Annotated in this window: 220 protein-coding genes, 6 tRNA genes and 1 pseudogene (2 of these 227 cut by a window edge); 111 read left to right on the top strand and 116 right to left on the bottom strand. The window is 57.6% G+C overall.

The window, feature by feature from the left end; genetic code table 11:
- From HKX44_RS04300 to gluQRS, 4 genes are all read left to right on the top strand, one after another.
- Positions 1-556: the 3' portion of an enoyl-CoA hydratase gene (locus HKX44_RS04300; RefSeq protein WP_276150061.1), read on the top strand. The gene continues 230 nt to the left of window position 1, outside the view; the window shows 556 of its 786 coding nt (coding positions 231-786); its start codon lies off the left edge, out of view; its stop codon occupies positions 554-556.
- 344 nt (positions 557-900) lie between these two features.
- On the top strand, positions 901-2,250 hold the full coding sequence (trmFO, locus tag HKX44_RS04295; RefSeq protein WP_276150060.1) for a methylenetetrahydrofolate--tRNA-(uracil(54)-C(5))-methyltransferase (FADH(2)-oxidizing) TrmFO: 1,350 nt from the start codon (positions 901-903) through the stop codon (positions 2,248-2,250).
- Between the two features lie 9 nt (positions 2,251-2,259).
- Positions 2,260-2,868: a methyltransferase domain-containing protein gene (locus HKX44_RS04290; protein ID WP_276150059.1), complete on the top strand. Its 609-nt coding sequence runs from the start codon at positions 2,260-2,262 to the stop codon at positions 2,866-2,868.
- Entirely contained in the window at positions 2,865-3,734 is an 870-nt protein-coding gene (gene gluQRS / locus HKX44_RS04285; protein ID WP_276150058.1) for a tRNA glutamyl-Q(34) synthetase GluQRS, read from the top strand. The genes HKX44_RS04290 and gluQRS overlap by 4 nt, the downstream gene beginning before the upstream one ends.
- Positions 3,735-3,761: 27 nt before the next feature.
- On the opposite strand, the gene hisI is transcribed toward gluQRS, so the two are convergent.
- Positions 3,762-4,118, bottom strand: coding sequence for a phosphoribosyl-AMP cyclohydrolase (gene hisI / locus HKX44_RS04280; protein WP_276150057.1), 357 nt, complete (start codon positions 4,116-4,118; stop codon positions 3,762-3,764).
- A 74-nt stretch (positions 4,119-4,192) separates the two neighbouring features.
- Between hisI and HKX44_RS04275 the strand changes: the two genes are divergently transcribed.
- Positions 4,193-4,642, top strand: coding sequence for an iron-sulfur cluster assembly scaffold protein (locus tag HKX44_RS04275; RefSeq protein ID WP_276150056.1), 450 nt, complete (start codon positions 4,193-4,195; stop codon positions 4,640-4,642).
- A gap of 212 nt (positions 4,643-4,854) precedes the next feature.
- Here HKX44_RS04275 and HKX44_RS04270 read toward each other — a convergent pair whose 3' ends face one another.
- From HKX44_RS04270 to HKX44_RS04250, 5 genes are all read right to left on the bottom strand, one after another.
- Positions 4,855-4,983, bottom strand: a complete 129-nt coding sequence (locus HKX44_RS04270) for a hypothetical protein (RefSeq protein WP_276150055.1) — start codon at positions 4,981-4,983, stop codon at positions 4,855-4,857.
- Between the two features lie 97 nt (positions 4,984-5,080).
- Positions 5,081-7,171 (bottom strand): ATP-dependent DNA helicase RecG, encoded by a 2,091-nt coding sequence (recG, locus tag HKX44_RS04265; protein WP_276150054.1) that lies wholly within the window; start codon positions 7,169-7,171, stop codon positions 5,081-5,083.
- Positions 7,168-9,288 carry an NAD-dependent DNA ligase LigA gene (gene ligA / locus HKX44_RS04260; RefSeq protein ID WP_276150053.1) on the bottom strand — a complete coding sequence of 707 codons (2,121 nt, stop codon included), beginning with the start codon at positions 9,286-9,288 and terminating at the stop codon, positions 7,168-7,170. The genes recG and ligA overlap by 4 nt, the downstream gene beginning before the upstream one ends.
- Positions 9,289-9,378: 90 nt before the next feature.
- On the bottom strand, positions 9,379-10,086 hold the full coding sequence (locus tag HKX44_RS04255) for a response regulator transcription factor (RefSeq protein WP_276150052.1): 708 nt from the start codon (positions 10,084-10,086) through the stop codon (positions 9,379-9,381).
- 108 nt (positions 10,087-10,194) lie between these two features.
- Positions 10,195-10,473 carry a DUF1153 domain-containing protein gene (locus HKX44_RS04250; protein WP_276150051.1) on the bottom strand — a complete coding sequence of 93 codons (279 nt, stop codon included), beginning with the start codon at positions 10,471-10,473 and terminating at the stop codon, positions 10,195-10,197.
- Between the two features lie 127 nt (positions 10,474-10,600).
- Here HKX44_RS04250 and mnmA point away from each other — a divergent pair, with 127 nt between their 5' ends.
- A complete protein-coding gene (gene mnmA, locus HKX44_RS04245; protein ID WP_276150797.1) occupies positions 10,601-11,743 on the top strand; it encodes a tRNA 2-thiouridine(34) synthase MnmA in 1,143 nt (380 codons plus the stop codon).
- Between the two features lie 92 nt (positions 11,744-11,835).
- Here the strand turns inward: mnmA and lpxB are convergent, their stop codons facing one another.
- From lpxB to pyrH, 13 genes are all read right to left on the bottom strand, one after another.
- A complete protein-coding gene (lpxB, locus tag HKX44_RS04240; RefSeq protein WP_276150050.1) occupies positions 11,836-12,996 on the bottom strand; it encodes a lipid-A-disaccharide synthase in 1,161 nt (386 codons plus the stop codon).
- A complete protein-coding gene (gene lpxI / locus HKX44_RS04235; protein ID WP_276150049.1) occupies positions 12,993-13,793 on the bottom strand; it encodes a UDP-2,3-diacylglucosamine diphosphatase LpxI in 801 nt (266 codons plus the stop codon). The genes lpxB and lpxI overlap by 4 nt, the downstream gene beginning before the upstream one ends.
- The gene (gene lpxA, locus HKX44_RS04230) at positions 13,790-14,572 is read right to left on the bottom strand and encodes an acyl-ACP--UDP-N-acetylglucosamine O-acyltransferase (protein ID WP_276150048.1); all 783 of its coding nucleotides are present in this window, start codon (positions 14,570-14,572) and stop codon (positions 13,790-13,792) included. Before lpxA ends, lpxI begins: the two co-directional genes overlap by 4 nt.
- A complete protein-coding gene (gene fabZ / locus HKX44_RS04225; RefSeq protein ID WP_276150047.1) occupies positions 14,569-15,042 on the bottom strand; it encodes a 3-hydroxyacyl-ACP dehydratase FabZ in 474 nt (157 codons plus the stop codon). The genes lpxA and fabZ overlap by 4 nt, the downstream gene beginning before the upstream one ends.
- Positions 15,043-15,113: 71 nt before the next feature.
- Entirely contained in the window at positions 15,114-15,683 is a 570-nt protein-coding gene (locus HKX44_RS04220) for an OmpH family outer membrane protein (RefSeq protein WP_276150046.1), read from the bottom strand.
- A gap of 14 nt (positions 15,684-15,697) precedes the next feature.
- Positions 15,698-18,055 (bottom strand): outer membrane protein assembly factor BamA, encoded by a 2,358-nt coding sequence (gene bamA / locus HKX44_RS04215; RefSeq protein WP_276150045.1) that lies wholly within the window; start codon positions 18,053-18,055, stop codon positions 15,698-15,700.
- Positions 18,056-18,197: 142 nt separating this feature from the next.
- Positions 18,198-18,323 carry a hypothetical protein gene (locus HKX44_RS04210; RefSeq protein ID WP_276150044.1) on the bottom strand — a complete coding sequence of 42 codons (126 nt, stop codon included), beginning with the start codon at positions 18,321-18,323 and terminating at the stop codon, positions 18,198-18,200.
- A gap of 161 nt (positions 18,324-18,484) precedes the next feature.
- Positions 18,485-19,831, bottom strand: coding sequence for an RIP metalloprotease RseP (gene rseP / locus HKX44_RS04205; RefSeq protein ID WP_276150043.1), 1,347 nt, complete (start codon positions 19,829-19,831; stop codon positions 18,485-18,487).
- A gap of 4 nt (positions 19,832-19,835) precedes the next feature.
- Positions 19,836-21,008, bottom strand: a complete 1,173-nt coding sequence (gene dxr, locus HKX44_RS04200) for a 1-deoxy-D-xylulose-5-phosphate reductoisomerase (RefSeq protein ID WP_276150042.1) — start codon at positions 21,006-21,008, stop codon at positions 19,836-19,838.
- 3 nt (positions 21,009-21,011) lie between these two features.
- Positions 21,012-21,806: a phosphatidate cytidylyltransferase gene (locus HKX44_RS04195; RefSeq protein ID WP_276150041.1), complete on the bottom strand. Its 795-nt coding sequence runs from the start codon at positions 21,804-21,806 to the stop codon at positions 21,012-21,014.
- Between the two features lie 24 nt (positions 21,807-21,830).
- Complete coding sequence (gene uppS / locus HKX44_RS04190; RefSeq protein ID WP_276150040.1) at positions 21,831-22,571, bottom strand: polyprenyl diphosphate synthase; 741 nt, start codon at positions 22,569-22,571, stop codon at positions 21,831-21,833.
- A gap of 83 nt (positions 22,572-22,654) precedes the next feature.
- The gene (frr, locus tag HKX44_RS04185; RefSeq protein WP_276150039.1) at positions 22,655-23,218 is read right to left on the bottom strand and encodes a ribosome recycling factor; all 564 of its coding nucleotides are present in this window, start codon (positions 23,216-23,218) and stop codon (positions 22,655-22,657) included.
- Between the two features lie 110 nt (positions 23,219-23,328).
- On the bottom strand, positions 23,329-24,057 hold the full coding sequence (gene pyrH / locus HKX44_RS04180; protein ID WP_276150038.1) for a UMP kinase: 729 nt from the start codon (positions 24,055-24,057) through the stop codon (positions 23,329-23,331).
- 93 nt (positions 24,058-24,150) lie between these two features.
- On the opposite strand from pyrH, the gene miaA reads away from it, so the two are divergent.
- The 5 genes from miaA (at position 24,151) to HKX44_RS04155 (ending at position 30,973) form a co-directional block, all read left to right on the top strand.
- Positions 24,151-25,035 carry a tRNA (adenosine(37)-N6)-dimethylallyltransferase MiaA gene (gene miaA / locus HKX44_RS04175; RefSeq protein ID WP_276150037.1) on the top strand — a complete coding sequence of 295 codons (885 nt, stop codon included), beginning with the start codon at positions 24,151-24,153 and terminating at the stop codon, positions 25,033-25,035.
- A gap of 56 nt (positions 25,036-25,091) precedes the next feature.
- Entirely contained in the window at positions 25,092-25,913 is an 822-nt protein-coding gene (locus HKX44_RS04170; protein WP_346348385.1) for an AraC family transcriptional regulator, read from the top strand.
- 318 nt (positions 25,914-26,231) lie between these two features.
- On the top strand, positions 26,232-27,317 hold the full coding sequence (locus HKX44_RS04165) for an ABC transporter permease (protein ID WP_276150035.1): 1,086 nt from the start codon (positions 26,232-26,234) through the stop codon (positions 27,315-27,317).
- Between the two features lie 14 nt (positions 27,318-27,331).
- Positions 27,332-28,789, top strand: a complete 1,458-nt coding sequence (locus HKX44_RS04160; protein ID WP_276150034.1) for an ABC transporter permease — start codon at positions 27,332-27,334, stop codon at positions 28,787-28,789.
- Positions 28,790-28,882: 93 nt separating this feature from the next.
- Positions 28,883-30,973: an ABC transporter ATP-binding protein gene (locus HKX44_RS04155; protein WP_276150033.1), complete on the top strand. Its 2,091-nt coding sequence runs from the start codon at positions 28,883-28,885 to the stop codon at positions 30,971-30,973.
- A gap of 65 nt (positions 30,974-31,038) precedes the next feature.
- Here the strand turns inward: HKX44_RS04155 and HKX44_RS04150 are convergent, their stop codons facing one another.
- Both HKX44_RS04150 and HKX44_RS04145 read right to left on the bottom strand, forming a co-directional pair.
- Positions 31,039-31,563, bottom strand: a complete 525-nt coding sequence (locus HKX44_RS04150; protein ID WP_276150032.1) for a hypothetical protein — start codon at positions 31,561-31,563, stop codon at positions 31,039-31,041.
- Between the two features lie 242 nt (positions 31,564-31,805).
- A complete protein-coding gene (locus HKX44_RS04145; protein WP_276150031.1) occupies positions 31,806-32,408 on the bottom strand; it encodes a lytic transglycosylase domain-containing protein in 603 nt (200 codons plus the stop codon).
- 216 nt (positions 32,409-32,624) lie between these two features.
- Between HKX44_RS04145 and ssb the strand changes: the two genes are divergently transcribed.
- Positions 32,625-33,161, top strand: coding sequence for a single-stranded DNA-binding protein (gene ssb, locus HKX44_RS04140; protein ID WP_276150030.1), 537 nt, complete (start codon positions 32,625-32,627; stop codon positions 33,159-33,161).
- The gene (locus tag HKX44_RS04135; protein ID WP_276150029.1) at positions 33,161-33,595 is read left to right on the top strand and encodes a GNAT family N-acetyltransferase; all 435 of its coding nucleotides are present in this window, start codon (positions 33,161-33,163) and stop codon (positions 33,593-33,595) included. The genes ssb and HKX44_RS04135 overlap by 1 nt, the downstream gene beginning before the upstream one ends.
- A gap of 112 nt (positions 33,596-33,707) precedes the next feature.
- On the opposite strand, the gene aroB is transcribed toward HKX44_RS04135, so the two are convergent.
- Entirely contained in the window at positions 33,708-34,829 is a 1,122-nt protein-coding gene (gene aroB / locus HKX44_RS04130) for a 3-dehydroquinate synthase (RefSeq protein ID WP_276150028.1), read from the bottom strand.
- Positions 34,822-35,418 carry a shikimate kinase gene (locus tag HKX44_RS04125; protein ID WP_276150027.1) on the bottom strand — a complete coding sequence of 199 codons (597 nt, stop codon included), beginning with the start codon at positions 35,416-35,418 and terminating at the stop codon, positions 34,822-34,824. The genes aroB and HKX44_RS04125 overlap by 8 nt, the downstream gene beginning before the upstream one ends.
- Before the next feature lie 80 nt (positions 35,419-35,498).
- On the opposite strand from HKX44_RS04125, the gene HKX44_RS04120 reads away from it, so the two are divergent.
- From HKX44_RS04120 to HKX44_RS04110, 3 genes are read left to right on the top strand one after another with little or no spacing between them, the layout of a single operon-like run.
- On the top strand, positions 35,499-35,648 hold the full coding sequence (locus HKX44_RS04120) for a hypothetical protein (protein WP_276150026.1): 150 nt from the start codon (positions 35,499-35,501) through the stop codon (positions 35,646-35,648).
- 57 nt (positions 35,649-35,705) lie between these two features.
- The gene (locus tag HKX44_RS04115) at positions 35,706-37,235 is read left to right on the top strand and encodes a hypothetical protein (RefSeq protein WP_276150025.1); all 1,530 of its coding nucleotides are present in this window, start codon (positions 35,706-35,708) and stop codon (positions 37,233-37,235) included.
- Positions 37,236-37,238: 3 nt separating this feature from the next.
- Entirely contained in the window at positions 37,239-38,213 is a 975-nt protein-coding gene (locus tag HKX44_RS04110) for a site-specific tyrosine recombinase XerD (RefSeq protein ID WP_276150024.1), read from the top strand.
- On the opposite strand, the gene HKX44_RS04105 is transcribed toward HKX44_RS04110, so the two are convergent.
- Positions 38,150-38,977 (bottom strand): metallophosphoesterase family protein, encoded by an 828-nt coding sequence (locus HKX44_RS04105; RefSeq protein ID WP_276153696.1) that lies wholly within the window; start codon positions 38,975-38,977, stop codon positions 38,150-38,152. The genes HKX44_RS04110 and HKX44_RS04105 overlap by 64 nt on opposite strands.
- Positions 38,978-39,076: 99 nt before the next feature.
- Here HKX44_RS04105 and HKX44_RS04100 point away from each other — a divergent pair, with 99 nt between their 5' ends.
- Together HKX44_RS04100 and HKX44_RS04095 are read left to right on the top strand one after the other, a co-directional pair.
- Positions 39,077-40,399: an HlyC/CorC family transporter gene (locus tag HKX44_RS04100; RefSeq protein ID WP_276150022.1), complete on the top strand. Its 1,323-nt coding sequence runs from the start codon at positions 39,077-39,079 to the stop codon at positions 40,397-40,399.
- Positions 40,400-40,623: 224 nt separating this feature from the next.
- Complete coding sequence (locus HKX44_RS04095) at positions 40,624-41,544, top strand: hypothetical protein (protein WP_276153191.1); 921 nt, start codon at positions 40,624-40,626, stop codon at positions 41,542-41,544.
- A 17-nt stretch (positions 41,545-41,561) separates the two neighbouring features.
- On the opposite strand, the gene HKX44_RS04090 is transcribed toward HKX44_RS04095, so the two are convergent.
- The gene (locus tag HKX44_RS04090; RefSeq protein WP_276150020.1) at positions 41,562-43,985 is read right to left on the bottom strand and encodes an FAD-dependent oxidoreductase; all 2,424 of its coding nucleotides are present in this window, start codon (positions 43,983-43,985) and stop codon (positions 41,562-41,564) included.
- A gap of 542 nt (positions 43,986-44,527) precedes the next feature.
- Here HKX44_RS04090 and HKX44_RS04085 point away from each other — a divergent pair.
- The gene (locus HKX44_RS04085; RefSeq protein WP_276150018.1) at positions 44,528-46,945 is read left to right on the top strand and encodes an FAD-dependent oxidoreductase; all 2,418 of its coding nucleotides are present in this window, start codon (positions 44,528-44,530) and stop codon (positions 46,943-46,945) included.
- A 168-nt stretch (positions 46,946-47,113) separates the two neighbouring features.
- Positions 47,114-47,731 carry a nucleotidyltransferase family protein gene (locus HKX44_RS04080; protein WP_276150017.1) on the top strand — a complete coding sequence of 206 codons (618 nt, stop codon included), beginning with the start codon at positions 47,114-47,116 and terminating at the stop codon, positions 47,729-47,731.
- Positions 47,732-47,895: 164 nt separating this feature from the next.
- On the opposite strand, the gene HKX44_RS04075 is transcribed toward HKX44_RS04080, so the two are convergent.
- From HKX44_RS04075 to HKX44_RS04065, 3 genes are all read right to left on the bottom strand, one after another.
- Positions 47,896-51,984 (bottom strand): tandem-95 repeat protein, encoded by a 4,089-nt coding sequence (locus HKX44_RS04075; protein ID WP_276150016.1) that lies wholly within the window; start codon positions 51,982-51,984, stop codon positions 47,896-47,898.
- Positions 51,985-52,972: 988 nt separating this feature from the next.
- Positions 52,973-53,056: transfer RNA gene (locus tag HKX44_RS04070), tRNA-Leu, on the bottom strand.
- 115 nt (positions 53,057-53,171) lie between these two features.
- Positions 53,172-53,504: a hypothetical protein gene (locus HKX44_RS04065; RefSeq protein WP_276150015.1), complete on the bottom strand. Its 333-nt coding sequence runs from the start codon at positions 53,502-53,504 to the stop codon at positions 53,172-53,174.
- A gap of 177 nt (positions 53,505-53,681) precedes the next feature.
- On the opposite strand from HKX44_RS04065, the gene HKX44_RS04060 reads away from it, so the two are divergent.
- Both HKX44_RS04060 and HKX44_RS04055 read left to right on the top strand, forming a co-directional pair.
- The gene (locus HKX44_RS04060; RefSeq protein ID WP_276150014.1) at positions 53,682-54,260 is read left to right on the top strand and encodes a VTT domain-containing protein; all 579 of its coding nucleotides are present in this window, start codon (positions 53,682-53,684) and stop codon (positions 54,258-54,260) included.
- Positions 54,257-54,721, top strand: a complete 465-nt coding sequence (locus tag HKX44_RS04055) for a disulfide bond formation protein B (RefSeq protein WP_276150013.1) — start codon at positions 54,257-54,259, stop codon at positions 54,719-54,721. The genes HKX44_RS04060 and HKX44_RS04055 overlap by 4 nt, the downstream gene beginning before the upstream one ends.
- Here the strand turns inward: HKX44_RS04055 and HKX44_RS04050 are convergent.
- Positions 54,718-55,143: an Lrp/AsnC family transcriptional regulator gene (locus HKX44_RS04050; protein WP_276150012.1), complete on the bottom strand. Its 426-nt coding sequence runs from the start codon at positions 55,141-55,143 to the stop codon at positions 54,718-54,720. The two genes, HKX44_RS04055 and HKX44_RS04050, sit on opposite strands and share 4 nt — an antisense overlap.
- Before the next feature lie 109 nt (positions 55,144-55,252).
- On the opposite strand from HKX44_RS04050, the gene rocF reads away from it, so the two are divergent.
- Complete coding sequence (gene rocF / locus HKX44_RS04045; RefSeq protein WP_276150011.1) at positions 55,253-56,173, top strand: arginase; 921 nt, start codon at positions 55,253-55,255, stop codon at positions 56,171-56,173.
- Between the two features lie 11 nt (positions 56,174-56,184).
- Complete coding sequence (locus tag HKX44_RS04040) at positions 56,185-57,237, top strand: ornithine cyclodeaminase (protein ID WP_276150010.1); 1,053 nt, start codon at positions 56,185-56,187, stop codon at positions 57,235-57,237.
- Between the two features lie 10 nt (positions 57,238-57,247).
- Here the strand turns inward: HKX44_RS04040 and HKX44_RS04035 are convergent, their stop codons facing one another.
- Both HKX44_RS04035 and dksA read right to left on the bottom strand, forming a co-directional pair.
- Positions 57,248-58,420: an FAD-dependent monooxygenase gene (locus HKX44_RS04035; RefSeq protein WP_276150009.1), complete on the bottom strand. Its 1,173-nt coding sequence runs from the start codon at positions 58,418-58,420 to the stop codon at positions 57,248-57,250.
- 87 nt (positions 58,421-58,507) lie between these two features.
- Entirely contained in the window at positions 58,508-58,963 is a 456-nt protein-coding gene (gene dksA / locus HKX44_RS04030; protein ID WP_276150008.1) for an RNA polymerase-binding protein DksA, read from the bottom strand.
- Between the two features lie 137 nt (positions 58,964-59,100).
- Here dksA and HKX44_RS04025 point away from each other — a divergent pair, with 137 nt between their 5' ends.
- The 5 genes from HKX44_RS04025 (at position 59,101) to HKX44_RS04005 (ending at position 63,823) form a co-directional block, all read left to right on the top strand.
- Positions 59,101-59,940: a MoxR family ATPase gene (locus HKX44_RS04025; RefSeq protein ID WP_276150007.1), complete on the top strand. Its 840-nt coding sequence runs from the start codon at positions 59,101-59,103 to the stop codon at positions 59,938-59,940.
- Positions 59,941-60,326: 386 nt separating this feature from the next.
- Positions 60,327-61,685: a DUF2927 domain-containing protein gene (locus tag HKX44_RS04020; protein WP_276150006.1), complete on the top strand. Its 1,359-nt coding sequence runs from the start codon at positions 60,327-60,329 to the stop codon at positions 61,683-61,685.
- A 29-nt stretch (positions 61,686-61,714) separates the two neighbouring features.
- Positions 61,715-61,888, top strand: coding sequence for an apolipoprotein acyltransferase (locus tag HKX44_RS04015; RefSeq protein ID WP_276150005.1), 174 nt, complete (start codon positions 61,715-61,717; stop codon positions 61,886-61,888).
- The gene (locus tag HKX44_RS04010) at positions 61,888-63,075 is read left to right on the top strand and encodes a VWA domain-containing protein (protein WP_276150004.1); all 1,188 of its coding nucleotides are present in this window, start codon (positions 61,888-61,890) and stop codon (positions 63,073-63,075) included. The genes HKX44_RS04015 and HKX44_RS04010 overlap by 1 nt, the downstream gene beginning before the upstream one ends.
- Before the next feature lie 64 nt (positions 63,076-63,139).
- Positions 63,140-63,823, top strand: a complete 684-nt coding sequence (locus tag HKX44_RS04005; RefSeq protein ID WP_276150003.1) for a M48 family metalloprotease — start codon at positions 63,140-63,142, stop codon at positions 63,821-63,823.
- Positions 63,824-63,956: 133 nt separating this feature from the next.
- Here HKX44_RS04005 and HKX44_RS04000 read toward each other — a convergent pair whose 3' ends face one another.
- The 5 genes from HKX44_RS04000 to HKX44_RS03980 all read right to left on the bottom strand — a co-directional run bounded on the left by HKX44_RS04000 (position 63,957) and on the right by HKX44_RS03980 (position 69,681).
- On the bottom strand, positions 63,957-64,517 hold the full coding sequence (locus tag HKX44_RS04000; protein ID WP_276150002.1) for a PIN domain-containing protein: 561 nt from the start codon (positions 64,515-64,517) through the stop codon (positions 63,957-63,959).
- On the bottom strand, positions 64,517-65,683 hold the full coding sequence (locus HKX44_RS03995) for a class I SAM-dependent rRNA methyltransferase (RefSeq protein WP_276150796.1): 1,167 nt from the start codon (positions 65,681-65,683) through the stop codon (positions 64,517-64,519). Before HKX44_RS03995 ends, HKX44_RS04000 begins: the two co-directional genes overlap by 1 nt.
- Before the next feature lie 136 nt (positions 65,684-65,819).
- Positions 65,820-66,473 carry a DUF6778 family protein gene (locus HKX44_RS03990; RefSeq protein ID WP_276150001.1) on the bottom strand — a complete coding sequence of 218 codons (654 nt, stop codon included), beginning with the start codon at positions 66,471-66,473 and terminating at the stop codon, positions 65,820-65,822.
- Positions 66,474-66,607: 134 nt separating this feature from the next.
- Entirely contained in the window at positions 66,608-66,886 is a 279-nt protein-coding gene (locus HKX44_RS03985; RefSeq protein WP_276150000.1) for a hypothetical protein, read from the bottom strand.
- Positions 66,883-69,681 (bottom strand): glutamine-synthetase adenylyltransferase, encoded by a 2,799-nt coding sequence (locus HKX44_RS03980; RefSeq protein ID WP_276149999.1) that lies wholly within the window; start codon positions 69,679-69,681, stop codon positions 66,883-66,885. The genes HKX44_RS03985 and HKX44_RS03980 overlap by 4 nt, the downstream gene beginning before the upstream one ends.
- 267 nt (positions 69,682-69,948) lie before the next feature.
- Here HKX44_RS03980 and HKX44_RS03975 point away from each other — a divergent pair, with 267 nt between their 5' ends.
- From HKX44_RS03975 to HKX44_RS03950, 6 genes are all read left to right on the top strand, one after another.
- The gene (locus tag HKX44_RS03975; RefSeq protein WP_276149998.1) at positions 69,949-70,761 is read left to right on the top strand and encodes a sulfurtransferase/chromate resistance protein; all 813 of its coding nucleotides are present in this window, start codon (positions 69,949-69,951) and stop codon (positions 70,759-70,761) included.
- The gene (gene chrA / locus HKX44_RS03970) at positions 70,758-72,005 is read left to right on the top strand and encodes a chromate efflux transporter (RefSeq protein WP_276149997.1); all 1,248 of its coding nucleotides are present in this window, start codon (positions 70,758-70,760) and stop codon (positions 72,003-72,005) included. Before HKX44_RS03975 ends, chrA begins: the two co-directional genes overlap by 4 nt.
- A 72-nt stretch (positions 72,006-72,077) precedes the next feature.
- Positions 72,078-72,566, top strand: coding sequence for a ClpXP protease specificity-enhancing factor SspB (locus tag HKX44_RS03965; protein WP_276149996.1), 489 nt, complete (start codon positions 72,078-72,080; stop codon positions 72,564-72,566).
- A 111-nt stretch (positions 72,567-72,677) separates the two neighbouring features.
- Entirely contained in the window at positions 72,678-74,069 is a 1,392-nt protein-coding gene (gene fumC / locus HKX44_RS03960; protein ID WP_276149995.1) for a class II fumarate hydratase, read from the top strand.
- A 9-nt stretch (positions 74,070-74,078) separates the two neighbouring features.
- Complete coding sequence (locus HKX44_RS03955; protein ID WP_276149994.1) at positions 74,079-74,255, top strand: DUF4169 family protein; 177 nt, start codon at positions 74,079-74,081, stop codon at positions 74,253-74,255.
- Positions 74,252-74,485: a ribbon-helix-helix domain-containing protein gene (locus tag HKX44_RS03950; RefSeq protein ID WP_276149993.1), complete on the top strand. Its 234-nt coding sequence runs from the start codon at positions 74,252-74,254 to the stop codon at positions 74,483-74,485. The genes HKX44_RS03955 and HKX44_RS03950 overlap by 4 nt, the downstream gene beginning before the upstream one ends.
- Before the next feature lie 392 nt (positions 74,486-74,877).
- Here HKX44_RS03950 and HKX44_RS03945 read toward each other — a convergent pair whose 3' ends face one another.
- From HKX44_RS03945 to HKX44_RS03930, 4 genes are all read right to left on the bottom strand, one after another.
- Entirely contained in the window at positions 74,878-75,771 is an 894-nt protein-coding gene (locus HKX44_RS03945) for a fructose bisphosphate aldolase (RefSeq protein ID WP_276149991.1), read from the bottom strand.
- Between the two features lie 72 nt (positions 75,772-75,843).
- Positions 75,844-77,199, bottom strand: coding sequence for a cytochrome P450 (locus HKX44_RS03940; RefSeq protein WP_276149990.1), 1,356 nt, complete (start codon positions 77,197-77,199; stop codon positions 75,844-75,846).
- Positions 77,196-78,446 carry a hypothetical protein gene (locus HKX44_RS03935; protein ID WP_276149989.1) on the bottom strand — a complete coding sequence of 417 codons (1,251 nt, stop codon included), beginning with the start codon at positions 78,444-78,446 and terminating at the stop codon, positions 77,196-77,198. Before HKX44_RS03935 ends, HKX44_RS03940 begins: the two co-directional genes overlap by 4 nt.
- Positions 78,447-78,511: 65 nt before the next feature.
- The gene (locus HKX44_RS03930; protein ID WP_276149988.1) at positions 78,512-79,264 is read right to left on the bottom strand and encodes a cytochrome c biogenesis protein CcdA; all 753 of its coding nucleotides are present in this window, start codon (positions 79,262-79,264) and stop codon (positions 78,512-78,514) included.
- A 94-nt stretch (positions 79,265-79,358) separates the two neighbouring features.
- On the opposite strand from HKX44_RS03930, the gene HKX44_RS03925 reads away from it, so the two are divergent.
- Positions 79,359-79,586: a sulfurtransferase TusA family protein gene (locus tag HKX44_RS03925; RefSeq protein ID WP_276150795.1), complete on the top strand. Its 228-nt coding sequence runs from the start codon at positions 79,359-79,361 to the stop codon at positions 79,584-79,586.
- A 189-nt stretch (positions 79,587-79,775) separates the two neighbouring features.
- On the opposite strand, the gene HKX44_RS03920 is transcribed toward HKX44_RS03925, so the two are convergent.
- Positions 79,776-82,715 (bottom strand): Rne/Rng family ribonuclease, encoded by a 2,940-nt coding sequence (locus HKX44_RS03920; protein ID WP_276149987.1) that lies wholly within the window; start codon positions 82,713-82,715, stop codon positions 79,776-79,778.
- 556 nt (positions 82,716-83,271) lie between these two features.
- Between HKX44_RS03920 and HKX44_RS03915 the strand changes: the two genes are divergently transcribed.
- Positions 83,272-83,562 (top strand): hypothetical protein, encoded by a 291-nt coding sequence (locus HKX44_RS03915; RefSeq protein WP_276149986.1) that lies wholly within the window; start codon positions 83,272-83,274, stop codon positions 83,560-83,562.
- A complete protein-coding gene (locus HKX44_RS03910; RefSeq protein WP_276149985.1) occupies positions 83,562-84,026 on the top strand; it encodes a GNAT family N-acetyltransferase in 465 nt (154 codons plus the stop codon). Before HKX44_RS03915 ends, HKX44_RS03910 begins: the two co-directional genes overlap by 1 nt.
- Positions 84,027-84,078: 52 nt before the next feature.
- Here HKX44_RS03910 and HKX44_RS03905 read toward each other — a convergent pair whose 3' ends face one another.
- The 5 genes from HKX44_RS03905 to purC all read right to left on the bottom strand — a co-directional run bounded on the left by HKX44_RS03905 (position 84,079) and on the right by purC (position 88,941).
- Positions 84,079-85,413: a sigma-54 dependent transcriptional regulator gene (locus HKX44_RS03905; RefSeq protein WP_276149984.1), complete on the bottom strand. Its 1,335-nt coding sequence runs from the start codon at positions 85,411-85,413 to the stop codon at positions 84,079-84,081.
- A gap of 3 nt (positions 85,414-85,416) precedes the next feature.
- Entirely contained in the window at positions 85,417-87,177 is a 1,761-nt protein-coding gene (locus tag HKX44_RS03900) for an ATP-binding protein (RefSeq protein WP_276149983.1), read from the bottom strand.
- Positions 87,178-87,213: 36 nt separating this feature from the next.
- Positions 87,214-87,882, bottom strand: a complete 669-nt coding sequence (gene purQ, locus HKX44_RS03895) for a phosphoribosylformylglycinamidine synthase subunit PurQ (protein WP_276149982.1) — start codon at positions 87,880-87,882, stop codon at positions 87,214-87,216.
- A complete protein-coding gene (purS, locus tag HKX44_RS03890; protein ID WP_276149981.1) occupies positions 87,882-88,112 on the bottom strand; it encodes a phosphoribosylformylglycinamidine synthase subunit PurS in 231 nt (76 codons plus the stop codon). Before purS ends, purQ begins: the two co-directional genes overlap by 1 nt.
- A 67-nt stretch (positions 88,113-88,179) precedes the next feature.
- On the bottom strand, positions 88,180-88,941 hold the full coding sequence (gene purC / locus HKX44_RS03885; protein WP_276149980.1) for a phosphoribosylaminoimidazolesuccinocarboxamide synthase: 762 nt from the start codon (positions 88,939-88,941) through the stop codon (positions 88,180-88,182).
- A 160-nt stretch (positions 88,942-89,101) separates the two neighbouring features.
- Here purC and HKX44_RS03880 point away from each other — a divergent pair, with 160 nt between their 5' ends.
- From HKX44_RS03880 to bmt, 3 genes are all read left to right on the top strand, one after another.
- Positions 89,102-89,419 (top strand): DUF1476 domain-containing protein, encoded by a 318-nt coding sequence (locus HKX44_RS03880; RefSeq protein WP_276149979.1) that lies wholly within the window; start codon positions 89,102-89,104, stop codon positions 89,417-89,419.
- A 134-nt stretch (positions 89,420-89,553) separates the two neighbouring features.
- Positions 89,554-91,422, top strand: coding sequence for a phosphatidylglycerol lysyltransferase domain-containing protein (locus HKX44_RS03875; protein ID WP_276149978.1), 1,869 nt, complete (start codon positions 89,554-89,556; stop codon positions 91,420-91,422).
- 23 nt (positions 91,423-91,445) lie between these two features.
- A complete protein-coding gene (gene bmt / locus HKX44_RS03870; RefSeq protein WP_276149977.1) occupies positions 91,446-92,459 on the top strand; it encodes a betaine--homocysteine S-methyltransferase in 1,014 nt (337 codons plus the stop codon).
- A 102-nt stretch (positions 92,460-92,561) separates the two neighbouring features.
- Here bmt and HKX44_RS03865 read toward each other — a convergent pair whose 3' ends face one another.
- Positions 92,562-93,176: a TetR/AcrR family transcriptional regulator gene (locus HKX44_RS03865; RefSeq protein WP_276149976.1), complete on the bottom strand. Its 615-nt coding sequence runs from the start codon at positions 93,174-93,176 to the stop codon at positions 92,562-92,564.
- Positions 93,177-93,280: 104 nt separating this feature from the next.
- On the opposite strand from HKX44_RS03865, the gene HKX44_RS03860 reads away from it, so the two are divergent.
- A complete protein-coding gene (locus tag HKX44_RS03860) occupies positions 93,281-93,871 on the top strand; it encodes an NAD(P)H-dependent oxidoreductase (protein ID WP_276149975.1) in 591 nt (196 codons plus the stop codon).
- A 42-nt stretch (positions 93,872-93,913) separates the two neighbouring features.
- On the opposite strand, the gene HKX44_RS03855 is transcribed toward HKX44_RS03860, so the two are convergent.
- Positions 93,914-94,990, bottom strand: coding sequence for a PA0069 family radical SAM protein (locus tag HKX44_RS03855; protein WP_276149974.1), 1,077 nt, complete (start codon positions 94,988-94,990; stop codon positions 93,914-93,916).
- 215 nt (positions 94,991-95,205) lie between these two features.
- Between HKX44_RS03855 and HKX44_RS03850 the strand changes: the two genes are divergently transcribed.
- The 3 genes from HKX44_RS03850 (at position 95,206) to HKX44_RS03840 (ending at position 96,790) form a co-directional block, all read left to right on the top strand.
- A complete protein-coding gene (locus tag HKX44_RS03850) occupies positions 95,206-95,901 on the top strand; it encodes a B12-binding domain-containing protein (protein WP_276149973.1) in 696 nt (231 codons plus the stop codon).
- Positions 95,902-96,002: 101 nt separating this feature from the next.
- Entirely contained in the window at positions 96,003-96,158 is a 156-nt protein-coding gene (locus HKX44_RS03845; protein WP_276149972.1) for a hypothetical protein, read from the top strand.
- The gene (locus tag HKX44_RS03840; RefSeq protein ID WP_276149971.1) at positions 96,155-96,790 is read left to right on the top strand and encodes a DUF1638 domain-containing protein; all 636 of its coding nucleotides are present in this window, start codon (positions 96,155-96,157) and stop codon (positions 96,788-96,790) included. The genes HKX44_RS03845 and HKX44_RS03840 overlap by 4 nt, the downstream gene beginning before the upstream one ends.
- Before the next feature lie 54 nt (positions 96,791-96,844).
- Here HKX44_RS03840 and HKX44_RS03835 read toward each other — a convergent pair whose 3' ends face one another.
- Positions 96,845-97,255, bottom strand: coding sequence for a SufE family protein (locus HKX44_RS03835; protein WP_276149970.1), 411 nt, complete (start codon positions 97,253-97,255; stop codon positions 96,845-96,847).
- A 120-nt stretch (positions 97,256-97,375) separates the two neighbouring features.
- Here HKX44_RS03835 and HKX44_RS03830 point away from each other — a divergent pair, with 120 nt between their 5' ends.
- On the top strand, positions 97,376-97,894 hold the full coding sequence (locus tag HKX44_RS03830; RefSeq protein WP_276149969.1) for a hypothetical protein: 519 nt from the start codon (positions 97,376-97,378) through the stop codon (positions 97,892-97,894).
- A 230-nt stretch (positions 97,895-98,124) separates the two neighbouring features.
- On the opposite strand, the gene HKX44_RS03825 is transcribed toward HKX44_RS03830, so the two are convergent.
- From HKX44_RS03825 to HKX44_RS03805, 5 genes are all read right to left on the bottom strand, one after another.
- Positions 98,125-98,463 (bottom strand): RidA family protein, encoded by a 339-nt coding sequence (locus tag HKX44_RS03825; RefSeq protein ID WP_276150794.1) that lies wholly within the window; start codon positions 98,461-98,463, stop codon positions 98,125-98,127.
- 51 nt (positions 98,464-98,514) lie between these two features.
- A complete protein-coding gene (gene rnd / locus HKX44_RS03820; protein ID WP_276149968.1) occupies positions 98,515-99,672 on the bottom strand; it encodes a ribonuclease D in 1,158 nt (385 codons plus the stop codon).
- Positions 99,673-99,744: 72 nt separating this feature from the next.
- Entirely contained in the window at positions 99,745-100,353 is a 609-nt protein-coding gene (purN, locus tag HKX44_RS03815) for a phosphoribosylglycinamide formyltransferase (RefSeq protein WP_276149967.1), read from the bottom strand.
- Entirely contained in the window at positions 100,350-101,390 is a 1,041-nt protein-coding gene (purM, locus tag HKX44_RS03810; protein WP_276149966.1) for a phosphoribosylformylglycinamidine cyclo-ligase, read from the bottom strand. Before purM ends, purN begins: the two co-directional genes overlap by 4 nt.
- A 148-nt stretch (positions 101,391-101,538) precedes the next feature.
- Positions 101,539-102,729 (bottom strand): OmpA family protein, encoded by a 1,191-nt coding sequence (locus HKX44_RS03805; RefSeq protein ID WP_276149965.1) that lies wholly within the window; start codon positions 102,727-102,729, stop codon positions 101,539-101,541.
- A 274-nt stretch (positions 102,730-103,003) separates the two neighbouring features.
- Between HKX44_RS03805 and HKX44_RS03800 the strand changes: the two genes are divergently transcribed.
- Positions 103,004-103,080, top strand: a tRNA-Ile gene (locus HKX44_RS03800).
- Positions 103,081-103,600: 520 nt separating this feature from the next.
- Here the strand turns inward: HKX44_RS03800 and HKX44_RS03795 are convergent.
- Positions 103,601-104,926: an ATP-binding protein gene (locus HKX44_RS03795; protein ID WP_276149964.1), complete on the bottom strand. Its 1,326-nt coding sequence runs from the start codon at positions 104,924-104,926 to the stop codon at positions 103,601-103,603.
- Positions 104,927-104,971: 45 nt separating this feature from the next.
- Between HKX44_RS03795 and HKX44_RS03790 the strand changes: the two genes are divergently transcribed.
- The 14 genes and pseudogenes from HKX44_RS03790 (at position 104,972) to HKX44_RS03725 (ending at position 113,199) form a co-directional block, all read left to right on the top strand.
- Complete coding sequence (locus tag HKX44_RS03790) at positions 104,972-105,889, top strand: MBL fold metallo-hydrolase (protein WP_276149963.1); 918 nt, start codon at positions 104,972-104,974, stop codon at positions 105,887-105,889.
- A gap of 74 nt (positions 105,890-105,963) precedes the next feature.
- A tRNA-Asn gene (locus tag HKX44_RS03785) sits at positions 105,964-106,038 on the top strand.
- 114 nt (positions 106,039-106,152) lie between these two features.
- Entirely contained in the window at positions 106,153-106,821 is a 669-nt protein-coding gene (locus HKX44_RS03780; RefSeq protein WP_276149962.1) for a hypothetical protein, read from the top strand.
- Complete coding sequence (locus HKX44_RS03775) at positions 106,814-107,224, top strand: phage tail protein (protein ID WP_276149961.1); 411 nt, start codon at positions 106,814-106,816, stop codon at positions 107,222-107,224. Before HKX44_RS03780 ends, HKX44_RS03775 begins: the two co-directional genes overlap by 8 nt.
- Entirely contained in the window at positions 107,215-107,427 is a 213-nt protein-coding gene (locus tag HKX44_RS03770; protein ID WP_276149960.1) for a tail protein X, read from the top strand. Before HKX44_RS03775 ends, HKX44_RS03770 begins: the two co-directional genes overlap by 10 nt.
- Positions 107,424-108,098: a contractile injection system protein, VgrG/Pvc8 family gene (locus HKX44_RS03765; protein WP_276149959.1), complete on the top strand. Its 675-nt coding sequence runs from the start codon at positions 107,424-107,426 to the stop codon at positions 108,096-108,098. The genes HKX44_RS03770 and HKX44_RS03765 overlap by 4 nt, the downstream gene beginning before the upstream one ends.
- Before the next feature lie 40 nt (positions 108,099-108,138).
- Complete coding sequence (locus HKX44_RS03760) at positions 108,139-108,447, top strand: hypothetical protein (RefSeq protein WP_276149958.1); 309 nt, start codon at positions 108,139-108,141, stop codon at positions 108,445-108,447.
- Positions 108,448-108,772: 325 nt separating this feature from the next.
- Positions 108,773-109,249 (top strand): annotated as a pseudogene (locus HKX44_RS03755) (DNA cytosine methyltransferase); the annotation flags it as partial.
- Between the two features lie 103 nt (positions 109,250-109,352).
- Complete coding sequence (locus HKX44_RS03750; RefSeq protein WP_276150841.1) at positions 109,353-109,652, top strand: hypothetical protein; 300 nt, start codon at positions 109,353-109,355, stop codon at positions 109,650-109,652.
- Positions 109,653-109,803: 151 nt separating this feature from the next.
- On the top strand, positions 109,804-110,376 hold the full coding sequence (locus tag HKX44_RS03745; RefSeq protein ID WP_276149957.1) for a hypothetical protein: 573 nt from the start codon (positions 109,804-109,806) through the stop codon (positions 110,374-110,376).
- A gap of 440 nt (positions 110,377-110,816) precedes the next feature.
- Positions 110,817-111,227, top strand: a complete 411-nt coding sequence (locus HKX44_RS03740) for a DUF2852 domain-containing protein (protein WP_276149956.1) — start codon at positions 110,817-110,819, stop codon at positions 111,225-111,227.
- A gap of 54 nt (positions 111,228-111,281) precedes the next feature.
- Complete coding sequence (locus tag HKX44_RS03735) at positions 111,282-111,710, top strand: RDD family protein (RefSeq protein ID WP_276149955.1); 429 nt, start codon at positions 111,282-111,284, stop codon at positions 111,708-111,710.
- A gap of 94 nt (positions 111,711-111,804) precedes the next feature.
- A complete protein-coding gene (locus HKX44_RS03730; protein WP_276149954.1) occupies positions 111,805-112,626 on the top strand; it encodes an arginyltransferase in 822 nt (273 codons plus the stop codon).
- A 258-nt stretch (positions 112,627-112,884) separates the two neighbouring features.
- Positions 112,885-113,199, top strand: coding sequence for a YciI family protein (locus HKX44_RS03725; protein ID WP_276149953.1), 315 nt, complete (start codon positions 112,885-112,887; stop codon positions 113,197-113,199).
- Positions 113,200-113,305: 106 nt separating this feature from the next.
- Here the strand turns inward: HKX44_RS03725 and HKX44_RS03720 are convergent, their stop codons facing one another.
- The 3 genes from HKX44_RS03720 to HKX44_RS03710 all read right to left on the bottom strand — a co-directional run bounded on the left by HKX44_RS03720 (position 113,306) and on the right by HKX44_RS03710 (position 117,845).
- Complete coding sequence (locus HKX44_RS03720; RefSeq protein ID WP_276149952.1) at positions 113,306-115,657, bottom strand: TRAP transporter large permease subunit; 2,352 nt, start codon at positions 115,655-115,657, stop codon at positions 113,306-113,308.
- Positions 115,657-116,625 (bottom strand): C4-dicarboxylate ABC transporter permease, encoded by a 969-nt coding sequence (locus HKX44_RS03715; protein ID WP_276149951.1) that lies wholly within the window; start codon positions 116,623-116,625, stop codon positions 115,657-115,659. The genes HKX44_RS03720 and HKX44_RS03715 overlap by 1 nt, the downstream gene beginning before the upstream one ends.
- A 131-nt stretch (positions 116,626-116,756) precedes the next feature.
- On the bottom strand, positions 116,757-117,845 hold the full coding sequence (locus tag HKX44_RS03710; protein ID WP_276149950.1) for a TRAP transporter substrate-binding protein: 1,089 nt from the start codon (positions 117,843-117,845) through the stop codon (positions 116,757-116,759).
- A gap of 251 nt (positions 117,846-118,096) precedes the next feature.
- Here HKX44_RS03710 and HKX44_RS03705 point away from each other — a divergent pair, with 251 nt between their 5' ends.
- The 5 genes from HKX44_RS03705 to ilvN all read left to right on the top strand — a co-directional run bounded on the left by HKX44_RS03705 (position 118,097) and on the right by ilvN (position 123,920).
- Positions 118,097-119,518 (top strand): cache domain-containing protein, encoded by a 1,422-nt coding sequence (locus HKX44_RS03705; protein WP_276149949.1) that lies wholly within the window; start codon positions 118,097-118,099, stop codon positions 119,516-119,518.
- A complete protein-coding gene (locus HKX44_RS03700; RefSeq protein WP_276149948.1) occupies positions 119,515-120,159 on the top strand; it encodes a response regulator transcription factor in 645 nt (214 codons plus the stop codon). Before HKX44_RS03705 ends, HKX44_RS03700 begins: the two co-directional genes overlap by 4 nt.
- A gap of 197 nt (positions 120,160-120,356) precedes the next feature.
- The gene (locus HKX44_RS03695; RefSeq protein WP_276149947.1) at positions 120,357-121,016 is read left to right on the top strand and encodes a metal-binding protein ZinT; all 660 of its coding nucleotides are present in this window, start codon (positions 120,357-120,359) and stop codon (positions 121,014-121,016) included.
- Positions 121,017-121,535: 519 nt separating this feature from the next.
- On the top strand, positions 121,536-123,287 hold the full coding sequence (locus HKX44_RS03690; RefSeq protein WP_276149946.1) for an acetolactate synthase 3 large subunit: 1,752 nt from the start codon (positions 121,536-121,538) through the stop codon (positions 123,285-123,287).
- Positions 123,288-123,359: 72 nt separating this feature from the next.
- On the top strand, positions 123,360-123,920 hold the full coding sequence (gene ilvN, locus HKX44_RS03685) for an acetolactate synthase small subunit (protein WP_276149945.1): 561 nt from the start codon (positions 123,360-123,362) through the stop codon (positions 123,918-123,920).
- Between the two features lie 196 nt (positions 123,921-124,116).
- On the opposite strand, the gene HKX44_RS03680 is transcribed toward ilvN, so the two are convergent.
- Positions 124,117-124,470 carry a hypothetical protein gene (locus HKX44_RS03680; protein WP_276149944.1) on the bottom strand — a complete coding sequence of 118 codons (354 nt, stop codon included), beginning with the start codon at positions 124,468-124,470 and terminating at the stop codon, positions 124,117-124,119.
- 216 nt (positions 124,471-124,686) lie between these two features.
- On the opposite strand from HKX44_RS03680, the gene HKX44_RS03675 reads away from it, so the two are divergent.
- The 3 genes from HKX44_RS03675 to HKX44_RS03665 all read left to right on the top strand — a co-directional run bounded on the left by HKX44_RS03675 (position 124,687) and on the right by HKX44_RS03665 (position 127,005).
- The gene (locus HKX44_RS03675; RefSeq protein WP_276149943.1) at positions 124,687-125,484 is read left to right on the top strand and encodes a helix-turn-helix transcriptional regulator; all 798 of its coding nucleotides are present in this window, start codon (positions 124,687-124,689) and stop codon (positions 125,482-125,484) included.
- Between the two features lie 103 nt (positions 125,485-125,587).
- Positions 125,588-126,766: an aromatic ring-hydroxylating dioxygenase subunit alpha gene (locus HKX44_RS03670; RefSeq protein ID WP_276149942.1), complete on the top strand. Its 1,179-nt coding sequence runs from the start codon at positions 125,588-125,590 to the stop codon at positions 126,764-126,766.
- Entirely contained in the window at positions 126,763-127,005 is a 243-nt protein-coding gene (locus HKX44_RS03665) for a hypothetical protein (protein ID WP_276149941.1), read from the top strand. The genes HKX44_RS03670 and HKX44_RS03665 overlap by 4 nt, the downstream gene beginning before the upstream one ends.
- A 58-nt stretch (positions 127,006-127,063) precedes the next feature.
- Here the strand turns inward: HKX44_RS03665 and HKX44_RS03660 are convergent, their stop codons facing one another.
- From HKX44_RS03660 to HKX44_RS03640, 5 genes are all read right to left on the bottom strand, one after another.
- Positions 127,064-128,473 (bottom strand): amidase, encoded by a 1,410-nt coding sequence (locus HKX44_RS03660; protein ID WP_276149940.1) that lies wholly within the window; start codon positions 128,471-128,473, stop codon positions 127,064-127,066.
- Positions 128,474-128,550: 77 nt separating this feature from the next.
- Entirely contained in the window at positions 128,551-129,675 is a 1,125-nt protein-coding gene (gene prfB, locus HKX44_RS03655) for a peptide chain release factor 2 (RefSeq protein ID WP_276149939.1), read from the bottom strand.
- 91 nt (positions 129,676-129,766) lie between these two features.
- Positions 129,767-132,319, bottom strand: a complete 2,553-nt coding sequence (locus tag HKX44_RS03650) for a PBP1A family penicillin-binding protein (RefSeq protein ID WP_276149938.1) — start codon at positions 132,317-132,319, stop codon at positions 129,767-129,769.
- Between the two features lie 111 nt (positions 132,320-132,430).
- Entirely contained in the window at positions 132,431-133,645 is a 1,215-nt protein-coding gene (locus HKX44_RS03645; protein ID WP_276149937.1) for an N-acetylmuramoyl-L-alanine amidase, read from the bottom strand.
- 16 nt (positions 133,646-133,661) lie between these two features.
- Positions 133,662-133,787 (bottom strand): hypothetical protein, encoded by a 126-nt coding sequence (locus tag HKX44_RS03640; protein ID WP_276155520.1) that lies wholly within the window; start codon positions 133,785-133,787, stop codon positions 133,662-133,664.
- 55 nt (positions 133,788-133,842) lie between these two features.
- Here HKX44_RS03640 and HKX44_RS03635 point away from each other — a divergent pair, with 55 nt between their 5' ends.
- On the top strand, positions 133,843-134,121 hold the full coding sequence (locus HKX44_RS03635; protein WP_276149935.1) for a hypothetical protein: 279 nt from the start codon (positions 133,843-133,845) through the stop codon (positions 134,119-134,121).
- A 15-nt stretch (positions 134,122-134,136) separates the two neighbouring features.
- On the opposite strand, the gene HKX44_RS03630 is transcribed toward HKX44_RS03635, so the two are convergent.
- A complete protein-coding gene (locus HKX44_RS03630) occupies positions 134,137-135,285 on the bottom strand; it encodes an aminotransferase class I/II-fold pyridoxal phosphate-dependent enzyme (protein WP_276149934.1) in 1,149 nt (382 codons plus the stop codon).
- Positions 135,286-135,373: 88 nt separating this feature from the next.
- Between HKX44_RS03630 and HKX44_RS03625 the strand changes: the two genes are divergently transcribed.
- Positions 135,374-136,117, top strand: coding sequence for a DsbA family protein (locus tag HKX44_RS03625; RefSeq protein ID WP_276149933.1), 744 nt, complete (start codon positions 135,374-135,376; stop codon positions 136,115-136,117).
- A 5-nt stretch (positions 136,118-136,122) separates the two neighbouring features.
- Here the strand turns inward: HKX44_RS03625 and HKX44_RS03620 are convergent, their stop codons facing one another.
- The 5 genes from HKX44_RS03620 to hemA form a co-directional block, all read right to left on the bottom strand.
- Positions 136,123-136,662: a GIY-YIG nuclease family protein gene (locus HKX44_RS03620; protein ID WP_276149932.1), complete on the bottom strand. Its 540-nt coding sequence runs from the start codon at positions 136,660-136,662 to the stop codon at positions 136,123-136,125.
- Positions 136,659-137,813 carry a DNA cytosine methyltransferase gene (locus tag HKX44_RS03615; protein WP_276149931.1) on the bottom strand — a complete coding sequence of 385 codons (1,155 nt, stop codon included), beginning with the start codon at positions 137,811-137,813 and terminating at the stop codon, positions 136,659-136,661. Before HKX44_RS03615 ends, HKX44_RS03620 begins: the two co-directional genes overlap by 4 nt.
- 50 nt (positions 137,814-137,863) lie before the next feature.
- Positions 137,864-138,988, bottom strand: coding sequence for a flavodoxin-dependent (E)-4-hydroxy-3-methylbut-2-enyl-diphosphate synthase (ispG, locus tag HKX44_RS03610; RefSeq protein WP_276149930.1), 1,125 nt, complete (start codon positions 138,986-138,988; stop codon positions 137,864-137,866).
- A gap of 120 nt (positions 138,989-139,108) precedes the next feature.
- Positions 139,109-140,356: a helix-turn-helix domain-containing protein gene (locus tag HKX44_RS03605; RefSeq protein WP_276149929.1), complete on the bottom strand. Its 1,248-nt coding sequence runs from the start codon at positions 140,354-140,356 to the stop codon at positions 139,109-139,111.
- Between the two features lie 122 nt (positions 140,357-140,478).
- Positions 140,479-141,702 (bottom strand): 5-aminolevulinate synthase, encoded by a 1,224-nt coding sequence (gene hemA, locus HKX44_RS03600; protein ID WP_276149928.1) that lies wholly within the window; start codon positions 141,700-141,702, stop codon positions 140,479-140,481.
- 236 nt (positions 141,703-141,938) lie between these two features.
- Here hemA and HKX44_RS03595 point away from each other — a divergent pair, with 236 nt between their 5' ends.
- The gene (locus tag HKX44_RS03595; protein ID WP_276149927.1) at positions 141,939-143,309 is read left to right on the top strand and encodes a M20/M25/M40 family metallo-hydrolase; all 1,371 of its coding nucleotides are present in this window, start codon (positions 141,939-141,941) and stop codon (positions 143,307-143,309) included.
- Positions 143,310-143,333: 24 nt separating this feature from the next.
- Entirely contained in the window at positions 143,334-144,317 is a 984-nt protein-coding gene (locus tag HKX44_RS03590) for a hypothetical protein (RefSeq protein WP_276153186.1), read from the top strand.
- A 12-nt stretch (positions 144,318-144,329) separates the two neighbouring features.
- Here the strand turns inward: HKX44_RS03590 and HKX44_RS03585 are convergent, their stop codons facing one another.
- The 11 genes from HKX44_RS03585 to tgt form a co-directional block, all read right to left on the bottom strand.
- Positions 144,330-145,289: a DMT family transporter gene (locus HKX44_RS03585; RefSeq protein WP_276149925.1), complete on the bottom strand. Its 960-nt coding sequence runs from the start codon at positions 145,287-145,289 to the stop codon at positions 144,330-144,332.
- Between the two features lie 171 nt (positions 145,290-145,460).
- Positions 145,461-145,537: transfer RNA gene (locus HKX44_RS03580), tRNA-Asp, on the bottom strand.
- A gap of 341 nt (positions 145,538-145,878) precedes the next feature.
- A tRNA-Asp gene (locus HKX44_RS03575) sits at positions 145,879-145,955 on the bottom strand.
- A gap of 455 nt (positions 145,956-146,410) precedes the next feature.
- A complete protein-coding gene (locus HKX44_RS03570; RefSeq protein ID WP_276149924.1) occupies positions 146,411-146,533 on the bottom strand; it encodes a hypothetical protein in 123 nt (40 codons plus the stop codon).
- A 321-nt stretch (positions 146,534-146,854) separates the two neighbouring features.
- A tRNA-Val gene (locus HKX44_RS03565) sits at positions 146,855-146,930 on the bottom strand.
- A gap of 45 nt (positions 146,931-146,975) precedes the next feature.
- Positions 146,976-147,539, bottom strand: coding sequence for a histidine phosphatase family protein (locus HKX44_RS03560; RefSeq protein ID WP_276149923.1), 564 nt, complete (start codon positions 147,537-147,539; stop codon positions 146,976-146,978).
- A complete protein-coding gene (locus HKX44_RS03555) occupies positions 147,536-148,117 on the bottom strand; it encodes a histidine phosphatase family protein (protein ID WP_276149922.1) in 582 nt (193 codons plus the stop codon). The genes HKX44_RS03560 and HKX44_RS03555 overlap by 4 nt, the downstream gene beginning before the upstream one ends.
- 311 nt (positions 148,118-148,428) lie before the next feature.
- Positions 148,429-148,896, bottom strand: coding sequence for an HU family DNA-binding protein (locus tag HKX44_RS03550; RefSeq protein ID WP_276153185.1), 468 nt, complete (start codon positions 148,894-148,896; stop codon positions 148,429-148,431).
- A 180-nt stretch (positions 148,897-149,076) separates the two neighbouring features.
- Positions 149,077-151,488, bottom strand: a complete 2,412-nt coding sequence (gene lon, locus HKX44_RS03545) for an endopeptidase La (protein WP_276149920.1) — start codon at positions 151,486-151,488, stop codon at positions 149,077-149,079.
- Positions 151,489-151,722: 234 nt separating this feature from the next.
- Positions 151,723-152,808 carry an alkene reductase gene (locus tag HKX44_RS03540; protein WP_276149919.1) on the bottom strand — a complete coding sequence of 362 codons (1,086 nt, stop codon included), beginning with the start codon at positions 152,806-152,808 and terminating at the stop codon, positions 151,723-151,725.
- 252 nt (positions 152,809-153,060) lie between these two features.
- Positions 153,061-154,188: a tRNA guanosine(34) transglycosylase Tgt gene (gene tgt / locus HKX44_RS03535; protein ID WP_276149918.1), complete on the bottom strand. Its 1,128-nt coding sequence runs from the start codon at positions 154,186-154,188 to the stop codon at positions 153,061-153,063.
- A gap of 114 nt (positions 154,189-154,302) precedes the next feature.
- Here tgt and HKX44_RS03530 point away from each other — a divergent pair, with 114 nt between their 5' ends.
- The 7 genes from HKX44_RS03530 to tpiA all read left to right on the top strand — a co-directional run bounded on the left by HKX44_RS03530 (position 154,303) and on the right by tpiA (position 158,977).
- Positions 154,303-155,196 (top strand): SPFH domain-containing protein, encoded by an 894-nt coding sequence (locus HKX44_RS03530; RefSeq protein WP_276149917.1) that lies wholly within the window; start codon positions 154,303-154,305, stop codon positions 155,194-155,196.
- Positions 155,196-155,471 carry a hypothetical protein gene (locus HKX44_RS03525; protein ID WP_276149916.1) on the top strand — a complete coding sequence of 92 codons (276 nt, stop codon included), beginning with the start codon at positions 155,196-155,198 and terminating at the stop codon, positions 155,469-155,471. Before HKX44_RS03530 ends, HKX44_RS03525 begins: the two co-directional genes overlap by 1 nt.
- A gap of 79 nt (positions 155,472-155,550) precedes the next feature.
- Positions 155,551-156,933, top strand: a complete 1,383-nt coding sequence (rimK, locus tag HKX44_RS03520; protein ID WP_276149915.1) for a 30S ribosomal protein S6--L-glutamate ligase — start codon at positions 155,551-155,553, stop codon at positions 156,931-156,933.
- A gap of 118 nt (positions 156,934-157,051) precedes the next feature.
- A complete protein-coding gene (locus HKX44_RS03515; protein ID WP_025044536.1) occupies positions 157,052-157,414 on the top strand; it encodes an SUF system Fe-S cluster assembly protein in 363 nt (120 codons plus the stop codon).
- Between the two features lie 56 nt (positions 157,415-157,470).
- Complete coding sequence (locus HKX44_RS03510; RefSeq protein ID WP_276149914.1) at positions 157,471-157,833, top strand: iron-sulfur cluster assembly accessory protein; 363 nt, start codon at positions 157,471-157,473, stop codon at positions 157,831-157,833.
- Positions 157,830-158,159 carry a TfoX/Sxy family protein gene (locus HKX44_RS03505; protein WP_276149913.1) on the top strand — a complete coding sequence of 110 codons (330 nt, stop codon included), beginning with the start codon at positions 157,830-157,832 and terminating at the stop codon, positions 158,157-158,159. The genes HKX44_RS03510 and HKX44_RS03505 overlap by 4 nt, the downstream gene beginning before the upstream one ends.
- A 74-nt stretch (positions 158,160-158,233) precedes the next feature.
- Entirely contained in the window at positions 158,234-158,977 is a 744-nt protein-coding gene (gene tpiA, locus HKX44_RS03500) for a triose-phosphate isomerase (RefSeq protein ID WP_276149912.1), read from the top strand.
- Positions 158,978-159,025: 48 nt separating this feature from the next.
- Here tpiA and HKX44_RS03495 read toward each other — a convergent pair whose 3' ends face one another.
- The 5 genes from HKX44_RS03495 to HKX44_RS03475 form a co-directional block, all read right to left on the bottom strand.
- On the bottom strand, positions 159,026-160,402 hold the full coding sequence (locus HKX44_RS03495; RefSeq protein WP_276149911.1) for a TRAP transporter large permease: 1,377 nt from the start codon (positions 160,400-160,402) through the stop codon (positions 159,026-159,028).
- A gap of 4 nt (positions 160,403-160,406) precedes the next feature.
- On the bottom strand, positions 160,407-161,087 hold the full coding sequence (locus tag HKX44_RS03490) for a TRAP transporter small permease (protein WP_276149910.1): 681 nt from the start codon (positions 161,085-161,087) through the stop codon (positions 160,407-160,409).
- An 82-nt stretch (positions 161,088-161,169) separates the two neighbouring features.
- Positions 161,170-162,165 (bottom strand): DctP family TRAP transporter solute-binding subunit, encoded by a 996-nt coding sequence (locus HKX44_RS03485; protein ID WP_276149909.1) that lies wholly within the window; start codon positions 162,163-162,165, stop codon positions 161,170-161,172.
- A gap of 264 nt (positions 162,166-162,429) precedes the next feature.
- On the bottom strand, positions 162,430-163,659 hold the full coding sequence (locus HKX44_RS03480) for a sigma-54 dependent transcriptional regulator (RefSeq protein WP_276149908.1): 1,230 nt from the start codon (positions 163,657-163,659) through the stop codon (positions 162,430-162,432).
- Positions 163,656-165,473, bottom strand: a complete 1,818-nt coding sequence (locus HKX44_RS03475) for an ATP-binding protein (RefSeq protein ID WP_276153184.1) — start codon at positions 165,471-165,473, stop codon at positions 163,656-163,658. The genes HKX44_RS03480 and HKX44_RS03475 overlap by 4 nt, the downstream gene beginning before the upstream one ends.
- On the opposite strand from HKX44_RS03475, the gene HKX44_RS03470 reads away from it, so the two are divergent.
- Positions 165,472-166,659 carry a cytochrome P450 gene (locus HKX44_RS03470; RefSeq protein ID WP_276149906.1) on the top strand — a complete coding sequence of 396 codons (1,188 nt, stop codon included), beginning with the start codon at positions 165,472-165,474 and terminating at the stop codon, positions 166,657-166,659. The genes HKX44_RS03475 and HKX44_RS03470 overlap by 2 nt on opposite strands.
- A 221-nt stretch (positions 166,660-166,880) precedes the next feature.
- Here HKX44_RS03470 and HKX44_RS03465 read toward each other — a convergent pair whose 3' ends face one another.
- A complete protein-coding gene (locus HKX44_RS03465) occupies positions 166,881-167,342 on the bottom strand; it encodes an Lrp/AsnC family transcriptional regulator (protein ID WP_276149905.1) in 462 nt (153 codons plus the stop codon).
- 142 nt (positions 167,343-167,484) lie between these two features.
- On the opposite strand from HKX44_RS03465, the gene cysG reads away from it, so the two are divergent.
- The 6 genes from cysG (at position 167,485) to HKX44_RS03435 (ending at position 172,921) form a co-directional block, all read left to right on the top strand.
- Positions 167,485-168,879, top strand: coding sequence for a siroheme synthase CysG (gene cysG / locus HKX44_RS03460; RefSeq protein ID WP_276149904.1), 1,395 nt, complete (start codon positions 167,485-167,487; stop codon positions 168,877-168,879).
- On the top strand, positions 168,879-169,175 hold the full coding sequence (locus HKX44_RS03455) for a DUF2849 domain-containing protein (RefSeq protein ID WP_276149903.1): 297 nt from the start codon (positions 168,879-168,881) through the stop codon (positions 169,173-169,175). Before cysG ends, HKX44_RS03455 begins: the two co-directional genes overlap by 1 nt.
- Positions 169,175-170,851 carry a nitrite/sulfite reductase gene (locus tag HKX44_RS03450; RefSeq protein WP_276149902.1) on the top strand — a complete coding sequence of 559 codons (1,677 nt, stop codon included), beginning with the start codon at positions 169,175-169,177 and terminating at the stop codon, positions 170,849-170,851. Before HKX44_RS03455 ends, HKX44_RS03450 begins: the two co-directional genes overlap by 1 nt.
- Positions 170,841-171,593 (top strand): phosphoadenylyl-sulfate reductase, encoded by a 753-nt coding sequence (locus HKX44_RS03445; protein WP_276149901.1) that lies wholly within the window; start codon positions 170,841-170,843, stop codon positions 171,591-171,593. The genes HKX44_RS03450 and HKX44_RS03445 overlap by 11 nt, the downstream gene beginning before the upstream one ends.
- A complete protein-coding gene (locus HKX44_RS03440) occupies positions 171,590-171,991 on the top strand; it encodes a DUF934 domain-containing protein (RefSeq protein WP_276149900.1) in 402 nt (133 codons plus the stop codon). Before HKX44_RS03445 ends, HKX44_RS03440 begins: the two co-directional genes overlap by 4 nt.
- A gap of 81 nt (positions 171,992-172,072) precedes the next feature.
- Positions 172,073-172,921, top strand: coding sequence for a ferredoxin--NADP reductase (locus HKX44_RS03435; protein WP_276149899.1), 849 nt, complete (start codon positions 172,073-172,075; stop codon positions 172,919-172,921).
- A gap of 73 nt (positions 172,922-172,994) precedes the next feature.
- Here HKX44_RS03435 and HKX44_RS03430 read toward each other — a convergent pair whose 3' ends face one another.
- Positions 172,995-174,140 (bottom strand): hypothetical protein, encoded by a 1,146-nt coding sequence (locus HKX44_RS03430; RefSeq protein WP_276149898.1) that lies wholly within the window; start codon positions 174,138-174,140, stop codon positions 172,995-172,997.
- A 204-nt stretch (positions 174,141-174,344) separates the two neighbouring features.
- On the opposite strand from HKX44_RS03430, the gene infC reads away from it, so the two are divergent.
- A complete protein-coding gene (infC, locus tag HKX44_RS03425) occupies positions 174,345-174,890 on the top strand; it encodes a translation initiation factor IF-3 (protein ID WP_346348173.1) in 546 nt (181 codons plus the stop codon).
- A gap of 303 nt (positions 174,891-175,193) precedes the next feature.
- Here infC and HKX44_RS03420 read toward each other — a convergent pair whose 3' ends face one another.
- The 6 genes from HKX44_RS03420 to HKX44_RS03395 all read right to left on the bottom strand — a co-directional run bounded on the left by HKX44_RS03420 (position 175,194) and on the right by HKX44_RS03395 (position 181,504).
- Positions 175,194-175,982 carry a xanthine dehydrogenase family protein subunit M gene (locus tag HKX44_RS03420; RefSeq protein ID WP_276149896.1) on the bottom strand — a complete coding sequence of 263 codons (789 nt, stop codon included), beginning with the start codon at positions 175,980-175,982 and terminating at the stop codon, positions 175,194-175,196.
- A gap of 146 nt (positions 175,983-176,128) precedes the next feature.
- The gene (locus HKX44_RS03415; protein ID WP_276149895.1) at positions 176,129-178,492 is read right to left on the bottom strand and encodes a xanthine dehydrogenase family protein molybdopterin-binding subunit; all 2,364 of its coding nucleotides are present in this window, start codon (positions 178,490-178,492) and stop codon (positions 176,129-176,131) included.
- A gap of 70 nt (positions 178,493-178,562) precedes the next feature.
- On the bottom strand, positions 178,563-178,898 hold the full coding sequence (locus HKX44_RS03410; RefSeq protein WP_276149894.1) for a VOC family protein: 336 nt from the start codon (positions 178,896-178,898) through the stop codon (positions 178,563-178,565).
- The gene (locus HKX44_RS03405; RefSeq protein WP_276149893.1) at positions 178,899-179,384 is read right to left on the bottom strand and encodes a (2Fe-2S)-binding protein; all 486 of its coding nucleotides are present in this window, start codon (positions 179,382-179,384) and stop codon (positions 178,899-178,901) included.
- A 159-nt stretch (positions 179,385-179,543) separates the two neighbouring features.
- Entirely contained in the window at positions 179,544-180,539 is a 996-nt protein-coding gene (locus HKX44_RS03400; protein WP_276149892.1) for a molybdopterin-binding protein, read from the bottom strand.
- Positions 180,536-181,504, bottom strand: a complete 969-nt coding sequence (locus tag HKX44_RS03395) for an XdhC family protein (protein ID WP_276149891.1) — start codon at positions 181,502-181,504, stop codon at positions 180,536-180,538. Before HKX44_RS03395 ends, HKX44_RS03400 begins: the two co-directional genes overlap by 4 nt.
- Before the next feature lie 200 nt (positions 181,505-181,704).
- On the opposite strand from HKX44_RS03395, the gene HKX44_RS03390 reads away from it, so the two are divergent.
- The 4 genes from HKX44_RS03390 to HKX44_RS03375 all read left to right on the top strand — a co-directional run bounded on the left by HKX44_RS03390 (position 181,705) and on the right by HKX44_RS03375 (position 183,478).
- Positions 181,705-181,941: a BolA family transcriptional regulator gene (locus HKX44_RS03390; RefSeq protein WP_276149890.1), complete on the top strand. Its 237-nt coding sequence runs from the start codon at positions 181,705-181,707 to the stop codon at positions 181,939-181,941.
- Between the two features lie 3 nt (positions 181,942-181,944).
- Positions 181,945-182,310 (top strand): hypothetical protein, encoded by a 366-nt coding sequence (locus HKX44_RS03385; protein WP_276149889.1) that lies wholly within the window; start codon positions 181,945-181,947, stop codon positions 182,308-182,310.
- Between the two features lie 4 nt (positions 182,311-182,314).
- Complete coding sequence (grxD, locus tag HKX44_RS03380; protein ID WP_276149888.1) at positions 182,315-182,677, top strand: Grx4 family monothiol glutaredoxin; 363 nt, start codon at positions 182,315-182,317, stop codon at positions 182,675-182,677.
- Positions 182,678-182,776: 99 nt separating this feature from the next.
- Positions 182,777-183,478, top strand: a complete 702-nt coding sequence (locus HKX44_RS03375; RefSeq protein WP_276153694.1) for a cyclic nucleotide-binding domain-containing protein — start codon at positions 182,777-182,779, stop codon at positions 183,476-183,478.
- Positions 183,479-183,539: 61 nt separating this feature from the next.
- Here the strand turns inward: HKX44_RS03375 and HKX44_RS03370 are convergent, their stop codons facing one another.
- Positions 183,540-183,929: a cell division protein ZapA gene (locus HKX44_RS03370; protein WP_276149886.1), complete on the bottom strand. Its 390-nt coding sequence runs from the start codon at positions 183,927-183,929 to the stop codon at positions 183,540-183,542.
- Positions 183,929-184,408, bottom strand: a complete 480-nt coding sequence (locus HKX44_RS03365) for a hypothetical protein (RefSeq protein WP_276149885.1) — start codon at positions 184,406-184,408, stop codon at positions 183,929-183,931. The genes HKX44_RS03370 and HKX44_RS03365 overlap by 1 nt, the downstream gene beginning before the upstream one ends.
- Before the next feature lie 254 nt (positions 184,409-184,662).
- On the opposite strand from HKX44_RS03365, the gene tkt reads away from it, so the two are divergent.
- Together tkt and HKX44_RS03355 are read left to right on the top strand one after the other, a co-directional pair.
- Entirely contained in the window at positions 184,663-186,678 is a 2,016-nt protein-coding gene (tkt, locus tag HKX44_RS03360; protein WP_276149884.1) for a transketolase, read from the top strand.
- 248 nt (positions 186,679-186,926) lie between these two features.
- Positions 186,927-187,103, top strand: a complete 177-nt coding sequence (locus tag HKX44_RS03355) for a hypothetical protein (RefSeq protein WP_276149883.1) — start codon at positions 186,927-186,929, stop codon at positions 187,101-187,103.
- A gap of 352 nt (positions 187,104-187,455) precedes the next feature.
- Here HKX44_RS03355 and HKX44_RS03350 read toward each other — a convergent pair whose 3' ends face one another.
- Entirely contained in the window at positions 187,456-188,436 is a 981-nt protein-coding gene (locus HKX44_RS03350; RefSeq protein WP_276149882.1) for a DUF808 domain-containing protein, read from the bottom strand.
- Between the two features lie 184 nt (positions 188,437-188,620).
- On the opposite strand from HKX44_RS03350, the gene gap (HKX44_RS03345) reads away from it, so the two are divergent.
- From gap (HKX44_RS03345) to gap (HKX44_RS03335), 3 genes are all read left to right on the top strand, one after another.
- A complete protein-coding gene (gene gap / locus HKX44_RS03345; RefSeq protein WP_276149881.1) occupies positions 188,621-189,628 on the top strand; it encodes a type I glyceraldehyde-3-phosphate dehydrogenase in 1,008 nt (335 codons plus the stop codon).
- Between the two features lie 72 nt (positions 189,629-189,700).
- Positions 189,701-189,844, top strand: a complete 144-nt coding sequence (locus HKX44_RS03340; protein ID WP_276149880.1) for a hypothetical protein — start codon at positions 189,701-189,703, stop codon at positions 189,842-189,844.
- Positions 189,845-189,989: 145 nt separating this feature from the next.
- Positions 189,990-190,991, top strand: a complete 1,002-nt coding sequence (gene gap, locus HKX44_RS03335) for a type I glyceraldehyde-3-phosphate dehydrogenase (protein ID WP_276149879.1) — start codon at positions 189,990-189,992, stop codon at positions 190,989-190,991.
- On the opposite strand, the gene coaD is transcribed toward gap (HKX44_RS03335), so the two are convergent.
- The 3 genes from coaD to HKX44_RS03320 all read right to left on the bottom strand — a co-directional run bounded on the left by coaD (position 190,988) and on the right by HKX44_RS03320 (position 192,958).
- A complete protein-coding gene (gene coaD / locus HKX44_RS03330; RefSeq protein ID WP_276149878.1) occupies positions 190,988-191,482 on the bottom strand; it encodes a pantetheine-phosphate adenylyltransferase in 495 nt (164 codons plus the stop codon). The two genes, gap (HKX44_RS03335) and coaD, sit on opposite strands and share 4 nt — an antisense overlap.
- An 83-nt stretch (positions 191,483-191,565) precedes the next feature.
- Entirely contained in the window at positions 191,566-192,000 is a 435-nt protein-coding gene (locus HKX44_RS03325; protein ID WP_276149877.1) for a CBS domain-containing protein, read from the bottom strand.
- A gap of 61 nt (positions 192,001-192,061) precedes the next feature.
- Positions 192,062-192,958 carry a LysR family transcriptional regulator gene (locus tag HKX44_RS03320; protein ID WP_276149876.1) on the bottom strand — a complete coding sequence of 299 codons (897 nt, stop codon included), beginning with the start codon at positions 192,956-192,958 and terminating at the stop codon, positions 192,062-192,064.
- Positions 192,959-193,101: 143 nt separating this feature from the next.
- On the opposite strand from HKX44_RS03320, the gene HKX44_RS03315 reads away from it, so the two are divergent.
- From HKX44_RS03315 to HKX44_RS03295, 5 genes are all read left to right on the top strand, one after another.
- Positions 193,102-194,601 (top strand): CoA-acylating methylmalonate-semialdehyde dehydrogenase, encoded by a 1,500-nt coding sequence (locus HKX44_RS03315; RefSeq protein WP_276149875.1) that lies wholly within the window; start codon positions 193,102-193,104, stop codon positions 194,599-194,601.
- Positions 194,602-194,781: 180 nt separating this feature from the next.
- The gene (locus HKX44_RS03310) at positions 194,782-195,924 is read left to right on the top strand and encodes an acyl-CoA dehydrogenase family protein (RefSeq protein ID WP_276149874.1); all 1,143 of its coding nucleotides are present in this window, start codon (positions 194,782-194,784) and stop codon (positions 195,922-195,924) included.
- Positions 195,921-196,952: an enoyl-CoA hydratase/isomerase family protein gene (locus HKX44_RS03305; protein ID WP_276149873.1), complete on the top strand. Its 1,032-nt coding sequence runs from the start codon at positions 195,921-195,923 to the stop codon at positions 196,950-196,952. The genes HKX44_RS03310 and HKX44_RS03305 overlap by 4 nt, the downstream gene beginning before the upstream one ends.
- 9 nt (positions 196,953-196,961) lie before the next feature.
- Positions 196,962-197,846, top strand: coding sequence for a 3-hydroxyisobutyrate dehydrogenase (gene mmsB / locus HKX44_RS03300; protein ID WP_276149872.1), 885 nt, complete (start codon positions 196,962-196,964; stop codon positions 197,844-197,846).
- A 173-nt stretch (positions 197,847-198,019) separates the two neighbouring features.
- The gene (locus HKX44_RS03295; protein ID WP_276149871.1) at positions 198,020-199,366 is read left to right on the top strand and encodes an MmgE/PrpD family protein; all 1,347 of its coding nucleotides are present in this window, start codon (positions 198,020-198,022) and stop codon (positions 199,364-199,366) included.
- A 12-nt stretch (positions 199,367-199,378) separates the two neighbouring features.
- On the opposite strand, the gene uvrA is transcribed toward HKX44_RS03295, so the two are convergent.
- The 8 genes from uvrA to HKX44_RS03255 all read right to left on the bottom strand — a co-directional run bounded on the left by uvrA (position 199,379) and on the right by HKX44_RS03255 (position 212,346).
- Positions 199,379-202,240 carry an excinuclease ABC subunit UvrA gene (uvrA, locus tag HKX44_RS03290; protein ID WP_276149870.1) on the bottom strand — a complete coding sequence of 954 codons (2,862 nt, stop codon included), beginning with the start codon at positions 202,238-202,240 and terminating at the stop codon, positions 199,379-199,381.
- Positions 202,241-202,324: 84 nt separating this feature from the next.
- Positions 202,325-203,479 (bottom strand): MFS transporter, encoded by a 1,155-nt coding sequence (locus HKX44_RS03285; RefSeq protein ID WP_276149869.1) that lies wholly within the window; start codon positions 203,477-203,479, stop codon positions 202,325-202,327.
- 31 nt (positions 203,480-203,510) lie between these two features.
- Positions 203,511-204,074, bottom strand: a complete 564-nt coding sequence (locus tag HKX44_RS03280; RefSeq protein ID WP_276149868.1) for a methyltransferase — start codon at positions 204,072-204,074, stop codon at positions 203,511-203,513.
- A 287-nt stretch (positions 204,075-204,361) separates the two neighbouring features.
- Complete coding sequence (gene lpdA / locus HKX44_RS03275) at positions 204,362-205,756, bottom strand: dihydrolipoyl dehydrogenase (RefSeq protein WP_276149867.1); 1,395 nt, start codon at positions 205,754-205,756, stop codon at positions 204,362-204,364.
- Between the two features lie 98 nt (positions 205,757-205,854).
- Positions 205,855-206,436 (bottom strand): DUF924 family protein, encoded by a 582-nt coding sequence (locus HKX44_RS03270; protein WP_276149866.1) that lies wholly within the window; start codon positions 206,434-206,436, stop codon positions 205,855-205,857.
- Positions 206,437-206,539: 103 nt separating this feature from the next.
- Complete coding sequence (locus HKX44_RS03265; RefSeq protein ID WP_276149865.1) at positions 206,540-207,799, bottom strand: MFS transporter; 1,260 nt, start codon at positions 207,797-207,799, stop codon at positions 206,540-206,542.
- A 107-nt stretch (positions 207,800-207,906) separates the two neighbouring features.
- Positions 207,907-208,962 carry a tRNA preQ1(34) S-adenosylmethionine ribosyltransferase-isomerase QueA gene (gene queA / locus HKX44_RS03260; RefSeq protein WP_276149864.1) on the bottom strand — a complete coding sequence of 352 codons (1,056 nt, stop codon included), beginning with the start codon at positions 208,960-208,962 and terminating at the stop codon, positions 207,907-207,909.
- Between the two features lie 9 nt (positions 208,963-208,971).
- Positions 208,972-212,346 (bottom strand): AsmA-like C-terminal region-containing protein, encoded by a 3,375-nt coding sequence (locus HKX44_RS03255; protein WP_276149863.1) that lies wholly within the window; start codon positions 212,344-212,346, stop codon positions 208,972-208,974.
- 94 nt (positions 212,347-212,440) lie between these two features.
- On the opposite strand from HKX44_RS03255, the gene HKX44_RS03250 reads away from it, so the two are divergent.
- The 4 genes from HKX44_RS03250 to HKX44_RS03235 all read left to right on the top strand — a co-directional run bounded on the left by HKX44_RS03250 (position 212,441) and on the right by HKX44_RS03235 (position 215,734).
- Entirely contained in the window at positions 212,441-212,902 is a 462-nt protein-coding gene (locus tag HKX44_RS03250; RefSeq protein ID WP_276149862.1) for a peroxiredoxin, read from the top strand.
- Positions 212,899-213,720: a ferritin-like domain-containing protein gene (locus HKX44_RS03245; RefSeq protein ID WP_276149861.1), complete on the top strand. Its 822-nt coding sequence runs from the start codon at positions 212,899-212,901 to the stop codon at positions 213,718-213,720. The genes HKX44_RS03250 and HKX44_RS03245 overlap by 4 nt, the downstream gene beginning before the upstream one ends.
- A gap of 186 nt (positions 213,721-213,906) precedes the next feature.
- Positions 213,907-215,235, top strand: coding sequence for a DUF5930 domain-containing protein (locus HKX44_RS03240; RefSeq protein ID WP_276150793.1), 1,329 nt, complete (start codon positions 213,907-213,909; stop codon positions 215,233-215,235).
- A complete protein-coding gene (locus tag HKX44_RS03235; RefSeq protein WP_276149860.1) occupies positions 215,225-215,734 on the top strand; it encodes a polymer-forming cytoskeletal protein in 510 nt (169 codons plus the stop codon). The genes HKX44_RS03240 and HKX44_RS03235 overlap by 11 nt, the downstream gene beginning before the upstream one ends.
- 232 nt (positions 215,735-215,966) lie before the next feature.
- On the opposite strand, the gene HKX44_RS03230 is transcribed toward HKX44_RS03235, so the two are convergent.
- The gene (locus tag HKX44_RS03230) at positions 215,967-216,524 is read right to left on the bottom strand and encodes a peptidylprolyl isomerase (RefSeq protein ID WP_276149859.1); all 558 of its coding nucleotides are present in this window, start codon (positions 216,522-216,524) and stop codon (positions 215,967-215,969) included.
- On the bottom strand, positions 216,517-217,023 hold the full coding sequence (locus HKX44_RS03225; RefSeq protein WP_276149858.1) for a peptidylprolyl isomerase: 507 nt from the start codon (positions 217,021-217,023) through the stop codon (positions 216,517-216,519). The genes HKX44_RS03230 and HKX44_RS03225 overlap by 8 nt, the downstream gene beginning before the upstream one ends.
- 126 nt (positions 217,024-217,149) lie before the next feature.
- Between HKX44_RS03225 and HKX44_RS03220 the strand changes: the two genes are divergently transcribed.
- The 5 genes from HKX44_RS03220 (at position 217,150) to HKX44_RS03200 (ending at position 222,736) form a co-directional block, all read left to right on the top strand.
- Positions 217,150-218,352 carry a phosphoglycerate kinase gene (locus HKX44_RS03220; protein WP_276149857.1) on the top strand — a complete coding sequence of 401 codons (1,203 nt, stop codon included), beginning with the start codon at positions 217,150-217,152 and terminating at the stop codon, positions 218,350-218,352.
- Between the two features lie 224 nt (positions 218,353-218,576).
- A complete protein-coding gene (locus HKX44_RS03215; RefSeq protein WP_276149856.1) occupies positions 218,577-218,876 on the top strand; it encodes a septum formation initiator family protein in 300 nt (99 codons plus the stop codon).
- A 146-nt stretch (positions 218,877-219,022) separates the two neighbouring features.
- Complete coding sequence (pdhA, locus tag HKX44_RS03210) at positions 219,023-220,024, top strand: pyruvate dehydrogenase (acetyl-transferring) E1 component subunit alpha (protein WP_276149855.1); 1,002 nt, start codon at positions 219,023-219,025, stop codon at positions 220,022-220,024.
- Between the two features lie 3 nt (positions 220,025-220,027).
- Complete coding sequence (locus tag HKX44_RS03205; RefSeq protein ID WP_276149854.1) at positions 220,028-221,407, top strand: pyruvate dehydrogenase complex E1 component subunit beta; 1,380 nt, start codon at positions 220,028-220,030, stop codon at positions 221,405-221,407.
- Positions 221,408-221,419: 12 nt separating this feature from the next.
- A complete protein-coding gene (locus HKX44_RS03200) occupies positions 221,420-222,736 on the top strand; it encodes a pyruvate dehydrogenase complex dihydrolipoamide acetyltransferase (RefSeq protein WP_276149853.1) in 1,317 nt (438 codons plus the stop codon).
- A gap of 334 nt (positions 222,737-223,070) precedes the next feature.
- On the opposite strand, the gene cysE is transcribed toward HKX44_RS03200, so the two are convergent.
- From cysE to HKX44_RS03170, 6 genes are all read right to left on the bottom strand, one after another.
- Positions 223,071-223,883, bottom strand: coding sequence for a serine O-acetyltransferase (cysE, locus tag HKX44_RS03195; RefSeq protein WP_276149852.1), 813 nt, complete (start codon positions 223,881-223,883; stop codon positions 223,071-223,073).
- A 395-nt stretch (positions 223,884-224,278) separates the two neighbouring features.
- Positions 224,279-228,295, bottom strand: a complete 4,017-nt coding sequence (locus HKX44_RS03190; RefSeq protein ID WP_276149851.1) for a glycoside hydrolase/phage tail family protein — start codon at positions 228,293-228,295, stop codon at positions 224,279-224,281.
- Positions 228,295-228,735 (bottom strand): NlpC/P60 family protein, encoded by a 441-nt coding sequence (locus HKX44_RS03185; protein WP_276149850.1) that lies wholly within the window; start codon positions 228,733-228,735, stop codon positions 228,295-228,297. Before HKX44_RS03185 ends, HKX44_RS03190 begins: the two co-directional genes overlap by 1 nt.
- Positions 228,732-229,619, bottom strand: coding sequence for a DUF2163 domain-containing protein (locus HKX44_RS03180; RefSeq protein ID WP_276149849.1), 888 nt, complete (start codon positions 229,617-229,619; stop codon positions 228,732-228,734). The genes HKX44_RS03185 and HKX44_RS03180 overlap by 4 nt, the downstream gene beginning before the upstream one ends.
- Positions 229,619-230,251, bottom strand: coding sequence for a DUF2460 domain-containing protein (locus HKX44_RS03175; protein WP_276149848.1), 633 nt, complete (start codon positions 230,249-230,251; stop codon positions 229,619-229,621). The genes HKX44_RS03180 and HKX44_RS03175 overlap by 1 nt, the downstream gene beginning before the upstream one ends.
- Before the next feature lie 45 nt (positions 230,252-230,296).
- Positions 230,297-230,686: the 3' portion of a phage tail tape measure protein gene (locus HKX44_RS03170; RefSeq protein ID WP_276149847.1), read on the bottom strand. It continues 270 nt past the right edge of the window; the window shows 390 of its 660 coding nt (coding positions 271-660); its start codon lies beyond the right edge, outside the window; the stop codon is at positions 230,297-230,299.

Raw genomic sequence — 230,686 nt, 5'->3', positions numbered from 1 at the left:
CGGCGCGGCGGCGTTCAAAGACCTGTTTGACCGCTGCGCCCGTGTGATGGCGCGGATACAGTCCATGCCACAGCCGGTGATCGCCCAAGTGCATGGCATTGCCACTGCCGCCGGATGCCAGTTGGTGGCGACTTGCGATATGGCCGTGGCGGCTACGGGCACAAGGTTTGGCGTAAATGGTGTAAACATCGGTCTGTTCTGTTCCACTCCCATGGTCGCCCTGTCGCGCAACATCCCCCGCAAACAGGCGTTCGAAATGCTGACGACTGGCGGTTTTATCACCGCAGAGCGCGCCGAAACACTGGGGTTGATCAACCGCACTTGCGCGCCAGAAGACCTTGCCAAAGAAACCGCCCAGCTGGCAGATCTGGTCGCCTCCAAACTGGGCGCCGCGGTAAAGATTGGCAAAAGCGCGTTTTACAACCAGATGAGCATGACCCCTGCGGATGCCTATGCCTATACCGGTGATGTCATGGTGGAAAATGTGCTGCGCGATGACACCGCTGAAGGCATCAATGCTTTCCTTGAAAAGCGGGATCCAGACTGGGATCAGTGATTGTTTCCAGAACTGTCCGCAATTGTTGCAAAATCAGGGCTATCAATTAGGGCACAATTGGGGCATGTTTGTGACAGAGCGCAGATGCGCCTGACTATTTTGGGTCGCCGCCAAGCAGAAGGTCCCTCCAGATCAGCCTCTCACTGATCGACCATCCCTGCAGCGGCGACCCCAAATCAGCCCCCTTTCCCGAACTGATGTCTATACGGCCCATTGCGCCCGTGCGGTGGCTGCCCTAAATCCCAACAAACACCTTTCGATCGCTTTGTCCTGCAAAACGCGCCCTCTTGTGGCCGATCATAACGGATAAACGGATCAACCTCAAAAAACCGCAAAGGGCTGACATGGACACCTTACACATCATCGGCGGCGGCATGGCCGGATCAGAGGCCGCATGGCAGGCAGCAAATGCTGGCGTCCAAGTTGTCATCCATGAAATGCGCCCCGATGTCGGCACATTTGCCCATCAGACGGGGTTGTTGGGGGAAATGGTGTGTTCCAATTCCTTCCGCTCGGATGATTCAGAACAGAACGCCGTGGGCTTGCTGCACTGGGAAATGCGGGCAGCAAACGGGTTGATCATGGCAACCGCGGACAAACACAAACTGCCTGCCGGTGGCGCGCTGGCGGTGGACCGCGACCCTTTTGCCCAATCGGTCACCGACGCCCTCATGGCCCATCCGAATGTGACCGTAGAATATGGCGAGATCACCGAGCTGCCGAGCAAGGGCCAGTGGATCATCGCAACCGGCCCGCTGACCTCTGGCGCATTGGCCCAAGCGATTGCGGCTGAAACCGGTGCCGAGGCATTGGCTTTTTTCGATGCCATCGCGCCCATCATCTATTTCGACAGCATCAACATGGACGCCGCTTGGATGCAGTCGCGCTATGACAAGGGCGAGACCGAAGAAGAGCGCACAGCCTATCTCAACTGCCCGATGTCGAAGGACCAATACGAGGCCTTTATTGACGCGCTGTTAGCTGCGGATAAAACCGAATTTCGCGAAGGCGAAACTGCGGGGTATTTCGACGGGTGCCTGCCGATCGAGGTGATGGCAGAGCGGGGTCGCGAAACCCTGCGGTTCGGTCCGATGAAACCGGTTGGCTTGACCAACCCTCATCAACCCGACGTCAAAGCCCATGCGGTGGTACAGCTGCGCCGCGACAACAAACTGGGCACGCTTTACAATATGGTCGGTTTTCAAACCAAGATGAAGTACGGCGCGCAAACGGATGTTTTTAAAATGATTCCCGGCCTTGAGGATGCCTCCTTTGCACGGCTTGGTGGCATCCATCGCAACTCATTTATCAACTCTCCAACCTTGCTGGATGACCAGATGCGCCTGCGCTCTCGCCCAAATATCCGCTTTGCCGGACAGATCACCGGCGTCGAAGGTTATGTCGAAAGTGCCGCCATGGGGCTGCTTGCCGGACGGATGGCCGCCGCAGAACTGCTGGGCGGCACCGCCCCGACCCCGCCAAACACCACGGCGATGGGGGCCTTGATCACCCATATTACCGGTGGCGCTGACGCCAAAACTTTCCAGCCGATGAACGTGAATTTTGGTCTATTCCCGCCAGTCGAGGGTTTGAAATCGGGACGACGGGGTCGCAAGGACCGCTACAAAGCCTATACGGATCGTGCCAAAGTCGATTGGCAAGCATGGCTGGACAGCGCTAAATCGCCCGCCTAAACTCTTAGGATGACGGAAACTTTTCTGACCAAGGTCTATAACGTCAACGGCGAGGACGAGACCCGCGAAATCTATGATGCCTGGGCCAAGAGCTATGAGGCCGAAGTTGGCGAGAATGGCTATGCCACACCGGGGCGCTGCGCGGCGGCCCTGGCCAGCGTGACCCAGGACTTGGACGCGCCGCTGCTGGACTTTGGTTGCGGCACCGGATTGGCCGGTCTGGCGTTGAAACTTGCGGGCTTCACAGCAATTGATGGCGTTGATTTATCAAAGGAAATGCTGGCGCAGGCCGACAGGAAAAACATCTATCGCGAAACGCGGCAGGTTGAGACTGCTACATCCATAGAGGCCGGAAAATACCAGAATATCGCCGCGGTCGGTGTCATTGGTGCCGGTGCCGCGCCAATTTCGGTGCTGGATATGCTGATGAACGCGTTGCCACGCGACGGGCGGTTGGTTTTTTCCTTTAATGATCACACGCTGGAGGATCCGGTGCATGAGGCACGGGTCAACGAATGGACCGATTGTGGTGCCGCGCGTTTGCTGTTGCGCGAACAGGGCCCACACCTGCCAGCCATGAACATGCAGTCAATCGTATATATCCTTGAAAAAGCGTGACTTTTAGAACCCGTTTTGCCCCGTCTCCAACCGGGCCCCTGCATCTGGGCCATGCCTATTCCGCAAAGTTGGCCTATGATATGGCCGTGGCGCAGGGTGGCGAGTTTCTGCTGCGGATCGAAGACATTGACCAAAGCCGTGCGCGGCCCGCTTGGGAGGCGCAGATTTATGACGATCTGGCGTGGCTTGGGTTGCGCTGGCCCCAACCCGTGATGCGCCAGTGCGAAAGGTTACGGGTTTACAGCGCGACGCTGAACAAGTTGTGGAGGCAAGGCGTGATTTATCCCTGCACCTGCACCCGCGCAGATATGAAAGCCGCGCTGTCCGCCCCGCAGGAAGGTGTGCCCACCCATGGCCCTGACGGGGTGATCTATCCCGGAACATGCCGCCCGTCTGCGCCCGCCCAAAACACCGCGCGCCCAATGGATAAGGTCGCCTTGCGCCTCAATATCCGGGCCGCAGTGCAGGACCCAGATCAACAATTTCAATTCCTTGAAACCGGTGCCGGCCCGCTGGGCGAAACCGGCCTCATCACTTTCACCGCGCGGGACGTGATCACCCATATTGGTGATATCGTTTTGGCGCGCCGTGACATGGGAACATCTTATCATCTCGCCGTGGTGCTGGATGATGCTGCCCAAGAAATCAGCCATGTCGTTCGGGGCGCTGATCTGTTTGAGGTGACAAAAATCCATGTTGTCTTGCAAAACCTGCTGGACCTGCCAGTACCGACCTATCACCATCACAGGCTCGTCAGGGACGACACCGGCAAGAGATTGGCAAAACGCGATGATGCGCGGGCCATATCCCTCTTTCGAAAAGATGGGTATTCGCCTCAAGAATTACATTCAAATTTAATGCCTTAAGGGGTTAAATTAATCCATAACCTTAACTCAATCCAGCGTCAGAATCTCCACAGTTTCACCGTCCTTTACGGCGCGGTAAAAACAGTGCCGACGTCCGGTGTGGCAGGCCGCGCCGATCTGGTTCACCAGTACCAACAGGCAATCTTGATCACAGTCAAAACGAAACTCCACCAATTCCTGAGTATGGCCGCTGGTCTCTCCCTTGATCCAGAACGATTGACGTGACCGGCTCCAATAGGTGACGCGGCCAGTTTCAAGCGTGCGCTCAATGCTCTCGGCGTTCATCCACGCGAGCATCAGCACTTCTCGGCTTTCCGCGTCTTGCGCGATGGCCGGAATCAGACCAGCGTCATTAAAAGTCAGTTCAGCGGGATTAAATGGCATGGCTGGCACCTTTCGGGAATTTGCATCTGCGGACGGGAGGGTTATGTAGGCAATAGGCGGCGAAGGAAACAGGCATGTCTGGCGATACCGATCTGATCAAACTTTATTCGGGGCGCATTTTGGCGCTGGCGGCGGACATCCCGCATTTGGGGCGGCTTGAGTCCCCCGATGCCACGGTCAAACGACGTTCACCGCTTTGCGGATCTGCGGTGACTGTGGACGTTCGGGTAAGGGGTGGGCAGTTGGCCGATCTGGGGCAGGACGTCAAAGCCTGTGCTTTGGGACAGGCTGCCGCTGCGATTGCCGGCGGCAGTGCAATCGGCGCGTCATTTGCGCAGGTAACCAAGGGCCGTGACCAGCTTTTGGCCATGTTGAAGGACGGCGGGCCGGTTCCTGATGCGCCTTTTGGGGGATTCGAGGTACTGTCCCCTGCGGTCGAGTTCAAAAATCGCCATGCTTCGATCATGTTGAGCATGGAAGCCTTGGCCGAAGCGATGGATCAAGCGAGGCAGCCTCAAGACTGATCCACGATCCCGCGCGGCCTTTTCACCTGTTTGACCTAAAAAAACGCCGCACATCCAAAAGGATGGCGGCGTGAGGAAAGCGTTTCTTACGGGGACCCGGTTTAGCCTTGGGGAATGAACCCCACGCCGGTTACGGACAGGCAGTTCCAATCGGCAGCATCAATTTGGGACGGATGCAAAGGGGTAAAACGGCATAAGATCGCAGGCAGAAATCAAACAAATACAGGCAGGTAAAGACCGACAACAAGCATCACAACAAGGGCTGCCGCACCAACCGCATCCTGTACAATCGTGTCTTGTGACCGTGTAGCGATGGATTTTAGCGTTTTTAACGTTGTCATCTGAACCTCCGTATCTGTTGCCTATTTGTTCTCATTTCTTCTACCGCATGTAAAGAACTTTTTGAGAACATTTGCGAACAAAGTGAACACCTGGAGGTTAACCTACTGAAATCAAACGGATCGCCTCGTCCTGGCGCATCAGCCAAAGCAGCATACGTGCGGCCTTTCCCCGTTCGGTGGTCAATTCGGGATCGTCGGACAGCAATTTGCGCGCATCCGATTGGGCCACAGCCATCAAGCCCGCCTGCCGTTCAAGGTCTGCCACCTTGAACCGCGGGACACCGGACTGTGCGGTGCCGATCAAATCACCCGTGCCGCGCATCTTCAGATCGGTTTCGGCGATGACAAACCCGTCTTCGGTTTGACGCAGCACCTCAAGCCGTTGCCGTCCGGTTTCTGTCAACGGGGCCTGATACATGAGCAAGCAAGTCGAAGCGCCCTTGCCCCGTCCGACCCGGCCCCGCAGCTGATGCAACTGTGCCAGACCAAAGGTTTCAGCACGCTCGATCACAATAATTGTGGCGTTTGGTACGTCGACGCCCACTTCGATCACCGTTGTCGCCACCAGAACCTGCGTTTCACCCTTTTGAAAAGCCCGCATCGCGGCATCCTTTTCAGCGACGGGCATCTGACCATGCACCAGACCGACGACACCCTCGCCAAGTTCGGCGCACAACCGTTTGAAACGTTCCTCTGCGGCAATCAGATCACTGACCTCGCTTTCCTCGACCAAGGGGCACACCCAATAGCACTGTCGACCCTCGGAGACCGCAACGCGCAGGCGCTGCACGACCTGCGCCAGCTTTTCTGTGCTGATCAATGCCGTCGTTATGGGTTGTCGTCCTGGCGGTTTTTGATCGAGTACTGAAACATCCATGTCGCCGTATTGCGCAAGGGCCAGAGAGCGCGGGATTGGCGTTGCAGTCATAACCAAGACATCCGCGCGGTCCCCCTTGCGGCCCAATTCCAACCGCTGGCGCACCCCGAACCGATGTTGTTCATCGACAACCGCAAGCCGCAGGTCAGAAAACACGACGTCCGCCTGAAACACAGCATGTGTGCCCACCAGAATCTGTATGTTGCCAGCGGCCAAAGCGGACAGTTTGGCCTTTCGGTCACTGGCCTTGTCCCGCCCAGTCAGTATCTCAAGCACGACACCAGCCTCTTCGGCCAAAGGGCGCAGGCCCTGTAGATGTTGGCGCGCAAGTATTTCTGTGGGGGCCATCAACACCCCCTGCCCGCCGGCCTCGACAGCGGCGAGCAGGGCCATAAATGCAACCAATGTTTTGCCTGCGCCAACATCCCCTTGCAGCAAGCGGTTCATCCGCTGGGGCTGCGCCATATCCGCAGAAATTTCCGAAATCGCACGTGTTTGCGCCTCCGTCGGGGTGTACGGAAGCGATTCTAGGACCCGCGCTTGTAACCGCTGATCGCCCTTCGTAATCCGCCCCATTTTTCGCCGTTCGTTCTGGCGGGCCAGCGCCAGCGTAATCTGATGGGCGAAAAGTTCGTCATAGGCCAACCGCTCGCGGGGGCGCGCGGTTGCTGATAAATCTGTAAGCGATTGCGGATCATGCGCCATCCGCACAGCAGCGTCAAAATCGGGCCAATCAGCCTTTTTTTTCTGTTCTAAATCAACCCACTCTGCCATTTTCGGCAAGCGCGCCAAAGCGCCCCGCGTCGCCTTGTACATCAGCTTTTGGGTCACCCCATGCGTTAAGGGATAGACCGGTTCGAAAGGTGGAATCGCATCGCCATCGGTTTCCGGCACGGCGAAATCCGGATGCACCATTTGGGCCACCCCGTCGAAGAGTTCGACCCGCCCGGACACAATCATCCGCGCGCCTTCCGGCAACTGGCGGGCCAGATAATCACCGCGAGCGTGAAAATAGACCAATTGAAAAGCCGTTTCGGCGTCTTCAACATGAATCCGATAAGCCCCGGCCTTGGTGCGCGCCGGCCGGTGCGTGCCGATGGTGACCGAAACGGTCAGGGTTGCCGGCAGGACCGCATCCTTGACGCTTTTACGGAGGCTGCGGTCGGTCCCTGAATATGGCAATGTAAACAATAGGTCACGAGGGGTTTCCACCCCTAACCCGGCAAAGTTCTGTGCCGTTTTCGGGCCGATTCCCTCAAGTGTTTCAAGTCCGGCAAAAAGCGGGAAAAGAGGTTCGGGGCGTTGGCTCATGGCGCGCCAATCAGGCGCAGCCAGCCGTCCTCGTCCATGGTGTCGATCCCAAGTTCCATCGCCTTTTTGGCTTTGGAGCCGGCACCGGGCCCGGCGACCAGAATATCGGTTTTGGCACTGACTGAACCGGACACTTTGGCCCCTAAACGTTCGGCACGGGCTTTGGCTTCGGCGCGGGTCATTTTCTCTAGGGTGCCGGTGAACACGACCGTCTTTCCGGTGACCGGACTGCCCGAAGTGTCGGCCCGTTTGACCGGTTGCACATCTAGCTGCGCAATCAAACGGTTGATCGACGCGCGCTCACGATCCTGCGCAAAGGTGCTGACTAGCGATCCGGCCATTACGCTTCCCACACCGTCGACGCCGATCAGATCATCCCAGGCGCGGCCTTCCTGCGGTGCCGCCTTGTCCATCGCGGTTTCAAAGCTCGGCCAGTCGGCGTAATGCAGCGCAATCAACTTTGACGCCGCTTCGCCCAGATGACGAATACCAAGCGCGAATAGCACCCTGTTCAAGGGTATTTTACGTTTTTCGTCAATTGCTTTGAACAGATTGTTGGCTGATTTTTCGCCCCACCCCTCGCGGTTCTTAAGCTGTTGGATCCCCGCGCCATATTTTTCCTCAAGGGTAAAGATATCAGCGGGTTCAGCGATCCAACCGTCGCCGTAGAATTGTTCCACCTGCTTCGCGCCAAGCCCTTCGATGTCAAATGCGCCGCGTGCAACAAAGTGTTTCAACTTTTCAACCGCTTGCGCAGGGCAAATCAACCCGCCAATACAGCGATGAACGGCATCGCCAGCTTCGCGAATAGCATCTGACCCGCATTGCGGGCAGACATCAGGAAAAACGAAGGGGTCGGCATCCATCGGACGTTTGGACAAATCCACATCAGCAATCTTAGGGATGACATCGCCGGCGCGATAAACCTGCACCCAATCGCCGACCCGGATGTCTTTACCTTCGCGAATTTCGCCGCCCTTGCTGTCCAGACCTTTGATGTAATCCTCGTTGTGCAATGTCGCATTTGACACGACAACGCCCCCCACCGTCACAGGTTGCAACCGGGCCACGGGCGACAAGGCACCAGTGCGCCCGACCTGAATGTCGATTGCGGTTAACCAAGTCCAGGCCAATTCCGCTGCAAACTTATGGGCAATCGCCCAACGCGGCGTAGTCGATCGGAACCCCAGACGGTCCTGAAGCGCAAGGTCGTTCACCTTGTATACAACGCCGTCAATATCATAGCCTAGGGTGGCCCGTTGCTCTTCGATTTTGGTATAATGCTCAATCAGTTGGCTGGGCCCGAGACAAAGGGCGGTCAGCGGGTTGGTTACGAACCCCAACGTTTTCAGTCTTTTTATCGCGCCCTCTTGGGAATCAGCCAAGGGCGCGGAATGATCCCCCCATGCATAGGCGAAAAACCTGAGCGGGCGGGATTTGGTGATTGCACTGTCCAGCTGGCGTAGAGAACCGGCAGCGGCATTGCGCGGATTGGCAAAGGGTTTTCCGCCAACGGCTTCTTGCCGCACGTTCAACGCTTCGAAATCATCATGGCTCATATAAACTTCGCCGCGCACCTCAAGGATTGCCGGAGCATCTACAAGTGTCTGAGGAATATCGGCGATTGTACTGGCGTTGGCTGTAACGTTCTCACCAACCGCACCGTCACCACGTGTCGCCGCCTGAACCAAAACTCCGTCCACATAGCGCAGCGATAAAGACAATCCGTCAATCTTTGGTTCAGCAGTATAGGCCAGTTTCTCCGGACCACTTATCCCCAGATATTTACGGATTCGTTTGTCAAATTCACGCACGTCTTCGGCGTCAAACGCATTGGACAATGACAACATAGCCACCGCGTGGGTCACCTTAGAAAACCCATCAGCCGGCGCGGCACCGATTTGATCTGTCGGGCTGTCCTCGCGCTTCAAGTCAGGAAAGCGTGCCTCGATCTGGGCATTTCGCCGCTTCAGAGCATCGTAGGTGGCATCATCTACGTCAGGATTATCTGCGCTGTGATATGCTTGATTGGCACGGCCCAATACCGCAGCCAAACGCGCCAATTCACCTGCCGCCTCTTCCTGCGTCAATTCCTCTACAACAATCTGTGCTGTCATTGGCCCCCGCCTTGCCTCATTTGTTGGCATCATTGCCCAACAGATAAGTCGGCAGGCAAAGCAGGTCTAGCGTGTTCTGGTGTTATCGACTTAGGCGGATGCGGCCAAATCCATCTGTACTGGCTCAGGATCGCGCAACACATAACTGCGGCCCCAAACAGTTTCGATATAATTGTCACCGCCGGTGGCCGTTGTCAGTTTCTTACGCAGCTTGCAGATAAACACATCAATGATCTTGAGTTCAGGTTCATCCATGCCGCCATAAAGATGGTTGAGAAACATTTCTTTGGTCAGTGTCGTGCCTTTGCGCAACGATAACAACTCAAGCATCTGATATTCTTTACCGGTCAGATGAACCGTTTGATTGTCCACTGCAACGGTCTTGGCATCAAGGTTTACAGCAATCTGTCCGGTTTGGATAACAGACTGTGAATGCCCTTTCGAACGGCGGATAATTGCATGGATGCGCGCAACAAGCTCTTCTCGGTGAAACGGTTTGGTCAGATAGTCATCCGCACCGAAACCGAACCCCTTGATCTTGTTCTCTGTGTCATCTGATCCCGACAGGATAAGGATTGGGGTTTCTATCCGGCTTAACCGCAATTGACGCAGTACCTCGTGACCATTCATATCCGGTAAATCCAGGTCCAGCAGGATCAGATCGTAATCATATAGCTTTGCCAGATCGATCCCTTCCTCGCCAAGGTCAGTTGCATAGACGTTCAGATTGGCATGGGTCAGCATCAATTCGATGCTACGCGAGGTGGTGGGATCGTCTTCGACAAGCAGTACACGCATGGACATTCTCCGTTTGGTCATCTTTGTAGCTGGATGGGCCATTGGAAAAGAAACTGAACAAAAAAGGTTAACCACCCGTTACCGATGTGTACAAACTACACGAACAACTTAAAGTTGTCTATATTTTTGGAGCGATGTTGCCTTAAGTGCCGCCTCACCATGCTCGGTCACCGCCCGCACCCATTCCAAAAACTCATCCTCGCTGATTTGGTACCGCTCAAGGGCTTCGGCTTGACTTAACAACCCATAGACAACCCCGCGCACCACTGCCGCTTTACGCGACGCAACCCATCGACGCGTATTGGCGCTTGGCAAATCGGCCTGGCTCATCACACTGCCATCCGCGAGGGTCACCGACCGCGGGCCATCCACTTTTTTAAGGTACATCAGGACCATCCATTCATTCGAAACGAGATGACCATGCCCCCATCGCCCTTAACGCCGCATGAAGCCCCCCCCTTGTGAGTAGTTAGGATTTTCCTATATTCCACACCAACACCTTCCGGAGACCATGATGCCGCTTGATCAGACCCCACCGCTGAATTCCCTGGGCTTTGCCAAACCTCCCGCTGAAACGCGGGTGGTGGTGGCCATGTCCGGCGGCGTCGACAGTTCGGTGGTTGCCGCCATGTTGGCCGAAGAAGGCTATGATGTTGTTGGTGTAACCTTACAACTTTATGACCACGGGGCCGCGCTGGCGAAAAAAGGGGCCTGTTGCGCTGGGATAGACATCCATGACGCCCGCCGCGTGGCGGAAGATATGGGGTTCCCGCATTACGTGCTGGATTATGAAAACGTGTTCAAAGATGCGGTGATTGATGAATTCGCCGACAGCTATCTGGGCGGTGCGACACCTGTGCCCTGTATCCGTTGCAATGAACGGGTGAAATTCAAGGACCTGCTGGAAACGGCCAAAGATCTTGAGGCGGATTGTATGGCAACCGGCCACTACATCCAACGCAAGATGGGCGCAAAGGGTGCCGAGCTGCACAGCGCGGCCGATGCCAGCCGTGATCAAAGCTATTTCCTGTTCTCAACGACCCCCGAACAACTTGACTACCTGCGCTTCCCGCTGGGGCATCTTCCGTCAAAGGATGACACCCGCGCACTGGCGGCGAAATACGGGCTCGGCGTGGCGATGAAACCCGACAGCCAGGATATCTGCTTTGTGCCGGATGGCGATTACGCCTCCGTGATCCTGAAACTGCGCCCCGAAGCCGCCGATCCCGGCGATATCGTCGATACCAATGGCACGGTCCTGGCCCGCCACGACGGCATCATCAACTACACCGTCGGCCAACGCCGTGGCCTTGGCATTGGCGGGCTTTCCGACCCGCTTTATGTGGTGAAACTGGATGCGGACCGCAAAGAGGTTGTGGTCGGTCCGAAATCCATGCTGGCAACCCGTACCGTGCCGGTGCGCGAAATCAACTGGCTCGGTGATACGCCCCTGACTTCCCGCTCGGAATGGCCCATCGCGGTCAAAGTTCGCTCAACCCGCCCTCCGACTGAGGCCATCCTGCGCCCCCTGTCCGACACCACTGCCGAAGTGGAGCTGTTGACCCCGGAACAAGGTGTCTCTCCCGGTCAGGCCTGTGTGTTCTATGATCCCGAAAGCACCCGAATCTTCGGCGGCGGCTGGATTCACAAAGGCTAAAGAGGCCGGATCTCTTCTCTTTTTGGCTCTAAATACTGCGGGAGTTTGAGGGCAGCGCCCTCAACATATTGATCATGTCGCGCCTTGGCGCGTCAATTTTCCGACAATCCGTCAAGCACTGCCCGCGCGGCACGCAGTCCCGGGGCTTCCCCTCCCTGCCCCAGCCGCTGCATACTCAGCGCCATTGCCTCTTTTTGCGCTTCCGGTGCATCCAAAACGCCCAGCACAGCCTGCGCAATCGGTCCGGGCCGGCAATTGGCACCGACAAACTCAGGTACCGCGCGCGTGTCAGACACCAGATTGACCAGCGTCACCGTATCCACCTTGACCATCCGCCCGATAACCTGACGGCTGATCCAGTTCATGTCATAGGCAATCACCATAGGTGTCGCGCTGGCCGCAAGTTCCAAAGATACCGTACCGGAAGCCGCCAATGCCACATCTGCGGCCAGGAATGCCGCACGTTTTTCGGCCAGTGGATCGGCCACGTCCCGGTCCAACGGGTTCAAAACCACCGGCGGTACGCTCCAGTTTTGCACCAGCCGCCTGATCGCGCCCACTACGGGGGCCGCCGCCGGGATCACCACCCGTATTTCGGGCCTGTCGCGCACCAGACGCGCCACCACTTGCTGGAACACTGGCCCCAACCGCGCCACCTCACTTTGACGTGACCCCGGCAAAACAAGAAGCAGCGGCGCATTGCCAAGACCATGACGGGCGCGAAACGCCGCAGCCTCTGTTGTTGACGCCACTGGCTCGGCCACCACCGGATGGCCGACAAAATCACACCGCATTCCCGCCGCTTCCATATAGGGGGGCTCGAACGGCAACAGGGCCAGAACCTGATCCACAAACCGGGCCATTTTCTCGGCGCGCCCCGGGCGCCACGCCCAAACCGTCGGTGCCACGTAATGCACAGATCTGATGGCACTCTTTTCCTTAACCTGCCGTGCCACCCGCAAAGAAAAATCAGGACTGTCGATGGTAATCAACACGTCGGGCTGCATCGCAATCACAGCTGCTGCCGTTTCATTGATCCGCGCTTTTAATGCGCGGTACTTCGGCAAAATCTCGGCCAATCCCATCACGCTCAGCTCGGACATGTCAAACCGGCTGTCCAGGCCTTCGGCCATCATCATAGGGCCGCCGATGCCCTCAAATGTCACATCGGGTCTCAGCACCTTCAACCCTGCCATCAGCGCCCCGCCCAGCTTATCCCCCGAAGGTTCGCCGGCAAGGATGAAGACTCTCACGCCGCCCCGCCGCGGCGCGCCCAAAGCACCAGACCGTATTTATCTGCCAGCTCTGTACAGCGTGCAGCATCCAGAATGATCACGTCCCCCTCGTCCACCACAACACCGGCCAGTCCCGCCGCATGGGCCGCCTCGAGTGTCGCCGGTCCAATTGTCGGAAGGTCAATCTCTCTGATCTGGCCAATCTTCGGGCCTTTGCACAGGATCGCCCGCCGGCCAGCGGTTTGCGCAGGCAAACTCGCCAACAGGTGATCCGTGCCCCCCATCGTCTCGACACCCAACACCTGACCGGCACCGATCACACAGGCCTGACCGATATCCAACGGTGCCAACCCGGCCAGCACCTCTTCGCCGCGCGCAGCATCCCGGCGCATTTGCGCATCTGGCCAGGCTTCGGACAACATGCCCTGTTCCGCCACCAGATCAGGCAGCAACGTGTCAGCGCCAACAACGTCGAAACCGGTCTGTTCGAAAATCTCCTTCAACACCCGCAAGGCGCCGTTATCTCCTGCCGCCATCGCCTTTTGAAACAAGGGTACCAGCGGCAAGGTCTCACTATCCAGCTTGGAGGGGTCCAAGGCAGGCCGATCAATTGCCCCGCAGAAACACACCCGCGTGACTCCGCGTTCCCCCAACGCCACCAATAGCGAGCCTAGAGTTTCCAACCGGAAGGTCAGATCAACCCCAAGAACATCCGGCAACATGCCCTCATAGGCACAGACCAATGGTGCCACTTCCTGCGCGGCGGCAACTTCTGCGGGCAAACGTCCGCGCCCTGTGATCAGCGCCAGCGTCATTTCGGCGTCAGGAAATGACGGCCAGTTTCAGCCGTAACAAAATCGACGATCTCGCGGACATAGTCGCTTTCGGTTTCATCCCCCAGCCGCACAGCGCGGTCATGGAACGTTCCCTCACCTTGCGCCAGCATCTGAAAGGCCGCCCGCAACGCCGTAATGTCACCGCGCGCAACACCGCGCCGTTTCAATCCAACAAGGTTTAGCCCGTCCAGATCGCCACGCGGCCCCTGCACCAGACCATAGGGAATCACGTCATTTGTCACCATGGTCACAGCCCCGATAATCGCCCCTTTGCCGATACGGACGAACTGGTGAATTCCGGATAGCCCGCCAATGATCACATCATCCTCGATGATACAATGACCGGCCACAGCTACGGAATTGACCACGATCACGCGGTTCCCGATCACCGCATCATGCGCCACGTGACACCCTGCCATAAACAGACAGTCATCACCGATCTGAGTCAGCCCACCACCGCCTTCTGTGCCACAGTTCATTGTGACATGTTCGCGAATACGGTTGCGCTGGCCAATGACAAGGCGGCTGGCCTCGCCCCTGAATTTCAAATCCTGCGGAATTTCGCCAACCACTGCAAAGGAGAAAATCACCGTGCCAGCACCAACTTCGGTGTGACCTGTGACAACCACGTGGCTTTTCAACTCGACATCGGCATTCAGCACCACATCGGGCCCGACAACACAGAACGGTCCAACCTTGGCAGAGGCGTCAATCTGTGCCCCCGCTTCGATCACCGCAGAGGGGTGGATATTGCTCATTTCGGCAAATCCAGCATGGCCATAAACTCGGCTTCTGCCGCCATCTCGCCCTCAACCGTGGCAACACCGGAGAACTTCCAGATCTTGCCACCGGGTTTGCCGCGCACTGTCTTCAGGTCCATGCGCAGCACATCGCCAGGCACCACTTTGCGGCGGAATTTGCAGTTGTCGATGGACATAAAGTAAATCAGCATCTCTTTGTCCATCTGTTCCAGAGCAACACCAACCATCACGCCGGCGGTCTGGGCCATGGCCTCGACAATAGTGACGCCGGGCATGATTGGCGTGCCCGGGAAATGGCCCTGAAAATGCGGCTCGTTCATGGTGACGTTCTTGTAACCAACCGAGGATTGCGTGCCGTTGATCTCTTCCACCTTGTCGACCAACAGAAACGGATAGCGGTGCGGCAGAATGCGCTGAATCATTTGGATGTCAGCGCGCAAAAGTGTGTCGCTTGGGGTCTCGCTCATGTCATGTCCTTTGGTGTCTTGAGGCGTTTTCTAGAGCTATCAACTTCGCCACAGTCGGGCAAGCGTGGCTCTTACTCGGTGCCGCTGCCCAATGTTTCATTCAACAGGGCAATGGCGTCATCTGTGATCTCGATTGCCGAGGCGCTGACGAAAACCGCGCGCAGATCAAGGATCACCGCCGCGTCTGATTTGCGCATCAATTGCTCCAGCACTGGCAAGGCGGCGCGTTCGAATATCTCGCGTTCCTGATCCAGCCGTGCATTCAACGCACGGCTCTTCGCTGCCTGTTCTGAACGGGTTTGCTGAACCTTCTCGTCAAAGGCATTGGCCAGCGCGCGAAACGCATCAGGTTCCATTGTTGTGCGCACCGTCGTAAGCCGCTTTTCCTCGGCCTCCAAATCCGCCTCGATCCTGCGGTTCTCGATCGCCAACTTCGTCCCGGTGGCCTCAACCTCCGCGACAACACGCTTGCCAAAATCGCTGTCACGAAACAAACGATCGGTATCAATGGTCAACACCGGACTGACGATCGTGCCGCGATTCAAGGGCGGCTCGCTGGTGGCTTGCTGAGCAAAGGCCGCTGGCCCCGACGCAAATTGCGCCGGCCCGATCAGAGCCAGCGCAAAAACAAGGGAACGCATCCCGCACAGCATCTTTAGAATTGGGTGCGCAGCGTGATCTCGAAAGATTGCTCTTCGTCAAAATCTTCGCTTTTGAGCGCCTTGGAGAAGTTGAACTGCAATGGCCCCACCGGCGTGCTCCAGAACAGGGATACACCGACGACATGGCGGAATGATCCGGATTCGCCCTGAATATTCCCGCCGTTCAGGTTCACGTCATCCAGATCCCATAGGTTGGCAACGTCATAAAACACGCCACCGGAGATCCCGTATTCTTCTGGCAAGCCCAGCGGGAACTCCGCCTCGAACCGCGCCGCAACATAAAGGTTGCCGCCCAAGGGGTCGTTCGCTGTGCCGCTGGTGTCGCGTGGTCCAATACCACCCGGCTCAAAACCACGAATGATCGATGGTCCCAGCAGGAAACGATCCACAACGCGATTGGTGCCCTCCTGCCATGCCAGCGCCCCGCCTTCGAGGGTCGCACGCAGGGTTACATCTTCGTTAAAGACGCGTTTCTCACCAGTGACCTTGGCAACCGTTTTGATGTATTTGCTGTCCCCGCCCAGACCCGCGAAATCTTGGCTGAACTGGAACAAGACGCCCGCTGTTGGATCCAGCCCGGTGCGCCGGGTGTCATAGGTGTATTCATACCCGATAGACGATGAAATCTGCGCATCAGCTGCAATATCGCCGCCGATGGTCAATCCATTAACGGCTGGATCGCGTGCCAACAGGTCAATCTGTTCCGCAGTATAGCGCAACGACAACCGCCCGTTTTCGCTGACCGGGAACGACAGGGAAGGCTGAATGATCAACCGTTCGGTGTCATAGCTGGCAAAGCTGGAGTTGGTTTCCGCATAATCAACGTTCAGACCAAAGGCCAGATCACGCCCGAGCAAGGCCGGCTCAACAAAGTTGATCCCGTAGCGCGTTGCATCCTCGGCGGTGGATACCGACAGGGACAGTTTTTGCCCCCGCCCAAGGAAGTTTTCCTCGGCAAAGCTGACCGCGACGCCAATGCCGTCGTTGTTGGAGAACGATCCGCCAAAGTTCAATGAACCGGTTGGCTTCTCGACCACATCCACATCCACCACAACCTGTTCGCCGCTCGATCCTTCGCGTGCATTCACCTCAGCTGTCTCGAAGTAGTTCAGCGCCCGGATACGTTCCGCGGCCTGACGAATTTCACGCGGGTTGAATGGATCACCTTCAACACTGTCAAACTGACGCCGGATCACCCGGTCCAATGTTGTTGTATTGCCTTCGATATCAATCCGCTCAACAAAAACCCGCGGACCGCGGCTGATGACATAGGTCACGTCCAAAGTGAGATCGCGGTCGTTCCGACTGATTTGCGGCTCGACCCGCAGGAAATCCACACCATCCCTGATCGCCTGACGTTCAAGACGGGCGATATCCGTCTCGATCAGCGTAGGAGAGTAAATCACACCAGGGCGAATCTTGACGATTTTGCGATAAGTCTCGGCATCCACATTCGGCATTTCGGACTTTACAGATACCGCCCCGAACTTGAACTGCTGACCTTCGGTGATGTTGTAAGAGACAAAGAAACCATCGCGTTCTTCGGTCAACTCGCCGTTCACGGCTGTTGTGCGCATATCGACGTAACCGCGCGACAGATAGAAATCCCGCAACAGCTGTTTGTCTAGGTCGACCTGCCCCTCACGAAAGGTGTCACGCTTCACAAGACGGCGGAAAAAACCGGCTTGTTTGGTGCCAAGCACCCGGCGCAGACGCCGATCGGAATATTTCCGGTTTCCGACAAAACTCAGCCGTTCGATTTCGACATTATCGCCTTCGAAGATTTCGAACACCAGATCGACACGGTTCTGATCACGGCGGATGATGCGGGGCTGGACGCGGGCGGCGATCCGGCCCTCCGAGCTATAGGCCTCTGCGATGGCCGCGGCATCCGCCTTGGCCTGAGACGGATTGAACACGCGCCGTTCGGTTGACCCGATCAATTGTTCCAGTGCGGCATCCTTGATCCGCTTGTTGCCTTCAAACCGTACACGGTTCAACGTCGGCAGTTCGACCACGCTAATTACCAGCGTATTGCCGCGCGGGGTGATCTCGACGCTTTCGAACAGCCCGGAGTTTTGTAATTTCTGATAGGCATCATTCAGCTGACCGCCGCTGACCGGCTGGCCGCGGCTGATTCCTGCGCTGCGCAGAATGGCCGCATCGCCAATCCGGTTGTTGCCGTCAATTTTAACAGAACTGAATTGATATTGCTGCGCTTGAACCGGCACCGAAGTCGCCACCCAAGCCACTGATAACAATGCGCAAACCGAGGCACTGCGTGCAAGCTTGCCAAATGTCGATGTTTTTACCTGATGGAAAGGCACTGCGCCCCACGTGCTCAGTCTCATGGTTTCAACCCAATCGTTAGACTTCATTGGGTTTCTGAGTACGGCAGCCGGGCGGGATTGTCAAAACCCGGAAATGGAAAAACCCACTACATCCTGCCATGCGGTGGTCCGCAAAAACATCATGCTGTGGGTTTGAAGAAAATCAGAGCGCAGCGAGATACGCGCTCGCTGCCAAGGCTGCAGCGATGGTGCCGACATAAAGAACACGGTCCCAGTTAAGCGCCATCAAAAGGCTCAGGCCGCGATAAGAACTTTGAAACGTTTGCATCTGTCCAATCCTTTTCGTTGGATTGTACCTAGCAAGCCTTTACGGCACGATTTTGACGAAATGTGGCGAAACAGTGGCAAAGCACAGAAACTTTCATTCAATCCCTCCCCAATTCCTAAATTTTCTTTGGCGCGCGGCTGCGCCCTGCCCGTCTTTCGCCGTTATGGGCAGAACAGATCATTCCCTAATGCAAAGACCATCAAGCACAGCACCAGCGTCAGACCGATTGTCATCAACACGCGAAGCGCTTTATCGCTTGGCGGTTTGCCCGTCACCGCCTCATAGGCAAAGAAGGTCAGATGCCCGCCATCCAGCGCCGGGATCGGAAACAGGTTCAACAGCCCCACTGCGGTGCTGAGAACAGCAATGAAATAGATGAAGGATTGCGCACCCTGACTGGCCATCGCGCCGGAGGTCTGGGCAATGCCAACCGGCCCGCTCAGGTTACAGGTGCTGATATTGCCGATGATCATTTCACGCAGACCGGACAAGGACCCGGTGATGATGCGCCATGTGTTCTGCACGCCGCCAGACAAGGCCATGCCGATGCTGGGCGTGTCGGTGGCCACGTCAAAGGCCATCCCGCCGGCGATGCCGATACGTAACGCGCGTTTGAATGTGCCGTCATCCTGTGGTTCGTCCACCACTTTGGGCGTCATGGTAAAGGCCAGCGCCTCCCCATCCCGCCAGACATCAAGCGCCAAAGGTGCCCCGTCCGAAGATTCAACCGCGGCTTTCAATTCGTCAAAGGCATAGATCGACGTGCCGTCGATCCCAGTGATCACATCACCAGCCGCCAGACCGGCAGAAATGGCAGCAGATTGTGGCACGACCTGCAAGACAACCGGCGGCAACAGATACGGCCCGTCCACCGATACCTGGCGCCCGTCGCGTCGCACATCGTATGACAGCATCGGGGTTTTGGGCAGGCTGTCGATAAAATCACTATAGGCGGGATCACTCTTTGGGATGGCGCTGCCTTCGACCGCGACGATTTCATCGCCGGCCTGCAGGCCGCCAGCGCCCTGCGGCAAGACGCGCATGTCGCCAACAGTCAAAGGATCCCGTGCCACCCCTGTGCCAAGAGCAACGCCAAAGAAAATCAGGATCGACAGTGCAAAGTTGAACACCGGCCCTGCGGCGACGGTAGCCGCCCGCGCCCAAAGTGGCGCACCGTGCATGGTGTGGCGCGCCGCTTTCGGGTTTTCCGCCACTGCCGCCATCACTGCTTCGTCTTTGCCAGAGGCTGCGTTGGCATCACCCGCAAACTTGACATATCCGCCAAATGGCAGGGCGGCGATTTGCCATTTGGTGCCGCGTTTATCCATGCCTGACCAGATTACCGGCCCGAACCCCAGCGAGAACACATCCGCCTTAATCCCGCACCAGCGGCCTACAATGTAGTGGCCATATTCGTGGATTGCGACAATCACCGAAAGCGCGATGACAAACGCCAACAAAGTCCAGATTAGCCCGCCAAATTGCGGTATCAGCCCAACAATATCCAAAATTCTACCCTGCTCTTTTGTCAATGGCGCCGCGTGCCGCCTTACGTGCCAAATGGTCTATTTCCAGCACGTTATCAAGGGTCATGGTGGCAGCAATATGACCGCCTGACGCGTCAAAGAGGGTTAACGTGTCCTCAACCACCTCGGCCATCTGCACAAAGTTAATGCGTCCTGCGATGAACCCGTCCAGCGCGGTTTCCTTGGCCGCATTGAACACCGCCCCCATCATTCCTCCGGCCTGCATCGTCTCGCGGGCAAGGCGCAACGCGGGCCAGCGTTGCGCGTCAGGGGCGCGAAATTCGAAATTGCCGATGGCCGCCAGATCAAGCCGTTCGACCGGCAGATGTTGGCGTGCGGGGTGGTGCAGCGCAAAGCCGATCGCATGGCGCATATCCGCCGGCCCAACATGCGCCATCAGGGCGCCGTCCTGAAACCCGACCAAAGCATGAACCATGGATTGTGGGTGAACGATAACCTCTATCTTCTCCGGCTCAACTCCGAAAAATTCACGGGTTTCAATGACTTCCATCGCCTTATTAAACATAGAAGCACTGTCAATGGTGATCCGCTGACCCATGTCCCAATTGGGATGGCTTGAAGCCTGATCTAAGGTTGCCTCAGCCAGCTTTGCCAGCGGCCAGTCGCGAAAGGCGCCGCCGCTGGCGGTGATGATGATCCGTTCGACGGCTGTGATCTCTTCGCCAATCAGAGCCTGAAAAATGGCGGAGTGTTCGGAATCTACGGGCAGAATTCGGGTGCCATTGGCCTGCGCCGTTTCCAGCACCAGCTGCCCGGCACAGACCAGGGACTCTTTATTTGCCAGTGCGAGCGTTCCGCCCTGCGCCAGCGCCGCCATCCCCGGTGCCAAGCCCGCTGCGCCGACAATCGCCGACATGGTCCAATCTGCCGGACGTGTCGCCGCCTCGACGATGGCCACCTCCCCGGCGGCGGCTTCGACCCCTGATCCGGCAAGGGCCGCGCGTAAATCATCCAACAGGTGATCATGGGCAGTGACGGCAATTTCGGCCCGCAAGGCCATGGCGTCTTTTGCAAGCTGGGCAATGTTCCCCGCACCGGTCAGCGCCACCACCTCATAGGCTTCTGGCGCACGGGCAATCAGATCAAGGGTGTTTTGTCCAATGGACCCGGTGGCCCCTAAGACGCTGACGCGCCGCATGGATCAGTTGACGCCTGCGGAAAGGCCGATAAACGGAGCGGCCAACAACAGAAAAAGCGCAGCACCCAACATGCCGTCAAACCGGTCCATCAGTCCCCCATGCCCAGGGATCAAAGTTGAGCTGTCCTTAACGCCCATCTTGCGCTTCAACGCAGATTCCGCCACATCGCCCAGCTGCGAAGCCATTGCGATCAAAACAGAAATAATCACTAACTGAATGCCGACACCGGTGTTGATCGAGAACAGCAACCCGACGATTGCGGCCCCGATCCAACCCGCAACCGTGCCGGACCATGTCTTTTTCGGGCTAATGGCCGGCCAGATTTTCGGCCCACCAAACATCCGGCCCGCGAAATAACCGGCAACATCCGTGACGACAACCACAAGTACCAGCCACATTTCCCAGCCAAACCCGAAGGTATCGCGCAAATACATAAGCGAAAGCCCCGCCAACAGGATCATCCCGGCAAAGGCCGCGAACACCCGTTGATGCGCAGCAAGCTGGCAGACCCCGAAGGCGACAACCGCGATGAACAGCACCAAGGTCAACCAGATCGGCAGATAAGGTGCGGTGAACACCACCACGCCCGCCAATGCACCCATCTGCAACTGCTGATGGCGAACGCCCGGGCGCAGCATTCCAACCAGTTCCCAGACCATCAACCCGCAAATCACCCCGACAAGCAGGTGAAACAGGTGCCCGCCAAAAGCGATGCCAATCAACCCAATCGCCACCATCGCGATCCCTGCGCCAACGCGGGCCTTCAGGTCGGACCAATTTTTCACAGAATTACCCATTGTTCCGGCTCACCTTGTTCCCGCTCATGTTTTGACCGCGCCAAAACGTCGGTCGCGCCCGCCATAAGAGGCACAGAGCGCGCCAAATTCTTCGCGACTGAAATCAGGCCAGAGCGTGTCGATGAATTCATATTCCGCATAGGCGGACTGCCACAGCAGAAAGTTCGAAATCCGGGCTTCGCCGCTGGTACGGATGACAAGATCGGGATCAGGTAAAACACATGTATCCAAATACCTTGGCAGCGTTTCTTCATCCACATTGGCCGGATCAAGCCGCCCGTCCGCCACATCCTGTGCAAGACGCTGAGTGGCGCGCGCCACCTCGTCACGGCCACCATAGTTAATCGCAATCGTCAGATTAACCTTGTCGTTATGCGCCGTTGCCTCTTCTAAGTCATTCATCAACCGGATCAGTTTGTCGTCCAGTCGCAAGCGGTCACCGATAAAGCGCACGCGCACGCCCTGTTCGCTCAGGTGGCGGGTTTCTTTGGTGATATACCGGCGAAACAGGCTCATCAGGCCAGCGACCTCAACCTGGGTGCGCTTCCAATTCTCGGTGGAAAAAGCAAATATCGTCAGGTATTTGACACCAAAATCCGGGCAGGCCTGAACAATTTCACGCACCCTGCGGGCACCAGCGTGATGCCCAAACAAACGCGGCCGCCCGCGCTGGGTTGCCCATCGGCCATTCCCATCCATGATGATCGCCACATGCCGCGGACAGCCGTCAACCTTATCGTCTGATGTGCCAGAGATGTCGGTCATAGTGGCGGTTCGCTCCGTTGATGTGGCGGGATCGCGTCTGTTCGTGGCGGACGCGGTAGGGCTGAAAACGGCTGGGGCTGACCTCAGACCTGCATAATCTCGGCTTGTTTGGCTTCAAGCTGTTCATCCACCAGTTTGGTGAACTTGTCGGTCAATTCCTGCATTTCGGACTCCCAGATTTTCTGATCGTCCTCAGACATGCCGTCTGCCTTGGCCTTTTTGATCTGGTCCATCCCGTCACGTCGAATGTTGCGCATAGAAACTCGGGCATTCTCTGCGTATGAACCCGCAACTTTGGTCAACTGGGTGCGCCGCTCTTCGTTCAATTCGGGAATCGGCAACATGATGATTGTGCCGTTCAGCTGTGGGTTAATGCCAAGACCACTTTCGCGGATGGCCTTTTCAACCTTACCAACCAAAGCCTTGTCCCAAACATTGATCGTGACCATGCGCGGTTCGGGTACGTTGACGGTACCGACCTGATTGATTGGCGTCATGGACCCATAGGCATCCACCATCACCGGTTCCAGCATCGACGCCGAAGCGCGCCCGGTGCGCAAAGAAGCAAATTCCGTTCTAAGCGCGGCAATGGCCCCGTTCATACGGCGCTCAAGGTCGTCTGTGTCCAGCATAAAATCGTCTGACATGTGGTCGGTCCCCGTGGTCTTGATGCGTTTATCGACGCTATATTTAGGCTTGGTTAACGGTATAGAAAATCGGTATCAAAAACACCAGACGCCTTGATACCGTCCCTGACCTAGCCTTGCACCCGTGTATAGGTGCCTTCGCCTGCCAAAATGCCGCGGAAACCGCCCGGTTCATCCAGCGAGAAAACAATAATCGGCAGGTTGTTGTCCCGCGCGAGGGCAATCGCCGAGGCATCCATAACGCCCAGTCGTTTCTGCAAAACATCGTCATAGCTGACCGTGTCATAGCGTTTGGCATCCGAGAACTTGGCCGGATCCTTGTCATAAACCCCGTCCACCTTGGTGCCTTTGAAAATCGCACTGCACGACATTTCATTGGCCCGCAGGGTCGCTGCGGTATCCGTGGTAAAATAGGGGTTGCCGGTGCCAGCTGCAAAGATGCAGACTCGTTTTTTCTCAAGATGGCGCACCGCACGGCGGCGGATATAGGGCTCTGCCACCTCGTTCATCGTGATGGCGGAAATGACACGGGTGTGGATGCCCAGACCTTCCAGCGAAGATTGCATCGCCAGCGCGTTCATCACGGTTGCCAACATGCCCATATAATCCGCTGTGGTACGCTCCATGCCCTGCGCACTGCCTTGCAGGCCGCGGAAAATGTTGCCGCCCCCGATAACCATACAAATCTCGACGCCCAGACTATGAACGCTTTGCACTTCACGGGCGATCCGTTCGACAGTGGGCGGATGCAACCCAAATCCCTGATCTCCCATCAAGGCCTCCCCTGAGATTTTCAACATCACGCGATCAAAGCTCGCTTCTGAGGGAATTGCGGTCATGGGGGCACCTTTCGGGAGGGGTGTTTCAATTTCGCGCAAACTGTCCCAAATAGAGAGCAGTTTCAATGCGCACTAAGAGGGGTTGGTCAAGAAATGCAGGTATCCAGCGCTCTGCCTACCGCAATCCGCGATATTGACCCGGAAAAACACGTTTTAATTGCAGGCCCAACCGCCAGCGGTAAATCCGCATTGGCACTGGAGGTTGCGGCCCGGCAAGGCGGGGTGATTGTGAATGCCGATGCGTCGCAGGTTTATGACTGCTGGCGCGTGATCACCGCCCGCCCCAGCCTTGAAGAAGAATCACAAGCCCCCCACGCGCTCTATGGCCATATTAATGCACAAGAAACCTATTCAACGGGGCATTGGCTGCGCGAAGTGCAGGCCTTACTGTCTCGGGATGAACGGCTGATCATCACTGGCGGGACCGGGCTTTACTTTGCGGCTCTGACCAAGGGCCTTGCCGAAATACCGCAAACCCCGCCGGAAATCCGCGCCCAAGGCGATAAGATGCCGCTGGAGGCCCTGCTGGCTGCCCTTGATCCACAAACCCTTGCGCGGATCGACACACAGAACCGCGCCAGAGCGCAGCGCGCCTGGGAAGTGTTAAGCGCCACGGGCCGCGGGCTTGCCTCATGGCAGGATACGACCGGCCCTGCGACCTTGCCGCTTGCCGCCTGCCATCCGATCGTGTTCGACGTCGACAAAGAATGGCTGAACGCACGCATCGCACAGCGGTTTGACATCATGCTGGAACAGGGGGCCTTGACCGAGGCGGAGGCGGTACGCCCGGCATATGATCCATCCCTTCCGGCCCATCGCGCCATTGGCGTCCCCGAATTGATGGCGCATCTGGACGGGCAGATCACTTTGGACGAGGCCCGCACCCAAGCGGTCATCGCCACCCGCCGGTTTGCCAAGCGACAGCGCACATGGATGCGCAACAAGATGGCCGATTGGCACAGAGTGACACCGGATTGAGTTGTCGATTAGCGATCTTTTTCAAGAAAATTATCCGGTTTACCCGCTGAAATATTGTGGTTATCCATTATTTCATGCTGGTTGACACGACAGAAATCCAATTTCAGACCCTGGCCCAGTTTTCGCAGGGCGGCGAATGGTACCGTCAATTGGCCCATGATCTGGACTGCCATGTGCTGATCTGGGTGACACGTGGACAGGGGCGGGTTCTGCTCGACGGGATCAGGCGTGGCATTGGCGCACATAACGCCCTGTTCGTCCCGGCGGGGGCGCTTTTCTCGATGGATTTGGGCCGCCAGAGTATCGGCCATGTGGTGCTGTTGCCCGTCGCAACAGACTTGCGACTGCCTGAAATTCCCCGCCATCTGCGTATCCGCGAAGTCCAGGCGCAATCGGAACTAACCGGCCTCATCGAGTCAGGGCTGCGCGAGGATCAAGGCCACCGCCCCTTGCGCCAGGACGCTCTTGAGGGGCACGCAAGTCTGATGTCGGTCTGGCTGCGCCGCCAGATACTGGACGAGATCCACACGCTAGAGCGGCGCACCGCGGCACAGCGCCTAAGTGGGCGGTTTTGCACTATGGTGTCACAGCACTACCGCAGCGGCGAGGCAATGTCCGTCTATGCCAAGACACTGGGGGTCACGCCCACCCACCTGACCCGCGCGATCAAAGCCGCCACAGGCAAAACCGCTGCCGACATTTTGACTGAACGTGTGCTGCACGACGCGCGGCGGCTGCTGGCCGAGACATCCCATCCGGCCAAACAGATCGCGGCGTCGCTTGGGTTTGGTTCTGCGGCCTATTTTACCCGTTTTATTCAACAACATACGGGCCAGTCACCAAGTAACCTACGCGGCAAGTCGGAGCGACCTCAGTAAATACCTCCGTTAAGGCGTGTCGTTTTTGGCTGATGGAAATGTCGCAAAATTACTACAAATCGGCGGTAGCAGACATTGACCTTGGTCGCCAACCTGTGCCCTCATGGGTCTGTAGGGGAGAGGCGATGCAGCGGAAACACTGGGCAGCGGAAACACTGGCCAAAAGCCGGATTGTAGCAGCACTGTGTAAAGGGGGACCTCCGACACCAGCATCTTTTCTAACACCAAAGCTTTCGGGCTTTCTAAATTAATAGCCGGCCATAAGGCAGCACAATACGGGCGGGGAAAACCCCGTCTGGCCACCAACAGGGGCACTACATGGGAATTTTCATCTTGCGCCGGCTGGGCGTGATGTTGCTGACGGCACTTTGCCTGACGTTCATCGTGTTCTGGCTGACCAATCTTTATCCGAATCTCGAAAAACTGGCGAAGACACAAGGCAACTTTCGTATGTCAGACGAGGCTGTGACCTCGTATCTGGACGACCGGGGGTACTTACAGCCCCTGCCCGTCAAGTTTGGCCAATGGCTGGGTGTGATGCCCGGTTGGGTCACCGAAAAAGAAGACGGCACAACATTTGGCCGCTGTTTTGACGCGGACACACCCGAAGCGGACCGACGCACACGCTGCGGTGTCATCCAAGGCGACTGGGGGTTCTCAACGGTCTTTAAGGATGAGGTTGGTTCAACGGTGGCCACGCGCTTGGCCCTGACCGGCAAGCTGATGCTTTGTGTTTTGCTGCTGATGGTGCCTTCGGCATTGATTGTCGGTGTTCTGGCGGGGATGCGCGAGGGGTCAAAGCTGGACCGCTCGCTTTCAACATTCTCAATCGCGACGACGGCCACACCTGAATATGTCTCCGGTGTGATCTTTATCGCGGTACTGGCCTCGTCGAAATTTGGCCTGTCGCCGATCCTGGCTGATCTGGGATGGATTGACGGCAAAACCCTGTTTCTGGGCTCTGCCACCTCGGCAATGAAAGACGCCAACTTCTGGAACTTCTTTTTGCCGGTGCTGACAATTTCGCTTTATGGCATGGGCTATATCGCGCGCATGACCCGTGCCTCGATGGCGGAGGTGATGACGGCGCAATATATCCGCACCGCGCGGCTGAAGGGGGTGAAATTCTCTGATATCGTCCTGAAACATGCGCTGCGGAATGCCTTGATCGCGCCATTTACGGTGATCATGCTGCAAATCCCGTGGTTGTTGAATGGCGTGGTGATTGTTGAAACCCTGTTTAACTACAAGGGGTTTGGTTGGCTTCTGGTGCAGGCGGCCGGCAATAACGACATCGAATTACTACTGGCGGTATCGGTTGTATCGGTCGCCGTGGTTCTGGTGACACAGCTGATATCTGACATCGGCTATGTTTATCTTAATCCCCGCATTCGTATTTCCTGAGGGAGGGCACGCACATGGAACCTTTGACATGGACGGGCTCACTTTCAGGGCTCAACTATATTTTTTATTTCGTGGTCGGGCTTTTGATCCTGTCCATTGCGATTTCGATACTGGCCTCGCTGGTGCCGTCAACAGATAGCCGCGCAGTAAGTGCTGACGGCACGCTGGCCGCAGACAAGGGGGTGTCCGGATTTATCAATATGATCACCGGATACCTGTTCCTTGCAGCGCTGGCTCTTGTGCTGGTCTATCTGATTGCCGGGATCGTTATGGGATCCGGGGCTGGTATCTTTGGGGCGATGTCGCGCCAATTCCTGCCGGTCTGGATCGCGCTGATCGTGACTTTTTCAGTGTCGATCACCTACAAGCGCAAGCTAGGCCTCTATGGCAAACTGTTTGACAGCACTGTGGGGATGATCGGTTTCGGCATTGTGATGTTCTGGGTATTCACCGGCATCATGGGCGGGGTGTTTGACATGTTGGTCACCCATGACAGCCTAAGCCAGACCTCGGGGATGAAGAACAAACTGCCCGGTACGCCCCTGAGGGGGGCCGAGGACGGGGACTTTCAATGGTTCCTGTTGGGGGGAGACAATCTGGCCCGCGACGTGTTCAGCCGCTTGATCAAGGGGTCCTGGGTGGTGGTGCAGATCGCACCGATGGCCACAATCTTTGCCTTTATGGTGGGGATCACCCTTGGTCTGCCGGCAGGGTATTACGGCGGTAAGCTTGACACCGGTTTGTCCTTTCTCGCCAACCTGATCCTCGCCTTTCCGGTGATCCTGCTGTTTTATCTGCTGGTGACACCAGAGATCGTGCTGACGGGCATTCCCAACTATATGGCGATCTTTTTGTTTGTCTTTCCGTTGATCTTCGTCGGTATTTTGCTGAACTCGCGCTTTCATACACAGCCGTCCTTGCGTACGCCATTGTTGATCGGGGTGCTGGGGGTTTTAGGCTGGCTCTATCTGTCGCTGATTTCAACCGGTGGCTATGCGGTGCCGGATAAGGTCTGGGGCCTGCCGGAGTTTTTGGACGGTTTTGATATCGACGATGGGGTGCTGGTGGTTTTTGTAGCCGTGGTTTTTGTAAACTCGCCCACGGTATTCCGGATCGTGCGGGGCCTCGCGCTGGATATCAAGACCCGCGACTATGTGGCGGCCGCCCAGACCCGTGGCGAGGGACCTTGGTACATCATGTTGTGGGAAATCCTGCCCAATGCCCGCGGCCCGCTGATCGTCGATTTCTGTCTGCGCATCGGCTACACTACGATCCTTTTGGGAACCTTGGGCTTCTTTGGTCTGGGGCTGGAAAGCGAAAGCCCTGACTGGGGATCAACAATCAACGCGGGACGCCGCCTGCTGGCCCTGTATCCACATGCCGCAATTGCGCCAGCGTTGGCCTTGCTGAGCTTGGTTCTGGGATTGAACCTGCTGGCTGACGGGCTGCGCGAAGAGTCACTGCGCGACTGATGAAGGGACGGTTCGGGGCGCTGCCCCGGACCCCGGAGTTTAAAGGCAAGATGAAACGCACCCTGTTGCGACCTTGTCGAAAGGGAGTTGACGATGGCTAAAGAAGCATATGACGGGCCGATCCTTGAGATAGACAAGCTGTCGATCTCGTTTTTTACACGGCTGAGGGAAATTCCCGCGGTTATGGATTTCTCGGCCTCTGTGATGCCGGGCGAGGCGCTGGGGCTGGTTGGCGAATCCGGTTGCGGAAAGTCCACTGTGGCGCTGGGCGTGATGCAGGATCTGGGCAAGAACGGGCGCATCGTCGGCGGCTCGATCAAGTTCAAGGGGCGTGATCTGGGCGAGATGTCGGATGACGAGTTGCGCGATATTCGTGGTTCGGAAATTGCGATGATCTATCAGGAGCCGATGGCGTCGCTGAACCCGGCAATGAAAATTGGCAAGCAGTTGATGGAAGTGCCGATGATCCACGCCGGCATGAACGAAAAGGACGCCTATGATCGGGCATTGCAGGTTGTCACGGATGTGAAACTGCCGGATCCCAAACGCATATTGAATTCCTTTCCGCACCAGCTTTCGGGTGGGCAACAGCAGCGCATCGTGATTGCGATGGCTTTGATGTCGGAACCATCGCTGTTGATTCTGGACGAGCCGACAACCGCACTGGACGTCACCGTGGAGGCGGCGGTGGTCGAGTTGGTCAAGGATTTGGGCAAGAAATACGGCACCTCGATGCTGTTCATCTCGCACAACCTCGGGCTGGTGTTGGAGACCTGCGATCGGATTTGCGTGATGTATTCCGGCGAGGCGGTGGAACGCGGTTCAATCGAAGACGTGTTCGACGAGATGCAGCACCCCTATACGCAGGCACTGTTCCGGTCGATCCCCCTGCCCGGCGCGGATAAGAACGCCCGCCCGCTGGTGGCGATTCCCGGCAACTTTCCTTTGCCGCATGAGCGCCCGCCGGGCTGCAATTTTGGGCCGCGCTGCGATTACTTTGAGGCTGGGCGCTGTGATCAGACTGCAATTCTGATGCAGCCGATCAAGGGCAACGACCGCCACCACACACGCTGTTTGAAATTTGACGAAATCGACTGGAACGCGCCGCTTGAGCTGGCGGATGTGAAATCCAAAGGCGCGGTTGGCGATGTCGTGTTGAAAATCGATAAGTTAAAGAAATATTACGAGGTCGCGGCCAATGCGATGTTTGGCGGCGGCAGCACCAAAGTGGTCAAGGCGAATGAGGAACTGAGCTTTGAAGCCCGCGAAAGCGAGACACTGGCGATTGTTGGTGAATCCGGCTGCGGCAAATCCACCTTTGCCAAGGTTTTGATGGGGTTGGAAACCGCCACAGAGGGCCAGATCATGCTGGATGGTCAGGAAATCGGGGACGTGGCCATTGATGATCGCAGCACGCAGAATGTGGCTGATGTACAAATGGTCTTCCAAAACCCCTTTGACACCTTGAACCCCTCTATGACCGTGGGCCGCCAGATTGTGCGCGCGCTTGAGATATTCAAAATCGGCAACACCGAAAAAGAACGCTGGCAGCGGATGCTGGAACTCTTGGATCTGGTCAAGCTGCCGCGTGAATTCGCCAACCGGATGCCGCGCCAATTGTCCGGCGGGCAAAAACAGCGCGTGGGTATTGCCCGTGCCTTTGCCGGTGATGCCCGAATTGTCGTTGCGGATGAGCCCGTGTCCGCGCTGGACGTATCGGTTCAAGCGGCGGTTACCGATCTGTTGATGGAAATCCAGCGTGAACAGAAGACGACCTTGCTATTCATCAGCCATGATCTTTCGATTGTACGCTATCTGAGTGACCGCGTGATGGTTATGTATCTGGGGCATGTGGTCGAACTTGGATCAACTGATCAGGTGTTTAGCCCGCCCTATCACCCCTACACCGAGGCCCTGTTGTCTGCGGTCCCGATTGCCGACACCAAAGTAAAGAAAAAGCACATCGTACTGGAAGGCGATATCCCTTCCGCGATGAATCCGCCGTCGGGCTGTCCGTTCCAGACCCGCTGCCGTTGGAAGTCGGAGGTGCCCGGTGGCCTGTGTGAAAAAGAGGTGCCGCCGATCCGGATGATTGCCGATGGGCACCAGATGAAATGCCATCTTTCTGAAGAAAAGCTGGCGCAAATGGAACCTGTGATCGAAATAGGCGTCGCCGCAGAATAACCAAACGCGGCCCTGCAAAAGGGGCCGCGTTTTTCATTCATTTGGTGTTTCGGACCGCTGTTTGATCAGTTGGACAATTTTGCACCAGCATCATTCAGGGTTGAGTATCTCTCTGCCACGTTCAGCGCAAAACCCTCGACCATGGCGTTATAGAAATCATCCGGTGACGGCGCGATGCCGACGAAACCTTCGGGTACAGCTGTCATGTCGGTTGCTGCGACGATATTAACCTTAAAGCTTTGGCCGCCCTCGCCCGTGTTTGTGTCAATCGCGACCACACCTTCCAGCTGGTTGAACTCGGCTGTGTCAGGCAGGATCGTGTCGCCGTCCAAAGCAACCTTGCGCAAATCCACCCGGATGATCGGGTCGGCGGCATTGTCGCTGCTCGGGATCAATTTCGCGATCGCAACCTGAACATCGGTCGCAATCTCGGGGAAATACGCAGCCGCGTTGGAATCCTGAGCTGCATCATAGGAGGTGGACACGCGGATTTCTGATACGCCGTCCATGTCGCCTGCCATCGCGGTACCCGCCAGCGCCATCACGCTTACTGTTGTGGCAAGGGTCAATTTTTTCATCGTAACAAACATGTGTTTCATCCTCTGTCGTTGCTCCGACACGGCAGAGGGTCTGCCGCGCGGTCTGACAAGGTAACGGATGGAGGCCCTAAAAGGTTCCACAGTGTTTTGTCAGCCGCTAAAGCGTCTGATCTTTAACCTGTAGTATTTCATATCCCCGATGTCCCGAGAACGCGCAGCCTGACAGGGCATTGGGATTCATGTTTAAGGTCGGGCGCTATAGGATAAATTCGGTCCGTTAGAAAAGCAGGCAATCAGTTGCCGCCGATGATGCGCACGTAATTACGGGTTTCCTTATAAGGCGGCACGCCGCCGTATTTCTTGACCGCGCCGGGGCCCGCGTTATACGCGGCCAGCGCCAGTTTCCAGGACCCAAAGGTCTTGTATTGCTGCTTGAGGTATCGCGCGCCGCCCTCAAGGTTTTGCGCCGGATCTTTGGGATCTACCCGCAACAGACGTGCAGTACCCGGCATCAATTGCGCCAGCCCGATGGCCCCAGCGTGGCTGACAGCAGCGGCGTTCCAGTTGCTTTCCTGCTGGACCAGCCGCAAAAACAGATCAACCGGCACGCCGTTGCGCGCGGCGGCGGCTTTGGCCATGCTCAGAAACTGGCCTTTGTACTTGCCCCGGTATTTCGGCAGCGCCACGGCATCCCATTTTGTCGGGGTGCTTACTGTTGGCGGCTTTAGCCGGACAGAGGCGGAATATTGTTTGGACGCCCTGTTATCGAGCAGTTTGGACTGGGATTTAAAAATTGATGTACGGTTCTTGGAAGACAGTACCTCGGCTTGCACAGGACCATTTGCCAAGATGATCCCAAGCGATGCGACCATCGCCAAAACACCTGAATTCCGCATTGCAAAGATACCCGTGCCCGTTCCCTCGCGCCGCTTATAGCAGGTATCAAGCGTGCTGCCAGCACTAGATTGTCTGGAAAATTGAGCGCTGACACCGACAACCCTTCGTCAACCACATAAACCCATGGTCCGGCGCCGGCAGGCCGGATATAACATGCCGATCCAAGCGGCTTGGCGGATTCGCCAAGGGCGACCTACAGACAGACAAGGGAAAACATGGCTGGCTCAGTAAACAAAGTGATTTTGATCGGTAATCTGGGCCGCGACCCGGAAGTGCGGTCGTTCCAGAATGGCGGCAAGGTTTGTAACCTGCGCATTGCAACCTCCGAAACATGGAAAGACCGTAACACCGGCGAACGCCGCGAAAAAACCGAATGGCATTCTGTTGCGATTTTTCAGGAAGGGCTGGTTCGTATCGCCGAACAATACCTGCGCAAAGGGTCCAAAGTTTATATCGAAGGCCAGTTGCAAACCCGCAAATGGCAGGACCAATCCGGTGCGGACCGCTATTCTACCGAAGTTGTTCTGCAAGGGTACGGTGGCACGCTGACCATGCTGGACGGTCGTGACGGTGGCCAAGGTGGCGGCGGCCAAGGCGGTGGCGGTGGATATGGTGGCGGCCAAGGTGGCGGCGGCGATTACGGTGGCGGTGGTGGTGACTACGGCGGTGGCGGCGGATATGACAGCGGCCCATCGCAAGGTGGTGGCGGCGGCGGATCCTCTCGCGATCTGGACGACGAGATCCCATTCTGATGACGGGCGGGGCTGTCCGTCTTTTGACACCGTCAGATGCGGCCGAGGCCCTGATCCTCTACAATGAACTTACGGTTGGCCCGCCTGCAACTAGCACGGCGGGCTTTGCCGTTGTATTGGCCCATCCCGGCACACAGGTGATCGGGGTCTTCGACGGTCCTGCCCTTGCCGCCATGCTGACTCTGCACCTGTTGCCGAATGTTCTGTGGAACGGGCGGCCCTATGGGCTGATTGAAAATGTAGTGACGCGCGCCAGCCATCAGCGGCGTGGGTATGGCCGCCAAGTGATGCAGGCGGCCCTAGATGCCGCATGGGCTGCGGATGCCTACAAGGTCATGTTGATGACCGGTCAGGGGCGCGGCGCAACCGGCTTTTACGAATCCGTTGGTTTCTCATCGAAAGACAAATTCGCAATGGTGATCCGGCGGGACTGATCGCAACCAAAGGCCTGTAATATCAGAGACCTATCAGGAGGCATTTAGAATCACAGTGTCGGTTTTCTTCGGATTATAACCTCCGATCTAATAACCAGAGACTGCTCTACGGTCAGGCGATACAGCGCTCTTTCAGCGCGTCTTTCAACACCCCTAAGACAACATCGCGCGGCACATCCGACGTCACAAATGCCTGACCAATTCCACGGGCCAGAATGAACCGCAGCTGTCCGTCCACAACCTTTTTGTCCTGCCCCATCAGCGCCAGTAACGCCTCGGCATCGGGCAAATCGCCCTCAATATCCGCAATGTCGGTCTTCATGCCCATGGCACGCAGATGGGCGCGGACACGGCTGGGTGTTTCCTGCGCACAAAGGCCCATCCGTGCCGAAAGTTCAAACGCCAGGGCACAGCCGATCGCCACCCCTTCCCCATGCAACAGCCGGTCGGAATAGCCCGTCGCCGTCTCCAGCGCGTGACAAAAGGTATGACCAAGGTTCAGCAAGGCACGGTCACCCTGCTCTGTCTCATCACGCACCACGATCTCGGCCTTCATTTCGACCGAACGGCGCACGGCCTTGATCCGCGCCTGCATATCCCCTGCGGCCATGGTGGGGGCATTTTCTTCAAGCCAGTCAAAAAACGCCGCATCCCCCAGCAGCCCGTATTTCACAACTTCGCCGTAACCGGCCAGAAAATCACGGGCCGCCAGCGTGCCCAGCACCGCCGTATCCGCCAAGACAAGGCTGGGCTGGTGAAACGCCCCGATCAGGTTCTTGCCCTGTGTGGCGTTAATCCCGGTCTTGCCGCCAACTGAGCTGTCAACCTGCGCCAAAAGCGAGGTTGGAATTTGCACAAACCGCACACCACGGCGCAGGATGGCCGCGGCAAATCCAACAAGGTCGCCGATCACACCGCCACCAAAGGCGATGACAACATCGTTACGCTCTACCTTTTGCGACAGCAACCAGTCGACGCAATGTTCCAGTTGGGTCCAGCATTTGGTGGCTTCCCCGGGGGGCAAACTCAGCGCTTCAGACGAAATACCGGATGTTGCCAGCCCCTCCTTCAGGGCAGCAAGGTGCAGGTCACCAACCGTATCATCGGTGATAATGGTCACCCTGCGGCGGTGCAGAACCGGCGCGACATAGGCCCCGGCCTGCGCCAGAAGATCAGGCCCGATCACCACGTCATAGGCGCGGCCCGGCAGATCAACATGAACAGTTTCAACCATCACTTGGCTCCAATACATCAGGCCGTTCAGCCAGTGCCGCGATCACCCGAACGGCCATCGCATCAATACTCAGCGCCGGATCACAGGAAACCGCGATGTCGGCCTGACTGTAAAACGGCACCCGCGCCTCAAAAAGGCTGGTCAGGGTTGCCTTGGGGTCTGGAGTGCGCAGCAAAGGACGGGTGTCCTTGTGACGGACCCGGTTCCACAACAGATCAAGATCAGCATTCAGCCAGACCGACACACCACGTTGTGAGATCACCTCGCGGTTTGCCTGCGCCAGAAACGCCCCGCCGCCCGTCGACAAGATACATTTCTCGGTGTCCAGCAGGCGGGCAATCACCTCGGCTTCGCGTTTGCGAAAAAATGCCTCGCCGTCGCGGGAGAATATCTCCGGTACACTCAAATTGGCTGCGGCTTCAATCTCGGCGTCACTGTCCAGAAAGGGTGCCGCCAGTCTGGCCGCCACGGCGCGACCAACAGCCGTCTTGCCCGCCCCCATCATCCCGACAAGAACAACCGTTTTCTTCAGGGTGTATCGGGCGGTTGCCCTACCGTCATCGGCCATGGTTTGCTCAAATTCGTTCATTTTTATCTGAATGACGTGATCTTGCCGAAAAGGCCATATATAGATTGCATAACTCTCGTGAAAAAAGACAGGCATTCTACATGGGCAAATTAATTAAGCTGCTGATCTTCCTATTAATTCTGGGATTTGCGGCGTTGGTGGGATTTGCCTATCTGGGACCATTCTTTGGTGCTGAATTTGCTCCCGTACAGGTGGAAATCCGCCAACCCGTGACTCTGGGGGTAGATTGAGTGGCGCAATCTTGCGCAAACACACTGCGGTGCCGGTTTTATTCCGGTGCTTGTGTTATGTTGCTTGCCACGCCCCTAGCAGCCCAATCGCAAGGGCCGCTGTCGGTCATCGACTGGCTTGATAGACAGCCTTCTGCACAGGCTCCTGCCCCCGTCGCTCCAAGCGGACATGATGGCCGGCCCGCAACCAAGCGCAATATCGACGAGCCTGCGGTCGCCAAAACAGCGCTGGCCCCCAACGTCGAGGTACAGCCCCTGACCCAAAGCGGTGCGCGCGAAATCGGTCTGGTGCCGCCACGGGTGACCGGTCTGCCTGCCGATCTGTGGCAGGGCAGCGACATCGGTAAGCTGGAAACAAAAATCGCCAAGCTGCCCGACTTGGTTTTGCCGGCGGCGCAATCCCTGCTCTACACCATCCTGCTGACCGAAGCACAGGCACCGGGCAACCGCACCGCTGCCGGTGATGCCCTTGCGATTGCGCGGGCGCGCAAACTGATGCAGCTGGGCGCGCTTGATCCTGCATTGGCACTGATCGAGCAGGCCGGCGTGACGACATCACCTGCGCATTTCGATCTTTGGATGCAAATCAGCTTATTGACCGGCACCGAAGACCGCGCTTGTGACAAGCTGGCGGCCGCACCGCATTTGACACGGAATTACGGAACGCGGGTGTTTTGCGATGCCCGTGAGCGGCGCTGGGAAAATGCCGCATTGACCTTTGGCACAGCAAAGGCGCTGGGCCTGTTGCCCAAGGACCAATTGGCCTTGCTTGAACGGTTTCTCGATCCCGAAGGGTTTGAAGGCGCGCCGCCCCTGCCCGTTTCGCGACAGATGACTCCATTAATGTTCCGGCTTTACGAAACCATCGGTGAACCGGTGAATACAACAAAACTACCCCGCGCCTATGCGGTGGCCGATCTGCGTGATCTTGTTGGCTGGAAGGCCCAGCTTGAGGCGGCAGAACGCCTGACACGTGCTGGTGCCTTGCCCGACAACCGGCTGCTGGGGCTTTACTCGGAACGCAAGGCCGCCGCCTCAGGCGGGGTGTGGGACCGGGTGTCGGCCCTGCAGCGCTTTGAAACCGCCTTGGCATCAGGCAGCGCCGAAGCCGTGAGCAAAACCCTGCCAACCGTTTGGCACCGTATGCGAAGCGCCGGCCTTGCGGTTGCATTTTCAGAGCTGTTTGCGACCCAGCTTTCGCAGGTAAAACTGAGGGGTAAACCCGCGCGCATCGCCTATGACGTCATGCTGTTATCCCCCACCTATGAAGAGGCCGCTGCGCGGGCGCTGCGCTCTGATCTGGCCAGCCAGGTTGCCTTGGGCGAAATGAAACCCGGGCGCCCTGCCGACATTATCCATGGTGTGATCTATGACGCCTTTTCAGATGCTGCGCCGCGCGCCGATCTGGTGGCCATGGTCAAACAGGGACGTCTGGGCGAGAGCATTCTGGACGTGCTGCGTTTGTTGCAGACCGGTGCAAGGGGCAATGACAAAGCACTGCGCGACGCCCTTGCCACCTTGCGGGCGCTGGGCCTTGAGGACACGGCGCGCCGTGCGGCCCTTCAGACTTTATTGTTGGAACAATAGCCCATGCAAAGCGACACGTTTCATTGGATTTCTTCCTTTCTTGAGGCGCAGGCCGCCGAACTGGGGGCGGCGACGAATACGCAACTGGCCTATGGCCGGGACCTTAAGGATTTTGATGGCTATCTGGCGCGCAAGGCCTTGGATTTTAACGCCGCCAGCCGCGATGACGTCGAAAACTACCTGATCTATTGCGACGCGCAGGGGTTGGCGAAATCCACGCGCGCACGGCGCCTGTCCGCAATCAAACAGCTGTATCGTTTTGCCTTCGAAGAAGGGTTGCGGCAGGACAATCCGGCGATCCAGATTGCGGGGCCCGGTCAGGACAAACGCCTGCCCAAAATCCTGTCTGAGGACGAAGTTGACCGGCTGCTTGACGCGGCCCGCGCGTCCGGGCGCAGTCCGCGTGATCGGTTGCGCAACACCTGCTTGATGGAATTGCTTTACGCCACGGGGATGCGGGTGACCGAATTGGTCGGCCTGCCAATTTCAGCCACGCGCGGCGACCCCCGCCTGTTGTTGATCATGGGCAAAGGCGGCAAGGAACGTATGGTGCCCCTGTCCCCGCCGGCCCGCGTGGCCCTTGCCGCATGGCTTGAGGATCGCGACCTTCAGGATGCTGAAGATCGGCAGAAGCGCAAACCTGCGTCGCGCTTCCTCTTCCCTTCGCGTGGAAAGTCCGGCTATCTGACGCGCCACCGGTTTTATCTGTTGATCAAAGAGTTTGCCGTCGCTGCCGGTGTTGATCCTGTTAAGGTCACGCCCCATACGCTGCGCCATGCTTTTGCAACCCATCTGCTGGCCAATGGGGCCGATTTGCGGGCCATCCAGACGATGTTGGGACATGCTGATATCGCCACGACCGAGATTTACACCCATGTTCTGGAGGAACGCCTGTCAGAACTGGTATTGGAACGTCATCCTCTGGCCGATACCGGTACCCGCAAATCTGGTGGCAACACATCTTCTGAGGGCCAGTAACCGCTGATCAACCCGTCGCGGTAACCCAGTGGTAGTCCGGCTTGTGCCATGTCCGCCGCCGCCGCCGTGTTGTCATAGGACAGGTTCTCAATCCGTACTTTACCCTGTTCCAACACAATAAACCGCGTCTTCGGCTGCCCGTCATGGGGCGGCATCCCGATCACACCGGCATTGATCCAGCGCCCCTGTGGCGTGGTTTTTACAAAGGGCACACCAGCATGGCCGGCAAGGATATGATCCACAGGACCAACGGCCTGTTCCACTGCGGCCCATTCCTGCGCGAAAACACCGGCATCACAGCTTGGCCAGATAAATCGGGACACATCGGTCATGCCGCCATGGATCACCGCATAACGCGCGCCATGGTGGCGAAAGCTCACTACATCCGGCAGCCCCGCCATCCATACCTTGTCAGCATCGGCCAGAACCGATGATGCAAATACGTACCACCCTGCACTGAGCAGGTCACAGGCACTGCCATCTTCAAAGCCACACCCGCAATCAGGCGCACCACTGCCCAGCTGGATTTCACAATTGCCTGCCACTATCGCACATCCAAGGGCGCGCAGCTGTGCCACTGTTCGTGCCGGCGCGCCGCAATAGGCCACCAGATCACCGGTACAGATCATCTGCGCCGCAGGGATCGCGCGCGTCTGTGCTTCCTTGATCACTGCTGCCGTGGCCTGCGCATTCGAATAGGGTCCGCCGAAAACCAGCACATCACCGTCAAGAAGTCCCAAATCCAGATGCCTGATACCGACCATATCCACCTCTCTTGAATGGCACCCTGAATGGCGCCCTTGAACGCAGCGCCGCGCGGCCCCATAACACAATAAACTAGTATCACATGGACATCTTCCCGAATGGAACCCTCTACCTCGCTCCTCGACACTTCGTTTATTGATGGGGCATTCTGGTTCAGTACCGGCATCATCTTTCTTTTGCTGATCCTCTCTGGCTTTTTCTCAGGCTCCGAAACCGCGTTGACGGCCGCCTCTCGCGGCAAGTTGCGCACCCAGGCGGACAAAGGATCAAAAGGTGCCGAACGCGCCTTGCGGATCACAGAAGATAACGAGCGGCTGATCGGCTCTGTCCTGCTCGGCAACAACCTTGTGAATATCCTTGCCACCTCGCTGGCGACCACCCTGTTTCTGGGCCTGTTTGGCGAAAGCGGTGTGGCCTATGCCACCCTTGCAATGACGCTTTTGGTGCTGGTCTTTGCCGAGGTTCTGCCAAAGACCTATGCCATCACCAATTCGGAACGGGCGGCGGCACTGGTCTCGGGACCGATTTCAATTGTGGTGCGCATCTTTTCACCCATCGTAACAGCGGTGCGCCTGTTGGTACGCGGCATCCTGCGTCTGACTGGCGTGACCGTCGACCCGGACAGCAACATTCTGGCCGTGCGCGAAGAGATCGTCGGTGCGCTGCAACTGGGCCATTCTGAAGGGGTGGTCGAAAAAGAGGACCGCGACCGTATCCTTGGCGCGCTTGATCTGGCAGAACGCGTCGTTGAGGAAATCATGCTGCACCGTTCTGGCATTGAGATGATTGACGCCGATGCAGACCCCTCCGATGTCTTGAATAAATGTCTTCAGTCAAACCACACCCGTTTGCCAGTGTATCGCGATGATCCGGAAAACATCATCGGAGTGATCCACGCCAAAGACCTGTTGCGCGCGATGTACAAGCTTATCGGCGGTCCAGAAGGCGACGCATCGGTTCTGAAGAAATTCGATGTCTCTTCTGTGGCCATGAAACCCTATTTCGTGCCGGAAACATCGACACTAGACGAACAGATGCGCCAGTTCCTGCGCCGGCGCACACATTTTGCGTTGGTGGTGGATGAATACGGATCGCTTCAAGGGCTAATCACCCTTGAGGATATTCTGGAGGAGATCGTTGGCGAGATCACTGATGAATTTGACCCTGACGCTGATCACCAGCTGTTGCCGGGTGAAGATGGACACTATTACGTGGACGGGGCCATGACGATCCGCGATTTGAACCGGGCGACGGACTGGTCACTGCCAGATGATGAGGCCAACACATTGGCCGGTCTGGTGATCCACGAAGCCCAGATGATCCCGACAGCCGGTCAGGTCTTCAGCTTTCACGGGTTCCGTTTCGAAGTCACCTCACGCGAGGGTAACCGGATTACCCAACTCAAGATCAGGCCGCTTTGAACCACGTTATCTGTTGCCAGGCCTAAACACCGGGTCCGAATACATCGGCACCAAGCCGCGCGCAGTGAGGTTTTCGCGTCAACAACCGTCCCTGCGTAACCGGACATTAAGATCAATCTTGCATACCACCTGAGGAACGGGCCGACGGAACGGCCCACAAGGAAGACATGCGGATTTTAAGATCATTTGGACTGGTTTGTTTGGCTTGGCTCTGGCTGCCTGGCATGGCCTATGCCGACTGCGACCAACTTATGTCAGTGATCGATCTGGCACAAGACACCTTTAGCGTCGAGACAGGGCCAGACCAGAACCGCCTGACCGAAATCAACAAATTAATCCGCAGCATCAACAATGATGACATGCTGGCGATCCTGCGACAGTCGGGACAGGCGCATTCTTTCGGCTCTGTGCGCCATTTCCTGACCGTACTGATGTTCATCGCTGATCGCCCGCAGGAGGAATTGAACCGCCCTGTAACCTTTGATCAGGATCTTGCCAAAACCGCGACCGTTTTGCACGAAGCCTGTCGCGGACAAACCGACCTTAACGCGGCGACAACTCCCGATCACAGTCGACCGGCCTCTATTCGTCCCGGTCAAACCGCAAGATGGCGTCGCCTGCCAAGATGGGTTGCTGATATCGAAGCCGAGATTGCCGAACACCGCAACCAGTTGCGTCTGCTGGGGGTTGCGATGCTGGGCCTTGTTCTCGCTGTATTGTTTGCTATTGCGGTTCATATCGCGCTTAAGGTGTTTCGCATTGTTCATCGTGGACGCTCCATTTGCGATGTCCCAATGCACGCGCATGTTCTGGGCCGACGCATCGACGGGCGGATTACAAACATCAGCCGGCGAGGATGCACCATCGTCCCGGCCATGTTGGCCGAGAGTGATGATGAACTGGACGGCGGCGATACCGCTTTGATTGCGCGCGGCACCTATTTCAACATCAAGGTTGGCGATTATACCTTGAATGCCCGCACATTGACCGAGGGAAACGACTTCTATCAGGTTATATTCTCCACGCCGTTAAGCCAGAAAAAACGGCGGGAAGTATTGCACAATTCCCTGCGCCCTGCGCGTTACGACCTCAGTTCTCTACATTGGTACAACATTCGCCGTCGTTCTTTCGGCATCGGGTCGTGACAGCAGGCCGAAAGCCCTTAACTGCGCAGCTTGCTGCCCTGTGGGTCAAACGGCGGCTCTGCCAGAATGGTTGCCTGATGGGGCAGGCCAAGCACCATCACATCGACGACGTCCCCGGGTTCCGCATCTTTGACAAACCCCAAGGCCAGGGATTGCCCCACCCCATACCCATAAGCACCCGATGTCACGCGCCCGATCCCCTCGCCGTTCCTAAAGATCGGCTCGCCGCCGGAAGCATCCGCGTTCGAGGCATCGGTTTGTGCTGCATCGAGCGCCAGCACAACAAGGCGTTCCCGGGCCGGCTTTGCCATTGTTTCGGCCACAGCCGCTTTGTTAAGAAAATCCTTGTCCATCTTGCACAGGCGTTCAAGGCCAACTTCCTGCGGCCAGTATTCGGGGGAATATTCGCGGCTCCATGAACCATACCCCTTTTCGATCCGCAGTGACATCAGCGCCCGCGATCCTACAGGCCCCGCCCCATGGGCCGCCCCTTCAGCGATAAGCGCCGCAAAGAGCCGGGCCTGATCCTCGACCGCGCAATGCAATTCCCAGCCCAGATCCCCGGTGAAGCTTACCCGAAGCGCAAGACATCGCACCCCTGCCAGTTCGACCCAAGCCGAGCGCATGAAGGCAAAGTCCTCTGTCGCAAGGGACGTGTTGGTCATCCGCTGCAATATCTCGCGCGACTTTGGTCCGGCGACGTTAAATCCGCACATCGCCTCTGTCCGGCTCTCGAACGTTGTGCCCTCGGGCAGCGGTATTTGTTTGAAGAACCGCTGATGATACCGCTCGGCCATCCCCGACCCGATGATCCAGAACTCCTCATCGCCCATACGTGTCACGGTGAAATCACCCGCGATCCCGCCGCGTGTACCGATCAGAGGTGTCAAACAAGAGCGCCCAACCGCCTTGGGCATGTTATTCGCGAACAAGGCGTTCAGCCATGTTTCGGCACCGGGACCGGCGCATCGGTACTTCGCGAAATTGGAAATATCGATAATGCCCGCCTGCTCGCGCAGCATCCGGCTTTCGCGGCCAACCTGTTCCCACCAGCCCTGCCGGGTGAAACCTTCGGTCACATCCTCGGATCCAACCGGCTGCCCGTAATAAAGCGGATGTTCCCAGCCGTAATTCAATCCGAACACCGCCCCCAAATCGCGCTGGGCGTCATAGGCGGGACGTTTGCGCATCGGCCTGCCAGCACTGCGTTCCTCATTCGGGAAATGGATCTTGAACCGGTTGGCATATTGGTCGCCCACCCGCGCCTTGGTAAAGGCTGCATCCGCCCAATCGCCGAACCGCGCGACATCCCATGCAAACATGTCATAGCGGCTTTCACCGGTGACAATCCAATCTGCCGCCAACAGCCCCATGCCGCCGGATTGCGAGAACCCGGGAATAATTCCGTTACAACAGAAATAGTTGGACAGTTCCGGCAAGGGGCCGAACAGGACATTGCTGTCCGGCGACCAGATCATCGGCCCGTTGATCACCCGCTTGATCCCCGCGGTTCCAACCGCCGGAACGCGGTCAATCGCGCGCATCATATTGTCTTCGATCCGTTCTAGATCATCGGCGAACAATTCATGCCCAAAACCCTGCGGTGTGCCGTCCTCGGCCCAGAACCGCATGTCTTTTTCATAAGCCCCAACAAGCAGCCCCTTGCCTTCCTGACGCAGGTAATACTCGCCGTCACGGTCCGCCACCGAAGGCAGTCGCCGGTCCAGACCGTCGATCTCGGCAATGGTTTCGGTTACAAAATACTGGTGTTCCGTAGGCTGAAGCGGCAGTTTCACCCCAGCCATTGCCGCCACTTCACGGCCCCACAGCCCGGCGGCATTCACGATCCACTGGGTGGCGATGTCCCCCTTTTCGGTGCGCACAATCCATGTGCCGTCGGGCTGTTGTTCGGTGCCTGTGACGGGACAGAACCGGATAATCTCGGCACCGTTCTGGCGGGCACCGGTGGCATAGGCATTGGTCACCCCGGAAGGATCAACATTGCCGCCGTTCTCCTCGAACATGATACAACGAATGCCGTCGTAATTGACCAGCGGATGCAGCGCCTCGGCCTCCGCGCGGGAAACCTCGCGGAACGGCATGTTGTAATATTTCGCCTTTGCTGCCTGCAAACGCAGCTGATGTTCGCGTGCCTCGGTCTGCGCCAGATAAAGGCTGCCGGGTTGGAACACGCCGCAAGACTGCCCGGTCTCGGCCTCAAGCGCGTTATAAAGATCCATCGTGTAATTCTGAATGCGGGTGATGTTGTTATTGTCATGCAACCCGTGAATGTTGGCCGCCGCGTGCCATGTCGATCCCGACGTCAGCTCGTCACGTTCCATTAGAACCACATCGGTCCAGCCAAGTTTGGTCAAATGATAAAGGATCGAGCAGCCGATAACACCGCCTCCGATCACAACAGCTTGGGCATGGGTGCGCATGGGCAGGGTCCTGGCGTTTGGTTTCGTTAAGACCTAATCTGGCCCTGACCAATGGCCACCGATTGCCGTTCCCCGACATGTTCTGTCGGAAAATCACATCCCTTTTAAGTCAGACGGCTGGCTCTATCCATTACAAGCACAGCCCACCCCTTTTCGGCAGGATTTGTCACGCGAAATGCAACTGTTCCCGCAGGCCTTTCCCTTGCGACAGGTCTTGCAACACGCGGCTTTCAATTCCTGTGGACCGATGAATTTCAGGAACTGTTCAAGCGATGTCATCTCTGGCGGGGCGCTGAAACTCTGCATTGGCGCGGCAGAAGCATTTCCCACGGCCATCAGCAGCCCGAACAACAGAGCAATACCTGATTTATACATTTTAGAACCCCAACAACGTTTATCTTTAGTGGAATTAACTAAATATTAACAACTTTAAGTGTCAAGGCCAGACTCATCGGTTTACTGCGACAAATTACGTCGGTTTCAGACTTGCAAAGGAGAAAGCCCCGCCGTCACCTAGGGTCACCCAGTGAAGGAGATCCCCCATGCAAACATCCACCCGTGTTCTGATTATTGGCGGCGGCGTCGTCGGCGCGTCGGTTCTTTACCATCTGACCAAACTGGGCTGGTCCGATGTCATGCTGGTTGAACGTTCGGAACTCACCTCCGGCTCCACATGGCATGCCGCGGGCGGGTTTCACACGCTGAACGGTGATACGAATATGGCCGCGCTTCAGGGGTATACGATCCGGCTGTACAAGGAGTTGGAAGAGATCACCGGCATGTCTTGCGGATTGCATCACGTGGGTGGCGTGACTCTGGCCGACAATCAGGACCGGTTTGACATGCTGCTGGCAGAACGCGCCAAGCACCGGTTTATGGGGCTGGATACGGAAATCGTTGGTCCCGAAGAAATCAGGAAAATCGCACCGGTTACCAACACCGACGGGATCATCGGCGGACTTTACGATCCGCTGGACGGGCATCTTGATCCTTCGGGTACCACCCATGCCTATGCCCGTGCGGCCAAGATGGGCGGAGCGACCATTGAAACCCATTGTATGGTACAAGAGACAAACCAACGCCCGGATGGTACCTGGGATGTGATCACCGACAAGGGCAATATCCACGCCGAGCATATCGTTAACGCAGGGGGGCTATGGGCGCGTGAAGTCGGGGCGATGGCCGGTGTCTATTTCCCGCTGCATCCGATGGAACACCAGTATCTGGTTACCGAAGACGTGCCGATGATTGTCGAGATGATGAAGGACGGGATCGAACATCCCCATGTGATGGACCCGGCCGGCGAATCCTATCTGCGCCAAGAGGGCAAAGGCCTGTGTATCGGATTTTACGAACAACCCTGCCGGCCTTGGGCGGTTGACGGCACCCCGTGGTCCTTTGGACAGGACTTGTTGCAGGATGACTTCGACAAGATCGAGGACAGCATCGCCTTTGCCTATAAACGGTTCCCCGATCTGGAACGCGCGGGGGTGAAGAATGTCATTCACGGGCCGTTTACCTTTGCCCCTGACGGAAACCCTCTGGTTGGGCCCGTGCCCGGAATGCGCAATTATTGGTCTGCATGTGGTGTTATGGCTGGCTTTTCCCAAGGTGGGGGCGTCGGTCTGATGCTGGCGCAATGGATGATCGAAGGCGAACCTGAACGCGATGTCATGGCGATGGATGTTGCGCGGTTCGGGGATTGGATCACCCCCGGGTATACCTTGCCAAAGGTGATCGAGAACTATCAAAAACGGTTTTCCGTCTCCTACCCCAACGAAGAACTGCCCGCCGCACGGCCACATCGCACCACGCCGATGTATGACATCTTTAGCAAGATGGGCGCGGTCTGGGGCCAGCAATACGGGCTGGAAGTGGCCAATTACTTTGCAACTGGCGCAGAGCCGGATTTTGAAACCCCCTCCTTCCGCCGCTCGGACGCTTTTGGGGCCACTGCCCGCGAAGTGAAAGCGGTGCGTGAAAGCGTCGGCATCAATGAAGTGCAGAATTTTGGTAAATATTTGGTCAAAGGCCCACAGGCGCGGGCTTGGCTGGACCAGATCATGGCGGGGCGTGTGCCGGCCAAGGGACGTTTGTCCCTCACACCGATGCTATCGGAAAAGGGCAAGTTGATTGGGGATTTCACCATCTCTTGTCTGGCTGAGGACCTGTTTCAGCTGACCGCATCTTACGGTTCGCAGGCTTACCATTTCCGCTGGTTCCTCAACCACTTGCAAGACGGAGTTGACGTCGAAAACATCTCTGACCGGCGCACTGGATTTCAAATCGCGGGACCACGGGCCAGGGATGTGCTTCAGGCCTGCACCCGCCACGACGTCAGCGATATGAAATTTCTTGATGTGCGCGAAATGACCGTCGGACAAAGCAGCTGCATCGTGCAAAGGGTCAGTTATACCGGCGATTTGGGGTTCGAAGTTTATTGCAACCCGATGGATCAGCGTAGCCTTTGGAACACCCTTTGGAGCGCAGGACAGGCGCATGGGATCACCCCGTTTGGGATGCGCGCGATGATGTCTTTGCGGCTGGACAAGTTCTTTGGCTCGTGGATGGCCGAATTTTCGCCGGATTACACCGCGGCGGAAACTGGGTTGGACCGGTTCATCAGCTTTAAGAAAAACACCGATTTCATCGGTCGCGCCGCCGCCGAAGCCGAGCGCGCAACGCCCCCTGCCCGTCAATTGGTTGCCTTTAAGGTTGAGGCACAAGATGCCGACGTGCAGGGGTACGAACCGATCTGGCTGGACGGGGCAGTGGTTGGTTTTTGCACATCCGGCGGGTATTCGCATTTTTCCAACACCTCGGTGGCCCTTGGATTTGTGCCGCGCGATCGTGCCCAAGAAGGGCTTGCCGTCGAGATCGAAATTCTTGGGCAGATGCGCCCGGCGACGCTCATCACAACAGCACTTTTTGATCCTGATGGCACTGCAATGCGTGGCTAGAGAAGTTTGCGTGTAACCTGAAACATCTAACGCTGCCTGAAATCAGCGATTTCAACACGTTAGATGATACTGTGTGCTTCAATGTAAACGCGAAACGCTATAAGCGCCGATGAAGCATGAAAAGACCGCCACCTTACCATTGCTGCCTGCGGCGGTTAAGGTGGCGGTATGACAAGACATAATTTGCCCATCATCATCCTTGCTGCCGGTGCCTCAAGCCGTATGCGCGGACGTGATAAGTTGCTTGAGGAGGTAGACGGTCTACCGCTGCTGCGCCAACAGGCTTTGAAGGCCTGCGCCGTCACCAATGGCCCTGTGCTGGTTGCCCTCCCCACACCGCCCCACGCCCGGTATGATGCCCTTAGGGGGTTGGAAGTGCTGCCTTTTGCAGTGCCGGACGCCGATGAAGGGATGAACGCCAGCCTGCGCCGGGCCTTTGCTGCCCTGCCATCAACTGCGCCTTGCGCGATGGTCTTGCTGGGGGATTTGCCCGATGTCACGGCGGGTGATCTGGCGACGGTTGCAGATGCGATTGATCTTAACACAGGTGCGCTGATCTGGCGCGGGGCCACACAGGACGGTGGTGCCGGTCATCCGATCATTTTCGATCATACCCTGTTCCCCGCTTTTGCCGATCTGACAGGAGACAGTGGCGGGCGCGAAGTTGTCGCCCAGGCCAAGGGGCGCGTGACATTGGTGCCCTTGCAAGGGCAACGGGCCCGCCTTGACCTTGATACACCGGAAGACTGGGAGAACTGGCGCAGGGCGCAGCACCCACCTGTGTAACGGTCCGCCCCCAAAGCCAAAAAAGTGAGCGGGGCAGTTTACCGCCCCGCTCTGGTCGTTTGCCTAAGGTGATACATCCCTGACAAACAGCTGCATATTTCTGACAGGCGATAAATCCGCCTGCCGTTGTTTCCTATCGGGGGCCCCCGCCCCTGAAATGCGGCCTATTCGGTAAGCAGCTTGGCCTCGTGTTTTTTCAGTGACCGGCGGGCCGATGCATAGCTTTCCACACCCGCCTTGGTGGCCAATTCCGGGAACAGTTCCAGAATTTCCTGCCTTTGTTCCTTGCCGATCCCGGCCAATGACATGTCGCCGGGCTGGAAGCTTTCGGTCCAGGTGCCGTCAGACAGGATCACCTCATGCTGGTCAAACATGATATGGATATAGGTGGTCTGCGATACATCCACGATGTCCACACCTTCCAAATCTGTCAGGTGCTTGGCCGCCACCAGAACCTCACGCTCTTCGAAATAAAGTGCAGTCTTGTCATTGGCGACCAGAACCCGGTGATTGGGGGAAACCATCATATCCTGCTCGGGCAAGGCATTGCCAAGGGCCCCCTGACGGATCAGCACCGGCTTGAGGTGGGCCGCACGCGCCAGCTCGGCGCCGGACATATTGCGGGCCCCAACCCAACGGATTTCCTGAATGCCATTGTCGCGGGTAATGACACGGTCCCCAACCGCCAGCGTCTCGACCCGGCGTTCCCCTTTCGGCGTGGCAATTTTGGTGCCCGGCGTGAAACAGGGAATGACGTTTTCAATCTCTTCAAACACCAGCTGGCCGGCGTCCTCGCCCTCTTCGTTGAAATAATTAACAACACCGTCTTCCCGATCATCCGATGTGTAAACAACTTCAAGCCGCCCGCCTTCGGGGGCCGAACCGCGCAGGTCCAGCGTGTCGGTGTCAATCGGGCCGGACCCGCCGTCAACAACATCCCCCGCACCAACCGCGGCAAACATGTCCTGACCGGCACCGCCTGTCATGGTGTCTTCACCTGCGCCGCCGCGCAGGGTGTCATCCCCCTGACCGCCTTGCAGGTTGTCGTCGCCGTCGCCGCCCTCTAGCAGATCATCATCACCGCCGCCATCAAGGACGTCGTCCCCATCGCCGCCCATCAGGATATCATCGTTGCGGTTCCCGCGCAGGGTGTCATCGCCGTCGCCGCCCATCAGGGTGTCTTCGCCGGTGCCGCCGTCAATGGTGTCATCCCCTTGACCGCCCAGCAGGGAATCATCACCCGATCCGCCCCGAATGGTGTCATCGTCAATCTGGCCATCAATGGTGTCATCACCCGAGCCACCGACAAGGCTGTCACCATCGTCAGCGCCAAAGATCACATCGTCACCGGCACCGCCCAAGACAACATCCCGTCCGTTGTCCGGGTTACGATCCGGCGAAAACGGCGACCCCGCAGTTTCCTCATCCGGAATGTCCAACAAATCACCGATGCCGTCGGGATCATTGCCGGCATAGATCGTATCATCGCCATCGCCACCTAAGATCGTGTCACTGCCTTCGCCGCCAACGATGCGGTCATCGTCCGCGCCTCCGGTCACAAGGTCATTGTCGATGCCTGCGTCAATCACATCCTCGCCGGCACCGCCACTGATCGTGTCACGGTCATCGCCGGTTGTGATGGTATCATCACCCGTCCCGCCTATGACAGAGTCGCGGTCATTCTCCGGGTCATCGTCGCCCGCAAAACCCAAGCTGTCTGTCGCCGCATCAGGATAGCCCTGATCGGGTGCCAGATCCGGCCCCGATGTGTCGATCACGTCATTGCCAGCACCACCAGCCACTGTGTCATTGCCGTCTTCCCCGAGGATGCTGTCATCGCCTTCGCCGCCGGTGATATTGTCATCACCCAGACCGGCCATAACCGTGTCATCCCCCGCGCCGGCACGGATGATATCGTCGTTCGGCGCTTGGCCAGCGATGATCGCATCGTCATTGTCGACGCGGTCCCCGTCAGGGTCACCCAAATATTCAGTGTCGATCAGATCATCGTCGCCTGTCCCATCGACAATGCCGTCGCGATCCCCGGGGTCCGCCACATTGACAATCAGCGTGCCCGTGTCCGTTAAGGCATCAGGCGCGCCTTCGGGACGGTCTGAAATCGTATAGGTGATTTCGGCAGGGCCCTTGAACCCGTCGTTCGGCGTAAAGGTCAGTGCGCCCTCTGGTGTGATGACAACATCGCCGTCGGGGCTGATTGCACTTACGACGCGCAGCGGGTCTGCGTCCGTGTCGGTGTCATTGGTAAGTACCTCGATGTCTTCGATCGGGGTGTTGTAGGGCGTGCCCATCACGTCATCTTCGGCAATCGGTGCATCGTTCACCGGCGTCACCGTGACAACGGCCTCAGCAGTATCAGAAGCGCCGTCCGGGTCAGTCAAGGAATAGCTGATTATGGCGTCCCCGCTAAATTCGGCAGCCGGGGTGAATGTCACGGTGCCATCGCCATTGTCGACAACGGAGCCCTCGGATGGGTCAACCGCCAGATCGCCAATAACCAGAGTGTCCAAGCCGTTGTCGGGATCGCTGTCATTGCCGCGCAGATCGACTATGACTGCCGTGTCTTCCTCTGTTGTTGCGGTATCGTCGTTCGCAACGGGCGGGGCCGGAACCACCGGCGTGACGTCAATCACATGCTCTGCGCTGGCTTCGCCGCCATTGCCGTCGGACACCGAATAGCTGATGGTTGCGGGCCCTGTGAACGCCTCTGCCGGGGTGAACACCACTGTGCCGTCGCCATTGTTTAACAACGCCCCCTGTGCTGCGGGCACTGTGGCTGTGGTCACAACCAAGGTATCGCCGTCGATGTCGCTGTCGTTTTCCAACAGGTTAACCGTGACGGGCGTTTCTTGCGGCGTGGTGGCCGTGTCGTCCGCGGCGACCGGATCGTCATTCACAGGGGTTACTTCAACGGCAACTGTCCCTTCGGCACTGTTGCCGTCTGGGTCTGCGACCAGATAGGAAATTGTACTGGGGCCGTTGAACTCTGCTGCTGGTGTAAACAACAGCTGGTTTTCAACTATCTCGACGGTGCCCTGCTCTTCTGACACCGAAGCTTCGGTGATGGTCAGGGCATCGTCTTGTGGGTCGGTGTCATTATCCAGCACGTCAATGGTGATTGCCGTGTCCTCTGGCGTCTCGGCTGTATCCGGGTTGGCAACCGGTGCGACGTCCACGGGGTTTACGGTGACGGTATGTGCGGCGCTGGCTTCCAAACCTTCTGTGTCGGCAATGGTATAGCTGATTGTCGCGTCACCGATGAAGTCAGGGGCCGGTGTGAAATCAACCGTCCCATCCCCGTTATCGACAAGCGCCCCCTGCGCTGTCGGCACGATTGCCTCAATAACGCGGAAGCCGTCACTATCAACATCGCTGTCATTGGCCAACAAATCGACTGTGACCACAGTGTCCTGATCCGTTGAATCTGCGTCATCTAATGCCACAGGCGCATCATTAACGGGGTCCACAAGCACGGTGACCTCACCGGTATCGGTGTTCCCGTCCGGGTCGGTGAGCGTGTAGGAAAAACTGGTCTCGCCGCTGAAATCGGGATTTGGCAAGAAGGATACCGTGCCGTCGCCCAGATCGGTCACTGTGCCGTCGGCGCTGACAAAATCACCAATTTCCAAATCCGCACGCGGATCGTCCGGGTCGGTGTCATTGCCCCGCAGATCAATGATCACGGCGGTATCTTCGTCGGTCTCGCCACTGTCATCAATCGCCGTCGGTCCCATGTCCACCGCCAGATTGTCATCAAAAACCAGATTGTCCACCGCGCCGGACCCTTCGAAACGGATCTCCATCCGCGACACGCCGTCAACGGACAGGCCAACCGTGCGTTCACCACCGTCATCGGTGGGTTGAACGAAATGTTCTTCGATGACCCCACCGTCAGCGTCATAAAACACCATTACCGTGCCGTCACCGCTGGTCTCTTCAATGTCCTTGAAAGTCAGGGACTTGATAAGGGAGGGTGCTTCAAAGTCGAAAAAGATACTGCCGCCGGCGTCAGTGTCATCGGGATCACTGGTGTCGCCATCTTCCGAGATGATCAGCACGCCGTCGAGGGTATCAGACGCCAGATCGGTATCGTCGCCTGTGGGGTTATCTGTGTCAAAGGTCATCGCCTGCCCTGAGCCACCTACAGCCGAAACCGTCACCCCATCCGTTGCCTGATACTCATCATCAATAACGGTACCGGCTGCAAATGCATTAAAATCAAGTGTACGGATCATTGGTTGGTCTCCTGGACGTTGCCACGCGTGCCGCGCGGTCTGGCCGTTCTGGACAGTGGTTTGGAAAGACTGTGCGCGAAGGAGCAAAAGACCGGCCAAGCAGCAATCGTAGGATTTGACGATGGCAGTGGCGCAAGCCTCATAGATCTACTCCGTTCAAATTTCCCCCCTCGCACACGGCACGTGAACAAGGGCGGCACACAAAGACACGCCAAACAAATGGCCGACCAAACAAACGGGATACTGTATCGGGCAGCACGCAGCCGGACATTCAGTGTCCGGCAACGCCGTGAGGACGGTCGCGCATCGCGCAGCGTCCACACGTATCCTGCACCCATTTTGGATGCGTGAATGTGTGGCCGCCCCCGACCAATAGACAGTGCCCCCCAGTTGGGCAGGAACATTGATACCCCTGCAAAATGGTCCAACAAAGGGAAAAATGTCGAGAAATTGTCAGGATTGCCGTGAGCGGGCCGCCTTAAGTGCCGGGTTCACCCCCGTATGGGGACACATGACCAGAGCGATTGTTTCCACGGAAAATTCAAAATAAGGTGGATGTCGCCGTATAACCCTCTGAATATAATACCTAAAACATAGGAAACACTTCTTAAAAAATAGTTAATTGTAAGCAGGCAGGAAACAATCACAGGATGAAAGGATCATTAAAATTTGCGCCATATTCTCGTCTAAATTGTAAAATCACTGTCGCTAATTTGGAACCAATAATCCCAAAATTGCACCATTGCCGCACAACTCTACCCTGGCGGGAGGGTGAATTCGAATCGATTTAGCAAGCTTACCGCGCCACCAAAATGCCGGAATCGCCCGCGATTTCTGCGGTTGCAAATCCACGATTTTACTGGTCTGCGCAGACTGAAAAACACAATAGTTCCCACGGGCCACGCGGTCATTTCCTTGACGGCTGGACACCTATTAAAGGTCATGTGGTGGCGGAAAAATAAAATTGGTGGCTGGTTATTAAACCAGTTGGTACCCGTGGCCGGACTTGAACCGGCACGCATTGCTGCATCAGATTTTGAATCTGACGTGTCTACCATTCCACCACACGGGCACTGTTCGGACCTGCTACAAAGCGAATTGTGATTCGACAAGGGCTATCGCAGGATCATCCCGATTAAGTCTGTTGTGCAGTCCGTTCCAACATCATTTTCCTTGGGGTCAGGACCCTAACACCCCTGTGCTGCCTGGCCACGGGCCAGCGTCTCTTTGTCGGCATAGACTGCTGTCGGCACTCTGGGCTGTTGGTGGCTGCGGATGATGGCGGATTTAGTGGCAAAGCAACGGCAGTTGACGGCATCAGGTTGTGCTTGGCAAAAAGCCAGTTCCTCGCTGACAGCGGCATTAAATTCCGCCTCATTGGCACCGGATGCCCCGCCAGATCCGCCCGACGTCAATGGCGGCACCTGAAATACGCCGTAAACGACGGCCGCGCCGCCAATCAGCATGAAAAATAAAATGCGAAAGTTGTAATGCACATCTGGGCCCTTCTTTCGGGTCACGCAATAGCATCAAATCCTTAAGCTCGGATTGAGTGGAAAATCCCAGTTCGGTTCGAATTGAGGATGTCGCGTAACAGTACCGTGATCAAACCGCCCGATTACGCGCCCGCGACCCGCCCACCCTTGACCCCACGCCGGTGGTATGGTGTTGCAAGACACCTAAAAAGAGCAGCTTAGATGTTAAAACGTCTCTATAACTGGACCCTCGGACTTGCCCAGCATCCTCATGCCCTCTGGGCGCTTGCAACGGTGGCCTTTGTCGAAAGTTCGTTTTTTCCAATCCCGCCGGACATTATCATGATCCCGATGATCATCGCCCGTCCCAACCGCGCCTTTGTGATTGTTACGGTGGCGCTGGTGGCTTCGGTGCTGGGTGGATTGCTGGGCTATGCCATCGGGGCTTTTGCCTATGAAACCATCGGGCAACCGATGCTGGCGACCCTTGGCAAAGCTGAAGCGATGGAGGCCTTTGCCGATCGCTTTAACGGCGTCGGTTTCTGGGCTGTTCTTGCCGCAGGGGTAACCCCGTTTCCCTATAAGGTCATCACCATTATGTCCGGCTGGACGGCGATGCCTCTTGGTACCTTTATTGTCACCTCGATCATTGCACGGGGACTGCGCTTCTTTATTGTCGCGCTTTTGTTATGGAAATTCGGGGCCCCGATCCGTGACTTCATCGAGAAACGTCTAGGCCTGATGTTCACTCTTCTTGTTATCCTGCTGATTGCCGGATTTTCTGTGGTAAAGTTGATATGACACCTAAGACCCTGATAACTCTTGCAACCTTCGGGTCTGCGGCGCTTTTGCTTGGGGCTTTTGGGTTCCAGCATATTGGCGGTCTGGCCCCTTGCCAGATGTGCCTTTGGCAACGCTGGCCCCATGCGGCGGCGGTTCTGATTGGTGTGGCGGCCCTGCTGGGCGGTCCGCGTCTGCTGGCCTATCTCGGGGCTTTGGCCACCGCGACCACCGGTGCGATCGGCGTTTTCCATGCTGGTGTCGAATGGGGATGGTGGCCCGGGCCCACATCCTGCTCTGGCGGTGGTGCCGACCTTGGCGCGCTGGATGGAGGGGCCTTGCTGGCGCTGGATACCCCCACCGGCGTTGTCATGTGTGACGAAATTGTCTGGCAACTGTTTGGCCTGTCGATGGCAGGCTGGAACGCGTTGCTCGCCTTTGGCCTGACGGCTCTTTGGGTCATGGCGGCGCGGCGCGGCTAACCCGCCTTTCGGGTTTTCAACAACAGGTTGGTTTCACTGGCCACGATCCCGTCCAGCCGTCTGATCCGCGTCAGTACCGCATCAAAGGCTTCAAGCGTTGCGGTGCCAATCTCGACAATCACATCCCAGCGGCCATTGGTTGAATGCACCGCCCGCACCTCAGCAAAGCCGGTCAGCTGTCGCGTGATCCGCTCGGTGCCCCGCCCTTCGATCCCGATCATCATCAGCCCGCGCACAGGGTCGCGCATGACATCGGCACGGGTCAACACCGTGAAGCCCACGATTTCGCCGCGCTCTTGAAGCCGCGCAATCCGCGCCCTTAGTGTCGTGCGCGACGTGTCGAGCGCATGTGCCAGATCAGAAAGCGGCATGCGCGCATCGTGACGTAGGGCGGCAACGATGCGGTTATCCAAATCGTCCATTTCACATTCCATTTTGATCAATTTATAACCATTACGGTCAATTTGACCGCTTGTCGATGACCAATAGCGCCAGATAGATCAGGGCATCCCAATTCACAGGAGTGATCCCATGTCCCAGTCCCCTTGCATTCTGATCGGCTGTCCGCTGGACAGTGGTAAACGCCGCCAAGGCTGCCTGATGGGGCCGGATGCCTATCGCACCGCCGGACTGGCGCAAGCCTTACAAGATCTTGGCCACCCGGTTGAAGATCGCGGCAACGTCTCACCTGCCCCCTTCACCCCCAAGGACCACCCTAAAATCGTAGCACTTGAGGAAACCATCGCCTGGACAACCGCCCTTGCCGATGCCTCGGAAGCGGCAATGCCCGATGGTGTGCCGATCTTTATGGGTGGCGATCATGCCCTCTCGCTGGGCACCGTTCTGGGGGCCATGCGCCACGCCGAAAAGGTAAAACGCCCGCTTTTCGTACTGTGGCTGGATGCCCATACGGATTTCCACACACCGCACACCACTGACAGCGGCAACCTGCATGGCACACCATTGGGCTATGTCACAGGTCGCGACGGGTTTGACGGCTTTCCAATTGTCGACACCCCCGTCCCGCAGGAAAACATTGCCATCATCGGCCTACGCTCGGTTGATGCCGCCGAACGCGCCGCCTTGCAGGAAACTGATGTCACCTATGTCGACATGCGCGAGATCGACGAGACCGGCATTGCGAAACCGCTTTCTGCGTTCCTCGCCAAGGTCGCAGCCGCTAACGGACTGCTGCATGTCTCCCTTGATGTCGATTTCCTTGACCCTTCTGTCGCCCCTGCCGTCGGCACCACCGTACCGGGCGGTGCTACCGTCCGCGAAGGCCATCTGGTGATGGAGATGCTGCATGACAGCGGTTTGATGACATCGCTTGATCTGGTCGAACTGAACCCGTTTCTGGACGAACGCGGCCGCACCGCAACCCTGATGGTTGACCTGACCGCATCGGCCTTTGGCCGCCGTGTCTTCGACCGCCCGACCCGCGCATATTAAAGGATACTTCCATGACAAACCTGAAACCTTCGTCCAAAGCGCTGGTGCCCTTTGTTTCCGTCGATCACATGATGAAACTGGTGCATCATATCGGCATCGAAGAAATGCTGCGGGGCATCGCCGATTACATTGAAACCGATTTCAAACGCTGGGAGTTGTTTGACAAGACACCACGCGTCGCCAGCCATTCCGACAGTGGTGTGATTGAACTGATGCCAACTTCGGACGGCGATGTCTACGGTTTCAAATATGTGAACGGCCACCCCTCCAACACAGCGGACGGTTTGCAAACGGTGACCGCCTTTGGTCTGCTCGCGGATGTGGCGTCAGGATACCCTGTGCTGCTCAGCGAAATGACCTTGCTCACTGCATTGCGCACGGCAGCGACCTCTGCCCTGGTGGCGCGGGTGCTGGCCCCTAAGAACGCCAAGGTCATGGCAATGATTGGCAACGGGACACAATCCGAGTTCCAAAGCCTTGCGATGAAGACCATTGCAGGGATCGAAGAGGTACGGCTTTACGATATTGACCCGGCGGCCACCGCCAAATGTGCCAACAACCTGAAGGGGCTCGGGCTGCGTGTGACAGCTTGCAAGAGCGCCGAAGAGGCGATGGAGGGTGCCCAGATCATCACCACCTGCACCGCTGACAAACAATATGCCACCATTCTGACCGACAACATGGTTGGCGCAGGGGTGCATATTAATGCCATCGGAGGGGATTGCCCCGGCAAAACGGAACTGGCCCCCGCGATCCTGCACCGTTCTGAGATTTTTGTCGAATACCCGGAACAGACAAGGATCGAGGGTGAAATCCAGCAAATGGAAGCTGACCACCCGGTTACGGAATTCTGGGAGGTGCTGACCGGTGCAGCCAAGGGGCGGACCGACGAGAAACAGATCACCCTGTTTGACAGTGTCGGTTTCGCGATCGAGGATTTCTCAGCGCTGCGTTATGTGCGTGACCAGATTGCCGAGACCAAGCTGTTTCATCCGCTGGACCTGTTGGCTGATCCTGATGATCCGCGCGATCTGTTCGGCATGTTACAACGCGCCAAAGCCTAAAAGCAGAAACCTACTTTTTTTGGGGGCGCGTGACGTCATGGCTGTACAGCCAGTTAAACGCCCCCAACATTTGCGATGGTGCAATGCTGCTGCCGACCCGCAAGCCAAGGTGTGCAAGACTACGCATCGGGCCGGGGCGCAGGTGATAGCGGTGGGCATTCTTTTCAGCTGCGGCAACCACCCGCCTGACCCGCGCCTCTCGGAGCTTTTGGTACCCGGCCAGCCAGTCCCCCCGTCCATGCGCGGCAGCTTCGGCCAAGATCCAGGCATCTTCCAAGGCCATATTCGCACCTTGCGCAAGAAATGGCAGGGTTGGATGGGCAGCATCGCCCAACAGGGCAACACCCTGCTGTTGCCAGGTCTGCGCCACTGGGTGCAGATGTAACCCCCAAAGGGTCACCTCGCGCACCGCCTCAATCATCTGGCCCGCATCACCGCCAAAATCGGCAAATGCCGCTTGCAGATTGGCCGGATCGTCGTGGTGGTTCCACCCTTCAGCGGCCCAGCCGGCGCGCTCTTCCACGGCCACCAGATTGATCATACGCCCGCCCCGCAACGGATAGCTGACCATATGACGGCCTGCCCCCATATGCACCTGCGCCTGCGCCGGGTGGTTAATCGTATTGGGCACCAGCGCGCGCCAGGCAACCTGTCCCGAAAAGGCAGCAGTGTCCGGCCCGTTCAGCACTGGACGGGCCAGCGAATGAATGCCGTCCGCAGCGACAATCAATTCGGCGCGCCGGCTGCTGCCGTCGGCCATCTGCACCTGCGGCGTTGGTCCGGGGTGTATGCTGGCAACCTGCGCACCCATTTCAAAAGTCACATTGGCGCGTTTCGCCGCACCGGCCAGAAGGTCGATCAGATCGGTGCGATGGACAAAGAAATAACGTTGCGTCTTGGGCAAACGGTCCAGCGGTAAACGCGCCACCTGCGCGCCTGTGGCACCGTCGCGCAGCACCACAGCCTCGCCCTGCACCGATTCCTTGGTCCGTAAACCCGCTTCCAATCCAAGGGCACGCAGAACCGCCAAACCGTTGGGGCTAACCTGAAGGCCGGCCCCGACTTCGCGCAGGGCATCAGCCTGTTCCAACAGCGTCACTGCAACCCCACGTCGTGCCAGAGCGGCCGCAGTCGCCAAACCACCGATCCCGCCACCGACGACAACTGCATTGGAAATGTTCATCAATATCCCCCAGACAGAAGCGCCGGAGGCAAAGCTCCGGCGTTTTCTAATTCAAAATGGTTCTATTTCAGCATAACAGGGCGGAACTCAATCGTCGCGGTGTACTTTTTCCCGCCGTTCGTGTTTTTCCTGCGCTTCTAGACTCATGGTCGCAATCGGACGTGCATCCAGCCGTTTGAGTGAAATCGGATCACCGGTTACCGAACAATACCCAAATTCGCCCTCTTCAATACGGCGCAGTGCAGCGTCGATTTTAGAGACCAATTTGCGTGCCCGATCCCGTGTGCGCAATTCCAGCGCCCGGTCGGTTTCTTCGGACGACCGGTCAATCACATCTGGAATATTGCGCGTCCCATCCTGCAATGCCTCAATGGTGTCCCGGCTGCCCTCGATCAATTCGGACTTCCAGTTCAATAGCTTACGTCGAAAATACTCAAGCTGGCGGTCGTTCATGAAAGGTTCATCTTCGGCCGGTGAATAATTTTCAGGCAGGAAAACTTCCTGTTTCATATCATACCCCTCAACTGTTTTCGTTTCTGGCATACGAGACCCCTCTCCCCGAGATCGCCCCCCAATGACGCTGCGTCTATCTTAGCCGCTTAGAATTGTCACTACACAATTCCTTTGATTTTTGGTTAAAGGCATTGTTCAAGTCCATAATCAGAAGGTTGAAAAGAAAGATGAAATTCCAAGGCACTGCTGATTATGTGGCAACCGATGACCTTACGATCGCGGTGAATGCCGCGATTACGCTGGAACGCCCCCTTTTGGTGAAGGGCGAACCGGGCACCGGCAAGACCGAGCTGGCAAAACAGGTTTCCGCCGCGCTTGGATTGCGGATGATTGAATGGAACATCAAATCCACCACGCGGGCCCAGCAGGGCCTTTATGAATATGACGCGGTAAGCCGTTTGCGCGACAGCCAGCTGGGCGAAGAGCGGGTACATGATGTGGCCAACTATATCCGCAAAGGTAAGTTGTGGGAGGCCTTTGAGGCAGGCGAAAAAGTTGTGCTGTTGATCGATGAAATCGACAAAGCCGATATCGAGTTCCCAAACGACCTCTTGCAAGAACTTGATAAAATGGAATTTTTCGTCTACGAGACTGGTGAAATGATCAAGGCGACCAACCGTCCAATTGTGATCATCACCTCGAACAATGAGAAAGAACTGCCCGATGCCTTCTTGCGGCGCTGCTTCTTCCATTACATCCAGTTCCCCGAAATGGAGACCTTGAAAAAGATCGTCGAAGTTCACCACCCTGACATCAAAGAAAACCTGCTGAATACTGCCCTGACCCAGTTTTACGATATCCGCGACCAGCAGGGGCTTAAGAAAAAACCCTCGACATCGGAGGTCTTGGACTGGCTCAAGCTGTTGTTGGCCGAAGACATGGACGCGGCAGACCTGAAAGCCGACGGGGCATCCGCCCTGCCCAAACTTCACGGTGCGTTGCTGAAAAACGAACAAGACGTGCATCTGTTCGAAAGACTTGCCTTCATGGCCCGCGGCGGGCGTTAACTGCCAAAGTGCAACCAATTTAACTTAAAACCCAGCAAAGCGCGCCCGTCTGTGTGTGCTTTGCAACATTTTGACTTCGGCCCGACCAGGGGACATGACAGCTTTGCCCTGTAAGTCCGCTTTATTGTGTCATTTTTTGGGTATGCCCCAAAATTTTCGTTTGAACTGAATACCCCCTGCCCCAATTCAGGTTTTTTGCCCCAAATTTGCCTTAATTGCTCCCTAGTAAGGTCGGGATGGAAGGCGAAAAGACCTGAAATCCAATCGTCCAACAAGGACAGGCAGGCAGTTATGATGATCAGTACAGCACCTTATGTGCGCTCTTGGGGTGTGCATACGGCACGGTTTTCCCCGTCTCGGACCCTTTTGAACAAGGGGGCTCTTCTGTGAAAGCACGTACAGTAATGCCGTTGGTCATGATGCTGAATGCCTGCGTGCCAGCCTCGCAGCATGATGTCGCAACACGGGCGAATTTTTTCGACACCTCCCTGCCGCCAATGAAAAGTTTTGCCACCAGCATTCCGAAAGCGCCGGTGCGCTCGAACAATGACCTGGCGCTTGATTTTATCGAACTGTCATTCCAGATGGAAAGCGGGCGCAAGCTGCCGGTGTTGACCCGATTTGAAACCCCGATCACCGTTCGTGTGACAGGTAATCCAACGGTCACGCTAGGGTCCGATCTAACCCGTTTGATTTCCCGCCTGCGCAGCGAAGCGCGGATCGACATCAGCCAGACCCGTGCAGAAAATGCAAACATTACCATTCAGGCTGTTAGCCGCGCGGAAATCCGTTCCGTTTTGCCGCAAGCCGCCTGTTTTGTGGCTCCGAATGTGTCGTCGCTGGCGGAATACAGCAAGGCAAAGCGCAAACCGCAAACCAACTGGACTTTGCTGAAAAAGCGCGAACGTCTGTCGATCTTTTTGCCCAATGACTCCAGCCCGCAAGAAGTGCGCGATTGTCTGCACGAGGAACTGGCGCAGGCACTTGGCCCGCTGAACGATCTTTACCGCCTGCCCGACAGTGTGTTCAACGATGACAATGTGCATACTGTGCTGACCGGCTTTGATATGCTGATCCTGCGGACCTATTATGATCCGGCGCTGCGGTCCGGCATGAGCCGTGGTCAGGTTGCTGCGGCCCTGCCCGGCATTCTGGCCCGCACCAACCCCGGCGGCATCAATAAAACCGCGCGCTTTGCCACCCGTACCCCGCGCGCCTGGAGCAAAGCGGTACAGACTGCCCTTGGCCGGTCGATCTCATTTGAAGGACGCACCGCATCTGCCAAAGAGGCCATCCGCATCGCCACCGCCATGGGCTGGCAGGATCACCGCCGCGCCTTCGCTCATTACGCAATGGGACGGGTGATGCAGACCACAGACCCCGAATTGGCGCATCGCCACTATATCGAGGCAGAACGGTATTATTCCATCACCCCCGGTACCAATTTACACCGCGCCTATGTGGCCACACAGCTTTCGGCCTATGCGATCACCCGCGGTGACGGAGCCGAAGCGCTGCGGCTCATTGCCCCACATGTCAACACCGCAAGAGCCAGTGAAAACGCGGCATTGCTGTCGACCCTGCTGTTGCTGCGCTCGGAAGCGCTGGAGCTGGAAAACCGTCACGCTGAAGCGCGTAGCGTCAGACTGGACAGCATCGGCTGGGCGCGATACGGCTTTGGACCAGATTGGGCAGTGCGGGCCAAGCTGCGCGAGATTGCATCGCTGAACCCGCTTAAAGGATAAGCTGCCTTTGGCACAAAGCGGGGTCACAGATGATCGTAATCGGTCTTGGCGTTATAGGCGCACTTTTGGGCGGGTTTAACGCCCGCAAACGCGGCGGGAACCGCAAGGATATGGCGCAATACGCTGCCGGCTTTGGTATGGCATTTATGATTTGCGGCATGGTTTTAACGGTTCTGTTTGACCGGTTCCTGCTGGCGTCCTGATGTTCTTACCGTTTTTTGACCAGCTGCGGGCGCATAAAGTCCCGGTTTCCATGCGTGAATTTTTGGCTTTTCTGGACGGCATGGCCGCCGGTATCGCGACCTATGACGTCGAGGCCTTCTATTACCTTGCCCGCACCGCCATGGTCAAAGATGAACGCAATATAGACAAGTTCGATCAGGCTTTTTCTACTGCATTTAAAGGCTTGGAAAACATCAGCTTGGACGATGTTCTTGAAGCTGTTGAAATCCCACGTGACTGGCTGGAAAAGATGGCTGAAAAGCATCTTTCACCCGAGGAAAAAGCAGAAATCGAAGCGGCTGGCGGCTTTGACAAGCTGATGGAGACGCTGAAAAAACGGCTTGAAGAACAAAAGGGCCGCCATCAGGGCGGTAACAAATGGGTGGGCACGGCGGGCACCTCGCCGTTTGGTGCCTACGGTTACAACCCCGAAGGGGTGCGCATCGGACAGAATGAATCGCGTCATCAGAGGGCTGTCAAAGTCTGGGACAAGCGCGAATTCAAGAACTTAGACGACACAGTTGAACTGGGCACACGCAACATCAAGGTTGCGTTGAAACGCCTGCGCCGCTGGGCGCGCGACGGGGCGCAGGAAGAGCTGGATCTTGGCGGCACAATCCGCGCCACGGCGGAACACGGATATCTGGATGTGAAAACCCGCCCTGAGCGGCGCAATGCTGTCAAAGTGCTGTTGTTCCTTGATATTGGCGGCTCTATGGATCCGCATGTGAAGGTGGTCGAAGAGCTGTTTTCGGCGGCGAAATCCGAATTCAAGCACATGGAACACTTCTATTTCCACAATTGTCTCTATGAAGGGGTGTGGAAGGATAACCGCCGCCGCTGGGACGAGCAGATGCAGACCCATGAAATCCTGCGCACCTACGGCCCTGATTATAAATGCATTTTTGTCGGGGACGCGTCGATGTCCCCCTACGAGGTTGCCTATCCGGGTGGTGCCAATGAACATTGGAATGCCGAAGCCGGCTCAACATGGCTGGCGCGCGCGCGGGACCAATGGAGCAGCAACCTTTGGATCAATCCGGTGCCCGAGAAATATTGGCCCTACACCCAGTCGATCGCCATGATTCAGGAAATTTTCGGACCGCAGGCCATGGTGCCGATGACGCTTGAAGGATTGTCACGCGGGATCAAAGAGTTGACGCGCTGACCGCCGCGCATCTGTTTCCGGCACCTTCGCTTGCTTGTTGCCGGATCATCCCCATATTGACCCTATGATCCGCATCATTCCCATCTTGCTGGCCGTTGTCTATGGCTTTGCAATGTATCGCTTTTCCGCTTGGCGGACGGCACGCGAACTTGACGCGCGCTCGACCTTGCTGGCCGATCCTGCATTGCTTGAGATCAGCGACCGGCTTGCCCGCGCGTTGGATCTGCCCAAGATAAAGGTCCACATCTACGAGATAGAACCGGTAAACGGGCTGGCGGCCCCGGATGGGCGTATTTTCATTACCCGCGGGTTTTACAATAAATTCCGCAAAGGCGAGGTTACGGCAGAGGAACTGGCCAGCGTGATTGCCCATGAACTTGGCCATGTCGCACTGGGACATTCGCGCCGCCGGATGATTGATTTCTCTGGACAAAACGCATTGCGCACCGCCTTGGCCATGGTGTTGGGACGGTTCATTCCTTTTGCCGGTGTGTGGATCGCGAATATGCTGACCACCCTGCTTGCCGCCCGCCTGTCCCGTGCGGATGAATACGAGGCGGACGCCTATGCTGCGGCCCTGCTCAGCAAAGCGGGAATTGGTGTCGCACCGCAGATTTCACTGTTCAAAAAACTTGAGGCATTGACCCAGTCCAATTCCGGCACAGCCCCAGCATGGTTGCTCAGCCATCCCAAGACCGATGAGCGGATCAAGGCCTTGCAGATGCTTCAGAAACGCTGGCACAGCTAGGGCCTGTGGACATTCATCGTATGCGCTAGGGTCTGTTGAGTTAATTTTGAAACATCACGCATCCCCTTGTGCGTTCGACCAAGGGACGAGACTGCGAACAGGGGATTCCAATTTTGCTCGAAACGCCATTGGATTAGCTTTGACGTGGCGGGGACAAGGCCTTGGCCAAACGGGGCAGTCGCGCCTTTTTGAGCAGCGCTCGCAGTTCCCAGTGCTTGCCCGACAGCTTGCGCGCTGTTGCCAGAACATCATCCGCAGCCTGCGCAATGATTTCTGGATGATCCAGCCAGAGTTGATGCAGAAAGCTGTCAGGGTCAATACGGGTCAGGTCTTCCTCGGCAAGAATATCGCGTGGAAAATCCTTTGCATTCAGTGTCATAATCATATCAGCACTGGAATCCACGGCAACGGCCAGCACATGGATATCGTCGGCATCTGGCAACCATAGCCGCTGTGCAACCTGCGGCGCGGCAGGACGTTCGGCGGCGGGCCACGCGGCGCGCAGCATCGCGATTTCACTGCGGGCCTGTACTTCGCCAGTTGGGCCCAGCTTGATCGCGGCGCGGGCCCATTCCTCTAGTATGCGTTCTGACCAGACCGGCTGGAACAACCCTGCCTTGGCCGCGCCCATCACCACTTCGCGCATCACCGTTGGATAAAGCACACAAGTGTCGATCAGGATGCGCGGCACCATCAGAGGCGGAAGAACAGCGACTTGAGATAGCCGCTTTCGGCCAGTTGCGGCAATTGCGGATGGTCGGCCCCGGCAAAACCAGTATGCAGCAGGATGCCGCGCCGCCCTGCCCGCCCGATGCCGCGCACGGATGCGGTACGGAACGCCGTAAGATCAGCGGCATGTGAACAGGAACACAGGCCCAAAATGCCGTTTTCCGCAACCAGTGGTGCCGCCAGACGGGCGATGCGTTCATAGGCCCGCAAACCGGCTTCCAGCGCCTTTTTCGACGGGGCGAAAGATGGCGGGTCACAGATCACTACATCAAATTCAGCGCCCTCGCTGCGCAACGCGGCCAGCGTGTCAAAGGCATCGCCTTGGCGTACGCTAAACTTGTCCTGCATCGACATAGCCGCGGCCCCCTGTGTCGCCAGCTCCAGCGCCGGTGCGGACCCGTCCACGGCCATGGCGCTTTCAGCCCCAGCCGCCAAAGCAGCCAAGGAAAACCCGCCAACATGGGAAAACACATCAAGCACCCGCAGGCCCCGCGTCATGTTTGCCGCAAAGGCGTGGTTGGGGCGTTGGTCATAAAACAGGCCGGTTTTCTGTCCGCCGGTCAAATCCGCCATATAGGTCGCGCCGTTCATCGGGACGGGCAATGGCCCCTCAGGCAAGGCACCTGCCATCACGCCCGATACATCGTCTAGCCCCTCAAGGGTGCGGGTCCGTCCACCTGCGTTCTTCAACACATTGCTCACACCGGTTACGGCAACCAGCGCTGCGCTTAATATTTCCATCCGCGCATCTGCCCAGGCGGCATTCGGCTGAACAACGCATGTGTCACCGAAACGGTCAATGATGACCCCCGGCAGCCCGTCCGCCTCGGCATGGATCAAGCGGTAATAAGGTGCGTCAAACAGCTGACTGCGCAGCGCAAGGGCGCGGGCGAATTTGTCTTCGAACCACGCCTGATCAATCACCGTTTCAGGATCGGCGTCCAGCATCCGACCGATGATTTTGGAATTAGGGTTCATCGCCACCAAACCCAGCACTTGGCGTTCAGCGTCTTCCAGACGGGCCAGGGCACCGGGGGCGATGTTCTTTGTGCGCCGGTCCATGACCATTTCATTGGCATAAACCCAAGGCGCACCAAAGCGGATGGCACGGGCGTTGGCCTTTGGCATCATCCGGACGGTCGCCGTGGCGGTTGTTGCCGTAGCGGTTGCAGAATCGTCGTTTGCGGGTGGGGTGTGGGGCGCTGTCATAGCGCCCCTTTAGTCTGTAAAGCGCCTTTGGGAAAGCGTTGAATCGGTCACAATAGGCTTAAGCAGAGACAAACCGCGCCAATTCCTTCCGGATTGCCTGAGCTAGGAAATCGGTCACCCGCACTTTCTGGGTCTGGCCTTTGCGGTCTGCCTCGATTGCAGCAGTGCCGCCCAATGCCGGCAGATCGGCCTTGACCAGACGTGTCGGACCTAATTGTTCGCCAGTTGTGGCGCGGCGCACGGTCAGTTTAAACACCATGTTATGCACGCCCCCAACGGAATATCGGGCCTTCTCGGACAGGGAATGAAAACGCACCACCTCTGCATCCAAAATCACGCCGGTGGGCCCGGAAAGATCGGATGTCCCGGCACGAAAGGCGGTTTCAAAGATATGTTGAACCTGCACATGGCGGTCGCCGATCATATCACCGCGCCAGACGATATCCGCTATTGGGTAATAGAGGTTCGCTTCGGAGACGGTGAGGTTGCGCGGCACAGAAACATTGATGGCCGAAACCGTCACCGGCAAAGGCGCGGTCGAGCGGACCACCGGCCCCGGCTGGGCCACTGCAACGATGGACGCCGATGCCCCGTTGGATAGATTGCGACTGGCGATGTCCGGCGTGTTGCCACAAGCAGCAAGAGATGCGCCAAGCGCTGCGATCAGGGCAAGTTTGCCAAATCTGTTGCCACTGTTTCGGATCATCTGCATCGCTGTTCCCTCGCTTGCGGATGCATTTTGCGACCCGACTTTCTCATGCCTGAAGCTAGGGGGAAATTGCGGCTGAAATTGGGCTATTTTGACCAATTTAAGGGAATTTTTCCGGCAGGCTACGGGATGCTGATCTATTGCTGGTTGCGCACCCGGTTACGCCATCCGCCACGTCGGCGCGGCGTCGCCATGGTGTGCAGCCCCTCGCTCAGAACCTCGGTCATTGGGTGATCGGGGTGATCGGGCTGGTATTGCGCCAGCAGGCTGCTGATGGTCTTCGCACTGTTCTGTTCAACCGGCAGGCTCAGCGCCCAGTCCAGAAAGATCGTGCGGCATTCAGGTTTGGTGATCCCCTCTATACGGTAGCTTTCAAAGATAAGCCCTTTGGGGTCTTCTGGTGTGCCTTTTTTCATCCGGTACTTCCTTGCGGGGCTGACAGTGCAGTCGTGATAACGTCTGCGGCGGCCCGACATTTCTGTTCCATATGCGCCGCGACAGCCGCCAAAGTGTCGCAACCAAGCGCACGCGCCAGAAACGCAGCCCCCGCCTGCCCTAATGCGTCAGTGTCCAGCGCGTCCGGTGACAGCAGTTTGCCGGCACATTGTAACTGCCAACAGGCATCATAGGCCAGCTCAAGCACCTGCGCGCCCTCTGCGTCTATCAACCCTTGGGTCGTGGCTGCCTCGATCCCATCGGAAATGCGGTGGGCCACACGCCCGGCAATCAGGGCACCGGATTGTGCGAACAGTTCGATATCCTGCAACCGGCCCGGCCCGATCTTGGCGTCCCACGGACCTGTCGCAGCTTTGCTGGCGGCGATCCTGTCGCGCATCTGCGCCACTTCTGTTTTCACCTGATCGGGGGCACTGGGCAGGGTCAGCACCTGCGCACACAGCCGGTCGACATCCGCGGCCAAAGCGGCCGGTCCGGCAACCACAGCAGCGCGGGTCAGCGCCAAATGTTCCCAGACCCATGCCTGTGATTTTTGATAACTTTCAAAGCTGGCCAGACTTGTAGCCACAGGGCCCTGATTGCCTGACGGGCGCAGCCGCATATCAATCTCATAGAGCTTGCCCTGCGACATCGGGGCGGTCATCGCGGTGATCATTGCTTGCGTCAACCGCGCATAATAGGTGCGCGATGCAAGTGAGCGTTTTCCCTCCGAGGCCTCCTGATCCAGTGGATCATAGATCACCAACAAGTCCAGATCCGAAGTGGTATTCAGCCGCCCTGCCCCCAGTGACCCCATCCCCAGCAGCACGGCACCGCGCCCCGGTGGAGGACCATAGCGGGTGGCAAATTCATCCGTCACCACCGGCCACAGCGCGCCCAAGACGGCCCGCGCAAGATCGGCATATTGCAAGCCAGCGGTTTCGGCATTTGTCAGCCCACGCAGCAGATGCACCCCAATTCGGAAATGCCATTCCCGTGCCCAACGGCGGGTGCCATCCAACTGGGCCTCGTAACTGGGCTCACGTGCAAGAACCGCTGACAATGCCTCACGCAATCCCGCTTCTCCGGGCCAGTCGCTAAAGAAATCGCCGCCGATCACCGCATCAAACACCGCAGCATTGCGCGACAGATGTTTGGCCAGCGCGGGCGATGTGGAAACCACGTCAATCAACAGGTCCGCCAGCTGTGGATTGGCATTCAACAGCGAAAACAGCTGCACCCCGGCGGGCAACCCTGCAAGAAACCCGTCAAAGGCCAGCAATGCCTCGTCAGGTTTGGCCGCATCAGCCAGCCGCGCCAGAATGTCGGGTTTCAGGCGTTCGAAAATCTCGGCCCCGCGTTCAGAGCGAAACGCAGGATAGCTGTGCCAACGATCCAGTACCTGAGGATCAAAACGGTGTGGCGCGCGCTCTGGGTCTGCCTTGGTCTTTGTACCGGCAAAGAATCCTTCGGTGGTTTCATGCACTTCGGACAAGCGGCGATGCAGGTCGGCCTCCAGATCGGGGATGTCCATATCCATCATTGCGGCCAGCCGGGCAAAGCCGTCTTCGGACTGCGGTAAATCATGGGTCTGGGCATCACGCACCATTTGCAGGCGATGCTCTACGGTGCGGTGCGCCCGGTAATGATCGCTCAGGCGTTCAGCCACATCGGTCGGAATCCAGTTCTTCTGTGCCAGAATAGTCAGGTTTTCGCAGGTGCCGCGCCCGCGCAGTTCAGGGTCACGTCCCCCAGCAATCAGCTGGCGTGTCTGGGTGAAAAACTCGATCTCGCGGATGCCGCCCCGCCCCAGCTTCATATTGTGCCCGGGCAAGGTGATCGGCCCCCCCAGCCCTTTGTGTTCGCGGATCGCAAGCCGCATGTCATGGGCATCCTGAATCGCGGCAAAATCCAGATGGCGCCGCCAGATGAACGGGCGCAGGGTTTTGATAAACCGCCCGCCCGCATCCAGATCACCGGCACAGGGCCGCGCCTTAATATAGGCTGCGCGTTCCCATGTGCGGCCCAGACTTTCGTAATACCGTTCCGCCGCCTCCATCGCCATGCACACCGGCGTGACACCGGGATCGGGGCGCAAACGTAAATCGGTGCGAAAGACATAGCCCTCGCCGGTCAGATCACTCAGGGTGCCGCTCATGGCGCGGGTGGCACGGATAAATGCGGTACGGGCCGCGTGGAAATCATCAACTTCGAAACGGGTTTCGTCAAACAGGCAGATCAGGTCGATGTCAGAGGAGTAATTCAACTCTCCTGCGCCCATCTTGCCCATGGCCAGCACCACCATGCCGCCAGCATCTGACAGATCGTCTTGTGTCATGCCCGGCAATTTTCCACGGGCAATCTGTGGGGCCAGACCGGCGCGCAAGGCAGCACCGCAAGCCGCATCGGCGTAATCTGTCAACACGCCCGTCACCTGTTCCAGCGACCAAATACCCCCCAGATCACACAGGGCTGTCATCAGGGCGACCCGCCGTTTGCCACGGCGCAGACCGTCACTGATGTCAGCGAAAGCGATATCCGCCGCCCCGTCGATCACCGCTTGCACTGCGGCGGCGGGGTCATCAACTGCCTGCATCAGCCAAGCGGCCTCTTTCTCAAGCAGGCTGAGGATATAGGGGGCACAGGACGCCGCCCCCGCCACCAGCGCACGCACTTCTGGCGGTGCCTCCGGGACCATGGCCAAAGCGTCGCGGGCACGATCCTGATTATATGTGCGAGGGGTGCGGGTGATAAGAGCGGCAAGGTTGGTTTTCATACGCCAATATTTGCGCCACGCAGCGCCGGTGAGCAAGAGGGCGTGACATGTGCCGCTGCGCGCCATCGCGGCCAGCGCCAGTATTTGGAATCGCAAACCCGCCCTAGGCACCCGACCTTGGGTTTCCTGGCACCGCTGTTTTAGCCTGCTGGTGGCGCTTGACTATCGCGTCACAGAACGGCAGTTTGCATCTATGGGGTAGAACCGCGAACGCCCCGTGAGGCCATGGCCAGAGGTTCGCATGTTTCCAGCAAAAGGACACATGCTATGGCATCTCCCAATGAAATCACTGTTGCCCAATTGTTGCGCCTGATCGGGCTTCCCGACGCGCCGGTGTTGGTGGATATCTCGATCGACCCTGACTTTACCGCAGATCCGTTTCTGATCCCCGGTGCCTTTCGCCATCCCCATACGGATATTGACGGGCTGGTCGCAAAACTGGACGGACGGTCCAGCGTCATCATCTGCCAGCGCGGCATTAAACTATCACAAGGCATGAACGCCCTGTTGCGCAATCGAGGGCTGAAGTCAGAATATCTTGGCGGGGGCAATCACGCGTGGCGCGCCCACCCGGATGCCCCGCGCATACCGGCAGCGTCATTTCCAAATCAAGTCGCGGGCTGCACACGTTGGGTCACCCGTCACCGCCCCAAGATAGACCGCATTGCCTGCACGTGGCTGATCCGCCGCTTTGTCGATCCTACGGCGGAGTTCCTGTTTGTCTCCCCCGCCGAGGTCGAGGGTGTGGCACTGCGCTATGACGCAACACCTTTTGACATCGAAGGGGGTTTTTGGTCGCACCGCGAAGACCGCTGTACCTTTGACATCATGCTGGATGAATTCGCCCTGCACACTCCGGCGTTGGATCGGTTGGCCAGAGTTATCCGCGCAGCGGATACCAATAGCCATGAAAGCAGCCCCGAAGCTGCGGGTTTGCTGGCGGTTTCGGTGGGGCTTTCGCGACAGTACAAAGATGATTTCGCACAGCTGGATGCAGGAATGGCGATTTACGATGCGCTTTATCGCTGGGCGCGCGATGGTCAGGGGGAAACCCACGATTGGCCCGGTGGCAACTCATGAGCGCGCCGCGCTGGGCTGAAATGACCCGGGTATTCGGGCGTATTGGGGTCCTCTCTTTTGGGGGCCCCGCAGCGCAAATTGCCCTGATGCACCGCGAACTGGTGGAAACCCGCGACTGGCTGTCCGAGGCGGCCTATCTGCGGGCTCTGTCCCTGTGCATGTTGCTGCCCGGACCCGAGGCGATGCAGCTGGCAACCTATGCCGGTTGGCGGCTGCGCGGCACGGCTGGCGGTATTCTTGCAGGGTTCCTGTTTGTTGTGCCCGGTGCATTGGTGATTGCGGCGCTGGCCTTGGGGTATGCATTTTACGGTGATGTCCCTCTGGTGCAGGCAGCGTTCTTGGGCATCAAGGCGGCAGTAATCATCGTGGTGTTCCAGGCCCTGCGCAAGGTTGCGGGCAAAGCGCTGCATGGGTGGCAGGGCTGGCTTTTGGCAGCGCTGTCGTTTCTGGGTCTCTTTGCACTGGGGCTGCCTTTTCCGCTGATCATTCTGGCAGCAGGCCTTTGGGGGATGGTGATGCAAACCGGCCCGGCCCCGGAGATGGATGTCGCACCACCACGCAAGGCCCAGACCCGCAGCGTGTTGCTCCTTTGGGGCGGGCTTTGGGCCGCGCCGCTGGCGCTGCTTTGGACCTTGGATCAGGCATTTCTTTTGCAACTGGGTCTGTTCTTTTCAAAACTCGCGGTGGTGACCTTTGGCGGGGCCTATGCCGTACTGGCCTATATGACCCAAACCGTAGTTCAGGATTTCGGCTGGATCACCACGGCCCAGATGATCGATGCGCTGGGTCTGGCCGAAACCACACCGGGGCCACTGATTCTTGTCACCGAATTTGTCGCTTTGCTGGCCGGATTTGCGCAATCTGGCGTGTCCGGTGCCATTGCCGCCGGGCTGGTCGCGCTTTGGGTGACGTTTACCCCGTGTTTCTTGTGGATTTTCCTTGCCGGCCCTTATCTGGAACGTATCTCGGCGCAGCCCCGTCTGGCGGGCGCATTGCAGGCCATTACCGCCGCGGTCGTGGGAGTGATTGCAAATCTGTCTTTATGGTTCACCTTGCACGTTTTGTTTGACGAGGTCCGGGCCGATGCCCTGCTGGCGATGCCTCTGCCCGTACCTGACAGTTTCAACCTGCCTGCGGCGGCGCTGAGTGTGGGAGCGGGCGTGCTGATGTTGGTGCTGAACCGGTCGTTTGTGACGACAATGTTGATAACTGCTGCCGGTGCTTTGCTGATTGTTGCGGTTTGATGGCACACCCCCTTTCCCTTGTCCGGAAAAGAAGTATGGTACGGCCTAACTAAGGGATGCACCGAGGGACCAATGAACCGCGAGATTGACTATGGCAACCTGATGCATGACGCCATGCGGGGCCTAATACGCAAAGTTCTGTTGGATGTGGCCGATCGTGGCCTGCCCGGCGACCACCATTTTTTCATCACGTTTGATACGTCTCATCCTGATGCAGAACTGGCGGATTGGCTATCTGACCGTTATCCCGGCGAGATGACTGTGGTGATGCAGCATTGGTATGACGGGCTGGAAGTAACCGATGAAGGATTTTCAATCACCCTGAACTTCGGTGATGCCCCTGAACCGCTCTATATTCCTTATGATGCGATCCGCACCTTTGTAGATCCATCGGTGGAATTCGGGCTGCGCTTTGAGCAACAAGAAAACGATGACGACGACAAGACCGTGATCGAAGACGTGGTGCCTGGGCCGACCCCCAAGGCAGAACCCGTCGAGGCCGAAGAAGAACCCGAAAGCAAAGACGCCGAAATCGTTTCGCTTGATTCTTTCCGAAAATAATCTGCGCTTTGCCGCATTGGACAGGCTTTCCCGCAGCCGTCCAATTGCGCTGACCAAGGGTCGGCGTTACACCACGTAGGAACAATTCTAAGCATGATCAGGAGCGCCAGCATGGCCGATACCCGTACAGAAACCGATAGTTTTGGCCCCTTGGAGGTTCCTTCGGATAAATATTGGGGGGCCCAGACACAGCGCTCGATCATGAACTTTCCCATCGGTTGGGAGCGTCAGCCGGTTGCGATTGTCCGCGCTTTGGGGGTGATCAAAAAAGCCTGCGCTGAGGTGAACCTTGGTTTTGGCGATCTGGATGCCGATCTGGCCCCTGCCATCAAAGAGGCTGCGCAGGAAGTGATCGACGGCAAGTTTGACGACAACTTTCCACTGGTGGTTTGGCAGACAGGTTCAGGCACCCAATCGAACATGAACTCCAACGAGGTCATCTCGAACCGTGCGATTGAAATTCTGGGCGGCGTCATGGGGTCGAAATCACCGGTCCACCCCAATGATCATTGCAACATGGGGCAATCCTCGAACGATACATTCCCAACGGCCATGCATGTGGCCATCGGCATGGTTGCACGGGATACTTTGCTGCCCGGCCTGCGTAAATTGCACGACGCGCTGGCGGCAAAATCAGAAGAGTTTAAGGACATTATCAAGATCGGCCGCACCCATACGCAGGATGCAACACCTCTAACACTGGGTCAGGAATTCGGCGGCTATGCCCACCAGATGGCCAAGGGCATTGCCCGCGTCGAAGCCTGCCTGCCCGATATTTACGAACTGGCCCAAGGCGGTACAGCCGTGGGCACGGGCCTGAACACCCGCAAGGGGTTTGCCGAGAAAGTCGCCGCAGAGATTGCAAATATCACCGGTCTGCCCTTTGTCACAGCACCCAACAAATTCGAAGCGCTGGCGGCCCATGACGCGATGGTCATGTTCTCGGGCGCGCTCAAGACCGTGGCGGCCTCAATGTTCAAAATCGCCAACGACATGCGTCTTTTGGGCTCTGGCCCGCGCTCTGGTCTGGGCGAATTGATCCTGCCGGAAAACGAACCCGGTTCCTCGATCATGCCGGGCAAAGTGAATCCGACACAGGCCGAAGCGCTGACCATGGTTTGCGCCCATGTCATGGGCAATGACGCCGCCGTGGGTTTTGCCGGTTCACAGGGTCATTTCGAGCTGAACGTCTATAACCCGATGATGAGCTATAACGTCATCCAGTCCATGCAATTGTTGGGCGACGCGGCATCCAGCTTTACCGATAACATGGTGGTGGGCACGCAGGCCAACGAACCACGCATTGAAAAGCTGATGAAAGAAAGCCTGATGCTGGTGACAGCGCTGGCCCCGACCATCGGCTATGACAATGCGACCAAAGTGGCCAAGACCGCGCATAAGAACGGCACAAACCTGAAGGAAGAAGCGATTGCGCTGGGCTTTGTTGATGCGGAAACCTTTGATAAAGTGGTGCGGCCTGAGGACATGATCGGGCCAAAATAGGACACCACAATGACTTCGCCAATTAATCTGAACAAGGTCCGAAAGGAACGCGACCGAGCGTCCCGCAAGACCCGTGCGAATGAAAACGCCGTTCGATTTGGACAGAGTAAGGCGGAAAAAGAAGGTGTGAGAACGCGCGCGGAAAAAGAGACGCGCGCGTTGGATGGGCACAAGCGCGAGACATGAGTGGCAGGCCTGTTAAACACTCGGTCACCCTCAAAGGGCACCGGACTTCGGTGTCCCTAGAGGACGAGTTCTGGACAGAATTTCGCGATCTGGCAGATGAGATGGACATGCCGATCAATGCCCTCGCCGCACAGATTGACGAAGAACGCGGCATGGATATGGGTCTCGCCTCGGCCATCCGGCTGTTTGTGCTGCGCGCGTTAAAGGATCGTTTACCAAACGGCAGCTAGCGTCGATAGATGCACCTGCGCCCCTCACAGCTCTCACCCGAAGTCTGGATGAACAACATCTTTTCCTCTAGAGCGCCCCGCCTCAAACATGAAGCACTTGTTCGCGGCCTCTCCCTTTGGGCGAACGCGAAAAGCGATATATGATGGCTCAGGTTAAAGGCGGGACGCTTCGAATCCGCAGCCGCTGGTTCTGTCATCAGGCGCAAGGCCCGCGACATAGAACGGTTCTGCGGCAGAGATATCTTTGCCGCAGAATTGCGCCGTCGCGGGTTTCAGGCTGTTGAAAACGCGGGTCAGATTGTGATCTTCTGCAATCAGGAACCAGTCAGACGATACAAATGACGTTTTCTTTAAAAGAAAACGGGCCGGAATTTTCAAAAAATTCCGTTGCGCTACGCCACCGAGGCCTCAAAAATTTTGCTGATATTCGACCCCAAGGCGGTGTTGAATTCAGAATCGGACATCTTGACGTTCAAGCCTTCGGTCAAGGCGCGTGAAAAGCTCGCGATCATCTTGCTGTTCTGGCTCAGGCGCGCACAGGCGTCATCCGTTGAATATCCGCCTGATAAGGCCACAACCCGTAAGACATTCGGGTGATCGGCCAGCGCATCGTAAAGGCCGGGCTGTTCTGGCAACGTCAGTTTCAGCATCACCAGCTGATCTGCGGCCAAGGCATCCAGATGGCGCGTCAGGGTTTCGGCCAAAATCTCTTCGGCCTGCGCTTTTGTTTCGGAGTGAATGTTCACCTCAGGTTCGATAATCGGCACCAGACCTGCGGCGCAAACCTGCTTGGCCACATCCAGCTGCTGGGCCACAACAGCTTCGATGCCTTCTGCATCCGCACTGTGGATGACAGAACGTTCTTTGGTACCGAAAATACCCGCCTTTGCGGCCCGGGCCAGAAGGTTCGCAAGATCCGGCATCGGCTTCAGCACCTGCACCCCTTGCGCCTCCGCTTCCAGACCCTTGTCAATCTTGAGAAACGGCACGACGCCACGGTCTTCCCACAACAGTTGCGCCACCGGTTTGTCGTTGATTTCCCCGTCCATTGTGCGCTCGAACAGGATCGCGCCAATCACCTTCTCGGCGGTAAAACCGTCTGCCAGGATGATCCGTGCCCGCATGTCATGCATCGCCTGAAACATTTCGGCATCGCCGTTGTAATCAGCTGGCTCAACACCATAAAGGCTCAGCGCCTTAGGGGTGGACCCGCCGGATTGATCCAACGCGGCGATAAAGCCCTTGCCGCTTTCCATCTGCGCTTTCTGTGCTGCGTTAAGTGCCATGGCTCGTGATCCCCGTCCTTGTGATTCCGCTTGCAGGCGTGTCTAATCCAAAGCGGCGGCGGATGATAGAACCTACCGTCGTTCCAATCGCAACCAGATGCCCTTGTCCGAGCGCACAGTTAGGTGCGCCACCGGTGCAGGTACCCGTTTGGCATCTGCCACCACACGAAAGTCACGCAGAATCCGCGACAGGATCAACGGCCCTTCAACCATGGCAAAACCTGCGCCCGTACAGACACGCGCGCCGGCGGAAAACGGGATATAGGCATCCCGACTGCATTGTTTGCCGTTCTCACTGTCCCAACGCGCCGGATCAAACCCGTCGGGATTGTCCCACAACCGTTCCTGCCGGTGCAGATGCCACGGGCTCAGCACAATCTGCGCGCCCTTTCCCACCTCACGGTCCCGGAACTCTTCGGGACAGCGGGCCTCGCGCACCATCATGGGCACCGGCGGATACAGCCGCAACGCCTCGCGAAACACATCGCGGCTTACCCGCAATTGCGACATCACACTGAAATCACACTCCGGCCCCAACGCTTGGGCCTCTGCCGCCAAACGGTCCTGCCATTCGGGATGCGTTGCCAGGAGATAGAGCGACCATGCAAGGGCCGATGCGCTGGTCTCATGTCCCGCAAGAAAGAAGATCGCCACCTGATCAACCATTTCATCCGCGTCAAAGCGCTCGCCGGTCACCGGGTCCGCCGTGGTCATGATCTTGGTCGCCAGATCGTCCGGCGCTGTGCCCGCCGCAATCTCCTGCATACGTTGGTGGGTCAATCGGGTAATCAGACCCCGGATTTTTTGCGCGCTGACCTTGGTTTGCTTGCTAAAGAATCTTGGCATCCAGCGTGGCAACGGAATGAAAGCAGCGAGGTTTAACAGCGGTTGCGAGCGCTGGAATATGCGGAATTCATCAAACACGGCGCGGGCGATATGGTGTTCGATGGGGATGGAAAACAGCGTCCGGCAAATAACATCCGCCGCCACATGGCTGGTCACGGCCTCCATCTCCACAAGCTCTCCGGTGCGTTCCTCCAACCGTGCGGCGGCGGCCTCAGCAGCCTCCCACATGGCGGGAAAAACCTTGCGCAGCCGCCCGCCCTCGAATGCCGGATCGATAATGCGGCGCTGTCGTTTCCATGCCGCGCCATTGGTCAGAAAGACACTGTTGCCCAACAAAGGCCTTAGCCCTTCGCTGACCCGGTCGGATTTCGGAAAATCATCGGGGCGGTCTTTCAGAACAGTTTTAACCAGCTCAGGCTGGTTGATCAGATAGCTGCGGAAAAACGGCGTTTTGAACTCGGCCATCCATGCACGGTACAGCCGCGCCGGCTGGGCTGACAGAATGTCCGCCCGAAACAATTTGGCATACCGCCACAGCGATACTTTCGACGGGCGGCTGGGCGGTTTGGGCGGCAGGCTCATGCGCAGACCGATGTGTATTTGCTCTCGGCGCGCAGAATGCGGGACCGGCTGGGCGGTCGCGCGCCATAGCGTTCGGCCAACGTCAGCGGCCCGGCGGTGATCTGGAAATAGTCGTAGTCCTTGGGGCGGTCAAAGGCGCAAAGATACTGGAAATGCAGCCGGAAAAACCGCCAGCGCAATTCTTTCCAGCGTTCGGGGCTCAGCGTCTGGGTAAAGGCGGCAGAAAACACCAATGGCCATTGCTTGCCCTTGGGGGCCACGCCAGACACCGCAACCGGATCACACAGGGCAAAAGAGCATCCGTCCCCCGGGGCGGTTACATCCACCCAAGTCAGTTCGCCACACGCCGAGAGATAGCGCAAGTCGCCGCGCAAACGATGGGCTTCGGGCAAGAACGAAACCATTGGCACCACTTGTCCCAAACTCAGAAATGACAGCGTGGGACCGGATGCAGGCACCCTGCCTTGTCGGATCAGATCCGCAAGGATCGACACCCCCAGATGCGCGCCCGAGGAATGGCCGACGACCAGAACCTCTTGGACATCTTCCTGCAGGGCCTGCGCAATGGCATCGGTGAAGACCGCAATCCGTGCCTCAAGCTCTGGCGGATTGGCCCCATTGGCCCCAGCCGAATAAGAATAATCATGCATCAAGTAATAGGCATAGAACTTGCCATCCAGCTTTTTGAACCAGCGCAGTAGTGCAAAAGCGGCCCCAAGACCAAGCGCCAGACCGGCTCCGCCAACCACGACGATGGGCAGAGACAAACTCAACAGAACAACCAGCACCATCATTGTCATCTGGAACACCGCCAGACCAAGTGCTGCCGCGAGGCCCAATTGCAGCAACAGCATCCCCACCGGATAAAGCGCGGCAATCACCGGCCCCTTGCGCAATTTCATCAGGCGCCACAATGCGCCCGATCCAATATAGACCCAAGCCGTGCGGATCAGTTGCAGGTATGTTGCAGGGATAGAGCTGTCCATGGAATCGCGCACGATGTCGGACCAGACCAGCACATCCACCTCGGCCTGCACATCCACCCCATCAATACGCGCCGCCACTGACCAGCCATAATGCGCACCCGTTGGTTTGGGTTTCAAACCAATCTCATAACCGGAAACCGCCCCCTGCGCTGCACCTTCTTTGCGGTACAACTCGCGGTAGCGGCGGGGATGAATGGGATCATAGCCGGGAATGTAGAACACCCGGCGTTTTTTAACGCGGTCTGAAGATGTCTTGCCCATGGCGCCCTCTTTGCCGATACCCTAGCCATGTTTTACGGCAAGGGTAAGGCTTTGATCGCGCGGCTTTATCCCAGAGCGCCAAGCGCGGGAAAGGTATCAAGCAACCAAAAGGCCAAAGTGGTAAAGGCCCCGGTCACCATCATCACACCTACAACCACCAGCAAACCACCCATCACCCGCTCGATGGTTTTCATGTGCCGTTTTAGACGGTTCATCACCCCCATGGCGCGGGTGATGAACATCGCGGCCAGCAGAAACGGAATACCCAGACCCGCAGCATAAACCCCCAGTAACAAAGTGCCCTTGGCGACAGAGGCCTCAGACGCTGCTAAAGACAGGATCGTCCCCAATTGTGGCCCGATGCAAGGTGTCCAGCCAAAGGCAAAGGCAAGACCCAGAACATAGGCTCCAAAGCTGGAACCGCCCTTGTCGCCGGCATCAAGACGGGCTTCCTGATCCAAAAAGGGAATGCGGAACAACCCAAGAAAATGCAGACCAAAAACAATGATCACCACCCCCGAGACCTGTGCAAAAACCACCTGATTTTGCAAGAAAAACGCACCAAATGCCGAGGCCGTAAAGCCAAGGATCAAGAATACCGTACTCAGCCCCATCACAAAGAACAGCGCGGCAATCACCGCCTTGCGCCGGCTTTCTTCCTGGGTCGACATATCGTTCAGGGACACGCCGCTCATATAGGCCAGATAGGGCGGCACAATCGGCAGAACACAGGGGCTAAGAAAGCTGACCACACCGGCAATCAGGGCGATCAACATGGCGGGCAAAAGGCCCGCGTCAATAAGTTCAATACCAAACATACCCTCATCCTTAGCCCCGTTTGACGGGGCCGTCACGCGGCCAATGGTCACAAGACTGTGGACGCGGTGTAACATCTGGCGTACTGCGCAGGGCATGGAAACACATGAGCTTGATGCAACGGGGTTGCTATGCCCCCTGCCCGTGCTGAAACTGCGCAAACGTCTCGCGGCGCTGCCCGCCGGCGAGCAGATTGTCATGCGGGCGGACGATCCGGCAGCATTCATCGACGTGCCGCATTTTTGCGCCGAGGCCGGTCACGGCCTTCTGGACACCCGTGAAGATGGTGGCGTGCAAATCTATCTGGTGCGCAAGGGCGGCTAGAAATCCGCGCGGCAGTTCCCTGCGATCCCGTTCACCCCGTTAATCCGATGTGGCGCGCCCTTCGGGGCGATTGCTGCGCACAGTCCAATTTCAACCGCCAGCGCCGCGCTGCGGTTGGCTTGCCCCATACCCCGGAAACGCAAAAGGCAGGCCACAGGGGCCTGCCTTTTTTTTCGTAACCTTCAGTGCTTAGCGGCCCAAAGACCACCAGCCCTTTCTCTTGGGCTTTTTCGGCTCTTCCTTCACAGGTTCTGGTGCCGGCGCGGGGGCCTCTGCCACCGGCTCTGGCGCTGGGGTTTGCGCGACAGGCTCCGGCGCAAGGACCGGTTCGGGGCCCGGTGGTGTCGGCTCTTGCGCAGCTGCAACCGGTGCCACAGTCACTTCGGCTTTATCCGCTGCTTTCTCTTCCACCTTGGGCTTTGCCTTGGCGCGGCTGGCGCGCGGCTTTCTCGGCTTGGGCTCTTTTACGGCTTCCGGTGCCGCGTCTTCCGGTGCGTCTCCTGTTGTCGCGGCATCCTCGGCGGCTTTGGCCTTTTTCGACGCAGCGGTCGCCCGTTTGCGCGGCTTTGGCTTTGGCTTTTCCTTGACCTCTTCAGCTTCCGGCGCAGCTGTTCCGGCTACTGGTTCAGAGGCCGAGGCATCCGCATCAGCAGATTTTTCTGCTACCACAGCTGGTTCCGCGGCTGTTTCCGGATCAACCTTTGGCTTGCGCGTGCGGCTGCGCGAGGTCGGCTTTTTCGGCTTATCCGCACCGGCCTCCACCTTGCCGTCCGCGACCGCCACATCGTTTTGAGAGACCTCTGCCTGAGGAGTCTCTGACGTGGTTGCGTCGGCTTCGGCTGCATCCGCTGGTGCAGCGTCATTTTGTGCCGCGTTCTGATCCGCCTCTTCCGAACGGTTCTCGTTGTTGGCGTTTTCGCCACCGTTCTTGCCACGGCCCCCACGGCTGCGACGACGGCGCCGCTTGCGCTTGGGTTTGCCATCCGCATCCAACTGCTGTTCACCGTTGTTGTCGCGCCCGTTGTTCTGGGATTTTGACCGGTTCTCGTCGGCTTCATCTTCGGCAATGGCCAAGGCCTCGGCGGTTTCCGCCGCTTTCGCCTCGGCCTCGTCGATCTGATCCATCAGCGAAGTATCAACTGAGACGACATGCGCACCTGCCACAGGGACATTGCGGGTTGCCGTCTTGAATTTCTCCATCGAGAAATCAGGGCTGACCAGATGCGGGTCCCCTTCGATGCGCACGGCCATGCCGTACCGCGCTTCGATCTGGGCGACATGCTCGCGTTTGGCGTTCATCAGGAAGTTGGCGATGCCCACCGGTGCCTTGATCAATACCTCGCGGGTCCGACGGCGCGTGCCTTCTTCTTCCATGTGGCGGATGATAGACAGAGCAAGGCTGTCGTCTGACCGGATCAAACCGGTGCCGTGACAGGCCACGCAGGGCTGAGTTGTAGCCTCGATCATACCAGGGCGGAGTCGCTGGCGCGACATTTCCATCAGGCCAAAGCCGCTGATCCGGCCCACCTGAATGCGTGCACGGTCGGTCTTCAGCTTGTCCTTCATCATCTTTTCGACAGCCGTATTGTTACGGCGTTCATCCATATCGATGAAGTCGATGACAATCAGGCCCGCAAGGTCACGCAGACGCAGCTGACGGGCGACTTCCGCGGCCGCTTCAAGGTTGGTCTTGGTTGCGGTCTGTTCGATCGAGCCTTCTTTGGTCGCCCGACCAGAGTTCACATCAATGGCCACCAACGCTTCGGTCACGCCGATCACGATATACCCGCCCGACGGCAGTTGTACCGTGGGGTTGAACATGCCTGACAGGTAATCCTCGACCTTGTAACGGGCAAAGAGCGGCAGGTTTTCCTCGTAGCGTTTCACATTCTTGGCGTGGGACGGCATGATCATCTTCATGAAGTCCTTGGCAATGCGATAGCCGCGTTCGCCCTCGACAAACACCTCGTCGATGTCGCGGTTATAGAGGTCGCGGATCGAGCGCTTGATCAGATCGCCTTCTTCATAAATCTTTGCCGGCGCGATACTCTTCAACGTCAGTTCGCGGATCTGTTCCCAGAGGCGTTGCAGATATTCATAGTCGCGCTTGATCTCGGCGCGGGTACGCTTGGCACCAGCAGTACGCACGATTAGCCCTGCGCCCAATGGCACGGTGATTTCGTTGGCGATCTCTTTCAGTTTCTTACGGTCTGCGGCGTTGGTAATCTTGCGGCTGATGCCACCGCCACGCGCAGTATTGGGCATCAAGACGCAATAACGCCCCGCAAGGCTGAGGTAGGTTGTCAAAGCTGCGCCTTTGTTGCCGCGCTCTTCTTTTACAACCTGCACCAGCAGAATCTGGCGCATCTTGATGACTTCTTGAATCTTGTAGCGGCGCGGACGTGGCTTGCGCACGGGACGGATGTCTTCGCTGTCGTCCTCGTCGGCTACCGACTCGATGGTCTCGTCTTTTGAGGTTGCATCTGCCGCTTTTGGGGCATCGTCACCGTCGGTTTCTTCATCGGCATCTGCCTCGGCACCTTTGTCCTCAGCACTGTCTTCGGTCAACGTCGCATCGTCAGACGCGTCATCGTCGCTACCGACTTCGGGTGTTTCAACCGGCGTTTCCGGCACCCGTTCCATCGGAGAAGAGGCTTCGCTTGCGTCAACCTCCACGTCATCCTCGTCGCTCAGATCGACGGTCTCCATGCCCTCGATCTCGGCGGATGTCTTGGCATCTGCCGACACAGCCTCCTCGGCCTTGGGCTTGGCACGGCTGCGCGAGCGAGACCGGCGCTTTGGCTTGGGTTCGTCGTCATCCTTCGACGCCTGCGCCTCAGCATAGGCGCGTTCCTCTTCCAGCAGCGCCTGACGGTCAGCCACAGGAATCTGGTAATAATCCGGATGGATTTCCGAGAAGGCAAGGAAACCGTGGCGGTTGCCACCGTAATCCACAAAAGCGGCCTGCAAGGACGGCTCTACGCGCGTCACCTTGGCCAGATAGATATTGCCAGCTAGCTGGCGTCTGTTCTCTGATTCAAAATCGAATTCCTCGACCTTGTTTCCGTCAACCACAACAACGCGGGTTTCTTCCGCGTGGGTGGCATCGATAAGCATTTTCTTAGGCATGTTCTCACTATGCACAGCACATGCGCCAGACCTGCCCCCGGGGGAGCTTGTGACGTTGCGGTGTGACTTGTCAGGGCGATGGGTGACGGTGCAGGCATACCGTACAGCGGAACGGGGCCTGAAAAGGCCTGTCCATTCCTGCTCGTAGCTTCTGCGCGCGTCATCGCGGTTCTTCTCCGATGCGGTCATGCCATTTCGGCCTGCCGCATCCATTATTTACTGAACATCCTAGGGTCTTGCCCGTCCGACGTCAGCGGTTCTCTGGCCGTTTCCGGCCCAATCGGTCTGCTTGCGTGCCCAGCGTGGGGCTGCCGCAGGCAGCGAAACTCTCAGTCAAGGACATGTGACGCCATCGGGCGGCACACCTTGATCCTACTAGATAAGGGGATTGGACCTGTGAACACAATGGGCAATGTTCCCTCGCCGCCCCAAAACCGCCATTCGCGCGGCGTTTGCTTGACAAAATCTACGCAATCGGGCTCATCTGATCCGACACATTCTGCGCCTGCAAGTAACCCTACGCGCGGCTACAATCAAAAGACCCAAAGGACTTTCCATGCATATTCTGACCCGCTCCGTTCTTGGCTTTTCCCTGTTGGGACTTGTCGCCTGTGATGAGTTGGCATTGGCCAATGATCCGGTCGCCCTGGCCGACTTGCGCGGGCAGAAAAGCTGTGTCGCAGCGGTGGCTGCCGAAACCGGGGCTGCCAATGTTGCCATCAACACCACCATTCCGGTGATCGAGGTGCAGCGTTTTATCGTGGATGTGCCGGGCAGCGGGATGTGGACCTGTGTCACCGATGCAAACGGCAAGGCCATCGAAATTGTCGAGCGTAAGAACGGTTAATGCCTGCATCTTCCGTCAGGCCAACCTTAAAATCTGACATTCCAGCGCTGAAACAAGTGCTGGATGCAACCCAGCTGTTTCCTTCTGATATGTTGGAAGACATGGTTACGCCGTTTTTGAAAGGCAGTACCGAAGCGCTATGGCTGACGGCAGAACGCGACGGCACGCCCTGCGCTTTCTGTTTTGCCCAACCCGAACAGCTTACCCAGGGAACCTGGAACATGCTGGCGATTGCTGTAGCCCCTGCCCAGCAGGGCGCGGGTGTTGGCACCGATCTAGCCGATGCCCTTGAACAGCACTTGCGCGATTTAGACGCGCGTATTCTGCTTGCCGATACCTCTGGCACCGATGACTTTGCCCAGACCCGAGACTTCTATGCCAAGAATGGCTACGCAGCCGAAGCCCGCATTCGCGACTTCTGGGCCGCAGGGGATGACAAAGTGACGTTTCGCAAGGCGCTTTAGCCGTACCGCCGGCCCACGCAGCATCTCCGCGCGGACCAGAGGTTGGCCAAAATCACAGATAATCCGAGCGCTGCAATCCGTATTTCGCCATTTTCTCGTTCAATGTCCGCCGTGGCAGGCACAATTCGTCCATCACCGATGAAATCGAACCCTTGTGGCGGCGCATGGTGTTGTCGATCAACATCCTCTCGAAGGCTTCGACATATTCTTTCAGCGGCTTGCCTTCGGTTGTCATCACCGGCTGCATTTCTTCGTGATCCGACATCAGCAAGGATGCAATCGTTCCTGATCCACGTCGCGATTGCAGTACCGCACGTTCCGCCACATTGATCAGCTGACGCACATTGCCCGGCCAAGGAGCCTGCAACAATTGCGCCGCCTCCTGCGCGCTGACCTGCGGTGTATCACAGCCATATTCCTCGGAAAATTGCTCGCTCAGGCGCGTGAACAAAGTCAGGATGTCCTCGCCGCGCTGGCGCAGGGGCGGCACAGTGATCCGCAAAGCCGCGAGCCGGTAGAACAGATCACTGCGCAGCGCATCTTCCGATGTGCGCCCCGCCTCTTGCAGGTTCGAGATTGCAACGATCCGTGTTTCAGCAGGCGTGCCCTGCTCGTTAATCACACTCAGCAGACGCGCTTGCAGTGTTTCCGACAACGCCTCCACATCTTCCAGAACCAATGTACCGCCGCGGGCCTCTTCAATGGCAGGCAACTGCGCATCTTCGGGCTGCATCGGGCCGAACAACCGTTTGCTCAGCATCTCTTCTTCCAACGCCCCGCAGGACACCAGAACGAATTTCTTGCCCGCCCGTGACCCGACCGCGTGCAGCGCATGGGCCACCAGTGTTTTTCCTGTGCCGGTTTCCCCGTCAATCAAGACATGGCCGTCCGCCTGCCCCAGATCCAAAATATCCTCGCGCAGACGCTCCATCACCGGCGACTGGCCGATGAGCTTTTTCATCAACTGGCCGCCGTCGCTTAACTCGCGGCGCAGGGCGCGGTTGTCCATTACCAGACGCCGCGCATTGGTGGCCTTTTTGGCCAGCTCGCTCATCCGATCAGGATTAAACGGCTTTTCCAGGAAATCAAACGCCCCGACGCGCATCGCCTCGACCGCCATCGGCACATCACCATGCCCGGTGATCATGATCACCGGCAGCGCGCTGTCACTGCCCATCAGCTTTTTCAGGAACTGCATACCATCCATGCCCGGCATCTTGATGTCCGAAATCACAATGCCCGGATACTCCGGCCCCAGGGTTTTCAAGGCGTCTTCGGCAGACCCGAAGGTTTCCGTGTCATACCCCGACAAAGCCAGCCACTGGCTGATTGACTGGCGCATGTCCTGTTCATCATCGACAATCGCAATCTTCATCGCCTGTGCCATCGTTTACTCCGCTGCTTCTATTTTGTTCGTTTCGCCCATGATGGGCAATTGCATCTCAAACACCGCTCCGCCGGATTGTCCGTTGCGTGCAGTCAGACGTCCGCCAAGGTCGTTGACGATGCCCGACGAGATAGCAAGCCCCAAGCCGACACCGTCCCCTGGCTGTTTGGTGGTGTAGAACGGTTCAAACAAGGCGTCGAGATCGGCAATCCCCGGTCCGTTGTCCCGCACAGTGAGGGTGGCGGTTTCGCCTGCCGACAGGATGATTTCCACCTGCGGGTGGCGTTCTGATTTGGTGGCATCAAGTGCGTTGCGAAACAGGTTCACCATGACCTGTTCAATGCGCATCCGATCCCCCATCACAATCACCGGTTCATCCGGCAGAATACGCGCAATTTCCACCTGCCGCTGGCGCAGCTGAGGCTCCATCATCGACATGGATGACGCAAGGGCCGCCCCCATATCCACAGGGGAAAACGCCTCTTGCCCTTTACGGGCATAAGACTTCAGCTGGCGTGTGATTGCCCCCATCCGCTCGATCAGATCGTCAATGCGCCCGAAAGACGACAATGCCTCGTCAGGGCGGTTGCGGCGCAGCAATAATCGCGCCCCTGCGAGATAGGTTTTCATCGCCGCCAGCGGTTGGTTAAGCTCGTGACTGACAGCGGCTGACATTTCGCCCAAGGCGGCCAGTTTACTGGATTGTTCAAGGGTCTGTTCCGCCACCGCAAGGGTCTCTTGAACCCGTTTGCGCTCAGCGATTTCCCGCTGCAAGGCGACGTTCAATGCGCGAAGTTTGGCCGACTCCCGTTGAAAAATTGCCAGCCTGCCAGCGGTGCGGCGACTGAGAAAATAGAAGGCCAGTGCCAGAAGAATCGCAAACCCCATGACTTCCAGCGCCAATACCGCATTCACCCGCTCGCGCACGCTCTCATAGGTGGTAAAGCTGACCATCCGCCAGCCGCGAAAGGCAATCCGGTGTTCCAGACGCATCACCGCCTCGCCCTGCAAATAGGCATCCGCCGGCACCGCTGTCCAATCTGCCGTGGCCTTGATCGCCCGCTCGATTGCAGTCTGCGGCGACGTCGTGGCCAGCGCCTCGGCTTCGCTCAGCCCGCGCCACCGCGGCGAGGTGCCCAGAATAATCTCTCCGGCACTGTCCATCACCATCACCGCATCGGAAATCCCCGCCCAGGCCCGTTCAAATTTCTGTAAATCCACCTCGACGGCGATTACACCTAGTGTATCCCCGCCAGCCTGAATGCGCCGCGAATAGACAAATTTATATCCGCCGCCCTCCAATTTGATCACGCTAAAAATCGTCACATTCGCGCGGATTGCATCAACAAAATAGGGAGACGATTTATGCAACGATTGCAGCCTGTTACGGTCAGTTGCGGCAACAGTACGCCCATCCGTATCATAGAGCATCAGAGAGGCCGCGCCAATTTCCTCGACAAAGGAGATCAAGCGCTGCGTCGACAGCGAATAGTCAGCCTCTTGCAAGGCGATGATCAGCGACGGGTCACGTGCCAGCAGTTGCGGCACAATCGCATTCTGGCGCAGCTCGGCCATCAGGTTGCCGCTGTAAAGCGCGATGCGCAATTCCGCGCGGTTGCGTGTGCTTTCGGTGAACCGGTCGGTCAACAGGTTGTTGGTGATCGAAATCACCAGAACTGCCAACACCATGATCAGACCAATGGCCAGACGCACGCGCCACGAAATGAACAACGCGGGTTTGCTTATGGGGGACGTATCACTCATTGCGCCACCCTACGCAGGGCGGGCGGCGCACTCAAGTCAGGCGGCGGTCAAAGCCCCTGCCAATGCGCGAAAGAGCGCCTGTCCGTCCGTACCGCCATGGCCGGCATCCGCTGCCCGCTCGGGGTGCGGCATCATCCCCAGCACACGCCGGTTTTCTGACAGGATACCCGCGATATCGGCCTGCGCCCCATTGGGATTGTCGGTATAGGTAAAGGCCACGCGGTCCTCGCCCTTAAGGCGCGCCAAGGTCTCGTCATCGGCGAAATAATTGCCGTCGTGATGGGCAATCGGAATGTCGATCACATCGCCGGCGCTATACCCTTCGGTATAGGCGCTTTGGGTGGTTTCGACCCGCAGGCCGACGGTCTTGCAAATGTATTTCAATCCGGCGTTGCGCAGCAGGGCACCAGGCAACAACCCGGTTTCCGTCAACACCTGAAACCCGTTACAGATGCCCATGACGTATCCGCCGCGATCTGCATGTGCCTTAACAGATTTCACAATCGGCGATTGCGCGGCAATTGCACCACAGCGCAGGTAATCCCCATAGGAAAACCCACCGGGAACCCCAACGATATCAATCCCTTGCGGCAGTTCGCTGTCCTTGTGCCAAACCATATCAAGCGTACAGCCGGCAGCCTCGAATGCCACCGCTAAATCGCGATCACAGTTCGACCCCGGAAACACAACAACCGCAGCACGCATCAGGACAACTCCACCGTGTAGCTTTCAATCACTGTATTCGCGAGCAGCTTCTCACACATCGCTTCAACATCTGCTTGCGACGTGCCTTCAGCCAGATCCAGTTCGATCACCTTGCCCTGACGCACCCCGTTGACCCCGTCAAACCCGATAGCCCCAAGCGCGTGGCGCACGGCTTCGCCCTGCGGGTCCAACACACCATTCTTCAACATCACATGTACCCGTGCTTTCATAGCGCGTCCCCCAGCTTCATCTTGCCAATAAACTCAATCCCACGGTCAGCCGCGGGCAGTTGCGGTTTTAATTAATTAGCGTCGGTTTGGTTATCGGCGTCGAGGTCTTGGGCATCACACCCAACCGCTTCGCCACCTCCGTATAGGCATCTGTCAACGATCCCAGATCCCGGCGGAAAACATCCTTGTCCAGCTTCTGACCGGTTTCGATGTCCCACAAACGACAGGAATCTGGGCTGATCTCATCCGCCACAATCAAGCGCTGGAAATCACCATCATAAATCCGGCCAATCTCGATTTTGAAATCCACCAGCTTGATCCCGACACCAAACATCACACCGGAAATGAAATCATTCACCCGCAGCGCGAGGCTCAGAATGTCTTCCATGTCTTGCTGGCTTGCCCAGCCAAAGGCGGCGATATGCTCTTCGGTAACCAGAGGATCACCCAATTTGTCGTCCTTATAGCAATATTCGACAATCGGACGTGGCAGTTGCGTGCCCTCTTCGATGCCCAGACGTTTGGACATGGTGCCGGCGGCGTAATTGCGAACAATCACTTCCAATGGCACAATCTCGACCTGGCGCACCAGTTGCTCGCGCATGTTAAGACGCTTCATGAAATGCGTCGGCACGCCAATCTGATTCAGACCTTTCATGAAATACTCGGACAGGAGGTTGTTCAGCACCCCTTTGCCTTCAATCACGTCTTTTTTTTCGGCATTAAATGCAGTCGCATCATCTTTGAAATACTGCACAATTGTCCCGGGCTCGGGACCTTCGTACAGAATTTTTGCTTTGCCTTCGTAGATCTTTGTGCGCCGGGCCATGGGCGTCCTTTCGGGATATGGGTCAGGGGGGCTCCCTGGCACCTGTTGCGGCCCTCTTAATCTATGCCCTGCCCTGCTGCAAGCAATCCCAACCATCTTGTCAAAATGGGCTCGGATGCACATCTATTTATCAGGATCAGTCAACATAGGAGGATCCACGATGTCGACCATGAAAGACCGCGAAAACGCCTTTGAATCCAAATTCGCCCATGATGCAGAAACGCAGTTCAAAGCGGATGCTCGGCGTAACAAGCTGTTGGGGCTTTGGGCCGCTGATGTGATGGGCAAAACCGGTGATGATGCCGCTTCCTACGCCAAAGAGGTTGTAAAATCCGACTTTGAAGAGGCAGGACATGAAGATGTCTACCGAAAGGTGGCCGGTGATCTGGGCAATAAGGCGGATGAGGCAACGATCCGCAATAAGATGTCGGAGTTGATGCATCAGGCCCGGGCGGAAATCCTCGACGAAACAGAGTAACGCCCGCAGTTTTTTTACGGTTTTGCGTAAAATCCGAGTGACATTCCTGCCCAACCGTCGCCGTCCGTTAACGAATTAGATTGCCCATCCCGCCTACCTTGCCTGCGGAGGCAAGGACCTTGGGGAGTTTGGGCATGAAGCGACAGCTTGGTACTGTTTCTTTGGCGGCGATCGGGCGGGTCTCGGCACCGTTTCTCGTTATGGGTGTCAGCCTTTGGCTCTTGGGCGGTCTGGTTGATCTGCCGCGCTGGTCGGCCCTGCCGCAATCCATCGCGGCCCTGCCGATTGGCCGTTGCCTTTTGGCAGGCGCGTTATGTGCGGTCAGCCTCTGGGCGGTAGCGCGCTATGATGCCTTGGCGCACCGCCATTTTGCCAGCGGCGTTGATCCGGCACTGGCACGCAAAAGCGGCTTTGCCGCAATCGCCGTGGCCCAGACCGCCGGTTTTGGCGTTTTCACCGGCGCGGCGGTCCGCTGGCGGATGCTGCCGCACATCGGACTTAAAGGTGCAATGCAGCTGTCGCTGTTTGTCTGCACCACGTTTCTGGTGGCCCTTGCCTTTCTGACTGCACTCGCCTGCCTTTTCCTGCCCGCACCCCACTGGACAACCTTGCCCGGGCTGCTGATCGCGGCACTTTTGCCTGTCGCCATACTTACACTCAGTTTCGCGCCGATTTGCGCCCCTGTCAGACATCGACTGCGGCTTCCCAGCTTGCAAACGATCCGCAACATACTGGGGTGGTCGGGGTTGGACGTCGTTGCTGCCGCCGTCGCATTTTACGTCTTAATCCCGGCAACAGGCCTCGGGTTCGCAGAATTCCTGCCGGTGTTCCTGCTGGCCTTGGGGGCCGCAATGTTATCGGGGGCGCCGGGCGGGGTTGGCCCGTTTGAACTGACCTTGTTTGCATTGCTGCCACAGATTGCCGCCGCGGATCTGGTCACGGCGATTCTGGTGTTTCGCGCATTCTATTACGCCGTTCCTGCGGTTCTGGGCGTGGCCATCGTGTTCCTGACCAAACCGTCAAAACCGAAATCGCCCCCTGCGGCCCGTGCAAAAACGGGTCAACAGTTGGCTGAACTTGGCATATTGGCACAAAATGGCGGCCTCATTCAGCACCACAACAGCGGTTCTTATGCGCTCTGGCGCACCCCTCAGACTGCAACCCTGTTGTTTGATCCGGCTTCCGGCCAAGCCGCCCCTGCCCTTGCTCATCTTAAATCCCAAGCGGCAGCACAGGGGCGCATAGCCTGCCTTTATAAATGTGGTGCGCGTACCGCAGTGGCCGCGCGCCGCGCCGGTTGGAGCGTCGCGCGGATTGCACAGGAATGTGTCGTGGACCTGCCCTCCTACGATCTTGACGATGCCACCCGACGCGGCTTGCGCCGCAAACTGCGCAAAGCCTGTAAGGCAGGTGTAAGCGCGACACGATCAACCCTGTTGCCGCTGGAGCAGATGGCCGCAATAGATGCTGTCTGGCAAGCCAGCCAAGGCCGCGCGCGCGGGGGCACCATGGGCCGGTTCTGCCCCGCCTATTTGGCAACACAGGACGTATACCTTGCCCATCACGAAGGGCGGTTGATTGCCTATGCCAGTTTTCACAGAGATCCCATCGCCCCCTGTCTTGACCTGATGCGCCATGCCCCCGTTGCCGCAGATGGCACCATGCATCTGCTGATACAATCCGCGATTGAGACGGCAAGTGCAGAGGGGAAATCCCGACTTAGCCTCGCGGCGGTGCCACAGCCGCCCGACTGGGTAAATCGACACGCCGCCCTGAGGCGACGCATTGAGAACCCCGGGCTGCGGCAGTTCAAAAGCAGTTTCGCCCCCGTGTTGCGCCCACGCTATGCCGCAGCCCCTTCAAAACCCGCTTTGGTATTGGCCTTGGCCGACATCGCAAGCGAAGTGCATGCCCCGCCTGCTCTACTTTCTGGCAGCGGAACTCATAAACAACATGAAAAAATTGAAGTTGCGTTGTCACGCGCCCCATGGAAGGGGGAGTGAAATCTTACAAAACGGGCACTGACATGAGCAACGCTTTCACCGATCTTCTTGCCGAAAAGGGCACACTGCTGGCCGATGGCGCAACAGGTACCAACCTGTTCAACATGGGCTTAATGTCAGGTGAACCGCCAGAATTCTGGAACACGGACGAACCCGAGAAAATCCGCACCCTCTATCGGGGCGCGGTTGAGGCCGGCAGTGATCTTTTCCTGACCAATAGCTTCGGGGCCAATGCATCCCGGCTCAAGCTGCACAATGCCGCAAAACGCGCCCATGAACTCAGCCGGGTTGCCGCCGAAATCGGGCGCGAGATTGCTGATACCGCCGGACGCAAGGTAATTGTCGCCGGTTCTGTCGGCCCAACAGGCGAGATCATGGAGCCGGTTGGCACCCTCAGCCACTCGGTTGCCGTCGAGATGTTCCATGAAACCGCTGATGGATTGAAGGCCGGTGGTGCCGACATTGGCTGGCTTGAGACCATCAGTGCCGCCGAAGAATACGCCGCCGCCGCAGAAGGCTTTGCACTGGCCGGGCTGCCATGGGTGGGCACAATGAGTTTCGATACCGCCGGGCGCACCATGATGGGCATCACCTCTGAAGGGATGGTCGATATGGTGGAAGGGCTGGACAATCCGCCAATGGCATTCGGGGCAAACTGCGGCACTGGGGCCTCTGATCTGTTGCGCACGGTTCTGGGTTTTGCCGGTAAGGGCAGCACCCGTCCGATTGTGGCCAAGGGCAACGCGGGCATCCCGAAATATGTAGAAGGCCATATTCATTATGACGGCACGCCGGAACTGATGGCGCAATATGCGGTGATGGCGCGCAATTGCGGTGCCTCTGTGATTGGCGGTTGTTGCGGGACTATGCCAAATCACCTTAAGGCCATGCGCGAAGCCCTTGATACCACAGCAAAAGGCAGCGCACCGGAATTGCCCGAAATCGTTGCAGCTTTGGGTGACTTCTCATCCGCAAGCGATGGGACAGATGGCGCGGGACCGGTGCGCGCGCCGCGCAAAGGCCGGCGTCGCGGGTAATGGAAGCGGGCGTTTCTAGCCTTCACGCCTGACCAAGAAAATCGACCGGGCGGCCATCAGGACCGCCCATTTACAACCGGCATCTGAGCCGCTGAGCAAAAGTCAGCAATTACCGCCTGCCTGATCCTGTCCAATTCCCGAAGGCTGCGGCATTAACCATGCGGCAAGATATTGCATTAGCCTGTCTCGCATCGGCTCTTCACTGCTGATGGCACAGAACTGAAGCGCCATGCTTTGTACAGCAAAGGCCTGAATCCCCTCCGCAAGGATCAGCGGGGGGACATCCCGGCGGAATGGGCCATCCGCAAGCCAGTTTTCCAGTAGCCCGACCTGTTGATCGAAGGTGTTGGCGATCGGGCCAACCTCCTCTTTCGCAGCGGCCCCTGAGTGGCGCAGGATAACGTCAAAAACATATCTTTCGCTGGTCATGAACTCCATCAGCGGCAACAACCGGTTCACCAGATCCTCAAGTCCAGCAGGCGGCGGCAATGCCTCGCTCTCTTGCAAATGCGCCGCGATATCTGTGCCGATGAGCAGGTCCATGAGGACATCCTTGTCCGGAAAATGCGCAAAGAAGGTGCCTTTGGCGACACCGGCTTCCTTCACCACATCCTCAACCCGCATTTCGCCAAATCCGTTTGAAAGGATCACCTTACGGGCCGCTTCGACCAGTTTGGCACGGGTTGCTTGGCTGCGTTTTTGGACTGGTTTGCTCATAGGGACGGAATACACGGATAAATGACCGCGGTCAATTTATCATTGACGCCACCAAACTTGCAAAATATGACCACGGTCAATATTTGACTAAATCAGGAAGTACCATGACTGCGAAACGAATCTTCGTCCTGAACGGACACCCCGCCGCAACCTCGCTGAACAAGGCGATTGCCGAAACCTATGCAGATGCCGCGCGACAGGCCGGACATGATGTGCGCCTGATGCACCTGCATGATCTGGATTTCGACATGGATTATGGTTTTGCGGGTTATGCCAAAACCAAGCCGCTAGAGCCCTGCTTGAAAGCGATGCAGGCGGATATCGAATGGGCAAACCATGTGGTGATGACCACACCGATGTGGTGGGGCGGCCTGCCCGGGAAACTAAAGGGGCTGTTTGACCGCACCCTCCTGCCCGGTTGGGCATTTGACACCCGTAAGCTGACAATGGGAATGCCCCAACCAATGCTGAAGGGACGCAGGGCACGGGTGATCGTTACCTCTGATACGCCTGATTTCTTCTTTGCCCTGCTTTATCGCAAAGCGCTGTTTCGTCAGATCAAAGGCCAGATTTTCGGTTTTGTCGGCTTTAAACCGGTGAAGCTAACGCATTTCGCCCCCGTTGGCGCGGCCAAACCCGAAAAAATCACTTCATGGTTGGCAAAGGTCGCAAACCTGGGACATAGGGGCGCATAACCGGCGCGGCGTCGCCGCACAGGCCCGCCCCAAGGGAAGCCATCAAAACAACGACATCTGCCCGCCCACCAAGACCGGTGCGCGAAACAGATCGCAACGCATAGGCGGGGCGTTTGATTTCAATCCCAAACGCCTGATCGCCACCGCAAAGCGCTGTGCCACCATCTCGGCATATGGCCCCTCACCGCGCATCCGGCGGTGCCAGGTGGCGTCATATGTCTTACCGCCGTGCATCTCGCGCAGGCGACTCATGATACGCCCGGCGCGGTCGGGATAATGTTGCTCCAGCCATTCCTGCACCAGCGGCGATACCTCTTGTGGCAGGCGCAACATGATCCAGCTGGCGGTGCGTGCGCCGGCCTCTTTGCCCGCCGCCAGTATCGCCTCCAGTTCGGGATCGGTCAGGGCCGGTATCATCGGCGATGCCATGATGCGCACCGGTATCCCCGCTGCGGCCAATCGACGGATCATGACCAATCGCCGCGCAGGTGCGGGCGCACGCGGCTCCATCAGGCGCGACAGCTTTGCATCCAATGTTGTTACCGAAATGCCAACGCGCACCAGCCCGCGCTGCGCCATTGGGCCAAGAATATCAATGTCGCGTTCAATCAGACTGCCCTTGGTAACAATCGCCACGGGGTGCTGCGCCTCTGACAACACCTCAAGACAGGCCCGCATGATGCCCTGTGTGTTTTCGATCGGTTGATAGGGGTCAGTATTTGTCCCGATGGCAATCGGCGCGACCTTATATCGCTTGGCAGCCAGTTCACGTTGCAAAACCTTCGGCGCATCCGGGCGCGCAATCAACCGCGTTTCAAAATCCAGCCCCGGTGACAGCCCCAGATAGGCATGGCTTGGCCGGGCAAAGCAATAGACACACCCGTGTTCACATCCGCGATAGGGGTTAATTGACCGATCGAACGGCAAATCAGGAGAGCGGTTATAGGTGATGACGCTGCGCGGTCTTTCGATCTGGGTCCACGTGCGCAACACCGGAAGATCGTCTTCCTGTGCCCAGCCATCCACAACCGCCTCCCGGCTGTGTTTTTCAAAGCGGCCGGCGTGGTTACTGGCAGTCGCCCGCCCCTTGATCCTGTAATTTCCGGTTTCACGATCCATACCGAACACTAGAACAAAACAAGAACACAATAAAGCGACTTATATCTTGGCGGTCTTATCCCCCTGTCGACATGTGTAAAATTCATGATCAACGTGAGAAAAATGCGTCGCTCAAACCGCAGCCAATGTCGCAATTTGCGTGTCATTTTTCCATATAACGTGACAAAAAGAAGCATGGGCCTAGCGCCAGCAAGATACGCATAGAGGGAATGCCAATGTCCGAAGAAGACGAAATCATCCTGTCGGAACTCGACGACGAAGAGCTTGTTCAGCAGATGTTCGATGATCTGTATGATGGCCTGAAGGAAGAAATCGAAGAAGGCGTAAACATCTTGCTGGAACGCAAGTGGGAACCCTATGAGGTGCTGACCAAGGCACTGGTCGGGGGCATGACCATCGTCGGGGCCGATTTCCGTGATGGCATCCTGTTTGTGCCTGAGGTGTTGCTGGCCGCCAATGCAATGAAGGGCGGTATGGCAATCCTTAAACCGCTGCTGGCAGAAACCGGTGCCCCGCGCGTTGGCAAGATGGTGATTGGTACCGTCAAAGGCGACATTCACGACATCGGCAAGAACCTTGTTGGCATGATGATGGAAGGCGCCGGGTTTGAGGTTGTCGACCTAGGGATCAATAACCCGGTTGAAAACTATCTGGCGGCGCTGGACACGGAAGAGGCTGATATCCTCGGCATGTCCGCCCTGCTGACAACGACAATGCCATATATGAAGGTTGTCATCGACACGATGGTTGAACAAGGCATCCGCGAGGACTTTATTGTTCTGGTCGGCGGTGCCCCGCTGAATGAAGAATTCGGCAAAGCCATTGGCGCTGACGCCTATTGCCGCGATGCCGCTGTGGCCGTCGAGACCGCAAAAGAATGGATGGCGCGCAAACATAACCAAGCCGCATAGGCCTGGTGTGACGCGTTGATCGAACAAAGGGGCCTCGCAGGAATGCGGGGCCTTTTTTGTACCTCGCCAAACGCCTATCTTTAAGCAGACTGGAGATCATCATGCCCTTTGCCCGCCTTGCCCTGATCCTCGCCAGTGCCTTGATGGCAGCGGCTGTGACCGTCTGGCTGATGAGCCTTGGCGGCCCGGCATTGTTGATCGCCGCCCTGCCCGCCTTCCTGATTGCGGCGGTTGCCTTCAGGGTGTTGCGGCGATGATACCGACAGACAACATCCTGACCGAAGACGGCCTGCCGCTGGAGGTTGCGAAAGGCCGGATACTGCTGATTGCCTGCGGGGCGCTGGCGCGCGAGATTATTGATCTAAAGACGGTCAACGGCTGGGACCATCTGGACCTGACCTGCCTGCCCGCCAAATACCACCTGTTTCCGGAGAAGATCACCCAAGCCGTGCGTGAAAGCGTCGCCCGGCATCGCGGCGAATATGCAGAAATCTTTGTGGTCTATGCGGATTGCGGCACCGGTGGATTGCTACAAGCCGCCTGCGCTGAGCTGGGGGTGCAAATGATTGCGGGGCCACATTGCTACAGCTTCTTTGAGGGCAACGACGCCTTTGCTGCAAAGGCAGACAGTGAATTCACCAGCTTTTACCTGACCGACTTTCTGGTCCGCCAGTTTGATGCCTTTGTCTGGAAACCCATGGGGTTAGACAGGCACCCCGATCTGCGCGACATGTACTTTGGCAACTATGAAAAGCTGATCTATCAGGCACAGACCGATGACCCCGAGCTGACAGCCAAGGCGCAAGACTGTGCCGCCCGTCTGGGCCTGCCCTTCGAACGCCGTTTCACCGGTTATGGTGATTTGAAAATCACGCTTGAGACCCTGTAACGCCAGCCCCGTCGGCCCGTGCAATTCTGTTGCGCTCGCCCGCCGACGGGCGGGTTAACCTGCCGCTGCCGCTGTTTCGCGCACCCGTTCAATCATTGACCGCAAACCATTTGAACGCTGCGCAGACAGGTGATCGTTCAACCCCAAACGCCCCATTTCGGCGCGTGCATCCACCGCCAGAACCTGTGCAGGCGTCAGCCCGTTGTAAAGAATCCGCAGCACCGCAATCAGCCCCGAGACGATCATCGCATCAGACGCCCCGTCAAAATGCAATTTATCATCTTCGAATTGCGCATGTAGCCAAACCTGCGAGGCACAGCCGTCCACTTTGGTGGCAGGCACCCGCAAGGCCTCCTCCAGCGGCTCCATCGCCTTGCCTTGATCAATCACATGACGATAGCGGTCTTCCCAATCGTCGAGGAATTCAAAATCCTCGACCAGTTCTTCAAACGCCTGGTTGGCCATTCATGCACCCTTTCAGTCTTTGCCCAGACCTAGAAGTGCAGATGCCAAAGGTCCAGCCCCTTCCCAAAACCCACGCGATAGGCTACTCAAATCCTGAGCAGATTTTCCAAGGCGGCCCACATGCGCAAGACAATTCCCCTCCTCCTCGCGGCGACTCTTGGCTTGGGTGCCTGTAGTGCCATTAGCCAGAGCCGTGTGAACCCGGTAAACTGGTTCGGTAAGTCGCGCGCTGTACCTGTGGAACAGGTGGAAAACACCAACCCACTTATTCCCCAAAGCGGCGGGTTGTTTTCGAACGACCGCGCCAAAGAAGCCATTTATGATGGACGTCCGTTTGATCAGGTCACTGATTTGAAAATTGAACGGGTTCCCGGCGGGGCGATCATTCGCGCCACCGGTCTGGCCGCACGTCAGGGCATCTATGCGGTGCAGCTGACGCCGGAAAACGAGGAAGAGTTGCCAGTTGATGGCGTATTGACCTACCGCCTTGAAGGCATCCGCCCAACGGCACAGACGGCCATCGGCACCAAACCCACCCGCGAAGTCATTGCTGCACGTCATGTGACGGATCAACAGCTAGCCGGTGTGCGCCGTATCCGTGTTGAGGGTCAGCGTAATGCGCAGGTCGCGCGGCGCTAACTCCTTTAGATCAGCACGTTACACAAAGAGCATCACCTAAAGTGTCTGGCCTTTAACCAAGTGTCCGGCCTTTCACCTGAAACATTTCGTATCCCCAATGTCCCGAAAACGTGCAGCGTGGCAGGGTATTGGGGAGTCATGTTTAAGGTCGGGCGCTATAACGCATTGAAACCTATGGTTATTGGCAGCCTTGGGTGATGCAGCTTTTTCGCGCAATTCTACAGGCTGCGTTACTGCGCAGCCGTTACGATAATTTCTACGGTGAATTCCGGCTTGGCCAGCTTGGCCTCGCCACAGGCACGTGCCGGTGTATGGCCTTCTGGAGCCCAAGCATCCCAAACCCCATTCATCTCAGCAAAATCATCCATGCTGTGCAACCAAATCACCGTTTGCAGGATGCGCGTCTTGTCAGAGCCGACTTCGGCAAGCAAGGCATCAATCTGATCCAGGCAATCCTGCGTCTGCTGCGCAACAGAGGCACCCGCTGTGCCAACCTGACCCGCAAGGTAAATCGTGTCACCATGTGTCACAATCTGGCTCATACGTTGGTTCGAATGATAGCGTTTGATCTCGGATCATTTGCTTTTCCTTGTTAATTTTCAATGCCTAACGGTGAGGTTTTAAACCTCGACCACCTGTACATCATTGCCTTTGGCCGTCAATGCGATCTTGCCCTCACAGAGGCGCAGGGCATCCGTGCCAAACACCTCGCGCCGCCAGCCCTTGAGGGCCGGCACATCGCGCACTCCAGCTGCCATCGCGTCCAGATCAGATGCCGGTGCGATCAGCTTGGCAGCGACTCCCGCTTGTTCGGTCTTGGCCTTCAACAGAACCCGCAACAAATCTGCCAGCGCCGGATTTACCTGAAGCTTTTCACGGCTGCGGTCCGGTTTTGGCAAGTCTTCGGGACGGGCTTTCACCCCTTTGGCGATCCCTGCCAGAATACCATCGGCGATGTCCCCCTTTCGGGCTTCGCGCAGCAACAACCGGGCGCGGCCCAGCTCTTCATGGTTGCTGGGTTTGAGACTGGCCAGCTCGACCAAAGCATCGTCCTTATAGACCCGGTTGCGCGGCACATTGCGTTTCTGTGCGTAATCCTCGCGGAAGGCCGCCAGTTCACGCACGATCCCCAGAAATTTAGGTGAATTTGTCCGTGTCTTCACCCGTTTCCACGCATCTTGCGGCGCGGTGATATAGGTATCGGGAGAAGTCAGGTTGGTCAGCTCTTCCTGCACCCAACGCGCACGACCGCTCTCTTCCAGCTTCTCGGACAAAAACTCATAAATCTGGCGCAGGTGTGTGACATCCGCCAGTGCATATTTCTTCTGTGCGTCGGACAACGGGCGGCGTGACCAATCGGTAAACCGTGAGGATTTATCAACACCTTCGTGGCAAATCTTGCGGACAAGGGTTTCGTAACCGACCTGTTCACCAAAACCACAAACCATCGCAGCAACCTGCGTGTCAAACAGCGGTTCAGGGAAGACCTGTGCGTCGACAAAGAAAATTTCGAGATCCTGACGCGCGGCATGGAAAACTTTGACCACGGATGTGTCGCGAAACAGATCATAAAGCGGCGCAAGCGAAATGCCATCAGACAACGGGTCCAGCAATACCGCATTGCTGTCATCGGTCCCCGGCATCGCCAGTTGCACCAGACAGAGTTTGGAATAATACGTCCGTTCCCGAAGAAACTCTGTATCTACAGTAACATAGGGATGATTGGCGGCCTGCGTGCAAAAGTCGGCAAGGTCTTCGGTTGTTGTTATTGTTTTCATGCTCTCACTTTGCAAAGAAAAGGCTGTTCCGTCTGTGGCCAATAGCTACATCACAGACAGGTGATTTACCAGTCAACCGTGCAATTGCACCGCAGTGTGATCGCCGGCAGCAAAGCGACGCAAGACAGCTGGATAAAGTTTATGTTCCAGCGTCAGCACCCGCGCGGCCAGTGTTTCCGCCGTGTCATCCTTGCCTATGTTCAGGCTTGCCTGACCCAAAATCGGCCCATCATCCAATGCTGCTGTAACCTCGTGAACAGTACAGCCATGATCGGCGTCGCCCGCGTCGAGCGCCCGCTGATGGGTATGTAGCCCTTTGTATTTCGGTAACAAAGACGGGTGAATATTGATCATCCGGCCTGCCCATTGGTCGGTAAAGCCGCCTGTCAGCTTGCGCATAAATCCGGCAAGACAGATCAGATCGGGCGCATAAGGTGCCAATGCCGTGCTGATAGCCTGTTCAAAGGCCGTGCGGTCACCGGCAAAGGGGCGATGATCCACAACCTCTGTGGGGATGCCACGTGATTGCGCCCATGCGATCCCGCCAGCATCAACCTGATTGGAAAAGACCACACAGGGGCGTGCCGGGTGATCCTCCTGTGCAGATCCGGTCATATCATCAACCAGCGCCCGCATGTTCGACCCGCCACCGGACAGGAAAATCGCAACCTGTTTGGTCAAAGCAGGCTGCCCTTGTATGCAACCCCTGCCCCCGCGGTGATCCGGCCCATTTCAAAAGCCTGATGTCCATCGGTCGCAAAGGCCGCTTTCGCTGCCTCAAGTTGATCTGGCGATACCACCGCGATCATGCCAACACCGGAGTTGAATGTCTTGAGCAGTTCGGCCTCGGCCATGCCGCCGGAGGATGCCAGCCATTTGAACACCGGCGGCAACTCCCACGCGGTCAGGTCAATCTCGGCACCCAACCCCTCGGGCAGAACCCGCGGCAGGTTTTCTGTCAGACCACCACCGGTAATATGGGCCAGCGCCTGAACGCAATCTTCCCGCAGGGCCGCAACAGCACCTTTGACATAGAGTTTGGTTGGCGTCAGCAAGGCCGCGCCAAGGGTGCCCTCGCCCCACGGGCAGGCATCTTCCCAAGCAAGGCCAGAGGTTTCAACAATCCGTCGCACCAGTGAATACCCGTTGGAATGCACGCCGTCACTTGGCAAGCCCAGCAAAACGTCGCCCTCGGCGACACCGCGCGGCAATTCTGTACCGCGCTCCATCGCACCAACAGAGAAACCCGCCAGATCAAAATCGCCCGCGTGATACATTCCCGGCATCTCGGCGGTTTCACCACCAATCAGCGCACAACCGGACAGGGCACACCCTTCGGCGATGCCTTCGATAATGCGTGTCGCCTGATCCAGCTCCAGCTTGCCAGTTGCGAAATAGTCGAGGAAAAACAGCGGTTCAGCCCCTTGGCAAACCAGATCGTTGACGCACATAGCGACCAGATCAATGCCGATGCCGTCTACATTTCCAGTATCAATTGCAATCCGCAATTTGGTGCCCACACCATCCGTGGCGGCCACCAACACCGGATCAACAAACCCTGCGGCCTTGAGGTCAAACAGCGCCCCGAACCCACCAAGGCCGGACATGGTGCCTGGCCGTGCGGTGCGTTTGGCCGCCGGCTTGATCCGCTCAACAAGCGCGTTTCCTGCATCGATGTCGACGCCTGCATCAGCGTAGGTCAACCCGTTCTTTGTCATGCGTGATCCCCAGTGTTCAGACAATGACGCCGCGATACCCTATCAACCCGAGCCAAGCAACCACAGGGGCAGCGACAAATGCACTGTAAAGCAAAAAACCCCGCCCTTCTGCCCTGCCCGCGAAGCCGCCCGTTGCCGGCAAATCAACTCAGTCTGAAACCACCTGAAAATCCAGCCGGGATTGCGATGCCCCGGGATCGCCCAAAACGGGCACCGCATAAGAAGGTGCGCCAACCAGCAATCGCCCCTTATCATGCCCCGCCGCAATCAGCGCGTTTCGCATCGCCAGTGCCCGCAACCAGCCGGTCGACACATTCTCCCGGCTTTCGCTGCCTTTGGCGTGCAACCCGACAATACGCAGCCAAGCCCCGTCACAATCAGCCACTTCAGCGGCAAGGCCCAGCAATCCATCAATGTCGTTGGCAGCAGCCACGATGGACCCCGGCGCGTAGAATTGATGTAGCTTGGCCGCTTTTCGATCCAATTGCGCCACACACCTCCCGGCGGGTGCCAAACCGACCTTTGCGGGCGATGCAAAGCTGGCCTGATGGACCGGTTTCGTAATCGAAAACGCCACGCGACGGTCATAATAAGCTGCGCTTTTTTCACCCGTGACCTTTGCGGGTCGGGTGTCGCCGAACCCGACAGCAGTGAACCGCGTGGTATCAATACCGGAGGCTGCCAAGCGGTTTATCACGGCCTCGGCCCGCATTTTGCTGAGCTTCAGGTTAGATGCCGGATCGCCAGACGGATCTGAATGCCCCTCGACCCGCACGGCGTAGCCCGGACAATCCTGCAAGACCATACCCAACAACCGTGCTGCCGAAAGCCCAGTCTCTTCGCCCGACAGCGTTCCAGAGGGAAAATAGACCCGGGTTGAAGACGCAAGTTCGTTCAATTCTTGATTGCAGGAGGATGCCAAAGCGGGAACCGGGCGCGCCCATGCGACCACCCCAGCCCTGCTGTCACCGACAAACGGATCGGTCTGCCCCACTGGCTCGGCCAGTTGTTCCTCTGCAGGCGCGATTTGCAAAAGGTCGAGTGGCGCATTGCGGGTCACCTGTACAGCCGATGTCTGATCTGCAGTTGTAAACAGGTCTGTTGCCTCTGGCCTGCCGGTATCCGTCCCTTGTGGATCGGCCAAAGCTGCGGCGACCGACGCATTGAATTTCGCCAATTGCCGCTGGTCATGAAGGTCGCCTGCTGCGACAACCGCGCTCTGTGGACTGCCAGAACCGCCACGCGGCAGTCCGCCTTCACGATCCGGATACCCCATGACCACCAATATGAAGGCCGTAATTGGTGCCACCCACACAATATTTTCTTTAAAAAATGACATTTTTGCTCAATCCCCCCGAATTCTTGCGGCTGCATCGGCCAGGATCCCCACACCGTGACAGCCGCACAACCTGTAGTGTAGCTTACCTAAGGTACAGTCAAGATAAAGTAAGCCTGACCGGAAAGTAACCGACATTTCTTTCCCTGCGTCCAGTCGCCCTCCCGCTCAAGCGAACCAGGCGTCTCTCCCTTCTGTCGGCCACACCGCGCAAGCGCAAAAACACAAGCCAAGCCTTGACGAACCTCTTGGCGCAGAATACGTCCGGGTCCGTGGCGGGCCTGTAGCTCAACTGGTTAGAGCAGAGCGCTCATAACGCTTTGGTTGCGGGTTCAAGTCCTGCCGGGCCTACCATCACACTGATATCATTGAAAAATATGTAGTGAATTTCTGTGGACAGAGATTGTTTTCCTCAACTCCACTAACCACTACAGCAGTAGATTCGTAATAATCACCCAAAAGAAAAGGCCTCGATGGGCCTAGGCTATTATTCAAACATCACCAGCATGATGATTATGAATGCAATCCAGAAGAAGGGCATTTACTTCTCCGACTGGAAACAATGCATGCCCACCGAGCTGTCCGTGGCAAACGATGCTACGCAGGTTGTGTCCGGCGAGGACTTCGGGGTCCATTCATAAACACGGAAGTCAAATCCATGTGCTTCCACCCGATAGGCCTGTGACGAGATGGATTCCAACTACAGCTCTGTACTAGGCCAAGTCATCCACACAGATCCTGAAACAGGGAAGAAGACATACTTCCCTGCCCCTGGCCATGGCTTAATGACGCCATTAGTCTGCCAACCAGTACGACAACGGTTCAGCGTCAGGGGGGGATTGTTTGCGATCTGCAAACCACGGAGAATACTGCGCTATCGGGCGATCACGATATCGGCACGCAGCCCGCCCAGACGCTGGGATTCGCCCAGACGCAAAACGCCGCCATGTGCCCGCGCGATGTCCGTTGCAATCGCCAAACCAAGCCCGACACCGCCGCCCAGATCCTGATTGCGCGCCGCATCCAGACGGGTAAAGGCCCGGGTGGCTTCGGCACGGCGGTCTTCCGGGATACCGGGGCCGTCATCCTCAACCCGGATGCGCAGGGTCTTGTCGGTTAACATCACCGATACCTCTGCCCGCGCGCCATAGCGCACCGCATTGGAAATAAGGTTGTCCACAGCCCGCCGGATCGCCACCTGACGCAGCTTAACCCTGCCACGGCCATCCCCCTCGGGGGCCAGCAACACCACATCGCGCCCCGCCCGCTCTGCCTCGGCCACAATCTCGGTCACCAGATCGAAAGGGACAACCGGTTCCGGCGTGCCTTCAGCCGCCCCTTTGGCAAAGTTGAGGAATTCATCCAGCATCCGCTGCATGTCATCCACATCCTGTATCAGCGGCTCGGCTTCATCATCCTCCAACATCGACAGGCTGAGTCGCATGCGCGTAAGCGGCGTGCGCAAATCGTGACTGACCCCGGAAAGCAAAAGCGTCCGCTGTTCAATATGGCGTTCGATCCGGTTGCGCATGTCGATAAAGGCGTTGCCCGCGCTGCGCACCTCGACAGCGCCGGCAGGGGAATAGGGTTCATGCCTGCCGCGCCCAAAGGATTCGGCGACCCGCGCCAGACGTTTGATCGGCCGAAGCTGGTTGCGCAGATAGACAAAGGCAATAAAGGTCATCAGCACGCCGAAAAAGATTGTATAAACAAACAGTTGATGCGGATTGCTTGCCGAAATGCGCCGCCGGTCAAAGACAATCTTCAACGGGCCTTTGTCCGACATCAGAAACAGACGCACGGCATTGCCACGGATCAGGTCCACCGCCCTGAACTCGGGCATATTATCTGCAAACCGTTTGGCGCTGACCCGTCCAGAATAATCGTACCACGCCATTAGATTGCCCTCTGGCACATCTGCCGCCGTGACCGATACAACCTCTATCTCAAGCTTGCCCAGCCGGGCCGCCACTTCCTTGGAAACAACCGACCGGCTTGGCGCAGCCTCGACCACCTCCTGAACCAAGGCCAGTTCCCGCAAAACCGTATCGGTCATCTGATGGGTCACGCCCTCAAAGTGGCGCTGCGCAAACAGAACAGTCACCACCAGCTGAATGATCACCACCGGCAACAGCAGGATCAGCGCGGCCCGCCCGTAGATGCCGCGTGGCATATATTGTTTGAGCCAAAGGAAAGACATGGGCTACAGCTTACCCAGCACCATACCCTAGTGAAAGGCCAAACCATGCTGCCCCCTGACGACTTTGACCCCGCCATCGGTGTCGCCGAAGAACTGGAGCCCGGATTGCGCAGGCTGGTCGCACCGAACCCCTCACCGATGACCTATCGCGGCACCAATACCTATTTACTGGGAACAGGTGGCCTTGCCGTAATCGATCCGGGCCCCGCAGATGATTCCCATCTGGCGGCGATTCTGGCATCTGTCGGGCCGGATCAGAAAATCACCCATATCATTGTGACCCATACACACCTTGACCACTCCCCCCTGGCCCGGCCGCTGGCCGATGCCTGCGGCGCACCGATCCATGCCTTCGGCGGAGCCACCGCGGGACGCTCAGAAGTTATGCAGGAATTGGCCCAAAGCGGATTGATCGGGGGCGGTGAAGGTATCGACAGCAATTTTGCCCCCGATATCCTTCTGAAGGATGGCGAGGTTTTACATGGAGATGGCTGGCAACTAGAGGCGCTGCACACCCCGGGGCATATTGGCAACCACCTGTCGCTTGGCTGGGGAGATGCCTGCTTCACGGCAGATCATGTGATGGGCTGGGCCTCGTCACTGGTTTCTCCCCCCGATGGCGACCTCACGGATTTTATGGCCTCCTGCGCCAAACTGGCACAAGGGGACTGGCGCATATTCTATCCCGGTCACGGGGCGGCAGTCACCGACACTGCCGGACGGTTGGCATGGCTGGTAGCACACCGGAATTCACGCGAGACCGCGATTTTGCAGGCGCTTGATGCCGGCCCCGCAACTGCGCGCAGCATCGCAGAACATGTTTACGCCGAAACGCCCGCCGCCCTGCTGGGGGCTGCCACCCGCAATGTCCTCGCCCACCTCGTTGATCTCACGGGGAAAACCACTGTCGAACCTCGCGGCCCCTTGCATGCAGAGGCCGAATTTCAAAGGGTCGTAAGGTAAGGCAAAAAATATCCGAATTTCGGGAAAATTCCTCTAGACGTCCCAAAACACTTTGGCTATTACGCCTTTACCGTTCCGACGTAGCTCAGCGGTAGAGCAGTTGACTGTTAATCAATTGGTCGTAGGTTCGATCCCTACCGTCGGAGCCATAAAAAGCCACTAAGCTCAACAGCTTGGTGGCTTTTTTGCATTTCAGGAAATTTCAAGCGATCAGGTTGGGGAACAGGTCGGCGGTGCTGCCTGGGACAAACACGACATCGGCTATGACGCAGGCTTTCCAGCAGGTCCACGGCAAAGCCGCACCGGGTGCGCAAGATGGCGCGGTGAAAACACAGGTGCAGACAGGTGATCTTGATGCCGCCGGGGAGAAAACCACCGCGTTGAAATCCGATCTGAGCGAGGTTGGTCAGTCCGTCACACGGCCCCGCATCGATGCCACCCAGATCGACCGCGCCATCAAGCGCGCTGACCTTCTTCAACAGCGGATTAAAGCCCTTGCAAATCCAGCGAGAACGGGCGTGCCATCGCCGGGTCCGGGAGGCGGTCCTGCCATTCAGAAACGCGCGGTCGGTGGCTCTTTTGGTCGCGGCTGGTTGATGACGGGGGAGCAAGGTCCGGAGCTGGAATACCGTGATCGTGGCGGCTGGATACTGCACAACCGTGGCCTTCAGCAGATGATGGCATTGTCGCAGCGGGTGCGGCACAACATCAGCTCGACACCAGCCTTCCGGATCGCCAGCGCCAGACCCCGTGTCGCCGCCGGTGCTGGCGGCGGCGGTGGCGGCGGTCGTTCGCTCAGCATCGGCGATATTCATGTCCACGCGGCCCCCGGCATGGACGTGAACGCTTTGGCCCGTGCAACCCGCGATCAGGTCAAGCGTGCCATGGGTGGCGATGACGCGGATCTGCACGATGGGGGTCTTTATGCTTGATCTGGTCATGATGGCGCTGGGGGCTTTGCGGTTTGGCATCGGTCAGACGTCCTATCAGAAGCTCACCCGCTCTGCTGAGTTCCGTTGGGAACAGGTGGACCGCATCGGGCGCTATCCGTCGCTTCAGTTCATGGGGCCCGGCGCAGAAACCATCCAGCTCAGTGGCGTGATCTATCCGCATTTCCGAGGGGGTCTGCGTCAGATTGATTTGATGCGGGAGTTCGCAAAGAACGGTCAGCCGTTCCTGTTGGTCGATGGCATGGGGTGGGTCTGGTCACGCTGGGTCATCACCAACATCGAAGAGACCAAAACCCACTTTCTGACGGACGGCGCACCCCGAAAAATCGAGTTCAACATCACCTTAAAAGTCTATGGGCAGGATGGAGACGGGCTATGGTTTTGACCTACACCACCCACGCCGGTGACATGCTCGATCGTGTGTGCCACGCGCACTATGGCCGTGAGGATCATCTTGCAAAAGTCTATGACGCCAATCCGGGTCTGGCGGCTTTTGGCAATACCCTGCCTTACGGGCTGACCATCACCCTGCCCGATCTGGCCCCGCCAACGCGGCGCGCCACACAACGGCTCTGGGGGACAACATGACCCCTGAGTATCTCATTCTGGCAGATGGCGTCGACGTCACGCTCAACATCCGTGACCGGCTGGTCCAGTTGTCGATCACCGATGACGAGGGTGTCAAAGCCGATCGGCTGGACATGACCGTGGATGACCGCGACGGCGTGCTTGCCCTGCCAAAGCACGGGGCCGCTCTTGAGGTGCATCTGGGCTTCCGAGAAACCGGGTTGACCCATATGGGCCGCTATATCGTCGATACCACCGAAGGTTCCGGCCCCCCGGCTGTCATCCAGATCGGCGCGAAAGCTGCCGACATGGGATCAGGCATTCGGGCACCGCGCACCCGTGGCTGGAGAGACACCACGCTGGGCGACATCGCCAAGAAAATTGCCAGCGAAACCGGCCTGCGTCCCGTTATCGGAGCGTCCATTGCGGACACCCCCTACCCCTATGTTGCACAGACCGCCGAGAGCGATCTGCACTTTCTGACCCGGCTGGCCCGCGTCTTGGATGCCACCGCAAAACCAGCGGCGGGCACCTTGCTGGTGGTCAAGCGTGGCGAAGGTCTGACGGCTGACGGCCAGCAGATCGTTGCGCAGCCCATTCTGGCGTCCGAACTGACCCGCTGGCAGTGGGATAGCCCCGAACAATTGGCACGGCTTCATCGCCGTTCATGTAGCAAACGCCGGGGCGATTAAATGCCCCGGTTTCAATCGACATCAATTTAGGACGAAATCAATGCACTCGACATTCGGACGAGCACTGACCGGATTTTTCCTTCTGACCGCAGCAATTGCGCTCATGGCCGTCGTGGCCCTCTGGGCGCTGGATGCATTCGGAGGGGGTATCTCGTGGGCTTCGCTACTGGTCGTTTTGGTTGCTCTGGTTGTTGAAGGGGGCGTTTACAGCAGCACGCTGCACGAACCCATCTACAATTGGATCAAGGAACCTGAACGGCTCGAAGCAGAGGCTGAACGACGACAAAGGGCCGCTGAAACGGCTGAAACCATCAGGAAATCAGGTCTTACTGATCCAATCCCCCCTTAGAGCCAATCCCTTACAGGAGGTCAGAGGGCGTTAACACGCCCTCTGACACGGGGCTTAAGCTCTCACACCAGACCCCGCCGACCAGGTAAACATTATGGCCGCTCCCACCCTGATCAGGGAAAGGCCACAATGAGGTGATTCCACCCCGTGAACCAAGAAGAAATTAGATGCACCGGCTGTTCAAAGCTGCTATTTAAGATGGATAACGGCGGCTTAGCTGGGAGCTTGTCAATCAAGTGCCCCAGATGCCGCCAGTTTAACAATTTGAGGCCAATGACGAGCCCTTCACCAGAGCGACCTGATCGCGAAGGAAAAGAGGCTACATGTGGCTCTTCATACCACCAAAAGACATAACGACTTTCGCGGCATCAGTCTTTGCGCCGGTGTCGGCGGATTGGACCTTGGACTGCATATCGCAGAACCCGGATATCGAACTGTTTGTCATGTCGAGCGAAACAGTTACAGCGCGGCCACTCTCGTGGCGCGGATGGCGGATACGTCCTTGGCTCCGGCTCCTGTATGGGACAATCTCAAATCCTTCGATGGCAACCCGTGGCGCGGAAAAGTTCATATCATCACTGCCGGATATCCGTGCCAACCGTTCACTCTCAGCGGCAATCGAAAGGGAAACGACGATCCAAGACATCTCTGGCCAGAGGTCGCTCGGATCACCTCAGAGGTCCAGCCAGAGTGGGTGTTCTTCGAAAACGTGCCCGGACATCTCACCCTTGGCTTCCAAGACGTCTGCCGAGACCTTCAGGAAATGGGCTACCGGATTGCAGCGCGGGTCGTATCAGCGGCGGAAGTTGGCGGGACGCATACCCGTGAAAGGGTGTTCATTCTGGGCCACGCCGACTGTGAAAGGGTCAGGCAACCGGGCCTGTCTGGCCATTGGTCCGCAGGGGATGGCGTTCAAGATCGATCAGAATCAAGTCGGCAGTCAGATCGGGTTGAAAAACCAAGCAACAACCTGGACGCTCTTCTGGGACTTGGCAACGGCGATGGGATGGAAGGGCAACAACTTCCCCCATTCCCACCGATGCCGAGTGATCTTGCTGAATGGCGAAAAACACTCGACCGGTGCCCTGACCTTAAACCCAGCGTTCAGCGACTGGATGATGGGATGGCCCTCTGGGTGGAGCGATCCGCTGCGGCCGGCAACGGGGTGGTCCCCTTGGCTGCGGCAAATGCGTGGCAGTATTTAAGAGGAGTGTTAATGGCCCCTTAAAGGGGCCATTTTTGGTATCTACCTAAGAATGCCTCAATGGCAGGTACGCGGGACGCAGCGGACAACAACTCCAGTGCTATTCATCATTTGTATTTGCTAGAGCAAAGGCGACCACATATCACTCGGGTATGATTACTTTCACATTTGACACCAACTGTTTGATAGATCTTTCCGAAGAGAGGGAAGCTGCAAATTACATCTGGGAACTCATTGAAGGTCACCGAAAAAACGATGTGTCTGTTGCCTTCATAGCCGTTAGTGCCTCTGAGCGACAGAAAGGCGACTATTTTTTGCCTACCTATGGCGATTTTCTGGGTCGTTTGAAAGCTGTTGGCGTGGAAGACATTCCACAAATTTTTGGCATACTTTACCAAGATATCAGTTATTGGGACGCAGCAATTTGGGGGTCAGAAGAAAGTGACAAATTGGAACGCGAAATTCATAAGGTTTTGTTTCCAAATTTGCCTTTTGCGCTCGATGACTACGCCGTTTCGCTCTCCAAAACGGTGGATGGTCTATCCGCAAAACAACATTTCAAGTGGCGAAACGCTTGGTGTGACCGCCAGATGATTTGGTCTCACATTCATCACCAGCGGCATGTTTTCGTTACAGGCGACCGGAATTTTAGAAAGATACAGAAATGTGCGCGTTTTGAAGGTTGTGTTGTTGCGACACCAAAGGAAGCCATCTCAATGGTTTGATGTCTACGTAGGGCGGCGGTTTCAATGGGAGAGCGCAACAACAGCACTACATCAGGCGGTGATTATTGCCGTATATGAAGCATTAGAACAAAAACTGTTTGCTGCAGAAATGTCTGTCATTCACTGCAGAAATTGGTGTCGCGCTACAGCTACATTCACCACAATCAACCGTTCAAAGGCTCTTTAACACACATTTAACGAAAAACTGTTTGCTGCAAATATCTCTGTCATTCACTGCAGAAATTGGTGTCGCGCTACGGTCAGGCTCTACACCTAAGCCACTGATTTAAAGGCAATTCTTAAATAAATGTAAATAACATTCACATTTTTCCTTGCATCCGGCCAAACAATCCCCATTTTGATAAATGTAAAAGGCATTCACATAAGACCTTTTAAGCAGCTAGGCCGCAGTCAGGCCTACATATTCGAAAGGCCCGACCATGAACACACTTGCATCCGAGCAACCATTTGCGACCCGTCCAAATTGGTTTGCCCGCACAGAAAACTGGCTTGACGCCAAGGGCAAAGGCGCATGGATCGCCGCTATGGTCCTCTGCTTCGTCTTTTTCTGGCCGGTTGGCCTCGCCCTTCTTGCTTATATGATCTGGAGTAAACGTATGTTTTCTGGCAAATCCTGCGCACAGCGCCGCAGCCGCACCGTGATGTCCACCCGCAGCACCGGCAATTCCGCCTTTGACGCCTACAAGGCCGATACGCTGCGCCGTCTTGAAGAAGAGCAGACCAATTTCGAGGCCTTCCTGGAACGTCTGCGCGATGCCAAGGACAAAGCCGAGTTCGACCAGTTTATGGACGACCGCGCCAAACGTGAAGACGCCCCAAACGAGGCTTAAACTTCCTTGCCCTCTGGTCCACACCGGAGGGCACCCAAAATAGAGAACAAGACAATGATGACACCCGACCCCGAAATCCAACCACAATTTTACGCAAGCGTGCCCAGCAAACGGCTTATGGCATGGATATTCGACATGATCCTGATTTTTGTCATCTGCTTGATCATTCTGCCCTTTACGGCCTTTACCGGTCTGTTTTTCTTTCCCTTTCTGATGCTGGTTGCCGGATTTCTCTACCGCGTCGCGACATTGGCGAGCGGCTCGGCCACTTGGGGAATGCGGCTTATGTCTCTTGAAATCCGTCAGGGTGACGACCGCCCGCTGGATGGGCTGACCGCCTTTTTGCACACGTTGGGCTATTCCGTTTCCTTGGCCATCCCCATCTTACAGCTCATCTCGGTTGTGCTGATGCTGACATCGGCGCGCAAACAAGGGTTAACCGACAAGGTGCTTGGTACTGTTGCCCTGAACAAACGCCGCTAAGATCTGCCACCAATAGAACGCATTTTACTAAAAACACTGCTTGGCGGCATGCAAGCACAGGGTTACACTCTTCCCGTCTCAGAGATTGGAACCCATGCGCCACACACTCCCGCTCACGCCACAGTTCTATGTCACCGCCCCCCAGCCCTGCCCCTATCTTGAGGGCCGGATGGAGCGGAAACTGTTCACGGCGTTGCAGGGGGAAAACGCAAACGCCCTGAATGACAGCCTGTCAGCACAGGGGTTTCGCCGGTCGCAGAATGTGCTGTATCGCCCGTCCTGCGCGGATTGCGCCTCCTGCCTCTCCGCCCGCATCAATGTCGCCGCCTTTAGCGCCAGCCGCAGCCAACGGCGCACCCTGGCACGTAATACAGGTCTGGAACGGCGCGCCACCTCGCCCTGGGCGACAGAAGAGCAATACGACCTGTTCCGCCGCTATCTGGACAGCCGCCATGCGGATGGCGGTATGGCGGATATGGATGTCTTTGAATTCGCGGCAATGGTCGAAGAAACGCCGATCCGTAGCCGCGTCATTGAATATATCGACAAGGAAAGCCGGGATCTGGTCGGCGTCTGCCTGACCGACGTGCTGGCCGACGGCGTCAGCATGGTCTATTCGTTTTACACACCTGACCGCCCCAAGGATGGCTTGGGTAATTTCATCATACTGGACCACATCGAGATCGCCCGAAATGCCGGCCTGCCCTATGTTTATCTTGGCTACTGGGTCCCCGGCAGTCAAAAGATGGGCTATAAGGCCAAGTTCTCGGGTCTCGAAGTCTATCTTGGCGGCCAGTGGCAACGGCTGGAAGACCCGGACGCTTTTGAACCGGCCCAGCACCCGCTCAGCAATGATCCGATCGCCGAACAGGTCGCAAATATCGCCCTGCCCGATCTGGCCCACAGACGGCGCTGAGATAGCCTTCTCTTTTTGGCCTTAAATACTGCGGCGCAACCCTCGCGCAGACCAAACCGCTCCTGTTGCACAGCGCCGTTGCCCCTCGCGTGGCCATCGGGACGGCCAGAACCCGCCACAGGTTAGTCGATGATGTTTCTCTTTGGCTTGCTGGTGTTCTTCCGGGTTGCACTCATGCGGCACGACGTCAAAGGCTGGTATTGTTGTTAGGCAGCTTTAGTGCGACATCAGAAACAGCTTCAGATCATGGATAAATGAATGCCAAAGATACCTACCAATCAGAACTTTTTTGTTGTTGATCTTCACTACATCGCTTCCTTTGACAAGATAGAGCCCGCTTTGGAGGGACATGTCGCCTTCCTTGAGGATAACTATGCTGCCGGCAATTTCATTGCGTCAGGCCCAAAAGAACCGCGCATTGGTGGTGTGATCATCGCGACGGCCAGCGCACGAGCCGAACTGGAGGAGATGCTGGCCGCAGACCCTTTCAAACAGCAAGGGTTGGCCGAATACACAATCACGGAATTTCGCCCTTCGATGCGGGCAGACCAGCTTAGCGCCGGAACGGTCTGAAGCAATGTAACTTTTGCAACCTCACAGACCAGCCGCGTTTCGGCTCGGAAACCTAAAAGGCCGCCCCATGAAGGCGGCCTTTTAGGTTTCTAGCGCTCAGCTCTCTTTACGGGATCAGATCCGGCACGATCGTCACAATCGACGGGAAGAACCACAAGATCGCCAGCCCCGCGACCTGGATCAGCACAAAGGGGACAATCCCGCGATAGATGTGCTGTGTGGTCACACTCGCCGGGGCAACCCCGCGCAGATAGAACAGCGCAAACCCGAAGGGCGGCGTAAGGAAGGATGTTTGCAGGTTCACCGCAATCATGATCGTGACCCATTTAGGATCAAAGGTACCGCCATAGATGACCGGCCCGACGATGGGCACCACAATGTAGATGATCTCAAGGAAATCCAACACAAAACCCAGAACGAACAGCACCAGCATTACCAGCAGGAAGACCGTCAACTCATTGTCAAAGGACTTGAGGAACTGTTGGATATAGTGTTCGCCGCCAAAGCTGATGACCACGAGGTTCAGCAATTGCGACCCGATCAGAATTGTAAACACCATCGACGTCACCTTGGCTGTTTCCCGCACCACTGGTGTCAGAACCCCGTGGGTGAAGAGGATCCAGCAGGAAAACAGCAGACCGAACACCGCATAGAGATAGGCCCCATAAGCGACAAAGAAGGCAATCCAGCTTTCGGCAGAGACACCATCCTGATTGATCCGCAGGTCAAAGTTCACACCCACCAGAATGCAGACGATGATCGCCAGGGTCGACCAGATGATCACCTTGGGCGAGCGGTCTTCGTCCCGCAGCTTGCGGTACGCCGCGAGCATAATCGCCCCACCTGCGCCAAGCGCCGCAGCGGGTGTCGGGTTGGTGATCCCGCCAAGGATCGACCCCAGCACCGCAACGATCAGCATCAGCGGCGGGAATACCACACGGATCAACTCGTTCGCCGCGCAGAGTTTGGTCGCATAAACCACACCGTAAAGGATCAGGGCAAAAGGAATGGCCATCAGTACAACCGTTGCCCCTGCCGAGGTTGTCGGGCCCAGCAGCAGGATGTCCACCAGCACCGCAAGGATCACACCGATGCCGCCAATGATCAGTGGGCGAGTCTCCGACGAGGGCGATACACCGCGCCCCGTTGTCAGGAACAGCGACAACATCACCAGCAGGATTGCAATGCCGGTCCCGATGGGCGCGGCCTGCTCAATCTTCGCCGCCTGTTTGGCCGCGAAATCCTCATCGCTCAGCTTTTCGGCCTGGGCAAGACCGCCAGCGTCTTCGATCACCTGTTGCTCGGCAAGGGCTTTGTCCCAAGCATCCTGTCCATGAAGTTCGATCATGGATGCTTTGCATTCCTCGCCGACATTGGTACGCAGGCTGGCCGCCTCACCGATGTCAGAAAAGCTTGAAACCGTTGTGGACTGGCTGCCGACAATCCCGAGATTGCCCAGCACAATTGTGCCCACAACCAACAAAACAGGCGCGCCAAGGAACCATGTGAAGGCTTCGTTGCGGGTGATCGGCTCGGAGTTGGTCGAGCCCATAGCGACAGCCGGTGCTTTGTCAGGGTTCAGCATCGCATACCCAAAGGCATAAAGCGCATATAGCAGCGCCAGCATGATCCCGGGCAGCAAGGCGGCCTGAAACAGCGTGCCGACAGAAACAACTGCCGGCTCGCCCAGCAGGGTCAGCGCATCGGTACAGCCTGCAACCTGAGCGCGGGCCTCTTGCGCGGCAGAATACAAATCCCCCGCCAAAGTGCCCAGCAGCACGATCACGATGGACGGCGGAATAATCTGTCCCAAGGTGCCCGAGGCCGCGATGACGCCCGTCGCAATTTCCGGCGAATAGTTGTTCCGCAGCATGGTTGGCAGGGCCAGCAGACCCATGGTCACCACAGTCGCCCCGACGATGCCGGTAGATGCCGCAAGGAAAGCCCCCACAACCACAACCGACACGGCCAGACCACCGGGCAGCGGTCCAAAAACCTTGGCCATTGTGGTCAGCAGGTCATCAGCAATCTTGGAACGCTCCAGCGTGATGCCCATCAGCACAAACATCAGCACCGCCAGCAAAGTCTCGATCGACTGCCCCGCCAACACACGTTCGTTCATCCGGTTGACGATAAAGGAAACGTTGCGGTCCAACGCGGTTTCCCAACCGTCCGGAAACACCGATACTGCGATCCTTGGCAAATCCGGATATCGAAACAGCGACACAGTATCTTCTTTGACCCCTGAATTCACCAGCGCGCGGTATGCGTCAGAGGATGTGTCGATTGCCTGATGGATCAGCAAGCCGGCAGAATCCATTGCCGCAATAATGGCAAAGGAAATGATACCCGCGCCACCAATGGCAAAGGCCACCGGAAAACCCGAAAGGATACCGCCAAACAGGCAGATAAAGACAATAATCAGGCCAACTTCGACCCCATCGAGACCAAAAAACATCAGTGCGTTCCCTCATATGCTTCTTCGCCTTCGCCGAGGGTATCTTTGTCGAGATACTTGCCTTCAGAGTCCGGGCCTTCTTTGAATTCGCACCAGCTGCGATAAAATACGGCAATTGCCTGCAAGATCACCATTGCGCAGAACAGGCACAGCAGGATCTTGAAAATGAAATAGCCGTTGAACCCGTTGGGAGAGAACCCGATGGTTTCCACGTTCCATTTCAACACCCGCGCCTTGCGCAACAGCAACTCAAGCCGGTCAGAGGCAGATGGGTTTGGCGTCACCAGATGGCGCCACATAAAGAACCAACCGTAAAGCCATGTCACAACCGCAAAGGGGATCATGAAAAACAACGCGCCGAACATGTCGACGATCTTTTTGGTGCGGAACTTTGCGCCTGCATAAAACAGATCGACCCGCACATGGCCGCCCTGCACAAAAGTATAGGATACACAAAGACAGACCACCAAGGCATTGAAAAGCTTCAACTCTTCGGCGAACCACGAAATGTCGAATTGCAGCGGGATACCAAAGCCGATGGAGATATCAGGCCGGGTAAAAATCCGTTGCATGAAAACGATAATGATCTGTTGCAACACCATGATCAAACCGGCCCAGGCGAACAAACGTCCAACACCATTGCCCAGCCACTCCAGCCCGCGCACAATCGACCACATCAGTTCGCGCCGGCGCATGGCAACGCCCGTCAAGATCAGCAAGGCCAGTAGCAGAACAAAGAAAAGTTCCGTCGACGCCCCGTAATAGATGAACCGCATCATCGCCTGCGGGTCCGACCAGTTCAACCAAAGGGTCGGCTGAAGAATTGCCGCGAACAGGTTATAAGGGGCCTCTACCAGGTTCCCCAGAATAAACTGCACCCCGCCAGAATCCTGGAACTTATCAAGACAGCTGAGCTTTGCACCTTCAGCTGCACGGAAAAATCCCGAACATACCACGTCTTCGGCCATTTTGTCTCCTCCCCGGAGCGCACGTCGGGGCGTTCCCCGTTTTGTGCGTATCAGGCGTTTGCACCCGTCGTTTGAATTGCATCAAGGGCCGCTGCAATCTGCGCGGCCCTTAAGGTTGTTATCGCAAAGGCTTAGCCCTTGTTGCGGACACGCTCGCGCTGTTCGACATAGAATGCGTCGGACTTGGAGAGCCATTCCGCAGACGAGGTCAGCGAGGCTTCAAAGCTCTCGCGTGTGCGTGCGAACAGGTCGTCGCCCATGTTCTCATCCATTACTTCGGAAGACGCGGCACCGAACGCATCCCATACATCATCCGAGAACTGCATGGTTTTCACACCCTGCTGCTGCAAGCGCGCCAATGCGGCACCGTTGTTGGCCAGTGTCTGAGCCAGCTGAATGTGCGTGGTCGCCATTGTTGCATACTCGATGATCTTCTGGTGCGCTGGGGACAGGCCGTTGAAGACGTCAAGGTTAACTGCGCAAGCAAGACCGGAACCCGGCTCGTGGAAACCAGCCGTGTAGTAGACTTTTGCAACTTCTTGGAAGCCCGCGCGTTCGTCGGCAAACGGGCCAACCCACTCCAGACCGTCCAGTGCGCCGGAAGACAGCGCCTGATACAGTTCGCCGCCGGGAATGTTCTGAACAGATGCGCCCAGTTTACCCAGAACCTTGCCACCAAGGCCCGGCATACGGAATTTCAGACCGTTAAAGTCTGCCGCTGAACCGATTTCGTTGCGGAACCAACCACCGGACTGGGAACCGGAGTTACCTGCGAGGAAGGATTTCAGGTTAAAGATTTCGCCCAGCTCGTTGTGCAGCTCGTGACCGCCGCCGTGGTGGTACCAGTTTGTCAGCTCTTGCGCTGTGCCGCCGAATGGAACCGCGGTGTAATATGCGTAGGCTGGGTGCTGGCCGATGAAATAGTAGTCAGCCGAGTGATACATGTCCGCCTGACCGGAGGAAACGGCGTCGAATACTTCGAATGCACCAACCAGTTCACCGGGGGCCTTTTTGTCGATGGTCAGAGTGCCGTCAGACATCTCGTTGACCATGTTGTTCAGATAGGTTGCCGCATCGTCCAGCACGGCGAAACCGCGCGGCCAAGATGTGACCATTGTCAGTGTCTTTTTGCCTTGCGCGTAAACCGGTGCGGCCAATGTCGTGGCGGCAGCGGCAGTACCACCGAGGGCAGATGTCTTCAGAAATGAACGACGATCCATAGGGTTACTCCTCCCGAGTAGAATGCCCGCGTCGCGCAGACTCGCACGCGCAGGTCGTTTCAAGTGCAGCCACCCTAACAATGGTTGCGAGAAGTGGAATACCTAGTTCTACGTACGGGGGTGCCCAATTCGACTTAATCCATTGATCTATATTCTTATTTTGCGCAATCTCGACCAAAAGAGAGCAAAAGATCCCCCCCTGCGGCCCGCCTGCCCTTTGATTCGGCCACGATTCGGCGTATCGAATCGTTATGCGGCGGTTTCTTCGTTCCTTCGTCCTCAGCTATGCCCAAAAGCTCACGCTTTTGGCGGCGATACCGCTGATTGTGGCGGTCGCCGCAATTGCCGTGATCGTGGCCATTCAGGCCCGCGCCCTGGCTGAACGCGAGATTTTCACCCTTGAGGCCCAGTTGATCGAGGCCAAGAAAGCAGAGCTGCGCAACTATGTGACCCAAGCCCGCAATGGCTTCTACTTTATCTACGGCAATGCCGCCCCGGATGATGATCAGGCAAAGCGTCGGGTGGCACAGATCCTTTCGGCAATGATCTATGGCGATGAGGGGCAGTTTTTTGTCTATGATTATGACGGCAATCAATTGGTCAGCCCGCGCCAGACCGATCGGATCAACCAAAACTGGCTCGGCCAGACCGACAGCGAAGGCACAGAGATTGTTGACGCACTGATCCGCATTGCACGCAAGGGTGCAGGACATCACAGTTACCTCTGGCCAAAACCCAGCACAGGAGAAGAAGCCCGGATGATCACCTATGTGACCTCCTTCCCCTCCTGGCAATGGGCCGTTGGCACCGGCGTGTTCATCGACGATGTGCTTGCCTCTGTCGCCAGTGCGCGCGCGGATGTAGAGGCACGGGTGCAGCGCACCTTTGTCTACATTGGCGGCATCACGCTGGCGGCGCTGTTTGTGGTCTTTGCCACCGGCATGGGGGTGAACTTGCGCGAACGCCGGCTGGCGGATGCCAAGCTGAAGAAACTGACCGAACGGGTGTTTGACGCCCAAGAAGAGGAACGCGGCCGCGTGGCGCGGGAATTGCACGACGGGATCAGCCAGATTCTGGTTGGTGTACGTTATGCGCTGGACAGTGCGCGCCGCCGGCTGGAACGCGGCGATACACAGGCGGCAGACCCTCTGGCCAAAGGCATCGACAGTCTGGGCGAAGCCATCATCGAAGTGCGCCGGATCAGCCGTGATCTGCGTCCCGGTGTGCTGGATGATCTGGGCCTTGGCCCGGCGATCAAAACATTGGTGGAAGAATTCGAGGCTCGCACAGGCATCAAGGGGCGGATTGAAACGGCAGTGTTTCGCAACCGATTGGACGACGAGGCCAAGATTGCACTTTACCGCATCGCCCAAGAGGCCTTGACGAATGTGGAACGACACGCAGGCGCACAACAGATCGACGTCAGCCTGCGTGGGCACCGCCATGGCGCAACCTTGATCATCCGCGACAACGGGCGCGGCATTGCGCCTAACCGCTCGGCCAGCTCTTCGGGGCTAGGACTGCGTAACATGCAGGAACGCATGGAACAGGTGGGCGGCAAACTGGTAGTGCGCAACAGCAAGGCCGGCGGCACCAGTATTGAAGCCACCGTTCCTTTGAGCCATATGCTACCGCCACAGAACCCTGAACAACCCAAGGTTGCCGCCGAATGACAAACCAAGTGCGTGTTGTAATTGTTGATGACCACCCGATGGTTGCCGAGGGCATTCAGTCTATTCTGGAAAGTTATGACGATGTCACCGTTATTGCGACCCTCAGTACAGGGCGCGCAATGATTGACCAGCTGGACCAGTTGAACCCCGACGTGATCCTGATGGATCTGAACATGCCCGACATTGGCGGGCTGACCGCCACAGAAATTGTGCTGGAACGCCGCCCCGAAACCCGCATCGTGATCCTAACAATGCACGACAACCCCGAATACATCTCAAGCGCACTTAGTCACGGGGCCAAGGGTTACCTTCTCAAGGATGTGCCGACGGACGAGATCAAACAAGCCATCGACGTGGTGATGGCTGGCGAACGCTATCTTTGCACAGGGGCGCAGGGATCAATTGCGCCAAAAGAGGACACGGACCGCGAGGCCTTGACCCAGCGTGAACAGACGATCCTGCTGCAACTCGCCTCTGGTAAATCCAACAAGGAAGTCGCGGGTCAGCTGGATATCTCTGTGCGCACGGTCGAGACTCATCGCAAGAATATCAAACGCAAGCTTGGCATCTCCAGTACTGCGGGACTGACCCGCTATGCCATGGAACACGGTGTATTGCAGGGCACCGGCGTCAGGTTATGACGCCACCGCGTTAGGGTCAGGGACCGGCCGCCCAGCCTGTTGATCCCTTAAAGCCACCTTTCGTTTTACACTTATCCAAGTGCGTCAGGCCGAATTATGCCGGTCCGGACACCACAGTGCCTTGCCAAGTAAATTCAAAAAAGATACCACGCAAATGTTACGTTATAACATTACCTAATAAGAGCTGGAAAACCCGCATGAAACAGACATTCCTTAAACAAGCCTGCGCCATCGCTACCGGAGCGCTGATCGTCCTTTCAACGCAGTCAATCGCCCAAACCACGGCAAATTCAGCGAAGACGGACACGCATAAACACCAGCACAAGGACCACGGTCCGTCCTTGGTCAACGAGGCAGAGGTAAAAGCCCGCGCCCTGTCTGACTGGGCCAATGACTGGCAGTCCCTCTACCCCTTCCTGCAAGACGGTACTTTGGATGTTGTAATGAAACACAAGGCAGAAAGCGGCAAAAAGACTGCCGAGGAGTACCGCGCCTATTACGAAACCGGATATAAGACGGATGTTGAACGTATTCTGATCGACGGCTCCAGCGTGACCTTTTTCCGGGAGGGTCAGCCTGTACAGGGGCAATACGCGGAAGACGGATATGAAATCCTTACCTACAAATCGGGCAACCAAGGTGTCCGCTTCATTTTCGAAAAATCCGGCGGCGACGAGGCCGCGCCCCAGTTCATTCAGTTCAGCGATCACGAAATCGCACCGACCAAGGTTGACCATTTTCACCTGTATTGGGGCAATGACCGCGCTGCATTGCTGAAGGAAGTAACAAATTGGCCAACATACTTCCCAACCGCGCTGAACGGTGCAGAAATCGCGGCCAAGATGACAGCACACTAAGACGAAGACCTCCGGACTTACCGATAGCACCAAAGGGCCCGCCTGTTTTCAAACAGGCGGGTCTCTTTGAATCTGGCTCAGATCACCGCAAACCGCACCGTTTGGAACGGGCTCGCAAGTGATTGCGGTGGATGGCTGGGTCGGTTGGGTTCTTGGGGTGTTTCCCCGCCAAGGCAGGCGGTTCACGTGCAAATGCGCGGCAAACGACCTTGGTTCAGTCTCGAATCCTTGGCATATTTTCTCTTTATGTCGAGATAGCGCCGCAAGACGAAATATAATTCCGAAAAATACACCCCCAAAGACACATTTATCTCCGCATTGCCTGTTGACGCCCCGCAAAACCCCTCATAATGTCCCCGCACGTATGAAGGAGCCTTTGGGCATGACCAATCTAGTCGTCATTCTGGGAAAAATGCGCATGGGCCGGTAACGGTACACCATATTTTGACCCATGCGCCCCCGACATCCTCGGGGGCTTTTTTATGCGCCACACAAATTAACGCCGTACGGAGCACTACGATGAAACGCCAAATGACCGGAGCCAAAATGATCGTCCAAGCCTTGATTGACCAAGGTGTGGACACTGTGTTCGGATATCCCGGCGGCGCTGTCCTACCGATCTATGACGAGGTGTTTCAGCAAAATTCAATCAAGCACATTCTGGTACGCCACGAACAGGGTGCCGTGCATGCCGCAGAAGGCTATGCGCGCTCCACCGGCAAACCCGGTGTTGTACTGGTGACCTCCGGTCCGGGTGCGACAAACGCTGTCACCGGCCTGACCGACGCCCTGCTTGATTCAATCCCGTTGATTGTTCTGACCGGACAGGTTCCAACCTTTATGATTGGTTCTGACGCCTTTCAGGAGGCCGACACTGTTGGCATCACCCGGCCCTGCACCAAACATAACTGGCTGGTTAAGGAAACTGACAAGCTGGCCGGCGTGATTCACGAGGCTTTCCACGTGGCAACCTCGGGCCGTCCCGGCCCGGTTCTGATCGACATTCCAAAGGATGTGCAGTTTGCCACCGGCACCTATACGCCCAAAGCCCCATCCGTGTCGCATTACCAGCCAAAGCTGAAAGGCGATCTGGAAGAGATCACCGAATTGGTTGCAGCCATCGAAAAGGCCAAACGCCCGGTATTCTATACCGGTGGTGGTGTGGTCAACTCTGGCCCGGCGGCCAGCCAGCTGCTGCGCGAATTGGTCGAGGCGACCGGCTTTCCGATCACCTCCACCCTGATGGGGCTGGGCTGTTATCCGGCGTCGGGTGACAAGTGGCTGGGCATGTTGGGGATGCACGGGCTTTATGAGGCCAATATGGCGATGCATGACTGTGATCTGATGATCAACATTGGCGCACGTTTTGACGACCGGATTACCGGTGTTGTCGACCTGTTCAGCCCGAAATCCAAAAAGGCGCATATCGACATTGATGCCTCCTCAATCAACAAGGTGATCCGCGTTGATATCCCGATCCTTGGGGATGTGGGCCATGTTTTGGAAGATCTGCTGAAGATCTGGAAATCACGCGGCCGCAAAACCAATTCCGAAGCTGTGGCCAAATGGTGGAAACAGATCGAGGAATGGCGCGCCGTTGATTGCCTGAAGTTCGAGCAAAAGGGCAAGATCATCAAACCGCAATATGCCCTCTCCCGTCTTGAGGCGCTGACCAAAGATCACGACCGCTACATCACCACCGAAGTTGGCCAACACCAGATGTGGGCGGCGCAATACCTTGGGTTCGAAGACCCCAACCGCTGGATGACCTCCGGGGGTCTGGGCACGATGGGCTATGGTTTCCCCGCTTCTATCGGGGTGCAGATGGCGCACCCCGACAGCCTTGTTGTGAATGTTGCCGGCGAGGCCTCGTGGTTGATGAACATGCAAGAGATGGGCACGGCAATGCAATTCAACCTGCCGGTCAAACAGTTCATCCTGAACAATGAACGCCTTGGCATGGTGCGCCAGTGGCAAGAATTACTGCACGGCGAGCGCTATTCGCAAAGCTGGTCTGAATCCCTGCCCGACTTTGTGAAACTGGCCGAGGCCTTTGGGGCCAAGGGTATCATCTGTTCCGATCCCGATGATCTGGACGATGCGATCATGGAGATGGTGAACCATGACGGGCCGGTAATCTTTGACTGTCTCGTTGAAAAGCACGAAAACTGCTTTCCGATGATCCCCTCGGGCAAGGCGCATAACGAGATGCTTATGGGTGACGCCGACACGCAGAACGCAATTGACGCAAAAGGATCGGTTCTTGTCTGAGACGTTTTCTTTGAAAGAAAACGGTCGGAAACTTTGAAAGTTTCCGACACCCCCACTTGAAGGATACGGAATATGTCAGCTCTAAAAATCAAAAAAGGTGCCACCTCGCACTCCGCCTACAATCTACGCCCGAATTTTTCCGATGTGGTCGAGCGTCACACATTGGCGGTACTTGTCGAAAACGAACCCGGTGTTCTGGCCCGGGTGATCGGCCTGTTCTCCGGTCGCGGATATAACATTGACAGCCTGACGGTTGCCGAAGTGGACCAGACCGGCCACCTCAGCCGCATCACCATTGTGACCTCGGGCACGCCGCAGGTGATCGAACAGATCAAAGCCCAGCTGGGGCGAATTGTATCGGTCCATGACGTGCATGACTTGACCGTCGAAGGGGCAAGCGTGGAACGGGAACTGGCAATGTTCAAGGTTTCCGGCAAGGGCGACCACCGTGTCGAGGCTCTGCGCCTTGCTGATATTTTCCGTGCCAATGTCGTGGATAGTACATTGGAGAGCTTTGTGTTTGAGATCACCGGCGCGCCGGAAAAGATCGACGCCTTTGCCGATCTGATGCGCCCGCTGGGCCTTTCCGAAGTGGCACGTACCGGCGTTGCAGCCTTGTCACGCGGCGACTGAGCCCGTGACCGCGGGGCGCGCGACCCCCTGCGTCATTAAAAACCATCTTGGCACCAGCCCATGGTGCCAAGGGCACCTCCGGAATCGTCGGCCTGCGCTGTCTGAACATTGCGCGCGCCAGCCGATTTTCCACAAGGGCAATGCCCGCGCCCTTACAAACCACTCATGTTCCTGAAAAATTTTCGGCCTGAAGGCCCTACCCGTTCTCGCATCTGCGCAATGGGGACATCTCGCCTGTCTTACGGCGAAACGGCACGACCTTTCCATCAGAGCGCGCAGCAACCGTTTCGGCATTTCTCATCGCGATGTTAAGGTGCAAACTGTCCAGCAACCCGTTGCAAATATTGCTTTCAACCATGCGGGCGTTCATTGCGCGTCTGGTCTTGCAGACAATGGTGACGTCGAATTGCACCATATCACCGGGATGGAAAACAAGGTCCTTGTCTTGCGACTGGGATCCGGCATCATAATACACAAGGTCGCCGTGGTCCTCGCACCAGAACACAGCTTTCTCGTCGTTCACATCGCTCCACAGCACAACACCCATCATGATATCGCTACGCCCCTCTGTCCCGGTTACCGCAAAAAACCTTCAATTCTATTATAGGTGTAAGCGATTTCAGGGCACGGAAGGATTTGTGTCGAAAAAATGCCGAACTGAAGCTAAGTAGCGTCAGACCTGTTGCTAAGTAGCGTCAGGTGTGCGAAACTCCAGTACAGGAACGCTACGTCCTTCTTCAGAGTTTTCGACCAGGGACATATTGACATGGCTCACCCAACAGAATCTCCGGCACTACTGCGTAACATGTTTGGAGAGAATCTCCGCCAGCTTTCTGCCCCCTATGCCTCGATCTCCGATCTTTCGCGCCAATTGGGTATCAACCGAACACAGTTCAACAGATATCTTTCCGGCGAGAGCTTTCCGCGCCCGGATGTGCTTGCCCGTATATGCAATTTCTTCAAAGTTGATGCGCGGGTGCTGCTGGAACCCGTCGACAAAATCGGAACCGGCGATGACCCAATTGCAAACCCGTTCTTGCGCGACTTTTTTGGGACCGCAGTGTCCAATGTGACCGAAGACGCCTTTCCCAGCGGGTTCTACCGTTTTTCCCGGCGCAGCTTTAGCGATCCTAATGTCTATATCGTCGGCTTGATTATGATCCTGCGCGAGGGGTCCAATACCTTTATGCGCGGATATGAATCCGTCGAATCAATGAATTTGCAGAACCTGCCAACGAACGCGCGGGCACGTGAATTCCGCGCCCTGGTCATGCAGCAAGAAGACGGAATCGTCCTTTTGGTGTCGCGCCGCAATGCCATGACCTCGTCTTTCAATTATCTCTATCGGGTTGCCTCGTTCGAAAATAACTTTTGGGTTGGATTTATCACCCGCACCGTACCGGAAGAGGTTGGCCGCCCCCGCGCCCTGCGCATGGTGTATGAGTTTATTGGCAACAAGGTGTCGGACGCCTTGCCGGTGGCCCGTCAAAGCGGATTTCATGCCGTCGAAGACCTGTTGCCGTTCCATCGTCGCCTGTTGCAGCCGGACACACCCTTTTTCTGACCGTCACGGGTCCTGGTGTCGCCCCTGATAAAAACGGGTCGCAATGCGGCAAGGCAAATGCGTTGCGCTTGGCTATCTTTAGCTGAGCAACAGGAGAGCGCAGATGCCCAACCCCGTGTCCGATCTGAGCAATGTACGCCGTCCCATTTCGCAGGCGAACGGTTTACCCAATGCCCATTATACCGACCCCGCAGTCTTTAACGAAGAGCGTCAAGCCGTGCTGTTTGACAGCTGGGCCGGACTGGGCGTCGGTGCTGATGTCCCAGAAATTGGTGATGCCGTTCCGGTAACCTTTCTCAACATGCCGCTGTTGATCGTACGTGACAAACAGGGTCAGGTGCGGGTGTTCCAGAACATCTGCCGCCATCGCGGGATGATCCTTGTTGATGCCCCGCGCAAGATCGAAGGGGCGATCCGCTGCCCCTATCACAGCTGGTGTTATTCTACCGACGGTCGGCTGGTCAGCACACCACATGTCGGTGGCCCCGGGCAAAACACCCATGAGGGAATCGACCGTGATCTCCTGGGCTTGATTGAGGTCCGCAGCCACATCTGGATGGACGTGATCTATATCAACATTTCCGGCACCGCGGCCCCCTTTGAAGAGGCCCACGCTGATCTGTTGGCCCGATGGGCCGAGTTCGACAAACCCCTGTTCCATGGGGGACAGGACAGCCGCTTCACGCTTGAGGTAAACTGTAACTGGAAACTCGCGGTCGAGAACTATTGCGAGAGCTATCATCTGCCCTGGGTCCATCCGGGGCTGAACACCTATTCCCGACTTGAGGATCACTATCACATCGAAGAGCCGGGCAAGTTTTCCGGCCAAGGCACATGGGTTTACCGTCAGCTGAAGGACGAAGACGGTACCGTTTTCCCCGACTTTGACGCCCTAGAGTCTAAGTGGGACACGGCGGCGGAGTACATTACGGTCTATCCGAACGTGCTGCTTGGGGTGCATCGCGACCATACCTTTGCGATTATTCTGGTCCCGCAGGGCCCGGACCGCACGGTCGAAAATATCCACCTTTACTATGCCGCCGAACACACGCCTGACGCCCTGCGCCAGCGAAATACAGAGCAATGGAAAGAGGTCTTTGTCGAAGATGTCTTTGTGGTTGAGGGTATGCAGCGGGGACGTCACGCGACCGGTTTTGACGGCGGGCGGTTTTCGCCGGTGATGGATGGGCCAACCCATATGTTCCACGATTGGGTCGCCGCCCAGATGGAGCGTCATCGCACCGACGCACCGCCCCCTCAACCGGCACATGCCGCGGAATGAACAGCATTGATACCGCCCTGCTTGCCGCCCATGCGGCAGGCGACGGGCTGACCATGATGCAGCTCTATGCCCAGGCAGCAGAGACCGCGGAAACGCCTGACGCAGCGGCTTTTTTCCTCACTCACGCCTATGTCTTTGCATTGGAGGCGGGACATGCCGACGCTCCTGCACTGCACCAGCGTTTGATCGACGCCGGACGCGAACATCCCGCAGGACCGCCACGTCGGCCCAGACGGTAAAACACCCGGACAACAGGCCAATACATGGAATTTTGCTCAAGGCAGTGGAATGCCAAGTTCAGCCTGGCATGGCGCGCGTGCGCGGCCAATCGGTTGCGGTGTGCCAATGCTGTGCCAGTTTCAATAACTGACCATCACTGCCGTGGCGTCCGATCAGTTGCAGCCCCCCGGGCAAGCCGTTCTCGCCAAAGCCTGCGGGAATGTTCACCACCGGCAAACCTATCAGCCCCGCTGGGATCACCACCTGCATCCAGCGGTGATAGGTGTCCATCGCCACACCCGCAATTTCCGTCGGATGAACCGCGTTTACATCAAAGGGCCAACATTGCGCCGAAGGCAGCACCAGCACGTCCACCTGTTCAAACAACCGGTTCACTGCGCGCAGCCAGTCAGAGCGTACCATACTGGCGTGGTTCACCTGCATGGCGGACATGGCAAGACCGCGTTCGATCTCCCATATCGCAGCCGGTTTCAATAGCTTGCGTTTTTCACTATCCGCATAAAGCGCGTGACTGCCGCCCGCCACTGCGAAGGAACGCAGGGTGATCCAGCTCTCCCACAGCTGATCCGCATCAAACGGGGCAGGCAGGTTTATCACATGATGGCCAAGCGCTGACATCTGTTGCAGCGCCTTGTCGCTCAGCTCTGCAATACCTGCCTCGTAGGGCAGCGCGCCCTCCCAATCCCCCAGATAGCCGATCCGTTGAGCGGGCAGCGGTGCGGTTAGCATCGGCAAGGTCGCATCAGGGCTGGTGCTGAGCGGCTGCGCGGCGTCGGCACCGGTCATTGTATCCAAAAGTGCCGCCAAATCTTGCGGACACCGCGCCATTGGCCCCAAAGTCGACAATTGATGCAGGAAAACATCGCCATCCGCGTCCCCCGGGATGGTGCCCCATGTCGGACGCATCCCATAGACATTGTTCCACCCCGCCGGGTTGCGTAAGGACCCCATCATGTCCGAACCATCCGCCACCGTCAGCATCCGCGCCGCCAATGCCGCCGCCGCCCCGCCGGATGATCCGCCAGCAGACCGCCCAAGGTCATAGGGGTTGCAGGTGGCACCATGCACCGGATTGAACGTATGGCTGCCCAATCCGAATTCTGGCGTATTGGTCTTGCCGATGATCAACGCCCCCGCATCGCGCAGGCGCTTGACCATCACGTCATCTTGTTGCGCAATCTGCCCCTCGAAAAGGGGCGAGCCCTTTGAGGTAGGCAAGCCGCGGGCATTGGCCAAATCCTTGATCGCAATCGGAATACCGTGAAGCCAGCCCTTGCGCGGTGCGGAATCGGCGGCCTGTGCCTCTGCCAAAAGCGCGTCACCGTCACGCAGGGACACAATCGCGTTTACCTGCGGGTTCACAGCATTGATACGGGCCAGCGTTGCCTGCATCACTTCAACTGCAGAAACGTCGCCCCTTTCCAGGGCACCCGACAGGGCGCGGGCGTCTTCATCCAAAATATCCATGGCCGGACTTAATCAACAGAAACTCTGGAAAGCAAGCATGGCCGCGCAGGACTAGGGCCATGGCCCCAGCGCGTGCCCTAAGCCCCCTGAGCCTCAGCGCGGCTCTTGCCGCTGACCGCGAGCGCCAGTGTCGCCCCCATCAGCCCATCAAGATCGCCGTCCAGCACCCCTTTGGTGTCCGAAGTCTCGAAGTTTGTACGCAGGTCCTTAACCATCTGGTAGGGTTGCAAAACATAAGATCGGATCTGGTTGCCCCAGCCGGCATCCCCTGCACTCTCGTGGGCTTCGTTGACCAGTGCCGAACGCTTGTCCAGTTCCATCTGGTACAGCCGGCTTTTCAGGGCTTTCATGGCGATATCACGGTTTTGGTGCTGCGACTTTTCCGAAGATGTCACAACAATGCCGGTCGGGTGGTGGGTGATCCGCACAGCGGAATCGGTGGTGTTCACGTGCTGACCGCCGGCACCGGATGACCGGTAGGTATCAATGCGGATGTCACTGGGGTTCACTTCGATCTCGATGTTGTCATCCACCACTGGATAGACTTTGACCGAGGTAAAGGATGTGTGCCGCTTGGCCGCGGAATCAAACGGGCTGATCCGCACCAGCCGGTGAACGCCACTTTCGGACTTCAGCCAGCCATAAGCGTTATGCCCTGCAATCTTGTAGGTCGCGGATTTAATGCCGGCTTCTTCACCGGCGCTTTCCGCCTGCAATTCAACCTTATAGCCCTTCTTTTCGGCCCAGCGAACATACATGCGTGCCAGCATACTGGCCCAATCGCAGCTTTCTGTCCCGCCGGCACCCGAGTTAATTTCAAGAAAGGTATCGTTGCCATCCGCCTCGCCGTCCAGCAGCGCTTCAAGCTCTTTCTGTGCAGCGGTTTCGGCCAGCGCTTTCAAGGCGGTCTCGGCCTCAGAGATGACTTCCTCGTCATCCTCCATCTCGCCCATTTCAATCAGTTCGACGTTGTCGGTCAACTCTTGCTTGATGCCCTCATAGGTCGCAATGGAATCGACCAGCGCCTGCCGGTCACGCATCAGTTTTTGCGCGGCATCTGCGTCGTCCCACAGGTTGGGATCCTCGACACGGGCATTAAATTCCTCAAGCCGGTGCTGGGCAGTTTCAACCCCAAGCCGTTGCCCCAACAATTCCAATGACTTGGAAATCTGGTCTGCGGTATTTTGTGCCTCTGCGCGCATCGGGTTCAAGCCTTTTTTCTATGCCCTATCGACATAGACCAGCGGTTCAACACCTTCAAGCCGTCGGGCGGGGGAAACCCCCGCCAGCAATTCAGTAGAGACCACCTGATGACAGGGTACCAAAGCTTGCCTTGGGGCCAACTACGGCTTTTTTGCCGGTCGAGGTGGTGACTTGCTTGGCAACGCGGTTGACCTCCTCCACCAGCGGCAGATCCGAGCCCATAGCAAAACCACCATCGAAAGTGATGCCAAATACCGGCTCTTCGCCGCCGCGGAAACATTCGGAAACAACATTCGGTCCCGAGGCACCAGCGCTCAGGCGGGCCCCCGAGAAACGGTCAATCTTGATGAATTCACAGGCCTCGGGCACCTTGAATTTGCCGCCACCGTATTTTTTGACCGCCTCTTGCATGAACCGTTGGAAAACCGGGCCACACATGCCGCCACCGGTCGCACCACGCCCCATCGGTCTGGGTTGGTCGTATCCGATATAGCAGCCCGCAACGATGTTGCTGGTGAACCCGACGAACCAGACATCTTTTGCCTCGTTGGTTGTACCGGTCTTGCCTGCGGTCGGCACACCAAGGTTTACCGCCTTGCGAGCGGTGCCGCGTTCAACAACACCGCGCATCATCGACGTCAGCTGATAGGCGGTGACCGGGTCCATTACACGGTCACGGTTTGAGATGACCCGTGGTGCAACACCGGGGGCCAGACTGGCCTGTTGGCAATCATCACAGATCCGGTCGTCATGTTTGTAAACGGTTTTCCCGTATCGGTCCTGCACACGGTCCACCAGCGTAGGCGTTACCCGCTCGCCGCCGTTGGCAAACATTGCATAGGCGCTGACCATCTTGAACAGGGTGGTTTCCTGCGACCCCAAGGCGTTGGCCAGTACCGGTGCCAGATCATCATAGACCCCAAACCGTTCGGCATAGCTTCCGACGACACTCATGCCGACTTCCTGTGCCAGACGAATTGTCATCAGGTTACGCGATTGTTCGATGCCGGTGCGCAGGGGTGTCGGTCCGTAAAACCGATTGGAAGAGTTCTTGGGCCGCCAGACCCCCTGTGGTGTGTTGATCTCGATCGGGGCGTCCACCACGATCGTGGCCGGGGAATAGCCGCTGTCCAGCGCCGAAGCGTAAACGAAAGGTTTGAAACTGGAACCGGGCTGTCGTTGGGCCTGTGTGGCGCGGTTGAACACCGATGCCTGATAAGAGAAGCCACCCTGCATGGAAATCACCCGGCCGGTGTCGACGTCCATCGCAACAAAAGCCCCCTGCACTTCGGGCACCTGACGCAGGGTCCAGCGGATGAAACTGCCATCAGCGTCTGCTGTCATCCGGCGGACCAGCACCACATCACCTACGTCAAGCAGATCACCGGCAACGCGGGCTTTGCGCCCCAGCTTGCCGTTTTCCAGACGTTTGCGGGCCCATTGCACATCCTTCGCAGGAATAAAGTGCCCCGCACCGTCCTCTGCTACGTTCTCGATACCGATGCGCGCATCATTTTCACCAAGCGCCAGCACAACAGCCGGATACCACTGGTTTTCAAGGTCGATGTCACGCGGTACGCGCAGATCAGAAAGTGCCTCACGCCAGTTTTCTTCACTCTCCAATTGCTCAGACGAGATCTTCTTGCCGGTTCCCCGCCACACACCACGCCCACGGTCATACTGTTCCAACTGACGACGCAGAGCGTTGGCCGCAATCGGTTGCATCTCATTATCGATGGTGGCGCGTACGGTCAAACCGCCGGTGAAAAACTCACCCTCGCCAAAATCTTCTGACAACTGGCGGCGGATTTCATCGGTAAAGTAGTCGCGCGGCGGCAGGTCTTTTTTGAAGCTGTCGAAATCGCCATTCTGAACCGAACGCAGCGGCTGCGCCTTTTCAGCGGCATAGACCGCGTCCGAGATATAGCCGTTTTCGTTCATTTCCCGCAGCACGAAGTTACGCCGCTGTAACAGGCGTTCCTTGCGACGCACCGGATGGTAATCCGACGGAGCTTTCGGCAGTGACGCCAGAAAAGCCGCCTCATGCGGGGCCAGTTCGGCAAGTGTTTTGTTGAAATAGGTCTGAGACGCCGCAGCGACCCCGTACGAGTTTTGACCAAGGAAAATCTCGTTCAGATACAGCTCAAGGATTTTTTCTTTATCCAAAGCCTCTTCCACACGGGCGGCTAGAATGATCTCCTTGATCTTACGTTCTGCGCGCCGGTCACCAGAGAGCAAAAAGTTCTTCATCACCTGCTGTGTAATGGTTGAGGCCCCGCGCACGTCACGCCCCCGCGAGCGCACGGCGTCAATAGCCGCGGCACCGATACCGCGCAGATCATATCCGTCGTGTTCGTAGAAATTCTTGTCTTCCGCCGAAATAAACGCCTGTTTGATCATTGGCGGAATGGTGTCCGCAGGGGCAAACAGCCGCCGTTCCTTGGCAAATTCGTCAATCAGACGGCCCTGCCCCGAATAAATCCGGCTGATCGTCGGGGGGGTGTATTGCGCAAGGCTTTCGTGGCTGGGCAGGTCGCGGCCATACATCCAGAAAACAGCACCAATGGTCAGCGCCACCATGCCGATGCTCATTGTGAGGGTGGTAAAGATACCGCCCAGAAAAGAAAGGATAAATCGGAACACCTGTGCAGACCTTTGGCTATGGCTGTCGTTGCTTGCGCTTATAGGGGATCGCGACGGGATCGTCAAAACCCCGCGGCAAGCGCAATCGGCTGTTTTTGGCGCAACGCCAGACTATTGGCGCACCAATGGGGCACGGGCGGCGTCACTGTCCCGCCAGGCCAGAATCGCCTTGACAATGCCTGCGACCATCGTGCTGCGCCAGACCGGATCGCGCAGGTTTTTCAGATCACGGTCGGAACTCAGAAACCCAACCTCGACCAAGACCGACGGGATATCCGCCGATTTCAACACCGAAAATCCGGCTTTGCGCAGCGGCCTGCGGTTCATCGGTCCGCCCGCCTGCTGCATTCCGTCAATCAGCGTATTGGCCAGAGACAGCGACCGTGGCTCGGTTTCCTGTCGTGCCAGATCCAACAGAATGCCCGCCACCTGATCATCTGATCCGGTCAGGTCTGCGCCGGCAATGATATCAGACCGGTTGTGACGCGCCGCCAGATGAGCAGTTGCCGCATCGCTGGCCTCTTTGGACAGAACGTAAACAGTCGCGCCCTTCGCACCGCCTTGCCGCAGATTGTCCGCATGAAGCGAGATAAAGATATCGGCCTGTGCCTGATGTGCGATAGCGACGCGGGTTTCGAGCGGCACAAATATGTCCTCGTCGCGGGTCATCACCACATCGACACCGCTGCGCAGCAAGACCTCACGCAGGCTGCGGGCAAAAGCAAGCATCAGGTCTTTTTTGCGAATTTCGCCGCGTTCAGCCCCCGGATCAATCCCCCCGTGACCAGCATCAAGTGTGACAATAAATCTATCTGGTTCAGTCGTTTGCGGTGCGCGTGGCAAGGTCAAAGCCTGCGGCCAAGCCGGATCAACTGGTGCGCCGGCCTGCGCGGCAAAAACCTCGGCGTTGACGGTCTTTAGAGTGATTTCAAGGGTCGCTCGCCCGCTTGCCACATCGACCGGCATTCCGATTTCCACCGGCACCATTGGTTCAGCCAGATCCGCAACCAAGCGCGACCAACCGGGGCGAAACGGCCCAAACCGCACAGCCGCCACCCGTCCCGCTTCCGGCAGGATCATTTCCGGGCGCAGGGTGGACCAATCCGCTTCCTTGAAATCAACCACCAGCCGCGCGGGATCATCCAGCAAGAAGACGCGAAACGGCACCCCCTGACTAAGGCCCAGCGTGACCTCGGTCTTGCCGAACCAGCGGTCTGTCACAGTTGACCTTGCCGGATCGACCCGCGCAATAACGCCAAGTTCCTGCGCCACTGCGGTGCTTGACCACAGTCCCAGAAACATCGCCAGAAATAGGAATGCCCGCATCGTTCACCGCTTTGGATTATGCCGTTTGCCCCTCTTTAACACGCCCGATCAGGCCCGCCCAGCCATTGGGACGGATCAGGGGCGCAATCTTGGGAACCTGGGCAAAACAGAGCGGATCATAGAGAGAACCCATTGCGGCCACATTCACGCCACCTTGCTGCGGCATAGCAACAGTAATCAAGCGAAAGGAGCGTCGCGTGAAATCCCTGAATACCCTTTCCCGTCTGGGCCGCGCCTTGCAATGGTTTACCGTTATCTGGATTTTCCAACTGTTGTTCTGGGCGCTCTATGTCTGGTTCTTCCGGGACGGAGACCCGGGGGCGCATTCCTTTTTCAGTCTGTTTTCCCAATTACTGCAAGACTACGGCTGGATGCCGATGGCAGCGGGCACAGCCCTGCGCATGGGGTGTTCACCATGGATGCCAGAGCCGACCGGCCGCCGCGGGCCAGAACCCCAGCCCGGTGGCACCTATTGAAACAGTGGCCAAGGCCTAGCCCATTCGGCCTTCCATAAAGGTTTTGAGCCGCGCCAGACCTTCAGCAATGTCCGCCGTGCTGCGGGCATAGGAAAACCGCAGGGTTGTGGCCCCGCGCACAGGGTCGAAATCAAGACCTGGCGTCACGGAAACCTTTGCCTTTTCAAGAATTTCCGCCGCAAAGCTCAAGCTGTCAGAGGTATGCTCACTGACATCTGCATAAACATAAAACGCACCATCAGGCGGGGCAAAACTGGTGAAACCCGCCTCTTTCAAACCGGTTAACATCAACGCACGGTTGGCGCGATATACATCCATATTTGCCTCCAACTCCTCGGTGCAATCCATTGCCGCAAGGGCTGCAACCTGGCTGGCATGAGGCGAACAGATGAACATGTTCTGCGCAATCCTTTCGACCACACGCACATGATCGTCCGGCACGACCATCCAACCAACACGCCAGCCGGTCATCGAAAAATACTTGGAAAACGAATTGATCACGTAACAATCATCCGTCACTTCCAGCGCGGTCACGGCTTTTTGATCGTATTCAACGCCGTGGTAAATCTCGTCCGAAATGAACGAGGCACCCTGCCCCGCACAGGCGTCAATCAATGCGGCCATGGCCGGACGGTTCAGCATTGTGCCTGTTGGGTTGGCCGGCGACGCGACAAGCAAACCAGCCAGATCCTGATCCGCAAAATCCGCCGGCACTGGCTGCAACCTGTTTTCAAGCGAGGTCTGCAAATCAACCGGCGTCAGGGCCAGCGCCTTGAGTATCTGGCGGTAGCTGGGATACCCCGGTGCGCCGACGCCCACGCGGTCGCCAGTGTCAAAAAGTGCATTAAAAGCAAGGATAAACGCGCCGGACGCCCCCGGGGTGATGACCACACGTTCCGGATTCAAATCGACATTGTACCATTCCCCATACATCTGGGCGATGCGGGCGCGCAGAGCTGGCAGCCCTAATGCAACAGTGTATCCAAGGGCACCGTCCTCCATGGCTTTTTTCAAGGCCTCAATCGCACCTTTCGGCGCACCTGTACCGGGCTGGCCGACTTCCATACGGATGATGTGCTGGCCTTCGGCTTCGGCCTTGGCGGCAGCTTGCATAACGTCCATCACGATAAAGGGATCGACTTCGGACCGGGTTGAGTTGCGCATAGTCTTGCTCCTGTGTCTGGGCCGTGTTTCACTGCGATTGCGCCGAACGTCAAGTTGGCGCGGCACTTGCTTTGAAAGGTATCCTGTCATGATGCTCCGTTTTGCTGCCCCAATTTTCGCAGCAGCCCTCGCCCTGCCCGCCACCGCCATGGATTTGACCGAATTGTCAGATGCAGAACGCGCCCAGTTCCGCGCCGAAGTGCGGGCCTATCTGATGGAGAACCCCGAGGTGATCATGGAGGCCGTCGATGCCCTGCGCGCGAAGGAGGCCAACGCCCAGGCGCAGGCCGATGTGGACCTTGTCAGCGTCAACGCCGACGCCATTTTCAATGACGGCTATTCCTGGGTTGGCGGCAACCCCGAGGGCGACATCACCTTGGTCGAGTTTCTGGATTACCGCTGTGGTTACTGCAAAAAAGCCCATGACGAAGTCGCCAAACTGTTGGAGAAAGACGGAAATATCCGCCTGATCGTCAAAGAGTTCCCGATTCTGGGTGATCAATCTGTGCTGGCCTCGCGGTTTGCCGTGGCGGTGAAACAGGTTGCCGGGGATGACAGTTATAAGGCGGTCAATGATGCGTTAATGGCCTTTCGCGGTGACGTCAGCATTGCATCGCTGCGCCGTTTAGCCACCACATTAGAGCTGGATGCAGACGCCATTGAGGCCGCGATGAATAGTGATGCCGTGACACAAGAAATCGCCGGTACCCGCGCCCTTGCCCAGCGTTTACAGATTACCGGCACGCCGACCTTTGTGATGAAGGACGAGTTGCTGCGCGGTTATCTGCCCTATGACCAGATGCGGGCCCTGCTGGACGAAAAGCGCGGGTAAAACCGCTATAGAAATGTCTTATGATACTTCACGAGGCGCTGAAAATGCGCCTCCAGAGACCGCTTCAGGTGGGCAGCATCCTTAACTGTCAGGATGTAGTCCACCAACAAATTATACTGTTGGATTTGCCGCGGCAGGCGTTGCGCCGGATCAAGCCGCAACAGGCGGTCAGTTTCCTCGATCACCTGCACCTGTTGCTTTTCCGGCCAGTCCAGCGTGCCCACCGGCCCGCTCAGGCTTTTGCCATTCATCAACGGTTGCTCTGCATCGAAATGTTGGAATACCGCGTCTTCAAGCGGCTGAACATCTGCCTTTTCCATGACCGGCCATGCCCAGACAAAAGCGATTTCCCAAACGTCGATCTGCCGGTTCGCGATGACATCAGAACGGGCCGAAGTCAGATGACGGCGCACGCGGCTGCGGATGCCATCCACCGATTGTCCTACATAGATCGGCTGCCCGTCCAGATCACACAGCGCATAGACACCGATGTCGTTGGTCAGTGCCCCCAGCGCCTTGGACCGGTATTCCTGCGCGTTGCTCATGCAACTTGCCGGCGCAGGGTGGCTTGCAGGATCGGCTGGAACAGGCTCCGGTCCAGATAGCTGACGATTGGCACCGCCACGCCATCCCCGGCCACCTGATAGGCCTGGTTATAGCGCTCCGGCATCTTGAACCGGTCGCTCAACCCCATCAGCCGCGCAACCTCTTTGCTGGACAAAAGCCGCGCACGGGTTTCGTTGCCTTTGATGAACATAATCGTCTGGCGTGACGAGCCGCCCGCAGGGGTGCGCAGACATCCCGCCAGACCGTCAAACCGCACTTCAGCGCGTTGCCGGTTCGTGCCACTTTCATCGGGGCGGCCCCGTTTATACAACATGCCGATTTCGGTCTTGCCGGTGCTGCGCGCCTTGCGCACCCTTGTCTGGCTGGGTTCGGACATCATCGACAACAGACGCGAAACTTCTGGCTCGGCCAGCCAAGTGGTGTTTGGGGTTTCATCCACCAGTTTGCGCAGGGAAACCCGCCGCGGCGCGGGTGCTTCATGTGTCCACCAGACCCAGTGCCGGGCAATGCTTTTGGGCAGCTTTGCCACAAAAGAAGTGACTTTATCGGTGTGGAAAACGCCGTTCGCAGTCTTGCCGGCCAACCCGTCGATCAATACGTCCTGCCGCACTCCGATGATGAACAGGCGCGGCCGACTCTGGGGCAGGAACTTTGCTGCATCAATTTCCAGCGCGCCGACGCGATACCCCAGCCCGATCAAGGTCTCCAAAACAGCGCGTAAGTCGCGCCCACCGTTACGAGTCATCAATCCGGTGACGTTTTCAAATGCAATGATACGCGGGGCAAACCCGCGTTCTCCCGCCTGCCCGATCAGCCGCGCCCATTCCATGAACATGCCAGAGCGCGCGCCGTTCAATCCCCGCCCCTTACCCGCAAGCGAGAAATCCTGACAGGGGCTGGATGCCCAATACAAATCTATCGGCTGTGCCAAGGGGGCGATATCAAGGGCTGCAATGTCACACTCAAACAGATGTTCAGCACCCCAATTCCGCGCATAAGTGGCGCATTTCATAAGGTCGATGTCATTGGCCAAGGCACAGTCCCACGCCTTGCCAAGCCCCGCACGCACCATGCCGGCACCGCAGAAAAACTCGGCATACTTGGGGGGATTATCGACAGCGGCTACCATATCTATGTCTAAACCCAGCCCCTTTGGGTGTCGACTGGAAAACGGCTTGTTTACCCGTCAGCCTTGGCTGTCTGGGCGTCGATTTCCGCTGCACGTTTCTCGACCTGTTCGACGATGTGTTCGATCATTTCGGCGTTGTCCTGTTTGTGGCTTTGCTTGCCCGCCAAATACACCATCCCCGAACCTGCCCCCCCTCCGGTAAAGCCAACGTCGGTCATCAGGGCCTCGCCCGGGCCATTGACCACACAGCCGATAATGCTCAGGCTCATCGGGGTTTTGATATGTTCAAGGCGCTGCTCCAGAACCTCAACCGTCTTGATCACATCGAACCCCTGACGCGCACAGGACGGGCAGGAAATGATGTTCACACCGCGATGACGCAGGCCAAGTGACTTCAGAATTTCGAATCCCATCTTCACTTCTTCTACCGGATCAGCCGACAGGGACACGCGGATGGTGTCGCCGATTCCCATCCACAACAGATTGCCCATGCCAATTGCGGATTTCACGGTCCCACTGATCAAACCGCCAGCTTCGGTGATGCCAAGGTGGATCGGCGCATCCGTGGCATCCGCTAGCTTTTGATAGGCTGCGGCGGCCATAAACACATCCGATGCCTTGCAACTGATTTTGAACTCGTGAAAGTCGTTGTCTTGCAAAATCTTGATGTGATCCAGCCCGCTTTCCACCATCGCATCAGGACAAGGTTCGCCGTATTTCTCCAGCAGGTGTTTTTCAAGACTGCCGGCATTCACCCCGATCCGGATCGAACACGCATGGTCCCGCGCTGCCTTGATCACTTCCTTGACCCGCTTTTCATCCCCGATATTGCCCGGATTGATCCGCAAACAGGCCGCACCGGCCTCGGCGGCCTCGATCCCGCGTTTGTAGTGGAAATGTATGTCCGCGACGATCGGCACCGAAACCTCTGGCACGATCAGCTTCAACGCCTTCGAGGAGGCCTCATCAGGGACCGAGACCCGCACAATATCAGCACCCGCGTCTGCCGCGGCCTGCACTTGGGCAATGGTGCCCTTCACATCGGTGGTTAGGGTGTTGGTCATGGTTTGCACCGAAATCGGTGCATCCCCGCCTACGGGGACATTGCCCACCAGAATCTGGCGGGATTTCCTGCGGTAGATGTTGCGCCATGGACGGATGGAGTTAAGCGACATGAAAGCAACCTTTTAGCAAAGAGCGATGTCTCTCATCTATTCACTTGGGGTCGTGTTCGCAATGGAGGTTTGGCCGGGCAATGCCCGCCTGTGGCAATCACCAATCAGTTGGAAGATTACTTAGTTTGCCTGACAGGGCATCGCCGCAAGCACCGCCGGATCAAGGTCAGAGCTGGCAAGATCGGCAAACATCCGTGTCAGCGAGCGATCCGCAGTCGGGTCAACCGGTTCATAAAGGGCGGTTAACGCCTGATTGTCCAAAGGCAGATTCGATGTGATACTGCCACGTGCCCCAACTGGGCCATAACAGCCATCGGCCATGGCAAAATACAATGCACCGGATTCGCCGGTACGCAGGGTTGGCGGTTCTTCGGTGGCGGGTACATCCCATGTGTCGCCCTTGTCCATGACCCCCTCAAAGATCACAGTCCCGTCAGCGGCCCGCACACGCACCCATGACGGATAGGCCGCAACCATACGCACAGCCGCGGCGGGGCCTTCGACAACCTGCGGCACAGCCGGATTATCGATACCGGACGGCAGCTCGTCGGCAACCATACCGGCAATACGCGACGACTGATCAGGCGAGGCAAAATTACCCAGGGTGCGCGGGTCGATTGTTGCAATCGGCGCATCGCGGGCCACCATCACCGGCACATCCAATGCCTGAGGACGATAGAGACGGTCCATCGCCTCGGCACGTGGGGTTAGACCATGGCCGGCATTGGCACCAGCATTGGCGTCTGGTGTTGCGGTCAATGCGCCCTGAAGCGGGTCCAGATCAGACAACACAACCGGCGTTTGATCGACCGGTGCCACCTGCACACGCTGCACTTCTTGCAAAACGGTATACCCGCCGAAACCGATTGCACCAATCAGCGCCACCAGCACAATCATTGATCCGACGGCCCCCGGTTCGATCCGGCTAAGCAGACTATCGCCAGCTGGGGTAAAAGGTGTGTTCGGGCGGGCAAACAAATCCGCATCTGACGGGGTGCCGCTGCGCCCTTCCAATGCTGGTTTTTTGATCACAGACGCATCCGCAGACATGCCATGCGCAACGGTAAAACCAGATTCGGTGCAGAAAGCCGCAAATGCCTTGTCCGGATCCATATCCAGATAACGGGCATAAGACCGGACATAGCCTGCGATGAACCCCGGTGTATCAAAGGCATCAGGATCGGCATTTTCGATGGCAGCAATATATGAGGCTTTGATCCGGAGTTCACGCTGAACATCCAGCAGTGATTTCCCCATCGTGGCGCGTTCGCCGCGCATTACATCCCCAAGACGCAATTCGAAAGCATCAAACCCTACGGGTTCAGCAAGTTCTTCGTTTTTAGCCTTAGAGGACCAACGCCCGATCATCCCATCGCCCCATCGTTAACGTGCCTGAAACCATTTTACCTGAATCGCCCCTCGATTCGGGATATGGCCTTTTGTTTCGTTATCGATAGCACAGTGCAACGTGAAATACGAATTTAACCTGTTTACCCAGCAGCTTCGGCACGATTCAGCGCACAATGCGACCACAATCCGTCCATTGCCCGGATCAGGGCATCAATTTCACCGAATTCATGTACCGGCGAGGGCGTAAAGCGCAGACGCTCTGTGCCACGCGGAACCGTCGGAAAGTTGATCGGCTGAACGTAGATGCCATAATCCTGCAACAACATGTCACTCAACATCTGGGTATGAACCGGGTTCCCAACCATCACAGGCACAATATGTGACCCGTGATCAATGATCGGCAATCCCAGCCCCTTGAGGCGGAGTTTCAGGATTTTTGCCTGTTGCTGATGCTTCTCGCGCAGATCTGTTGCGGTCTTGAGAAAGGCGACCGACGCTGCCGCACCTGCGGCCACCGCTGGCGGCAACGACGTGGTAAAGATAAAGCCCGGCGCATAAGAGCGCACGGCGTCACACATCTTGGCGCTTGCCGCGATATAGCCGCCCATCACGCCGTATGCTTTGGCCAGCGTGCCGTTGATAATGTCCAGCCGGTCCATCAGCCCGTCGCGTTCGGCAACCCCTGCCCCGCGCGGCCCGTACATGCCCACGGCATGTACTTCGTCGATATAGGTCAGCGCGCCGAATTCATCCGCAAGATCACAGATCGCTTCAATCGGACCGAAATCGCCATCCATCGAATAAATCGATTCAAAGGCGATGACTTTGGGGGCCGCCGGATCGTCCGCTTCCAGCAATTCACGCAGGTGAGCAACATCGTTGTGACGGAAAACCCGTTTGGCCCCGCCGTTGCGCCGCACACCTTCAATCATGGAGGCGTGGTTCAGCGCGTCGGAATAGATGATCAGACCGGGAAAAAGCTTGGGCAATGTGGAAAGCGTCGCATCATTGGCGATATAGGCCGAGGTGAACAACAGCGCCTCTTCCTTGCCGTGCAAATCCGCCAGCTCAGCTTCAAGCCGCTTGTGATAAACCGTGGTGCCGGAAATATTGCGCGTCCCGCCAGAGCCTGCACCCGTGGCGCGCAACGCTTCTTCCATGGCGTCAAGCACAACAGGGTTTTGCCCCATGCCGAGATAGTCGTTGCCACACCATACGGTGATTTCCTGCTCTGATTTATCAGGGCGGGTCCAGATCGCATGAGGGAACTGCCCCTTGCGCCGTTCGATATCAATGAAGGTCCGGTAACGGCCTTCTTCGTGCAAGCGCGCAATCGCCTCGTCCAGTTTAGCGGTATAGTCCATGCGCATCTCCGATCAGCAGCTTAGGGCAGACGTCGTTCGTACCACAACATATTAACAGGAACGAATAAAGAAATCCGCGCCTGTATTCAACGTCATATAGATGCGCCGTTTGTCGCAGCTTTGATCTATGTCAATTTTGTGTCACGGCAGGCCTGCTCCCCTCCGATTGGCCTCTGGACACGCAGGTCTTGACTGATACGCTCTGCGGCGAACCCACAGATACCGGAGCCCTCCCCATGTCCCTAGATGACGTTCTGTCAAAGATCGACGAAGACCTGCCCGCCGCAACAGACCGGCTGCTGGATCTTTTGCGAATCCCGTCCATCTCGACAGATCCGGCCTATAAGGCGGATTGTGACCGTGCCGCTGACTGGCTGGTGCGGGAATTGTCGGAAATGGGGGTCGAAACCACGAAGCGCCCCACTCCGGGGCATCCGATGGTGGTCGGGCACCTTGGCGATAGCGGCCCGCATCTTTTGTTCTACGGCCACTACGACGTCCAGCCGGTGGACCCGCTGGATCTTTGGGACAATGATCCCTTTGATCCCCAGATCGAGGATACCGCCAAAGGTCAGGTCATTCGCGGGCGCGGGTCATCTGATGACAAAGGCCAGTTGATGACTTTCATAGAGGCGCTGCGGGCGTGGAAAACCGTCAAAGGAGACTGGCCCTGCCGCATCACCTTCTTTCTTGAGGGGGAAGAGGAATCAGGTTCCCCGTCACTTGTGCCCTTCATGCAGGAAAACGCGGAAGAGTTGAAAACCGACGTTGCCCTGATCTGTGATACCGGTTTGTTCGAATCAAAGACCCCTGCGATCGTCACCATGTTGCGCGGATTGCTGGGCGAAGAGCTGACGATCACCGCGCCGTCCCTTGACCTGCATTCCGGCATGTACGGTGGCATTGCGATGAACCCTGTGCGGGTGCTGTCCAAAATCATCGCGGCGCTGCATGATGACACTGGCCGGATCACTGTGCCGAACTTTTATGACGGGGTGCCCGAACTTTCTGACGCGCTTGAGGCGCAATGGCAGGGTCTGGCTTTTGACCATCAAAAATTCCTTGCCGATGTCGGACTGTCCACCCCTGCCGGCGAACAGGACCGTACACCGCTTGAGATGATCTGGTCGCGGCCCACCTGCGAAGTGAATGGCATCTGGGGGGGCTATACCGGTGACGGGTTCAAGACCGTGTTACCCTCCAAAGCATCGGCCAAGATCAGTTTCCGCCTTGTCGGCACCCAAGACCCGCTGGCAATCCGCGAGAATTTCCGCGCCATGGTCACCGAAATGCTGCCGCCGGATTGCGAGGTCAGCTTTCACAGTCACGGGGCCAGCGGCGCATCAGGTGCTGATTTTTCCGATCCGATGTTTGAATGCGCCCGCAAGGCGCTGACCGACGAATGGCAGGTGCCCGCGGCCTATGTTGGCTGTGGCGGGTCGATCCCGATTGCCGGCCATTTCCAGAAAATTCTGGGCACCGAACCTATGCTGATTGGCTTTGGCAAGGATGACGACGCGCTGCATTCTCCCAATGAAAAATACGACATGGAGAGCTTTCACAAAGGCATCCGGTCTTGGGCACGGATACTGGAGGCGCTGACGTGATCCGTCAGGACACCAGCAAAAATAATGGGTACTGACCTAAGAAACATGCCACAGCGCCCCTGTCTCCTTGGAATGGTTGTCGCTGTCGGCCTCAGTCTGGGGAGTGCCCCTATTGTGCAAGCCTGTGCCTTTCATGGCTATACCCCCGACCCGACGTTGGTTGACGTTCTGTTGGCCACCGAAGAGGTGGTGATTGCGCGCCTATCTAAAGGCGGCGCGCAATTCGAAGCTCTGGAGACCCTTGCAGGACCACAGGTCACCCAAATCGGCCTGCGTCCCTCGGCGCAAACCCGCCTTGCCGCACAGGGCCGACCCGGCATCGAAGTGTTGCTCGCGCGGGATGGCAGTTACGGCCCCTGGCAAGAGGTGGCAGTGTTTGAGGGGGCCATGGCCAAGGCGTTGCGCGCGGTCCTGTCACAGCACGGCGCTTGGCAATCTGGTGACCAACGCGCGCGGGTCGCGTTTTTCGCCCGTCACCTGAACGCCACCGACCCTGCCCTGCGCCGGCTTGCCCTGCGCGAGATGGACCGCGCGGAATATGCAACTTTGCGCAAAACCGCGCTGCCGCAGGTGGCGGGGCTGCGTCGTGATTTGACGCAAGAGGATGCCTCCCTGCGCCCAATCCGCATTCTGCTTGCCGGTCTGTCGGGCGACCGCCGCTTTGTACCGGTTCTGACAGAAGCACTCGCCAAGGGGGTGGCCGCGCGCAAGCCCTACCTTGGGGCTTATGCGACCGCCTTGATCGAACTGGAGGGCACCAAGGGCGTCGACGAGATCGCAGCACGCTACCTCTCCAATCCCAATCTTGCTTTTGATTTGCGCGAAAAACTGGTGCAGGCCTTTGCCTTGCAATACCACGTCGCCCCTGCTGATGTGCGGCGCAGCATCGCGCGCACAGTGGCCCGCCTGTCGCGACAGGACGTGGGTTTCGCACAAAGCGCGGCCCGCCAGTTTGGCAGCGTCAGCCGATTCAACACAGAAACCGCAGGCAGCGGCGCGGACCGCTGATGCGCTGCACTTTTAGCCCGTCCTAGGATCGGACTTGGCCCGCCCTTCACGCAGGAAGACATAGACGCCCGATGCAATCACAATGGCCGCCCCAGCCAGCACGCTGACAGAGGGCCATTCACCGAATATCGTCCAGCCCCAAAACAGTGAAAAGATCAGCAACACATATTCGAATGGCGCCACCGCCGATGCGTGGCTTAGGCGATAGGCCTGGGTCATCAGGTACCCGACCATAGCCGACAAAACCCCAAGCCCAAGAATGGGCAGCAGATCGCCCCTTTCTGGCCAAACCCACGCCCGCAACAAAAACTCTAGGGACGGGTTGCTGTCGGGCGAGACAAACCGCCCGTCCCCGGCCACCAGATAGACCATGGCACTGACCGAGATGAAGGCAAACTGCATATGCAACGCCAGCGCCGAGGCGCGGCTTGTCTGTCCCAGCTTGCGGGTCAGCACTGACATCGAGGCATAGAATGCCGCCGCCACAACCGGCAAGACCACAACCCAGCCATAGCCCCCTTCGCCTGCAACGATCTGCGGTGCCATCATCGTCATGACCCCAAGAAACCCGATCCCAATCGCCGCAAACCGGCGCGGCCCGACCGTTTCCCCCAAGATCGGAATCGACAACAGCGTCACAAACAGCGGAGCAACAAAATACAACGCCGTTGCTGTTGCCAACGGCAGGGAGGCAATGGCGGCGTAAAGTGATGTATTGGCGATCAGAATAAACAATGCCCGGGTGGCGTGCAGCGCCCAACGCCCGGTATTCAACAACCTGAACCCGCCCTCGGCCATCAGCAAAGCCACCGTAAAACCAATCGCCACAACAGATCGCAGCATAATCAGCTCGTGCAACGGGTAGCTGCCTGACAGGGATTTCACCAACATGTCATTGACGGAAATGCACAGCATCCCGCCCAGCATACAAAAAATCCCCAGACGGGACGGATTGATCGGGAGTGTGTTCATGTACCCTCATAACGCCAACGGCTCGGTGATGTCAGGGCTTTAAGCCCGGACCGGAAATATTCTGCCTTTAGGGACGGTTATGTACCGCGCACCCACAGCGCCAGAGACCGTCTCACAGCTAAATCTCTAAAAGAAAAAAGGGCCCTCAAAGAGGACCCTTTTCGGCAGCGGTGGCGCGGTTGACGGGACTCGAACCCGCGACCCCCGGCGTGACAGGCCGGTACTCTAACCAACTGAGCTACAACCGCCCGCTGCGTGGCGACACAGTTTCCTGCGACGCGTTTGCACCTCATATGGGTGTGCCGCACAGCCGTCAAGGGAGAGTTTTGACAGTAATTGCATTATGGCCGAATTTTCTATCAGACCCTTGGGAAACAACAGGGGTTTTCCCGCCCGGCAAACCTGCAAAAACTGCGGTATAACCCTATTTCAAAGGCGCATTCAGCTGCCTTGCTTTGGTGCCGAACCAGCGCAGCACGTTTACCTTAGGTTATCGCAACAACAGACCGGACATCGCCGCACCACGCGTCAAACCCACCGATGAAATCGGTCGATAAAACGCAGATTTTGTTTGAAAATCTTGCAGCGGTGGCGCGGTTGACGGGACTCGAACCCGCGACCCCCGGCGTGACAGGCCGGTACTCTAACCAACTGAGCTACAACCGCCCACTGCAAGCTTACGAGGTTACTCTCGAAGCGTTTGGATGTCATATGGTCGGCTGCGCGAAGCGTCAAGACAGAAATCCACGCGAAGGGCGGAAAATCTGTTCAGGCCGGTTTTTTACCAGTTTTATTGCCGGTCGCGGTGGATGCGGAATGACCGGTGATCGCGTTTTCCTCCCTGCGTTGTAAGTTGTCCTTCCAACAACGCCCTTGGCTGCTCAACCCGCTTGGAAGTCACCCAATTGGAATCAACCCTCCGCCCCGCAAACGAGTGTCTCGGGCATAATTTCAAAAAGCCGCACCAGAATCAGAACCGGATTATTTTAAGCCATCAAAAGGGCGCAGCTGATTCCAGGCTCAGGCCACACCGATCGCGTTTTAAATAAACCCTGAGCCGCCTCCCCTCTTGGTCGAACGTGAAAAGCGATGCGTGATCCCTCTGGATAACTCGAAAAGCTTTAAACAGTTCGCCGCCAGACCTCGTAGCCCAGAACAAGCAGCATAAACAGCAACGACAGCACCGGCCAAACATGGCGCTTTGCGCTTTTACGTTTCTTTTCCCGCCAGTCATATGGTGTCATGTTAGCCCCCGTTTTCTCAGCGCCAAACATAACCTCTGACAGCCCCCCCTTGGCAAGCAAAGCATCACGGAAGGGCCGCGTTCCACATCCGTGTTGGCTGCTTCTCATGTCCCAAACAAGACACGCCCAAAGCCTTGCCAGCTGGTCTGCATCTGTGGCGCGCGGAGGTTGAGGTAAATTCGGAATTTCGCAGATCGCTGGCGCAAAGCCCGCGGCGCGATCGTCTCACCCTACCCAATTCTTTTTGCAGGAAAAGTTGCAACCAGAAAACGACTTAAACCGCCGGTTGGTAGCATCTTTCGAAACGTTAGGGATATACGGTGGTGGGTCGTGAGAGGCTCGAACTCCCGACATCTTCGGTGTAAACGAAGCGCTCTACCAACTGAGCTAACGACCCGCCGTGTGGGTCTATTAGCCCAAGGAGTGCGGGGGCTTCAAGCCCCTAAGTGAGCCTTTTTTGCTCTCCATCAAATAAAAAGAAAACAACACCCTGTCCGCCGTCGATTTCCCTAAGGGCACCTATGGGACTATCGGTCAAAATCAGCCGCAACATGCGGGATGTGATGCCATGGGTGATCAGAACCGATGGTTGCTTGAGGTTTTTCAGGAATCGCAGACAGCGGGCGTGCAGCGCATCAAATCCCTCGCCGTCGGGGGCCAGTTCATAAAGGGCAAATCCGTCACGGGCACCGGATTCGGCCATGACCGCGCCGCGCTCCCTGCCCGCCCAAGCGCCCAATCCAATTTCACTCAGGGCCGGATCAGTGGTGATCGGGGAGATTTGCCCGGCGAGTGCGATTTTGGCTGTTTTAAATGCCCGGCCTTGTGGGCTGCTGATGGCTGCAAACCGCTGGATGTCTTGCGTGCGCAGGATTCGGTTCTGGGTTTCAGCCTGTACGCGGCCGGTGGCGGTTAGCGGAGAATCAAACCGGCCCTGCAACCGCCCGGATGCGTTCCATTCGGTTTCACCGTGCCGCAGAATATACACGGGGGGAAAGGCACTCATTGCATGGTTTCCAGAACAGTCTCTTGCCCATTCTCCAGCACATAAACACAGCCCTGATCGTTAGACAGATGCCCCGCTTGCTCCATGTCCAATCCGCGCACAACCGCCCGCATCACCTGTCCCCACAGCCCATGCGCAACGACAACACTGGGCCCTGTCAGATCGTCCAGAAAAGATCGGATACGGGATTCGAAAGCCGCCAGCCCCTCGCCCCCTTCTGCGGCTTCGTAAATCGCAAGTGGCGACGGGTGGCCCTCAGCCCAAGCAGGGTTTTCAGCCAGCAGATCGGCGCGCAGGCGACCTTGCCAATTGCCCGCATGAATTTCCATCAATCGCGGGTCACAGCGATAATTTGCACCGGCCAAGGCGATATCTGCGGTCTGGATTGTCCGCCCCAGCGGGGAAACAAAAATCTCGGGCCCTTGCAATAGGATCGGGGCGATCAGGCACGCCTGGCACTTTGCATCCGACACCCCTTGCGGTGTCAGGGGGGAATCAAGCTGCCCTTGCAGGCGGTACGCCTTGTTCCACTCGGTTTGACCGTGCCGTAAAAACCAAATTTTCGGATAATGTGTCATCGCTGCCCCGCCTGTACTGCTGCCTAAGCAATAGATAATGCCACCCCGATAGTGAATGGAAGACCACAGGTTCATCGCGCCCACGGGCCGATATAGCGCCCGACCTTAAACAGGTATCCCCAATACCCTGTCAGGCTGCGCGTTCTCGGGATATCAGGGATACGAAATGCTTCAGGTTAAAGGCCGGATGCTCTCTAACCCGGGGTTTCGCCGAAATGCCTTAGGCGCAGGATCCATAGAACCTGCGAAAACGCGCCTCGTCAGGAACAAAATCTGACAAACGGGCGCAGAAAAATCTATGAATCCTGAGCCTAATAATCAGGCGCGTCTGGCAATTGTGTAGCATCAGAAGGTTCGGAGCGTTCCGAAGGCGTGGTCTGGCGGATTTTGGCCACAACCATTCGTCCGTTGGCCAGTTTCTTTTCGCGTCTGATCTTCATCCGCCCCATAGGCGGCAGGTTCAGTTCCCGGTTGTCGCCAATGGCCTCGCCCAAAACGGCCAGCATTGTTTCCACCACCGGCTTCACGTCTTTCTTTTTTAGACCCGAACGTTCGACGACCGCTTCGATCAGCTCTTTCTTGCGCATCATCGGGCCAATGATCACCGGTGTCGGTGCATCCACCACCCTGGGTTCTGCCTGTTTCATCGGTGCCGGCTGCGATCCGTCCAGTATGGAGGCCGCGGGTTTGAGCCCGGGGGCTTTGGCTTTGGGCGCTTTTGTGGCGCGCGTTGACTTGGTCGGCTTGCGGGGTGCTGTACTCACGAAACTCTCACTCATTTTTATTTCTTGCCTGATGGCAGTCTAGCGAGTTGTCGTTTCTTTTTCTAGCTTTGCTTGGACGTCCTGACGGCTGGGGCTGCTGGATGCACCTGCGTGTCCATCCGGTCTGATGCAGGCGAACACAAAAAACGCCCCGGAAAATCCGGAGCGTTTTGAGTATTCAAGGCGCAGTGCCGCTTAATGTGCAGTAGGTGCAGCACCGTCCGCGTTGCGCACGGCCAGTGCCGCCGCTGCCGCCGCATCCTCGGCCGCCTGATCCCATTCGATGGCTTCCGGCTTGGACACAAGCGCATGTTCCAGCACTTCGGAAACATGTTTGACGGGAATGATCTCAAGCCCCTCTTTCACATTATCCGGAATATCCGCCAGATCCTTTTCGTTCTCTTCCGGGATCAGCACTGTTTTAATTCCACCGCGCAATGCCGCCAGCAGTTTCTCTTTCAAACCACCGATCGGCATCGCATTGCCACGCAGAGACACTTCACCGGTCATCGCGATATCTTTGCGGACGGGAATCCGCGTCAGCACCGAAACAATCGAGGTCACCATGGCCAGACCTGCCGACGGCCCGTCCTTGGGGGTGGCACCATCCGGCACGTGAACGTGAATGTCCAAGGTGTCGAAACTTGGTGGCTTCACACCAATCTGAGGCGAAATTGACCGCACATAGCTGGAGGCGGCGTCGATGCTCTCTTTCATCACGTCGCCCAGCTTACCTGTGGTCTTCATCCGCCCCTTACCCGGCAGGCGCAGTGCTTCGATATGCAACAACTCACCGCCAACGGAGGTATAGGCCAGCCCGGTCACGACACCCACCTGGCTTTCTTCTTCGGCCAGACCGTAACGGTGTTTACGCACCCCAAGGAAGTCACCAAGGTTGTCGCCGTCAACTGTAACGCTCTCGGTCTCTTTTTTGACGATCTTGGTCAGGGACTTACGCGCCACCTTGGCTATTTCACGTTCAAGGTTCCGCACGCCAGCCTCGCGGGTGTAATAGCGGATTATGCCCTGAAGGGCCGAATCCTCGATCTTGAACTCCTTAGCTTTCAAACCATGGTTCTTGATCTGCTTTTGCACCAGATGCTGCTTTGCAATCTCCAGCTTTTCATCCTCAGTATACCCCGACAGCGGAATAATCTCCATCCGGTCCAGCAAAGGCCCCGGCATGTTATAGCTGTTGGAGGTGGTCAGGAACATCACATTGGACAGGTCATATTCAACCTCCATGTAATGATCCACGAAAGAGCCGTTCTGTTCCGGATCAAGCACTTCCAGCATTGCGGATGCGGGATCACCACGGAAATCCTGCCCCATCTTGTCGATCTCATCGAGCAGGATCAGCGGATTTGTGGTCTTGGCCTTTTTCAGCGCCTGAATGATCTTACCGGGCATAGAGCCGATATAGGTCCGGCGGTGGCCGCGAATTTCGCTTTCGTCACGCACGCCACCCAGCGAGATGCGAATGAACTCGCGTCCCGTTGCCTTGGCCACGGATTTACCAAGTGAGGTTTTACCCACACCAGGAGGGCCGACCAAACACATGATCGGGCCTTTCATCTTGCTTGAGCGCTGCTGTACCGCGAGGTATTCGACGATCCGCTCTTTGACTTTTTCCAAACCATAGTGATCATTGTCCAGAACCTCCTGCGCCTTGCCGAGGTTCTTTTTCACGCGCGACTTCACGCCCCACGGGATCGACAGCATCCAGTCCAGATAGTTGCGCACAACCGTGGCTTCCGCAGACATCGGGCTCATGTTCTTGAGCTTCTTGATCTCCGCATCCGCCTTCTCGCGCGCTTCCTTGCTTAGTTTGGTGGCGGCGATTTTCTCTTCCAGTTCGGCAACTTCGTTCTTGCCGTCCTCGCCATCCCCCAGCTCTTGCTGGATCGCCTTCATCTGTTCGTTCAGATAATACTCGCGCTGGGTCCGCTCCATCTGGGACTTCACGCGGGTTTTGATCTTTTTCTCGACCTGAAGCACGGACATTTCACCCTGCATCAGCCCATAGACTTTTTCCAAACGCTCGGACACGCTCAGCGTTTCAAGCAAATCCTGTTTTTGCTCCACTTCAATGCCCAGATGCCCGGCAACCAGATCAGCCAGACGCGCAGGTTCGCCGGTCTCGCCAACCGCTGTCAGCGCCTCTTCGGGCACGTTCTTTTTCACTTTGGCATAGCGTTCGAATTCATCCGCAACCGAGCGCAGCAAAGCTTCGGTGGTGGCGGCATCCCCCGGCATTTCGGTCAGATATTCGGCCCGCGCCTCAAAGAAATTGTCATTCTCAAGGTAATCAGTGATACGCACCCGCGCCTGCCCTTCGACCAGCACCTTCACGGTACCATCGGGCAATTTCAGCAGTTGCAAAACATTTGCCAATACGCCCGCCCGAAAGATGCCTTCGGCTTGCGGATCATCCTCGCCGGGGTCGATCTGGCTGGACAGCAGGATCTGCTTGTCGTCCGCCATCACCTCTTCGAGGGCGCGCACGGATTTTTCACGGCCAACAAAAAGCGGCACAATCATATGGGGGAACACGACGATATCGCGCAGGGGCAACACCGGGTAAGAGGCGTTCAATGGGTCTAACATGCTCAATTCCTTATATAGCAAGACAGTTCCGGTCCCTTTTATAGGCAACCAACGCCGTCTCCCGTTCCAGACCGATATGTAGTTCCGGCCCGCCTGTTTCAATCCCCGTTCCTTGGGGTTGGCCGCATAATCGCCTGCAAAGGCCATAGGTGCAACCGTGGTTTTCCGGCCAATTGACGGAAATTGAAACCAGTAGATAGGACTGCCCGCCGCCAAAGCGGCAGGCAGCCGTTTTCAGCCGTCCAATGTGGGATAATCAGTAAAGCCCTCGTGGCCACCACCGTAGTAGGTTTTGGGGTTGCCCTCGTTCATCGGTGCGTCGCGTTTGTAGCGCTCAACCAAATCGGGGTTCGCGATGAAAGGACGGCCGATCGCGATGATCTCGGCATGGCCGGTTTCTGCCGCATTCAGCGCCATTTCACGATCATAGCCGTTGTTGGCCATGAACGGCCCGTCAAACAAGTCGCGCAGCGCCTTAAGGTCTTCGCCCTCTGCCAGCTCCCGCGAGCCGCCTGTCGCCCCTTCCACCATGTGCAGATAGGCCAAGCCAAAACCGTTAAGCCCCTTGATCACATGTTCAAAGGTTTCTTGCGGATTATCATCGCTGATTCCGTTTGCCGGTGAAAATGGCGACAGACGGATGCCTGTACGATCCGCGCCAATGGCTTTGGTCACAGCGCTGGTTACTTCCATCAACAGGCGGGCACGGTTCTCGACACTGCCACCATAGGCATCGTCGCGCTGGTTCGATCCGGTTTTGAGGAACTGATCCAGAAGATACCCGTTGGCGGCATGAATTTCGACACCGTCAAACCCGGCCCGCATCGCCATTTCAGCGGCATGGGTATAGTCATACACAATGCGTGCCATCTCGCCGACCTCCAGCGCGCGCGGATCCGAGGTTTCTTCGAAACCATTTGCGGTAAATGTCTTTACTCCCGCGTTCAACGGCGAGGGCGCAACCGGTGCCTGTTCGTCGGGCTGCAATGAGCTGTGGCTGATGCGGCCCACATGCCACAGCTGGATCACGATCTTGCCGCCTTCTGCATGAACCGCGTCGGTGACTTTGCGCCATGCGGCCACCTGCCCCTCGGTATAGATGCCCGGGGTCTGGAAATACCCTTTGCCTTCGCCGCTGATCTGGGCAGCCTCTGTGATGATCAAACCAGCACCGGCGCGCTGGCGGTAATATTCGACATGCATATCAGCCACTTCGCCGGTATCATTGTCAGCACGGTTGCGGGTCAACGGGGCCATTGCAATCCGGTTGGACACATCAATTGCGCCAAGTTTTGCGGGGGTAAACAGCGTCTCTGTCATACTCGGGTAACTTTCATTTCATTTGCATTGAACCTGACCTATGCCCCAGTCCCGCCAATACAAGCGGGCTGACCCCGGGTCACAGCGCAACCGGCCCATCTCAAGCCAGATGCGGTCAAACAAAATACCTGAATGCACCGGTGCGCAAAAACACCCGTTCCAGAGCGGCACACCAATCACGATGGTTCCGTTACCACAGCCCCCGAATTTCGCGGGTCGGTGTTCTTTTGTGACAAAACTACGGTCGCGGGTTTAAAGCGGCTCAATATCGCCTTCCGCCCGCCCGTCATGGAAATCCTTTTCCCAGGTCGCGAATGTACCCGCCGCGATGGCACCGCGCATCCCGTCCATAATGTCCTGAAAATACCGAAGGTTATGCCATGTCAGCAACATGCCCGAAATCATCTCTTGCGAGCGGAACACATGATGCAGATAGGCCCGTGAATAGCTTGAGCAGGCCGGACAGGCACAGTTTTCATCCAAGGGACGCGGATCGTCGGCATGGCGCGCATTCTTGATGTTCAGGACGCCGCGACGGGTAAACACCTGCCCTGTGCGGCCCGAGCGTGAGGGCAGAACACAATCCATCATATCAATCCCGCGCTTTACCGCACCGACAATATCGTCCGGCTTGCCCACGCCCATCAGATAACGGGGCTTGTCCTCGGGCAGTTGATCGGGCGCGTAATCCAGACAGCCAAACATTGCCTCCTGCCCCTCGCCCACGGCCAGACCACCGACGGCATACCCATCAAATCCGATCTCGCGCAGGGCTTGTGCCGATTGCTGGCGCAGATCCTCTTCCAGACCGCCCTGCTGAATGCCGAACAAAGCATGGCCCGGCCGGTCGCCAAATGCATCTTTTGAACGTTTCGCCCACCGCATCGACAATTCCATACTGCTGGCGATACGGTCCCGATCCGCAGGCAACGCGGGACATTCGTCAAAGCACATGACAATGTCAGAGCCCAGAAGCGCCTGAATTTCCATCGACCGTTCCGGCGTGATCTCATGTCTTGAGCCGTCGATATGGCTTTTGAATGTCACGCCGCGCTCTGTCAGCTTGCGCAGATCAGCCAGTGACATCACCTGAAACCCGCCGGAATCCGTCAGGATCGGCTTGTCCCAATTCATGAATTTATGCAGCCCACCCAAACGTGCAATGCGTTCCGCTGTGGGGCGCAACATTAAATGATAGGTATTGCCCAGCAAGATGTCCGCCCCCGTTGCCGCAACGCTTTCGGGCAACATCGCCTTGACCGTTGCCGCCGTGCCCACGGGCATAAACGCCGGCGTGCGGATATCACCACGCGTTGTATGGATGACACCAGCGCGCGCCTTGCCGTCTTGCGCGTGCTTTTCAAAGGTAATGCGGGACATTTCGGGCTACTCCTTGTCGTTGGAGTAAGGGGGTAAACCACCACGGTAAAACTTGCAATCAGCCGTGAAAATACCCACATATAGCAGGTATAGGAACCCAAAAGGATAGTTATTGTGGACTTCGAACAACTGATCATCAGCATTCTGGAAAACAACCTTGCTTGGCTGTTATTGGCCGCGCTTGTCGTCATCCTGATTGTCAAATCGGTCAAGATCGTTCCGCAGTCAGAACAGCATGTTGTTGAACGTTTTGGCCGGCTGCGCGCGGTGCTGGGACCAGGCATCAATATGATCGTGCCGTTTATCGACCGGATTGCGCATAAAATCTCGATCCTTGAGCGCCAGCTGCCCACCGCCTCGCAGGATGCCATCACCCGCGACAATGTGCTGACGCAGGTGGATACCTCGGTGTTTTACCGCATCACCGAACCGGAAAAGACTGTTTACCGTATCCGCGATGTTGATTCCGCGATTTCCACAACCGTCGCCGGTATCGTGCGCGCCGAGATTGGTAAAATGGATCTGGACGAGGTGCAGGCCAACCGTAATTCGCTGATCGACACGATCAAATCCACTGTTGAACAGGCCGTGGACGACTGGGGCATCGAAGTGACCCGGGCCGAAATTCTGGACGTGAACCTTGATGCAGCCACCCGCGCCGCGATGATGCAGCAACTGAATGCCGAACGCGCGCGCCGCGCCCAGGTGACCGAGGCCGAAGGCTCCAAACGTGCGGTCGAACTGGCCGCCGATGCGGAACTTTATGCATCCGAGCAAACCGCAAAAGCCCGCCGCGTTCTGGCCGAGGCCGAAGCCTATGCCACACAGGTGGTCGCGGTTGCCATCAATGAAAACGGTATCGAAGCGGCACAATATCAGATCGCCCTGAAACAGGTTGAGGCCGTCGGCGCCATGAGCAGCGGTGAAGGCAACCAGACCATCGTGGTCCCTGCCGAAGCGCTGGCTGCCTTTGGCGACGCCTTTAAACTGCTGAAAGGACGTGGATAATGGCTGACTATCTGACACTCTGGTGGGTCTGGATCTGTATCGCTCTTGGCCTTGGTGTGGTCGAACTTCTGGCCCCCGGCTTTATCTTTCTGGGCTTTGCCATCGGGGCCGTGATTGTTGCGGGCATCGTAGCCTTGATCAGCCTCAACAATATTCCGGCCCTGCTGGCGCTCTTTGCAATCCTGTCCCTTGCCGCTTGGATCGCGCTGAAGGCCGCATTTCGCAAACAGTCCAGCGGCGCAAGGATTGTGACACGCGACATCAACGAAAACTAAGGCCTCGCGTCTCAGTCTGCAGTTGAGATTACCTCCGCCCCCTGTTAGGCCAGATGCTTGGACGCAAGGGGGTAGATAGATGGAAAACTTAGCATTCGGCTGGGAAGAATGGGTGGCATTGCCAGAGCTCGGCCTGCCCGCAATCAAGGCCAAAGTTGACACCGGCGCGCGCACGTCAGCGCTGCACGCCCATGACATCGAGACATTCGGCCCCGCCTCCAAACCCAAGGTCCGGTTCAACGTCCACCCGATTGCCGGGCGCACAGACATTGTGATCACCTGTTCCGCCCCTTTGGTCGACCGGCGCGAGGTGACCTCGTCTAACGGCGAGGCCGAACAGCGCTATGTGATTGAGACAAAACTGGACGTCGGCGGGCAAAGCTGGCCCATCGAAGTGACCCTGACCAACCGCACCGGAATGAGCAGCCGCATGTTGCTGGGCCGGCAGGCGCTGAACGATCACATCACCATCTCGGCAACAGAACGGCGTTTGCAGCCAGACCTTAACTATGACGTCTATCATTCGGCTGTCATGCGCAAAACCGCACCAAAACGCGCCCTGCGCATTGCCGTTCTCAGCCGTGAAGACAATTATTCCACCCGCCGTCTGGTCGCGGTCGGGGAAGAACGCGGACATACAGTTGAAGTCATCGACACAACCCGGTGTTATATGGCGATCAACGCCATGGCCCCGGAAGTCCATTACGATGGCAAGCGCCTGCCCCGTTACGACGCGGTCATCCCGCGTATCGGCGCGTCGATCACCCCCTATGGCACCGCAGTGATCCGCCAGTTTGAAACCATCGGGACCTATTGCGTAAACGGCAGTGCCGGGATCACCGCAAGCCGTGACAAGCTGCACGCTCATCAGGTTCTGGCCTCCAAGAAAATCGGTATGCCTACCACGGCTTTTGCCGCTTCACCCAAGGACACCAGCAACCTGATGGGCCTTGTGGGAACCGCCCCGCTGATCGTGAAGCTGCTGGAATCAACGCAGGGCAAAGGCGTTGTGCTGGCCGAAACCAAAAAGGCGGCTGAATCCGTGATCGACGCCTTTCGCGGCCTCAAGGCGAACTTTCTGGTGCAGGATTTCGTCAAGGAAGCCGCTGGCGAGGACATTCGATGTCTGGTGATTGCCGGCAAGGTTGTGGCCGCGATGAAGCGCACCGGTGCCGAGGGTGATTTTCGCTCGAACCTGCACCGCGGTGGGTCGGCGAAAGTGGTACGCATCTCGAAAGAGGAACGCGACACTGCTCTGCGCGCCGCCCGGGCTTTTGGTCTGGGCAAGGCGGGTGTCGACCTGCTGCGTTCGGAAAGCGGCCCCAAGGTTCTGGAGGTGAATTCCTCACCCGGGTTTGAAGGCATCGAAAGGGCCACCGGCAAGGATATCGTCGGCAAGCTTTATGACGAGATCGAAGCCCGGGTAAAACCGCAACCGGTGCGCAAACGCAAAGCTGTCTAAGGATAGGCCCCTAGACAGCTGTCTGCAAACGATACCTCGATGCTTCAGTCGGCTTCTCGCCCTAGACGTTGCAAGCGACAAACCCTATATAAACACTCAAGATATAAACGAGGGCCAGATGACCGATCAAACACAACCCATGGAAGGCACGCCGCTGATTGCGCCCTCCACCACAGATCATCCGATGTATGAACAGGTCGTTGAGGCCTGCCGCAGCGTCTATGACCCTGAAATTCCTGTAAATATTTACGAACTCGGGCTGATCTACACCATCGACATCGACGCCGAGAACGCCGTAGATATCAAAATGTCCCTGACCGCCCCCGGCTGCCCTGTTGCCGGTGAAATGCCAGGCTGGGTTGCTGATGCAGTCGAACCTCTGCCCGGCATCAAACAGGTGAATGTGGAACTGGTCTGGGAACCGCCATGGGGCATGGACATGATGTCCGACGAAGCCCGCCTTGAGCTGGGTTTCATGTAACCCACCTTGAGAATACCGGCCCCCTTTCCTATCTTGGGGGCAACAGGAGGACAGACATGTTCGGCATTCCCGGCAAACAAGCCGTCACGATCACCCCCAAAGCGGCAGCGCAAATCAACAAGTTGATGGCGTCCGCCGGTCACGCAGGCCTGCGGATCGGCATAAAAAAAGGGGGCTGCGCAGGCATGGAATATACCATGGAATACGTCGACGACGCCGACCCGAATGACGAGGTGGTCACCCAAGACGGGGCCTGTGTGATGATTGCCCCAATGGCGCAGATGTTTCTGTTCGGCACTGAAATCGACTATGAAACCACCTTGTTGGAATCCGGCTTCAAGTTCAATAATCCGAATGTGACCGAGGCCTGCGGATGTGGTGAATCGATCAAATTTGACGACTCCCTTAGCGTGAAATGAGCGTCGGCCCCGCCGATATCGCTTTTGCCACCGAGCTGTTCAACGAAATTCCCGATCTCAACACCCGCAAGATGTTTGGCGGGCTGGGTATCTATTCGAACGGCGTTATCTTTGCCCTGATGCAGTCCGACAGCCAGCTGTTGCTCAAAGCGCAGGATGCCGGTTTCATCAAAACTCTGGCCGCGGCGGGCAGCCGGCAATGGACCTATCCGCGCAAAAATGGCGCTGAGACCGCAATGCCCTACTGGACCTTACCAGAGGCCGCTCTGGATGATCCCGACATGGCGAACACCCTTGCCCGCGCGGCACTGGCTCTCTTGCGGTAGGCCACAGGCCACAATTGCCTTAAAAGCTGCCAGCTGTTAGGCAAAGCCATTATTCCCAACACCATAGGACAGACATGCGCCGTAAAATTGCCGCCGGAAACTGGAAAATGAACGGCACAAGTGCAGCCTTGTGCGAGCTTGATTTACTGGGCAAATCCCTGCCAGAGAATGCCCCGACCGTGGTGATCTGCCCCCCCGCACCCTTGTTGTTTCGCGCCAGCGAAACCGCACAAGGCGTCGCCATCGGGGCGCAGGATTGCCATATGCAGGCCTCCGGCGCGTTCACCGGTGATATCGCTGCGCAAATGATTGCTGACACCGGTGCCACCTATGTGATCATCGGCCACTCCGAACGCCGCGACGCCCATAGCGAAACCAATGCCATGGTACGCGACAAGGCCGAGGCCGCATGGTCCGCCGGCCTGACCCCGATCCTGTGCATCGGCGAAGCGCTGGAAGATCGCGAGGCTGACAACACGCTCAACATCATTGGGGGGCAGCTGGCCGGTTCCCTGCCCGGTGCCGTCACAGCCGACAATACCGTCATCGCCTATGAACCGATCTGGGCCATCGGCACTGGCAAGGTGCCAACCCTTGAACAGATCATCGAAGTCCACGATTTCATCCGTGACCGCCTGATCGCCCGCTTCGGTGCTGACATCGGCATGGCCATCCCGCTGCTTTATGGCGGCTCGGTGAAACCTGACAATGCGGCCACGATTTTTCAGGCCGAAAACGTCGACGGTGCCCTTGTCGGGGGGGCCTCGCTCAAGGCCCGCGATTTCACCCCGATTATCGCTGCCCTCGCCGCCTCCTGATCTTCATCTTGCCCTTAAACTCAATGCCGCAGGTCTCACCAAGTGCCGTCACTTGGTGATGATCTCCGGACCCATCATCAATTCCGGCAACCAGGTGCTGAGTGCAGGAACATAGGTCACCATAATCAGGAAGACGAACAGCACCGCCAAGAACGGCAGGGCCGCCCGTACCACATTCATCATCGGCATATTGGCCACACCCGAGGTGACAAACAGGTTCAACCCAACTGGCGGCGTGATCATCCCGATTTCCATGTTCACTACCATGATGATGCCCAAGTGAATCGGATCAATGCCCAGTTCGATTGCAATCGGGAACACCAAAGGTGCCACAATCACCAACAGCCCGGAAGGCTCCATAAACTGTCCACCAATCAGCAAGATCACATTGACGATAATCAAAAACACAATCGGTCCGAACCCGGCACTCAGCATCGCTGCCGAGATTTGCTGCGGCATCTGCTCGTCGGTCAACACATGTTTCAGGATCAGCGCATTGGCAATGATGAACATCAAGGTCACCGTCAGCTTGCCCGCTTCAAACAGCGTATCACGGGTGTCGCGGTGGAAAAACACCGTGAGCGCCGACCATGGCTTGCTGAAGAATGAGATATTCGCCCCGCCGCCTTCCACATGTAACGGCCCCATATCGCGATAGACAAAGGAGGCGATGAAGAACGCATAGACTGCTGCCACTGCAGCGGCTTCGGTCGGGGTAAAGATACCGCCATAGATGCCGCCCAGAATGATCACGATCAGAAACAGGCCCCAGCCCGCTTCAATGCCCGAGCGACGCACTTCGCCCCAGCCTTTCCATTCGCCTTTTGGCAAGTTTCTCACCCGCGCCATGATGTAGATTGTCGTCATCAGCATCAGCCCGGCCAGAAGTCCCGGAACGACACCGGCCAGGAACATCCGCCCCACGGAGACATCTGTGGCCGAGGCATAAACAACCATCACAATCGACGGCGGGATCAGGATGCCCAACGTGCCCGCAACCGCAATGACGCCAGCGGCAAAATCCTTGGTATAGCCGACCTCGCGCATACCCACGATGACGATCGATCCGATCGCAACCACCGTTGCCGGCGATGAACCGCTGAGTGCGGCAAACAGCATACAGGCAAAAACCCCCGCAATCGCCAGCCCGCCGGGCAGATGCCCAACCAGCGCGATGGAAAACCGGATGATCCGCCGTGCCACGCCGCCCGTCGACATAAAGGACGAGGCCAGAATAAAGAACGGGATCGCCAGCAGCGTATAATGCCCTGCCATGGCTTGAAAAAATGTCTGGGCAATCGACGCCATAGAGGTGTCGGACAGCGCCAGCAAAAAGATGATAGAGGACAGGCCCAACGATACCGCAATCGGCACGCCGACCAACATCAGGCCTACAACCATGGTGAAAAGAATGATGACTTCCATGTGCTTAGCCCTCCGCGTTCATATGTTTGACGTCTTCGACCGCGTCTTCGGCCTCGTGACTGACGATCAGGGATTTCTGCCGGCCAGTGATCACTTTTACGGTGGCCTGAACAAAGCGCAGCAACAACAGCGCGGCACCAAAGGGCAGCATGGCGTAGGGGATGAAACGCGGGATTTTCTCATAGGCTTCCCCCTCGTTCATGATCGGCTCGATAAAGCGCAGCCAGTCGGGGATCGGCGTGTCGATCACCTCGTACCAGGCCTGATCCCGGCTGTTTTCAAACCCCGTCGGGAACCAGCGCCCCGTGGTGGCATCCAACCCCGCAAACGGTGCCCAATAGTCCCAAGCCCCTTTCATCAACAAGCCCGCGTAAAGCACACAGATCAGCCCCGCGAGAATGGCGAGCATCTTGCGTGGCCCTTCTTCAAACAGGTTGATCACCGCATCCACGCCCAGATGTGCCGTCACCTTGACCGCATAGGACATGCCAAACAGCACCAGCCATGCGAACAGGAACGTCACCACCTCAAGGCCCCAGATAATGCCGGTATTGAACCCGTAACGCAGAACCACGTTTATAAATGTAATGAGGGTCATCAAGCCGAGGATCAGCGCAATCGCAGTCTCCTCAATCTCGCTTACGATACGCGCAAGCCCGGTTTGCGTCGATGAATGGCCAGACATGCGGCACCCCCTGTCCAGAATAAACGTGTGAATAAATTGAGTTACAGCCGCCCCTCAGGTCGGGGGCGGCTGCGTCAAGCACTTAGTGCTTGGCGTTGATCGCCTGTGCCGCGTCGATGTTTTCCTGACCGACATCGCCTTTGAACTCTTCCCAGACCGGCTTCATCGTAGCCACCCAGGCATCACGCTGTGCCGCATCCAATTCACGCACAATACCGCCGGCATCCAGAATGGCTTGCTTGGCTTTGGCGTTCACTGAGGTCGACTCGGAATTGCGCGCCCCGGTGACTTCGGCAACAATGGTCATGAACTGGTCGCGCACATCTGCGTCCAGTGAATCAAGCCAATCGGTTGAGGTGACCAGCAGATAGTCGATGATGCCGTGGTTGGTTTCTGTCACACCATCCTGAACTTCAAAGAACTTTTTGCCATAGATGTTAGACCAGGTGTTTTCCTGCCCATCCACAACGCCGGTTTGCAACGCGCCATATACTTCGGAAAACGCCATCGGCTGGGGTGAGCCACCCATCGCCGCCATCTGTGCTTTCAGCACGTCGGAGTTCTGCACCCGGAACTTAAGGCCGGCCGCATCGGTGGGCAGGTTCAGCGGTTTGTTGGCGGACATCTGTTTCATGCCATTGTGCCAGAACGCCAGCCCCAGCAGGCCGCGACGGGTCATCGCCTCTTTCATCGCCTGACCGGTGTCCGAGTTTTGGAATTCATCCACCGCGTCGATGTTCTTGAACATGAACGGCAGGTCAAAGATACGGAACTTCTTGGTGAACTGTTCGAATTTGGACAGAGATGGTGCCGCCAGCTGAACATCGCCTTGCAGCAACGCTTCCAACACCTGATCATCATTATACAGCGTGGAGTTCGGGAAAACTTCCATGCAGGCTTTGCCATTCATCTCGTCGTTGACGCGCTGTTCCAGCAACGATGCGGCGATGCCTTTGGGGTGTTTGTCTGTGTTGGTCACATGGCTGAACTTGATAACGATCTCGCCATCGTCACAAGCAGCAGCAACTGCGCCAGCGGATACGGTCATAGCCAAAGCGGCCATTGTCAGGAATTTCATGGTGGTCTCCTCCCAGAGTGCAGAATCACTATTTCACAGGCCTTTGCCTGCGCTGCATCTATAAGACTTGGCCAAAGGCTGGCTCACAAGGATGTGTTGACCTTCGGGAAACGAAACAGTTTTGTGAAAACTTTTCAGCACCTTGCCGGCGGAAACTCCGAATTCTGTTGAATGCGCATAAACGGGTTGTGCGATAATCCGCACAGGGCGCGGCGCACTTGTGCGGAAATCCGCACAAATTAGATCATCCGGACTCAGGCGGGATCAGGCGCGAAAATCCTCGGCGCGCAGGCTGTAACGGGCCAGTTTGTCATAAAAGGTCTTGCGCGGTAACTTCAGCGCTTTGGCCGCTGCTGATGCTTGCCCAGCGGACCGCCGCAACGCGGTTTCCAGTAAAGAGCGCTCGATCATAGACATCTGTTCAACCAGTCCAAGCGTCGTGTCTGGCACCACCTCCTGAGGGACACCCATCACGAACCGCATGGCTACAGACATAAGCGAACGCGCATTGCCCGGCCATTCTTTTGCCGTGAGACTGGCAATGACCTCAGGCGTAATTTCGGGAGCGCGCAGCCCCGCCTGCTCGGATGCCTGCGCCACATAACGGCGGAACATCTCGGCAATGTCTTCGGGGCGCTCGGCCAAGGACGGAATGCGCACGCTCAGCGCCTCAAGCCGGTAGTAAAGATCGGCATTAAAACGGCCAGCCTGCATTTCGGCCTTCAGGTCACGGGTGTTGCCCGCCACCAGACAAACCCCCTTCGGCCCCTCATGCCCTTCGCTCAGCACAAGCTGCACCTGCGCGGGCAGATGCGAAATCTCATCAATGAACAGGCTACCGCCCTCGGCCTCTTGTAAGGCCAGACGCAATATTTCCGGCGTCATCCCGGCGGCTGCGTGTTTCACAAAGGCCGCCTTGGAACGCGGTGAACTCAGGTGAATGACCTCGGCCACTTTGGAAATACCCGACCCGGGTGCCCCGGTGACCAGCGCGTCCCCCTCGGCCTGTGCAACCAGCCGCACCTGACGGCGCAGCGTTTCTGCCAGCTCTGAGGTGCCAAAAACCATCCGCGCCGCTGGATCACCGGTTTCGACCAGCTGGCGCAATCGGCGGTTATCTAACGCCAGCGCACGTGTATGCAGCGCATGTTCCAGCACCGCAATCAATTCCGCTGGCGCACAGGGTTTTTCAAGAAACCCAAAGGCCCCCTTTGCCATGGCGGCCACGGCCATCGGTATATCGCCTTCACCAGTCAGCAAGATCACCGGCAAATCGCGGTCCTGCGCATGGGCGTATTCTAACAGATGAAACCCATCCCGCCCCGGCATCCGCATGTCTGACAGGATCACCCCATCAAAATCCGCTGTGATCCGGTCCTTGGCCGCAACAAAGGACCCCGCCGCAATGGTCGGGATATCCGCCAACTCAAGCGTCTGGGCCAAGGCTTCGCGTACTGCCGCGTCGTCATCCACCAACAGAACGGTCCGCGTCATGCCGCCTGCGCCTTGGCTGTTGCCGCTTCAAGTGTCACTGTAAACACTGCCCCGCTCCCCTCCTGATTGGCCCCGCGGATCTGGCCGCCAAAGCTTTGAACGATGCCATAGCTGATCGACAGGCCCAACCCCATGCCGCTTTTTTCATCTACTGTTTTGGTGCTGTAGAAGGGATCGAACACTTTGTCGGGCATTTCAATCCCCGGTCCTGTATCCCGAAACGCCACGCTGACCACATCGCCCTGACGCCGCGCCTCGACCTGTAGCGCCCGCGTGGCGCTGCCGGCCATCGCGTCCACCGCATTGGTAATCAGGTTCACAAAGACCTGCCCCAGCCGCACCTCGCCGCCGCGCACCCAAATGTCGCGCCCCGTGGCGTCCCACTCCAGCGTGACCCCCGCCGCTTCGCGGTGGCTTTGTGTCAGGTCCAGCGCCGATTGCAACACTTTGTGCAGATCGACGCGGTCCTGCGCGATGTCCTCCTGCCGCGCAAAGGCCCGCAGGTTCTGGATGATCCGCGCCATCCGTTGGCTCATTTCTGAAATCCGCGTCAGGTTTTCTCCCGCCCGTTCCGGCTTGCCCCGCTCCATAAACTGAACAGCGTTTTCAGCAAATGACCGGATCGCCATCAAGGGCTGGTTCAACTCGTGACTGATGCCCGCCGACATCTGGCCAAGGGCGCTTAACTTGCCCGCCTGCACCAGATCGTCCTGCGCTTGCCGCAATGCCACCTGCGCCGCCTCACGCACGGCGGCCTCCGCGACCAGCTTGTCGTTGGTCTCGCGCAGGGCTTCGGTGCGTTTGGCCACCCGCGCCTCCAGTTCCTGATTTGCCGCTGCCAGCGTGCGCCGCCGTTCAGAGGCAAGAAACAACAAGGATCCAAAGGCCAGACACAGGGCGGCCACCGCCGCCGCCTGAGAGAACGCCAGCGCGCGGGTTTGTGAGACATCCAGCAAAACCTCGCCTGTCATCCCGATCACCGGCAGCTCTTGGGTCAGATGCAAGGCTTCGCCCGGCAAATAGGGCCCCCAGCCCAATTGCCAAACCTCGTGTGGTCCCACCATCCGGGCACTAAACGCCGGTGCGCTTCCCGTTGGCGGGATCAACCCAGCGGCCCCAGCCGGTCGTTTCCAGAACAATAGCTCGGTACGGTTCGCAATATAGACCTCTCCCGCGGTATCGGTAAAAAACGCCGCCGGATTGGTGCCACGCCAATTATAGTCGATGCCGTTCAAATCAGTGACCACCACCACAGCACCCTGCACCTTGCCAGCCGGATCGAAAATCGGCGCGGCGTGGAAAAATGCCCGCTGTGTCAAAGGGTCTGCTGGCCCATGGCCCCAGCCCAATGCCCCGCGCAGCGCCCGTTTGACAAACCGGTACTGCCCCGGGTCAGCCGGGCTTTTGCCTGAGGCCGAGGCCACAACGCGCCCTTGGGCAGAGAGGACCAACACATCAAGTGCAGCTGATTGATCTGCAACCTCGACCAGCACATCGCGGGTCCCATCCGTGCCCCCAAACCGCGCAGCGGTGCCGATCACCGGGTGATCCGCCATAAGCACCGCCAAATCGCGGTACCGCTGCAACTGCCCTACCAGCCGATCCCCCGCAAGCGCCAGATCCGCCTGCCCGCGTGCGGCAAGCTGGTCCAGCCCCTGATCATAGGCATAACGCCAAACGCCAGCCGCAAGCACCAGCACAATGGCCAAAAATGCCAGCACCAAAAGCGCACGTTGTTTGATCCCGTATCTCATCGCGCCAGTTTGCACATGCTCCCTTGCAAAGGCCAGTCCCCTGCGGTTTGGGTAAACCATGCACCATCTTTCGCTTTCCCCGCTCGATCCCGACTTTGTACAAAACCCCTATGCCGCCTACGATCGCGCCCGCGCGGCTGGACCTGTGGTGTATTGGCAGGACTACGCGATGTATGCGGCCTTTAATGCGCAGACCGTGCAAGCGCTGCTGCGCGACCGCCGGTTGGGCCGCGAAAAACCCGCCCATCTGCGCCAACCCGTACCGGATCACCTGCGCGATTGGGCAAAGGTCGAAGCGCACTCCTTGCTCGATATGGAACCGCCAGGCCATACGCGTCTGCGCGGGCTTGTTCTGCGGGCCTTCACCTCGCGCCGCATCGCCTGCCTTGGCCCGGATATTGCGGCAGTCACCCAAGAACTGCTGAGCAATCTTCCGAAACAACCTTTTGATCTAATTCCCGCCTTTTGCACGCAATTGCCCGTGCGCATCATTGCGCGGCTATTGGGGGTGCCAGAAGAAATATCTGACGATCTGCTGCGCTGGTCAAATGCGATGGTGGCGATGTATCAAACAGGTCGCACCCGCGACATCGAAGTCGCCGCCAATCAGGCCAGTGCTGATTTCACCAACTTTCTGACATGCTACATCGACAAGCGTCGTTCCGATCCGCGGGACGATTTAATTACCCAATTGATCGCCGCCGAAGAAGACGGTGAAAAGCTCTCCACGGATGAATTGATCGGCACCTGTATCCTGTTGTTGAACGCCGGCCATGAGGCCACGGTCCATAGTCTTGGCAATGCCGTGAAATGCCTGCTGGAAAATGACACTCCGCTCACGTCCCTTGCCCCTGATCACATCGCTGCCACAGTTGAAGAATTGCTGCGCTTTGATCCGCCGCTGCATCTGTTCACCCGCTTTGCCTACGAAGACATCCAGCTGGGTGACATCACCCTGCCCAAGGACGCCGAAATCGCGCTAGTCCTTGGGGCCGCAGGGCGCGACCCCGCCCTCTATGACGCGCCGCACCGGTTCGACCCCACACGCCCAGCCAAGCCACACGCGGCCTTTGGCGGCGGGCTGCATTTTTGCGTCGGTGCCCCGCTGGCAAGGTTGGAATTGCAAATCGCCCTGCCCGCCCTCTTTGCGCATATGCCGCATATGCAGATGGCGGAAACCCCGTGCTACGCAATGTCCTATCATTTCCACAAACTGGACCAGCTGATTATCAACCCGCGATTCTGATCGGGGTCAAGGATCGCGCGAGCGACCGCGCCTGCGCGGCTTGTCCTTGAGGCCGGTCGGAATCGTAGCCAGCCTTGCAACAGGTCGTTTAGGACACAAAGTGCCCTAAACACCTTCTCAGCAACTTCCCAACCATTTCCACAAGATACAACCCCGCACCGGTGGGCTCAGGTCCGCTCCACCCACCAAGAATGCAGTCGCGCGTCGGCGCGTCCTTTGGATCACAAAGGTAGAACCACCGTCGACTTGATTTCCTCCATCGACAAAAGCGCCGTCACATTATGCACCCGCACCTCTGATATCAGCGCCTGATAGAACACATCATAGGCCCGCGCGTTCTTGACCCGCACCTTTAGTATGTAATCAATATCCCCCGCCAGACGATGCGCTTCCTGCACTTCTGGCCGGTCTTTGAGCGCCTGCAAAAACCGCGCCTGCCAGCCGGCATCATGTTCCGATGTCCGGATCAAGACAAAGAAACAAGCCTCAAAACCCAAGGCCTCGGCGTCCAGCATCACGGTCTGCTGGCCGATCACACCAGCCTCTTTCAATTTGCGAATCCGGTTCCAGACCGGCGTCTTGGAAGACCCGACATTCTTGGCGATTTCATCCAGGGACTGGCTGGCATCCCGTTGCAGCTCCGCCAAAATCTTCCGATCCGTCTCGTCTATTCGGACGCTCATTCCAATTTCCTTCCGGTACAGGGTCAAATGTTCTTCTGCGCGGGCCATCCAGAACGAACGTCCTTATCAACACAGGCATCTGGCGCAATATCGGGAATATTTCCTATATTGCAACTCAGAAATCAACGAATGGCAGGCCCACATGGATCACTTCCCAATCTTCCTCGCAACCACAGGCCGTCGCATTGTCCTGTCGGGCGGTGGCGACGCGGCATTGGCCAAACTGCGCCTGCTGATGAAGACCACAGCCCGCCTGACGGTTTTTGCCGCCACGCCGGCACCGGAAATCACCAGTTGGGCCGCCAGCGGCAAGCTGACATTGGTGCGCCGCGCCTTTGATCACGGCGACACGATCTGCGCTGCGCTGTTTTACGCGGCCAATGAAGATGCCGCCGAAGACAAACGCACCGCTGCCATCGCCCAGGCCGAAGGCGCACTGGTGAATATCGTCGATAATCTGGCCGACAGCCAGTTTATCACCCCCGCCATTGTGGACCGCGATCCGGTGACCATCGCCATTGGCACCGAAGGGGCGGCACCCGTGTTGGCCCGCGCAATCAAGGCCGATCTGGAGGAACGCCTGCCCGCCAGCCTTGGCACCCTTGCCCGTATCGGCAAGGCGTTTCGGGCGGCCTCTTATGCGCTGCCCTTTGGCCGTGCGCGACGCGACTTCTGGCGGGATTATTATTTCAACGCCGGCCCCAAGGCGATTAGTGAAGGCGAAGATCGGGTGCAACCCGCGCTTGACGCGCTGCTGAACACCCATCTGAGCAAAACCGCCCGCGCCGGTCATGTGGCCTTTGTCGGCGGTGGACCGGGCGATCCCGAGTTGCTGACGCTTAAGGCGCGGCGCGCCTTGGATGAGGCCGATGTGGTGATCTATGACCGGTTGATCTCGCCTGAGATCCTTGAACTGGCACGGCGCGAGGCGCTGATGATTGATGTCGGCAAAGAAGGGTTTGGCCCCTCGACCTCTCAGGACACCATCAACGACCTGTTGGTGGAACACGCGTTAAGCGGCGCGCAGGTTGTGCGCTTGAAATCCGGCGACGCCACTGTCTTTGGCCGTTTAGACGAAGAAATCGACGCCGTCGATGCACACCAAATCAGCTGGCACATCGTTCCGGGTATCACCTCAGCCTCTGCGGCGGTGGCCTCCATCGGGCAAAGCCTGACGCGACGGGGGCGCAATGCCTCGGTCCGCTTCCTGACCGGCCATGACATGAAAGGTTTTGCCGATCACGACTGGGCCCAGCTGGCCCGCAAGGACGAAGTCGCCGCAATCTATATGGGCAAAAAATCTGCACGTTTTGTGCAGGGCCGCCTGATGATGCACGGGGCCGACCGTGCCACGCCGGTCACTGTGATTGAAAACGCGTCCCGCCCCGAGCAGCGGATTCTCGAAACCACCCTTGCACGCATGGCCGACGACATCACCGATGCCGCCATGACCGGCCCCGCCCTGACCTTCTACGGCCTTGCGCCCCGCGCCGCAGCCGTTGCCGCAACAGACATCAAACTTGAGGAGATGGCATAATGCCAAAACCCTTCACCCCCAAAGTCATCACCGCCAATGCCCTGTTGGAAGGCGATGTAATCTATCTGGCCGACAATGGCTGGACCCGCCAGTTGGCGCAGGCCGAAGTTCTGACCGATGAGGCCCACGCCGATCTGCGCATGATCGAAGCCGCGGCCCAGACCGATGCCGTTGTCGGTGTCTATCTTGCCGATGTTGCCCTTGAGGGTGACACGCCGGTGCCAACCCATTTTCGTGAAGATTTCCGCGCCCGTGGCCCCTCCAACTATGCCCACGGCAAACAGGAGCAATTCTGATGTACCACTACACCGATTTCGACGATGCATTCCTCAAGGAACGCAACGCCCAGTTCCGCGCACAGGTCGAGCGCCGCATTGACGGGTCCCTGACAGAAGACGAATTCAAACCGCTGCGGCTGATGAACGGCCTCTACCTGCAACTGCATGCCTATATGTTACGGGTGGCCATTCCTTATGGCACGCTGAACAGCCGTCAGATGGACACTTTGGCGATGATTGCGGATAAGTGGGACAAGGGTTATGGCCATTTCACCACGCGCCAGAACATCCAGTACAACTGGCCTGAACTGCGCGATGTGCCGGATATGCTGGACGCATTGGCCGCTGTAGACATGCACGCCATCCAGACTTCGGGCAACACGATCCGCAACGTGACGGCAGACCATTTCGCCGGTGCCGCCGCGGATGAAGTGGCTGATCCGCGCCCCGTGGCCGAATTGATCCGCCAATGGTCCACCGATCACCCGGAATTTCAGTTCCTGCCGCGCAAGTTCAAGGTTGCCGTCACCGGAGCGGAGGCTGATCGCGCCGTGATCAAGGCCCATGACATCGGGTTGCGTATCGTCAAACGGGATGACGAAATCGGCTACGAAGTTGTCATTGGTGGCGGGCTTGGCCGCACCCCGATGATCGGCAAAGTGCTTTATGATTTTGTATCGGCCGAAGACCTGCTGCCCACCCTTGAAGCAATTGTTTCGGTTTATAACCTGTTGGGACGGCGCGATAATAAGTACAAAGCGCGGATCAAGATCACCGTGCATGAAAACGGCATTGAAGACATCCGCGCCCGTGTTGACGCACGGTATGCGCTGATCCGTGACCAGTTCACCGGCATTGACCAGCAGATGCTGGCCCGCATTGAATCGGATTTCGCGCAGCCCAGCTTTCGCAAGGCTGACGTCACCCCATATCACAACACATATCAGCACGACCCGCTGTTTCGCAGCTGGGCCGATACCAATCTGGCCGACCACCGGAACCCCGATTATGCCATCGTTTCGATCTCGCTCAAGGCGCACGGCAAAACGCCGGGGGATGCAACATCGCGCCAGATGCGTCTGATGGCACAGATTGCCAAACGCTATGGCCATGACGAATTGCGCATCAGCCACGAGCAAAATGTGATCCTGCCGCATGTTCACAAAGGGGACTTGCCCAGCGTCTATTATGCGCTCAAGGCCGAAGGGCTGGGCACTGCCAACATCGGATTGATTTCCGACATCATCGCCTGCCCCGGCATGGACTATTGCGCCCTTGCAACGGCCCGGTCGATCCCGATCGCACAGGAAATTGCCACCCGCTTTGATGCGTTGAAGCTGGAGCATGAAGTTGGGCCGCTGAAGATCAAAATCTCCGGCTGCATCAACGCCTGTGGTCACCACCATGTCGGGCATATCGGTATCCTTGGACTGGACCGCGCCGGGGTGGAAAATTACCAGATCACGCTGGGCGGGGACGGCACCGAAGATGCCACCATTGGCGAGCGCGCTGGCCCAGGGTTCTCTGCCGAGGAAATCATTCCAGCGGTGGAACGTATCGTTCTGGCCTATCTCGATCTGCGTAACGATCCCGCGGAAGAGTTCCTGCAAACCTACCGCCGGCTTGGCCTCGCCCCCTTCAAGGCCGCGCTCTATCCCGAAGCAGCACAGAAAGTGCGTGAAAATGCCGCTTGATGATCCAAACCTCCCCCCTGCGCCCAAAGCGCAGGTGGCCCGGCTGAACGTCCAGATGCGCCACCACGCGGCGCATGACGTGATGCGCACGGCGGTCGGCTCTGTGCCCAATCTTGCGCTGGTCTCCAGCTTTGGCGCAGAGTCTGTGGCGCTGTTGCATTTGGCCTCTCGGGTGAAAAAGGACCTGCCAGTCCTGTTCATCGACACCGAAATGCTGTTTCCCGAAACGCTGGCCTATCAGCGCGACGTGGCGGTTAAACTGGGCCTGACGCGGATCAAAGTGATCAAATCCGCCGATATCGCGACCCATGACCCTGACGGGATGTTGCACAAAACCGATACAGATGCCTGCTGCGCCCTGCGCAAGACCGGCCCGTTGCAGGCCGCGCTGAACGGATTTGACGGCTGGATCACCGGGCGTAAACGCTTTCAGTCCGGCACCCGTGCGCAGTTGCCGCACTTTGAAACCGAGGCAACAAAAGACGGTTCCGGGACACGGATCAAGGTGAACCCGCTGGCATTCTGGGCCGCTGAGGACGTCCAACACTATATCGAAGAAAACAACCTGCCGCGTCATCCATTGGTCGCGCAGGGGTATCCATCTATCGGCTGTGCCCCCTGCACCTCGCCTGTTGCCCCGGGAGAAGACCCGCGCGCAGGCCGCTGGCGTAACCAATCCAAAGAAGAATGCGGCATTCATTTCGTGGATGGCAAAGCCGTCCGCACAGGAGCATCAACATGACACAACTGATCAACGACACCGGTTTCATCCCCGACGACTGGCCCCACGGTTTCTGCGCCGCAGGGGCGGCAAACGACTGCCGTGCCCTTGATCTGCCATCGGACACCCAGCCCGAAGAGGTGGACCTGCAACCCAGCATCGAAATGATCCGCATTGATTTTCCGTCCTCAGCGGACGGGCGCGGTTTCACCATTGCACGCGCCCTGCGTCTGCGCGGATATACCGGACGGTTGCGTGCGAAAGGTCACGTCATCGCCGATCAATACGCCATGGCGCGGCGGTCCGGGTTTGACGAGGTCGAAGTCAACGATGAAATCGCCGCCCGTCAACCCGCTGATCAATGGCAGTTTCGCGCAAATTGGCAGGAACACAACTACCAGTCGCGCCTGCGCGGCTGACATGTCGCACTTGTAAACGTTGCCTCCACCGCATTTCTGATCTAAAAGAGGAGTACACATTTCATATGTGTACTAATGAACATGACCGAGCAGTCCCCAGTGAATACCCAAACCGCAAAATCCGTTCCCACCCTGCCCGATGCCCAGACCGTTACCGCGGTAAAACATTGGACCGACAGGCTTTTTTCTTTCCGCGTCACACGACCGGCGACGATGCGCTTCCGGTCCGGTGAATTTGTGATGATCGGCCTGATGGGCGATCCGCACCCCGAAACCGGCAAGCAAAAGCCTCTGCTGCGGGCCTATTCTATCGCCTCGCCGGCGTGGGATGATGAACTGGAGTTCTACTCCATCAAGGTGCAAGACGGTCCTTTGACGTCAAAGCTTCAACATATTCAGGTCGGCGATCAGATTATCCTGCGGCCCAAACCTGTGGGCACGCTGGTGCATGATGCCCTGCTGCCTGGTAAACGCATCTGGTTCTTTGCAACCGGCACCGGTTTTGCACCTTTTGCTTCGCTGCTGCGCGAACCGGAAACCTATGAAAACTATGACGAAGTGATCGTCACTCACACCTGCCGGGATGTGAATGAACTGGAATACGGGCGCAAATTGATCGAAGATCTTCAAGCCGACGAGATGATGCATGAATTGATCGGCAAAGAGAACCTTGCCAAGATCCGCTATTACCCGACCACTACCCGCGAAGAGAGCCCTAAGATGGGCCGGATCACAACCCTGTTGCAAGACGGCACAGTGTTTCGCGATCTGGGGATCGATGGCATTTCCGTTGAAACAGACCGCGCGATGGTCTGTGGTAGTCTTGCGTTCAACAAGGATATTCTGGCCATCCTTGAAGGGTTCGGTCTTGAAGAAGGGGCAAACTCTGACCCCAAGCATTTCGTGATCGAAAAAGCGTTTGTCGGGTAAGCCAACCTACAGAAACGAAAAAACCCGCGCCTGTTAACCGGACGCGGGTTTTATTTTGCCTTGGCCTTAGAACTTACATGTTCAGGGCTTCGCGAATCTTATCCAATGCCGCCTTAAGCAGTTCGGGATTGTCCTGCGCTGATTTCAGACCTTTGGTCAGCAGAGTTTTCTGCACCGCGCCAAGTTCGGACCCTTCGACCATCTCGGTCACCTTATCCAGGTCGAACCCGTCAACACTCAACAACTGCTCAACCATAGAGGCCTCTGCCGCTGTTTCGGTGCCTTCGGCCACTGCATTTGCAGCTTCTTCAAGCTCCGCCGCCGTTGCGGTCTGCGCGTCGGTGGCAGCTTCGGTTGCTGTGTCAGCTGTTGCATCTGCCGCTTCAGTAGCTGTCTCAGTCGCCGCTTCCGTCGCTTCAGTTGCAGTTTCCGTCGCCGCATCTACCGCTTCCGTTGCGGTCTCTGTCGCTGCGTCAGCTGCATTGCTTGCCGCTTCAGCTGTCGCATTTGCCGCATCCGTTGCAGTCTCAGTCGCCGCATCTACCGCTTCGGCTGCGGTCTCTGTCGCTGCGTCAGCTGCATTGCCTGCCGCTTCGGCTGTCGCATTTGCCGCATCCGTTGCAGTTTCAGTCGCTGCATCTACCGCTTCGGCTGCGGTCTCTGTCGCTGCGTCAGCTGCATTGCCTGCCGCTTCGGCTGTCGCATTTGCCGCATCCGTTGCAGTTTCTGTCACCGCATCTACCGCTTCGGCTGCGGTCTCTGTCGCTGCGTCAGCTGCATTGCCTGCCACTTCGGCTGTCGCATTTGCCGCATCCGTTGCAGTTTCTGTCACCGCATCTACCGCTTCGGCTGCGGTCTCTGTCGCTGTGTCAGCTGCATTGCTTGCCGCTTCGCCTGTCGCATTTGCCGCGTCAGCCACACCATCAACCGCTTCTTCTGTTGCCTCTGCGACAGCATTGGCCGCATCGCTGGCAGCTTCGGTTGTGGCAGCAACCGCATCGCTGGCAGCTTCGCTTGTCGCTTCAACTGCATCAGCAACGGTTTCCTTAGCGGCTTCAGCCACATCACCAGCGGCTTCTGATGCCGCTTCCAGCGCTGCCGGTGCATTCACCGCATCAGAGGCTTCACTGACCATCTCTGCCGGCGTTTTACCCGAAAACAACATATAGCCGACGCCGGCCACGATGGCAGCAACAACGATCCAAACCAGATTCTTCATATTTTAACCCTCAAGTTTCTTTATGCTACCCGCCATCAACAGACACCGGGCCGCTTACCGGTGAAATGCGCAACTGCGGCGCGAGGCGCAAGGGGGAATAAATCAACCCACACCCCCTTGCCGGCATTTAGCGGCTTGAAGAAGCCGCCCGTCACAGTTACTTTACGGCGTTGATAGATCGTGAATAATCAAAGGACCACCACCATCGCTCGCAGACCACATAATGCGCCGCCGCAACGAGACACCGGCCCGCGCGTCAATGATAACATCCGTTCACATGAAATTCGCCTGATTGGTGCCGATGGCGAGAACGTCGGCGTTGTTACGCCTGTACGTGCTATGGAAATGGCCGAAGACGCCGGACTTGATCTGGTGGAAATTTCGCCAAACGCCAATCCGCCCGTCTGCAAGATCATGGACTTCGGCAAGTTCAAATATGAAACGCAGAAACGCGAAGCCGAAGCCCGCAAAAAGCAGAAAATCATCGAGATTAAAGAGGTCAAGTTCCGTCCAAACACGGATACCAATGACTACGAAGTCAAGATGCGCAATGTGTACAAATTTCTGGAGAACGGCGACAAGGTCAAGATCACCCTGCGTTTCCGGGGCCGCGAGATGGCGCACCAGAATTTGGGGCGCGAGCTGCTGGAACGTGTTGCAGAAGACACCAAAGAACACGGCCGCGTAGAGAACTTTCCGAAAATGGAAGGCCGCCAGATGGTCATGCTCATCGGACCGTTGCCGAAATAACCAAGCGCGGGTCTTCTCATCGCTCCCTCAAGGGGAACCTAGAGCGTCCCGCGTTAAACATGAATCGCTTGTTCCCTGCCTCTCGCTTTGGTCGAACGCGAAAAGCGGTTATGATGGCTCAGGTTAAGGGCGAGACGCTTTAATATGTCAAAAGCCCCTGTCGGAATTTACCGGCAGGGGCTTTTGCTTTCAGGGCACCTTCGAGGCAAGCAGGGACTGCCCCCTCGCCTTATACATGGCCCCCTCAAGTTGGACCGCTACGCCCCTTGCGGGACATAGTCTTGAATCCCACAGGAGAACGGGTCAGCCGATGGCGGCAACCGCGCGCTTGGTCATGACATTGACCAGATGTGCGCGATACGCCCCGGTGCCATGCAGATCACTGATCATTTCGGACGCATCCGCCTTCACACCATTCAGAGCATCAGCCGAGAAATCCGCGGCCAAGGCGGTCTCTGCCTCAGTCCAGCGGAACACACCGTTGTTAGACGCACCTGTCACTGCAACACGTAAACCATCGCTGAACTTCGCAACAAACACCGCCACCAAAGGAAACCGCGAGGCCGGCTGGATCATCTTTTCGTAATGCGCCGCCTGCGGCACCGGAAAGTTCACCCCGGTCACAATCTCACCCTCATCCAACGCAGTCTCGAACATGCCAAGGAAATAGTCATCCGCAGCAATCTCGCGCTGGTTGGTCACAACGGTCGCGCCACTGCCCAGAACCGCCGCTGGATAACAGGCCGATGGATCGTTATTCGCAACAGACCCGCCAATAGTGCCGCGGTTGCGCACAGCCGGATCACCGATCCGCGCGGCCAGCCCCGCAAGTGCCGGATAATGCGCCGCAGCCTCCCGCGCGACCGCCGCATGCGTGGTTCCGCCCCCCACAGACAGCAGGCCATCTGCCATAGAGACACCTTTCATCTCTTCGATCCCGCCAAGCGAAACCAGAACCGAAGGGGCCGCCAGCCGCGCTTTCAGCGTCGGAATCAAGGTCTGCCCGCCGGACATTGGCTGCGCCTCGTCCCGCCCCATCGCGGCAACCGCTTCTGCAACGGTGCTTGGTCGTTCAACATCAAAGTTATACATCTTTTACCCTTTCCACCGGGATGGCGCTCCATTTGTCGCGCAGCCCCCGCTTCATCTTGCCTTTAAACTCATCTCGCGCTTGCGCGACACAGACATCACATAAATCGGCGCCGGTGCGACGACATCCCGCCGCCGCACCATACCCCTTACCCATTCATCGCAGCCCAAACCCGGGCGGGCGACACCGGCATATCAATGTGTTTCACATCATGCCCGCCTGATCGCATCGCGTTGATCACCGCATTCACCACCGCAGGTGGCGATCCGATGGCTCCGGCCTCACCACAACCCTTCACCCCCAAAGGGTTATGCGTGCAAGGTGTTTGACAGGAATGATCCACGTCATAAAACGGCAAGTCGGACGCGCGCGGCATTGCATAATCCATATAGGATGCGCTCAGCAACTGCCCCTCCTCATCATAGGCACAGTTTTCCAGCAGGGCCTGTCCAACCCCCTGTGCAATCCCGCCATGTACCTGACCTGTCACAATCATCGGGTTGATAATATTGCCAAAATCATCCGCCGCCGAGAACCGCTCAATGCTCACCTGACCGGTATCTGGGTCCAGCTCCACCTCGCAGGCATAAGCACCGGACGGGTAGGTAAAGTTGGCCGGATCATAAAAGGCTGTCTCCTCCAGCCCCGGTTCGATGTCATCCAGCGGATAATTATGCGGCACATAAGCCGCAAGGGTCACATCCCCCCAAGCCACGGATTTATCCGTGCCCGCCACTGAAAACGCGCCATCCTTCAGCTCGATATCCCCCTCAGAGGCTTCCAGCAAATGCGAGGCGATCTTCTTGGCCTTGGCAATGATCTTTTCCGTGGCGCGCACCATGGCGGACCCACCGACCGCAATCGAACGTGATCCATAGGTGCCCATGCCCATCGGTACTTTCGAGGTGTCGCCATGAACAATATCGATCATGCTTTCGTCGATGCCGATCATCTCGGCCACCACTTGGGCAAAAGAGGTTTCATGCCCCTGCCCGTGGGAATGCGACCCGGTCATCACAACCAACCCGCCGGTGGCGTTCACCCGTACGGTTGCGCTTTCATAAAGCCCCGCTCGCGCGCCCAACTGCCCGACAAGGTTGCTGGGCGCAATGCCACAAGCCTCGATATAGCAATTTACCCCAAAGCCGCGCAGCTTGCCTTTGGCCTCTGACGCCTTGCGCCGCGCCTCAAAGCCGGAAAGATCAGCCATCTCTTCCAGCTTGTCCATGGTCGCCACATAGTCACCTGTATCGTATTCCACCGCCACAGGCGTGGCATAGGGGAATTCGGTGATAAAGTTCTGTCGGCGCAGGGCAATCGGATCAACACCCAACTCATGCGCGGCCATATCCACCAGACGTTCCAGCTGATAGGTCGCTTCGGGGCGCCCCGCACCGCGGTACGCATCCACCGGCACCGTATTGGTAAACACCGCCTTCACATTCACATAGATCAGTGGCGTCTTGTAGTTACCTGCCATCAAGGTGCCATGCAGCCATGTGGGCACAGAGGGCGCAAAGGTCGACAGATAAGCCCCCATATTGGCGTAAGTATCTGTGCGCAAAGCAGTAAAGTTATTCTCTGCATCCAGCGCCAATTCAATCTTGGTCACATGGTCACGGCCATGAGCGTCCGAAACAAAGGCCTCTGAGCGGGTTGAAGTCCATTTTACCGGACGGTTGACCGCCTTGGCGGCAAAGGTGCAAAACGCTTCTTCCTGATAGTGGAAAATCTTAGTGCCGAAACCACCGCCCACATCGGGGGCCACCACGCGCAGCTTATGTTCCGGGATGCCCAATACAAAGGCCCCCATCAATAGGCGGATCACATGTGGATTCTGGCTGGTCGTGTACAGCGTATGTTCACCATCCGAGCGGTCAAAATCACCAATCGCCACGCGCGGTTCCATCGGATTGGCAACCAACCGGTTGTTGGTCAGCTCAAGCGTGGTGACATGGGCGGCTTTTTCAAATGCCTCATCCACAGCCCCCTTGTTCTCTTCGACAAACCCCCAGTCATAACACAGGTTTCCGGGCAGTTCGTCATGCACTTTCGGCGCGCCGTCTTTGACCGCGTCTTTCATGTTCACCACCGCGGGCAACTCGGCGATATCCACTTCAATCGCTTCCGCGGCATCGCGCGCCTGCGCCAGCGTCTCGGCGACAACAGCTGCAATCGGTTCACCGACATGACGCACCTTGCCATGGGCCAGCACCGGATGTTTGGGTTCATGCATCGGGTCACCGTGTTTGTCGGTCACCTGCCAGCCGCAGGGCATACCGCCGATTTCCACAAAATCCGCACCGGTGAAAATCTGCACCACACCGGGCATCTCAGCCGCCGCAGAGGTATCCACCTTTGTCAGTGTGCCATGTGCCACATCAGAGCGCAGAAAATGCACATATGCCTGTCCCCGCATGTTGATATCGTCAGTGTATTTACCATTTCCGGTCAAAAACCGAACGTCTTCGCGCCGCTTGCTGCTGGCACCAATTCCGCCGTCCTTAGGCATGTTTTTTCCTCCCTATGTGGTGGGCTTTACCCACCCTACGCAGTCCTAGGTGGGTGAAACCCACGCGTCGTTACCTTGTCTCCTGATGCAATCCAAACCGCACACCGCGCGGGTCGCTGCAGGTGGCAAAGCGGCCAAAACCGGGGGCATCCGCGATCTCTCCCATCAGGGTGCCCCCCGCCTGTTTGACCTCTGCCACCTTGGCCTCGATGTCCTCCACAGCCAGATAGGGCACCATGCAGGGAGAGGCCTCTTCGTGCATCCCGACCTTGCGTGCCCCATCGGTGAAAAACCCCGCCGCCCCCGTGCCCATGCTTTCCCAAGCCCAGCCCATGACCTCCTGAAAGAACGCCGCAGTGACGTCCCGGTTGTCGGTGCCGATCTCGATGAAATCCGGGCCTGTCACCTATTCAGCCGCAATCGCGCTGACGTCCTGACCGGATGCAGCCATGATTGCCTTAACGATGTTGTGATACCCTGTGCAGCGGCAGATATTGCCGTCCAGATAGTGACGCACCTCCGCCTCACTGGGTTTGGGGTTCTCTTTCAACAAGGCAGCTGCGGACATCACCATACCCGGCGTGCAGAAACCGCATTGCAGCCCATGATGGTCCTGAAACGCCTGCTGGATCACGTTCAGCGATCCATCTGCGTCTGCCTGACCTTCGATGGTGTCGACATTCGCGCCATCAGCCTCAATCGCAAGCATGGTACAGGCTTTGACCGCCTCACCGTTCACATGTACCACACAAGCACCGCACTGGCTGGTGTCACAACCGATATGGGTACCGGTAAGCCCCTGATCTTCCCGCAAGAACTGCGCCAGAAGCGTGCGGCCTTCGACCTCGCCCGATGCTGCCTTGCCATTCACGGTCATTTTGACCTGTGTCATATCACCCTCCCTTGGTGTGCTAGGTTAAAGGGAGTTAACCACGGGCAAGCGCAGTTGAGAATAACAAATTCAACAGAATTCGTTTTACCGCAGGTTCCGTCGCCTGTGCAGTTCCGTGGCCGCGCTGGCGAAAGGCCCCTGACCTGCCGTCGGTTTTGGTCAGGACGGCGCGGCGCGGCGCGGCTGTGGGCGGGTCGGAATTTCCTTAAGCAACCCGCCAACCCCCATGCCGGCGATGTCGCGCGCAGTTACTGGCACACCACACAACACCCGCGACAGCACCCAATCCGCGCCGTTAAGTGCCGGGGAACGGGCACAGCCCGGCAGGCCAATCACCGGACGCCCGCGCAGATCCCCGATGAACAACAGGTTTCCGGGGTCCACCGGCATACCAAACCGTTCCACCTGCCCCCCCGCAGCCCGCAAGGCGGAAGGGGCGACGTCTTGCGGATCAGAGGTGGCCGATCCGGTTAACACCAGCACCAGATCACTTTCCACCGCGTCAATCGCCGCCGCCAGCGCCGTTGTTTCATGCCGCACCATCACCACCGCCTCAAGATCAACATCGAGGGCTGCCAGACGGTCGGCAATCGCCTTGCGCCCCTTGTCGCCGGCACCGCCGGGTATTTCGCTGATGATCAACGTCGCCGTGTGCAAGCGGGGGCGCGCCAGAGCAATTGCGCCGTCCCCGGCCGCCGAAATTGCCCGCTGCAACGCCACACCGGGAACCGCATAAGAGATAATCTTGATCGTGGCCGCCATGCCGCCGCGCGCCATCTGCCCATGTTGGGGCACTGTCGCGATTGTGATCATCGGGTCGATCGCATTCACCGCCTCAAGCGCTGCCACATCCAGTTGCACAACCCCCGCCCCTTGCGCCAGCAGATTGACCCGACCCGTAAAGGGGGTCGTCACATCCAGCCCCTGCCCGCCTCCCAGCACCGCCTTTGCAAGTGCCGCCGCGGCGTCGTTTTCACCGACATCGCCAGCTTCCAGCCGTGCAACAGTCACCTCCTGCACCTGCGCATCAGCCAAGGCTGCGACGTCATCACCTGTCAACACCCGCCCCTTACGCAGCCGGCCTTTGGGCAGAGCCACGGAATGGGCCAAGACCGCGCCTTCGGCATCTTTCAGCGGAACCGGACCAAACTTCACGGGCGGCGCAACGTCTGGATCATCTGCGCCATGATCGACACGGCAATCTCGGCAGGCCCCGCCGCCCCGATGTCCAAGCCAACCGGCCCTTTGATCCGGGCAATCTGCGAGGCGTCAAACCCGGCCTCATCCAGCCGCGCCACACGGGCCGCATGGGTGCGCGAACTGCCCAAAGCACCGATGTAAAACGCCGGTGACTTCAGACCGACATGCAATGCGGGATCATCCAGTTTCGGATCATGGGTCAGCAACACCAAAGCGGTGCGGGCATCAATACCGATATCGTTTAGCGCCTCGTCCGGCCAATCGTTAACAAGCCTTGCGTCCGGAAACCGTGCGACAGACCCGAAAGCCTCGCGCGGGTCGATAACGATGGGGTCAAATCCAACGGTTTGCGCCATGCTGACCAGTGTCTGGGCAATGTGAACCGCCCCCACAACCGCCAGCCGCAATGGGGGGTTATGGATCGCGATAAAACTGGCACCATCTTCGCTGACGCCGGAACGATCCATCCTGAACCGCGCCTCATGGCCGTCACGCCGCAAACCACGGGTCGATCCCTCCAGCGCAACCTCATAGGCCACTGCAACACGTTCCGCACGCGCCGTGACCAGTTCCTCCAGCATCGCAACAGGCATCCCGCCTGCACCTACGGGCTCAACCAGAATACGGATGGTCCCGCCACAGGCCAACCCAACGGCAAAAGCATCACCGTCACTGACGCCATATTCCAGAACCCGGGTGCCGCCCTGCGCCAGCGCTTCTTGCGCCTCAAGAACCACAGCCCCCTCGACACAGCCGCCGGAAACCGACCCTTCCATCTCGCCCGCACCGGAAATCACCAGCTGTGATCCCACGCGACGCGGGGCCGATCCCCAGGTTTCGATAACTGTGGCAAGTACCGCCCCCTTGCCCGCCTGCACCCATGCCAGTGCCTGCTCCGGCGCTCTTTCGCTTTGCTGCATTTTGGTTCTCCGTACCGTTGCGGCGCACCCTGTGAAAAGCCGCCCTTGGGTGAAACATCTAGTCTGCGCTCTGGTCGCGCTCAATGGGGGACCGGCTGTGCCGATAAATCCCGCCACTCGCTTGCACAGCCCCCCTGTCGCGACTACATCTGATAAAGCTACGTATCCCTACCACCTATCCTTACTACCGGAGCCCCCTCATGCCGATGCAAGCCCAAGAGATCGAAGATTTGATCCGCGCCGCCTTTCCTGACGCCGAGATCACTGTACAGGGCAATGACGGCGTGCATATGGCTGCTATGGTCGTAGACGCCTCGTTCAAGGGCAAGAACCGCGTACAACAGCAACGCGCCGTTTATGCCGCCCTGAAAGGCAAGATGGACGGCCCGAATGGCGATCTTCATGCGCTGGCGCTGACCACCAAAGCACCGGATTAAGACATGTGGGGCTGGCTGCTTGTTCTGGTCATTGCGGGGGCTGGTATCACCGGCTTTCTGCAATACCGCGCGCAGCGCTCAACCTATCGCCCCTTGGCTGGGCGCCAGCCGCCGCGCCGTACGCCAGATGTGCCTTTGGGCATGGAAGCAACTGATCTTGATGCCGTGTCCCGTGCCAACCGGCGCAATGAAAGCCTTGAGCGGGGTCAGACCAATTGGTTGACTTCCAAAGGCGTTTTCGGGCGCGCCGACACCGATGTCCCGCCATTGGCGGATGATGAAACCTATGCTGCGCGTTACCATGACGCGTTTCAAAATCCCAAATCCCAATCTGACCCTAAATCCCAGCTTTCGAAATCAAAGGATTAATCCCATGAGCGATGCCGCCACCCGTATCAAATCAACCATCACCGACAACAATGTCGTCCTGTTCATGAAAGGCACCAAAGAGATGCCACAATGCGGGTTTTCCTCTCGCGTGGCCGGTGTGCTGAATTATATGGGCATCGACTATTCCGACGTGAATGTTCTGGCCGATGAAGATATCCGCGCCGGTATCAAGGATTTTTCCGACTGGCCCACCATCCCGCAGCTTTACGTCAAAGGTGAGTTTGTTGGTGGCTGCGATATCATCACCGAAATGACCCTTTCGGGTGAACTGGATACCTTGTTCGAAGAAAACGGCGTGGCCTTTGATAAGGACGCCGCGGATAAAATCCGCGAAGCCAACGGGTAACCCCAGCCTATGAGGGTCTGACCGGCCCAACGGGTGAAAGTATTTGCTATTTCACCATGACCGCTTAGCGTTCCATCATTTTTGATGGAACGCATTTTTATGTCCGATATTTCTGCCTATTTACTGTCGCCTGCCAGCATTGTGCATCTGGCGACCCTGTGTTACGTGATGGGGCTGCTGACACGCAACGAACTGGTCCTGCGGTTTTTCATCCTGACCGGCACCGCGTTTTATATCCTTTATTACTATCACATCGCTGAGCAGCCCCTGTGGGAGGCGATCTTTACCTCCCTGCTCATCGGGTCTGCGAACCTGCCCGTGATCTGGCGCATTTTTCGCGAGCGCTCGACCTTGGGCATGTCCGACGAAATGCTGTCGCTTTACCAGTCCTTTCCGAACTTCAATCCCGGCCAGTTTCGCACCCTTATGAGGATGGCAGAAATTGTGAAAGACTGCCCCGAGACAATGCTGCTGGAAGAAGGCAAAGTGCCGGGCAAGCTGTATCTCAGCGTCAGCGAAGGGTTTGTCGTGATGCGGGGCACGCAACATGCCACGATATCACCGGGCAACTTCCTTGGAGAAATCTCGTTTTTGCTGTCGGGGCCGGCCACGGCAGATGTCTGCGCCTACCAAGGCAGCACCTATGTGGTTTGGCAGACAGAGGCGTTGCGCCAACTGATGGCACGTGATCCAGCGATGGCCAGTGCGATTACAGTCCTGTTGAACAAGGACATCGCCCGCAAACTCGCGGGCAGTTTTCCCAGCCGTGCCACTTCAGTCCTGCCGGTGAATGTGACTTAGGCCCAAGCCACTGAAATAAAACGAACTACCACTGATGAAAGAGCATCAATGGGTCCTGACCTTAGGTGGCTTTCTCTTCCACAGCGGCGGCCAGCGCCTCGGCTTGGGCGGCGACTTCAGCCAAGGTGTCCGTTACCTGCTGCGGCACCACCGGAACCTCGACACGTTCCGGTTCCACCACCGCGTTGCGCAAACCGGCCAATTCGGCCTCGCGCTCGGCCAGCTCTGCGCGAACTTCCTTGATCTTGTCCTCAACACTTGCGGTCTTATCCGCCAGCAACAGACCGGCCATCAACAACATACGCGCCTCTGGCATCCGCCCGACCTGATCGCTCAGCACCTGCGCCTCGTCATCCAGCATTTTGGCGGCGGCGTGCAGATAGGTTTCCTCGCCCTCCTGACAGGCCACGTCGAACTGGCGACCGCCGATTGTGATCTTTGTCTCGGGCATCAGGCTGTCTCCTCGTCTTTCGCATTGTCCAACAATGGCGTCAGCGCCGACAGGATGGCACTGGTCTCTGCCACATCAGAGGCCCGCGCCGCGCGCAGCCCTTCCAGTTCGGCCAGCATCGCCTTATTGATCAGATGCGGGTCCCCTACCCCTTCGGCATTGGCCGCTTGCAGGGCTTCGCAGGCTTCGGTCAGTTGGGCATTGGCACGGCGCACACGCTGAAGGTCCACATCCAGCTGGGCCATACGGGCCTCGCCCTCTTTAACGCGCGCCCGCATTTGCGCCAATTCGTCTTCGGAACGGGACTTGAGCGTGCGCACACGCTCTGTCAGCTGGGCGTTTGCAGTGCGCTCTTCTTCCAGTGCCTGAAGCGTTTCAGGATCCGGTCCCGTTGGTCCGGTACCGATTTTATCCAACCCGCTTGCAACCCGGTCCATCGCCTTGGTGATCCGGCGCTGTAGCTCGTCAATGTTACTCATATGCCTGACGTCCCCCGTAAGTTCTCGTTCGTGCGTCTCGCGTCGTTTTTCGATCTAGGGCGCGAATCGCCCTGATTCAATATTCCCACAATCCTACCCAAAGAAATCAGCAAATGCGCCCCCCCGTTTGAGATCAGCTACTTGGGCGGCAAAGTTGAACCAGAGACAGCATTGACGCGCCTATGGCTTGAACTTTGTGGACCTGCTGATATGCACGGGCGCAACTGAATTGCTCACCCATAAGGAAGCCTCCCTTGGATCTGAACGCCCTGCGCACCGCAAACCCTGACCACTGGTCCAAAGCCACCGCCATCCGCGCCCTTACTCTGGATGCTGTTGCTGCTGCCAATTCCGGCCACTCCGGCATGCCGATGGGCATGGCAGATGTTGCAACGGTGCTGTTTGAAAACCATCTGAAGTTTGATGCCGCCAACCCGCTGTGGCCAGACCGCGACCGTTTTATCCTGTCCGCCGGTCACGGGTCCATGCTGATCTATTCCCTGCTGCATCTGGTAGGTGACGCGCAATTCCCCCTCGAAGAGATCAAGAACTTCCGCCAGATGGGTGCCCGCACTGCTGGCCACCCAGAAAACTTCCTTGCGGACGCCATTGAAACCACCACTGGACCGCTGGGTCAGGGCATTGCGAATTCGGTTGGTTTCGCCATGGCCGAGGAAATTCAGCGCGCCACTTATGGTGCGAAAGTGGTTGACCACTTTACCTATGTCATCGCCGGCGACGGATGCCTGATGGAAGGTGTTTCACAAGAGGCGATCACCCTTGCAGGCCGTCACCAGCTGTCAAAGCTGATCGTCATGTGGGACAATAACAACATCACCATCGACGGGCCTGTCACCCTGTCCGACCGCACCGACCAAGTGGCCCGTTTTGAAGCCGCCGGTTGGCATGTGGTTGAAATCGACGGCCACAACCCAGCCGAGATCGACGCGGCCCTGACAGAGGCGCGTAAGTCTGACAAACCGTCAATGATCGCCTGCAAGACCCATATCGCCCTGGGCCACGCCGCGCAGGACACGTCAAAAGGCCACGGTGCCCTGACCGACGCTGACCAGATGGCCGCTGCAAAAGCCGCCTATGGCTGGACAACCGGCCCGTTCGAAGTGCCCGCAGATGTGAAATCCGCGTGGGAAGAGATCGGCAAGCGCGGCGCAGCGGAACGTGCGGCATGGGAAGAACGTTTTGAAAAGATGCCCCGCGCCAAACGCGAGACCTTTAACCGGGCTCTGGCGCTGGATGCCCCCAAGAAACTGAGCGCAACCATCAAAGCGTTCAAAAAGCAGATGTCGGAGACCGCGCCGAAATTGGCCACCCGCGCCTCTTCTGAAAAAACCCTTGAGGTGATCAACCCGATCATGCCCGAAACCGTTGGTGGTTCTGCCGATCTGACCGGTTCAAACAACACCAAGACATCCGATCTGGGTGTGTTTGACACAGACAACCGCGCGGGCCGCTATGTATACTGGGGCGTACGTGAACACGGCATGTCCTCGGCAATGAACGGCATGGCCTTGCATGGTGGTGTGCGCCCTTACGGCGGCACATTCATGTGTTTCACCGATTACGCCCGCCCCGCAATGCGCCTTGCGGCCTTGATGCAGGTGCCCACGGTTTTCGTGATGACCCATGATTCAATTGGCCTTGGCGAAGACGGCCCGACGCACCAGCCGGTCGAGCATCTGGCAATGTCGCGTGCGACGCCCAACACCTATGTCTTCCGCCCCGCTGATACGATCGAAACAGCCGAAGCTTGGGAGATTGCCCTGACGGCCAAGAAAACCCCATCGGTGCTGTCCCTGACCCGTCAGGGACTGCCGACCGTGCGCCTTGAGCATAAGAACAACAATCTGGTGGAAAAAGGGGCCTATGTGCTGGCCGACTCCGAGGGCAAGCGTCAGGTGATCCTGATCGCCACCGGTTCCGAAGTGCATCTTGCCATGCAAGCCCGCGAGATGTTGCAGGCCGAGGGCATCGGCACCCGCGTGGTCTCCATGCCATGCATGGAGCTGTTTGCAGCGCAGGACGAAGCCTATCGCAAACGTATCCTGCCCGGTGGAGCTGTACGTGTTGGCGTCGAGGCCGGCGTGCAGATGGGCTGGGACCGTTGGTTGTTTGGCGAGCGCGGCAAGTCCAACAAGGCGGCATTTGTCGGCATGGACCGCTTCGGGGCCTCTGCCCCGGCTGAAGAGCTGTTCGAGAAATTTGGAATCACCGCACAGGGTGTAGCGGATGCAGCCAAAGCCCTGCTTTAAGCCAGCACCCACAACCTAAAGAGTATTAGGCAGCCCCGTCAGTTATTGGCGGGGCTGTTGTCGTTTTCCCCACAATCAGCAGGATTCCGCATAGAGCCAGCGGTATAGCGCCGAAAATCAACAGGGCTATCTCTGTGCTGGCGCTTGGAAAAAACCTAACCTAAGGTTGACGTAAGAGTTGTTCATCATTTTTTAGGTTTCACCATTCTATTCTCCGGTGAAGCAGTGTTTCGAATAAAGGGGATCGTATGTCTGTCGTGTTCATGATCGCAGCACTTTGTGCCGGACTTGCTTCTGGCATTGTCTGGCTGTCGCTGGGCGGTTCCGCACTGATGGCCGTTGCGGTCTATGTGCTGTCGGGGCAACTGGTTCTTGCGGCTCTGCTGGGCCATGCTGCGCTGCGGATGTTTGACGAACCGGCCTGACCTTCGATTGTCGTTTTGCCTCCGGCCCGTTGAAAAACCCGGTGCCAGTTGATGCGGGTTTCTAACAAACGCCCGTGCCACCCCCAAACCGATTTCAACCCAAACCATTTTCAAGGTGATACGGAGCGCTAGGCGGTGCGAAAGCGGCCTTCTGGTAGAGGCTAACTAAACATCAGCCCTTAACGTATCCGATTTTTTCCATGGGATATTTCGTGTTTCCAATGCCCTGAGATCGCGCAGCGTGTCAGGGCATTGGTGTTTCAACCTTATGCGCGCGCTGTGGAACTCACTGGGCAGCAAGAATGCCGATGGGGTGCTTTATCGTGGGGCGCTATGCCCGCAGCTGGGGATATCACGCCGGCTGGCTGCGCCGGTGAAACAGCTTGCGCCACAACGGCGTAATCACCTTTTCGCCCAGCGGGATCAGCAACAACCCAAGTGCCAGTCCGAAAACACCATCCATCGCAGCCTTGGCGAACCATTCTGTTGCCCCTTGCACAGCGGCGGGCACCTGATGCGCAACCGCATAAGCCGCGTCATGAATCCAATGTCCCAGGCTGGCATATCCCAGCTCTTCCAAACCGTGAACGATGATTGAACCGCCAACCCAAAGCATCGCGGCAGTGCCAATCACGGTCAAGGCTTTCAAAAACCCGGGCATACCACGGACAAGCCCCCGCCCCAAAGCGCGCGTCAGCCCCAAACGTCCTTTATTGGCCATCAGCAACCCCAGATCGTCAATCTTCACAATCACCGCCACTGCACCATAGACCGCAACCGTGATCATCACCGCAACGGCGGCCAAAGTCGCAGCCTCCATCCAGAAGCTGCTGGCTGGAATGGCAGCCAAAGCAATTGTCATAATCTCGGCAGACAGGATGAAATCAGTCTTGATCGCTCCCGCGGCTTTCTGCTCTTCCAGCTGCGCCGGATTTTCGACCACCTGCTCTTTGTCCGGATAATCCTCGTGGCCATGACTGAGCCCCAGCGCATGGGCAACCTTTTCAGCCCCTTCAAAACACAGGTATGCCCCGCCCAACATCAGCAAGGGGGCAATCATCCAAGGCGCAAAAGCAGACAGCGCCAGCCCTGCGGGCAACAGAAACAGCAATTTGTTGCGCAGACTGCCCTTGGTGATTTTCCAGATCACAGGCAGTTCGCGACTTGCATCAAATCCCTGCACATACTTTGGGGTCACCGCGGCATCGTCGATAACTGCGCCTGCCGCCTTGGTGCCGGCTTTTGCCGCCTGCCCAATCACGTCATCAATCGACGATGCCGCAACCTTTGCGATTGCTGCGACATCATCCAGCAGGGCAATCAATCCACTCATCTGACTTCCTTTCTCGGGTTCCTCGGAAACTTAGCGTGATCTAGTTGCGCTGCAAGTCCCGACCTTTATCGCTAACATAAAAATTTAGCGCTAACAGCCACTTATCCGCAGGCTTTCGCCCTTTCCCCTTTGGCCCCGAGCCGGATATAGAGCGCGCAAGACACCTATCAAAAGGACGCACCTCATGACCATCAAAGTCGGTATCAACGGATTTGGCCGCATCGGCCGTTGCACCCTGAACCATATCGCGGCTTCTGGGCGTGAAGACATTCAGGTGGTCAAGTTGAACGCAACGGGCCCCCTGTCAACTGCTGCCCACCTTCTGAAATATGACTCGGTTCACGGCCGCTTTCCCGGTCCTGTGACCATCGACGAAAACGAACGCTATCTGAACCTCGGCCAGAACGACATCGAAGTCATGTCGAGCTATAACCTCGAAGAGCTGGATTGGTCCGGCTGTGACGTGGTTCTGGAATGCACCGGCAAGTTTAATGACGGCAACAAGGCGAACGTCCATCTGGAACAGGGTGCCAAGCGGGTACTGCTTTCTGCTCCGGGCAAAAACGTGGACCGCACTGTTGTCTACGGTGTAAACCACGCCGATTTGCAAAAATCCGACACGATGATCTCGAACGGGTCTTGCACAACCAACTGCCTGGCCCCACTGGCCAAGGTGATGCACGAGGCCATCGGCATCGAAAGCGGTCTGATGACCACGATCCACAGCTATACCGGCGACCAGCCGACATTGGACCGGCGTCATTCCGACCTCTACCGTGCCCGTGCCGCCGCCATGGCCTTGATCCCAACTTCGACCGGCGCTGCAAAAGCGCTGGGTGAGGTATATCCTGCGATGAAGGGCAAACTGGACGGCACTGCAATGCGCGTGCCCACCCCGAACGTCAGCGCCGTTGATCTGACCTTCACGGCCTCCCGCGATGTGACCGTTGAAGAGGTGAACGCCGCAGCCAAGGCCGCCGCAGAGGGGCCAATGAAGGGTGTTCTGGGATATGATCCCGAACAGAAAGTCAGCATCGACTTTAACCACACCGATGAAAGCTGCATTTTCGCCCCCGATCAAACCATCGTTGTCGCAGGCCGTACGGTCCGCGTTCTGGCATGGTACGATAACGAATGGGCCTTTTCGGTACGTATGGCAGACGTTGCTGTCGCCATGGGCAATCTGGGCTAGTCCAAGCCCCTGCACTTGCACGCACGGCCCGCCCCTGTCATATCGGGGCGGACCTGTGCGGAGCATTGCCAAGTGACCAACACAATTGCCATCGTTCTCGGTGTTCTGATCGTCGGGGCCCTGATCACTGATGTGATGCTGTTTGGCATCGAACACCTGCTGTTTCTCGGCAAGAAGTTCTTTGAGCTGATTGAATGGATTGCCTTCTGGCGATGAAACCAGAAGCGCAGGCCCCTCGTCCCACGGAATGATAAAGCACCCCGGTTAAATTGTATCGGTACTTGTTTCCCGCCCTCCTCCCGTTGACATGCTGGCTGTATCGTCTTTTTCTTGGCCTCGAATTTGATCAAAAGGTGACGCCATGACTGTAAAACTGGCCATCAACGGCTTTGGACGCATCGGACGCAACGTGTTGCGCGCTCTGACTGAACGCGGCATGGGCGATTTTGAAGTTGTCGCGATCAATGATCTTGCCCCGCTGGAGACAAACGCACATCTGTTTGAATTTGACTCGGTGCATGGCCGCTATGGGCGTCCTGTGACAGTGGGTGACGGCACGATGGACGTGGGGTTTGGCCCGATGCGGGTGACGGCGGAACGCGCGCCTGACAAGCTGCCCTGGAGCGACGTCGACATCGCGCTTGAATGCACCGGCCATTTCCGCTCACCGCGATCTGCCGCCCTGCACCTCGCCAATGGATCGAAACGTGTGCTGATTTCGGCCCCGGCTAAAGGCGATATAAAAACAGTGGTTTACGGGGTGAACCATGGGAATATCAACGCCGATGACCGGATCATCAGCAACGCCTCCTGCACCACCAACTGCCTGGTACCAGTGGCCCATGTGCTGCACGAATCCTTTGGAATTTTGCGCGGCCATATGACCACCGTCCACAGCTACACCGGCACCCAGCCGGTACATGATCGCGCCCACAAGGACCTTTACCGCGCGCGCGCCGCTGCCCTGTCGATGATCCCGACAACCACCGGCGCTGCCGAGACACTCGGCGTTGTCCTGCCCCATCTTGACGGGGTGATCACAGGCACGGCAATTCGCGTGCCGACGCCAAATGTCTCCTGCTGTGATCTGGTGGTTGAACTGGCCAAGAATGCATCTGAAGCCCAAATCAATGCGGTGATAGCGGCTGCGGCAAATGGTCCTATGAAGGGCGTACTTGACGTGACGGATCGAAAACTGGTGTCGACAGACTTTAACCACGATCCAGCAAGCGCAATTTTTGCCACCGATCAGACCGCCGTTCAAAAAGGCAATCTGGCCCGCGTGTTAATTTGGTATGATAACGAATGGGCATTCTCCAACCGCATGCTGGATACGGCAGGAGTCATGTCACAGTTTATCTAATCCGCGAATTTCGCCAGAACCTTGGCCTCGACACGGGGGGTGACAAACTTGCTGATATCCCCATTCAGCCGGGCGATTTCCTTGACCAATTTGCTGGCAATGGCCTGACGTTGTGCTTCGGCCATCAGGAAAACGGTTTCGATTGAATCGTCCAGTTGCCGGTTCATCCCGACCATCTGGTATTCATATTCGAAATCCGCCACGGCGCGCAGCCCGCGCACAATCATCTGCGCACCGACATCACGCGCACAGTCAATCAGCAGGTTTTCGAAAGGATGAACAACAATTTCAACGCCGGTCTGTTTGGCAAGGGCCGCGCATTCCGCCTCAATCATTGCGACACGCTCTTCCAGATCGAACAGGGGCCCTTTGTCGCGGTTGATCGCGACGCCAATCACCAACTTATCAACCAAGGTGGCTGCACGACGGATAATATCTATATGGCCCAAGGTGATGGGATCGAATGTGCCGGGGTAAAGGCCAATGCGCATGGGGCGTCCTGACTGTCAGTTCGTTTCAAAGTGGCTCAATTTCAGGCGCAAGCAACCATGCCACGCAACTGGGTGCAAGGCGATTAATGCCCCATGATCATCCCTTCAAGCGCATCCTTTTCCATCGCCAGTTCTGACAGACGGGCCTTGACCACATCACCAAGGCTGATCAATCCGACCAGTTTGCCGTCATCCAAAACCGGCATGTGGCGGAAACGCCCGGCCGTCATTTTCTGCAACACCTCATCCGCCCGGTCATCCCGTCCACAGGTCACCAACTTGGTTGTCATTAGCCTGTCAACGGTCAGCGGCAGACAGCCCGCCCCCTGCCGCCCCAGCTCTCGCACAATGTCGCGCTCTGACAGAATACCCTCAGGGGTTGTCCCATCCGAAGAGATGACCAAAGTACCGATGCGCTTTTCTGACAACATCTTTGCCGCCTCCGAAATCAACATCGACGGTAACGATGTAACCACTGCATCATCCGATTTGGATTTTAGGATTTGTGAGACAAGCATGTGGGTTTCTCCTGTGTTTCCGGCCACGGTATCCAAAGGTCCGCCAGAAAGCCCATGAAAGTCAAGCTTTTGCCTCCAGCAAAAGAACTTCGTTGCGTAACGAACTGCTCAGTATCTCTGCAAAGCGGCGCAACCTGTGGTTCTTTTGATCATCAACATGGCGGATCAGGTAAAAGGCCCGCTTCAGCGAAACCTCCTCCGTCAGGATCCGCCGCACACCGGGAAGGAACGGCAGGGCAAAGTCATGCACCACCCCGACACCACCGCCCTGCTGGATCATATGACCCTGAACCGAGACAGAATTCGACCCAAGCGCGACCCGCCCCAGCCCCAGCTCTGCCAGATAGTCCAGCTCGCGGTCAAAAATCATATCCGCAATATACCCAACGATCCTATGCTCCTTCAGCGCCGCCACCGTTTCAATCGGCCCCCGCGCCGCCAGATAAGCCTCAGACGCGGCAAGGTGCAGATGATAGTCGCTGATCTTTTGCACCGTCAGCCGGCCTGCTTCGGGGGCGCTGACCGCAATCGCCATATCCGCCTCGCGCCGCGACAGATTGAACACCCGCGGCAAAGCAACGATCTGAATATCAAGACCCGGATGATCCGCCGCAATTCGCGCACAGACCTGAGGCAAGAGAAAATTCGCGCTGCCATCCGGCGCGCCGATCCGGATTTGACCGCTCAACCGGTCACTCGGTGCTGCTACATCGGCGGTCGCCTTGCGCATGGCCTGTTCTGCCAGCTCAGCACGTTCCAGCAACTGCGCCCCCGCCTCGGTCAAGGCATAGCCCTGTGGCGATTTGACAAACAACACCGTCTCCAACGCTTTCTCCAGCCGCGCCACGCGCCGGCCCAGCGTCGCAGGGTCCAGCCGCACCAGCTTTCCCGCGCCTGACAGGCTCTGTTCGCGCGCCACAGCCAGAAACAACCGCAAATCATCCCAATTATGCGCCACACCCGTCCTTCATCTTGCCTTTAAACTCATCCGCAGCTTCAGCCAGCGCAGGTCTTGCAAAATTGCAAAACCACTTTGCCAAACTACCCCTTCCCCCGTTCTTTTTGCAAGACTACAGTATCGCCAACCCAGGAGGATACCCGATGCAAGAACTTACCCACTATATCAACGGCGCCCACGTCAAAGGCACCTCAGGCCGCTTTGCCGACGTGATGAACCCCGCCACCGGCGAGGTGCAGGCAAAATGCCCGCTGGCCAGCAAGGAGGAGCTGGAACAGGCCGTGGCCTATGCCGCCGCCGCCCAACCCGCATGGGCCGCCACAAACCCCCAGCGCCGCGCGCGGGTGCTGATGAAACTGGTGGATCTCTTGAACCGCGACATGGACAAACTGGCCGAGGCGCTGTCGCGTGAACATGGCAAGACTCTGCCAGATGCCGCCGGTGACGTACAGCGTGGCCTTGAAGTGGTGGAATACTGCATCGGCGCGCCCGAGATGCTGAAAGGGGACTACACCGACTCAGCTGGCCCCGGCATCGACATGTATTCCATGCGTCAGGCCCTTGGCGTCACCGCTGGCATCACACCGTTCAACTTTCCGGCGATGATCCCCATGTGGATGTTTGCACCGGCCATCGCCTGCGGCAACGCCTTTATCCTCAAGCCTTCCGAGCGCGACCCTTCCGTGCCTTTGATGCTGGCGGAATTGGCCGAAGAAGCCGGCCTGCCCAAGGGCATCCTTCAGGTCGTGAACGGCGACAAAGAAGCGGTTGACGCCATTCTTTACAACGATACCATCCAGTCCGTAGGCTTTGTAGGCTCTACCCCGATTGCCGAATATATCTATGGCACCGGCTGCGCCCAGGGCAAACGGGTCCAGTGTTTCGGTGGCGCCAAGAACCACATGATCATCATGCCGGACGCTGATATGGCGCAGGCCGCCGACGCGCTGATCGGTGCCGGATACGGTGCTGCCGGCGAACGTTGTATGGCAATCTCGGTTGCTGTGCCCGTGGGCGAAGAGACTGCGGACAAGTTGATCAAGGAACTGGTACCGCGCATCGAAAACCTCAAGGTTGGCCCCTATACATCAGGCAAAGACGTGGATTACGGACCGGTTGTGACTGCAGCGGCCAAAGCCAACATCGAACGTCTGGTACAGACCGGGATCGATCAGGGGGCCGAACTGGTTGTAGACGGGCGCGACTTCAAATTGCAGGGCTATGAGGACGGCTATTTTGTTGGGCCGCACCTGTTTGACCGTGCGACCAAGGACATGGACATCTACAAGCACGAGATTTTCGGCCCGGTCCTGACCTGTGTACGCGCGCAGACCTATGAAGAGGCGATCGGCCTTGCGATGGATCATGAATATGGCAACGGCACCGCGATCTTTACCCGCGACGGCGACGCTGCACGTGATTTTGCCAACCGGATCAATGTCGGCATGGTCGGCATCAACGTGCCGATCCCTGTGCCATTGGCTTATCATACCTTTGGGGGCTGGAAGAAATCCGTCTTTGGCGATTTGAACCAGCACGGGCCGGATGCCTTCAAATTCTATACGCGCACCAAAACAGTGACTGCGCGCTGGCCCTCGGGCATCAAAGAAGGCGGCGAATTTTCCATCCCCGTAATGGAATGAGTTTTTGGGGTGGGCCAATGGCCCACCTCTCCTCCCTGAACGATAGCGGGGTGTTTCGTGGCACCGGTGGGATTGAGTTTATTGGCAAGATGAAGCCGATCCCGCGCCCCATCCCCACCCTTGCAAAATTCCTGCAAACATTGGAATTTAACATCTGTTCAATAACCAGCGGAGCGCATCATGGATTTTGCACTAAGTGAAGAACAGACAGCGATTTTTGACATGGCCTATGCCTTTGGTCAGGAGAATATCGCCCCTTTTGCCCAACAGTGGGAAAAGGACGAAACCATCCCCAAAGACCTTTGGCCCCAAATTGCCGAACTTGGGTTTGGGGGGCTTTATGTTTCCGAAGAGTCCGGCGGATCGGATTTGTCCCGTCTGGATGCCACCTTGGTTTTTGAAGCGCTTTCAATGGCCTGCCCCTCGGTTGCGGCATTTCTGTCGATCCACAACATGTGCGCCAAGATGCTGGACAGCTTTGCCGATGACGAATTGAAATCACGTGTCATGGCGGATGTCCTGTCCATGAATACTGTGTTGAGCTACTGCCTGACTGAACCCGGTTCCGGATCGGACGCCGCCGCGCTCAAGACCAAGGCGACCCGCACAAACGAGGGCTATACCCTGAACGGTACCAAGGCGTTCATTTCGGGTGGCGGATATTCGGATGCTTACGTCTGCATGGTACGCACCTCTGATGACGGTGCTGCCGGTGTCTCCACGGTCTATGTTGAAGACGGCACCGAAGGGCTCTCCTTCGGTGGGTTAGAAGATAAAATGGGCTGGAGAAGCCAGCCGACCGCGCAAGTGCAATTCGACAATTGCAACATTAATTCGGATAATTTGGTTGGAGAAGAGGGAAAAGGTTTCAAATATGCGATGAAAGGCCTGGATGGAGGTCGTTTGAATATTTCTGCCTGTTCTTTGGGGGCTGCACAGACCGCGCTGAACAAGACGCTGGAATACATGGGCGAACGAAAGGCCTTTGGCAAATCCATTGACCAGTTTCAGGGCCTGCAATTCCGCCTTGCCGATATGGAAATCGAACTTCAGGCCGCGCGGGTCTTTCTGCGCCAGGCCGCTTGGAAGCTGGACACCGGCGCACCAGATGCGACCAAGTTCTGCGCTATGGCAAAGAAGTTTGTTACAGAGGTCGGCAGCAAAGTGGTTGATCAATGTCTCCAGCTGCATGGCGGCTATGGCTATCTTGCCGATTACGGAATTGAAAAACTGGTACGCGATCTGCGGGTGCATCAAATTCTCGAAGGCACCAACGAGATTATGCGCGTGATCGTCTCTCGTGACATGCTGAAAAACAGATGAGCGATCTGGATATCCGTATCGAAGGCCGCGCGGGGCGGATCACGCTGAACCGTCCTAAGGCCTTGAATGCACTTACATATGATATGTGCCTTGGCATTGAAGAAGCCTTTGACAAATGGCGCAGTGACCCGGCAGTCGAGCTGATCCTGCTTGACGCAGCTGGGGACCGGGCCTTTTGTTCCGGCGGGGACATCGCCGAGCTTTACGCGCAGGGTACCAAGGGAAATTACGCCTACGGACAGAAGTTTTGGGCGGATGAATATCGCCTGAACCACAAGATTTTCGGCTACCCCAAGCCGGTGGTTTCCTTCTTGCAGGGTTTCACCATGGGGGGCGGTGTTGGTGTCGGCTGCCATGGTTCGCACCGTATTGTTGGCGACAGCAGCCAGATTGCCATGCCCGAATGTGGGATCGGTCTGGTGCCTGATGTCGGGGGGTCCATGATGCTGGCCTTGGCACCTGGTCGGCTTGGGGAATATCTGGGCACGACAGCCGCACGTATGGGTGCCGCAGATGCCATTTATGCTGGTTTTGCAGACCACTATATCCCGGAGTTAAAGTGGGAAAACCTGTCAGAAGAACTGGCACGTACTGGCAACCTTGACGCAATTTTACAGGCCACAGAGAACGCCAGCGGTGGCACGCTTGAAGCCCAGCAGGAAGAGATCAACAGCCTGTTCGCCGGTGAAACCCTGTCTGATGTCCTGACGGATCTGCGCAATGACCAGGGCGAATTTGCGGCCCATGCCCTGAAAACGATTGGCCGCAGTTCGCCGCTTTCTGCGGCCTGCACCATCGAAATGATCCACCGTTTGCGCGGATCGGCCCTGAGCATGGAAAAGGCGTTGGATCTGGAGTACCGTTTTACCCACCGCGCCTCTGAACATGGTGATTTCCTTGAAGGAATTCGCGCCGCGATCATCGACAAAGACCGTATGCCCAAGTGGCAATATGCGGAGCGCGATGTGCCCCTCGCGGCCGTCGCGAAAATGCTGCAACCTTTGGGGGCGCAGGCCCTCACGCTTTAGGAGAACCTCATGACCGCTCTCAAAATCGGATTCATCGGACTGGGCAACATGGGTGCGCCCATGGCCAGCAACCTGGCCGCCGCAGGACACCAGGTAACCGGGTTTGACGTGGCCGGCGCACAGGCCGAAAATGTCACCCCGGCAGACAGCATCGCCGCTGCGGTCACCGGTGCAGAGGTGGTGATCACCATGCTGCCTAACGGATCGATCCTGCGGCAAGTAGCTGCGCAGGCCTTTCCCGACATGACGCAAGGCGCGCTGTTTATCGACTGCTCTACCGTGGATGTCGAAAGCGCGAGGAACACTTCGCAAGCGGCTGAAAAATCTGAAATTTTATCAGTTGATGCGCCAGTTTCCGGCGGCATTGGCGGGGCGTCCGGCGGCACGTTAACCTTTATGGCAGGAGGCACGATTGATGCCTTCGCAAAGGCCGCGCCGCTGTTTGACATCATGGGCCAGAAAGCGGTGCATTGTGGTGATGCAGGGGCCGGTCAAGCCGCGAAAATCTGCAACAACATGATCCTTGGGACGACGATGATTGCCACTTGTGAGGCCTTTGCCCTTGCCGACAAGCTTGGGTTGGATCGGCAGAAAATGTTTGACGTTGTCAGCACCTCGTCGGGGTACTCATGGTCGATGAACGCCTATTGCCCTGCCCCCGGCGTCGGTCCGACATCGCCCGCCGACAATGACTATACGCCCGGTTTTGCCGCCGAGCTGATGTTGAAGGATCTGGGGCTAAGCCAACAGGCCGCAGAGGCGGCGAATGCAGACACGCCAATGGGGGCGCTTGCCCTGTCGCTCTATCGCCAGTTTGTCGAGGAAGAAGACGGAATGGGACGCGACTTTTCGGCCATGTTACCACGGCTTTCCGCCCGCAATCGCGACAGCTAAGGCGTCCGCTCTATACTCTGACACATCTCGCTTCACCAATGCCCCCAGAGCGCCAAATGGGGCAGGGCATTGGGATACATGTTTAAGAACGGACGCGAAAAGGTCGCAAACCGACATTTTTGGCGGCGAATTCCCGGGCTAGGCTAAACCTGACCCATCCGGAGGACGCCGCCATGCCCGATCCGTTCCATCATTTCGCGACCGACCTGAATTACGGCGATCTGCCAGCCCCGCTGTTGGCGGTATTGCGGCGCTCATTTCTGGATACAATGGGTGTCGCCGCCGTGGCATCGACCACGCAGATGGCGCAGATTGCCCTGCGCGGTGCGTGCGCCATGTTCGGCCCGACAGAGGCAGGGCGCGCGCGGGCGCTGATGCAGGGCACCCCCCTGTCACCGGCTGGTGCGGCAATGGCCGGCGGATTTACCATTGATGCAGTAGATGCGCATGATTCCAGCTCGCCCTGCAAAGGTCACGCCGGATCAGCGGTGTTTCCCGCGCTGATGGCCGTTGCGGATTCCCTGCCTAAGCCCCTGACCGGACAGGATTTTGCCGTGCTTCTGGCGCTTGGGTACGAGGTCAGCTATCGCGCGGGGCTTGCCCAACATGCCACCTGCGCAGATTACCACACCTCAGGGGCCTGGACCTCGGTCGGGGTTGCGACGGCGGTCGCGCGGGCGCTTGGCTGTGACGCCGAAGCAATCCGCCACGCAGCCGGAATCGGTGAATATCACGGCCCCCGCAGCCAGATGATGCGTTGCATCGACCACCCCACCATGGTGCGCGACGGCGTCGGCTGGGGGGCACCTTCGGGCGTGGTCGCCGCCTATCTCGCGCGGGAGGGATTTACCGGCGCACCCGCCCTGACCTGCGAGGAGGCACCGACGTTCTGGGCCGACCTTGGCACAGCATGGCGCACAGTTGAGGACACCAGCTACAAGCCCTACCCCTGTTGCCGCTGGGCCCACCCAAGCATTGATTCAGTGGCGCATTTGATGGCCACTCACGGGTTAACGCATCAGGATGTGGCTGGCGTGGACATCAGGACATTTCACAACGCCACCCGCCTCGCCGGGCACCGCCCCGCCAGCCCCGATGAATTCGCTTACGGCATCGCTTTTCCGGTGGCGACCATGATTGTGCGGGGGCAGATCGGGATGCCGGAGCTTGGGGTCACAACTTTGAACGACCCCGACATCCTGCGCATCAGCGATTCAGTGCGGCTGATCGACGACCCCCATCTGACCAAAATTTCGCAGGGGAAACGCTGGGCGCAGGTGACCCTGCACACCACCGATGGACGCCGCTTTGAAGATGTGGCGCGCACCCCGAAAGGCGACAATGATCAGCCCCTATCGGACCGAGAGATATCCGAGAAATTCCACCTTTTTGCAGATCCGGTACTTGGCACCGCGCGATCAGCGGAAATCGAAACACTTTGCACGGGTTTTGACCGGCTGACGGCCCCGGAATTCGCCCGCTTGCTTGATCTTTGCCTGTCTGCGCCCCCGCGCCAATGACAACGTCGCGCCCTATTCGGCTGCAACTTTCGCCGCCTTCTCCAGCATCGGCTTGAGGTATTTTCCGGTATAGCTTTCGGCGACTTTCGCCACATCCTCGGGCGTGCCAGTGGCAACCACACGCCCACCACCGTCGCCGCCTTCGGGGCCGATGTCGATGATATGATCGGCGGTTTTCACCACATCCAGATTGTGCTCGATGACGATCACCGAATTCCCCTGATCAACCAATTCATGCAATACTTCCAATAGCTTGCGAACATCTTCAAAATGTAAACCGGTTGTTGGTTCATCCAGAATATACAGGGTTCGTCCTGTGGAACGTTTGCTGAGTTCTTTGGACAGTTTGACCCGCTGCGCCTCGCCACCAGAAAGCGTTGTCGCCTGCTGGCCGACCTTGATGTAACCCAGCCCAACCCGCATCAGCGCATCCATTTTTTCGCGGATTGACGGCACTGCGGCAAAGAAGGTTTGGGCATCTTCAACGGTCATGTCCAAAACATCAGCAATAGATTTCCCTTTGAACCTGATTTCCAGTGTCTCGCGGTTATAGCGTGCGCCTTTGCAGGTCTCGCATTCCACGTAAACATCCGGCAGGAAATGCATTTCGATCTTAATCACACCGTCGCCCTGACAGGCCTCACATCGCCCACCTTTAACGTTGAAGCTGAACCGACCGGGTTTATAGCCCCGCGCCTTTGCCTCAGGCAGCCCGGCAAACCAGTCGCGGATCGGCGTAAAGGCACCGGTATAGGTCGCCGGATTGGAACGCGGCGTGCGCCCGATGGGGCGCTGGTCGATGTCGATGACCTTGTCCAGATGCTCCAGCCCCTTGATGGTTTCGCAGGGTGCCGGAGTCTGGCGCGCGCCATTCAGGTTCATTGAGGCGGTCTTGAACAGGGTTTCAATGGTCAGGGTGGATTTTCCCCCGCCCGAAACCCCGGTGACACAAACGAATTTGCCCAGGGGGAAATCAACGGTCACATTTTGCAGGTTGTTTCCTGTGGCTTTCACCACCTGAATTTTCTTCTTGTTGCCTTTGCGGCGCGTTGCGGGGATCGAGATTTCGCGCACCCCGGTCAGGTATTGGCCTGTGATCGAATTCGGGTCTGCCGCAATCGCCGCAGGAACGCCGTGGCTGACCACCTGCCCGCCATGCACGCCCGCCCCGGGACCGATGTCAAAAACATAATCCGCCTCACGGATCGCCTCTTCGTCATGCTCAACCACGATAACCGTGTTGCCCTGATCCCGCAGGTTCTTCAGGGTCAACAGCAAGCGGTCATTATCGCGCTGGTGCAGACCGATGGACGGCTCATCCAACACGTAAAGAACCCCGGTCAGCCCTGACCCGATTTGCGAGGCCAATCGAATACGCTGGCTTTCACCGCCACTTAATGTACCACTTGAACGTGCTAGTGTAAGATACTCTAATCCAACATTATTTAGAAACCCAAGACGCTCTTGAATTTCCTTCAGGATCGCTTTGGCAATGTCATTTTTCTGCTTGCTGAGTTCGGCAGGAACACTCTCGCACCATGCCAGCGCCTCGCGGATCGACATCTGCACAACCTGCCCTGCATGCAGCCCCGCAATCTTGACCGCCAGCGCTTCGGGACGCAAACGGTAACCCTCACAGGTGCCACAGGGACGGTTGTTCTGATACCGCTCGAATTCCTCCCTAATCCAGTTGCTGTCAGTCTCGCGATAGCGCCGTTCCATGTTGGGGATCACCCCCTCGAACACGCGGCTAACCTCATAAACGCGGCCGCCTTCATCATAGCGAAACTTGATCTCTTCCTTCCCCGACCCGCGCAGAAAGACTTTTTGAACCTTGGCGTCCAAGTCCTTCCATTTCGTATTCGGATTGAACTCAAAATGTTTGGCAATCGCTTCGATGGTCTGCTTGAAATAGGGGCTCTTGCCCTTGCGCCACGGAGCCAGCGCCCCATCATATACTTTCAGGTTCTGATCCGGCACCACCAGACGTTCATCAAAAAACAACTCTTTTCCCAAACCATCACAGGATGGACATGCACCAAATGGCGCGTTGAAAGAGAACAGGCGCGGCTCAATCTCGGGAATGGTGAAGCCGCTGACTGGACAGGCAAATTTCTCGGAAAACGTGCTGCGTTCCGGCTCTCCTTCGGCTGGGGCGGTTTCAAGGATGGCAATCCCGTCGGCCAAGTCTAGCGCGGTGCGTAGGCTGTCCGCCAGTCGCGTTTCCAACCCTTCGCGCACCACAATCCGGTCGACCACAACGTCGATATCATGGCGGAACTTCTTGTCCAGCGTCGGCGGCTCGTCCAATTCGTAGAATTCACCATTCACCTTTACCCGCTGGAAACCCTGTTTGCGCAGATCAAGGAATTCCTTGCGGTATTCGCCTTTGCGGTCCCGTACGATCGGGGCCAGCAAATAGGCGCGCGTCCCCTCCTGCATGGTCATGATCCGGTCGACCATGTCCTGAACCTGCTGGGCCTCGATGGGTTTTCCCGTTGCAGGGGAATAGGGCGTGCCGACGCGGGCGAACAACAGCCGCATATAGTCATAGATTTCCGTGACCGTGCCGACAGTAGAGCGTGGATTTTTCGAGGTTGTCTTTTGCTCGATGGAAATCGCCGGGGACAGACCGGAAATATGATCCACATCCGGTTTTTGCATCATGTCCAGAAACTGCCGGGCATAGGCACTGAGGGATTCGACATAGCGCCTCTGCCCCTCGGCATAGATCGTATCAAAGGCGAGCGAGGACTTACCAGAGCCAGAAAGACCTGTAATTACAACAAGTTGATCGCGTGGAATATCCACATCAATGCTTTTGAGGTTATGTTCGCGCGCACCGCGCACCTCAATATTTTTCAGCTCAGCCATGACACACCCCTGTTAACACTCCAGACATAGGGGGCCGCGCAGGATTTTCCAATGGAAAAATGAGAACTAAACAGGAACGTCTTTCTATCGACGCAAATGCCCCAAAACCAGATGGATCAGGAAACCCGCCGTCAGAACCGCGGCCACCAAAAGCGGCAATGCGCTATAGCCTGACGTGGCAATCGCCATGGCAATCACCGGGGTGCCCAACGTATTACCAATATTGCCCATCTGCGCCATCGCGCCATTGGCCTGCGCCTGTTTTGCGGCACTCCCGTTCAGCTGTGGCACTGCGGCGAAACTGGCCCCCTGCACAAGGCCCAGCCCGGCAGCAAGGGCGATACAGGCCAGCGGCGCTGCAGGCATGGCCCAAAGCCAGATCATACAAAGCGCACTGCCGGCAAACCCCAGCTCGATCACCCGGACCGCTGGCATGATCCGCAACAGCGCCACCCCCAGCGTCATTGAAACAATAATGCTGGTCAACGGCATTGCGGTCATCACAAGCGCACGCAGGGCGGGATCAAGAAACGGCGGCAACAGGGTCAGAACCGAAACAAAGCTAAAGGTATAGAACAACCAACCCGCAGCGGGGGCCGCGATAAACGGTGACCGATAGATCGCCAGATGATCCCGCAGGATTTGCGACAGAGACAACGCCGGCTGTGTTCCCTCAACTGGTAAGGCGCGCAAAAGCCCGCCCAACAGAACCGCAAAAGCCGCCATATAGGCCGCATGAGCCAGAAACAACGCCGGCAGCCCCCAATTCAGAACCAGCGGCGTGCCGGCAAAGGCAAGAACGGCAAAGGCCACACCAAAGAACGTTCCCCAAAGCGTCAAGGCAAAGCCGCGGTGTTGCGGCGGTGCCAATTGTGCAATCAAGGTCGGTGCCGCAACAACAATCGCCAGATGCGACGCCCCTTCAATCACCCGACTGAGCAACATCCAAGGCAAAGCTGGCAGACTGGCCTGAAACAGTGACACCCCCGCCCCGACCCAAAGCGCGCCGAGCAACGCCCGACGGTAACGGATGCGGGCGACAACCAAGCCAGCCACGACACCGAACAGGATACCGACAAACCCGACAAGCGACACAACCCAGCCAAGGGCCGCACCCGCTTCGGGATAGGCCTGCGGCAACAGATCAAAAATAACCGAAACCTTGCCATATTGTGCCGCCGCACCCAGCCCCGCGCCCCAAAGCGCAAGGATCAGAGGCCAAGACCCGCGCTGTGTCATTGAGAGGTTCTGCTATTGGAGTGCACCGGCATCATAGCTTTTGCGCCAGTGCCCATGCACAAACCGGCATGTCAGGATCATTTTTGATGTCATCGGTTTCAGGGTCATGCACCGGCGGCCAGACCTCTTCAAGGTTGCGCCGTGCCACATGGCGGTTGCCCCATTGCTCGGCATGAATCGCGTCTTCGTCGAAACCGCCTTCGATCAACAGGTTCTTCAGCCCCCGCGCCGACCAGCGCGAACAATCCTGTGGGGCAGCATGCAATGGCGCAAAGAAAGGCACAGCAAGCCAGAAATACCCCCCCGGACGCAACATGGCATGGACATTGCGCGTGGCGGCATAAGGCCGGTCAAGGTGCTCCCACACCTGATTGGCAAGGATCAGGTCGAACTGACAGGGCGCGCCACTGTCGCCATCGACAAAAGGGGCCTCGCAGACATCATATTTAGGATAGCGGAACTGAACATAGCTTTTAAAGTCAAACCGCTGCCCCCACTTCCCTGAAATCTCAGCAGTATCAAGCCCTTGTGGACCAAGGGCATTGATCATCCGTCGGCTTGACGGCTGCATGACGACACGATTGAGACTAACCATGGCCCATCTATGACAGCGCAATGAACAGGGGTCCAGCAGGATATCCAGACCGCGATTCTGATCGGGGTCAAGGATCGCGCAGCGACCAATCTTTGATTGGCCCGTCCTTGACGCCGCTCAGACTCGCATCACCCTTGAACGGGCGCGTTCAGGGCAGACCTGCCCCTGAACCGCTTCTCAGCAAAGGCAGCTTCCCATCGTCCAGCTTACCCTTGCCAAAGGCGCGATCTCGTTGCACCACACACCCAGAAAGTCGTCGCGGCGCAGCCGCGTCCGCCGGATTACGCCTACATATGGATCACACGGTCATAGGCATCCAGAACGCTCTCGTGCATCATCTCGCTCAGGGTTGGATGCGGGAAAACCGTGTTCATCAGATCTTCTTCGGTGGTCTCCAACTGTCGCCCCACCACATAGCCCTGAATCAATTCGGTCACTTCCGCCCCCACCATATGGGCGCCCAACAACTCTCCGGTCTTGGCATCAAAGATCGTTTTGATCATCCCCTCGGGCTCGCCCAGGGCAATCGCCTTGCCATTGCCGATGAAGGGAAACCGCCCGACCTTGATCTCATACCCCAGCTCCTTGGCCTTGGCTTCGGTATAGCCGACACTCGCCACTTGTGGATGGCAATAGGTGCAGCCGGCAATGCTTTCGGGCTTGACCGGATGGGCATGTTTACCGGCAATCAGATCCGCAACCATCACCCCCTCGTGGCTGGCCTTATGCGCAAGCCATGGGGCACCGGCGATGTCGCCAATTGCATAAAGCCCGTCAACGCCTGTGCGACAATACTCATCCGTGATAACATGCGTGCGGTCGATCTTCACACCCAGCGCCTCCAGACCCAGCCCCTCAACATTGCCGACAATGCCCACGGCGGAAATCACCGTGTCAAACTCCATGGTCTCGACCTTGCCGCCGACCTCAATATGGGCGGTCACCTTATCGCCTTTGCGGTCCAGCTTTTTGACCATGGCTTTTTGCATGATCTTCATGCCCTGCTTTTCAAAGGCTTTCTTGGCAAAGGCCGAAATCTCGGCATCTTCCACAGGCAACACCCGGTCCATCACTTCGACAACCGTGGTGTCGGCACCCAGCGTGTTGTAAAAACTGGCGAATTCAATGCCAATCGCACCAGATCCAATGACCAGCAGTTTCTTCGGCATATGGGCTGGCTGCAGCGCGTGTTTATAGGTCCAGACCAGCTTACCGTCAGCCTCAAGCCCCGGCAGTTCGCGTGCCCGTGCGCCTGTGGCCAGCACGATGTTCTTTGCCGACAGCTCGTCAGTTCCCTTGTCGGTCTTAACCGCCACTTTGCCCTTGGCAGGGATGCTGGCCGCGCCCATGAAAACGGTGACCTTGTTCTTTTTCATCAGATGGCCAATACCACCTGACAGCTGCCCCGCCACCTTACGCGAGCGTTTGACCACCGCGTCAAGATCATAGCCGATGCCGTCCGCTTTAAGGCCAAATTCCTTGGCCCGATGCATCAGGTGAAAGACCTCGGAAGAGCGCAGCAGCGCCTTGGTCGGGATGCATCCCCAGTTCAGACAGATGCCGCCCAGATGCTCACGCTCGACAATGGCAACTTTCATCCCCAGTTGCGCGGCACGGATCGCGGCCACATAGCCACCCGGCCCCGCACCAATTACGATAAGATCAAATGATTTCGCTGCCATGGTCGACACCTCGCAGGATAAGTGTGGAAAATATAGTTTACCATTAAACTACATCGAACCCACTCACAACCAAGAGATTTACCCAGCCCCTTTCGCCGTCAGGCAGCCCCGGCTTGAAGCGCCCGCAGAGTACTGGCGTACCCGCCCTGCCCGACATAGGTCTGTTCAGCGTTTGTGCTGGACCGGGACAAGGCATCATTGCGATAGGGGAAGCGCCCGAACAGGCGGATCACCTCGCGATGGGCCCGGGCGTGCAGCAGGTTACCTGCGCCTTCCTGTGGCATACGCTCGCACATCAACCGCACACAGCGTTCCTGATCACATAGGTTTTCCGAATGCATCAACGGCATATAGAAAAACTGGCGCGCCGGTTCGTCAATCGCCATATCCCAGCCGCGTTCAATCGCTGATTTCGCCACGGCAAGGGCAGCGCGGTCCGTGGCAAAGGCACGCTCCTGTCCGCGAAACATGTTACGCGGAAACTGATCGGTCAGGATGATATAGGCCAGCGCGCCAGACGGATAGGTCAGCCAAAGCGAGAATTTACCGCTGTGCGCCTCTTCCCAAGCGTTTTGAAAACGCTCACGGATCCGCGCATCCAATGTGTCGTTTGTGGCATACCAGCCTTTCGGGCCGGTCTCGTCCAGCCAGAATTCAAGGATTTCTTGTGGAGTCGTCATATTGTTTTCCCTTGGCCTGATTGACCCAACCTGTTCATCTTATGGGGGTTTTCGCTATTCTGCCCATTCACAAATTGTATCAAAACCGACATCTATCCGACCTTCACGGGGAATTTTCCGGTTCATGCTCCGCTTCTATGGCGATTTCCTGCGCATATTCGACGGCCACCACAGTGGCAGAAGCGGTCAGGGCAACGAAATCGCCGGTGTCTTCCACCGCAATCCCGGCCCGCTGCGTCGCACGGTAGGTGGCGTAGAACGCCAGAACGATGAACAAAACGGCAGTGAAAAGGTAAAACCCGCCGGGGCCAAGCGCAGTCCCCATCATCCAGCCGGTTATCACAGGCCCAAGGATTGCACCAAGCCCGTTGATAAACACCATCCCGCCGGATGCCGCCGCCATATCTTCATGCTCAAGAAAATCGTTCGTATGGGCAATCAGCAGCGAATACAAAGGGTTGGACATCCCACCGACAATAAAAGCCGAAACCAGCAAGATCGGGAAAACATGGCCCAGAAACATGCCGACAAACGACCCCAAGGCCCCAATGACGGAAACAATGGCAATCAGGGTCCGCCGGTTCATCCGGTCAGAAATCCAGCCGATGGGATATTGCAGCACCACCGACCCGACAAAGAAGGTCGCCACAAACATCGAAATCTGTGCAACGCTCAGACCTGCCTCGGCACCGTATACGGCGGCCATACCGAACTGTGCTGAAAACACCCCACCCAGCAGAAACATGCCGACACAGCCAAGCGGTGAAAAGTTGACCAACTCGCGCAGGCTCATCGGTTTGGTGGTATCAAAAGCCGGTGTCGGGCTGATCGACAACAGGATCGGCGTAATTGCGATACTCACCAACACCGACGGGATCACAAAGAGAATAAAGCCCGACGGATCGGCCGTCAGCAGCAGGGCCTGCGCGATCACGATGCCCAAGGTCTGCACGATCATATAGAGCGACAGGGCCTGACCACGGTTGGAATTGTCGGCCGCGTTATTCAGCCAGCTTTCGGCTGTTACATAAACCGCAGAAAAGCAAAACCCGATCAGGATGCGCCCCAGCGACCAGATCACAATATTGGGAAAGGTCGGATACAGGATCATCACTGCAGAGATCAACGAAGCCAGCGCCGCAAACACCCGCACGTGGCCGACACGCCGGATCATACCCGGCGCCATACGTGATCCGCCTAAGAAACCTACGAAATAGCAGGACATCACGATCGACATCTCGAAGGTCGAGAACCCCTCCAGCGCACCGCGAATACCCAGCAGCGTGCCCTGCATACCGTTACCCACCATCAACAGGCCCATGCCCAGCAACAGTGCCCACGCACTTGAAAGAACCTGAATCATACCGCTTGTTCCTTAGATTTATGCTGCCTCACTGCCCCGCTGTGTGCAGACGGTCACCTCTGTCCGCGACACGACATGCCGCAATCGACGGGTTTGGCGTATTTTGATTAATTTTCCGGCGGCAACAGCAGGGATGCATCGCCATAAGAGAAAAACCTGTATTCGCGGGCCACTGCGTGATCATAGATGGATTTGATCCTGTCGACCCCCATCAGGGCAGCGACCAGCATCATCAGTGTTGATTTCGGCAGGTGGAAATTCGTCATCAGAGCATCCGCCACGTTAAAGCTGAAGCCGGGAGTGATGAAAATATCCGTATCCCCTTCCCATGGGGCAATCTGCCCGCCACGCCCTGCGGTTTCGATCAGACGCAGGGCCGTCGTACCAACCGGAATGATCCGCCCGCCTGCCGCCTTGGTCGCGGCAATCTCATCTGCGGCGGCGGCGCTAACACTGCCCCATTCCGAATGCATCTTGTGGTCTGCGATATCATCCACCTTGACCGGTAAAAACGTGCCCGCCCCTACATGCAAGGTCACATAGGAAAAGGTCACCCCCATGTCGCTCAGCTGCACCAGCAAACCCTCATCAAAGTGCAATGACGCTGTGGGGGCTGCAACCGCCCCGGCGTTCTTGGCCCAGACCGTTTGATAATCGGTTTTGTCCTGCGCATCGGCGGGGCGTTTGGCGGCAATATAGGGCGGCAGCGGCATGGCACCGGCATCGTTCAGCGCAGCATCAAAATCTTCGCCAGTGCAGTTAAACCGCAGATGTCCCTGCCCGTCCTCTGCGCCCTCCAGTGTTGCGCTTAAATCCGCGCTGAAGGTCACCACTTCACCCAACTTCAGCTTGCGCAGGGGTTTGATCAACGCCGACCACGTGCCATCGCCGCGCGGTTCAAGCAAAGTCACCTCGATCTTGGCCTCGACCCGGCCCTGACTGCTGTCACGCACCCGCACCCCGAACAACCGCGCCGGAATAACGCGGGTATCGTTCAGCACCAGCCGGTCCCCCGCCCGCAGCCACGCCGTCAGGTCGCCGACGCGCTGATCATGGATCAAATCTCCTTGCGCCACCAGTAAACGTGCAGAGGTACGCGGCACCGCAGGGCGGGTCGCGATCAGAGTTTCGGGCAGATCAAAATCAAAATCAGACAGTTTCATGGCCGCGCCTTATCGCCCTTCGTAACCACGTTCAACGGGTCTTTTGCGCTGTGGTTCCGGTGTGGGCAAAGGGCTGCCGGTGCCCTCTTCCACCGCCGGCAAATCGGGCGCTGGCGCGCGAAAAATCTCGCGGAATATGGCCGGTGTCAGCGCCGACAGCGGGTTCACCCCAACCTTGGGGTCTTTCGCCGCTCCGCTCAGCGTATAATTGACCCCGATCAGCCCCTCACCCTTGCGGGTGAACAAAGAACCGATGCCGTTCAAAAGGTAGATTGGCGACACAACCCCCTGCATCGCGATCTGCCCGGTATCCAGCGCATATGTTCCATCCATCGACAGCCCCATTGACGCTCCTACCGCGCTGGCCTCGATCAAGGTCAACCGGTTGGGTGTCAGACGAAAACTGCCCTCGACTGTCTCGAAATAGATACCGTCACCATTCAATTCATTGACTAACCCGACCACAGAGACCGCGTTTAACAGCGCAGCGATACCCGGTGCGTCCTTGACCGCTACACCGCCGATTTCAAGCTTGCCGTCAAATGCCCCGTCCGTTCCAACCGGCAACAAAACCAGTGACAGTGATCCCCCGACCACCTGTTTCAGCAGCCCTGCCGCCCGCAACACCCGCCCCGCATCCGCAGACACCAGACGCACCGCGCTGCGCCCCGATTGCGGGATCACCCGCCCCTCGACTGGGGCACCACCATTCAGCGAGGCTTTGAAACTTCCGTCAAGACCTTTGCGGGTGCCGAACTGCCCCTGCAAACCGATCAAGGCAATGGTATCGGTAATTTGCAACCGATCCAGCCGGACCTCCATTGGCGGTGCGGTCGGGTCTGGCGGCGCTGATCCGAACCTGGCGCGCCGCAGGTCGAGAGAACCACCGCGCAGCACCACCTGCACTGAACGCCCAGCACCACGGCCCACCACTTCGACCGGCACATCCAGCCAGTTGCCAACCTTAAGCTGGTCAAGACGCACACGGTCCAGTGTTGTGTCGCTGTTGAACTGCACATTGCCGATGGCCAACAGGCCGGGACCGGACACTTCAAGCCGGTCCACCGAGGGCACAGGCGACAGGGTCACATCTACCGCCAGCTTGCCCGCCCGCTGTGCCGGTTTGCGCCACGAGACCTGCGGCACCACCACGCCCAGGCCAACCAGATTGGAGCGCAGCCGCAGCTTTGGGGCAACGCCGCGCTTTAGGGTAACGTCAATCTCGCCCACCCCGCGCCCGGTAACCGATCCGTCAGGCAATTTGATACCAAATGCTGTCAATCCCTTAGGGGTAAGGGCAATTGTACCGCTTAGAACGCCGGGGGCCGCCCCCGGCCCCACCGGTTGGCGGAACACGGCATCAAAGGGCACCCCGTCCATGTCACCCTTGCCGGTCAGGGAAAATCCGTCGTTCTGGGCAAACAACGCCAACCGCGGTGCCGTGATCTTGCGCCCCTTTACCAACACCTGAGAGCGCATTACGTTCAATTCGCCCTGCAGGTGATACGTCACCTTTGGCTTGGTTCCCCGCTTGAGGGGCAGTGCCAAGGTGCCGGTCAGCGCCGCCGTCCCTTCGGCCAGATTTACCGGCAGGTTGACCCGATCCATCACTGACATCGGCGGCATGTTCAGCAACGATAGGGCCGCCGCAATTTTCGCGCGCGCGTCAAGGCGCACGACAGCGGGCGTGCCATCCTTGGCCAGAATATCCGGGATAATAAAGGAGGAACCGATCAGGTCGATTGTACCGCCCTCCGGCGGGTTCAGCTTGCCGGTGTCCAGTGAAACCACCAACCGGTTATCCGTCAGGGTGACATGGCCGCGCCCCTCAGTGACCGGCGGTAATGTTCTTGCGAACCGCACATGCGCCTCCGCGTAATCAAAGGCCAGATAGGTATGCGGCACCGCCCCTGGGGCACGGCGCACCGCCACGTCGATGTTGCTGAGGGCACCAGATCTAAGGTTGTCCACCAACCATCTACGCGTGCCTGTTGCCGCCCGTTCCGGCCAGAGCGCAAGCAACCGATCCGGCGCGATCCCGTCCATCTGGGCATCCAGCGCCACCTGCCAACCCTCTGCCCCCGCAGATACAAAACCATCCACCATGGCGGTTCGACCCTGATCCGAAATCTGGGCCCGCCCCAAGGTCATGCGAAACGGGTCAAGCTCCAACCGCAGATCAAGTTCCACACCGGCAAGGGCGACCGGTGCTTCATAAAGATCACCGGGATTGGCCTTGAGATCACTCAGCTGGATCTGGCCCACCAAGTCTTTCAGGGCACCGCTTTCGCCATCCAGCCCCAGCGCCGCAGTGCCATTGGCCTGTCCGGTGATCCATTTGCTGCGCACAGACAATTCATCAAAAGTCAGCAGCTTGTCGTCTGGATTATAACTGAAATAGCTGCGCGCACCGTCAAACGGCACCGGCACTGCGCCCTCTGTGGGCTGAACAACACCGGCACCGATCTGCAAGGTTGCGGCCCATGGTGTAAACCGCCCCAAGTCGTTCAGGCCCGCCCGGACCGATCCCGAAATCGGGGCCTTTAACACCCCAAGCCAGGCAAGCACCGGATCCTGCACCGCAATATCCTGTGCCCCGACACCGTCAAAGGTGACCCCGAATTCCGCCGCCGTTTCCCCGATAACGCTGGTATAGTTCGCCTCAAGCGTGGCCACACCGGTGCCGCCAGTCAGTACCGCAAGATTTGCATTGATCCGCAGGGTGTCTGCCTCCCGCCCCAACTGTAGCCGGCCGCCATCCATCGTCCAGACGCGGCCCGAGCGCACATCCTCGAACCGCAGGGTTAGCGCCCGCAGATCAACCGACCGCAATGCGCTGAGTGTCGGACGCAGCAACACATCATCAACCTGTCCGATCAAATCCGGCAATGTGGCGGCCTGCCGTTCGGCGCCAAAGCCGGTCAGGCCGGTTTGCACCGATACCCGCCCGTCTTTGTCACGGCGCAAGCGCGCCACGATGCCACTTAGGGCAATGTCCTTGGGGCGCGGCTGCCCGATCAGCAACTGGCGCGTTGAAAACGTGGCTTTAAACTCGTGAAACCGGATCAGCTCCTCGCCTGTTGTGGCAAAGGCGGCAACGTCGCGCAGCCGCACCCGTGGTCGCCAGCCGTCCTCCATCAAGAACGCCATCTCGCCAAACTGCACCCGCGCTTGTGGCAAGGCCTCGGCGATGCGCGCCTCGATCATGGTGCGGACCCAGACCGGCGCAACCACCGCGTTATTCTGGAGGTACAGCACCACCCCGCCTGCCGCCAGAACCGCCACCGTGATCACCCCCAGCGTCCAGTTCAACAGCCACATCATCCCGCGACCGATCAGGCGCTTGCGGGGTTTGGCAACAGATGGGGAGGCAGGTTCGCTCATCGGGATCCGATTTCTGGGGCGCGGGCTTGGCACTGGCGCGTATGGCACTACTATGTCAGGCCACCGAAGCGCTTCCAAGTGAAAGAGATCAAGAATGCCCGATATCGCCGACACCGCCCCCGATTTCACCCTCCCTGTGACCGGCGGCGACACCGTAACCCTCAGTGCGCTGCAAGGTGCGCCGGTTGTCCTGTTTTTCTATCCGCGTGACGATACGCCGGGCTGCACCAAGGAAAGCATCGGTTTTTCCACCCAACTGGATGATTTTCATGCCGCAGGGGCGAAGGTCTTTGGCATTTCACGCGACACCATGGCGAAACACGACAAGTTTACCGCCAAACATGATCTGACCGTACCGCTTTTGTCCGATGAAGACGGCACTGTGACCGAAGCCTATGGCGTCTGGGTCGAAAAAAACATGTACGGCAAAAAATCGATGGGGATTGAACGTGCGACCTATTTGATCGGCGCGGACGGCAAGATCGCGCAAGTCTGGCGCAAGGTCAAAGTGCCCGGCCACGTCGAAGCCGTTTTGGACGCGGTGCGCGCGCTATGATGCCGCTGGCACAGATGGCCGAAAGCGTGCTGCGCTGTAGCGACGGGCGTGAAAAGACCGCCCTGTCGCGGCGTCTGGCCGCGCAGTGGCAAGCCGCCCGCGCGGAGGGTACAGCCTGCGAAATTGGCCGCGCTGATCCGCCGATGCATCCGGCCCGCCCAACACAGCCCGAATTGCTTCGTCCGCGGGATGTGCCCAGCCGCAAACCCGGCACCCCCGAGGGACGCATTGCCATGCTTCATGCGGTGGCCCATATCGAATTGAACGCGGTAGATCTGCATTGGGATATCATTGCGCGGTTTGCCGATGTTGAAATGCCGATGGGTTTTTACGACGACTGGGTCAAGGCCGCCGACGAAGAATCTAAACATTTCAACCTGATGGCTGATTGTTTGGAGGAGTTGGGCAGTTTCTACGGCGCTTTGCCCGCCCATGCCGGCATGTGGCGCGCCGCCGAAGATACCGCAACCGATTTCATGGGCCGGCTTGCCGTTGTCCCCATGGTGCTGGAAGCCCGTGGCCTTGATGTGACACCGGGCATGATCAAACTGTTCAAGCAGGCCAAAGCCGACAGTGCGGTTGCAGCGCTTGAAACAATCTATGCCGAAGAAGTGGCACATGTCGCCTATGGCAGCAAGTGGTTCCATTTCCTTTGCGGACGTCACAACGAGGATCCCAAGGAACGCTTTCACGCCCTTGTCAGAACCTACTTTCACGGTCATCTGAAACCACCATTCAACGAAGAAAAACGCGCCGAAGCGGGCATTCCGCCAGACTTCTATTGGCCCCTGACCGCCCGAAAAACCTCTGTGGTATAGCGTGAACCACGCAACACAAGTCACTGGTATCGGCGGATTTTTGCCACTCTGCACCAATCCGCCGCTTTCACGGGGTGACATTTGGCAACGGTCTTGCCCCATGCGCCATCACTGGATATTGAACCGATTACAATAGACGGGCCGCCCGGACGGTTCCGCGACTGGGACGTTGAAGGGGTACACACAGTGCGCACAAGGATTGCAATCAAAATCCATTCCATTCTGGAAAACTATTTTCCGGAACGCCGTGTATTCCTGAAATCCGACACTGACACCCGATTTATCCGCCTGCGCCCCGGCACCCAGTTGGTTGCCTTTGCCGGCTGCTCCTTGTTGGTGGCATGGTCGATTGTGGCCACTGCGGTGATCTTGATGGACAGCATTGGGTCGGGAAATTTTCGCGAACAGGCCAAACGTGACCAACGCACTTATCAGGCCCGCCTGAACGATCTGTCCTCCCAACGGGACAACCGCGCTTCCGAGGCGCTGGCCGCGCAAGAACGGTTCAACGTCGCGCTTAAACAGATTTCGGTGATGCAGTCGGAACTCTTGCAATCCGAAACCAAACGCCGCGAGCTGGAAACCGGAATAGACGTAATTCAAAGCACACTACGCCAGACCATGCAGGACCGCGAAACGGCCCGCACACAACTGGCCGAGCTTGAGGGCAGCCTGGAGGCCGGCGACGGTGCCGCCGTGCGCACAGCGTCCAATGCCGCCCCTTTGGGTTTTCTGGCTGAGGCGCTTGAGCAGACTGCAAAAGAGCGTGACAAGGTCGTGGCCGACGCGCAGCAAGCTCTGCTTGAAGCTGACCGCATGAGCCAGGAAATTGCCCTGATGCGCGACCAGAACAACGCGATTTTCCGCCAGTTGGAAGAGGCGATGACCGTTTCCGTCGCACCGCTGGACAAGATGTTCCGCAGCGCCGGAATGCCAACGGACCGGATTCTTGCGACCGTGCGCCGCGGCTATTCCGGTCAGGGCGGCCCGATGACACCGCTGACATTCAGCACACGCGGCGAGGACCCTACCGCCGATACCCTGCGCGCCAATCGCCTGTTGAACCAGATGGACCGCCTGAATCTCTACCGGATCGCTGCCGAAAAAGCGCCTTTTGCGAATCCCGTCAAAAACGCCTTCCGCTTCACCAGTAAATTCGGCTACCGCCGCGACCCCAAAACCGGCGGCCGCCGGATGCATTCCGGTGTTGATTTCGCGGCCCCCACTGGCACACCGCTTTATGCAACAGCGGACGGTGTTGTGACCCATGCGGGCTGGCAATCAGGATATGGTAGGCTTGTCAAAATTCAGCATGAATTTGGCATCGAAACCCGTTATGCGCACCAATCCCGCATCCGTGTAAAAGTCGGACAAAGGGTCTCGCGCGGGCAACATATCGGTGATATGGGAGCCTCTGGAAGAGTAACCGGCGTTCATCTGCATTACGAAGTGCGTGTAGGTGGCAAGGCTGTAAACCCGATGATCTATATCAAGGCAGCAAACGATGTTTTCTAAAAGTAAAATCAACGATCCCGCACCAAGCAAAGACGCAGACATGCCAAAGTCGCCCGCGCCATCAGCGCCTGCACAGCAGGCCAGCGCGCAGGCCAAGCCAAGTGAATTCAAGGCCAGCGCCCCCAAGGCCAAGCCTCCGGCCTCTTTGTTGTCTGCTGATCTGCATGTCACCGGCAACATGAAGACAACCGGCGATATTCAAGTTGAAGGTACGGTCGAAGGGGACATTCGCGCCCATCTGTTGACCATTGGTGAGAGCGCGACAATCAAAGGCGAAGTGATCGCTGATGACGTTGTGATCAACGGTCGCATCGTGGGCCGTGTGCGCGGCCTTAAGGTACGTCTGACCTCAACCGCGCGGGTCGAGGGTGACATCATTCACAAGACCATCGCGATTGAATCCGGCGCGCATTTCGAAGGGTCCGTGCAGCGTCAGGACGATCCGCTGAACCCGGGTGCCAAAACATCTGCGTCGCCAAAGGGCAACCCTGCAGCCTGATCCGCGACAGCAGTGACCTCAAGCGTCCGGCGTTGAACCTGAGACCTCTTGTTTTCACCCATGTCCCGAGAACGCGGCATTTTACATCACCGGGCATCGCCAGATTGGCGGTGCCCTTTTTTTGTACCCCAACCCAGCGTCGCCCTGCCCCGCTACGGCAACCCAAAGGCCCACATAAAAAAGGGCGCACCCTGAGGCACGCCCTTTCTGAGAAATAATCTCCGAACAGATGTCAGTCGATAACGGTGACCGATGTCATTACATCCGGTGCGCCAACCATCGCACCATTGCCCCCGGTGCCCAGCTTGATCGCATCCACGACCTCCTGCCCTTCAGTCACACGACCTACAACGGTGTACTGACCGTTCAGGAAATGGCCTGCGTCAAACATGATAAAGAACTGGCTGTTCGCGGAATTCGGGCTTTGCGACCGGGCCATGCCCACGACACCCTTGTCAAAAGGCAGATCAGAAAATTCTGCCGGAAGATCGGGCATATCGGACCCACCCATGCCGGCGCGGCGGGTATCACCGCCGGCCTTGCCGAATTCTACATCCCCGGTCTGCGCCATGAAACCTTCGATCACACGGTGGAACACAACCCCGTCATACGCACCGGCTTCGGCCAAGGCCGTAATCCGTTCAACATGTTTGGGCGCGACATCCTCAAGCAGATCAATGACAATTGTGCCATTGGATTCGCCCGCAACCTCGATCTTGAGACCAGAGGCCGAAGCCGCAGAGGTGACAAGCGCCGCAAACAGGCCGCCGGCCAATGCTGCCTTAAACATCTGCGGCAACCTTGACGCTGATCATGCGGTCAGGGCTCGCAGGTGGCTCGCCGCGGGTGATCGCGTCAACATGTTCCATCCCAGAGGTAACCTGACCGTAAACAGTATACTGGCCGTTCAGGAAGTTGTTGTCGGAAAAGTTGATGAAGAACTGGCTGTTGGCCGAGTCAGGGTTGGCGGAACGTGCCGCACCGATAGAGCCACGGGCATGGGGCACTTTGGAAAATTCCGCAGGCACATTGCCAAGGTCAGAGCCACCGGTCCCTGCGCTGCGCAGGTTAAACCCGTCTTCCATGTTGCCATGCTGTACGTCGCCGGTCTGGGCCATAAAGCCGTCGATCACCCGGTGAAAGCAAACGTTGTCATATTTGCCGGCGCGGGCCAGTTCTTTCATCCGTGCGACGTGCTGTGGTGCCAGGTCTGGCATAAGTTCGATGGTGACGGTGCCGTCTTTCAGCTCCATCAGGATGGTGTTTTCCGGGTCTTTAATCTCGGCCATGAGGCGCTCCTTAATCTGATTTCCTCCTAATTAGGCGTGATCCGCCCGATTGCCAAGCGAGTGCATTGACCATTCGGCCCAGAAAGGCAAAACCCTTGGGGAAATATGCACAATAGGATGAATTTGATGGGCTGGAAATCGCTGGACGATCTGGATGTGATGGGAAAACGCGTGTTGGTGCGTGTCGATATTAACGTACCGGTTGAAAACGGACAGGTGAGCGACGCCACGCGGATTGAACGGATTGTACCCACGGTGCGCGATATTCTGGCCAAGGGTGGCAAGCCGATGTTGCTGGCCCATTTCGGTCGCCCCAAAGGCAAAGTTGTTCTGGACATGAGCCTGCGGCAGGTTCTCCCCGCGCTCAAGGACGCGCTTGGTGTTTCGGTGGCCTTTGTTGAAACCATGGAAGCCGCCGAAGCCCTGACAGACGAGGTAAACTCGGCAGATGTTGTTCTGCTTGAGAACATTCGCTTTCATCCCGGAGAGGAAAGCAACGATTCCGGCTTTGCCGCGCGGCTTGCGGCGCTCGGGGATGTCTTTTGCAATGATGCATTCTCTGCGGCGCATCGTGCCCATGCCTCTACCACGGGCATCGCGCAGCATATGCCGTCTTGTGCCGGGCGTTTGATGCAGGCCGAGTTGCGCGCGCTGGAGACGGCCCTGTCCACACCAGAGCGGCCCGTGGGGGCCGTTGTGGGCGGTGCAAAAGTGTCGACCAAGATTGCATTGCTGGAAAATCTGGTGAACCGTCTGGACACGCTGATCATCGGCGGTGGCATGGCAAATACCTTTCTGGGTGCGATGGGGGCTGACATGGGGGCCTCCCTGCAAGAGCCTGATTTCTATGACACGGCCCGCGATATTATGGCCCAGGCCGAGCGCGCCGGATGCCGCGTGATCCTGCCACAAGACGGCTTGGTCACGCGTGAATTTGCCGCCGGTGCCGCCCATGAGGTGGTGCAACTTGACGCTGACACCCGCCTCGCCAGCGATCAGATGGTGCTGGATGCCGGCCCTGCCAGTGTCGAGATCGTGCGCGCCGCCTTTGACGGGCTGAAAACCCTGATCTGGAACGGCCCGCTTGGTGCTTTTGAAATTGCGCCTTTCGACACTGCCACGGTCAGCGCCGCGCAAATTGCCGCCAAACAGACCATTGATGGTGCATTGGTATCCGTTGCCGGTGGCGGGGATACGGTTGCGGCCTTGAACAAGGCTGGCGTGGCAGAGGATTTCACCTATATCTCCACGGCGGGCGGGGCCTTTCTGGAATGGATGGAAGGCAAAACCTTGCCCGGTGTTGCCGCCCTTGAAGGCATCCCGGCCTGATCATGTAAAAATACCTATAGCGTTTCGAGTAACTGGGATCCCTTGTGCGTGGCCACCATCTTTTGCCGTACGCGAAAAGGGGTGCGTGATGTCTCAGGTTGTACTCGAAACGCAATAAACCTCAGAAAATAAGGGGTTTGGGCGCAATAGGGATTCACATGGCGAATCACCTGTGGCATAGTGTTCTGACACGTCCATCAAGAGACGCATCAAGGCAGACCAGTATGAACCACACCCCGCGCCCCGCATTTGGCACATTGTTTTTCTTTGCCATCGCCTTTGCGCTTAGTCTTTATTTTACCTTTGCCGCTGTGCAGGGCGACTTCGGACTGTTCCGCCGCGCCGAGATCCTCGCCGAAAGCGCAGATCTGCGCGAGAAACTGGCACAGGTGGACAGCGATGTTGCGCGGATGGAGAACCTGACCCGGCGCATGTCGGACGATTACCTTGATCTTGATCTGCTCGACGAACAAGCGCGCCGCGTGTTGGGCATGGTGCGCAGTGACGAGATCGTAATCCGCTGAACGTTTTCAGTCGGTTACACGCCTGTTCCGGTTGCTGGCAGAAGGTTTTCAATATCCCCTACCCTTCGACCTGCGAATCCGATAGGATATAGTTTAACGCTAAACTATATTTTACTTCGCACCTGTATTTCGGGAGGATACGGCCCATGCCGGCAAAGAAAACCACCAAGAAACCAAACGTGACGGCGGACGAACTCAAGACCTACTATAAGGACATGTTGCTAATCCGCAGGTTCGAAGAAAAAGCGGGCCAGCTCTATGGCATGGGTTTGATTGGCGGCTTTTGTCATCTCTATATCGGTCAGGAGGCCGTGGTGGTCGGCCTTGAGGCTGCCGCAGAAGAGGGCGACAAACGCATCACCTCTTACCGCGATCACGGTCACATGCTGGCCTGCGGCATGGACCCGAACGGAGTCATGGCCGAGCTGACTGGCCGCGAGGGGGGATACTCCAAAGGCAAGGGTGGCTCCATGCATATGTTTAGCAAGGAAAAGCATTTTTACGGCGGCCACGGCATTGTGGCGGCGCAGGTGCCCTTGGGGGCCGGGCTGGCTTTTTCAGATAAATACAAGGAAAACGGGCGTGTCACCTTTACCTATTTCGGGGATGGTGCCGCAAATCAGGGACAGGTTTACGAGACCTTCAATATGGCCGCGCTTTGGTCGCTGCCCTGTATTTTTGTCATTGAGAACAACCAATACGCCATGGGTACCTCGCAGCAACGCTCGACCTCCTCTGCCGAAATCTGGGAACGCGGTAAAGCCTTTGGCATCCTCGGCGAAGCGGTGGATGGCATGGATGTTCTGGCCGTGAAAGCTGCCGGCGAAACCGCCGTGGCGCATTGCCGCTCTGGCAAGGGTCCGTACATTCTGGAAATCAAAACCTACCGTTATCGGGGGCATTCGATGTCTGATCCGGCGAAGTACCGGACCCGTGAAGAGGTGCAAAAGATGCGCGACGAACGCGACCCGATCGAAGCCGTCCGCACTCTGTTACTGACCGGCAAACACGCCACCGAAGACGACCTCAAGGCGATGGACAAAGATATTAAGAAAGTTGTCAACGATAGCGCCGAATTTGCCAAAACCTCGCCAGAGCCCGCTTTGGAAGAACTTTGGACCGATATTTACGCAGAGATGGAGGCTTAACCCATGGCAACTGAAATCCTGATGCCCGCCCTGAGCCCCACAATGGAAGAAGGCACATTGGCGAAATGGCTGGTCAAGGAGGGCGACACTGTCTCCTCCGGCGATATTCTGGCCGAGATCGAAACCGACAAGGCCACAATGGAGTTCGAAGCCGTCGACGAAGGCGTAATCGGCAAAATTCTGGTGGCCGAGGGCACCGAAGGTGTAAAGGTAAATGTCGCTATTGCCGTGCTGCTGGAAGAGGGCGAAAGTGCGGATGACATCGCCAATGCGCCCGCCGAAAAAGCCAGCGCACCTGTCCCTGCCGACAAAGCCCAATCTTCAGAGGATGCGCCCGCCGCCGGCATGAGCCACCCGGAACCGCAAGTTGACACCTCCCCCGACTGGCCGGGGGGCACACCGTTAAAGCAGCAAACAGTGCGCGAAGCGCTGCGCGACGGCATGTCCGAAGAAATGCGCCGCGACGACAGTGTTTTCCTGATGGGGGAAGAGGTCGCCGAATATCAGGGGGCCTATAAAATCTCGCAGGGAATGCTGGAAGAGTTCGGCAGCAAGCGGGTCATCGACACGCCGATCACCGAACACGGGTTTGCCGGCATTGCAACCGGCGCCGCCTTTGGCGGATTGCGTCCGATTGTCGAATTCATGACCTTCAACTTTGCGATGCAGGCAATCGACCACATCATCAACTCTGCCGCCAAGACGCTTTACATGTCCGGCGGCCAGATGGGAGCGCCGATGGTGTTCCGTGGCCCCAACGGTGCCGCCGCCCGTGTGGGCGCACAGCATTCGCAGGATTACGCCGCATGGTACATGCAAGTACCCGGCCTCAAGGTTGCGATGCCCTATTCTGCCTCCGACTATAAGGGGTTGATGAAAACCGCGATCCGCGATCCGAACCCGGTGATCTTTCTGGAGAATGAAATCCTTTACGGGCGCAGTTTCGATGTGCCTGAATTGGATGATTATACGGTTCCTTTCGGCAAGGCCCGCATCTGGCGCGAAGGTGAGGACGTCACCATCGTCAGCTTTGGCATCGGGATGAGCTATGCGCTTGAAGCCGCAGATAAACTGGCTGAAGAAGGGATTAACGCCGAAGTCATCGACCTGCGCACGCTGCGCCCGATGGACACCGGCGCAATCCTGAATTCGGTTATGAAAACCAACCGTTTGGTCACCGTCGAAGAGGGCTGGCCGCAGGGCTCTGTCGGCAACTACATCTCTTCTGTCGTGATGCAAGAAGCCTTTGATTACCTCGACGCGCCGGTCATCAATTGCACAGGCAAAGATGTACCCATGCCCTATGCGGCGAACCTTGAAAAACACGCGTTGCTGACCACAGACGAGGTTATCGCCGCGGTGAAAAAAGTAACCTACAAATAAGGAGCGGACACGATGCCTATAGAAATTCTCATGCCCGCCCTCTCGCCAACAATGGAAGAAGGCACGCTTGCCAAGTGGCTGGTCAAAGAGGGCGACACAGTGGCCTCTGGCGATGTTCTGGCCGAGATCGAAACCGACAAGGCAACGATGGAATTCGAAGCCGTCGATGAAGGGGTGATCGGCAAGATCCTGATCGAAGACGGCACGGAAGGGGTGAAAGTGAACACCGCCATCGCCGTGCTGTTGGAAGATGGTGAAAGCGCCGGTGACATTGCCATGTCCTCAGATGCGGCACCCGCGCCACAATCCGAAACCAAGGCCGAACCGGCAACAGAATCCGCCACGCCAGTTAACGAAAGCAAACCGGCACCCGCCGCCCCTGCGGCACCGGATGGCAGCCGGGTTTTTGCCTCCCCCCTCGCCCGCCGGATTGCTGCTGACAAAGGGATTGAACTGAACAACATCAAAGGATCCGGCCCGCGTGGCCGCATTGTCAAAGCCGATGTCGAAGGCTTGAGCAAATCGGACGCCCCCAAGGCCGCGACTGCGACCACAGCTGCCACAGCCTCAGCACCCGCGACAGCCCCACAGGCCAGCGGCCCGTCAACCGACGCGATCCTCAAGATGTACGAAGGCCGTGAATTCGAAGAGGTCAAACTTGACGGTATGCGCAAGACCATCGCTGCCCGCCTGACCGAAGCGAAGCAGACCGTGCCGCATTTCTATCTGCGCCGCGATATTCAGCTTGATAACCTGATGGTCTTCCGCGGTCAGCTGAACAAGCAGCTTGAAGCGCGCGGTGTAAAACTGTCAGTTAACGACTTTATCATCAAGGCCTGCGCGCTGGCCCTGCAACAGGTGCCAGAAGCCAATTCCGTTTGGGCCGGTGACCGGACACTAAAACTAAAGCCCTCCGATGTGGCCGTCGCTGTGGCCATCGAGGGCGGTTTGTTTACGCCCGTGTTGAAAGACGCCGAGATGAAATCGCTTTCTGCCCTCTCTGCTGAGATGAAAGACCTCGCCGGTCGGGCCCGCGACCGCAAGCTTGCACCGCATGAATATCAAGGCGGCAGCTTTGCCATTTCGAACCTTGGTATGATGGGCATCGACAATTTCGATGCGGTCATTAACCCGCCACATGGTGCCATTCTGGCCGTGGGTGCAGGGGTTAAGAAACCGGTCGTTGGTGCCGATGGCGAACTGGCCATTGCTACGGTGATGTCCGTCACGCTTTCGGTGGATCACCGTGTTATTGACGGGGCCCTGGGGGCAGAACTGCTGAATGCGATCAAGGACAATCTCGAAGCACCGATGACGATGCTGGCCTAGCGCGTTTCGAGTTTGCGTTAATATAGACAGCATCGCCGAAAGCCTCCGGCCTATCCCCTGAGGTGTATCATATCCCAATGCCCCGAGAACGCGCAGCGTTACAAAGTAACGGGGATGCATGAGGTGATGTAGGGTTAATGCAAACGGCGTTGACGGCGCACCGTCTGGTGCCGATATCAAAAAAGGCCGGGGCACGCCCTGGCCTTTTTTCGTTTCAAATCAGTACTATTATAGCGCCCGACCTTAAACATTAACCCCCAATGCCCTGCCACGCCACGCTGCGCGTTCTCGGGACATCGGTGATACGAAATGTTCAGGTTAAAGGGCGGACATTTTAGGCGTCTTTCGGGCCAAACATATGGTCCATGGAAATTGACGGCTGATCACAACCTGCCTCGCCAACAATCCGCGCTGGAATACCGGCCACTGTCTTGCAGGGCGGCACCTCATCCAAGACCACCGATCCCGCGGCGATGCGACTGCAATGGCCAACCTTGATATTGCCCAACACCTTTGCACCGGCTCCGATCAACACGCCATCGCCGATCTTGGGGTGGCGGTCCTCTTCTTCCTTGCCGGTACCGCCAAGCGTGACCGAATGCAGCATCGACACATTGTCCCCGACAACAGCGGTTTCCCCGATCACGATAGAATGCGCATGATCAATCATGATCCCCTTCCCAATGCGCGCGCCGGGATGAATATCAACACCAAAAATCTCGCTCACCCGCATTTGCACGAAATAGGCAAGGTCGACACGCCCCTTCGCCCAAAGGTGATGTCCGACACGATAGGCCTGAACCGCCTGATATCCTTTGAAATACAGGATCGGCTGGGCCAAGCGGTGGCACGCCGGATCACGCTCATAAATTGCCATCAAATCAGAACGGGCAGATTCGACCAGTTCAGGATCTTCAGCATAGGCTTCCTCGACCATCTCGCGCACGACAACCATCGACATCTCGTTCGACGCCAGCTTCGCCGCAATCCGGTAGGACAATGCCTTTTCGATGGATTTGTGATGCAGGATACAGGCATGTACAAACCCACCAATCAGCGGTTCGTCCTGAACCGCCTGCTGCGCCTCACGCGAAATCTGATCCCATACCGGATCCAGCGCGGTGACTTTTCTTTCGGGTTCTGCCATGATCACATCCTTTTGCTCTGTCCTCCTTAGCCCATTCGGCTCAGGGTTTCAAAACGCAAACCTGTGATGGCGGGCATTTGTAGTGTTGATATGTCAGCGGGCCTTACATTCAATTCTTGGCCCAATAGGATGCAGTGCGTTGAGAACGTGCTGGAAACAGACGCAATACTCACAATCAGAAAAACTTGGTTCCTGAGCCAGCCGTCGCCGCCGCGCGGCCGCTAACAATGTGCCGTTCCCCCATGCAGGATGCAACCTGCCCAGCCGCCTGACATAGCGATCGGCAAATTCTGCTTCGCGGATCATGCGATGACATACCAGCGCCCGAAAGGCCGGCGGCGTGGCCAACATGACACGGGCCGCCGCCGAAACGTCACTGTAACGCACCGTGCGCATCAACCGATCCTAAGCTGGCCAAACAACCCAGCCCCATAGGAGGCCGACACCTGCGCCACGGCAACATCAAACGGGCCGGCTATGCCGTCTTCGACCTGCATGCCGGTCGTGTATTCCCACTGCGCCGCCGCCACCAGCGTTTCACGAACCACCGTTGCGCCCTGCCCAATGCGCACAACATAACTTTCGTTTTCTTCACCAAGGGGGACCTCGGGGCCGTCCCACCCGTCCCCATCAATCCGCGTCCGTCTGATCCAGCTCAACGCGACATCACCGTTTGCCAATTTGCTACCGCGCAGATGACATGGGCTGTAGGGGCGTAGCCCGTTTCCGTCAAAGGCCTCTACCAGATGGCCGTAAGACGGATCATCGTTGCTGCGTTTCGCCGGTCCGATCCGGAAATTCTGTGCCACACGGCGCAGGTTCGGGCTTAATTCGATCTGCTCCGGTACCCCGTCCAGCAAGACAAACTTTGACCCCGCGGGCCAAACACCCGGCATCAAACCATCTGATCCCGCCTGCCCCCTCAACCGGGTTTTCAACCAATAGGTCTGCGGGCCGACCAGTTCCGCTTGCGCGAACTGGAAAATTTCCCATTGATCCGAACTCCCGTCCCCGATGGCCGCCATATTTGCTCCCGACAACAGCGCGTCTTCGCTCACCGACGACAATGTACCGTTGATCAACGCCACTTCCAGCACCTCACCACGATCCAACACACCGGCACGGGCGAAAGGCATGGCACTCCGCGTCACCCCCATTGTCGCGCGGGAGCCAATGATTTTGTTGATCTGATAATTTGCATCCATGCTGGATTGATACAGCGCAACAGGCCCGGGCCAAGGCTGCGCCGTTGCTGCGATATGCGGGGCATGTGCCACCTCGTCACCGCGCAACAACGGAAGGTCCAAAAAATGCGAAACCACCGGTGTGGGGGCCACAAACTGGCGCGCCTTCACCAGATTGTCGAAAATGTCAGCGACATCATAAACCTGCGGCTCAATGCGCACAGCTTCAATCAACTGAAGATCGGATTTCTCAACACGATCAATGCGGTACAGGGCAGCGCGTTCTTCCTTGTCGCCCGGCACCTCGATCACATCGCCCGCGCCCAGCCCAAGCTGCGACGGCGGCAGGGCAAGGCGCACCGTATCCCGCGAGACCCGCGCCTCGGTCAGCCAGCGCTCGGCCACCTGTCGCCCCTCGCCACGCGTCAGGGCCATGTTCACCTCTGACCCGGCCACCGCATGTGTCGCCTCATCCGCAAGAACCGCTTCCTCTGCGATCACCTCGAAATCCGCATCCGCCTGCACGAACCGTAACCGCATCCGCCCGGAAACCTCGGCTTCGGCCTCGCGTACCTGCTCGGTTGTGCCCTCCAGTTCGTCACTAACTGCCAGAAGGGCCGGATCAAGCGTCACCGGCTCCAGACCGTCCCGCATCCGAAACTGCAACACCCCGCCGCGCTCAATCGCGTCAAACCCGTAGCGGATCATCAAAGGTTGCAGCGCTGAACGCGCCTCTGTCACCTGCTCCACAGCATAGCCGCGCACATACCCATAAAGCCCGTCTGTACTGAACGCTTCCAGCCCAGCGCGTCTGCAAATCTCACTGACCACCGAAGCAAGCGACCGCCCCGCCGTGCGCCCGTTGATCCAATGCCCACGGGTGTAATTGTCGCCATCACTCCATTTCTCGATGTTATTGGGAAAAAACGGATAGGGACGCGTGTCAAAGGCCCAAACATAAGCGCGGCGCATGTCCAGCATCCGCCCTTCGTATTCAGTGGACAGCGGGTTATGCGCAGGATCATCCCAATAAGAGATCACCGCCCGCAGATACTGCATCTGCATCAGCTCGTCCCGCGCACCGCTGGAATAATACGGCAGTTTGCTTTCGGAACTCTTGCGATCCAGAAATTTATTGGGCTGGTTGGCCCCTTTGTTGATGGCAGCACATCCATATTCGGTAAACCAGATCGGCTTGGACATCGGCTCCCAAGCCGTGGCAGACGCCTGACGCACCCCGTTGATACGTTCGTGATGAAAGTTCTCCCACCAGCCCCGAATATCCTTGTAGCGATACACCCATGGCTCCAGATGCGCGCCGTCTGAAATCTCCGTCCGGATTTGCGCGTCACGGGCCTCGGCGGAATGGTAATACCAATCATACCCCTCCCCACCTTCAATATTGCTTTTGAGGTAGTCGAGATCATACATTGAATTCCACGCTTCTGCGTCCAGATGTCCGGGCTTGTCGCGCCAATCGGCAAGCGGCATGTAGTTATCAATACCTATGAAGTCGATGTTCGGATCGGCCCATAGGGGGTCCAGATGAAAGTAACGGTCCCCGGTGCCGTCTTGTGGCTGATGCCCGAAATACTCTGACCAATCCGCCGCATAGCTGATCTTGGTGTCCGGTCCCAGAATACTGCGCACCTCTGCGGCCAATGCGACAAGGTGTTGAACGGCGATAAAAACCCCGCCCGCGCCACGGATTTGGGTCAGCCCGCGCATCTCTGAACCAATGCAAAACGCCTCGATCCCGCCAGCAGCGGCACAGAGCATCGCATTATGCAAGATAAAGCGGGAAAACGACCAATCCGCTGGATTGTCCTGATAGACCACTTCTCCCGTGTCTTCACCCTCACCGGCTTCGCTATCCTCCCCACCATCCGCTCCGGCGCTGCCTTGCCCATCCAGAAAAACAACCTGACCGTCCTCAAGAGCAAAACTTGCCGCAGTCGCAGTGCCAAAAAACGCGGCAACCTGTTCGGCCGCCAATGTTGTACCGTCTGGACTGTCTGGCTGGCCCGGCGCTTTGGACAATGTGATCCTGCCCCGCCATGGCAGGCGCGGCTGGTGCGGCGCATCACTATAGGGATCCGGCAGTCCGTTCTCGGTAAACTGATCCATCAGGATAAACGGATAAAACATCACCGCATTCCCCGCCTCGTTCAATGACTGAATCGCTTCGATCACAGAGGTATCCGTAGGTGTACCGCCATAAATTGGCCGCCCCGCCTCGTCCTGCACAATCACCTGCGCATTCCCGCGCGTCAGCCCCGAGGACACCCAAGGCATGTTCTCGCCTTCCTGAAAGGTGTTTTCGACCTTGGGACGTATGGTGCATTCGCCGCAACGCAGGTCATCCCCGAACCATGACACCACCAAGGAGGCCGCCTTGAGGTTGGGCAATTCTTCGTTCATTGCTTCTGTCGCAACCGCAAAATCCGGCTTTCCTGCCGGCGTTGATACGTTTGCACTTTTGAAAACGCCGGTCTCTGCCGCAATATTGACCGCCGTTGTTGCCAGCGCATATTCCCCTGTCCCCGGGATAAGGGCGACCCCCTCGATGCCGAATGCCGGGGTATAGGCCCGGTCCGGCGCCTCTGGCTGTTCGGGGCGTAAAACTTCAAACGAGAACTGCGGAATACGGTTACCAAACGGAGCCAGATCAAGGTCTTCAAGAACAACATAGGCCGTCCCCCGATAGGCCGGCACCCTGCCCGCCCCTTCAACCGCTTCCATCACCGGGTCAGGCAATTGATCGGAGGATCCGGTGTAGACACGCATATTCAATCCGCCACGCGCCACTTCCTCACCGTCGGCCCAAACCCGGCCAATACGGGTAACCTCCCCCTCACAAAGCGCAATCGCCAAGCTAACAGAATAGCTGTACTCGGTTGTCGTGGGTTGCGACCGGCTCCCCTTACCGCCCCCCGTGGTCTGGGTGGTTTCCTGAAAATCAGAGGCCCAAATCACATGCCCGCCCAGACGCATCCGCCCATACACCTGCGCGATCGGGTCACCCTCACCCGCGCTGGTGATCCGAAAGCGGTCAACTTTGCCGGTTTCAATCGCCTGACCACCCTGCCCCAACAGACGCTGATCAATGACCCGCCCCAATGTTGCGCCGACTGCCCGTCCGATAGCGACAGACGACAGGCCTGCAAGGGTGCCCCCGACAGAACCACCAATGGCCGCACCTGCGACCGAAAAAAGGACCGTTGCCATCAGTTGCTCTCCCTTGGAAATTCGAACCTTGCCACAATGCGCCGCTGCCAGGGCGTACTTAGCGGGCTCTCCACAACGCCATGTCCCGTGTAGGCATGGATAAAACTGGCCCGCGCACCAATGCGCCCCTGCACCCCCAGATGTTTGGCCACGCCCTGATCCCGCATACGAAACAGAAGGACATCTCCCTCCTCCGCGTCCCTAGGTTCCTTGGGATGCAGATGACGTAGCGCCGCCGCCCACAGTCGCTCTTCGCCCTGCGGTTCGGACCAATCCTTCGAATAGGCGGGGACCAGCTCTGGCTCCTGCCCACACAGGTCGCGCCAAATGCCACGCAGCAACCCCAAACAATCACATCCCGCCCCCAACCTTGAACTTTGATGCACATAGGGTGTGCCGATCCAACAACGCGCCGCGGCGACAATCTCCGCCCGGCTCATCGCAGCGACCCGCCCGAGTTGGTACCGCTGGATTTGGGTACCGCAATCACCCAATCCTCTCCCGGAAGGTCCGGAAACCCCTGAAAATTCGCCACGTTATTAAACTTCAACCGACAGGTCTCGAACTGCTTGTTGCAACCGGCGATCAACTTGACCTGCGTACCGCGGCTGACATCCCCCTTGATCGGTTCCCATAACTCGATGGTGCGCTTGCCGCCCTTCACCCGGTCATGTTTGATCAGCCCAAACAACCCCTGCCCTGGCCCGTCCACCACATCCAGACGCCCGCGAATAAAGAACTGTTCGTCGAACCCCGGCAAGCTGTCCCAGATGAACCGCCGCCCGCCTTCCTCGACATCCACGGCCAAGGTTACCGTGTACCCGGGCAAGCCCAGATCAAAGCGGCACTGCTGATCTCCCAATACCGCTGTGCAAGGCTTTTGATAAACCCGCCCCACGGTCCGGTTCAGCGCTTCGGTCAATCCGCGCAACTCTGCACGAAATGCCCCGTCAACGCGCCGCATCTCGCCAATCGTGCCCCGGAATTGCACCCATCGTTGATCTACATCAGCCCAGTTCACCAGCCAGGCCACCACCTCAGCACTGTCAAAACGGCCCTGCTCGATCTCGTCTTCGCGGATCGAGGCATCACTTAACGCCCCAATCGCCTCAGTGTTGTCCACCGACAGCCCCGTGGTCTGGGCAATCGCCTTGGCCGACAACCCAGCATCCGCACGAAAATCACAGGCTTCAAAGTGAAGCGGCAGATCATGGTCCGTAAAGGCAAAGACGACCCCATCCTTACGCGTGATTTTCCAGGCATTACATATGGTGGTCAGCCCGCCTGCAAGATGCGCCTCCAGCGCCGGATCCAGCCCCGCCATCAGATCCGCACCTCGATCACAGGCACAGAAGGCACCTGCCCCGCCTGAAAGCTCTCGACACTGGTAAGAATGCGGTCCGTGTCAAATCGCACCGGCACATCGAATTCATATCCGGCATAGATCTCCATGTTCGGATCAGGCGGATGGGCAAAAGTGATAATGCCCGTGTTGGCATTCACCTCATAGTCCAGCCCCTCCTGCAACGCGTCTTGCTCAACGCCCACTTTCACGGATCCCGCCACCGGCTTCCTGATCGGACGGCGATAAGAGTGCGCACCGGACCAATAGGTCTTCATGATCTGAAATTCCCGGCTGACCCCGTCACCATACCCGATACTTTGGTCATCAAACACCGGATCAAGGGTTGCCCGCCCAGACTTGTAATCCGCCCAGTCTTTCCAGCGAAACCCATACATTTGCCCCATGCGCGCCTCGAAAAATCCGATCAACACCTGCAAATCGTCAATCGAACGCATACCAAGCCCCGCATCGTAGGTGCGCCGCGAATGGGCCCAAGGCGTGTTGCGCTCTTCAAACCCGTTCGCCAGCGTCACAACATCCGTGCGCCGCTGCGGCCCGCCCAGCGACCCAAAGCTAAGCGTGGGGGGAAATCGTACCTCATGAAAAGCCATCAACCTGCTCCTGACATCTGTTCTGTTTCAGCCTCTGCGCCGGTGTCACCGATTCCGGTTACCACTGGACAAGGTGCGGCTCATCTGGGCGGCGATCTGGCTTTGCGACCGTTGAAAGCCGGCCACATCCGGGGTCGTGATATGCATCACCACTTGCGGCCCTGTACTGCCCCCGCTGCGCACCCCCAGCTTGCCGTCTGGCCCGCGCGCCAGCGGCATAATGGCCTCCGGTCCCGCTTCCCCCATCACCCCGGTCCCGCCGCGCATCGGGAAGGTCGTGGCCCCGCTGACCACCCCACCTTGGGCAAAAGGCATCACCTTGCCCTGCGAGAACGCCGCCCCGTCAGCAAAAGGTAAAATCCCCTGCACTAACGCCCCAACCCCTTGAGAGATCAGCCCGCCAAAATGATCCGTCACCGGCTTCATCGCGGCATT

The organism is Sulfitobacter sp. M05 (assembly GCF_029285175.1).
In the GTDB taxonomy this organism is placed as follows: Bacteria; Pseudomonadota; Alphaproteobacteria; order Rhodobacterales; family Rhodobacteraceae; genus Sulfitobacter.
Note: the sequence above shows the minus strand (reverse complement) of the source record. Positions and strands in the feature narration are given on the sequence as shown.

Coding starts and splice junctions, on each gene's coding strand:
- HKX44_RS03940 (WP_276149990.1), bottom strand. CDS start 77,199: ATGAGCCTGCCGCCCAAACCGCCCAGCCGCCCGTCGAAAGTATCGCTG.
- HKX44_RS03930 (WP_276149988.1), bottom strand. CDS start 79,264: ATGTTTGGTATTGAACTTATTGACGCGGGCCTTTTGCCCGCCATGTTG.
- HKX44_RS03900 (WP_276149983.1), bottom strand. CDS start 87,177: ATGAGTGATACGTCCCCCATAAGCAAACCCGCGTTGTTCATTTCGTGG.
- HKX44_RS03700 (WP_276149948.1), top strand. CDS start 119,515: ATGACAAACCAAGTGCGTGTTGTAATTGTTGATGACCACCCGATGGTT.
- HKX44_RS03835 (WP_276149970.1), bottom strand. CDS start 97,255: ATGGCCAACCAGGCGTTTGAAGAACTGGTCGAGGATTTTGAATTCCTC.
- HKX44_RS03790 (WP_276149963.1), top strand. CDS start 104,972: ATGCTGCCCCCTGACGACTTTGACCCCGCCATCGGTGTCGCCGAAGAA.
- HKX44_RS03510 (WP_276149914.1), top strand. CDS start 157,471: ATGTTCGGCATTCCCGGCAAACAAGCCGTCACGATCACCCCCAAAGCG.
- HKX44_RS04085 (WP_276150018.1), top strand. CDS start 44,528: ATGCAAACATCCACCCGTGTTCTGATTATTGGCGGCGGCGTCGTCGGC.
- frr (WP_276150039.1), bottom strand. CDS start 23,218: ATGTCAGACGATTTTATGCTGGACACAGACGACCTTGAGCGCCGTATG.
- HKX44_RS03590 (WP_276153186.1), top strand. CDS start 143,334: ATGGGTACTGACCTAAGAAACATGCCACAGCGCCCCTGTCTCCTTGGA.
- ligA (WP_276150053.1), bottom strand. CDS start 9,288: ATGACAGCACAGATTGTTGTAGAGGAATTGACGCAGGAAGAGGCGGCA.
- HKX44_RS03475 (WP_276153184.1), bottom strand. CDS start 165,473: ATGGTTTACCCAAACCGCAGGGGACTGGCCTTTGCAAGGGAGCATGTG.
- HKX44_RS03945 (WP_276149991.1), bottom strand. CDS start 75,771: ATGGCACTTAACGCAGCACAGAAAGCGCAGATGGAAAGCGGCAAGGGC.
- HKX44_RS03750 (WP_276150841.1), top strand. CDS start 109,353: ATGGCGTTCAAGATCGATCAGAATCAAGTCGGCAGTCAGATCGGGTTG.
- HKX44_RS03830 (WP_276149969.1), top strand. CDS start 97,376: ATGCGCAAGACAATTCCCCTCCTCCTCGCGGCGACTCTTGGCTTGGGT.
- HKX44_RS03370 (WP_276149886.1), bottom strand. CDS start 183,929: ATGCCCGAGACAAAGATCACAATCGGCGGTCGCCAGTTCGACGTGGCC.
- HKX44_RS04145 (WP_276150031.1), bottom strand. CDS start 32,408: ATGCGGAATTCAGGTGTTTTGGCGATGGTCGCATCGCTTGGGATCATC.
- HKX44_RS03540 (WP_276149919.1), bottom strand. CDS start 152,808: ATGACAGAGACGCTGTTTACCCCCGCAAAACTTGGCGCAATTGATGTG.
- HKX44_RS03445 (WP_276149901.1), top strand. CDS start 170,841: ATGCCGCTTGATGATCCAAACCTCCCCCCTGCGCCCAAAGCGCAGGTG.
- HKX44_RS04105 (WP_276153696.1), bottom strand. CDS start 38,977: ATGGTCGGTATCAGGCATCTGGATTTGGGACTTCTTGACGGTGATGTG.
- mmsB (WP_276149872.1), top strand. CDS start 196,962: ATGACCGCTCTCAAAATCGGATTCATCGGACTGGGCAACATGGGTGCG.
- uvrA (WP_276149870.1), bottom strand. CDS start 202,240: ATGGCTGAGCTGAAAAATATTGAGGTGCGCGGTGCGCGCGAACATAAC.
- HKX44_RS03230 (WP_276149859.1), bottom strand. CDS start 216,524: ATGTTTAAGGCAGCATTGGCCGGCGGCCTGTTTGCGGCGCTTGTCACC.
- HKX44_RS03200 (WP_276149853.1), top strand. CDS start 221,420: ATGCCTATAGAAATTCTCATGCCCGCCCTCTCGCCAACAATGGAAGAA.
- HKX44_RS03715 (WP_276149951.1), bottom strand. CDS start 116,625: ATGGCCGAAGACGTGGTATGTTCGGGATTTTTCCGTGCAGCTGAAGGT.
- HKX44_RS03770 (WP_276149960.1), top strand. CDS start 107,215: ATGGTTTTGACCTACACCACCCACGCCGGTGACATGCTCGATCGTGTG.
- HKX44_RS04290 (WP_276150059.1), top strand. CDS start 2,260: ATGACGGAAACTTTTCTGACCAAGGTCTATAACGTCAACGGCGAGGAC.
- HKX44_RS04195 (WP_276150041.1), bottom strand. CDS start 21,806: ATGGGTAATTCTGTGAAAAATTGGTCCGACCTGAAGGCCCGCGTTGGC.
- dxr (WP_276150042.1), bottom strand. CDS start 21,008: ATGCGGCGCGTCAGCGTCTTAGGGGCCACCGGGTCCATTGGACAAAAC.
- tgt (WP_276149918.1), bottom strand. CDS start 154,188: ATGTCCCGCATTACCTTTGAAAAGCACGCGCAAGACGGCAAGGCGCGC.
- fumC (WP_276149995.1), top strand. CDS start 72,678: ATGGCCGATACCCGTACAGAAACCGATAGTTTTGGCCCCTTGGAGGTT.
- HKX44_RS03860 (WP_276149975.1), top strand. CDS start 93,281: ATGACTGCGAAACGAATCTTCGTCCTGAACGGACACCCCGCCGCAACC.
- HKX44_RS03975 (WP_276149998.1), top strand. CDS start 69,949: ATGGCATCTCCCAATGAAATCACTGTTGCCCAATTGTTGCGCCTGATC.
- bmt (WP_276149977.1), top strand. CDS start 91,446: ATGAGCAACGCTTTCACCGATCTTCTTGCCGAAAAGGGCACACTGCTG.
- HKX44_RS03385 (WP_276149889.1), top strand. CDS start 181,945: ATGTGGGGCTGGCTGCTTGTTCTGGTCATTGCGGGGGCTGGTATCACC.
- HKX44_RS03490 (WP_276149910.1), bottom strand. CDS start 161,087: ATGTCTGGCCATTCATCGACGCAAACCGGGCTTGCGCGTATCGTAAGC.
- gap (WP_276149879.1), top strand. CDS start 189,990: ATGACTGTAAAACTGGCCATCAACGGCTTTGGACGCATCGGACGCAAC.
- bamA (WP_276150045.1), bottom strand. CDS start 18,055: ATGAGACTGAGCACGTGGGGCGCAGTGCCTTTCCATCAGGTAAAAACA.
- HKX44_RS03180 (WP_276149849.1), bottom strand. CDS start 229,619: ATGGCGGGGCTGGATCCGGCGCTGGAGGCGCATCTTGCAGGCGGGCTG.
- rnd (WP_276149968.1), bottom strand. CDS start 99,672: ATGAAAACAATAACAACAACCGAAGACCTTGCCGACTTTTGCACGCAG.
- HKX44_RS03665 (WP_276149941.1), top strand. CDS start 126,763: ATGAACAGCATTGATACCGCCCTGCTTGCCGCCCATGCGGCAGGCGAC.
- HKX44_RS04250 (WP_276150051.1), bottom strand. CDS start 10,473: ATGTACCTTAAAAAAGTGGATGGCCCGCGGTCGGTGACCCTCGCGGAT.
- HKX44_RS04210 (WP_276150044.1), bottom strand. CDS start 18,323: ATGCAAACGTTTCAAAGTTCTTATCGCGGCCTGAGCCTTTTGATGGCG.
- HKX44_RS03550 (WP_276153185.1), bottom strand. CDS start 148,896: ATGAGTGAGAGTTTCGTGAGTACAGCACCCCGCAAGCCGACCAAGTCA.
- HKX44_RS04055 (WP_276150013.1), top strand. CDS start 54,257: ATGACACCTAAGACCCTGATAACTCTTGCAACCTTCGGGTCTGCGGCG.
- HKX44_RS03950 (WP_276149993.1), top strand. CDS start 74,252: ATGAGTGGCAGGCCTGTTAAACACTCGGTCACCCTCAAAGGGCACCGG.
- purC (WP_276149980.1), bottom strand. CDS start 88,941: ATGGCCCGGCGCACAAAGATCTACGAAGGCAAAGCAAAAATTCTGTAC.
- HKX44_RS04015 (WP_276150005.1), top strand. CDS start 61,715: ATGATCGTAATCGGTCTTGGCGTTATAGGCGCACTTTTGGGCGGGTTT.
- rocF (WP_276150011.1), top strand. CDS start 55,253: ATGTCCCAGTCCCCTTGCATTCTGATCGGCTGTCCGCTGGACAGTGGT.
- fabZ (WP_276150047.1), bottom strand. CDS start 15,042: ATGAGCGAGACCCCAAGCGACACACTTTTGCGCGCTGACATCCAAATG.
- HKX44_RS03350 (WP_276149882.1), bottom strand. CDS start 188,436: ATGAGTGGATTGATTGCCCTGCTGGATGATGTCGCAGCAATCGCAAAG.
- HKX44_RS03965 (WP_276149996.1), top strand. CDS start 72,078: ATGAACCGCGAGATTGACTATGGCAACCTGATGCATGACGCCATGCGG.
- HKX44_RS04095 (WP_276153191.1), top strand. CDS start 40,624: ATGGCCTATGCCGACTGCGACCAACTTATGTCAGTGATCGATCTGGCA.
- HKX44_RS03265 (WP_276149865.1), bottom strand. CDS start 207,799: ATGATTCAGGTTCTTTCAAGTGCGTGGGCACTGTTGCTGGGCATGGGC.
- gap (WP_276149881.1), top strand. CDS start 188,621: ATGACCATCAAAGTCGGTATCAACGGATTTGGCCGCATCGGCCGTTGC.
- HKX44_RS03990 (WP_276150001.1), bottom strand. CDS start 66,473: ATGCAGATGATCCGAAACAGTGGCAACAGATTTGGCAAACTTGCCCTG.
- HKX44_RS03980 (WP_276149999.1), bottom strand. CDS start 69,681: ATGAAAACCAACCTTGCCGCTCTTATCACCCGCACCCCTCGCACATAT.
- lpdA (WP_276149867.1), bottom strand. CDS start 205,756: ATGGCAGCGAAATCATTTGATCTTATCGTAATTGGTGCGGGGCCGGGT.
- HKX44_RS03775 (WP_276149961.1), top strand. CDS start 106,814: ATGCTTGATCTGGTCATGATGGCGCTGGGGGCTTTGCGGTTTGGCATC.
- HKX44_RS03250 (WP_276149862.1), top strand. CDS start 212,441: ATGCCCGATATCGCCGACACCGCCCCCGATTTCACCCTCCCTGTGACC.
- hemA (WP_276149928.1), bottom strand. CDS start 141,702: ATGGACTATACCGCTAAACTGGACGAGGCGATTGCGCGCTTGCACGAA.
- HKX44_RS03605 (WP_276149929.1), bottom strand. CDS start 140,356: ATGATCGGGCGTTGGTCCTCTAAGGCTAAAAACGAAGAACTTGCTGAA.
- HKX44_RS03585 (WP_276149925.1), bottom strand. CDS start 145,289: ATGAACACACTCCCGATCAATCCGTCCCGTCTGGGGATTTTTTGTATG.
- HKX44_RS03455 (WP_276149903.1), top strand. CDS start 168,879: ATGCCAAAACCCTTCACCCCCAAAGTCATCACCGCCAATGCCCTGTTG.
- HKX44_RS03925 (WP_276150795.1), top strand. CDS start 79,359: ATGGAAACACATGAGCTTGATGCAACGGGGTTGCTATGCCCCCTGCCC.
- ispG (WP_276149930.1), bottom strand. CDS start 138,988: ATGTCGCTTAACTCCATCCGTCCATGGCGCAACATCTACCGCAGGAAA.
- HKX44_RS04220 (WP_276150046.1), bottom strand. CDS start 15,683: ATGCGTTCCCTTGTTTTTGCGCTGGCTCTGATCGGGCCGGCGCAATTT.
- HKX44_RS04000 (WP_276150002.1), bottom strand. CDS start 64,517: ATGGTGCCGCGCATCCTGATCGACACTTGTGTGCTTTATCCAACGGTG.
- HKX44_RS03720 (WP_276149952.1), bottom strand. CDS start 115,657: ATGTTTTTTGGTCTCGATGGGGTCGAAGTTGGCCTGATTATTGTCTTT.
- HKX44_RS03845 (WP_276149972.1), top strand. CDS start 96,003: ATGCCCTTTGCCCGCCTTGCCCTGATCCTCGCCAGTGCCTTGATGGCA.
- HKX44_RS03910 (WP_276149985.1), top strand. CDS start 83,562: ATGCCTGCATCTTCCGTCAGGCCAACCTTAAAATCTGACATTCCAGCG.
- HKX44_RS03985 (WP_276150000.1), bottom strand. CDS start 66,886: ATGAAAAAAGGCACACCAGAAGACCCCAAAGGGCTTATCTTTGAAAGC.
- HKX44_RS03660 (WP_276149940.1), bottom strand. CDS start 128,473: ATGGATATTTTGGATGAAGACGCCCGCGCCCTGTCGGGTGCCCTGGAA.
- HKX44_RS03705 (WP_276149949.1), top strand. CDS start 118,097: ATGCGGCGGTTTCTTCGTTCCTTCGTCCTCAGCTATGCCCAAAAGCTC.
- recG (WP_276150054.1), bottom strand. CDS start 7,171: ATGAGCCAACGCCCCGAACCTCTTTTCCCGCTTTTTGCCGGACTTGAA.
- HKX44_RS03515 (WP_025044536.1), top strand. CDS start 157,052: ATGACCGATCAAACACAACCCATGGAAGGCACGCCGCTGATTGCGCCC.
- HKX44_RS04270 (WP_276150055.1), bottom strand. CDS start 4,983: ATGACAACGTTAAAAACGCTAAAATCCATCGCTACACGGTCACAAGAC.
- HKX44_RS03955 (WP_276149994.1), top strand. CDS start 74,079: ATGACTTCGCCAATTAATCTGAACAAGGTCCGAAAGGAACGCGACCGA.
- hisI (WP_276150057.1), bottom strand. CDS start 4,118: ATGCCATTTAATCCCGCTGAACTGACTTTTAATGACGCTGGTCTGATT.
- HKX44_RS03465 (WP_276149905.1), bottom strand. CDS start 167,342: ATGAGCGTCCGAATAGACGAGACGGATCGGAAGATTTTGGCGGAGCTG.
- HKX44_RS03280 (WP_276149868.1), bottom strand. CDS start 204,074: ATGGTTAGTCTCAATCGTGTCGTCATGCAGCCGTCAAGCCGACGGATG.
- HKX44_RS03185 (WP_276149850.1), bottom strand. CDS start 228,735: ATGAGCCGGGCGGAGATTGTCGCCGCGGCGCGTTGTTGGATCGGCACA.
- purQ (WP_276149982.1), bottom strand. CDS start 87,882: ATGCGTGCTGCGGTTGTTGTGTTTCCGGGGTCGAACTGTGATCGCGAT.
- dksA (WP_276150008.1), bottom strand. CDS start 58,963: ATGCCAGAAACGAAAACAGTTGAGGGGTATGATATGAAACAGGAAGTT.
- HKX44_RS04090 (WP_276150020.1), bottom strand. CDS start 43,985: ATGCGCACCCATGCCCAAGCTGTTGTGATCGGAGGCGGTGTTATCGGC.
- HKX44_RS03205 (WP_276149854.1), top strand. CDS start 220,028: ATGGCAACTGAAATCCTGATGCCCGCCCTGAGCCCCACAATGGAAGAA.
- purS (WP_276149981.1), bottom strand. CDS start 88,112: ATGAAAGCACGGGTACATGTGATGTTGAAGAATGGTGTGTTGGACCCG.
- HKX44_RS03735 (WP_276149955.1), top strand. CDS start 111,282: ATGATGACACCCGACCCCGAAATCCAACCACAATTTTACGCAAGCGTG.
- HKX44_RS03390 (WP_276149890.1), top strand. CDS start 181,705: ATGCCGATGCAAGCCCAAGAGATCGAAGATTTGATCCGCGCCGCCTTT.
- HKX44_RS03440 (WP_276149900.1), top strand. CDS start 171,590: ATGACACAACTGATCAACGACACCGGTTTCATCCCCGACGACTGGCCC.
- HKX44_RS03840 (WP_276149971.1), top strand. CDS start 96,155: ATGATACCGACAGACAACATCCTGACCGAAGACGGCCTGCCGCTGGAG.
- uppS (WP_276150040.1), bottom strand. CDS start 22,571: ATGACCGACATCTCTGGCACATCAGACGATAAGGTTGACGGCTGTCCG.
- HKX44_RS03865 (WP_276149976.1), bottom strand. CDS start 93,176: ATGAGCAAACCAGTCCAAAAACGCAGCCAAGCAACCCGTGCCAAACTG.
- tpiA (WP_276149912.1), top strand. CDS start 158,234: ATGCGCCGTAAAATTGCCGCCGGAAACTGGAAAATGAACGGCACAAGT.
- HKX44_RS04080 (WP_276150017.1), top strand. CDS start 47,114: ATGACAAGACATAATTTGCCCATCATCATCCTTGCTGCCGGTGCCTCA.
- HKX44_RS03760 (WP_276149958.1), top strand. CDS start 108,139: ATGCACTCGACATTCGGACGAGCACTGACCGGATTTTTCCTTCTGACC.
- HKX44_RS03405 (WP_276149893.1), bottom strand. CDS start 179,384: ATGACACAGGTCAAAATGACCGTGAATGGCAAGGCAGCATCGGGCGAG.
- lpxI (WP_276150049.1), bottom strand. CDS start 13,793: ATGACGCTGGCGCTGATCACAGGGCGCGGACGTTTGCCCGCAGAAGTT.
- HKX44_RS03805 (WP_276149965.1), bottom strand. CDS start 102,729: ATGTCATTTTTTAAAGAAAATATTGTGTGGGTGGCACCAATTACGGCC.
- HKX44_RS04050 (WP_276150012.1), bottom strand. CDS start 55,143: ATGGACGATTTGGATAACCGCATCGTTGCCGCCCTACGTCACGATGCG.
- HKX44_RS03375 (WP_276153694.1), top strand. CDS start 182,777: ATGTCCGATATTTCTGCCTATTTACTGTCGCCTGCCAGCATTGTGCAT.
- HKX44_RS04040 (WP_276150010.1), top strand. CDS start 56,185: ATGACAAACCTGAAACCTTCGTCCAAAGCGCTGGTGCCCTTTGTTTCC.
- chrA (WP_276149997.1), top strand. CDS start 70,758: ATGAGCGCGCCGCGCTGGGCTGAAATGACCCGGGTATTCGGGCGTATT.
- ilvN (WP_276149945.1), top strand. CDS start 123,360: ATGTCAGCTCTAAAAATCAAAAAAGGTGCCACCTCGCACTCCGCCTAC.
- HKX44_RS03710 (WP_276149950.1), bottom strand. CDS start 117,845: ATGGATCGTCGTTCATTTCTGAAGACATCTGCCCTCGGTGGTACTGCC.
- HKX44_RS03430 (WP_276149898.1), bottom strand. CDS start 174,140: ATGAAGAATCTGGTTTGGATCGTTGTTGCTGCCATCGTGGCCGGCGTC.
- HKX44_RS03555 (WP_276149922.1), bottom strand. CDS start 148,117: ATGACACATTATCCGAAAATTTGGTTTTTACGGCACGGTCAAACCGAG.
- HKX44_RS03620 (WP_276149932.1), bottom strand. CDS start 136,662: ATGAGCAACGCGCAGGAATACCGGTCCAAGGCGCTGGGGGCACTGACC.
- HKX44_RS04100 (WP_276150022.1), top strand. CDS start 39,077: ATGGAACCCTCTACCTCGCTCCTCGACACTTCGTTTATTGATGGGGCA.
- aroB (WP_276150028.1), bottom strand. CDS start 34,829: ATGGTTGAAACTGTTCATGTTGATCTGCCGGGCCGCGCCTATGACGTG.
- HKX44_RS03570 (WP_276149924.1), bottom strand. CDS start 146,533: ATGACACCATATGACTGGCGGGAAAAGAAACGTAAAAGCGCAAAGCGC.
- HKX44_RS04035 (WP_276150009.1), bottom strand. CDS start 58,420: ATGAACATTTCCAATGCAGTTGTCGTCGGTGGCGGGATCGGTGGTTTG.
- HKX44_RS04135 (WP_276150029.1), top strand. CDS start 33,161: ATGACGGGCGGGGCTGTCCGTCTTTTGACACCGTCAGATGCGGCCGAG.
- HKX44_RS03235 (WP_276149860.1), top strand. CDS start 215,225: ATGTTTTCTAAAAGTAAAATCAACGATCCCGCACCAAGCAAAGACGCA.
- HKX44_RS03675 (WP_276149943.1), top strand. CDS start 124,687: ATGGCTCACCCAACAGAATCTCCGGCACTACTGCGTAACATGTTTGGA.
- HKX44_RS03780 (WP_276149962.1), top strand. CDS start 106,153: ATGACGCAGGCTTTCCAGCAGGTCCACGGCAAAGCCGCACCGGGTGCG.
- trmFO (WP_276150060.1), top strand. CDS start 901: ATGGACACCTTACACATCATCGGCGGCGGCATGGCCGGATCAGAGGCC.
- HKX44_RS03765 (WP_276149959.1), top strand. CDS start 107,424: ATGACCCCTGAGTATCTCATTCTGGCAGATGGCGTCGACGTCACGCTC.
- HKX44_RS03365 (WP_276149885.1), bottom strand. CDS start 184,408: ATGAGTAACATTGACGAGCTACAGCGCCGGATCACCAAGGCGATGGAC.
- HKX44_RS03190 (WP_276149851.1), bottom strand. CDS start 228,295: ATGGCAACGGTCCTTTTTTCGGTCGCAGGTGCGGCCATTGGTGGTTCT.
- HKX44_RS03270 (WP_276149866.1), bottom strand. CDS start 206,436: ATGACGACTCCACAAGAAATCCTTGAATTCTGGCTGGACGAGACCGGC.
- prfB (WP_276149939.1), bottom strand. CDS start 129,675: ATGCGCGCAGAGGCACAAAATACCGCAGACCAGATTTCCAAGTCATTG.
- HKX44_RS03420 (WP_276149896.1), bottom strand. CDS start 175,982: ATGTATAACTTTGATGTTGAACGACCAAGCACCGTTGCAGAAGCGGTT.
- HKX44_RS03690 (WP_276149946.1), top strand. CDS start 121,536: ATGAAACGCCAAATGACCGGAGCCAAAATGATCGTCCAAGCCTTGATT.
- HKX44_RS04005 (WP_276150003.1), top strand. CDS start 63,140: ATGATCCGCATCATTCCCATCTTGCTGGCCGTTGTCTATGGCTTTGCA.
- HKX44_RS03915 (WP_276149986.1), top strand. CDS start 83,272: ATGCATATTCTGACCCGCTCCGTTCTTGGCTTTTCCCTGTTGGGACTT.
- HKX44_RS03435 (WP_276149899.1), top strand. CDS start 172,073: ATGACCGAGCAGTCCCCAGTGAATACCCAAACCGCAAAATCCGTTCCC.
- HKX44_RS03850 (WP_276149973.1), top strand. CDS start 95,206: ATGTCCGAAGAAGACGAAATCATCCTGTCGGAACTCGACGACGAAGAG.
- HKX44_RS03305 (WP_276149873.1), top strand. CDS start 195,921: ATGAGCGATCTGGATATCCGTATCGAAGGCCGCGCGGGGCGGATCACG.
- HKX44_RS03325 (WP_276149877.1), bottom strand. CDS start 192,000: ATGCTTGTCTCACAAATCCTAAAATCCAAATCGGATGATGCAGTGGTT.
- HKX44_RS04075 (WP_276150016.1), bottom strand. CDS start 51,984: ATGATCCGTACACTTGATTTTAATGCATTTGCAGCCGGTACCGTTATT.
- coaD (WP_276149878.1), bottom strand. CDS start 191,482: ATGCGCATTGGCCTTTACCCCGGCACATTCGATCCCATCACCTTGGGC.
- HKX44_RS03920 (WP_276149987.1), bottom strand. CDS start 82,715: ATGCCTAAGAAAATGCTTATCGATGCCACCCACGCGGAAGAAACCCGC.
- HKX44_RS03525 (WP_276149916.1), top strand. CDS start 155,196: ATGGCTGACTATCTGACACTCTGGTGGGTCTGGATCTGTATCGCTCTT.
- HKX44_RS03470 (WP_276149906.1), top strand. CDS start 165,472: ATGCACCATCTTTCGCTTTCCCCGCTCGATCCCGACTTTGTACAAAAC.
- HKX44_RS04010 (WP_276150004.1), top strand. CDS start 61,888: ATGTTCTTACCGTTTTTTGACCAGCTGCGGGCGCATAAAGTCCCGGTT.
- HKX44_RS03670 (WP_276149942.1), top strand. CDS start 125,588: ATGCCCAACCCCGTGTCCGATCTGAGCAATGTACGCCGTCCCATTTCG.
- HKX44_RS03905 (WP_276149984.1), bottom strand. CDS start 85,413: ATGGCACAGGCGATGAAGATTGCGATTGTCGATGATGAACAGGACATG.
- HKX44_RS04165 (WP_276150035.1), top strand. CDS start 26,232: ATGGGAATTTTCATCTTGCGCCGGCTGGGCGTGATGTTGCTGACGGCA.
- mnmA (WP_276150797.1), top strand. CDS start 10,601: ATGCCGCTTGATCAGACCCCACCGCTGAATTCCCTGGGCTTTGCCAAA.
- purM (WP_276149966.1), bottom strand. CDS start 101,390: ATGACAAAGAACGGGTTGACCTACGCTGATGCAGGCGTCGACATCGAT.
- HKX44_RS03880 (WP_276149979.1), top strand. CDS start 89,102: ATGTCGACCATGAAAGACCGCGAAAACGCCTTTGAATCCAAATTCGCC.
- grxD (WP_276149888.1), top strand. CDS start 182,315: ATGAGCGATGCCGCCACCCGTATCAAATCAACCATCACCGACAACAAT.
- lpxA (WP_276150048.1), bottom strand. CDS start 14,572: ATGAGCAATATCCACCCCTCTGCGGTGATCGAAGCGGGGGCACAGATT.
- HKX44_RS03480 (WP_276149908.1), bottom strand. CDS start 163,659: ATGACGCGGACCGTTCTGTTGGTGGATGACGACGCGGCAGTACGCGAA.
- HKX44_RS04120 (WP_276150026.1), top strand. CDS start 35,499: ATGGGCAAATTAATTAAGCTGCTGATCTTCCTATTAATTCTGGGATTT.
- HKX44_RS03695 (WP_276149947.1), top strand. CDS start 120,357: ATGAAACAGACATTCCTTAAACAAGCCTGCGCCATCGCTACCGGAGCG.
- HKX44_RS04125 (WP_276150027.1), bottom strand. CDS start 35,418: ATGAACGAATTTGAGCAAACCATGGCCGATGACGGTAGGGCAACCGCC.
- rimK (WP_276149915.1), top strand. CDS start 155,551: ATGGAAAACTTAGCATTCGGCTGGGAAGAATGGGTGGCATTGCCAGAG.
- pyrH (WP_276150038.1), bottom strand. CDS start 24,057: ATGACCGCAATTCCCTCAGAAGCGAGCTTTGATCGCGTGATGTTGAAA.
- HKX44_RS03485 (WP_276149909.1), bottom strand. CDS start 162,165: ATGAAATTCCTGACAATGGCCGCTTTGGCTATGACCGTATCCGCTGGC.
- HKX44_RS03615 (WP_276149931.1), bottom strand. CDS start 137,813: ATGGTAGCCGCTGTCGATAATCCCCCCAAGTATGCCGAGTTTTTCTGC.
- HKX44_RS03625 (WP_276149933.1), top strand. CDS start 135,374: ATGATGCTCCGTTTTGCTGCCCCAATTTTCGCAGCAGCCCTCGCCCTG.
- pdhA (WP_276149855.1), top strand. CDS start 219,023: ATGCCGGCAAAGAAAACCACCAAGAAACCAAACGTGACGGCGGACGAA.
- HKX44_RS03315 (WP_276149875.1), top strand. CDS start 193,102: ATGCAAGAACTTACCCACTATATCAACGGCGCCCACGTCAAAGGCACC.
- HKX44_RS03855 (WP_276149974.1), bottom strand. CDS start 94,990: ATGGATCGTGAAACCGGAAATTACAGGATCAAGGGGCGGGCGACTGCC.
- HKX44_RS03680 (WP_276149944.1), bottom strand. CDS start 124,470: ATGATGGGTGTTGTGCTGTGGAGCGATGTGAACGACGAGAAAGCTGTG.
- HKX44_RS03395 (WP_276149891.1), bottom strand. CDS start 181,504: ATGCAGCAAAGCGAAAGAGCGCCGGAGCAGGCACTGGCATGGGTGCAG.
- HKX44_RS03630 (WP_276149934.1), bottom strand. CDS start 135,285: ATGCGCAACTCAACCCGGTCCGAAGTCGATCCCTTTATCGTGATGGAC.
- HKX44_RS03255 (WP_276149863.1), bottom strand. CDS start 212,346: ATGAGCGAACCTGCCTCCCCATCTGTTGCCAAACCCCGCAAGCGCCTG.
- miaA (WP_276150037.1), top strand. CDS start 24,151: ATGCAGGTATCCAGCGCTCTGCCTACCGCAATCCGCGATATTGACCCG.
- lon (WP_276149920.1), bottom strand. CDS start 151,488: ATGTTAGACCCATTGAACGCCTCTTACCCGGTGTTGCCCCTGCGCGAT.
- HKX44_RS03495 (WP_276149911.1), bottom strand. CDS start 160,402: ATGGAAGTCATCATTCTTTTCACCATGGTTGTAGGCCTGATGTTGGTC.
- HKX44_RS03215 (WP_276149856.1), top strand. CDS start 218,577: ATGAACCACACCCCGCGCCCCGCATTTGGCACATTGTTTTTCTTTGCC.
- HKX44_RS03875 (WP_276149978.1), top strand. CDS start 89,554: ATGAAGCGACAGCTTGGTACTGTTTCTTTGGCGGCGATCGGGCGGGTC.
- HKX44_RS03295 (WP_276149871.1), top strand. CDS start 198,020: ATGCCCGATCCGTTCCATCATTTCGCGACCGACCTGAATTACGGCGAT.
- HKX44_RS03220 (WP_276149857.1), top strand. CDS start 217,150: ATGGGCTGGAAATCGCTGGACGATCTGGATGTGATGGGAAAACGCGTG.
- HKX44_RS03310 (WP_276149874.1), top strand. CDS start 194,782: ATGGATTTTGCACTAAGTGAAGAACAGACAGCGATTTTTGACATGGCC.
- HKX44_RS03740 (WP_276149956.1), top strand. CDS start 110,817: ATGAACACACTTGCATCCGAGCAACCATTTGCGACCCGTCCAAATTGG.
- HKX44_RS03505 (WP_276149913.1), top strand. CDS start 157,830: ATGAGCGTCGGCCCCGCCGATATCGCTTTTGCCACCGAGCTGTTCAAC.
- HKX44_RS03995 (WP_276150796.1), bottom strand. CDS start 65,683: ATGATGCCAAAGGCCAACGCCCGTGCCATCCGCTTTGGTGCGCCTTGG.
- HKX44_RS04255 (WP_276150052.1), bottom strand. CDS start 10,086: ATGCGTGTACTGCTTGTCGAAGACGATCCCACCACCTCGCGTAGCATC.
- HKX44_RS04275 (WP_276150056.1), top strand. CDS start 4,193: ATGTCTGGCGATACCGATCTGATCAAACTTTATTCGGGGCGCATTTTG.
- HKX44_RS04150 (WP_276150032.1), bottom strand. CDS start 31,563: ATGTTTGTTACGATGAAAAAATTGACCCTTGCCACAACAGTAAGCGTG.
- HKX44_RS03795 (WP_276149964.1), bottom strand. CDS start 104,926: ATGTCTTTCCTTTGGCTCAAACAATATATGCCACGCGGCATCTACGGG.
- ssb (WP_276150030.1), top strand. CDS start 32,625: ATGGCTGGCTCAGTAAACAAAGTGATTTTGATCGGTAATCTGGGCCGC.
- HKX44_RS03285 (WP_276149869.1), bottom strand. CDS start 203,479: ATGACACAGCGCGGGTCTTGGCCTCTGATCCTTGCGCTTTGGGGCGCG.
- queA (WP_276149864.1), bottom strand. CDS start 208,962: ATGAAACTGTCTGATTTTGATTTTGATCTGCCCGAAACTCTGATCGCG.
- HKX44_RS03175 (WP_276149848.1), bottom strand. CDS start 230,251: ATGGCTTTTCATGAGGTACGATTTCCCCCCACGCTTAGCTTTGGGTCG.
- cysE (WP_276149852.1), bottom strand. CDS start 223,883: ATGGCAGAACCCGAAAGAAAAGTCACCGCGCTGGATCCGGTATGGGAT.
- HKX44_RS04025 (WP_276150007.1), top strand. CDS start 59,101: ATGAAATTCCAAGGCACTGCTGATTATGTGGCAACCGATGACCTTACG.
- HKX44_RS03745 (WP_276149957.1), top strand. CDS start 109,804: ATGATTACTTTCACATTTGACACCAACTGTTTGATAGATCTTTCCGAA.
- HKX44_RS04160 (WP_276150034.1), top strand. CDS start 27,332: ATGGAACCTTTGACATGGACGGGCTCACTTTCAGGGCTCAACTATATT.
- HKX44_RS03730 (WP_276149954.1), top strand. CDS start 111,805: ATGCGCCACACACTCCCGCTCACGCCACAGTTCTATGTCACCGCCCCC.
- HKX44_RS03245 (WP_276149861.1), top strand. CDS start 212,899: ATGATGCCGCTGGCACAGATGGCCGAAAGCGTGCTGCGCTGTAGCGAC.
- HKX44_RS03225 (WP_276149858.1), bottom strand. CDS start 217,023: ATGGCCGAGATTAAAGACCCGGAAAACACCATCCTGATGGAGCTGAAA.
- HKX44_RS03355 (WP_276149883.1), top strand. CDS start 186,927: ATGTCTGTCGTGTTCATGATCGCAGCACTTTGTGCCGGACTTGCTTCT.
- HKX44_RS03415 (WP_276149895.1), bottom strand. CDS start 178,492: ATGCCTAAGGACGGCGGAATTGGTGCCAGCAGCAAGCGGCGCGAAGAC.
- HKX44_RS03645 (WP_276149937.1), bottom strand. CDS start 133,645: ATGCGGGCATTCCTATTTCTGGCGATGTTTCTGGGACTGTGGTCAAGC.
- HKX44_RS03725 (WP_276149953.1), top strand. CDS start 112,885: ATGCCAAAGATACCTACCAATCAGAACTTTTTTGTTGTTGATCTTCAC.
- HKX44_RS03935 (WP_276149989.1), bottom strand. CDS start 78,446: ATGGGCAAGACATCTTCAGACCGCGTTAAAAAACGCCGGGTGTTCTAC.
- HKX44_RS03560 (WP_276149923.1), bottom strand. CDS start 147,539: ATGAGTGCCTTTCCCCCCGTGTATATTCTGCGGCACGGTGAAACCGAA.
- HKX44_RS04110 (WP_276150024.1), top strand. CDS start 37,239: ATGCAAAGCGACACGTTTCATTGGATTTCTTCCTTTCTTGAGGCGCAG.
- HKX44_RS03450 (WP_276149902.1), top strand. CDS start 169,175: ATGTACCACTACACCGATTTCGACGATGCATTCCTCAAGGAACGCAAC.
- cysG (WP_276149904.1), top strand. CDS start 167,485: ATGGATCACTTCCCAATCTTCCTCGCAACCACAGGCCGTCGCATTGTC.
- HKX44_RS03595 (WP_276149927.1), top strand. CDS start 141,939: ATGTCCCTAGATGACGTTCTGTCAAAGATCGACGAAGACCTGCCCGCC.
- HKX44_RS04155 (WP_276150033.1), top strand. CDS start 28,883: ATGGCTAAAGAAGCATATGACGGGCCGATCCTTGAGATAGACAAGCTG.
- HKX44_RS04115 (WP_276150025.1), top strand. CDS start 35,706: ATGTTGCTTGCCACGCCCCTAGCAGCCCAATCGCAAGGGCCGCTGTCG.
- HKX44_RS04060 (WP_276150014.1), top strand. CDS start 53,682: ATGTTAAAACGTCTCTATAACTGGACCCTCGGACTTGCCCAGCATCCT.